A 230,686-nucleotide genomic window follows, 5' to 3' on the forward strand; every position below is an offset into this window, starting at 1 on the left:
CTTCCCCTGTTTCTTCGGTGCTGAACGCTGTAACAACAAAATCCGTATTGCGGAAAATCTCATCCGGTTGTGCCCTAAACTGCTCTGGCGCCAGATTTATCATTATATTCATTCTTTCCCCCTGGTTTTTCACGTGGGTAACCCTGTACTCAACATTAAATGTTATTTAAGCAACATTAAACACCCCGTATGTTACACACCAAACAGCCTAAAAACGATGATCTGTGCTTCATTTTTAAAACACCACTATGTTTAACGGCATTACAATGTTATTATTCTAACATTACTCACATCATGCTTTGTTTAAACGTCAATAAGGAATCAAGATGACTACCGAAAACATCGATTACGCCCGTTATGTCGACCATACCCTGCTGGCAATGGATGCCACTGAAGCGCAAATCGCCAAATTGTGTGAAGAAGCACAACAGCACAATTTCTACGCCGTCTGCGTAAACTCAGGCTATGTGCCGTTGGCTGCACATCTGCTGCAAGAAAGCCAAGTGAAAATTTGCTCTGTCATTGGCTTCCCTCTGGGTGCCGGCCTGACCGTAGCCAAAGCCTTCGAAGCCAAAGCGGCTATTGCCGCTGGCGCGCAAGAAATTGACATGGTGATCAACGTGGGTTGGTTGAAAAGCGGCCTGCTGGAAGAAGTCAAAGCTGACATCGCCGCAGTGCGCGAGGTTTGCGCGGCGATCCCGTTGAAGGTAATATTGGAAACCTGCCTGCTCAGCGATGAACAGATCGTTCAGGTTTGTGAAATGTGTCGCGAACTCGATGTGGCTTTCGTTAAAACCTCTACTGGCTTCAGCACCGGTGGTGCTCGTGAAGAGCATGTCAAATTGATGCGTGCCACAGTAGGCAGTGAGATGGGTGTTAAAGCATCCGGCGCCGTGCGCGATCGCGCAACCGCCGAGAAGATGATTAAAGCAGGCGCTACTCGTATCGGCACCAGCTCTGGCGTAGCAATCGTTTCCGGTGATCAGGCTGCCGCAGGCAGCTACTGATAACCTGAGGCGCCCCAATATCGGGCGCGCGCCGTGATAATCTGATGCGGGGTAATATGTCCAGCCAATAGCTGGCCACTTATTACCCCGCATTTGTGTGTTTGGCCCTAGAGAAAACCGAGGCTGTACCCCGTCACTGCATGTGGGCACTGATCGTAGAGTAACGCGTGAAACATAAAGCCGCTCGAAACGTAAACGTGCCTTCAAAGGGTCAACGCCTTCGCGTTGCGGGCAATGATGGGACACGGCCTACTATATTGGCTCTTAACCCTGCGGGAAGACAGACAGATGGAAACACGGCGCGAAGAACGTATCAACCGGTTAGTGCAAGCGTTAAAGCGCTCTGACAAGATCCATTTAAAAGAAGCCGCCGTGCTGCTGGGCGTTTCTGAAATGACCATCCGCCGCGATCTCAGCGCGGAACCCGCTGCCGTGGTATTACTGGGTGGTTATGTGGTGGCAGATCCACGCAGTAACGGCGTGACCAACTACTTTGTATCCGATCAAAAAGCCAAGCAAGTCACCGAAAAACGCCGTATCGGTTTGCTCGCTGCAGCGCTGATCGGTGAAAATGACACGGTATTCTTCGATTGCGGCACCACCACCCCGGCGATCATAGATGCCATCGCTGATGAATTGGTCTTTACCGCAGTGTGCCACTCGCTCAACACCTTCCTGGCCTTGCAGGACAAACCCAACTGTAAAGTGATCTTGTGCGGTGGTGAATTCCGGCCGAACAACTACATTTTCACGGCGGTTGGCCGCCACAACGAGCTGGATCATATCTGCCCTAATATCGCCTTCATTTCCGCCGCCGGACTGAGCCTGCAGCATGGCGCAACCTGTTTCAACTTTGATGAGTTAGAAATGAAGCACCGGGCCCTTAAGATGTCGCAACAAAAGATCCTGGTGGCAGATCACAGCAAATTCGGCAAAACCAAACCTGCCTGTATCGGTCCACTGACCCATTTCGACCGCGTGATCACCGATCGCCAGCCTGACCCACAGTTTGCGGAATTTTTCACCGAAAATGCGATAGCCATTCGTTTTTAATCTGCACTTCACCGTCGGTATTTGCCGACGGTAGGCTTCATTCTGCTCTTTATCACCCTTCAAAGACGAACAAATAACGTGCAATTGATTCGCTAATTTCTTTATCCGCACCCAATGTCAGGTTAATAAATTGCAACAGTTTGTCAGACTTATTCCTCTAACAGGAAAGAATCTGAAGTGATAATACTTTCTCTCCACGTCTAACAACTCTTTTATATGATAAATAGCGATAACTTCCACAAGATAAATATCAACAATTTCGCAACCTTGTCGCTTTAAATATAACCAAGTTGTTTTATTTATATGATGAATGGTTAAGCATTTCGTCCCGCTAATCGATCAATTAGTTTACCTGCGTTATTAGCTGGATATTGAAAATTAATCATTATATAACAATGAGTTAATTGAAATTCCACTTAGAATATTAATGTGATCTACGTCACTAAAACCGCTTAATCCGGGTTTTTAGCTAGATCCAAACCCACGCTTAAAATATATTGCTCGGCTTGCTGACAACTGCAGTGTTTTATCTGGTTACAGATTAGCGATACCCGATAAACCCTGAAAGATTTATGAGAGCGTTCTCAGCATGAAACCTTACACAAGCGCGCAACATATGCATGAAAAACCAATAAAAAAGCAGTTAGCCGCACACATTACGCATTTGAGAGCATGATCACGGTTGTTTCTACTGTAAATCGTTATCTTGCCGCCAACGAAAATCGGCAGGCAATGACCTCCCGGCAGCGGTACCGATATGATGCCTTCAACAGGCTAAATATCCTTTGATTAGTTATCCGGCATACGTGCCCACGGTAATTAGCATAATAAACAACCAGGGGGAGGCCAGCTATCCCCGCAAGCAGCACCTGATTCTTACCGATGCCGCGATCTCATATTGCGTCATTCGGTCTTAACCTTAAGTTTTGCCTTTAATTTTAAATTATCGTGTTCACTTCGGAGATATTTATGGACACTACACAGACCGGCACCATTGCCTCTGCGGCTTCTGGCTCTACCAGTACCTGGCGTAAAACCGACACCATGTGGATGTTGGGCCTGTACGGCACCGCGATCGGCGCGGGCGTATTGTTCCTGCCAATCAACGCTGGTATCGGTGGGCTGATTCCCCTGATCATCATGGCCATCATCGCTTTCCCGATGACCTTCTTCGCCCACCGTGGCCTGTGCCGTTTCGTTCTCTCTGGCAAAAATGCCGGTGAAGACATCACCGAAGTCGTTGAAGAGCACTTTGGTATTGGCGCAGGTAAACTCATTACCCTGCTCTACTTCTTCGCTATCTACCCAATCCTGTTGGTTTATAGCGTCGCCATCACCAACACCGTCGACAGCTTCATTACTCACCAATTGGGAATGACTTCGCCACCGCGCGCTATCCTGTCACTGATCCTGATCGTTGGCCTGATGACTATCGTGCGTTTCGGTGAGCAAGCTATCGTGAAGACCATGAGCATCCTGGTATTCCCGTTTGTTGGCGTGCTGATGTTGCTGGCTCTGTACCTGATCCCTAACTGGACCACCGCCATCTTCGACAACGTCTCTTTGTCCGGCGCAGGCACCGGCATGGGGCACGGCCTTATTATCACCCTGTGGTTGGCGATCCCGGTCATGGTGTTCTCCTTCAACCATTCACCTATCATCTCCGCTTTTGCGGTGGCCAAACGTGAAGAATACGGCCAGGAAGAGGCTGAGAAGAAATGCTCCCGCATTCTGGGCTTCGCTCACATCATGATGGTGTTGACCGTAATGTTCTTCGTGTTCAGCTGCGTGCTGAGCCTGTCACCGGAAAACCTGGCCGAAGCCAAGGCACAGAACATCTCCATTCTGTCCTACCTGGCCAACCACTTTAACAACCCGATGATTGCCTACATCGCGCCGGTTATCGCCTTTATCGCGATCACCAAGTCGTTCCTGGGTCACTACCTGGGCGCACGTGAAGGCTTTAACGGCCTGATTGCCAAATCGATGAAGAGCCGCGGCAAAACCATCAGCACCAACAAGCTGAACCGTATCACCGCTATTTTTATGCTGGTGACCACCTGGATTGTTGCGACCCTGAACCCAAGCATTCTCGGCATGATCGAGAACCTGGGCGGTCCAATCATCGCCATGCTGCTGTTCCTGATGCCGATGTACGCTATCCGTAAAGTACCTGCCATGCGCAAGTACAGCGGCCACATCAGCAACGTGTTCGTTGTTGTGATGGGCCTGATCGCCATCTCCGCAATCCTGTACAGCCTCTAATCAAGACCAGCCGGCGCTCCCTGCGCCGGCTTCTCTGCACGGCCCCCTTTCCTGTACTAACGCCTAACACCTGAAGAAGGAGGCGAAACCATGGTCAGCGTTTTCGATATTTTCAAAATTGGTATTGGTCCATCCAGCTCCCACACCGTCGGCCCGATGAAAGCCGGCAAGCTGTTCACCGATGAGTTGATTGCCAGCCAGCAGTTGATGGATACCACCCGTGTAGTGGTCGACGTCTATGGTTCGTTATCTCTGACCGGTAAAGGTCATCACACCGATATTGCCATCATCATGGGACTGGCGGGCAACTTGCCGCACGACGTGGATATCGACGGTATTGCCGGTTTTATCCACGACGTTGGGCAACGCGGTCGCCTGTTGCTGGCCAATGGCCATCACGAAGTGGATTTCCCGCTGCAAACCAGCATGAACTTCCACGGAGACAATTTGCCGCTGCATGAAAACGGCATGCGTATCCGCGCGTTCGCCAATGAGCAGTTGCTGCACAGCAAAACCTATTACTCGACCGGCGGGGGGTTTATCGTCGATGAAGAGCATTTCGGCCTGGCCGCGGCAAACCCGATACAGGTGCCCTTCCCGTTCGCCTCCGCACGAGACTTGCAACAACACTGCAAAGACGCCGGCCTGTCGCTGTCCGGCCTGGTGATGCAAAACGAATTGGCATTGCACAGCAAGGCCGAGATTGACGCGCATTTCGCCGACGTCTGGCAGGTGATGCGCGACGGTATCGAACGTGGCATGAACACCGAAGGCCTATTGCCTGGCCCGATGAAGGTCCAGCGCCGCGCCGCCGCTTTGCGCCGCATGCTGGTCACCGGCGACAAAAACAATATCGATCCGATGAACGTGGTTGATTGGATCAATATGTTCGCCTTTGCCGTCAACGAAGAAAACGCCGCCGGTGGCCGCGTGGTGACGGCCCCGACCAACGGTGCCTGTGGCATCATCCCGGCGGTGCTGGCCTATTACGACCAATTTATTCGCCCGGTAAATCCAAATTCCTACAGCCGTTACTTCCTGACATCCGGTGTGATCGGCGCGTTGTACAAAATGAACGCGTCTATTTCCGGGGCCGAAGTGGGCTGCCAGGGGGAAGTGGGCGTTGCCTGTTCAATGGCGGCTGCGGGATTGGCAGAATTGATGGGCGGTAGCCCGGCACAGGTTTGCATCGCGGCGGAGATCGCCATGGAGCACCACCTGGGGTTGACGTGTGACCCACTGGCCGGTCAGGTTCAGGTGCCTTGTATCGAACGTAACGCGATTTCCGCGGTGAAAGCGGTCAATGCCGCACGTATGGCGCTACGTCGCACCAGTGAGCCGCGGGTGTGCCTGGATAAGGTCATAGAGACCATGTATGAGACGGGTAAAGACATGAACGCCAAATACCGCGAGACGTCGCAGGGCGGATTGGCGATCAAAGTGGTCGCCTGTAACTGATAAAAAAATAAGGGCGCAATTTATCATTGCGCCCTCGTTATGGTTAACCGAATACGCTGCCGAACCACTGGGTCAGCTTCATCATCACCATGTCCCAGATACGGCTGAAGAAGTTACCTTCTTTCACTTCCTGCATCGCCACCAGCGGGTATTGCTCAATGGTTTTGCCGTCGAGCTGGAAATCAATGGTGCCGACGACCTGATTTTTCGCCAATGGCGCTTCCAGCGTCGCCTGATTCAGTTTGTAACTGGCCTTCAGGTTTTTCATTTGCCCTTTCGGGATAGTCACGGCTGCATCTTTCGCTACGCCCAACGGTACTTCATTGACGTCACCAAACCACACTTTCTGAGTAACAAAGGGTTTGTCGGTTTTGATCGGTGTGGCAGTTTCGTAGAAGCGGAAACCCCAGGTCAGCAATTTTTCACTTTCGCTAAAGCGGATACGATCGCTCGGCGCGCCCAGCACTACCGAGATCAGACGCATAGGACCGTCAGTGGCCGATGCGACCAGGTTATGACCCGCACCGCCGGTATAACCGGTTTTGATGCCATCCACGTTCAGATTCGAGCTCCACAACAGGCGGTTGCGGTTAATCTGGCGGATCTTGTTGAAGGTGAATTCTTTTTCTTTATGCAGCGCGTACTCATCAGGCACATCGCGGATCAGCGCCTGGCTCAGCAATGCCATATCGCGTGCTGTGCTGTACTGACCTTCCGCATCCAGGCCATGTACCGTCAGGAAATGGGTATTCTGCAGGCCCAGAGATTTGGCGTAGTTGTTCATCAACCCAACAAACGAATCCTGACTGCCTGCGACATAATCGGCCAACGCAATACTGGCGTCGTTACCCGACTGAATGACAATGCCCTTGTTCAGCTCCATCACCGGTACCTGATCGCCCGGTTTGATAAACATCAGTGAAGACCCACGCAGTGCCGGGTTACCGGTTGCCCATGCGTCTTTGCCTACGGTCACCATATCTTCCGGCTTGATCTTGCCGGCCTTGATCGCCTGCCCGATCACATAGCTGGACATGATCTTGGTCAGACTGGCGGGATCCAAGCGGGTATCGGCGTTGCCCTCCGTCAGGATTTTGCCGCTGTTGTAATCCATCAGCACATAGGCCTTGGCATCAATCTGCGGGGCAGCCGGCGCGTCGGCCGCCTGTACAACAGGAGCCGCCAACAACAGTATGCTGACGCTAAACGTTAATTTCTTCAGGGTGGTGGATAAGTTTCTTTTCATCATGACGTCGCCAGAGTGTCCATTCAAATCATTGAAATAGCGTTAACTTTCAAACATATTCACGTTTTCAGCCAACCAGCGAGAGTAGCCCGGCACGCGTTTGCCAACCGCAAACTCCCTGCGGCCCCATGACGGGTGAACGGCGCACCAAAAATGCCCTTGCTGTGAGTTTATTAGATTCATCTTATTTTTGCAGGGTTTAGCGTGAATTTTCAGCATTTTTACATAACTGTACGCTGTTACCCGTAAATTGGATAAAAAGCCTGCTGCACGCCGTTTTTTTAAACAACCCACGGCTACACGGCTGAACATCTGCACCGCTGCACATCTATGCCTCCACACGGCCAAATTGAATTAATATATTCCAAAAATGCATATTGAGGGGTTATTTGTTCTTTTTAATACGCTTATTTGCAGCGCTATCATCCAAATAACGGCCATTAAACCGAATTATTCTGGAGATCCCATGGCAATACCCCACTCCGTCATCGACATGATCGGCAACACCCCAATGTTGGAACTGACCCAGTTCGATACCGGCCCCTGTCGGCTTTTCATCAAGCTGGAGAATCAAAATCCAGGTGGCTCAATCAAAGACCGCGTTGCCTTATCGATGATCGAACAGGCAGAACGTGATGGAAGCCTACAACCCGGCGGCACCATCATTGAAGCCACTGCGGGAAATACAGGTTTGGGGCTGGCCCTGGTGGCAGCACTGAAGGGGTATAAGCTGGTGTTGGTTGTGCCGGACAAAATGAGCCGGGAGAAGATTTTCCATCTGCGTGCACTGGGTGTGGACGTCGTGTTAACCCGCTCCGATGTAGGTAAAGGCCACCCGGCTTACTATCAGGATTATGCAAAACGTCTGGCGAGCGAGATCCCCGGGGCGTTCTATATCGATCAGTTTAATAACCCAGCCAATCCGGCTGCTCATACCCATACCACCGCACCGGAGCTTTGGCAGCAGATGGACCACCAGGTCGATGCCATCGTCGTCGGTGTCGGTTCCGGCGGCACGCTGGGTGGGCTGAGCCACTATTTCGCCGAGGTATCGCCGCAAACCGAATTTGTGTTAGCCGACCCGGCAGGTTCAATCCTGGCGGACTATCTCGATAACGGCCAGATCGGTGAGGCGGGCAGTTGGCTGGTTGAAGGCATCGGCGAAGATTTCGTCCCGCCACTCAGCGACTTCAATCAAGTACGTAACGCCTACCGTATCGGAGACGCCGAGGCATTTACTACAGCACGCGACCTGTTACGCAAAGAGGGTGTACTGGCGGGTTCATCCACCGGCACGCTGCTGGCAGCCGCATTGCGCTATTGCCAGGCGCAGACCGAACCCAAACGCGTGGTCACGTTCGTCTGCGACAGCGGTAATAAATACCTGTCTAAAATGTATAACGACCATTGGATGCTGGAACAAGGTCTGTTAAGCAAACCACAGCATGGCGATCTGCGCGACCTGATCGCCTATCGTCATGACGAAGGGGCTGCGGTATCGGTAGCCCCCGAAGACACTCTGGCGATCGTTCATGCCCGTATGCGTCTGTATGACATCTCACAGTTACCCGTGCTGGAAGGCGATCGCGTTGTGGGTCTCATCGACGAATGGGACCTGCTTAATACCGTACAGGCGGATGCCAACCACTTTAGCCTCCCCGCCACCCGCGCCATGACTCATTCCGTCAAGACGCTGCAAAAAGAAGCCAGTTATCAGGATTTACTCGCCACGTTCAATCACGGGCACGTGGCTGTGGTGCTTGATGGTGAGCGCTTCCTCGGTTTGATTACCCGCACAGACGTACTTAACGCCTGGCGCCAAAAATTACGTTAATAAGGATGATTGTATGGCCAAGTTTGATACGTTGACCGTTCATGCCGGCTACACGCCGGACGCTACCGGTGCAGTAATGCCTGCCATTTATGCCACGTCCACCTATGCCCAGCCTGCACCGGGCGAGCATACAGGTTATGAATATTCACGCAGCGCCAACCCAACGCGTACCGCATTGGAGAACGCCATTGCTGAACTGGAAGGCGGCAGCCGCGGTTATGCCTTTGCTTCTGGCCTGGCAGCCTGCTCGACGGTGTTGGAATTGCTCGATCAGGGTAGCCATTTGGTGGCGGTTGACGACTTATATGGCGGTACCTACCGCTTACTGGAGAAGGTGCGTAGCCGGACAGCCGGCCTGCGCGTCACCTATGTTTCCCCGGCGGATCTTTCCGCGTTGGAGCAGGCAATCGAACCGGATACCAAAATGATCTGGGTAGAAACGCCGACTAACCCTCTGCTGAAGCTGGCCGATCTGAGCGCCATCGCCACGATCGCTAAAAAACACGGTTTGATCAGCGTGGCGGACAACACCTTTGCCTCACCTTACATTCAGCGTCCGCTGGATCTTGGCTTTGATGTCGTCGTGCATTCCGCCACCAAATACCTCAACGGCCACTCCGATGTGGTAGCCGGGGTCGCTGCAGTGGGGAGCAATCCTGAGCTGGCCGAACAGCTCGGATTCCTGCAAAACGCGGTGGGCGGTATTCTCGATCCGTTCAGCAGTTTCCTGACGTTGCGCGGCATCCGTACGCTGGCACTGCGCATGGAGCGCCACAGCAATAGCGCCTTACGCATCGCCCAGTGGCTGGAAAGCCAGCCGCAGGTAGAAGACGTTTACTATCCGGGTCTGCCGAGCCACCCGCAGCACGCTCTGGCGACAAAGCAGATGAGCAGCTTTGGCGGCATGATTTCAGTACGGTTGAAAGGCGACGATGCCTATGCGCGCCGGGTGATCAAACGCTCACATCTGTTCACGCTGGCAGAAAGCCTGGGCGGCGTGGAAAGCCTGATCAGTCAACCATTCAGCATGACCCACGCGTCAATTCCGTTGGAACAGCGGCTGAAAACGGGCATCACCCCGCAGTTGTTGCGCCTGTCGGTAGGGATTGAAGATGCGGAAGATCTGATTGCCGATCTGAAACAGGCTCTGGCCGAGTAATCTCCGTTCCATACACGTCATAGGGGGGCGAACACCTGTTCGCCCCCCTTTAATCCGTTGGGCGCAGCATGTGGCCCACCGACCACTAGGTTACAACGTCCTGATAATAGCGCTGCGCTACATCGGGGTGAGAGCGAATTCGTCCCTTCAGGTAGTTAAACCCCACATCGCGCAATAGCGGATTATGCGGATCGCTGACCGGGCCGCGTGCCTCGGCGGCCAGATGCGCAGGCAGTTGATACAGTGGCACCACAGCGTCAAGTCGCGCCCCCAGGAAGAAAGCGATCGACAGACGATCGCTCCCCGCCGGCGGCGTTTCCACGCGATGTACCGTGGCGCGTAGATAACCATTGGTCGCCAGCTCCAACAGTTCGCCGATGTTGACCACAAAGGTGTCTTCACGCGGTTCCGCGTCCACCCAGCGCCCTTCTTCAATTTCAACCTGCAGGCCTTTCTGCCGGTCCTGCAGTAAAAAACTCAAAAAGCCAGAGTCCTTATGGGCACCGACTCCCTGCCCGCTGGTGGTGGCCTCACGCCCCGGATACCGTATCAATTTGATATGTTCATTGGGTTTGTCGCCGTAAAGCGAATCAAATGCGTGCTCCGGTAACGACAGGGCTAACGCGAAGGCGCGCAATAATCGCAGCGACATTACCGTCATCACCTGCTGCCATTGCAACAGTAACGGCTTCAGTTCAGGCAAGGCTTCAGGCCATTGATTCGGCCCTTGTAAACGCGCCCAACGCGGCGTTTCATACGCCAATTCCAGCGCAGGACGCTCCGCACCGATGTCGAACTGTTCGCGCCAATCCGGTTGCCCCCGCGTCAGTTCGTCCGCAGCGCGGTTATAGCCGCGAAAGTGCGGCGAACGCACCATCTGAACCGCCAATTTGTCGGCGTCCGGCAAGGCAAAAAACTGCCTGGCACGCTGTTGCAGCTGCACATTTAGCGCGCTATCAATGCCATGCCCACGCAGATAAAAAAAACCTACGTCGCGTGCCGCAACACGCAGATTGTCAAGAAATGCCTGCCGCTGACGCGCATCACCGTCAAGCTGCGAAAGATCCAGCAGCGGCAGCGTCTTCAGCGTCAGTGGTGGTCGTATCATTATCTTGTTCCTCATCGTTCCCGACAAAGATCGGGCCGGTATAAAGGCGAATTATCAGCATCTTTAACTCCTGGATGGCCAGTGCATTACCCTATAGTTACCACCCGGCCAAAGATGCGAGCCAATATTGTTGCGTTCTAAGTTATGCAAACGTTCAACAAAGTGTCGCAAAACCGTCATCAATGTTTCTTATGCTCTGCGCAATTTCATTGTCGCCACTGGCTGGCGGCCAACGGTATCCGCTATTCTGTATACACCTCTTTCCCTCCCTGCCTGCCGGAGAAATACTGATGGATTTAGCCTTATTCGACCTGGACGAAACCCTGATTGATGATGACAGCGCCAGCCTGTGGATCCGCTGGCTGGTCGCCGAGGGGTTTGCGCCGGCAGAACTGGAACAGCAGGAACAGCAGCTCATGCAGCTCTATTACCAGGGAAAACTGTCCATGGAGGACTACATGCAAGCCACCCTGGCACCACTGACCGGCCTGAGTACCCAAACGGTAGCCGGTTGGGTACAGCGTTATATCCGTCGCGATATTCTGCCGCGCGTCTACCCAGCAGCCCGTGAACGGATGTTGTGGCACCGTGAACGCGGTGACTGCATTCTGGTCATTTCCGCCACCGGTGAACATCTGGTGGCACCGATTGCCGCACAGCTCGGTGCTGATGGCGCACTGGCGATTGGTGTCGAAGTGCAAGACGACCGCTTCACCGGCAACACCTACGGCACCATGACTTACCAACAGGGCAAAGTGACCCGTTTGAAACAGTGGCTGGCAGAACACCCGGAATTGATCTTTGAGCACAGCCACGGTTACAGCGACTCACTTAACGACAAAGCCATGTTGCAATATGTCGACAGTGCTACGGTGATCAACCCGGACAGTGAGCTCAACGCACTGGCGCTGGAGCATGGCTGGGAAGTTTGTCGCTGGGAGCGCTGAATGTGTCGACCACGCTGGCAAAAAATGCCTTCTGGTGTGACAAACGCTGAATTGTGGCGTACGAATAACTACTTAGGTTGATTAACCCACGTAAAAGAGGCGTTCTATGCTGACCATTTGGGGTCGTGAAAATTCAAATAACGTCAGGAAAGTGCTGTGGTGCGCCGCAGAGCTGGAGCTGAATTACAGCCATATCAATGCCGGCGGCGCATTCGGTAAGGTAAACGATGAACTCTACCGTTCATTGAACCCGAATGGCCTGGTGCCGCTGCTGCAGGACGATGACTTCGTGCTGTGGGAATCCAACACCATCGTTCGCTATCTGGCAGCGAAGTTTGGCAATGAACCTTTTTACCCGCAGGATCTGCAAGCGCGCGCCAGTGCAGAAAAATGGATGGACTGGACCACAGCCACCATTGTCAGCCACTTTAGCGTTGTGTTCTGGGGAATGGTTCGCACCAAGGCGGAACTGCGTGACATGGCGAAGATAGAAGCGGCAATCGCCACATTGGAAAAGCATTTCGACATTGTGGAAGAAACCCTTGGCCGCCAGCCTTACCTTTCGGGTGAGTCCTTCGGCATCGGCGACATCCCGCTGGGTAGCTTTGCTTACGCCTGGTTCTCCATGCCGATTAAGCGACAACCTCGTCCAAACATGGAGCGCTGGTATCAGCAACTCACAGAACGCCCGGCCTATCAGCGCGGTGTCATGAGCGAGTTAACCTGAGTTCCCCCCGCCCTGCAACTGCAGGGCGCCATCATTACGCCTACAGCCCGACCCGCAACAACTTGCCGTCGCTCGAATCGGTTAGCAGGTAAAGGTCGCCGTCAGGCCCAACCCGCACCTCACGAATGCGCTCGCCGCGATCCTCCAGCAACCTTTCTTCAGCGATCACGTTGTCCCCCTGTAGCGTCAGCCTGATCAGGGCTTTCTGAGCCAGCGCACCCATGAACAGCGAATGCTGCCAGGCAGGGAAACGAGGCGAATCGTAGAATGCCATGCCGCTGATGCCCGGCGACACCCGCCAGTAATGCAAGGGCTGTTCAGTACCCGCGATCTTCTGTCCTTTAGCCTCTGGAATAGCCAACCCAGAGTAATTGATGCCATAGGTGGCTATCGGCCAGCCGTAGTTTTTCCCCGCCTGCGGAATATTGATCTCATCGCCACCCCGTGGGCCGTGTTCACTCTCCCACATCACCCCGCTCCATGGATTCAACGCCAGCCCCTGCGGATTACGGTGGCCATAGGACCAGATTTCCGGCCGTTTGCCCACCTGACCAACAAACGGATTATCTGGCGGTACAGCCCCGTCGGCAGTTAACCGCACCACCTTGCCCTGTAGCTTGTCCAAATCCTGTGCCGTCGGCCGCTGATTATTCTCACCCAACGCAATAAACAGATAGCCCTGGCGATCAAATGCCAACTTGCCGCCAAAGTGATTACCGATCGACAATTTAGGTTGCTGGCGGAAAATCACCGTGAAGTTCTCCAATCGTTGGCGATCGATGCTTAACTGCCCATAACCCACCGCGGTCCCTGCCTTACCGTCTTCACCCACTTCGGCAAAGCTGAGGTAGATTCGTCTGCTATCGGCAAAATCAGGCGCTAACAGCACTTCCAGCAGCCCACCCTGGCCTTCGGCATACACCTGAGGCACACCGGTAATTGGCGCGGACAAACCTTTATCCTGTTGCCACAGCCGCAGGCGGCCCGGTCGTTCTGTGATTAACATGCCCTGCTCACCGGGCAAAAATGCCAGCGACCAAGGGTGCTCCAATTTATCCTGTAATGGCGTGACCTTCAGCGCAGCATGCAGCAAACCGCTGAATAACAGCAGTGCCATCATCGTCGTGACTCTCCGCATGGCATCCTCCTGGATAGAAACGGGTCCATTCAGTGTAGTCCAGCAGACCACTTGCAACGTTTGTTTTAATTTTCAATATGTTGTCTTTTAGCCAGACTGTGCTTAAGTTAACGGGTAAATAAGGAGGATGTATGCACATTACCGTAACCGATTCACTCAGCGAAGAAGTCCTCGACGCCATCAGACAGGGGCTACGCGCCCACAATAGCCCGTACATTGATCCCACTCAGCGCAAGCCGCTTGCTGTCTACAGCCAAGATGAGGCCGGCCAGGTTATCGCCGGCGTGACGGCGGAAACGTGGGGTAACTGGTTAAGCGTTGACTGGTTGTGGGTGGCGGATTCGCAACGGGGTAGCGGGTTGGGCCGTAAAGTTCTGTTGGCGGCGGAGCAAGAAGCGCTTGCACGTGGCTGTCGTTATGTCCGTTTAGATACGTTCAGTTTCCAGGCGCGCCCTTTCTACGAGAAGCTCGGCTATCAACTGCGGATGACGCTGCAAAATTACCCGACAGAGCATGAATGCTACTTTCTTACCAAAACATTGACTGAATAACAGGTGACCTGATGGAAACCACAACCATGGTTGTGAACTGCGTGGCATACAAAGCCGGTAAACGGCTAGGTGAAGTGACCATTGACGACATCAGTGAGGTAGTGAAACAACCGGATACCTTTGTCTGGCTCGGCTTATGGCAGCCGGAAGACGCCTTCATGCGCAAGGTGCAGGAAGAGTTTGGGCTGCATGACCTGGCTATTGAGGATGCGTTGTGCGCCCACCAGCGCCCGAAACTTGAAACCTACGGTGATTCATTGTTTATCGTGGTTAAAACCGCACAGTGGGGTAAAGACGAAGTCGAGTACGGTGAAACACACTTTTTCGTGGGCAAGAATTTCCTGATCACGGTACGCCATGGTGCATCCCCCAGCTACGCGCCAATTCGTGCCAAGGCTGAAGAAAACCATAAACAAATGTGCCGCGGGCCGGGTTTTGCATTGTACTCAGTGATGGACTTTGTGGTGGATAACTACCGCAGCGTCGTGGCAAGGTTCGAGGCAAATATCGAAGCCATCGAAGCCAACATGTTCAAGTCAGAGTTTGACGAGGCTGCCATTGAGAACGTTTATACGCTGAGGCGACACCTGCTGGCCCTGCGCAATGCGGCAATGCCAATGGAGGAGATCTGCAACCAGCTTATTCGCCTGCATGAAGAGGTGATCCCGAAAGAACTGCGCGCCTATGTGCGTGACGTACAGGACCACGCGCGCCAGGTTGTCAGTAACATCGACGACATGCGCGAAATGCTGACCAACGCGATGCACGTCAATCTGGCCCTCGTCACCGTGAAACAGAACGAAGTCGTGAAACGGCTCGCCGGCTGGGGGGCAATTCTGGCAATCCCAACGGTAATATTCAGTTTGTATGGGATGAACTTCGCCAATATGCCGGAACTGAAGTTCCCCTGGGCCTATCACACGATTCTCGGGGTGACCGCCGTCGGCTGCTTCTTCCTGTATCAGAAGCTGAAAAAATCCGGCTGGCTCTAGCCAATAACGGGGCTGTTGTACACAGCCCCGCTTTCACAGCGTCATCGGGTCAGTTCACCACCGCCGGTCAGCCGCTATGCCGTTGATGCAGCCTCATGGCCAGCAACATCACCGTTAAGCTCAGCACCACCGCGACACTCGCCATCGCCATACCATCCCCTACCGAGCCTTGTTCAAATTGACGCCAAACAAAAACAGACACTGTCTGTACGCCAGCCGGAGACAGCAGCAACGAGGTCACCAACTCCCGCACCGAGACGGCAAACACCAACATCGCTGCCGCCAACAGGCTGGGAAACACCAAAGGTAACATGACCCATCGCAACGCTTGCAGCGGCGAAGCGCCATGCACACGAGCCGCGGCCTCAACGTTGCCACCAATCTGACGCAGTGCCGCACTGGCATAGCGCACCGGATAAGGCAACAGCACACAGCTGTAAGCAAGCAGCAAGATGCCCCAAGTGTTATAAGGTGACAACGGCCAAAAACTGCGATTCCAGGCCAGAATCAACCCCACTCCAACAACGATACCTGGCAATGCCGCCGGCAATAATGACAGTACATCAATCAGCACGGCGCCGCGTACGCGTTTGCCGACCACCAACCATGCGGCCAGAAAACCGACAACCCCGGTCAGCAATGCCGCCCCTAACGCCAGTGACAAGCTGGTACTTAACGCTGAAAAGGCATCGTTGTCCGGCTCAAACAATGGGGTGAAATGCCCTAGCGTAAGGTTGCTCCACGATACCCCACCAGAAAGCGTGGCGGAAAAAGCCGTAACCAACATTGACGCCAACGGTAACCCCACCGCCAGTAATGCCACTATGCTAAACAACATGACAACCGACCAACGCCAGCGTCCGAGCGATCGTACCGATATCGTGATCGGTTTTCCCGTGGTGGTTTCTACTTGCATCGACCCAGCAATGGCGCGTTGTAACCAAAACGCGCTCAATGCTAACCCGACCAAAATCAACGATAATATTGCCGCACCCGTCAGGTCGATAGGCCAATCAGCCAGACGTTGTTCGATACCCGACGTCAGCACCAGGACACCCGCTCGCGCGCCCAATGCTGCCGGTACGCCGTATTCCTCTATCGCTAACGTAAAGGCCAGCAGCACGCTGGCCGCAATAGCCGGAGCAGCCAGTGGCAAGCTAATACGCCAAAATGCACGCCACGGCCCGGCACCATGCACACGCGCGACTTCCGCCAGCCTGGTTCCCGCTGCCGCCATGCTGCGGGAAACGGCAAAATACACCACCGGGAAGATATTCAGCGACATCACCAGGATCACCCCCGGGAGTGAGAACAACAGTCCACTTAAGCGTATTGGCAGTAATTGCTCCAGATAACCACTGGGTTGCAATGCCAACATCCATGACAACGCCGCAATGTAAGGCGGGAGCAAAAAAGGGATCAGAAACAGCAGATCCCACAATCGCGCATAGGGCAATGCAAACAGCCCCCGCAGCGCGCCAAGCAGTATACCCAGTGCAGCGCTGACCAAGGCTACGCCTCCGCCAACACACAGCGTGTCGCTCAGTTGCCTGAACAACGTCGAGTCCGCCAATAACGCGGGAAAAGCACTGAAAGGCTTCGCCAACGATCCCTGCGCTAATGCTGGAAATACGGCTTGCAACAGCACAAATAACATTGGCATGGCGACCAACAACAACAAAACGACCACCGTGGTGCCAGGCAGCAGCGCACGCTTCATCATTCCACCTGCACGCAATTTATCGTTGCCCAAAAAGCGTGGCGAAACGATCGAGCACGGCTGAACGTGAGCCCGCTGGAGTGTCCCCTTGTGGTAACAACGTGAGTGTTTTAAACAGCGGACGTTTGGCATCAATATCTTGTCGTGCAGGCATTAACCACGCATCCGCTACCGCCCGTTGCCCCTCCGGAGACAGAACATAGTCGATAAACGCCCGCGCCTGATCGGCATGTTGAGTCGACTTCAGGATCATCATCGGTCTTGGCGCAATAACCGTACCGCTCGATGGGAAGATAACTTTGATCGCTTCACCTTCCGCCATGCTGTTATAAGAGACGTAGTCCACCGCACCGAACACTGCCGCTTTAGCACCCTGTAATACCGGTGTCAGCGCTTGCGCATTCGGCCCAGCAATGATGGCACCGTTGGATTTCAAGCTTTCAAACAGTTGCCAGGCCTGTTCGCCTTGGGCGTGTTGCAACCCCAACAGCAGATCAAGGGAAGCACCAGAAAGCGCAGGATCGGGCGTAGTGACCTTGTCTTTAAACGCTGGCTGCGCCAGATCGCGCCAGTCTTTCGGCTCCGGCGTACCACTGTTACTGTTCCAGACAATCCCCAGGGCCGAGATCCCCTGCGCCACGTAGGACGGCGTTTTAAACTGCGCCGGAACTTCCGCTGCATTAGGGCTCTGATAATCCAATAACCACCCCCGTTGTTGCAGATCCGTCGCGGTATCCCAGGAGGCAGAAATCAGTACATCCGCCCGCGGATTCGCCTGTTCGGCTTCTAGGCGCGCCATCACCTTTCCTGTGGTGGCCTGGAAAATATCAACCTTGACCCCACTTTGCTTTTCATAACCGGTAGCCAGTTTCTTGGCCAACGATCCGGGTCCTGCGGTATATAGCGTCAACGCTTGTGCGCTGTTGCTCATCATGGCGAAGGACAATGCCATAGCTAGGGCGACTCCTGTGTTTGCAATACGGCCTGAAATACGTTGTTGAAAGAACATGTTATTTATCCTTAAGCCATTAGAGGGAGGTAATTTCAGCAATGCGCCCGTCAGCCATATGCACCACGCGATTCGCCAACACCGCCGCTTCATTGCGATCGTGAGTGACGTACACCGCGGTGGTGCGCAGCTGGCGTAGAAGAGAGGCCATTTCATGGGACAAAGATTCACGCAGGTCGCGATCCAGATTTGAAAGCGGCTCGTCAAACAGCAGTACCTTCGGTTCTGCGACAATTGCCCGCGCCAGCGCGACACGCTGCTGCTGCCCCCCTGATAATTCGGCTGGGCGTCGATCGGCCAAATCCACTAAACCGACGCGATCCAGTGCGGCCAGCACCCGTTGCTGACACTGCGACCGTTCAATAGCACGCATTTTCAGGGGGAATGCCACATTCTGCATCACGCTCATATGCGGCCACAGGGCGTAATCCTGGAACACCATGCCCAAATTGCGTTGTTCCGGTGGCAGGTTGTAGCGCGCGTCGGCCACCTTCTGCTCACCAAACGAAATGCTGCCCTGTTCCGGCTGCAACAATCCGGCTAACAGCTTTAGTAAGGTGCTTTTTCCACAGCCGGAAGGCCCTAATAGCGCCAGCGTGTACCCGGCGGGAATGGTCAAATCGATTTGTTGCAGGATCGGTTGGCCCGCTATGCGATAACACAACCCTGATGTGGTAATGGATACCGGCCCGCGTGCGTCATTGCTCATGACAACCGCCGCAATGCTCGGGCCGCAGAGAACAACGTGGCTGGATAAATAACGTAGATAGCGGACCCCAAACTTCAGTTTGAGAGAGATACCGGCATGGGGCAACCGCCCGCGCCATTGGCAGGAAATGCATTAATAACATGGGTCATCCTCTTTGGGACTTTATATCGGAAAAGCGATTGTAGGCAGGAGGTAAGACGATTGAGTTACAGTATGAAGACGCTCAGATGACAACATAAAAAAATGCCCCGCGATCGGCAGGGCATGTTCAAACGATTAATTTAGCGGCATACGCGCAGGGTCGGGATATTGATACTCAAATCCAAGTTCATTGCTGATGCGGCTACCGTCGACCAATCGCCCGTCTTGCTCAGCTTCGGCGGCGAACTGCGGCGGCGTCAGGTGTAACTGTTCAGCCAATGCCGGGTAAAACTCGCGTTTTGTCGGGTGGCCCGGCGCACATAAGTTATACACGTGGCCACCCTTCGGTAATTTCAGTAACAGTTGGATGGCAGCGATCACATCGTCCTGATGCACCAGATTGACCCCTTGTGAGCCCCCCTTGACATCGACTTTGCCGGCGAGAAAACGCCCTGGATGGCGATCAACCCCCACCAACCCCGCCAGACGCAAAATATCCACTGAGGTATTGGGTAATTCATGCAGCCAGCGCTCCAACTCAGCCAACACTTGCCCCGACGGTGACACCGGTTTCAGCGGAGAATCCTCACGTACCGTACCCGTGGTTTCACCGTACACCGAGGTTGAACTGGTAAACAGGATGCGTGGCACACCGAATGCCATTGCGCTGTCCACCAGCATGCGCACCGCATTAAAGTAGTTCTCGCTGCCTTCAACCGTGCGGCGGGCTGGCAACGTTATCACCAGCGCGTCAACGCGCAGCAGCGGCTCCAAATCGTCCGGTTCGCAAATCAGCTCTGGCGTCATTTCCAACTGATAGCATTCAATGCCGCTCATCCGCGCGGCTTCAACGCCGTCTGGCGTCGTTTTACTGCCAACAACGTCAAAACCACGGCTCATCAGCGACAAGGCCAACGGCATCCCCAGCCAGCCCAAACCAATAATGGCGACCTTTTTCATTATCTTCCTCTCTTGAAGATTGCAGCGCTTTGCCCGTTAAGGCTACGCCACTCCGTAGGGTGATACAATCTACTCTGCTTAAGCTTAGGTAAAGTCGCGTCTGGCTAATAACTCAACCTGTTTCAATAAATTAAATTTATGACGATAAAAAAGGGTTGCGCGACAGACAGCGGATAGTTTAGGTTAATTAGTAATTGAGTTTGTAGCGACTTTATACAGAGAAAACACCATGACACGCATTCAGTTCAGCCACCATCATCACCATCACCCTGACTAGTCTTTCAGGCGATGAGTGCTGGAAGACGGTTTTTTAATCTTCCAGTGGCGCGCAGAATGCAAGAGAGAGCCCTCGGAAGATTTCTTCCGAGGGTTTTTTTTTGGCTCCGGACAGACAGAAAAAATAATTTTTAAAATAAATTCATAAATTTACAGATTAAACAGAGGTTACCATGCTGGACAAAACACGTTTACGGATAGCAATGCAGAAATCGGGCCGCCTGAGTGATGAATCCCAGGAGTTGCTGGCGCGCTGTGGCATCAAAATTAACCTGCAGCAACAGCGTCTGATTGCCTTCGCGGAGAATATGCCGATTGATATCCTGCGCGTACGTGACGACGACATCCCGGGCCTGGTGATGGACGGCGTGGTTGATCTGGGCATTATTGGTGAGAACGTGCTGGAAGAAGAGCTGCTCACTCGCCGCGCCCAGGGTGAAGACCCGCGCTATTTCACTCTGCGTCGCCTGGACTTCGGGGGTTGCCGCCTGTCGCTGGCTACCTCACTCGACAGTGAATACACCGGCCCACAGAGCCTGCAAGATGCTCGTATCGCCACCTCTTACCCGCACTTGTTGAAACAGTACCTCGACAAGCAAGGCGTGCGTTTCAAGTCCTGCCTGTTGAACGGTTCAGTCGAGGTCGCACCGCGTGCTGGCTTGGCCGATGCGATCTGTGACCTGGTTTCCACAGGGGCTACGCTGGAAGCCAACGGCCTGCGTGAAGTTGAAGTCATCTATCGCTCGAAAGCCTGCCTGATTCAACGCGACGGCGAAATGCCCGAAGCCAAACAGCAATTGATCGACCGCCTGATGACCCGTATTCAGGGTGTGATTCAGGCGCGCGAATCCAAGTACATCATGTTGCACGCCCCGAGCGAGCGTCTGGACGAAATCGTCGCGCTGCTGCCGGGTGCCGAACGTCCTACCATCCTGCCACTGGCCGGTGCGCAAAACCGCGTCGCAATGCACATGGTGAGCAGTGAAACTCTGTTCTGGGAAACCATGGAAAAACTGAAAGCGCTCGGTGCCAGTTCGATTCTGGTGTTACCTATTGAGAAGATGATGGAGTAACGCCATGCCGAACTTCAATACTCTGGTCAAATGGGCAGACTGCAGCGCCGAACAGCGCACAGCGCTGTTGATGCGCCCGGCGATGTCCGCCTCGGACAGCATCACCCGCACGGTGAGCGACATTCTCGACAACGTGAAGGCCAATGGCGATCAGGCGCTGCGTGAATACAGCGCCAAATTTGATAAAACAGAAGTCGGTGCGTTACGCGTCACTGCCGAGCAGATCGCCGCAGCAAGCGCGCGTCTGGGGGACGAGATCAAGCAGGCAATGGCAATAGCCGTTGCCAACGTGGAAACCTTCCACAATGCGCAAAAGCTGCCGTCGGTTGATGTAGAAACCCAGCCAGGTGTGCGTTGCCAGCAGGTAACCCGCCCGATCGATTCGGTTGGTCTGTATATTCCCGGCGGCTCTGCCCCGCTGTTTTCTACCGTCTTGATGCTGGCGACACCGGCACGCATCGCCGGCTGTCGTCGCGTGGTGTTATGTTCTCCACCACCGATTGCCGATGAAATTTTGTATGCCGCACAACTTTGCGGCGTGACGGAGGTGTTTCAGGTCGGTGGTGCACAGGCAATTGCTGCCATGGCATTCGGCACCGATTCGGTGCCGCGTGTGGCGAAAATCTTTGGCCCGGGCAATGCTTTTGTCACCGAGGCCAAGCGCCAAATCAGCCAACGTCTGGACGGGGCGGCCATCGATATGCCAGCCGGCCCTTCTGAAGTGCTGGTGATCGCCGATGCTGGTGCGACCCCGGCATTCGTCGCCTCTGATCTGCTGTCACAAGCGGAACACGGCCCGGACTCACAGGTGATCCTGTTAACACCCGATGCCGCAATGGCGCAGGCCGTGGCTGAAGCGGTAGAACAACAACTGGCGCTATTGCCGCGGGCTGAAACAGCACGGCAAGCGCTGGCCAGCAGCCGATTGATCGTCGCTAAAGATTTGGCCGAATGCGTGACAATCAGCAATCAATATGGCCCGGAACACCTGATTATTCAGACTCGCAACGCCCGCGCCCTGGTCGACAGCATCACCAGCGCCGGTTCGGTGTTTCTCGGTGACTGGTCACCGGAGTCTGCCGGTGATTATGCGTCCGGCACTAACCACGTATTGCCGACCTATGGTTACACCGCCACCTGTTCGAGCTTGGGCTTGGCGGATTTCCAGAAGCGCATGACGGTGCAGGAGCTTACGCCGCAGGGCTTCATGAATCTGGCAGCCACCATTGAAACGCTGGCCGCCGCCGAACAGTTGATTGCCCACAAAAACGCCGTAACCCTGCGCGTTGCCGCGCTGAAGGAGCAAGCATGAGCATTGAAAATCTGGCACGCGCCAACGTTCGCGAGCTGATCCCGTATCAATCAGCCCGCCGCTTGGGGGGGAACGGCGACGTGTGGTTGAACGCCAACGAATACCCGATCGCCCCGGAATTTCAACTGACCGCGCAGACCTTCAACCGCTACCCGGAGTGTCAACCGGCGCGGGTAATCGAGCGCTACGCCGATTACGCCGGGGTTAAAAAGGAACAGGTGCTGGTCAGCCGCGGCGCCGATGAAGGCATTGAACTGTTGATCCGCGCATTTTGCGAGCCGGGTAAAGACGCCATCCTGTTCTGCCCACCGACCTACGGGATGTATGCCGTCAGCGCTGAAACCTTTGGCGTGGAGCGTCGCACTGTGGCGGCCAAGCAGGATTGGCAACTGGATTTGCCCGCCATCGCCGACAGCCTGGACAACGTTAAACTGATTTACGTCTGCAGCCCTAATAACCCGACCGGCAACCTGATCGACCCGAACGATTTGCGCACTCTGTTGGAAATGGCCAAAGGCAAGGCAATCGTCGCGGTTGACGAAGCCTATATCGAATTCTGCCCGCAGGCCAGTGTGGCTGGCTGGCTGAGCGACTACCCGCACCTGGCTATTCTGCGTACCTTATCCAAAGCCTTTGCGTTGGCCGGTTTACGCTGTGGTTTTACCTTGGGTAATGAAGATCTGATCGCCCTGCTGCTGAAGGTGATCGCCCCTTACCCGCTGTCTACCCCGGTCGCAGATATCGCTGCGCAAGCGCTCAGCACCGAAGGCATCCGCGTGATGCGTCAACGGGTTACAGAGATCGCCGCAAATCGCAGTGTGCTACAGCAGGCGCTGCAAAACTGCGCCTGCGTCGAGCAGGTTTTCACCAGCGACAGTAATTACCTGCTGGTACGTTTCACCGCTTCAAGTAATGTGTTTAAAACCTTGTGGGATCAGGGCATTATCTTAAGAGACCAAAATAAACAGCCCGGGTTATCCGGCTGCCTGCGTATTACGATAGGCACCCGTGATGAATGCCAACGCGTGGTTGACGCGCTGTCTGCCCTGCCCGGCGCCAACAAGACTCGCCAGGAGCCAATGTGAGCCAAAAAATCCTCTTTATTGACCGTGACGGTACGTTGATTGCCGAACCACCAGAAGACTTCCAGGTTGATCGTCTGGATAAGCTTGCGCTGGAGCCGGACGTGATCCCTTCACTGCTGGCTTTGCAGCAGGCCGGTTATCAGCTGGTGATGATCACCAATCAGGATGGGCTCGGCACCGCCAGCTTCCCGCAGGAAACCTTCGACCCGCCGCACAACCTGATGATGCAGATCCTCAGTTCGCAAGGAATTCACTTTGACGATATTTTGATTTGCCCGCATCTCCCTGCGGATAATTGCGACTGCCGCAAGCCGAAAACCGCGCTAGTGAAGGGCTACCTCGAGCCTGGCGTGATGGAAACGGCCCATTGCTATGTGATCGGCGATCGGCCAACCGACGTGCAGTTGGCCGAAAACATGGGTATTCAGGGATTGCGTTATCAACGTGAAACGCTGGGTTGGAAGGAGATCGTTCGCCAGTTGACCCAGCGTGATCGTCACGCGCGAGTTAACCGTGTAACGAAAGAAACCCAAATAGACGTCAACGTCTGGCTGGATCGTGAAGGTAGCAGCAAGATCAAAACGGGCGTCGGCTTCTTCGACCACATGCTGGATCAGATAGCCACCCACGGCGGTTTCCGCATGGATATCGATGTGAAAGGCGATCTGTATATTGACGACCACCACACGGTAGAGGATACCGGGCTGGCACTCGGCGAAGCATTAAACAAAGCGCTGGGCGACAAACGCGGTATCGCACGCTTCGGCTTTGTATTGCCGATGGATGAATGTCTGGCGCGCTGCGCACTGGATATCTCCGGGCGTCCGCACCTGGAATATAAGGCCGAGTTCAACTACCAGCGTGTTGGCGATCTCAGCACCGAAATGGTCGAGCATTTCTTCCGCTCATTGTCCTACACCATGGGTTGCACGCTGCACCTGAAAACCAAAGGCAAAAACGACCATCATCGCGTCGAAAGCCTGTTCAAAGTGTTTGGTCGTACGCTGCGCCAGGCAATCCGCGTAGAGGGCAACACCCTCCCGAGCTCGAAAGGAGTGCTGTGATGAACGTGGTGATTTTGGACACCGGCTGCGCCAACCTGTCTTCGGTCACCTACGCGGTGCAGCGGTTGGGTTACCAGCCAGAGGTGAGCCGTGACCCGGAGATCGTATTGCGTGCCGACAAGCTTTTTCTACCCGGCGTCGGCACCGCGCAGGCCGCCATGGATCAGTTGAAACAGCGCGAGTTGATTGAACTGATTAAGGCCTGTACCCAGCCGGTGTTAGGCATTTGCCTCGGTATGCAGTTGCTGGCAAAAAGCAGCGAAGAGAACGGTGGCATCAATACGCTGGGCATTATCGATACCCCGGTGGTACAGATGACCGACTTCGGCCTGCCGCTGCCGCACATGGGCTGGAACCAGGTTTCTGCTCAGGCAGGCCATCATCTGTTCCGCGGCATCGAAGACGGTGCTTACTTCTACTTCGTTCACAGCTATGCGATGCCGATATGCCCAAGCACCATCGCCCAGGCGAACTACGGCGAGCCCTTCACCGCCGCCGTGCAAAAAGACAATTTCTTCGGCGTGCAGTTTCATCCAGAGCGATCTGGCGCGGCCGGTGCGCAACTGTTGAAAAACTTTCTGGAGATGTAGGCAGCATGATTATTCCGGCTTTGGACTTGATCGACGGCAACGTGGTGCGTTTGCATCAGGGCGATTACGGCCAGCAACGCGACTATGGCAACGATCCGCTGCTGCGTTTGCAGGACTACCAACAACAAGGTGCGCAGGTATTGCATTTGGTCGATCTGACCGGTGCCAAAGATCCTACTGCACGCCAGATCCCTCTGCTGCGCAAACTGCTGGCAGGCGTTAATGTGCCGGTGCAAGTTGGCGGCGGCATTCGTAATGAACAAGACGTTTCTGCTTTATTGGAGGCCGGTGCCTCTCGCGTAGTGATCGGCTCTACCGCGGTAAAACAACCGCAATTGGTGCAAGGCTGGTTTGAACGTTACGGCGCTGATGCCATGGTGCTTGCGCTGGATGTACGCATCGATGCCGACGGCACCAAACGCGTCGCCATCAGTGGCTGGCAAGAAAACTCTGATGCCACGCTGGAACAGGTGGTTGAACAATTCCTGCCTTATGGCCTGAAGCATGTACTGTGCACCGATATTTCCCGTGACGGTACACTGGCCGGCTCCAACGTCGCACTGTACCAGGAAATCAGCCAGCGCTATCCGCAGATCGCCTTCCAGGCGTCCGGCGGCATCGGCAATCTGGACGACATTGCCCAGCTACGTGGCAGTGGCGTTGAGGGTGTGATTGTAGGGCGTGCCCTACTGGAAGGTAAGTTTAGCGTTGAGGAGGCTATCGCATGCTGGCAAAACGGATAATCCCCTGCCTGGATGTTAAAGACGGGCAAGTCGTAAAAGGCGTGCAGTTCCGCAACCACGAAATCATCGGTGACATCGTACCGCTGGCGCAGCGCTATGCGCAAGAAGGCGCAGATGAACTGGTGTTTTACGACATTACCGCGTCCTCCGACGGCCGGGTTGTGGATAAAAGCTGGGTATCACGGGTAGCAGAAGTGATCGATATCCCGTTCTGCGTCGCGGGTGGCATCAAAAGTCCGGAAGATGCTAGTCAGATCCTCTCTTTCGGCGCCGACAAGATTTCTATCAACTCTCCGGCGTTGGCTGACCCGACATTGATTAGCCGTCTGGCGGATCGTTTTGGCGTGCAATGCATTGTTGTGGGTATTGATACCTGGTTTGACAGCGAAACCGGCAAGTATCACGTCAACCAGTACACTGGCGATGAAAGCCGTACCCGCGTCACCCAGTGGGAAACCCTGGATTGGGTTAAAGAAGTGCAAAAACGCGGTGCCGGCGAAATTGTACTGAATATGATGAATCAGGATGGCGTGCGCAACGGTTACGATTTGGAACAGCTGCGACAGGTACGGGAAGTCTGTAAGGTGCCGTTGATCGCCTCCGGCGGCGCAGGCACCATGGAGCACTTCCTGGAAGCGTTTCGTGATGCGGACGTTGATGGCGCACTGGCTGCGTCAGTATTCCACAAACAAATCATTAATATTGGCGACCTGAAAAGGTTCCTGGTCGAACAAGGCGTGGAGATTCGCGTGTGTTAACAGAACAACAGAGAAACCAGCTGGACTGGGAAAAAACCGACAACCTGATGCCCGCTATCGTGCAGCACGCGGTCTCCGGCGAAGTGTTGATGCTCGGTTATATGAACCAGGAAGCCCTGAGCACGACGGAGCAAAGCGGCAAAGTCACTTTCTTCTCTCGCACCAAACAACGGCTGTGGACTAAAGGGGAAAGTTCCGGGCACTTCCTCAATGTGGTCAGTATCACCCCGGACTGTGACAACGATACGCTGCTGATTTTGGTGAACCCAATCGGCCCAACCTGCCACCTGGGTAACACCAGTTGTTTCTACCCAGCCAACAGCGATTGGGGTTTCCTCTATCAGTTGGAACAACTCTTGGCTGAACGCAAGACCGCCAGCCCAGACAGCTCTTACACGGCAAGTCTGTACGCCAGCGGCACCAAACGCATCGCGCAGAAAGTGGGCGAAGAAGGTGTGGAAACCGCGCTGGCCGCCACGGTAAACGATCGTGAAGAGTTGACCAACGAAGCTTCTGATCTGATTTATCACCTGTTGGTGCTGTTGCAGGATCAGGATTTGGAATTGAGCAAAGTGATTGGCCGGCTGCGCGAGCGGCACCAAAAGTAACCCTGTTTTGCAGGCAATAAAAAAGCCGCCGGGCGTTAACCTCGGCGGCTTTTTTTATGCTTCAAACGTCGGGATTATTCCATCCACTCGGTATGGAACACGCCTTCTTTATCAATACGTTTGTAAGTGTGAGCACCGAAGTAGTCACGCTGCGCCTGGATCAGGTTAGCTGGCAGTACTGCTGAACGGTAGCTGTCGTAGTACGCAATAGCCGCAGAGAAGGTCGGCGTAGGAATACCGTTTTGTACTGCGTAGGACACCACGTCACGCAGTGCCTGCTGGTATTCATCAGCGATCTGCTTGAAGTACGGCGCCAACAACAGGTTAGCAATATCCGCATCCTGTGCGTAAGCGTCGGTAATCTTCTGCAGGAACTGGGCACGGATGATACAACCTGCTCGGAAGATCTTGGCAATGTCGCCGTAGTGCAGGTCCCAGTTGTTTTCTTTGGAAGCGGCTTTCAGCTGTGAGAAGCCCTGTGCATAAGAAACGATTTTGCCCAGATACAGTGCGCGGCGTACTTTCTCGATGAATTCAGCTTTGTCGCCACTGACTGGCGTCGCTTTAGGACCCGTCAGCACTTTAGACGCAGCAACGCGCTGGTCTTTCAGTGAGGACAGGTAACGCGCGAATACCGATTCAGTGATCAGTGACAGCGGCTCGCCCAGATCCAGAGAGCTCTGGCTGGTCCATTTGCCGGTGCCTTTGTTGGCGGCTTCGTCCAGAATCACATCAACCAGGTATTTACCTTCTTCATCTTTCTTGGTGAAGATATCTTTGGTGATGTCGATCAGGTAGCTGTTCAGTTCACCTTCGTTCCACTCGGCGAAGGTCTCAGCCAACTGCTCATTGCTCAGGTTCAGCGCCTGTTTCAACAGCGAGTATGCTTCAGCAATCAGCTGCATGTCACCGTATTCGATACCGTTGTGTACCATCTTCACATAGTGACCGGCACCATCAGCACCGATATAGGTCACGCAAGGCTCGCCTTCCGCTACCGCGGCGATTTTCTTCAGGATTGGCGCCACCAGCTCGTAAGCTTCTTTCTGGCCGCCAGGCATGATTGAAGGCCCTTTCAGTGCACCCTCTTCCCCCCCGGACACGCCAGTACCGATGAAGTTGAAGCCCTGATCAGACAGTTCGCGGTTACGACGGATGGTGTCTTGATAATAGGTATTACCACCATCGATCAGAATGTCGCCTTTATCCAGGTGTGGCGTCAGGGAAGCAATGGTCTTGTCTGTCGCTTCACCCGCTTTCACCATCAGCAAAATGCGGCGTGGCTTTTCCAGAGATTCTACAAACTCTTCGACGGTGTAATGCGGCACCAGGTTTTTACCTGGATTCTCAGCAATAACTTCATCAGTTTTATCGCCTGAACGGTTAAAGATCGAAACGGTGTAACCACGGCTTTCGATGTTCAGTGCCAGATTGCGGCCCATTACCGCCATGCCGACAACGCCGATTTGTTGCTTGGACATTGAGAAACTCCTGTCTGAAATATATACCAGTCTTGAAAAATCAATAATCCACTGAAATTAAATGGGTTATTGACTGTTCAATGCTGTACTGTTGAACGAGGGCATTGTACATGAGTATATCAAAGCATGTACCTATCATAGCCATAACATTCTTCAAACATGCAGTGGTCGGAAGAGTCTGCATGCCGCCTCCCACTACATTACCGGTAACATTGAAAAAGAGAAGCGCTAAGAAGTGCTTTTCTCTTCCTATTTCAGATTTTCTTTATCAGGGGTAGGTTATCCAGGCAACGTTTGTTTAAGCTGTCGCGTTGACGATCGCAAAACCAGCCCCACTTGCTGAAATAACGAACAGCAGACACCATGTGATAACAGAGGAAACGGAGATTGGTATAAGAACGACGCTGTGATTCATGCACAACCAAGGCTCCTGGAAAGTAGGAAACAGGATAGCTAGCGAGGCAAACTCGACGCGACAAATCGACATCTTCTAGATAGAGGAAGAAACGGGTGTCAAATCCCTTAATTTCATGCAACGCCTGTTGGCTGATGAGCATAAAACAGCCAGACAATGATGGCGCAAAGAAAGGTTTGCTGTAATCTGCCTGACGTAATTCGTAGTTATTGTTAACTGTCTGTGAAAAAGAGGATAGGAAACGACGAATTAACAGTTGGTAAGGTGATGGCAACAGTTTTGTACCGTGCTGAAGACTACCGTCCGGGTAAACAACTTTAGGTATTGATAACCCAACGCCTTCATTAAGGCTGAATTGGTAAAGTTTATCCACCTCGCCCTTGGCGAAAGAAATATCGGGGTTGCAAATCAGTATAAACGGCGCAATGCTGGCATAACGTGTAAAAACAGCATTATGACCGGCACCAAATCCCTCATTTACAGGCAGTCGGATCACTTCCAACTTTTCATGGCTGAAAGTCTCAAGCCACTGGCAAAAGCTGCCATTGTCGACAATCACCACTTTAGACACACTATCCTCAGCAAACAGTGAGGAGAGTGTCTGCTTAATATCCTGATATTCATGCTTAAATAGCACGAGGGAAGCTACAATTTTCACAAATAACACCAAATTTAAATTTTATTAAGCAGGACATAAGTCAGCGTGGTAAGACTGCCGATCCACTGTTGATGATATATGCCCGATCGCCGCATCAAACGCAGCCGATTCAATACGCTATTATCACGAATCGCACTGAATGTTGCGAGCGATTGCTTGGCTTCAGGAGTAAGATTTTCTGAGACGCAGGCTAAAACTTGGCGATTCTGATCATTCCACTGGGCGGTGCGTCCGCCATGAGCTGCGATAAAGTTTTGCAAACGCCGTAATGGCGACATACCATTGCCAATAACATTATTGTTATGCTGACGGTACAACACAGTAGGTTGTCTATCATAAAATACCGTACCGCCGCAGCCGGTGACGATCTGGTATAAGGACCAATCATGCACCACCATCGGGGCCCCCTCCGCTTTGCTTAGCAGCTCCCGTGCACGATGGTTGAAAACCATGGTGTTTCCACTGGCAATATTTTGCAGTAAAGCATTGCCAAAGCCTGGTGTCTTATTGTAGTCAGGAGAAAGACCACTAATACTCCCAGCGCTGTCGATTAGTTTAGTACGCGAACAGTAAAGAGCCGGGATATCTTCATCAATAGTTTGTAACCAACTAACAGCACGACTCAACTTATCGTCATCCCAAACATCATCTTGGTCCGAAAAAGCATAGTAGTCTGCCTGAATTAAATTATTGGTGACCAGTGACATAAAATTAGCAACAAATCCCTTTTGTGGGCCTTTGCATACTCTCCCCTTCCGCCCATTATTTTCTATGAATTTTTTAGCGATTGAAGGGGTTGAATCAGTTGAACCATCATCCGAAATGTAAACGGACCAGTTTTTATATGTCTGGTCAACAAAGGAGTCTAGTTGTTGCTGAAAAAAAGACTCACCATTCCTGCTTCCTAGAAGGATAGCTATCGAGCTTTCTTTTTTAGGCATATTTCACCGTTATTCGACTTCACATCTTTCAATCATTATTTACCTACATCACCTTATTATCAATAGCACAGGTATCGAAATGCTTTTTACCTTAAAATCAAGTACGGATAGAGTTGATATCTCCCCGGGCTTATCTAATGCATGAATTTGATTAAGACAGTATACCGATGCTTTGTTTGATGAAGGTATTTGAAGATAATGAAAGCACATCAACACCATGATGCTTCCCAAAACTTTCCTTAGTTGACAAGCGACGGAATGCATCAATTACACTAGAGGCATCAGGGTTACAAATCTTTATCAACCGAGAGTATTTAGGATTTTCTTGAATAAACATATCTAATCCAACAGAGGGCTCGGTGATAACATAAGCGCCACCAGCAATACCTAATAAAATTCGCGGTTCAAAATTGTCACAATCATCTGCTGCGAAGTTCACAACAACCTTGGATCTAGATATATAAGCTGATAACTCCTTCCAATCCAAACCGTTTTCAATCCAGACAAATTTAATATTTGATTCTTTTATTTTTGAAAAAATTTGTGACCGTCGTGACGATGCACGGCCAAAAAAAAGCATATCTATATCGCGCTGTGATTCATGTTTAAAACAAGAAAGATTGACAGGAAGAAAATGATACTTCATTTTCATATCCAATGCATCAAAAAACCCTTTTCGTGATTTATCATAATGATAAATATTAGCATTCGGGTCAAGATCACGCAGACAGTGCATGAACTTCCTGACACCTAACCATTGAGACTGTTTATTGCTAAATGGGTTCGAAGGATAAATTTCACTGGAGAACTCAATTTGATGAATACCTCGCAACTTATACAACTGACTTCTAACAACATCCCCACGAAAAATATAAAGTAAATCTGGCTTTAACTTATTACAATACTCAATCAGGGATATATCTTCTTTCCACGGATTGTAGTTATAAGTTTCAAAAACCTCATCACTGGAAGAAAAATGTGGTGAGAACCACTCTACCGGCCCCACATTTACTACTTTTAATTTACCCATTATAAATAAACCAGTTGAATTTTTCCGAGTACAAGTCATTAAAGTCATATTTAATAAGTTCATCTTTCGAATATATGATTTTCTCTATAATCTTAACTTCTACATGAGTATGCCACCCTAACTCTGTCCGCTCGCTTTCAGAACGTTCCAACCGTTTAGGAGAATACTTGCTTTTAGCATGGTCGATAGAACGAATACTGTAGTGGAAACGCGGTAAGCGAATAGGGAAAACATCTTTTCCTTTAAACACCACATCATGACCTCCCATACAACTCAGATCGACCGCTTCATCACCCTGTAACCAAATTTTGTTTTGCAGGCCATAAGATATAATAGGCGATATACGATAATATTCGAAATGACTTACAGGATCACCAATGGTAAAAGTATTATCAATAGGTGTAAAATCTAGCATGCGGAGAGATACAGCATTGTATCCCATTTTTTCTATTGCATGCAAAACATATTTTATTTCATGGTTATAAAATGGTGGTATGGTGACTTCATCACTATCCTGATGAATAATCCAACGCCCTTTAAAATTAAGGGCAATTTTAGATTTCAAATCAAGCATCAATTTCCACTGGTAATCATTTGTCGGCCCCTCCTCTGGAAAATGTTTAATATCTAGAATAGAGTCAAGTTCATCTTTTAGTTTTTCAATGACTTTCCAAGTACCATCACTCGACCAATTATCAATAATGATCTGTTCGTAACCTAATCGATCATTTTCCCGAACGATAGATTCGATAATGTCATGGTCATTGTAGGTTGTCATGATGATGATCGGTTTCTTTACATCATTATTATTACTTAGTTGCAAAACCGTACGATTTAGCTCATCAAACTTATTATAGTAAGCCTCATTGTCTTGTAGAGTTAATTTATAACTCTTCAACCAATTAGAGTATCGGTAAAGCGAAACTAGATTACTAACAAATGGAATCTTGCCTGTAATATAGATATAAGCGCGTCTGACATAACGATTTTCTTTCATTTTTTTGATGATTCTTTGTTTCACTTTACGTTCCCACCAAAGGTTAATTCAACTATAAAATCTTTACGTACGATATTATCGTGCCATTGTCCTAATGGTAATACCTTCGTCATGTCTCTCTTAAAAAGAGAAAAGAAGGACTTCTGTTTTTTGGGGATTAGAGACAAAATATTGAACGGGTAAGTATTTATTTTGACTGTTTTTCCAGCAACAATTCCATTAAGCAACCCTCCTTTTATTGCTGCTACAGGGCTTTCATTTTGGTGAACCAGCAGATTGGTATTTCCCGTTTTTCTAACTAAGCACTCTTCCGAACTCATCTCTATTATCGTTTTAGTCAGAACATTAAAGTTATTTTCATCTGCGAGCGACAACATATCATCAAAAGATAAACGGAGGTTCAAGGGTACATATTCAGCCATTAGCGCATCTAATATATACCAACATTCATCGTCAAAACGCTGGCCTGCACTGCGAATATTTTCATGGATTTTTAAAGCAATATTGGAAAGAAAAACATCGGAATCACAATCCAAACGCTCTATTTTAATGCTACGCTCAACTTTTGCCTCTAAATATTTACTCATAATACAAAGCAAAGTCGCTTTAACATTCGAATGGTTATTAGAAATAGTCAAACCACACAGCATTCTGTCAGTGAATCCGTAATCCATCAGTAGTCGGGAAAACTCATCTTGTGTCCACTCCCGAACATGATAAGGATTAGCCGGTGGCCCATAATCGAAATAACCACGTTCCTCAACCCTATCTGGCGTTGATAGAACAATCGCTTTAACTGATTTTTTACAACGAAAAAAGAACTCTAGTAAAATCTCAGGATTAGCTAAATGTTCGATAACATCACTACAGACAATCACTGCATCTTTTAAGATTTCCTCGTCAATTTCTGGTATGGAAATATCAAAATCAGCAGTAATATACTGCACGCCATCATATTTTTTAACAACATTGTTAATTATATACTCATGATCAATCAATATTACAATACAATCTTCTTTATACTCTTTGACCGCTTCGACTTTACTACCATCACCACAACCGATATCAATAAGATATTTAGCATTCGTTTTTTTCACCAATTCAAATGCAGATTTATAAACTAAAGGCTGATAGATGGTATCATCAAGAGAATCATGCCCGTCAATGTAGTTATCGAAATCGAGCCTGGAGTTATAGTCAACTGGTAAACGATAGTTATTTGTCATCCAGTATATCCACCTTACATTCGTTCAATTGGACATATCCCGCCTGAGGAGAGTCCTCATTGGAATAAATACTAACTTTTAACACATTATAAACGTGTACTAAAACTTCACTATTTCCAGGAACTCCATCATCCAAACCTATTGCAAGTAAATATTCGCCTGGACGAACTTTAGGAACCTCGGCGGTGAAACGCACAGTCCCTCTTAACCCAACACCCTTGCCTTCAGAAAATTCAACATTAGTATTATCTGTATTGAAATGGAATACAGGTTGATTTAACTCATTAAAGAGGCCAATCGCCCATAAAGGTTTGTTAACCTCACATTCCAACTGATATTTTATATCAACAATTAAAGATAACTTATCTGAAACAAGAGATGTAGGGTTCCAATTCCCATTTATATTCACTTTAGCAGCACTGAGATAATATCCAGTTTTAGACTCAATATGGCTACCGGCAGAGATTGGGAAAAAATTCTCAATATTGCACTCTTCATCAACCAGAGCATTTTCTGTTGAAGAGTTTGCCTTCAAGCCGCCGACCATAAAGTTCTCATAGGCTCTAACAACTTTTTTTGGTTCTCCATCCAGTTTCACTTTACCATCTTGCAACCAAATAGCACGATCACAGAAAAGTTCGACCATTCGAGGGCTGTGAGAAACAAAAATAAACGTACAACCATTAGCTCTTAGCTTTTCGATTAATCGCAAGCATTTTGTTTGGAATTGTAAATCTCCGACAGATAAGGCTTCATCTACGATTAAAATATCAGGTTCCATTTGCGATGATATTGCAAATGCTAAGCGAATAAACATGCCGCTGGAATAAACCTTTACCGGCTGATCTATGAAAACACCGATATCCGCGAAGTCGATGATCTGCGCTACTTTTTCTGGTGTTAACGTGACACCATAAATTGTAGAGCTCAGCTCAATGTTCTCACGACCGGTAAATTCGGGGTTAAAACCAGCCCCCAACTCCAGCAATGCTGATACATTACCATTGACGGTAATTTGCCCCGTAGTTGGCGGAATGATGCCCGCCAGTATTTGTAATAGTGTCGACTTTCCAGCACCATTCTTACCTAAGATACCAACAGCCTCCCCTTTTTTAACATCTAGGCTAAAGTCCTGTAAGGCATAAAATTCTTTACTTTTACCTAGGCGACCATTAGTAAAAAGATCTAAAAAACGCTGTTTAGGGCTATCGTACATCTTATATCTTTTTGAGATATTTTTTATAATTAAACTATAGTCATAGGACATCAGCAAAACCTCGTTTTGATTTCCTAAAGAAAACATACCCCAAGGAAGTCACCGATATAGAAATCGACAAAGCAATAATATAGTCCTTAAGAGGTGGTATGATTGAAAATATCGCAACACTGCGTACCATTTCAATGGTACTTGCTATAGGATTCACCTCAAATATTATTCTGTATTCTTCTGGTACGGCAGAAACAGGGTAAAACACCGGTGATGAGAACATGAGGAGCATTACAAGAACACCGATAAACTGGCCTACATCTCGAAAGTAAACGCCTAGCGCAGAAATAAACCAACTACTGCCCAAACTAATTAATACAATTGGTAAAATATAAATTGGAACAAGTAAAATAGTAATCGGCGGTATACCATGATATATAATGGTAATTAAAAACCATGGTATAAGACCCATGCAAAAGTTAAAGATTGCTGTAAGCGTGCCAACAACGGGTAATATAGTCACTGGGAATATCACTTTTTTCACAAAGTTTGCATTACCCGTAATTAGCCAAGGAGCTCGTGAAACACTATCAGCAAAAATATTGTACGTTAACATCCCAATAAATAAAACAATAGCAAAGTCTCCTTTGGATGTATCGAAACCAGCCCAGCGGGATTTGAAAACACTCCCAAAGACGAATGTATATACCAACAACAATAACAATGGAGTAAATACGGCCCATAAATACCCAAAGAAAGAACCTTTATATCGTGAAGATATTTCTCTTTTTGTTAAATTTACAATTAGTTTTATTATAGAACTTCTTTGAGTATTCATTATTTTACTCTTGAGTTGTGTATATATAATCTTTATTTACGATGAAGAAACCGAACATTATGATTATCTATTAATACAATATTTATTTAGTAGTTAAAGCAAGGATACTAAGTTATCTTAAAGATTGAAAACCAACCAGTACGGTTGCTTTCCCACATCACCAGGTAGCTCACGTAGGCACATTAGCAATAGCGCACATCTTGCCCCTGATAAGGATAGCGTTGTGCCAGTATCGGAACCAAGCGATGACATACTGGTCCTTAGCAACCTAACCAAGAAAAAATCCTTTTAAAACATAAAGTAAAGATCAATTTCAAGCCCTGACCCCTGCACAATAATTAGCAGACTACGCTATAAAATTTATCCACGCTACCGCCCTTAGCTCACAGTTGCCAATCACTGATCTCCCTCCATGAACACACAGAGGCCATAAACCCTTGCGACTGTAGATAAAGCACTTACGATAATAACTTGGAGTCCAAAGTCGTCCCATTATAAGGGCTCTCAGAGGCTTTTTCGAGTAATATACTAACATTTTATTAGGGAGAAGGTCTCTATATGGTATGTTTTCAGCCAAATCCGAATTCAATAATCAGTAAAAACCTAACTACGACACTACCGAAAGCTGTTATAACTACTAATCCAAGAACAGAACGGATAAGCGTATTATTTATTTTGGGTTGACAAAACATATAGACAGTTATATCTAAACAATATGTGACTGATGTTAAACTCATTAAACATTTGGGCAGAAACCTTGACCTTCCTATATTACGCATTTTACCAAACAAGATAATACCTAACGTTAAAACCTTTAAAATAACTTCATCTCACAGCAGTGATGCTACATGTCAATAGTTTTTAAATCAGAAAGTTTCACACATCGATAACTACCTGCTTTACCCCCTTTCGCACTAGATTTTGAAGAGTAATAATTCAACCGTCATAGCTCAATAATTGAGCAAAGCCTTTCAACTCGCTAAAAGTTTTAGTACTTAGGAAAATCAGTTAGAGTTTTCGATATTGACTATAAAATAATGGCTATTATCTTTCTATCTAAGAAATAGCCACTATGGTTTTTATATTACTATCTCAATGGTTAGTATCACTACAGCATATTATTGACATAATGATGTAAGCAATACATGTTAGTCACTTTGATAACCCTGAGGGTTTTTTTGTTGCCACGTCCATGCATCACGCATCATAGTATCAAGATCTCGAGTTGCTCTCCAACCCAGTTTTTCAGCTGCCAGTTCAGGTGCCGACCAACATTCTGCTATATCCCCTTCGCGCCGCGGGACAATCTGATAACCTACTCTGCGTTCAGAGGCTTTTTCAAAAGCATGTAACATTTCAAGCACTGAATACCCAATACCAGTACCTAAATTGTACACTGCGAAACCTTTGTGATCGTCAATATGATCAATCGCCTTAAGATGCCCCTCAGCCAAATCCATTACATGGATGTAATCACGAACTCCTGTGCCATCTGGTGTTGGATAATCGTTACCAAATACAGAAAGCTTTTCCAGCTTACCTATGGCTACCTGAGCAATATAAGGTAATAGGTTGTTAGGAATACCGTTAGGGTCCTCACCAATCATGCCAGATTTATGGGCCCCTACCGGGTTGAAATAACGCAGTGCAGTAATCGAAAACTGAGGTTCGGCTTTAGCAAAATCCTGTAATATCTGTTCTGCCATCAGCTTTGAGGTACCATACGGATTCGTTGTTCCCCCTACGCGGGAAGTTTCAAGCAAAGGAACCTGCTCCGGATTACCGTAGACAGTTGCAGAAGAGCTGAAGATAAACTTGTTAACTCCCGCATGGCGCATCTCATCGAGTAAAACCAGCGTACCAGAAACATTATTTTGATAATATTCGAGAGGTTTGCGTGTCGACTCCCCAACCGCCTTCAACCCGGCAAAGTGGATCACTGCATGAATATCATGGCTGGCGAAGATGCTACTGAGGCATAGTCGATCCTGAATATCACCCCGGTAGAAAGTCGCTGCTTTACCAGTCAGTTGTTCAACACGGCGCAATGACTCTTCAGATGAATTCGACAAGTTATCGACCACAACCACCTCGTAACCACGCTCCAACAAGGTCAGCACAGTATGAGAACCAATATACCCAGCACCGCCAGTGACTAAAATCGCCATAACAACTCCCTATGCGCTTCCGTAGCGCAAAAAGTAATAATTTGTACTCTATTCTAGCCTGCAAGTCAGTCAGATGTATCCGGCTTCCAACAAGATAAACTAAAAGTCCCCTGTGGCTTCTACCGGAAAATGAATTCCGGGTAACTATAACGCATCAATTCCACGCTCAACAATTATGTCTATATTTTTATGTCACAATAGCTTTCATCACCGTTATTTTAGGATACTTATTTTTATAAATGAGAGTCATAAAACAAATAAACTAAAACCATTAAGCGCCACATCCATATTCATTCAACCGATAAATTATTACTTTTTGCAATAACATCATCAATACGCTCCTTCCATAAGGAAAGAGCTACACTCTGACTTTTTATTTTAGTGCAGTTAAGAACAGAATATTTCGGTCTCTTCGCTGGTGTTGGATACTGAGCCGTAGTAATCGAATTAACTACTGGCATATTTTTTATTACCCCTTGTTTTAGGGCAGATGAGAAAATGATTTCAGCAAACCCATTCCACGTAACAGTTTCATTACCGCAGAAATGATAAATGCCACCTGTTACATTTTTCTGCAACAGCACAATAATGGCCTGTGCAATATCACCTGCATAGGTAGGGCAACCAAATTGGTCAGACACCACACCCAGCGTGTCACGCTCTTGTGCCAACCGCAGCATCACTTTGACGAAATTATTACCGTACTCACTGAAAACCCAAGCGGTACGGATAATGAGTGCTTCAGATTGAACACGGGCAACGGCAATCTCACCCTCGAGCTTGGTTCTGCCATAAACACCTAATGGATTCGTCGTTGCTGTTTCAACATAGGGTGTATCAGACTCGCCATCAAATACATAGTCTGTTGATATATGCACTAAACGAGCACCAACTTCGTTCGCCGCCCTAGCCAGATTTTCCGGCCCGACTGCATTGATCAAAGTTGCGCTATCAAGTTCTGTTTCTGCTTTATCAACTGCCGTAAACGCCGCAGCATTCACAATGCAATCAGGCTTAAACTTACCAACTATTGTGGTGACAGCAACAGAATCAGTGATATCCAATTGCTGACTATCGGCTGCCATTAGGATCCAATCTGCAGGAAGGCGGTCGATAAAGCAACGTCCCAGTTGCCCTGCTGCACCAGTCAAAAGTACACGCATCAGAAAAGCTCCCTAAATAGTTTTCCCTGCAAATCCTTCGGCGACAGCAATGGATCGCTGACTGGCCAATCTACACCGACTTCTGGATCGTTCCAAAGCAGGCAACCTTCATTACTTGGATCATAGTAATCGGTACATTTATATTCAAAATCAGCAGATTCTGAAATGACAACGAAACCATGTGCAAGTCCTGGCGGAACCCAAAGCTGGTTTTTGTTTTCTTCTGACAGGTAAACCCCAACCCATTTTTTGAAGGTTGGCGAATCAGAGCGGATATCAACAACCACATCAAAGACTTCACCACGAACACAGCGTACTAACTTGCCTTGCGGTTTAGCCGTCTGAAAATGCAATCCGCGCAAGACACCTTGCGAAGATCGGGAATGATTGTCCTGTACAAACTCGGCATCAATACCGAGCAACTCCTGATACCGACTCTTTTGAAATGTTTCCATGAAGAAACCGCGGTGATCGCCGAAAACCTTGGGTTCAATCAGCTTTACACCTGCGACCTGTGTCTCAATTACTCTCATTAGGAACCTGCCCACAAAAACTTTACCCAGAGACCTCGAATTATGCTTATGAACGTACGCTTTCACTGAGTTTACACACCACTGTTAAGGCATTTATGAATGAACCTTAAACAAACTCGCATACGTATGACAGAAATAATATAGGGTCTACGAAGGCCTGTGAGACTAGCACAATTTGCAAAAACATCCGATATCGTAACGTAAAAAAAATGCATAGCGGTTGCACTCCTCTGAACAAAATCAATCTTAACTACATGTTTTTCATTTACTTTAATTTTAAATCACCACCAAAACCGAAATTTAGGCAGCGTATATGGTTACATATTATGCTGTAATATTTACCAATTTAGCGATGAGTTACGAACCACTACTTCTAGAGCGCACACCCACCGTCCATCTGTCTTACTGCTGGTAACCCTGCGGGTTGTTCTTCTGCCAATTCCAGGTATCCCGCATCATTTCATCAATACCACGCCGGACTTCCCAGCCCAACTCACGTTTTGCTAGATTGGCATCGGCCCAGAATGCAGACAAATCGCCGTCACGGCGCGGTAATATTTGATAAGGTATTTCCTTGCCTGATGCTTTTTCAAAAGCATGCACCATCGCCAATACCGAGTGCCCTATCCCCGCGCCCAGGTTGTAAGCTTTAAAACCCTCGACTTTCTTCAGGTAATCCATGGCCATCAGGTGGCCTTCTGCCAGATCCATCACGTGGATGTAATCACGCTCCCCGGTGCCATCTTCCGTTGGATAATCCCCACCAAAAATGCCCAGCTTCTCAAGCTTGCCAATCGCTACCTGAGAGATGTAAGGCAACAAGTTGTTTGGAATACCGTTGGGATCTTCACCAATCAAACCAGATTCGTGTGCACCTACCGGATTGAAGTAACGCAAAGCGATTATGGAAAACTCCGGCTCCGCTTTGGCGAAATCCTGCAGAATTTGCTCAACCATCAACTTTGAAGTGCCGTAAGGGCTCGTGGTACCACCGATTGGCGTGGTTTCTACATAGGGAACTGGGGAGTTCGCACCATATACCGTCGCTGAAGAGCTGAAGATAAATTGATGTACACCGGCCCGTCGCATCTCATTCAGCAATACCAAAGTCCCGGCAACGTTGTTCTGATAATACTCCAACGGCTTGCGGGTTGACTCACCGACGGCCTTCAAGCCAGCAAAATGGATCACCGAAGAAATACCATGGGTATCAAAAATACGACGCAAGCATTCTCCATCCAGGATGTCACCTTGATAGAAAGTGGCTGCTTTGCCCACCAGCTGTTCGACGCGATGCAATGACTCCTCTGACGAGTTCGACAGGTTATCCAACACGATGACCTCTTCACCGCGCTCAAGCAGGGTCAATACCGTGTGGGAGCCGATATAACCCGCTCCCCCAGTGACTAAAATAGTCATAATAACTCCTTTTATGAATACACTAGTTTGTTGGCTCTAGAATGAAGGATTATCTTAGCTTTTCCTACTATAAAAAACTTTAGAATTAATCCGAAATCCGCCCTCACAATCCATTAACATTTAAAATAACTTAGCCACACTTTTCATCTAAACACAATTTTAAAAACCATCGCCTCACCACTATAAATTAACAGTGACCTAACCATTTCCAATCGACCTAACAGTTCTAAGAGAAACATTATTTTAATTTGAGCAAGAATAGAACCATCATATAAATAAAAGCAGAACGAATTGGCCATTAATAAAATAACGGCCGCTCACTGCGGCCGCCGACACATAAAAACTTTAACTAAATTTAATCAATATGCAGACTTGTGTACAAAACCTTTAAAGACAGTCAGAAATATTATTTTTATATCAAGCCATACACTCCAATCTCTAATATACTCTAGATCATACTCAACACGTTTCTGCATTTTATCCAAAGTATCTGTTTCGCCTCGCCAGCCGTTGATCTGCGCCCATCCAGTTATCCCCGGTTTAACTTTATGCCTAAGCATGTAACCCTCGATAAGGCTTCTGTATTGCTCATTATGAGCTACCGCATGCGGCCTAGGCCCAACAATGGACATTCCGCCAAGCAATACATTGAAGAATTGTGGTAATTCATCTAAAGAGGTTCGTCGTAAAAAGGCACCCACTTTAGTTACCCTGGCATCTCCTTTTTTAGCCTGAGTAACAATATTGTCATTTTCCATGACGGTCATCGAGCGAAACTTCCACACCCTAATAGGCTTACCATCCATGCCATAACGCGTTTGCCTAAAAATGACTGGACCAGCAGAAGTGAATTTAACAGCACCTGAAATCAATAATAAAACTGGCGAAATGAAAATAAGTATTAAGAAGGACAGTAGAATATCTTCAACTCTTTTAAATACTTTATTAATCCCGTTGAGAGGTGTATCAAACAATGGAACAACTGGAACCCCATTAACTTCCTCTGTTCTTGATTGCAAAATATTGAACGTAAAAACATCAGGAATAAACATGACAGAACAAGTTGTATCTGTTAATTGGCTGAGTATTTTTTTAAACTTACTCTCTTCACTCATATTCATCGCAATATAGACATAATCAATCCGCCCTTGACGAGCATCCTCAACCAACTTGTCTAAATCGCCAGAATATCTTATTTCACTGTCATTAAAGCTCTGGATGTCATCATAAACACCCTCAACAACAAATCCTAACCATGGGTCATCTTTGAAACTTCTGAGCAACTTAATGCCAATCGGCATTGAACCAGCCACTGCAACCCTACGTGTATTATATCCTAAATTACGTACCAGCCCGGCAAGAAAACGGATTGCTGATCGACAGAACATAAATCCGAGACAAACGGAGAAGTACCAACACATGAATACTTCAAATGTAAAGTTGGAGTTAGGCATAAATGATGTTATTCCGGCGGTCACTATCAGGCTTAACGTCCAATTTTTTAAAATCAACCTCAACTCCGTCGAAAATTTTCCCCCACGCCAAGAGCGATAAAAGTCAGTTATACCACCAATCATTTGGAATACGACTAAAGCGATTAATGTGACTAACACATGCTCATAATTAAAGCCATAGCCATTTATCGCACTAGAGACATAACCGCCAAAGAAAATAATAAAAATATCAGAAAAACGCTGCACCATAGAAATAATAGATGCATTAGCATTGGAGTGCGCTCGCTGATGTTGTATTTTCATAATAAAACCACTCTTTTTTTTAAAGGGGCGTGCCAAGCCGATTGAGCTAAAATCGAAAGTAAAAGCACGCCGCTTATATTATTCATTTAATAAATCAAGTAATTCTTTAACCTTCTCTTTCATCAAGACATTATTTTCTCTCGACTCAACATTAAGGCGAACTACCGGTTCAGTGTTGGATGAACGCAGGTTGAAACGCCAGTCGGCAAACTCCATGCTGATACCATCGGTATAATCTGCCTCACCGCCCTGCGCCAAATAATGCTGTTTGACGCTTTCAATAGACGCCGCAGGTTGAGTCAACTTGATGTTGATCTCGCCGGAGGATGGGTAAGCAGCAATACGATCCTGCACCAGCTGCCCCAACGTTTGGCCTTTCACACTGACCAATTCAGCGACCAGCAACCATGGGATCATGCCGCTATCGCAATAGGCAAAATCGCGGAAATAGTGGTGGGCGCTCATCTCACCACCGTAGATGGCGTCTTCCGAGCGCATACGCTCTTTAATAAAAGCATGCCCGGTTTTTGACATTACCGGCACACCGCCAGCCCCGCTCACCACATCAATCGTGTTCCAGCTCAGGCGCGGATCGTGAATAATTTTTGCGCCTGGTTGTTTTTGCAGGAAAGCTTCCGCCAGCAGGCCGACGATATAGTATCCCTCGATAAAGTCGCCTTTTTCGTCAAACAGGAAACAACGGTCAAAGTCACCATCAAAAGCGATCCCCATATCCGCACCGTGTTCGCGCACCGCATTGGCGGTATCTGCACGGCACTCAGGCAGCAATGGATTGGGAATACCATTGGGGAATCTACCGTCGGGTTGATGATGAACTTTGATAAACTCCAACGGGGCGTTCATAGCCTTAAGGGATGTTTCAATGGCATCGATCACATGACCGGCTGCACCATTACCTGAGTTGATCACCAGTTTCAACGGTTTGAAGTTTTTTACGTCAACGTATGAAAGTATGTGTTCTACATATGCACCAAGCACGTCCTGACGAATATAGCTGCCACGCACTGCAGATGGGGCCGGGAATTGGTTGTTTTCCGCTAACTCTTGTATAGCGCGCAGACCGGTATCCCCACTGATAGGGCGCGAACCTTCACGAACCAATTTCATACCGTTGTAGTCGATCGGGTTATGGCTGGCAGTGACTTCAACGCCGCCATCGGCCTTCAGATGTGAAGTGGCAAAATACACCTCTTCAGTCCCGGTCATGCCAATGTCGATAACGTCGGTACCCGCATCTTGTAACCCTTTTGCCAGGGATAACTTCAGGCTTTCACTCGTCAGGCGCACATCGCTCCCCAGCACAATGCTCTTTGGCTTTAGGAACTCACCATAAGCACGACCGATGCGGTAGGCAATATCATCATTCAATTCTTCACCTAGTTTACCGCGAACATCATAAGCTTTAAAACACGTTAACTTTTCCATCACCAAACCCTTTAATTAGACTCTGCCGTACCGATCATGCAAACGCTCAATATCATCTTCTTCCAGGTAAAGCCCTGATCTGACCTCGATAATCTCAAGATCGATTTTCCCTGGATTTTCCAGTGTATGGACACTGCCTGCAGGTATGAAGGTGGATTGATTTTCTGATAAGAAGAACGCTTTATCATCAACATTCACTTTTGCTGTACCACTGACGACCACCCAGTGTTCGGCACGATGAAGATGGCGTTGGACAGATAGCCCTTCTCCGGGGCGAACAATGATTTTTTTTACCTGGAAGTGCTCACCGCTGTCGATATCACAAATCTTACCCCAGGGACGATAGGAGGAGGAATGTTGCCGGAAGTGATGAAGATTACGCCTTTTTAGCTCATCAACCACTTTTTTAACGTCCTGAACTCTGTCCTTAGTCGAGATCAGCAACGCATCATTGGTGTTAATCACTATCAGGTCATCTAAGCCGATAGTAGCAACTAACGCAGCATCGGATGAAATATAGTTATTGTTTGAATCAATGGAAATAATCTCACCGACGTTCACATTCCCTAATTCATCTTTTTCAGAGACTTCCCACAGCGATGACCATGAACCTACATCGCTCCAGCCGGCATCAATCGGGATCACCACAGCATCTCGCGTTTTTTCCATCACTGCGTAATCGATAGAATCACTTGGGCAATGCTTAAATATCTCCTGATCAACACGGATAAAGTTCATATCACGTTGGCTGTCGACCACAGACTGCTGCGTTGTAGCGAAAATTTCGGGGCTGAACTGCTCCAACTCTTGCAGGAACTTGGCCGTTTTAAACATGAACATGCCACTGTTCCAACTGAATTCACCGCTCGCCAAATATTCAATGGCTTTTTCCAGACAAGGCTTCTCCACAAAAGCGTCGACTTTAAAGCATTCGCTAGAAAGCTCACTGCCACGCTTGATATAGCCATAACCCGTTTCTGGATGCCCAGGAATAATACCAAAGGTCACCAGGCTGTTTTCGGTGGCATGCTGAACAGCCGTTTTTATTGCCGCGTGGAAGTTATCCACCTTTTTAATCAAATGATCGGCTGCCAACACCAGCAGTATACTGTCTTCTTCTGCTTCTGCGGCCAAATGCGCAGCCAATGCAACGGCTGGAGCTGTGTTACGCCCCACAGGCTCTAAAATAATGTTGGTTGCCAACTGATCAATTTCACGTAGTTGTTCAGCAACCAAAAAACGATGGTTTTCATTGCAGATCACCAAAGGTGCTGCAACCTGCACGCCTTCCAGCCCAGACAAACGTTGTAGTGTTTGCTGCAACAAGCTAAATCCGCTGTCATCGATAGATAAAAATTGCTTGGGGAATGACTCACGTGAAAGTGGCCATAACCGACTGCCAGTACCACCAGCCATAACCACAGGTATAAGTTTTGACATTATAAACCCTTTACTCCGTTGTCTTTCTCATAAACGAGAACGTCGCTTATCATCAGCCTATCCGACCATTATAAAATCCATTCCTCTGCACACAAATATTTACGTTTGTTATGTTAAAAGCTGCGTACTTTCAGAGCTATCAAGCGCTCAAATGAAGCATTCGAGTGCAATCAACGAAAAATGAGCCGTGCAGGCCGACGATGGAAGCAACTATTGACCGCTAACATAGCGTATTCATGCAAAAAAGAGCAGCTTGACACTGCTCTTTCAGATTAATACTCATGGTAAATAAACAGCCAGAACTGACCTAATGGTTATATGAGAAATACTGCGCTACGCGCTTAACATCCTTTTCATCCAGCGTTCCCGAATCGCTCAACAATGTGATCCACGATTTTATGTAGGTGTACTTGGCCGAAGCCAGGTCACGCTGGGCACTGTAGAGTTGTTGTTCGGCATTGAGCACATCAACGTTAACGCGCTGCCCCGCCAAGACACTTTGACGTGTTGCCGTTACCTGCGTGGTCGCTGATTTAACCGCCAGTTCGTATGCAGCCAACTTTGCTCGACTGCTGATGCACAGATTGAATTGTTTACGCAGATCGTTCAGCGTACTGCCGACTTGCGTATCCATTTCATACATCGCTTGGCCATATCGTGCCGCCGCCTGGCGAGTCGAGGCGGAAACGCCGCCGCCGGCATAAATAGGCATACTTACTTGCACACCAATACTGTCGGTGCGGTACTTCTGGTTGACCGTGTTATCGCTACTGGAGTCGTTTTCCGAGTGTGAAGCATAAAGCTGCACCTGCGGCATAAAGCCCGCGCGGTTACGCTCTACCTCATACTTCGCTGCATCAACGCCGTGACGTGATGCAGCCAGCATCGGGTTATTTTCGAGAGCGATTTTTTGCCACTCTTCAAACTTTGAAGGAATCAATGGCGCTACCTGGAATTTCCCAGGACGCAACACCTGTACCTCATCCAGTTGGTTAAGTGGCACGCCAATAATGACCTCGAGCTCACGCTGAGCCGAATCTAACGCATCGCGCGCTTCAATCTCCTGAGCTTCTGCCAAGCTATAGCGAGCCTGAGTTTCAGAAACGTCAGTAATGGTGCCTTCCCCTGCACTCATCAAACGATCATTCAGTGCCAACTGCTCTTTATAAGCCGCCTTTTGCGCTGAAGCCAAAGCGATTTGGTCTTTGGAATAAGCCACTTCAACATAGGCAGAGATCACCCGTACCGCCAAGTCCAGAAACTTGCCGCGGTAGCGTTCGTCAGACATCAAGGTCTGCGCCACACCAGCCTTATAGCGCGCATAAGCCTCATAGTCGAACAGCGGCTGCGTCAGCGTTACCGAACTGGAATAACTGCGGTACTGCTGCCGTTGAGTCACCTCGCTCACATTGCCAAAAAAGTCACTCGACGGATACTTCTGCGTCTGCCAGTTTCTCGGTGAGTTCTGATAATTAAGTGATACCTTCGGCAGCAGCCCCGCCCTGCCGATGTTTTCGTTTTCGTCTCCCGCTTCTTTCTCTTTTATTGCCGCCCGGAAGGTCGGATCTTTCTCAAGTGCCAGCGAATATGCGTCTATAATCCCTATCGAATAAACCGGCGCAGATATCGCAAACAAGAGGGTACTGATAGTAAGGCCAGCAACCTGTCGTTTAAATTGAATCAAAATTATTCCTCGGTTAATGAAGTATGAGCGCGATCCAAAATAGGTTTAAACAGATAACTTAACAGTGAACGCGAACCGGTCTTCACAAAGACCTCAACAGGCATACCGGGTTTAATGTCTTCCCCACTGAGCAATTTCATGCCCTCTGGGGAAACGGTAACCTGCATTTGGTAATAGGGTTCGCCATTGGTTTTGTCCACCAATCGGTCGGCAGAAACCAATGTCACCGTCCCCGGGATTTTCGGGGTCTTGTTCTGGTTGAAAGCGGTAAACATCAAATCCACCGGCAACCCGTTGTACACTTTGTCAATCAGCTCTACCTTAAGGCGAGAATCAACCACCAGAGTAGCCTGGCTGGGTACAACGTCCATCAGGTGGTCACCCGCTCCCACGACGCCCCCCTGAGTAAAGATATTCAATCCGACGACGGTGCCATCCACCGGCGAAGTGATAGCCGTATTACCAAGATCAAAATTCGCCATTTCCAGCTTGTTTCTGAACTCGCTGGTGTCCATCTGAGTCTGTGCCAGTTGGGTTCTGACCTCACGCTGATAGTCGGCAAACCGCTGATCGATCCGTTGCTGAGACTCCTGCAGCTGTTTTTGTACCTGACCAATTCGTCCGACGGTTTCATCAATGCTGCTGTTCACTTCCGCAAATTGACGCTGCACTTCCAGATAGCGGTTACGCGGTAAATAACCGTCCGCGGCTAATTGCTTCATGCTGTTCATCTGTTCACGGAGGCTGGAAAGCTGGATCTGTTTGTTAACCCGAGAATCCTGCAAGCCTTTCAGTTGAAAGCGCATACCGTCCATAGACTGTTTATAGCCATCAACTTCGCTTTGTAGCCCTTGGCGACGAGACGAAAATAACTGCGTTTGTAATGCGATGATTTCGGCTACGCGTGGCTGAGCCTGGATTTGTTCGAAAACGGGGGAAAAAGTGACCTTACTTAAACCGTCGCGTTCAGCAAGCAGACGGCCTTCAGTGGCCAATGTGGTGTAATACTGATCGCGAAGAGAATCAACCTGTGCCTGAGCCTGTACCTGACTCAATTGCACCAACACCTCGCCCGCTTTAACCTTGTCGCCTTCTTTAACTGCAATGTTTTTGATGATACCGCTGGCCGGTGCCTGTACCGTTTTGCGATTGCCAGAAACGGTGACCGAGCCAGGTGACGCGACCCCTTTATCCAGTGGCGCAAACGCTGCCCATGCGAAAAAACCAAACAGACCAAGACCAACCACTAACCACCCCATGCGGGTAAAGCGCCGCTCATCCTGTGGGATTTGTTCTGAATACGAGTCTTGCGGCTCGCCAATGTGCGTAGACATACCAACTCCTTTGACTGCAGGCAGCGCCTCAGCGCCGCCGGCAAGTTCACAGCTTAATTAATTTGAGTTTTTGGGATATTGCCTTCGTCCGGCTCGGAATTGACTGCACGCACCGCTTGCTGCGGGGTTTGCGCCTTTTGCGCATTGCTCAGCGCTTGCAACACCTGCTGCGTAGGGCCAAATGCATTGACGGTGCCGTTCACTAACAGCAATAGCTTGCTGGTCATCGACAGCAAGTTGGTACGGTGAGTAATCAGAATCACCGTTTTATTACGCTGTTTAAGGAACAGTATTGCCTGATTCAGCGCTTTTTCACCGGCATCATCAAGATTGGAATTAGGCTCGTCCAGTACGACCAGGGACGGATCGCCATACAGTGCGCGCGCCAAACCAATACGTTGTTTTTGCCCGCCGGATAATCCCGCCCCACCGCTGCCGATGATCGTGTCATAACCGTTTGGAAAACGGAGTATCAGCTCATGCACGCCGGCCAGTTTAGCGGCCTCGATGACCTTTTCTGCGTCCAGTTCGTTAAACCGCGCGATATTTTCGGCGATAGTGCCACCGAACAACTCAATATCCTGCGGTAAATAACCGATATAGGGCCCCAGTTCGTCTTTGTTCCATTGGTATATGTCGGCATTATCGAGCCGCACGATACCCTCGCTAACCGGCCAGATACCGACGAGCAAACGCGCCAGCGTTGACTTACCGGAAGCACTTGGGCCGATAATCCCCAACACATCACCCGGTTGAATGGCAAAGCTGACATTATGTAATACCGTATCCGCCTTCGATCCCGGAGGTGTGGCCGTCACCCCTTCAACAGAGACAATCCCTTCCGGCCGTGGCAAGGACATACCCATACCGCGCGGTGGGTGCTTATCCAGCAATTTCACCAATCGCTGATAGGATAATTTGGCCGAGCTCCAGCTTTTCCAGACGTTAATGACCTGCTCGATAGGAGCAAGCGTACGCCCCATCAGAATCGAGCCGGCAATCATCATGCCCGGAGTGATGTGGCCGTCAATCGCCAACCAGCCGCCCAACCCCAGCACGAGAGACTGTAGAGAAAGGCGAACGAACTTAGTGATTGAGGTTACGGTAGTAGCGCGCTCACTGGCTATACGCTGACTATTCAAGAAACGCTGATGCAGGTTAAACCATCGGCCTTTTAAGTTCGGCAACATGCCTAATGCTTCGATCACTTCGGCATTACGCAAATTGGTACTTGCCAAGCTTGAGGACATGATCGAGAGCTTGCTAGCTTCAGCCAGGGGCTTTTTCGATACCATCTCGTTGACCACGGCGAGCGCGATCAGCAGTAGTGAACCAACCAGCGCGAACAGACCCAACCAAGGGTTAAACAGGAAAATCACCAGCAGATAAATCGGGAACCAGGGTGCATCGAAAAAAGCAAATAACGCGCTGCCCGTCAGAAACTGCCGTACGGTGGTCAAATCACCGAGCATTTGCCCTGCGTCAGAGGAACCATTTTTGAGATTAGACTCATACGCAGCGGTGTAAACCCGTGTATTTAATCGCATATCCAATTGGCTGCCGATGCGAATCACCACCATGCTGCGCACATACTCCAGCAACGCCATCATGCCGAACATTCCCAGCATAATCAGCGTCAACATCAGCAACGTGATCTCATTGCGTGATGGGAGCACCCGGTCATACACCTGGAGCATATAGATTGAAGGAACAAGCATTAACAAATTAATAAATGCGGTGAATATGCCAACGGTCCAAAAGACTTTGGTTCGTGTCCGTATAACATCCGCAATTTCATTACGCGGTATAAATTGATTCACTTTCTGCCCTTACATCATGTGCACTGTCAGCCCAATCCGCATCAATTACTTCTAAGGAAATTCTTAAAAAATAATGAAAATAAAGAAAATCCTAAAGAAGACTCCCCAAACATGCTCGAGACTGCAGATACTTTTTTTAACTATAGGTAGAGAAAGCACATATCAGCAAGGTAGAACACGAAAAAAAACCAGCGAAGTGGTGCCAACTAAAATCAAAAAAAACAACAAGATAAAAGACATGAAGAACATAAGGGGAATTGCGGCGGAAAGGAATAACGTATAGATAATGATGCCGATCACAAATTAAAAAAAACGGGGAGAATATCCTCCCCGTATTATTTAATAGATAACAGTTTCTTTAGAAACTATTACCCTGCAGTGCTTACACTCATGCGTAATGCAGATTGCTTACCAATTGCTGATGGTTTTGGCCCGTCAGGTAGATGACGGTGTCATTAGCATCCAATGTGTGGTTATTGTTATTATCAATAATCACATAGGAGTCAGCATTATTGCCCGTACCGCTGAACACCACTGACGCCACCCCCACTTTAGCAGTGAGTGAGTTCGGGTTGCTTAGGCCGAGAATACCGCCCAGCAGCCCTACAACACCGGTAGTCAAACCGCCAACCAGTGATCCCAGCAACGCGTCTAAGGTATCAGCTGAGCGTGTACCATAATCGGCAACTGATGTCCCGGTATTGGACAGAGTCAAACCAGATGCGGCATCGACAATCTTATCCTTCGCGGTACTGAAGTCAGTAATGGTAACGCCTGCCTGGGTATTACTGGACTTGAGGTCGTACGTATTTGCACCTGCACCGCCAGTCAACGTAGTATTGCCCAATATGTTGAAACTATCCGCAGTTGTCGAACCTTCAACCGTCAGTTGGTAACCATTCAAGCCCAGAGTATTCAGCAGTGGGGTTAACAGCGCAGTAGTTACTGCACTCAATGGCAGAGCATTCAGCAGTTGCACGATGATACCATCACCGGTACCCGCATGGCTTGAATCAAGATTCAGGCCACCGGTATTGGTGGACGCATTGATATCACGCACATTGCTGAAGCCGGCAGCTACAGCTAAATTCAGAGCATGGTCACCTGTGACATTGATCGTCTGAACCTGTGCGTTGGTACCCGCCAGAGACATAATGTTGCTAAACGAACCCGTACCGCCAGAAGCGATATTTACCGTACCCAACGCAGTACCCAGCAATGCGCTACTGCTGCTGTTCAAGCTGATAGCACCCGCATTCACGTTCGCAGAACTCACCGCATCAAAGTTAATATTGAAATGGTCAGTCGCATTCTGGACAAAAGTGAAGCTCAAGGTACTTACAGAGGTTGCATCCCCTTTTACTTCCAATTGTGCAGCGGTGCCGCCAGCAGCGTTAATTACACTGGCATTGGCCAAACCGGAAATAACAAAGCCCTGTGCGCCCAAGTTGGTCGCCGCAGCACCTTGAGTCACGGTCCCTCCAGTTGTCCCTTCAACCGTAGCTGTCCCATTGGTTAAACCAAAATCGAAGACATGTATCGGCGTCGTTACACTGGTCGTAGTCGGTGAACCAATCAATGGCGTGGTAATCAGGGTACCAACAGATTTACCAATATAACCCGTCAGGTCAATCTGCTCGAAATTCGAGAAGTTATTAGCGTTACTGGTTACAGCACTGGTACGAATACCCAAAGCGTTTTGGTTAGTCACCACAGATTTGGTGATAAAGTTGGCGGAAATGGAGTCGGTCCCCGAACCACCGTTCGCCGTAATGGCTGTAGAGACGGTATTGGCACCGTTTGATACGCCATTACCAGCCCACTGCAGGCTGTCGTTGCCGGCTCCCAAGTTAAACTTAGCTGTACCAGTGGCGATATTTGCAGTTGAAGTAACAACCACATCATCTGAACCAGAGCTGGCGTTCAGAATGACATTACCGTTGTTTACGGTAATATCTACACCCGGGTTAACGCCATTGTCAGACAGGTTAACCGTAGCTGCGCTGGTACCGTTAATGGTTAGGTTTGCCAGATGATCGGCAAACTTCAGATTAACGACGCTGGCTGCGTTAGCGTTTAATTGCACGTCAGTCAATACTGCAGTTTCTGCATTACTAATCTGGTGTGAGAGTCCGTTATTAATAGTCCCCGTAGCATTGCCGCCAGAAGCCGTTGCCGTCAATGCCGCAGCAGTTTTATATACCAGACTTGTACCAATTGCGTACTCATATGCATGTTGAGCGGTTACAGTGGGTGCATCGGTAGCAGTCGAGTTACGCAGGTCATTAATAATAGCTTGAGTAATAACGGATTTATTTGACCCCAAGGCGTTATAAGTTGCAAGCTGTGCTGCAGTTGCGTTAACACCATACACACCATTAAAAATGTGTTGGATGAACGCATCCCCAGTCAAATTTGCCCCTTTTTGCTGAAACTCAGAGGAACCCAGTAAGTTCTGAATCAACATTGAGAAGGACTTGCCTGGTTGCAATAAGTAACTAGTCCAATAATTCAAACCACTCGCATCGGCAGCACGATATGGTGCAGCAAGGTATACAGAAGCAACCTGCTCTTGGCTGGCAAGTGCAACACTCCATTGATTCCACGCAGCCGTTCCGTAGTTATTAAACAACAACGCATCGACGTGATTGTCAAAGTTAGTTTGTGCCGTCAGATTGATGCTGTCATATTGTTTATAATTTAATAAGTTATCTATGGCTCCGTATATGGCATTATTTAACGTGGTAGTCCCCAAGATACCCTGAAGAACGCTGTCAGCCGGCGCGGTGCCATAAACCTTGGTATAAACCGTTCTTAAAATATCCAGCGACGAACTTGAGCCATAGAGCGCTTGCCCTTCCGCTGAAGCTAAAAGGTTACCGATGTATGTTTGCTGCGTTATTTGCCCCGTACGGATTTGGCCAGCATCAGCATCAAAAGCCGTTGGACTGGTAAAAGTTGTACGCCCTAAAACAGCATAAAGTATAGCTGCCACTTCTTTCTGGTACAGGAGAACTTGAGAAGCCATAAGTATATCCTCAAAATTAAAAATTAATTTCAGATATCAAAAGTTTATAAAAATACAAAAAAGAGACATGCGAATACATGCAAGATAAGGAAAGTTCAAAAATTCAAAACTGTCAAACAACAGTGGAAAACTTCAAGCAATAAAAAAAATCAGCACAAAAAACCAAAAAATAAAACAAAGAATACATAAACATAGAATTGAATGACAAAAAAGAGCATTACTAACAAAACCAATGATTTCAGATGAAACTATAACAATGAGAACTTTCAGTCACTAACATGAACAAATACCAAAAGACTTAAACCAAAAAATCAATCAACAAATTTTCTACAATTTTCTATCAGCGCTGAAGAATACTTCAAATGTCTATCACCACTACTTATAATCGTATTACAATTTACTCTGTCGCCAGGAAATATAAAATTAGCTACACCCTCTCCTTTACTGTCAACGTCTATTCTGTTTAATAACTCTAGTAGACCATCAAATCTGCAGTTGTCAATTTTATTTCTGAACCCCCCATTAATAAAAATCACAGGTGTACCCATAGCCAGGCAAGGTAATGCAGTGTGGATTCGCGAGGTGACAACCAACTTAGCGGAGGACAATTTTAACAAAAAATCATGAGCCATTTTAAGGCCATCACCGAATGAAATATAAGGAACTATTTGAGTTATAAACTTAGCTTTACTCATCAAATCCTTATCAAAATATTTATTTATAACTTTCATTCGATGACTAAATTCAAGAACACGTCCATTCAATATACGTTTAGCAAAACGCAAAGGCTGCCTAGTAAGTTCAGATAATGTTAAGGAATCATACATCACATCCACAAAATAAACATCGTCTGTACGGTTTACTTTTTTATAAGATTCTCCCAATGTCAATGTCATACATCCAGAATAATATGCTGGGATATTATACTTAGCTAAGAGGTTAACAGTATAGTGATCTCGGCATCCAATCGGTGAGAACAATTTTAAATGGGCAATTGTCTCTGTGGAAAAAAACTTATCAGCAACCACTGAATTTATATGTATAGACGTGTAAAAAGGTTCAATATTTTTTGATGGGGGAAAATTTTCTGGTGAATCCATATACCAAGCATTCATTATCATTTTCACCGGTTCTCCATGATAATTACTCATATTATCCCTAGATATTGGGATTCCTGAGACAGGAAGAAACTGCTTGGCGGCAATAGTTTGAACATAATCGCCCAAATTGATCCACCCTCTCCTACGATAGAGATCACTTTCATACATCAAAAATCCATACATAGCACTCATAGTATCACCTTATATTTGGTTTTCTTTTCTTAAAAACTTTAAAAAAAAACTCCTATCACTGGCCTCAAGGACAAAACAAAAGAAAACTAGCGTCACAAAAAACAAGTTAAATATTGAAACGATAGCAAAAGATAAATAACCATCAAGAAGTAATGACTTTAAATAGAAACAACTCAACGCTGCGAGGACGGCAATAGCCAACAACTTACCAAAGTCTTTGAGTAAGTATGAATTCAGGTGTTTCATAGGAAAAATACTACCGACCCACAGAACACGAAAAACAAGCAATATTAAAGAACACAATATTCTTATTGAAAATGAAAGATAAATTGAGAATCCCATAGAAAAAGAAACGAACATAAGAAAAACAGAAATAATCATAATAATGGAAATAAAAATCTGGTAACGCTTAAGTTCGCCCTTAGCATATATTGCCGTAACAAAAGGATTCGAAAAGGAGTCAATAAATGCATATGCAACTGAAATTTGCATAAGATGTGCGAGATAATAAGGTACATCCCCCAACCAAGCCCTAGCCACAAGTTCTGCATAAATAAAAACTGGGACACCGGAAATAATAATAACGAATGCACTTAGTTTACAGGAGAGAGAAATCATGCCATGAAGTTCATCAGTATTACCGACAGAGCAGTTTTTTATAATCTGAGGAGTAAAGGCCATTTGTAGAGAACCTACTACTCTATTAAATGCGTTAAGAACTTGCTCAGCTAACCACATCGAGGCATTTGCAATTAACCCTACAAAATAATAGGCAAAGAATGCCATTGATTGGGATACAGATACAACGCTGAATGCCCCCAACAAAGGCCATCGTGTAAACAACAACATCTCTTTGAATAGAGAAAAATCGCATTTCCTATTAAATAGCAGCTTATATATTGACATATCCCTTGAGCAAAAATAAAAATAAAAATAAAAAACCAATATATAACCAAATAGCAAAAATAACGAATATGAAACAATCTTATTCTGAAAATAAAATGATGTGAATAGGAAAACCATTAACCACCGTTGAAAGGCGTCAAAGACTCCGATTCTTGCAAAGATAGACATTTTCTCAACTGCAAGTATGTACCCCATAAAAGGGGTCTGCATAATCTGAATAAGTAGCGTCGCAATAGTAATTTGGTACACTAAGAAAATGTCATAACTATTTACTGTTGAAGACTTCACCTGTGAAAGAATAAACCACAAGCCCAGTGATTCACTCAAAATAAAAACAAACACACATACAGAAAAGTACATTATAATAATACAACTAAATGTATCTTCAATCTTTTTATTATCGTTCTTGGCTATTTCAATGGTCAGGTATCGTTGGGTAGATAATGAAAAAACATTCTGGACAAATGAAAACAAGATAATAACACTACTTATCAGACTATAAAGCCCAAAATCGGAGACTCCAAGGGAGTCTAAAACCATACGAGAAGTATACAAAGTCACAAGCATCAATATAATAGTTCTGCTATATAAAGAGAAAGAATTAGTCAGAACTCTTTTTTTATTACTCACCCCCCCTCCTTACAGAATCCAAAATAATAAAAAACATTAAATTTGTATTCTCATACTAGCGACTTAATATATAAGATGAAAATTACTCACTAACCATGCCAACTGAGTTATTTTTTACGAACGACTCTTCAATTTTCTTCCGTAACTCACTCGCCTCAAACTCTGCACTACCTATATCATATAGTGAGCCACTTGCTAAATAATGAGTCATACCATCTCTGGCAGGAGAGATTACTGGGATATTTCTTGCTAAAGATTCGAGCATTATCAATGGAACTCCTTCATATCGGGAGGGAACCACGATAAAATCAATGTCTTGAGAAAACTCCCATACATCTTCTTTCCATCCGAAGAAAGTAACAGCAATATTTTCACCGAGACTATTCGCCATATCTCGTAACCTATCGAGATCCGGGCCGTCACCAAACACTCTCAATTCCACCGGAAAATTTATATTTCTCAATGCATTCATTAAAATATCTTGTCCTTTTTGTCTAAAGAGGACTCTCCCGGCCATAATTATTTTTATCTTATTACGCGAGGGAGTAAACGTGTACCCCACACCTCTAATTTCATCAATCGCAGGTCTGGCAACAAAGTTCTCCAAAACCCTGACCATTGCTTTTTTATTCTTAGAAATTATTTCATCAGCTGTAGCATCACAAATAGTAAAGAAACAATTACAATTTCGATATGCAAACTTCGCAAAAAAATCCTTGATCCCTGGCGCCCAACTTTTCATCTTTTTAAAGCTATGAGTATAAGGAAGATAACTTATGATATTATTCATTCTTAAGACCTTCCCAACATTGATGAATACAGCACCAAATTCAATATCACCCTGAATAATAAATGTAAAGTTAAAATTTTTATTCACTTTCAATAGAAAACTTGCCGCATTAAAGAAATGCCTAAAATTTAAAAATGCATGGATTATCTCCATGTTGTTATGGCGAATATCATGAAACTCGTAATTTATAGATGAATACTCCAACAGAGCCGCCAACTTGTAATTATTTAGAGGAATATAGCATGTTATCAAAACGCCCCGTTTAGCATATCTATTTATATGGGCAAGCGTCATTAGTTCATGACCACCGAGGATAGATGCCGTAAAAATGATTGCGACTTTTTTTCCTTTTAACATACAACCTCGTAGACAGCTAAAGTTCATTAACAGCTCAGATAAAGTATAGCAACTGGGAGAAAATATTTTGAAGAATTATCGCAAAATGCATAAAGTCGTCAATTTGTATCTGAATAATTTTAGCGTTGGCTCACAAATTTAATTATTAATAAAAATTAAATAGAATAAAGAATTAAAACAAGAATAATTCGCAAGGGACGAAGCGTAAACTGAAGCCAGTTATGGGGAAGTATGTTATATTGAAATATGCACCAACGAAAAAGGCTATTGACGCATTGTGCATTACTGTGGCAAGTTCGACACAGAGTAAATGATAGCACTGTGAAACGACAAGAGTGGGGATAACTATACGGAGAGAATGCCATACTGACATTGTAATCTTAGCAAGATATGATATCTAGCCAAACTAAATATTTTGAGTATAAAAAAACCAAATCCCGACAGGTCGAAATTTGGCTCTCATAATCAGAAGCATAATCCTATCATTACTTAATTCTTTGCAACGCTATTAATTACCTCTTAGTATCACTATTGATTTCTTTTAAAGCGCCACTGAACTCTTTAGTTACCAATTTTTCTGACAAATCGTTATTTAAAATTCCGAAGTTATATTCCCGATTATTTTTATCAACACCATCATCGATAAAATCATACCACCAGACACCAGCCACATAATTCATTTTACTTGCTTCAGTCATATATTCATATGCATACCGTGCAACCTCAACCTCTGATAAGTTTGCACCGCCATTATATGCTGGATATCCAACTTCGGTAATATAAAATGGAATTTTCTTCCCTATTATCTGGCTCAATTCATCCTGGTAAAGGTCAATTCTCTTGAGATTAAAGCTTGGATCAGCAACTGTTCTATTTTGATAAGAATAAGGATGTAGGGAAATACCATCAATATAGTTGAGAATCCCCAACTTCACTAGCATGACCCCCCAATTTTTGTCGGCATTGTCGAGTGGATTAAAACCTCCAGCAATAACCATTGCTTTAGGGTTTTCTTTTTTAACAGCAAGAGAAGTTGCTTTAACTAGCTGAAAATACGCCTCTGCAGATGCCTCACCTACTGAATCTTGCGATTTTCCAGTGCGATGAGACCACTCATTCCAAACCTCAAAGATCTCCGCTTTACCTTTGAAGTGCCTCACAGTCCATGTTGCATAATTTACAAAGGCGTCTACCGCTTCTGGCGTGACAGGCTTACCACCACCGTAGTTCTTGTTTCCGTAATCCAATATTATCAACGGAGAAATACCATTTTCCTGAGCGATATTGATAATGCTATCCGTAGTATCTTTTGAACTAATCAATATCCCTTTTTGGTGTTCTACATTACTCCATGGGTAATCAGTCCTAAATGACTTTATATCATATTTCTTCATCAACATGATGAGTTCTTCTGCGCTACCTTTGAACTCGTTAGGATGAACGCCTACGCCAGGATAAAAAGCATATGTATACCCAAAACCAGTTACTGCGTAAATCGCAAACACCATGAAAATATGCACTAATTTTTTCATAGCGGCATCCTCTTAAATAATAGCTTGTTGAAAAATCCGATAGATATTCATCCATGGATGATGTCCTATGGCATATCAATATTCAATCATCTTTGCATCACTAAATGCCTTCCACTTCTCACTGACATAGGCCTCCATTTCTTGATGAAAACGTGAAACGGAAAAGCGCAATGCATTATCACGGCAGTCTTGCGGGAGGATCGAGTCACAAACACCTTCAAAACGTTCAATTGCCTCAACAACCGATGCAACCGTTTGTTTTTCAAAAAATATCCCTGTTGCCTTCGCCTCACCATATGGACGCACTGTTTCCAGGGAACCACCTTTCCCAAAGGCGATTACAGGCGTGCCACATGCTTGCGCTTCAACTGGCGTAATGCCAAAATCCTCCTCTGCAGCAAATACGAATGCTTTCGCCTTCTGCATACATTCAAGCATAACTTCATTAGACTGATACCCAAGGAGCTCGACATTATCTTTGGCCTTTGATTTAATTTTAGCCATTTCAGAGCCAGCACCGATTACAATCAATTTTTTATCCGGCATATGGCCAAACGCTTCAACGATTAAATCGATCCTTTTGTAGGGCACCATACGTGAAGCAGTAAAATAAAATTCTTCTTTATTTTCTTGGTAGGTAAAGCGTTCAACATCAACCGGTGGGTAAATGATATCAGAATCTCGACCATAGACTTTTTTAATCCTACGAGCGATAAATTTAGAGTTGGCAATAAAGTGATCAACGCCATTAGCGGTACGATAGTCCCACACTCTTATTTTATGTAAAATCCATCTTGCAAGATGCCCCTTCATTCCTCTATCCAGGCCGGCCTCTTTAAGATATTGATGTTGCAGATCCCAAGCATAGCGTATGGGTGAATGTACATAGCTAATATGCAATTGATCTGGCCCAGTCAAAATACCTTTCGCTACTGCATGGCTGCTGGATATAATCACATCGTGCGAGGACACGTCTAATTGTTCTATGGCGAAAGGCATCAGTGGCAGATATTTCTGATAAGCACTCTTCGCTTTAGGCAAATTTTGAATAAATGTCGTTTGCGCATACTTATCTTGGAACTTAGCACGAGCTTCATCAGATAAAAAATCGACGACAGAATATAAGTCAGCATTGGGGTATATATTAATAATCTCTTGAATAACTTTTTCTGCGCCTGCAAATGTAACAAGCCAGTCGGCAATAATACCAACATTCATTTGATTATCATTCATTTTATTTCCCTAGAATATCTTTTACAAAAACACGGATGCAATATTAAAATTTAAAGTTACTCCATACCACGTATCACATCATTTAACTTCTCTGCCGAGTTCGTCCAAGAAAATCTCTTTACATTATTAAAGCCAAGAGAAATTAATTCATCTCTTTTTTCTTGGTTTTTGATAAGTGTTTCCATTGAATTTATTATTTCCATCTCATTATCAGGAGAAAAATACAATGCACTGTCAGAAAGAACCTCTGGTAATGAAGCTCGATTAGATGATGCAACCGGGCACCCACATGCCTGGGCCTCTAGTGGGGGAATACCAAAACCCTCATAGAAAGAAGGGAATATGAATGCTAATGCATTGGAGTATAAATTAATAAGTTCCTCATCGGATACACGTCCTAGAAACTCTATTTCACTAGAATCACCAGGCTTAGTCATGGAAATTGACTCATTATTAGAGAAATTTTTATTCCAACCACCAATTATTTTTAACTTCACCCCATTTTCGTTTGGCATATGTTTAAAAGCACTAATTAGCCCATGAAAATTTTTGTGGAAATTTGAAGACGAAACAGCCAGTATGTAAGATTCTCTATCTACACTCTTATTTTTCGGCAAAAAATTACCGTTTGTTGAATTATAAATTACGTGTGTTTTATTTACATCATAGTTATAAGCAGAGCAAATTTCACCCTTGGAAAACTCACTAACGGTAATCAATGCCTTACTGGTCTTCAATATAATTGGGATTATTAAATTATAAAAAGTTCTGAATTTTAATGAATAACTATTAGGGTATTTTTTATAAGTAATATCATGATGAGTAACGATTTTATTCTTATAAAAAATAGGCGCCGTATTGCTTAAGTTAATCAATAACGAACCATTTTTATTTCTCAAATACTTAGGGAGATCGTATTGTTCCCAAATATGTCCCGAGTTCTTTCCGATTACTTCGATATTCTTAAGACCTGAAACTCTCGACGTACAAACACCCGGAGGACATAATATTGTTATATCTTGCCGAATTTTTTGCAGATGAACGGATATTTCCTCTGCAAAGCGCTGAACACCGGTGAGTTCTTGCGTGAGAAACCTTCCATTTATGTATATCAATTTTTGCAATTCCTCGGTGTTTTATCTATTTTACTAAGCTATTTAGTATGTCTGTCCAACGCCGTGTGATACTAGCGTGGCTAAAATTAGATTTAGCTATTTCCCTGCTATTCTCACTCATTCTGACTCGTAAATCGTCTTCATCAATGAGACGTGAGAGCTTTTCTATAAATGATTCTTTATCATCTTGAGAAATAATATAGCCATTATAACCATCTATAACAATGTCGCTGATCCCCGGTGCGCAATCATAACTGATTAAAGGCATACCATAGGCTGCAGCTTCAATCAAACACATGGGTAATCCCTCATATTTAGAAGTCAAAATCATAATCTCTGCTGAACTGATAACTTTCTCAATATTATTTGAGAAGCCATGCATAATAATAACATCGCTACAATTTTTGCTATTAATCAGCTCTGCTAATTTATTCTCATCAGGACCACTACCATAGATATGCAAAGTCCAACCATTCAACTTATTTCGTTTTTTTAGAAACTCAATTATCTCTATCGCATGAGATAATTGCTTTTGCTCTTCATCTACGCGACCCAGAAATAAAATTCGTTTATTACTATTATTGATTTTTTTATCGGGAAATTTAATAGCCGTACTATTTGGAACGTAAGTGGCATTATTAGCACTAAACTTTACATTATATTCATCTGCATCTCTTTTTGAGAGGAAAACCACTTCATCAATGAAAGAATGCTTTCTTCTCAAAAGATTCGAAGTTACCTTTCCAGTAAGATAATGGTCTAAAGAAAAGTGAACCATCAAAATCTTCTTATATTTTACATTTACAAAATCTATGTTTTTTATGCTGGTGTGGAAAACAACATCAGGTGACAACGATTCAATACAGGAACTTATTTTTCTTTTTAATAAAAGATCATGCAACCTATAAAATCTGTCATTATATTTTAGAAAAACAATATTAGGGAATACATAACTTATTCTTATTCCGTCAACCAGATTTAGTACTGACACAGTACCCGTCGTTTCTTTATAAAGACTGACTATTGTCACATCGTAGCCATTAAGTTGAAGTAGATTAGCCAACTCAATTGTTGCTTTCTCTGTCCCTCCAATCTTGTGAACACATTGAACAACCATAACTACTTTCATAACTGAACTCCAATCCCTGATAGGTTAAACAAGATAATAGAACAAATCCTTATTAAACCAAGGATAACTTTTCCATAACTCCATGCCCTCTAAGGCACCTCCACCGTAAAGCGGCCCTAATAGCAGTATCTTCAAAGCAAAAAATGCAATCAAAATCACTTTGAAAAGTAACGTCGCTCTATAAAATGAGATAAACATCAAAAAACCAGGGAGATACGAAACCATCAACATTAACATTCGATCTGATGCTAGAGGAAGTGGCAGGAATATCACATAAAGTGCTCCGCCAAAGAACAACAAACTATTCCATTTTTCGTTATTTTTAGATCGAAATAAGATGGCTCCACACCACATGATAACAAGGAATTTAAAAAATGAATCCAAGTTAAAACCGGATAAGTCTGTAGAAGCATAATAGTTAAACTTATAAGTGGCAGCGCCCAGTAAATTACTTCCTGTTATATATGAAAGGAATACCGTAAACAAAGAAACAAATGCCGCACAAACGATTAGCACCATGTATTTTCGAAATTTGTTATCCCCCATTAATACGATTATAACAAAAGACAATAAAACAGCGCTAAGATGCGAAAATATAGCTAACAAGAAAAACACAACAAAATATAACTTCTTTTTTTCAAACCAAAACGATACTGCATATAAGACAAATGCAGTCGAGATCATTTGCCTCATCAATTGTGTGCTACTAAAAAGAACAAATAATCCCAATGATGCTGCTACACATAAAGCTTTTTTATCACTATCAATGCCTTTCAAACCAAATTTTTCTAACCATATATAAAATAAAGTTAAGCAAAGCACTGTGACCGAAAAGAATACATAAACAGGATTTTCAATATTGAAAACAAACCCAATTATCTTGAAATATAACGGTAGAATAAACTCAATGCCACCAGAGAACTCATGATAAAAAATTGACCCCCCATCTTGCATTAGCTGATAGACAGAATAGTTTATATTGAAATCATCTCCGAGAACCACTAGAGCATTCCGAGATGAAGCAATAAAAGCTCCACTTATAATAGCAATAATGGCTACGTTGATTCTGAGGATTCTTAACGAGTAGCCTTGGATTGCTAAATACATTAATGAGCAGTAAAAACCTAGCAATGGAGAAAATGCCGCAATTCCCCATAACAAAAATGATCCTAAGAAAAATATCAGACTAGCATCTGTCTTTATCGTTCTACTTTCATATTCAGTTAACACTATCAGTCCTTTTTATCTAAAGAATTTAGTCTATCCGATAGTTTCTGCATCCGAATGTAACTGTACACTTTTCTAAGAACCACCAGCCGTTTTTTGAGATAAGACTTGAAAACCTGAGGAATAGTCTTACAAGATGTGTATTTTATGATTTCATGAATTGTGAATTTTTCGTTCTGTCCCAACTTAAAGTTCACATAGGCATTTTTCCTATGCTTCTCGCTCATAAGTTCTGAGTGTACTTTAATAAATTGTTCATAACCATTTTTAACTTTGCTGCTGGTAGAGATTCTTTTTTGTTCATGTTCCATATGCATAATATAGCTCACATGACCAACTCTGTATCCACTACCAAATTTATTACAAAGGCGAACCCAACAATCATAATCTTGCCAAGCGGGAAATGAAGTGTCAAAACCACCAATTTCTTTTAAATACTTTGTTTTTGTAAAAACTTGATTTCCAACAATATTTGAGCTCAGCAGTTCATCCAAACTTACTAGTCCAGGTCTAGTATAACCATAAGATGTTATTTCCTTCTCTCTCATTTCGATGCCACCGCAAACAAACGCATAGATATTGTCTGAGGAGCAAAAAAACTCATACAGCGTTTCTAAACGGTCTTTCAAAAACTCATCATCATCATCCAAACCGGTGACAAATTCCCCCTCAGCAGCGAATATACCTAAGTTTCGCGCCGCACACGCCCCCTTAGCCGTTTCATTTTTTAGATATTTAATGTTTGGGTGTTTTTCTCGAAGAGAAGCAACAACATCTTCTGTATTGTCAGATGAACCGTCATCACAGATTATTATTTCAACATTTTGATAAGTTTGATTCAAAACCGAGAAAACTGCTCTTTTAAGCATTTCGCTTCGATTGTGTGTTGGGATATATACTGAGATCAGCGGATTATTCATACTCTTTCTCTTAATTAAAATCAGGTCCTGACAAGAATCAGGACCTGATTAAAACGAACAGGATATTAATATCAGAAATTAAGTGTTTGATGACTTATAATCATATTGATAGTAACCATAATACCCCGATGCCTTCTTACGGACGGCATTTAGAATTACCCCTTTTATCTCAACTCCGCTCTGCTCGAAGCGACGTATGCTTACTTCAATTTCTTTCAGTGGCGTTACGTCAAAGCGCGCAACCATTAGCGATGTGCCCGCATGCTTGCCAATTATAGCGGCGTCAGTGACGGCCAAAATAGGAGGTGTATCTATTAATACGATGTCATATTTTTCTGAAACTGTTTTTAACAGTTGCTCAAAATTCTTATGCATCAATAATTCGGATGGATTCGGTGGCACCTGACCACGCCCCATAAAGTCTAACCCTTCAATTTTTGTTTTGAGTATAGCTTGCTCGACTGAGTCCTTACCTGAAAGAACAGATGACAACCCCTTGTCGTTCTTTCCCTCTGCAAAAAGTTTGTGCGAATAGCCTTTTCGTAAATCTCCATCAATAAAGAGAACCCGCAATCCACTTAGAGCAACAGTTGCAGCTAAGTTCGCGCATACAAACGTTTTACCGATACCAGGGCTAGCACCAGAGATAACAATAACGTTATTCTTCGCTTCCATCATGGCGAAGTGCAAGCTTGTCCGTAAACTTCGAATAGCCTCCATAGCTAAATCGGCAGGGTTTCCTACTGCAAGCAAAAAGTCGTTTCCAGCCTGATTTTTTGAAAATTTCTTTTTGGCCAGATTTTTCGTTGCTTGATTAACCTGCCATTCAGAAAGAGGAATACTCGCATAAACACTTATCCCGCTTTCTTCAAGCTGCTCAGCGCTTTCGATCCCACGGTGTAACAAACTCATGAGTACGACATAGCCAGATGATAGAATTAATCCAGCCATCATTGCTGCTAATACAAGAATCGTTTTCTTAGGTTTCACTGGCTTAGGTTGAGTTATCGCATTATCAATAATTCTAACATTACCAATAGTACTAGCTTTATTTATATTAAGCTCTTGTTGCTTGTTCAGCAACTGCATATAAACTTCCTGCCCAGACTGAACATCACGAGTTAATCTTAGAATTTCCTGCTGTGTCTTTGGCATACCACTGACACGCTTGTTCAATTTTTCTTTTTCGTTTTCTAACGTTTTTCTCTTTTCTAGAAGAGCTTTGTAGGCGGGATGTTCTTTCGTATAAAGTTTAGATATTTCAGCTTCACTAAATGTTAGCTGATTAAGCTGAGACTCAACAGATACCATCGTATCAAGTACAGATTTTGCTTCCAGAGATAAATCTACAGAATCATTTTGTTGACGGTAACTATTGAGTTTATTCTCTGAACTATCCAAATTTGCACGGATAATTGGTAACTGATCTTTCAAGAACTCTAGGCTTTTGGCTGCTTCTTCAGATTTTCGATCAACGTTCTGTCGCAAATAGTTTTGGCTAATGCCATCAACAACTTTACGAATCAAAATAGGGTCGGTTCCTGTTAGTGATATTTCTAACACCCCAGTTTCTTTCCCTTTATCTGAAACAGTCAAACGGTCTAATACATCATTAATAGCGGCTAAACGGCTATGTTTAACTATTTCAAAAATTGTTCCTTGTGGCGCATCGATACCACTAATTAATAAACTGACACCATTGCGTGATTCAAAATTATTCACAGTACCTTTAAATAAGGTATCGCCATTAGAGGATACTTCATAAGTGCTTTTATCAAGAATCGTCACCTTTAGTTCCTGATCGTTTTCCGACCATGATTCAGGTAGTGAGAGCCTTGAGATGGCGATATCCGCTGGTTTATCACCCTTAATCCGACTAAAACCTTTCCCAAATACTGGGAAATAATCTTGATTTACTTCAATATCAAGATTTAGATCATCCACTGTTTTCCCAATGACCATTCTTGATTGAATCAATTCTATTTCTGAAGCTGAAGCTGATGAATTTGTTGGTAACATTGATGAGATATCACTCAGTAATGAACTACCAGCATTTTTTTCTACTTGAACTAATGCATCTGCACGATAAATCGGTGTTGAAAACAACGCATACATAATACCAATTAAGGTTACGAAGGTTGTCACTGCACAAATTAACCACCGATTGTCAATTAAGGTAGCCATCAACCGAGTTATATCCAACTCACTCAAAACATCCGAAGATGGAACCGATTTCTTTTTATCTGACATAACTATTCCAATTCAGTTCTTTAACGCCGTAGCCCACAGCTTCGATGAAACTTCAAGTGATCGATAAACAAAGTCAAAAGCTTCTCGACTTTGTTTATATGGATCGGCTATTTCTCTATGATTATCCCAATGGCCGAAAAGCATAATTTTTCCTCTCATCTCTGGAATAATTTCACATACTGCTTCAATATGCTTCCTTTCCATTACAAGTAATAAATCATGATCTCTGCACATTTCTCTTGTTAGCTGCCGTGCAACGTGTCCTTCTAAACTTAATCCATGAGACTTTGCCACTTCTTCAGCACAGCTATCTGCAGCATGGCCAACAACCGCACTAATACCTGCTGAACGGATTATTTTCTCTGGCAATTCGCGTTGAAGTAACCGCTCCCCAGTCGGGGAGCGACAAATATTGCCAACGCATATAACTAAAACCGAATCAAACATTATAGAGCCTCTCAAACAACTACGGCCAGTTACGAATACGCAGTGAACCCTCGCTGAGGTCATTGAAGCCAGAAATTGTAGGGACTAACTGACTAATAACGCGATTCCAACGCACTACAGGCGCAGTTGTGACATACACAATGTCATAAGGTTGCAACTGGAATTCTGTCCCCATAACCATCGCTGCAGCATCTGAAGCATTAAGTTGGTAAATGTTCGCCAGTTTTTGGCCTTCTGCACCACGTAATGGGCGAATAACAAATACCCCTGTTGCATCAGCAAAACTTTGATCCATACCTTCTGCGTTACCCAATGCTTCTGTCAAAGTCATGCCACTACGATCCATTTTTAGCGTAGCCTGCTTTTTAACTTCCCCCATGACAAAGACTTTTAAATCATCATTGCGAGGTATATACAGAATATCCCCAGGATAGAGAAGATGATTTTGCGTTAAGTCGCCACGTTGCATCAGCGCCTGTAAAGAAATACGTTGCTCTCTGCCATTATGCGTCAATACCACATTACGCCAATCTGCATTTTCAGAGAGCCCTCCGGCAGCATTAACCGCATCCATAACTGTCAGTGGGACGTTTGTGATTGGCTGTTGTCCGGATTTAGCTACTTCGCCAGTGACATAAGTTTTTTGCGAACGGAATGCAGCGATACTGACATCAACTTGCGGACTTTCAATATATTGCGCCAGTCGGCTAGCGATCTCGTTGCGCACTTGGCCCATGCTCTTACCGACAACTTTTACCTTGCCGATGTAAGGATAAAAGATAGTGCCGTCAGAATTCACCCAGTTACCGGTATCACTAGCACTTCGGTACTGGCCAGCTGGCGTTGTTAGTTCCGGATGATCCCATACAGTAACCATCAACACGTCACCAACACCAATTCGATATTCATAATTCTGCAGTTCGCGCTCAAGTGAAGAATTTGATTGAGCAACGACCGGCTTAGGTCGCATTTTTTCAACGAGACTTGGCGTCATTGGATAAACATTTACCAACTTGTCGATATCGAAGTCACTATCCTGTTGTTTTACTATGTCTTTTCCACTTGTTGAAAGGTGAGATCCCGGCACCATCGTACAGCCGCTAACCACACTGATAGATACCAAGAGCGGTATCAGTTTCCATTGTTTTTTTGCCATCGAGTTATCATCACTATCAAAGTTAGAACGTTTGCGGTGCTAAGCCCCTGGCCAACCGTGGCGCTTATCGCGGCACTCAGCAAAATGGTTTGTCATCTGCCCAAACGCGTATGAAAATTCACATTCATTGAGCAAGTATTGAATTCTGATTTGCTAGTATAAAAATTACGTTGAGAGCATTATTGCATAATTATCAAAAAAAAGAGTATGTCTGTCTAAGTGCTCTTCTGTAAAACGTGCTTGAAGGGGCTAGTAAGCATGCGCTTAGCCAGCCCGCAGGAAATTTTCTTGGTTCTAATTATAAAGAAAGTTGCTCTGCCCACTCGCGAAACGCTTTACCCTGCGTGGGGTGGCGTAAACCATAGGTCACAAACGCCCGCAGATACCCCATTTTTTCACCGCAATTGAACGACTCACCCACCAGCTCTGTCGCCTCGACCGGTTTGTGTTTCAGTAATTCAGCAATAGCATCTGTCAGTTGAATGCGTCCCCACGCCCCTGGCTCTGTTTTTTCCAAGATCGGCCAAATATCAGCCGAGAGAACATAGCGCCCTACCGCGGAATAATTCGACTTCAACTGAACTTCACGACCTGGTTTTTCGATAATCGCAGTCATGCGAGAACTTTCACCCGGTTGCAGCTTGCTGGCTTCGCATTCAACTACCGAGTAATCATACAGCACATGCTCATCAGCAGCCTGAACCAACACCTGGCTCAATCCCGTCTGTTCAAAGCGAGAAATCATGTGTGGCAAATTATCTTTCTTCAAGTCTGCTTTTGCGTCGTCAAGCAAGACATCCGGCAACAAAACCACAAAGGGTGAATCCCCTACCAGGGGTTTGGCACAAAGCACCGCATGTCCCAAACCTTTTGGCTGCCCTTGACGAATATGCATCAGCGTGACGCCTTTTGGCGTAATTGACTGTACCTCTTCCAGCAACTGACGCTTCACGCGCGCTTCAAGCATCGCTTCCAATTCGAATGAGGTATCAAAGTGGTTTTCAATCGCGTTTTTCGAAGAATGCGTCACCAGGATGATTTCTTTGATCCCTGCAGCAACGCACTCATTAACGATATATTGAATCAACGGCCTATCGACGATCGGCAACATTTCTTTTGGGATGGCCTTGGTTGCCGGCAACATACGCATACCCAGGCCTGCAACAGGAATGACAGCTTTCAACTTGGTCATGATAATCCTCTTTCAATATTATGATCGTATATTCAGCCGCAACCATTACTTGCTATTTAGTGTCTGCTTCAACCATTGGGTAAAATCTTCACCCTCGGAGGAGTGACGCAAGCCATATTGCACAAACGCTTTCATGTAACCCAGCTTATCCCCACAGTCATGCGACTTGCCACTCATGTGAAAGGCCTCTACGGTTTGAGCATCCATCAACATGGCAATCGCATCGGTGAGCTGGATTTCATCACCCGCACCCGGCAACGTTTTTTCCAACAACGGCCAGATATCGGCGGACAGAACATAACGGCCCACTACAGCCAGATTGGATGGCGCGTCCTCACGGGCAGGTTTTTCCACTACCGCAGTCATAGGAGTACTCTCTCCTGCCGACAGCGTCGCACCACCACAGTCCACCACGCCGTATTTCGAAACATCCTGTTCCGGTACCGGTTCCACCATAACCTGGCTATAGCCAGTTTCAGTGAAACGTTGGATCATTTTGGCCAGGTTCTCTTTACGCAGATCGGCTGTCGAATCATCCAACAAGACATCCGGTAACAACACCACAAAAGGATCATCACCGACCATAGGTTTAGCGCATAGAACGGCATGGCCCAAGCCTTTTGCCTGACCTTGGCGCACTTGCATCACCGTCACATCGTCTGGGCAGATAGTCTGTACTTCTTCGAGAAGCTGGCGCTTAACACGTGACTCCAGAACTGCCTCGAGTTCAAAAGAGGTATCGAAGTGGTTTTCAATTGCATTCTTAGAGGAATGGGTAACCAATACAATATCTTTAATCCCAGCGGCCACGCACTCATTAACAATGTACTGAATCAATGGTTTATCGACCACCGGCAGCATTTCTTTAGGAATGGCTTTTGTCGCAGGCAACATACGGGTTCCCAGGCCAGCTACGGGGATCACAGCCTTCAGTCTCTTTTGCATGTTTTTCATCCACAATCAATAATTTTAACGTAGCCGAACTAAGCCTTATCCAGGACGCTTATGAAAACGGGAACAGAGTGGCGCAGACACGCTACCGCCCTTGGCTCTCAGCTACCAATGCACTGTCATCATTTTCTATGAAGCAATCAGGAATTGCCCAATCGCTTTTCAACGTAAATTCAAGGCGATGCTCTTTACTAAGAGACGCTCATGTCACATAAAAGCAAAAATAACTGCGCTTTTAAAACCAAACGATGATACTTGTAAATGTTTATGTGGCTAAGATTCTTATACTATTAACTTATCGATACAAGTCTAAGATACTTGCTGAGTACCCTTTTCAGATTAAGACTACCCATAGGCGGGAACTGAACAAAGTGTAGCAGGCTAAATCACATATAACTAATTGATATTTTTAAATTATATTTCCACCACTTCATGTACAATTAACCACTCCCCTTTTCTTGAGAGTCGTCCCTTTTGCATGAAAAAAACCCTCTGACCGCATAATCTCATCCGACGAGCCCGATGAGAGGGTGACTATTTATGCATTATTTTGGCTTAACCCCATCCTAGCTTAGATGCACATTGCCAAAGCAAGGTTTAAAAGTTGAATTTTCCCGCCTCAGCACCCATCATTCCCTTGCGGCATAAGCCGTCGAACTTACAGGTGAAATTGGGCGTATGGAATGGATCGCAGATCCAACAATTTGGGCCGGCCTGGCCACTTTGGTCGTGCTGGAAATCGTTCTGGGTATAGACAACCTTATCTTTATCGCCATTCTGGCGGAAAAACTACCAAAACATCAGAGGGATAAAGCCCGCGTCGTCGGCCTGTTGCTGGCGCTGTTGATGCGCTTGGCGCTGTTGGCGTCCATCTCATGGCTGGCCACGCTGACCCAACCGCTGTTCTTTGCCTCTGGGCACCCTTTCAGCGGCCGCGATCTGATTATGTTGGTCGGGGGTATCTTCCTGCTGTTCAAAGCCACCATGGAGTTGAACGAGCGGCTGGAGGGTAAAGATGAAGAACAACATGGTCCGCGCAAAGGCGCCCGTTTCTGGCCGGTTGTGGCACAAATCGTGGTACTGGATGCCGTATTCTCTCTCGATTCGGTGATCACCGCCGTCGGCATGGTCGATCACTTGGCAGTAATGATGATTGCAGTCTGTATCGCTATCGGGCTGATGCTGCTGGCCAGCAAGCCGCTAACGCGCTTTGTCAATGCCCACCCGACGATTGTCATCCTGTGCCTAAGCTTCTTGTTGATGATTGGTTTCAGCCTGGTTGCTGAAGGATTTGGCTACCATATCCCGAAAGGTTATCTGTATGCCGCCATTGGTTTCTCGGTGATGATTGAGGCCTTGAACCAACTGTCCCAGTTCAACCGACGTCGTTTTCTGTCAACGGTACGGCCGCTGCGAGAACGAACTGCGGAAGCGGTATTGCGTATGCTGAGTGGTAAACACGAAGAAGCGGAAGTGGACAGTCACTCCGCCAACCTGTTGGCCGATAGCACCAGTGAAAACGGTGAGATTTTCAATCGGCAGGAACGGCATATGATAGAACGGGTGTTAGGCATGGCTCAGCGTACGGTAAGCAGCATCATGACTTCACGCCACGATGTGGAATATCTTGAGCTGAATGACCCGCAAGAAAAGCTGACACAGCTACTTGAAAGAAATCAGCATACGCGCATTGTCGTGGTGGAGAACAGTGCCAGCGATGAACCGCTCGGGGTGATCCATACTATTGATGTACTGAAACAGCAACTGGCTCAGGCTCCGCTCGATTTACGTGCATTAATCCTTCAGCCGCTGATTTTCCCGGAGCAGTTAACCCTGCTGAGCGCGCTGGAGCAATTCCGCCAGGCACAGACGCACTTTGCCTTTGTCGTCGATGAGTTCGGTTCAGTTGAAGGCATTGTGACGCTAACGGACGTGATGGAAACCATTGCCGGTAACCTTCCGGAAGCCGGTGAAGAGGTCGATGCGCGGCATGACATTCAGCAAAATGCTGATGGCAGTTGGACCGCCAATGGTTATATGCCTCTGGAGGATTTGGTGTTGTATCTGCCACTTCCGCTGGAAGAGAGACGTGAATACCACACGTTGGCCGGCTTGCTGATGGAACACAGCCAACGTATTCCTCAAGAAGGCGAACAGTTACGCATTGGTGACTATCTGTTTGAACCACTGGAAGTCAGTAGCCACCGTATTTTGAAAGTGAAGATCACTCCGCTGTCAGTACCAGAGCCTGACTACGAGGTGTAACCAGGGGCCGGGCATCGCCCGGCCACCTGTTACAAATGCTGAGGAACCAGCAGCTCCGTCGCCACAATCACCACGATCAACCCAACAATCACCGGTACCGACGTACGTTTCACAACGTCGAACGGGGAGATTTTCGCCATGCCAGATACCGCCACCACCACACCGGAAACCGGTGACAACGTACGACCCAGATTCGACGCCTGCAGCATGGGGATCACCAAATACGCGGGATTTACCCCCATCTGAGCCGCCAGTTTAGGAATCAGTTCAACAAAAGCATAGAACGGCGCATTTCCCGAACCGGTAGTCATTGCCGCCAGCATGGTAATCACCACCAGCACCAGCATCATGATAATCCCGCCAGTACCAAACGACTGTGCCAAACTGATTAACCCGCTGATAAATCCAACGGTACTCAACCCTTGAGCGAATACGCCCGCAGCGACCAACAGCATCACCACACTGGCAAAAGCGTCCGCCATTCCCCGATAGGCCACTTCAAGACCGGTAAATACCTGTTTGGCACTGAAGCTGCGTAAGAACTCAATCACTGCCGCCAATAACATGCACCCCACCAATACAGTGATGATATGCAGTTCCGGCCCCCACTTGCCGTCAAACACCAGCACGCCGAGAATCGGTGTAAAAGGTAAAACAGCGTAAAACCCCGGTGCATGCGTAGTTATTTCACTCACATCCATAATGTGGTGCTGTTCGTTGTTCTTCTTGTCGAGGTAGCGTTGCCAGAAGAAGTGCGCAATGGCCATGCAGACAATCGCCGCAATGGATATCGGTAAGGTAGTTTTAAACGCGAAATCGACCAACGGCATTTCCGCAGCCTTAGCAGCCAGCACCACGTCACCAGAGGTAGGTGCAAGGATAATGGCAGCCGGTGAAGCACAGATAGCCGCCGCTGCGCCGCGGCTAATCCCCACGTTGACCATCAGCGGGAATAATGTGGCCATCAGCAGCACACCCAAACCGGTTGCAGAGGAGACAGCCAGTGACATCAGGCAAGCGACAAAATACGCTGCTACCATCAGAAGATAGGGGGAGTTGATCATCTGCAAGGGACGTGAGGCCAGCTTTACGACCACATCATTAGCACCAATGTGTGTCATATAAGCCGCAAACCCGCACAGCATCATGATCATCATGCCAAGATCGCCACCACGGCTCATCAGCAGGATCTTGACATATTCGATGATATCCGTCGTGCGCCACCCTGTAGATACTGCGCTGGCAGGCAACAGGCTCTTGCCCATCAAGGCACTGATGGCCAAGAGGAGCAGGCCGCCCACCATCAGAACTCCCGTCGCAGAGTAGCCTTTGATGATATAGCGCCCAACGCCCGCCGCAACGACCGCCCCGATCAGAAGTTCTATCATATTCCCTCAACTTATTGTTTTGACCATGCTGAAATGTAGAAATCACTTAACTGGGCACACTCTGCACAAACTCAGTTAAAGGCGTAATGATATCCGTCAAAGTTACAGGAGGAAATTATTAGGAAAGGGGAATACTCTGAGGGTGTCACAGAATATACGGGCCGCTAACCGACCCGTACATTTCATGATTAAAGCTTATCAAGCAGTTTTTTCAGATCCTGGCCTTCGCGCGAATCCTTGTTCTTATCAGCCCACTTATTCAGCGCCTCTTTCGCCCTGTCCTGCAGCGTTTTACGCAGTATCTGATCAACCTGTAACTGGTAGTTGAGCTGGCTCCACGGGCCGTAAACACGCAGCGGGATAGGCGTTTTCTGCAGCTGTTCGATCAGATCGCTACGCCCTTGCCAACCACCCGTTACTCGTACATTCAGCGCCATATCACACTGCTTACCTGGCATATCCACCGTACCGCTACCACTCAGATTCAACAATGGCGAATCTGCACCCAACTCGGTGAATTTTACCGTACCGCTATTCAAACTCGCTTTTGCCGACAGTTGCTTCACTTCGGTATAACGTTGGTAATCTTTCTGCCCACTCACGCTGCTGTCGTTGCGTGCCACCGCTTGCTGAATCAACTGCTGAATATTCAGGCCATGCAGTTGCGCATCTTGCATTGTCAATTGAGCGGTTCCTTGCCAACGCCGCTCAAACGACTGTGATGTCAAGCGATCGCCCGTCAAATCCCCTTGCATACTAAGTTTGCCGGTTAATACCTGTGGCATGTCGAACGCTTTCAGTACAGTGCCCAACTCAACCTGCCGCACTACCGGCTTCACGGCGATCACTGGCCGGCTGTGGCGTGCATCCAGCGAGCCAGGCAACGCGAAATCGCCCCCGGCCAGCTGCCCCGAGAGTGAATGTACCGTCAGCAAACCCTGCTGGTTTTCCGCTTGCGTTGATAAATGAACAATATTCATGCCGCGATAGGTGAGTTGATCAACGCTCAAATTAAGCTGTGCGTTAAAGTCACGCAGTACTTCAAGATTTTGCTGTGGATCGTCCATTTGATTGGCAATCACTGGCGCAGATGTCGTGCCTGGTGTTTGCTGTTCTTGTGTACTGGACTTGGACTGCCAACCAGAAAGTGCGTCCAAATCTACTGCCGTGGATGTCAAATTCAACACATAGGCAGGCACGTCACCCATCTGCACGCTGGCCCCGCCCGAGAATTGGCTGTCATTGGCGCTGAGGGTCAGCTGGCTTAACGCGACTTGCTGCGGCATTTGTTGGTACACCATCTGAGCGCTGCCATCACCCTTGATGCCACCGGCCAAAATATCCGCACCTTCAAGTTGGTAATTGAATTGGCTGATATTGGCCGCAATGCGTCGCGGATATTGCTGCAGATCGATATCCGCCACCATGTTGAAAGTCAGATCGCGTTGATCACGGTTCACCCGGCTGGAAAGTTCCATTTGCGCCTGGCGTTTGGCATTTTGCTTCAAGGTGAGATTAATATCGCGAACGTTGATTTGTTCGTTGTTGGCGCGCTGCCAGATCAGCAGACTGTCCACAACCTTCAGATTATCAATGTCAAACTTCCATGGCGTATCTACCGACTCTGCAGAATTGCCCGCAGGCGCGATAGGTGCATTGGGTTGATTTTGTTCTTCGCTGTCGGGCGTAAGGCGGATGACGGCATTTTTCAGCATTACCTGTTTCACAAACAGCTGATGCGACAACAACGGCAGCAATTTAACGTCAAGGCGCATATTATCCGCGCTCACCACTGGCGCGTTGGCCCCAGGTGCGGTCAGCGTCATGCGCCCTGCCAGAATGCTGAGCTGCGGCCAAATATGCCAGCGCAGATCGCCATCCAATGTCAGATGATAACCGCTCTTTTGTTCGACCTTCGTAACCATATAGGCACGAAAATCATTCGGATTAACCAAAAGCACCAGCGCGGATATTCCGGCCACCAGCACCACCAGTAAAATCGCCAAAGTCGTCAGTAATCTTCTCATGCCATCCTCTTGTCAGCGCCACACTAACCCGACCACCAGCGCGGTTAGTCCTTGTCAATTCGACTGGCTACTGCACCCTGTTGATCGCGGTATTTTGCATCCTGGCGGCTATTGTAAGGACGTGCTGCCGGTCCGGACAACGGTTCAAAGCTTAACGCACCGATCAGCATACCCGGACGCAATGCCAGCGGCAGCTTACCCGAATTATAGAACTCCAGAACAATGCGGCCCTGCCAGCCCGGATCGATACGGTGTGCGGTTACGTGAACCATCAACCCCAAACGCGCCAAGGAGGAGCGGCCGTCCAGCCAACCCACCAGATCGTTCGGCAACGTTACCGACTCCAACGTCACTGCCAGTGCCAGCTCACCCGGGTGCAGGAAGAAGGCCTCACCTTCTGGCAGAACGATTTCATCACTCATCACGCGGTCCAACGCAGCGCTGACTTCATCTTTCGGGCCACTCAGATCGATAAATGCCGCAGTATGACCGCGGAACACACGGAACTGATTGCCTAAACGGACATCCACTGTGGCCCCGTTAATACGCTCAATCGGCGGACGCGGTGAAATCACCAGTTTTTCACAATCCAGCCAGGCTTCTATATCAAGGTCGCACAGTCTCATCTCTTCATCTCCATCAAGGCGTGTCACTAAAACAAAAATTGCCACACAACGGGCGAAAGGTCTACGCCGCAGCGTAAATAGTTGCCCGCAGGCCGGAAACCAGGGGTTTCCGGCCATTGAGCAGCATTACTCAAAGAATTGGCTAATTTTGGCTTTTAGAATGTCGATCGCAATACGGTTTTTCCCACCGCGTGGAACGATAATGTCGGCGTATTGTTTGGAAGGCTCGATAAACTGCAGGAACATAGGGCGGACGGTTTTCTGGTATTGCGCCATCACCGAATCCATCGAACGGCCACGTTCATTCACGTCACGCTTCATTCGACGCATCAAGCAAATGTCCAGCGGCGTATCGACAAAAATCGAGAAATTCATTTCCTGACGCAGACGGATATCCGTCAACAGCAGGATCCCCTCAAGAATAATCACCTTTTTAGGTTCCAGGTGAATGGTCTCTTTCTTGCGTGTATGTTCAGTGTAACTGTACAGCGGTAACTCTATCGCCCTGCCCGATTTCAGCATTTGCAAATGCTGGAACAGCAGGTTGTGATCCATGGCATTCGGGTGGTCATAGTTTGTTTTGACCCGTTCTTCCATGGTCAGATGAGTCTGGTCTTTGTAGTAACTGTCTTCAGGAATCACGCCGATGTGTTCATCGCCAACCTGATCGCGAAGTTCACGATATAACGTACTGGCGATAAGGCTTTTTCCGGAGGCAGATGCGCCAGCTATACCAATAATGACGCACTGATGCGGCTTGTCAGTCATAAAATTAAAGACCTGATTTCGTAGTGTGAAGGAGGGGAACTAAAACGCGACAATTATAGGGAGTTAGCGGGCATTGCGCCAGACTATATTGTTGCCAACGGGGCGCTATCTCTGGTTATTTCGCCATAAGTGGCATTCATCGGTTTTAAGATTATTGCGCCTAGGGCAATTCGGCGTCACAGGGTAAACTCCGTGGCTTGATAATTATCCTTGAAATAGGATTTTGCATTTCACCGGAGACTAACGTGCTGGACTGGCATTTTTTGACATTTTTTGGCGACAGCATGTTGCTGTTGCCCTGCTCGCTGATTCTTTTTGCCGTACTTGTTGCCTCACGCGCGACCCGTACCGCTGGCTGGCAATGGGCGCTGATCTTCGGTAGTGCTGGCGGTATAGTCTGTGCTTCAAAACTGGCCTTTATGGGCTGGGGTATTGGCATAGAACGTTATGATTTTACCGGATTTAGCGGCCACTCCGCGTTGGCGGCCAGTATCTGGCCAGTTCTGCTCTGGACGCTGACCGGGCGTTTTTCACATGCCGTACGCAGCATGGCGCTGATTGTGGGGCTGGTATTGCCTGTCACCATAGGACTATCGCGGTTAGCTATCCACGTACATTCTCCTTCGGAAGTGGTGAGCGGCCTGATACTTGGCTATCTGGCCAGTACGCTATTTTTGTGGTTGCAGCACGGCAAACCTCGCCCTCAGCTTTCTACACCGCAGATTGTCGTTGCATTGGCCTTGCCAATGGCACTGATGGGAGTACGGGAACCTGCACCAACGCAAGGATTGCTGGAACATATTGCTACTGTATTGGCGCAGGTAGAGCGCCCGTATACGCGGGCGGACTTGCACAAACACGTTATTACGCCATAAACAAAACCCCGGAACTTATCCGGGGTTTTGTTTTTAAGCCAGCAGTGTGTGATTACAACGCGCGGAAAGAAATTTCCGTCGGGATCGCTTCACCCTGCCAGTACATTTGCGCGGCAACACGACCGGCAAGTTGACGGTACAGTTCGGCAAACTCACTGTCCGGGCGGCTGATCACCGTCGGCTCGCCGCGATCCAAATCCTCGCGCAGTGAAATATGCAGCGGTAATTGCCCCAACAGCCGACTGTTATATTTCTTCACCAGCTTCTCAGCCCCACCGGTCCCAAAGATGGGCTCGTGATGACCGCAATTGCTGCAAATATGCACGCTCATGTTTTCCACGATGCCCAAAACCGGCACGTGAACTTTTTCGAACATGACAATACCTTTAGCAGCGTCAAGCAACGCGATGTCCTGCGGTGTGGTCACCACTAAAGCCCCGGTAACCGGGATATTCTGCGACAATGTCAACTGGATATCGCCGGTGCCTGGTGGCATATCCAGCACTAAATAGTCCAGATCCGGCCAAAGCGTGTCCTGCAACAGTTGCATCAGCGCTTTACTGGCCATAGGCCCACGCCAGACCATGGCGTTATCGTCAGTCACCAGATAACCAATCGAATTGGTTGCCAGGCCATGCGCCACTATCGGCGCCATGTGCTGGCCGTCTGGTGACGTTGGGCGTTCATTTTCAGTGCCCAGCATATTCGGGATCGACGGGCCATAGATGTCAGCGTCCAAAATACCGACTTTGGCCCCTTCCGCTGCCAGCGCTAATGCCAGGTTAACCGCCGTAGTGGATTTACCCACCCCGCCTTTACCGGAACTGATAGCAATAATATTACGCACGCCTTTGATGCCGGCCTGATCGTTCGCACGTTTCAACGTGGTGATATCGTGCTTCAGTTTCCAGTCGACAGCCTCAGCGCCGGTCACGCGCAGTAACTCTGCACTGACGGTGTCCTTCAGCACCTCGAAACCGCTCTGCCAGGCGAATGGCATGGTCAATTCAATATGCAGTACATCGTCCAGCAGCGCGCAATGGTGAATGGCCTTCAGCGCAGTCAGATTGTTTTTTAACGTCGGGTGTTCAAAGGCGGCCAATACTCCGGTCACCAGGGCACGCAGAACTTCGGGGTTAGTCTGCTCAGGGGATTTTGCGCTCATCCCGGCTCCTTGATTTTGAATGGATAGCTTCCCGTCTAGCATATCAGAACTGCGCGCCCGCCGACGCATCTCTGCATAAAGAAACCGCCCTAGCCGTAGCGGGCACGATCGGGTAACATCGAAGACCCTTTTTATTCATTACAGAAACCAAGTTCTCACTATGGCTCAAGTCGCGAAAAAATTATTGGTGACGTGCGCGCTACCGTACGCAAATGGTTCCATCCATCTCGGCCACATGCTCGAGCACATCCAGGCAGATATCTGGGTTCGTTACCAACGAATGCGCGGCCACGAGGTTCATTTCATCTGTGCGGACGACGCGCACGGCACGCCGATCATGCTGAAAGCTCAGCAGTTAGGCATTCAGCCAGAAGAAATGATTGCGGAAATGAGCCAGGAGCACCAACAGGATTTCGCCGGTTTTGGCATCAGCTATGATAACTATCATTCAACCCATAGCGATGAGAACCGTGAGCTGTCGAGCCTGATTTATGGTCGCCTGAAAGAAAACGGCTTTATTAAAAACCGGACAATTTCTCAGCTGTACGATCCGGAGAAAGGCATGTTCCTGCCTGACCGCTTCGTAAAAGGCACCTGCCCAAAATGCAAATCACCGGATCAATACGGTGATAACTGTGAAGTTTGCGGTGCAACCTACAGCCCGACCGAGCTGATCGATCCGAAATCCGTGGTCTCTGGCGCTACGCCGGTATTACGCGATTCCGAGCACTTCTTCTTTGATCTGCCTGAGTTCAGCGCCATGCTGCAAGCCTGGACCCGTTCAGGTGCGCTGCAAGAACAGGTTGCCAACAAGATGCAGGAGTGGTTTGAATCCGGTCTGCAACAGTGGGATATTTCACGCGATGCGCCGTATTTCGGCTTTGAGATCCCAGACGCACCTGGCAAATACTTCTACGTCTGGCTGGATGCGCCAATCGGCTACATGGGCTCATTCAAAAACCTGTGCGACAAGCGTGGCGATCTGGACTTTGACGAATTCTGGCGCAAAGACTCCACCACCGAGCTGTACCACTTTATCGGTAAGGACATCGTTTATTTCCACAGCCTGTTCTGGCCAGCAATGCTGGAAGGCAGTAACTTCCGCAAACCGACCAACCTGTTCGTACACGGTTACGTGACGGTGAACGGCGCCAAGATGTCCAAGTCTCGCGGCACCTTTATCAAGGCCGGTACCTATCTGCAACACCTGGATGCCGATTGCCTGCGTTACTACTATGCCGCCAAGCTGTCTTCACGCATTGACGATATCGACCTGAATCTGGAAGATTTCGTGCAGCGCGTGAACGCCGACATCGTCAATAAAGTGGTGAACCTGGCTTCTCGCAACGCTGGCTTTATCAATAAACGCTTTGGTGGCCAACTGGCCGACAAACTGGCTGACCCTGCGCTGTACCAAACCTTCGTTGACGCGGCGCAAAGTATTGCCGACGCCTATGCCAGCCGTGAGTCTGGCCGGGCAATCCGCGAAATCATGGCGTTGGCCGATCTGGCTAACCGTTATGTGGATGAGCAGGCACCCTGGGTTGTGGCGAAACAAGAAGGCCGCGATGCCGACTTACAAGCCATCTGTTCAATGGGCATCAACCTGTTCCGTGTATTGATGACCTACCTGAAGCCAGTGCTGCCGTCGCTGAGCGAACGTACCGAAGCTTTCCTCAACTGTGAGCTTAGCTGGGATAGCATTCAGCAGCCGTTACTGAGCCATCAGGTCAATCCATTCAAAGCGCTGTTCAACCGTATCGATCTGGACAAAGTCAATGAAATGGTAAGCGCGTCGAAAGAAGACATGACGGCGGCTAAAGTTGTCACCGGTCCGCTGGCTGACGATCCCATTCAGGATACGATCACTTTTGACGATTTCGCCAAGGTTGATATGCGTATCGCACTGATCAAAAGTGCCGACTTTGTTGAAGGCTCGGATAAGTTGCTTAAGCTGCAGTTGGATCTGGGCGGTGAAACGCGTCAGATCTTCTCAGGCATTCGCTCCGCTTACCCAGAACCCAAAGCGCTTGAAGGCCGCCTGACCATCATGGTTGCCAACCTTGCACCACGCAAAATGCGCTTTGGTATTTCCGAAGGTATGGTGATGGCTGCCGGCCCAGGTGGAAAAGAGATCTTCCTGCTTAGCCCGGACAGCGGCGCACAACCAGGGATGCAGGTGAAATAACACCTTTTCTCCTGCCATAAGGGTCGAGCTTGCTCGGCCCTTTTTATTTGCATTCCCTCACGTTAACGCCTCACCGTCTCGTTCAGCGAAGGGCAATGCCAGATCCATTGCCCGTTACGGGGCTCCGATATTACAAGTAGACGTCCGGAAGGAAAGACTGCTATAAATAGCGTCTTACCGGGATAGATCTCACCTGCTTTCGGAGCCAATAATAATGAAAACCTTAAAGACCCCGCTGCTGGCTATTGGCCTGCTGACCGTTTTGCCGCTGTTCGCGGCAGAAACACCCACGCCAGTACCTGCGGCCATCGCGCAACATCAGGGACCGATCCGTATTGCGGTAATCCGTAATTTGGGATCTGACGACAACACCACCCAGTTTCTCGCCGGTACGCTTCAGGAGGGTCGGAAGCTGGGCTTTAAGGTCGATACCTTTCTCAGCAATGGTGATGATGCACGTTTCCAAGATTTCGTAAACCAAGCCATCAGCCAGAAATATGACGGTATTATCCTCTCGCAGGGGCGCGCGCCTTATTCGACCGAGCTGGTCAAACGCATTGCCGCAGCAGGCATTGCCGTATCCGCATTTGATACCGATATCAGCGGCAGTATTCCTGGCGTCACAATTTCACAGCAAGATGACGCCTCGCTGGCGAATGAGTCCTTCGGACAGTTGATCAAGGACTTCAACGGCAAAGCCAATATTATCAAGCTCTGGGTCGCTGGCTTCCCGCCGATGGAGCGCCGTCAGGCAGCCTATCAACAGTTGCTGAAACAAAATCCGGGCATTCATGAGCTGGAATCGATTGGTGCTGTCTCATCCGACGTACAAGGGGATACCGCCAATAAAGTGGGTGCTGTACTGGCCAAATACCCGAAAGGCAAGATTGACGCTATCTGGGGCACCTGGGACGCCTTCAGCCAAGGGGCTTATAAAGCGCTGAAAGAAAACGGCCGCACCGAAATCAAACTCTACAGCATCGACATATCCAATCAGGATCTGCAACTGATGCGCGAGGCCAACAGCCCATGGAAAGTCAGCGTGGCAGTGGATACCAAGCTCATTGGTGCAGTCAACTTACGTTTGGTGGCGAACAAAATTGCCGGCGAACCGACGCCGGCAACCTACGAATTTAAAGCCGCATCTATCCCGCAGGCACTCCTGGTCAGTCAGCCTGGTCCTGTCAGTGTCGCCAGTTTGGCTAAAATTATTCCGGGCTGGGGCAGCAGCGATGCTTTCATCCAGCCTTGGTTCGCCACGTTGCAGGCCAAAACAGGCCAATGAGCCCATTCCTCTGAGGCTATTCCGGTAGCCTCTTTTTTCACACAATTGCCTATTCCCCCCTTCTTTGTTGGTTAAAATACGCTATGTTATCCCTATTGGGTTAATAACTGTATGCATGAACAGGTCTGACATGAAGGGATTCCCACCACTGATTAACGCACTGCTGGCGAGTTCGCTGGTCTTAACCATCGGCCGCGGCGTGACTCTGCCATTCATTACCATTTATCTTACCGGGCATTTTCACCTGCTGCCGAAAAGTGTCGGGATTATTCTGGGCATCAGTCTGGCAATCGGTATTTTCGCCAGTTTGTACGGCGGCTACCTGGTGGATAAATTCAACAAGAACACGCTCATTCTGACGTCCATTCTGCTGTTTGCCCTGAGCTTTTTCGCTATCCCTTGGATCCCGCGTCCGGGCGGCATCATTGTGGTGTTGGCTATCCTGCATACTGCCTATTCCGTACTGGGCATTACTATCAAGGCCTGTTTTGCCGACTGGCTGCCGGTTGCACAGCGTATCAAAGCCTTTTCCATCAACTACACGCTGGTGAACGTGGGTTGGGCGGTAGGTTCATCACTGGGCGTGATGGTGGCAGGGCTGAACCCATTGTTACCTTTCTACCTTTCCGGCGGGTTGGCTTTACTCACGGTGACAACCTTGAATTTTAGCCTGCGCCGACAGCGCGTTCCCTCCCCACCAGCAAGCGATGTGATACCTACCGCACCGCCGAATTTCCGCCAGACGCTGAAAATCCTGCGTAACGATCGTCGGCTGATTTACTTTACCCTTGGCAGTACACTCGGGGCGGTCGTTTTCGGCCAGTTCACCGGCTATTTGTCGCAATACCTGATTACCGTTTCGAATGCAGAGTTCGCCTATCAGGTGATTGGCGCAGTGATGATCGTCAACGCCTGTATCGTTATTGCCCTGCAATATGTGCTGAGCCGAGGAATGCGTCAGGAAAACATGCTGCGCTGGCTGGCGCTGGGCACGCTATTTTTCATTCTGGGGCTGCTGGGGTTTTGGTTGGCAGGGCAATCGCTCTGGCTCTGGATCGCGGCCATGGCGGTATTCACATTGGGGGAAATCATTGTGATCCCTGTGGAGTATATGTTTATCGATTTTATCGCGCCGCAGCATCTCAAAGGCAGCTACTACGGCGTGCAAAACCTCAGTGCATTGGGCGGCGCCATCAATCCGGTGCTGTGCGGGTTTATTCTCAGCTACACGGCACCATACATGATGTTTATGATGTTAATAGCCGCCGCGTTATTTAGCCTGTTATTCTTTTTCCTCGGGCACCGCCTGGCGCAAAAACAGCAGTTGGACACCCATAATGCTGTCAGTGCAGAATGAGCATGCGGCTTAATGACGACTGTCAACCGGCTCAATCGGCATAGTCGTCATAGAGCGAATTCATGGTGTGATTTGTGGCTAAGGTCACAGTTTAATTGTATGATGAATGCATCGGTTAAACAGGATTAAGTTATGACCAAGCTACTCACTCTGTGCTGGAAATACCTGAGGGCAATCGCCCTTATCTACCTTTGTTTGTTTATTGGCAATGCGCTCGCGGCAGTGTTGCCGATCGCCATTCCCGGCAGCATTATCGGTATGTTGCTACTGTTCGCCCTGCTTTCCACACAGATTATGCCCGCCAAGTGGGTCAAACCAGGCTGTCATCTGTTGATCCGCTATATGGTGCTCTTGTTCGTGCCCATCGGTGTTGGCGTGATGAAATACTATGACCAGATTATCGAACACCTCGGCCCACTGGTGATCTCTTGCGCCGTAAGTACTCTGATGGTGTTAGTCGTTGTCGGCTATACCTCACATTATTTCCATCGGGAACGCCGCATCGTCGGCAAGTCTGATGCAGCGGAGGGCGAAAAATGATCCATGAAATCTGGTGGTCATTGCCGCTGACGCTAGCGGTCTACTTCGCAGCACGCAAGCTGGCCCAATGGCTGAATATGCCACTGCTCAACCCATTACTGGTGTCAATGGCGGTGATTATTCCCCTGCTATTGCTGACGGGCATTCCTTATGAGCGTTATTTTCAGGGCAGTAAAATCCTCAATGACTTGCTACAACCGGCCGTAGTGGCACTGGCTTACCCGCTTTATGAGCAATTGCACCAGATTCGCGCTCGCTGGAAGTCCATCATCGCCGTCTGTTTTATCGGCAGCATGACGGCCATGATCAGCGGTGGTGCTATCGCATTATGGATGGGGGCCACACCGGAGATTGCCGCGTCCATCATGCCTAAATCGGTCACGACGCCCATCGCGATGGCGGTCGCAGAATCACTTGGCGGCATTCCGGCGATCAGCGCCGTCTGCGTTATCTTCGTCGGTATTCTCGGCGCCGTATTCGGGCATACCTTGTTCAAAATATTAGGCATCACGACCCGTTCGGCACGTGGGTTGGCAATGGGGACAGCATCACATGCGCTGGGCACGGCGCGCTGTGCGGAAATGGACTATCAGGAAGGTGCATTCGGCTCACTTGCGTTAGTCATCTGCGGGATCATTACCTCGCTATTGGCGCCGTTTCTGTTCCCGGTGTTGCTGCACCTGTTCGGTTGAAAGGCTTAAAACTTGCGATACGTCCCGCAATTATGCATTTCATTGCATTGATTTCATCAATAAAGAGATTTTCATCACACTTTATTCGCGCTGAGCTGCCTAGAATGTTATCCCGTTAACCTGTAGAGAGAGTTTCTATGCACCCGCGTTTTCAAACCGCTTTCGGTGAACTGCCCGCCACATTGCAATCCGCCCTATTACCTTATATTGATGCGCCTGATTTTCCGGCCATGCTTAAGGCAGAACAGGTGGATGCAATCAAGCAGCGCTGCGGGCTGGATGATGATGCTCTGGCATTTGCTCTGCTGCCCCTGGCGGCGGCCTGCTCGTTAGCCCCGATCTCCAAGTTCTATGTCGGTGCCATTGCCCGCGGACAGAGCGGCAATCTCTATTTTGGCGCCAATATGGAGTTCAGTGGCGCGCCGATGCAGCAGACCATTCATGCCGAACAGTGTTCCGTAACCCATGCCTGGCTACGCGGCGAAACCGCCCTGGTCTCCATCACGGTGAACTACACGCCTTGTGGCCACTGCCGCCAGTTTATGAACGAACTCAACAGCGGTACCGCTCTGAAAATCCGCCTGCCTGGCCGTGAACCTGCAACTCTTGGCGATTATCTGCCAGATGCCTTCGGCCCCAAAGACCTGGATATCACCACACTGCTGATGGATCGGGTCGATCACGGCTTCCAACTGACGCTAACCCACGAACTGGAAAAAGCCGCACTGGCCGCAGCCAATCAGAGCCATGCGCCCTACAGCAATGCGCACAGCGGGGTTGCGCTAGAAGCCGAAGACGGTACCATTTACACTGGCCGCTATGCTGAAAACGCCGCGTTCAACCCAAGTCTGCCTCCCCTGCAAGCCGCGTTAATTCTGATGAATGTCTCCGGCCGCGATTGCCAAAAAGTGAGCCGAGCAGTGCTGGCTGAACCGGAAAGTGCCATTCTCACGCAATGGGATGCTACGCGCGCAACGCTGGCCGCCCTCGGCTGCCAAGACGTCAGCCGCATCACGTTCTAATCCTGCCTCCTGGCGGTGCTGCCTGGCACCGCTGTTAACAGCCCCGCAAGCCGATTACAATGGCATTCACGTCTTAAAACACTTTCTTTAGTTAAATTAGGACGTGATCGTCGATAATTGCGCCAATTTACCTCATGATCCGATAACAATTGCTGTACATATTTTCCCGATCTTTTAGGATCTACCCCATAAAGTTATCCGATACGTTGAAGAGCAAAAGCCATGGAACTTGAATACGAAAGCAAACGCCCCCTCTATATCCCTTATGCTGGCCCTATTCTGCTGGAATTCCCGCTGCTGAATAAAGGCAGCGCCTTCACTGAAGAAGAACGTAGCCATTTTAACCTGCAAGGCTTACTGCCTGATGCCGTAGAAACCATTGAAGAACAAGCAGAACGCGCCTATCGCCAGTATCAGGATTTCAAAAACGACAGCGATAAGCACATTTACCTGCGTAACATTCAGGACACCAACGAAACCCTGTTCTACCGTCTGCTTGACTCACACCTGAGTGAGATGATGCCAATCATCTACACACCGACGGTGGGTGAAGCTTGTGAGCATTTCTCCGATATTTATCGCCGTGCGCGTGGGCTGTTTATTTCCTACCCGAACCGCGATCGTATTGATGACATGCTGCAAAACGCCACCAAGCAAAACGTCAAAGTGATCGTCGTCACCGACGGTGAACGCATTCTCGGCCTGGGCGACCAGGGCATCGGCGGCATGGGCATTCCTATTGGTAAGCTGTCTCTGTACACCGCCTGCGGCGGTATCAGCCCCGCCTATACCCTGCCGGTAGTGCTGGATGTCGGGACCAACAACCCACAACGCCTGAATGATCCGCTGTACATGGGTTGGCGCCACCCGCGTATTTCTGGTGATGAATACCACGCTTTCGTAGAAGAATTTATTCAGGCCGTAAAACGTCGCTGGCCGAATGTGTTGTTGCAGTTCGAAGACTTTGCGCAGAATAACGCCACCCCGCTGTTGAACCGCTACCGCAACGAAATCTGCTGCTTTAACGACGATATTCAGGGTACCGCAGCCGTCACGCTTGGCAGCCTGATCGCCGCCAGCCGTGCGGCGGGCAGGCAATTGCGTGATCAGACCGTAACCTTCCTTGGTGCAGGTTCCGCCGGTTGTGGTATTGCCGAGCAAATTATTGCGCAGATGAAATCCGAAGGCCTGAGCGAAGATGAAGCCCGCGCGCGCGTCTTTATGGTCGACCGTTTTGGCCTGCTGACCGACAAGCTGCCTAACCTGCTCGATTTCCAAAGCAAGCTGGTGCAAAAAAGCGAAAATCTGGTCGAATGGCAGACAGAAAGCGATGCCATTTCACTGCTGGATGTCGTACGTAACGCCAAGCCAACCATTCTGATTGGCGTGTCTGGTCAGCCGGGCCTGTTCACCGAAGAACTGATCCGCGAAATGCACAAGCATTGTTCGCGTCCGATCGTGATGCCATTGTCCAACCCGACTTCCCGCGTGGAAGCGCGCCCGGAAGACATCATCAACTGGACCGATGGCGCAGCGTTAGTGGCAACCGGCAGCCCATTCGCCCCCGTGAGCTATAAAGACCAGCTGTTCCCTATCGCCCAGTGCAACAACTCCTATATCTTCCCAGGGATTGGTTTGGGCGTTCTGGCCTCCGGTGCCACACGCGTTACCGATGCCATGTTGATGGCCGCGAGCCGCGCACTGGCTGAATGTTCGCCGTTAGCGACCGATGGACATGGTGCCTTATTGCCGGATATCGATGATATTCAGGGCGTGTCGAAATGCATCGCAATGGAAGTCGGTAAAGCAGCTCAACTGCAGGGAATGGCCGTCGTCACCTCTGAAGAAGCGCTGTCAAAAGCCATCGAACACAACTTCTGGCGTCCGCAATACCGCAGCTACAAGCGCACCTCATTCTGATTCTCAAATAAGGAGCTGAATAATCGTACTACCGCTCCTTAGAATGGGAACAAGAATAAAATGATGTTGGGCTCTCGACGTTGTTGCTCGAGGGCCCTTTTTAGATGAAGCAACCCGCTGCTATGACTTTATTATTCAGGACGGCGGCATATCAATGAGAGTTCGACATTGCAAAGTATTTGAGATAGAAAAGGTTGTTCTCTTCTTGCAATAGAAACATAAATAAAATTTGACATATGGTTCCAAAGATAACTAAGGAGCTTGACAGCAAAAGAGTTTCGTTGTGGCGTATCTTAGCGAATACCTCAAACATTCATAAACAGTGATGATATACGATTTTTCTGAAAATTTTGTCGTTTGGCCTGCGTAACATTCGTGGTGATAAAATGGCGTTCCGCCCCGGAGTAACTCGTACTTAGGCTTGCTAATGGCCTAACTTATTCATATTGCGCTGAGTTTCCACCACTATCGACCTCAACCTATTCTGATAATCTTGCCTAACACCACAGAATCCTTGAAAAATTTGACTTGCTATGCCTAAATACTCTCTAAATTCTGGTTTAAGGCAATCAATTTTGGGGAAAATGAGATGTCATCATTAAAGATTCATGGTTTGATATTATTTTCATTATCTGAATTTTTGTGATGCTTTGAAAAATTCCGGGTAACTATAACCTTATAGATTATAGACTGAACACAAATCCTGCTTCTCAGGGTTAAAATAGGCTTTAGGGTGTTTTATGAGTGCATTAAGCAATGCAAAGTGGGTAAGCCTGTCACAAATGGGGAAAATCTTCACCCAGTTAATGAGTATGCTTGTTCTGGCGAGATTAATCCCTCCCAATGAATTTGGCCTGATGGCCATGGCTTATGTAGTGATAAACTTTTCTCTTTTAATTCGAGACTTGGGTACTTCCGCTGCAATCGTACAACACCGTGATTTAAAAAATAGTACTATTAACGCTATATTTGGCCTCAATATTACAATGGGCACACTAATTGCCATTGCAATAGCAATATTGTCCCCCTTGATTGCTGATTTATTTAAAGAGCCACGACTGGTTGAAGTTTTACTATTACTCTCAGTGTCATTTCCGATTGCTAGTAGTGGTTCTACTCATCTGGCATTGTTAGAGAGAAATTCTAAATTCATGACCGTATCTCTGATTGAACTATCAGCGGGTATTATTTCTCTCATTGTTGCCATCGTACTTGCTTATATGGGGGCAGGTGTATACAGCCTTGTGATTTCAAATTTATTGACAGCCATCATATCTACAGCTTTCCTTTGGATAAAAAGTGACTGGCGCCCCAAAATAAATAAGATATTCAACAAAGAAGAATTAAAATTAATATTCTCTTTCAGTAGCCATCTGACATTTTTCAACTTTATAAATTATCTTTCAAGAAATGCCGACAGCATGCTCATTGGTAGATATATGAATGCGAGCATTCTAGGATCCTATTCTTTAGCTTATAGGATAATGCTATTCCCGTTGCAGAATCTAACATTTATTGCGTCCCGCTCACTATTCCCTATAATGAGTCGCCAGCAAGATAATACCGCTGAGGTTAAAAAGTTATTTCTCAAATCAGTCGATGTCATCACATTCCTCGTTTTCCCACTAATGGTCGGTTTGATCACACTGCGAGAACCTTTCTTCCATATTGCCTTTGGTCCGGAATGGGGTCTGAGTGCTGCAATAATATTGTGGTTGGCCCCTACGGGAATCGTACAATCATTGACTAGCTCTACAGGCGCAGTTCTAATGTCCAAAGGACGTTCAGGTGTATTATTAATACTTGGGGTTCTTGGCTCGATATTAATGTTAACGGCATTTATAATCGGTGTTCAGTTCGATATTATAACCCTGACCATGCTCTATTTCATTGCAAGTGTAATAAACTTTATCCCAGCGATGTCAATCACAATGAGATTACTGGGAGGAAACATATTCGAGGTTATTTCCAGACTAATTGGCCCTGCAATTTGTTCAGGGATAATGTTCGCAGCATTATACTGGTTACTTTACCACTCCAATATTGGCCTTGTTGTTGACAGCGTTTTCTCGTTAGTCTGCGTGTCATTGTTTGGAGCAGGTGTATATCTGTTGGCGTCGATACTGTTCCTGCGAGATCGAGTTGTTTATTTTAAGAAAGTTGTGCTAAAAAAGGTTTGATTTACTGTGCTGAGCCTGAAAATGCCAGGCTCAGTATGAAACTTTTATTAAACACTTCAAAATAACTCATAAAAAGTTAGGAGTTCAATTTTACTTTATTACGTACATCTTCATGTGAACTTTTCATTTTCGTGTTTAAATAAAAATCATTTTGTGATATTGTTACAAAAATTAATTTCGAACGAGCGTAATTAAAATGAACCCAAAAGTTAGTATTGTTATAGCAAGTTACAACACTGACAAATATATCGTCGAGTGTGTGAATTCTGCAAGTCAACAGGATTACGACAACATCGAAGTAATCGTTGTTAATGATGGTTCAACAGACAATACAGAAGATTTACTATCTGAACTTGCTCGCAATAACGTTAAGTTGAGAGTTTTGACCCAGAAAAACCAGGGGCAATCTATTGCCAGAAATAATGGCTCTGCCATTGCGACAGGGGAGTTTATTATCTTCCTTGATAGTGATGATTTATTTGACCCGAGTTTGGTTTCCAAGTGCATCTCTGCTCTAACATCTACAAATAGTGATATCGTCTTCTTTAATGGCGAAAGTTTTTATGATGATAGCTATGATGACAAAGCAGCAAAATTTACACCTAAATATATTCGAAATCCTAGCTTGTGTGGCGAAGTCATGGATAGCCACACCTTCTTCAAAAAATCGTGGAAACTAAAAAATTATACTGTCAGCCCTTGTATGTTCATGTCTAAAACTAAATTAGTTAGGGATAACCCTTTCTATCCCGGGATAGTACATGAGGATAACTTATTTACAACACAGATATTATTATCGAAAGTATCTACTGTTATATGCATAAGCGACATTCTGTATAAAAGGCGCATACGCAACGATTCAATTATGACATCTAAAAAGAGTGAAAAAAATGTCATTGGTTATTTAACCGTTGCAAGAAAAATGACAGTATTGCGTTCAAAAAATGATAAAGATCTTAACTCATGCCTAAATAGCTTTATTTCATTTTGTATTAGCTCCTCTATTAGTGACGCAAGAAGCCATTTCAAACGCATCCCTAATGAATTAAGAGAGGAATACTTCTCTGCCATCAAAGAGATCGGTCTCCTTAAAATAAAAAAGAAGACGCTGGCTAAGTTTATATTGTCAATTATTTAGAGGCAAAGCAAGAGCAATATTTAAAAATATAACTATTGCTCTTATGAAATAACCATTTCAGATGGCATTGTAAATAGTACACTATCTCTCGCCTAAAAATTATAAAAATGAAATTACCTTCTGAAGTTATATTTAAATTATTCATAAATACGCGGCTATGATAATTGAGAGAATAGCAAATGGTCTTAGGTCATGCCTTAAGCCTTATTGAAAACTCTTTAGTCAGAGATAGTTTAGAGCACCAACTTTGGTAACATTGCCTAAAAATGCCGCGTAATGCGCGCTTGAGAGAGGGACAAGCTTGCTTCAACCAGTCAGGTAAAGTAGCCTTGAGCCATCTTTTTTGGCCCCTGTGCGCGTAAGGCAATAACATGTGGAAACGCCTGATCATCAGCCTGTTCATCATTACTGCACTGGTGATGGCTTCAGCTCTCGCGCTTGATCGCTGGATCAGCTGGAAAACCGCGCCTTACATCTATGACGAGCTACAAGGTCTGCCCCATCGGCAAGTGGGTGTGGTACTCGGCACCGCCAAGTATTACCGTACCGGCGTAATCAACCAATATTACCGCTACCGCATTCAGGGAGCGCTCAACGCCTACAACAGCGGTAAGGTAAAATACCTGCTGTTGAGCGGTGACAATGCCCAGCAAAGCTACAACGAACCTATGACCATGCGCCGCGATTTGATTGCAGCAGGCGTGGCGCCCAGCGACATCGTGTTGGATTATGCAGGGTTCCGCACGCTGGATTCCATCGTACGTACCCGAAAAGTGTTTGATACCAACGACTTTATTATCATCACGCAACGCTTCCACTGCGAACGTGCGCTGTTTATTGCGTTGCATATGGGGATCCAGGCACAGTGTTATGCGGTACCTTCACCGAAAGATATGATGACGGTGCGTGCTCGCGAGATCTTCGCCCGTCTTGGCGCGCTGACCGATCTGTACATTCTCAAACGCGAACCCCGTTTCCTTGGCCCGCTCATCCCCATTTCCGCCATGCATACCGTACCTGAAGATGCTCAAGGTTATCCGGCGGTGTCGCCTGAACAGTTGGTTGAACTGGAACACAAGCTGGCAGCGGAAAAGCAAAAGGCCAAATAGTCTTAATCCCTCCGGTCAAAACAATAACGGCCAGCAGATGCTGGCCGTTTCCATCCCTGAACCGCGACTATTTTTTCTTGGCGTACTTCAGTGAATCCAAGGCCACGGCAAAGATAATAATGCCACCCTTGATGATGTACTGCCAGTAAGGGTTAACACCGATATAGGTGAGTCCATAGTTGATGACGGTGAAGATGATCACCCCGGTCACCACCCCCAGCACCGTCCCCACCCCGCCGGCAAAGGACACGCCCCCCACCACACACGCGGCAATCGCATCCAGCTCATACATAAAGCCAAGGTTGTTGGTGGCACTACCGATACGGCCCGCTTCCAATAACCCCCCGAAGGCATAGAATACGCCGGACAGCGCATAAATCATGATCAGGTTCAGCGGCACGTTCACGCCTGACACCTTTGCCGCCTCTGGGTTACCGCCAATAGCGAAGATATTTTTACCGAAGCGGGTCTTGTTCCACAGGATCCAGACAAAAATAATCGCAATGATGGCGTAGAAGGTAATGTACGACAGCTTAAAGTCCCCGAAACGCAGGAATCCTTGAGCAAAGGTCGAGAACTTGGGATCAAACCCCGCAACTGGGGACGCGCCGACAGAGTCGTAATACAGCGAGTTAATGCCGTACACGATGATCATGGTACCCAGCGTCGTAATAAAGGGTGTCACATTGAGATAAGCAATAATCAACCCGTTAACCAAGCCGATCACGGCGCCAACGGCACACACCAGCAGGATCACCAGCGGAATCGACCAGGTTTCCATATGCGGAAACACTTTATTGACGTTATCCATTGACTGCAATAACGTCGCCGCGATCACCGCCGCCAACCCAACCTGACGTCCGGCTGACAGGTCAGTCCCCTGCGTGACAATCAGCCCCGCTACGCCCAGTGCAATAATGATGCGCACCGAAGACTGAGTCAGGATGTTACTCAGGTTCATTAAACTGAGGAATGTCGGATCCTGGATAATAATAATTGCCAGCAGCACCAGCAATACCACGTAAATGCCACCTTCCTTAAAATAGGTGAACAAAGTTTTCTTATTCAGCGCGTTCATAATTCTGATCCTTAAAGGTGCAGGGATGCGAGACGTAAAATTTCATTTTGCGAGGTCTGTTTGGTATTAACGATGCCCGCAACCTGACCATTACTCATCACCAATATTCTGTCGGTAATTCCCAAAAGCTCCGGCATTTCAGACGAGACAATAATGATCCCCTTGCCCTTCTTCGCCAGTTCGGTCATCAATTGATAAATTTCGAATTTGGCACCAACGTCGATGCCGCGCGTCGGTTCATCCAGCATTAATATTTCCGGCTGAGTCAGCAGCCAGCGGCCGATGATCACCTTCTGCTGGTTACCGCCGGACAGCGAACCAATATTGGTATGATGACCGGGTGTTTTAACCCGCATAGCATCGATCACCCACTGGGTATCGCTTTTCATTCGCGCGTTGTCCAGCAGGCCGATTTTATTTTTATAGTTGCGGATATTGGAGATCAGCGAGTTGAAGCCAACGTCCAGATAGGCGTAAATCCCGGTGGAACGACGCTCTTCCGTCACCAAGGCAAAACCGTGGTTTATCGCTTCATTCGCGCTGTGGTTGTTGATGACTTTGCCGTGCAGCTTGATGGTACCAGCGATTTTCTCACGAATGCCGAACAGGGTTTCCACTATGTCGGTACGTTTGGCCCCCACCAGCCCGGCAATGCCGAGGATTTCCCCCTGATGCAGATCGAAGGAAACATCGCGAATCGAAGGCTGACGCAACGACGTCAGGTTCTTCACCTCCAGGATCACCTCGCCCGGCGTATTCTGCCTGTCTGGGAAGCGCTGGCTGAGCGAACGCCCCACCATCATTGAGATGATCTTGTCCATATCCAGCCCTTCCAGCGGCTGGGTGGCGATCCACTGACCATCGCGCAGAATGGTGATTTCGTCGCACAGTTGGAAGATTTCTTCCATCTTGTGCGAGATATAAACAATGCCGCAGCCGCGCTCTTTCAACTTGCGGATAATGGTGAATAAATGATTCACCTCTTTTTCCGTCAGTGACGATGTCGGCTCATCCATAATGACAATTTTAGCGTCGTAGGAGAAAGCCTTGGCAATTTCGATCATCTGCATTTGCGATACCGATAACGTCCCCACTTTATCCCGTGGGTTAATATCAATATCCAACTCGTCAAATATCGCCTGAGTGTCTTTAAGCATCTTGTCCTGATCGACAAACATGCCCTTGGTCGGGTAACGCCCCAACCACATGTTGTCCATCACGGTACGCTGCAAGACCAGGTTTAACTCTTGATGAACCATTGAAACACCGTGTTCCAATGCCTCTTTAGAGCTTTTGAAATCAACTTCCTGGCCCTGAAAAATAATACTGCCGGCATCTTTTTTATAAATGCCAAACAGGCATTTTAATAATGTCGATTTCCCCGCGCCGTTCTCCCCCATTAACGCATGAATGGAGTGCGGACGAACACGCAGATTCACATTATCCAATGCCTTGACGCCGGGAAATGACTTACTGATATCGGTCATTTCCAGTAAAAATTCGCGTGGGCTGTCGGCCATAAATACACCTGGCTTGTCGGTCTTTTAATAATAAATGCCCCGTTTGCGGCTTTCCTGGTGTTGGCGCGGGTTAGCGCACCGCAAACGGGTTCATTGTGTGTTATCTCAGCACTTATTTGACAAACTGAGACAGGTTGTCTTTATCTACACCAACGTAAGGAATACGAACCACTTTATTTTCGATCTTATATTTGGTGCCATCGGCAGCCGGTTTGCCCGCAGCCAGGTTTTTCGCCAATTCGAAAGTGGCTTTAGCCTGATTGTCGGCATCGTTCAATACTGTCCCCGCCATCGCTCCGGATTTCACCATCGCCAGTGCTTCAGGCAACGCATCCACACCGAAGACCGGAATGCTGGATTTGTTATGTGCCTTCAGCGCTTCTACCGCACCCATCGCCATTGCATCGTTGTTGGCGATAACCACTTCAATTTTGTTGGCGTTAGGGCCAGACAGCCAGGCATCCATCTTGTCTTTCGCCTGTGCGGTGTCCCACATTGCGGTATCCATTTGCAGCTGCTGAGTCTTAATGCCGTCGTCATTCAGTGTTTTCACCACGTAGGTGGTGCGTGCTTCAGCGTCCGGATGGCCTGGTTCGCCTTTCAGCAACACATACTGAATCTGACCATCTTTGTTCAGATCCCAGTTCGGATTCGCTTTCCAGTGCTTCTCAATCAATTGACCCTGGATCACGCCGGATTCTTTAGAGTCGGTTCCCACGTAATACGCTTTGTCATAGCTGTCCAGCGCTTTACGTGAAGGCTCTTTGTTGTAGAACACGATCGGGATATCGTTTGCGCGTGCTTTATCAATAACCACCGGGGCAGCTGCCGGGTCAACCAGGTTGATCGCCAGCGCTTTTACGCCTTTGGCAATCAGCACATCGATCTGGTCGTTCTGTTTGGATTGGTCGTTCTGTGAGTCATTCATCAGCAAAGTGACATCCGGAGAGGCCTTGGCGTCTTTCTCGATTGCCTTGCGAACCACCGACATAAAGTTGTCGTCGTATTTATAAATAGTGACGCCAATACGGGTATCTGCGTGTGCTGCGGCGCCAAACATCATGGCTGCGGCCGTCGCGGCCAGGGTGAAAACCTTCTTATTCATTGTGTGTCTCCGGTTTATGTAGGGTCTTGCTCAGTATTTGGCCAAGGGTCACCGGTGGTGAGTGCACGACCGGGCCTGGGAGTTTCCCTGTCATCCGTGAATCATGTTATTCCTGAAAAATAGGACGCCAGCGTGAGATAAAACAGCAGCGGCAAGTGCCTTTACGCTGGAAAACGCCTAGAGCATAGACGGCGTGATGTTAATAATCTGTGAATTTTCTCACAAATTGAAAACGGTTACACAAGATTAAATGTTCAGAGAGTGACCGTCGCCTCACTTTGCCAAGGGGCAACAGAATGGCGGCGCACCAGGGTAGGCATGAACAAATGACGGGCCTGAGTCTCCAGCTGGCCTGCTGCTCCCTGCAGGGCCAGTTCAGTCGCCAAAGTCGCCATGGTAACAATGGGATAGCGTACCGTGGTGAGTTTCGGGCTGGTATAGCGCGCGATAGGAATGTCATCGAACCCCACCAGCGAGAAATTTTGCGGTACTGTGATACCGTTTTCTTTCAACACCGCCATGGCACCGGCAGCCATGGCGTCATTGTAGGCGAACACGGCGCTCAAGTGCAGGTTACGGCTCAGCAACTCGATCATTGCAGACTCCCCGCCCTGCAAGTCCGGCGAACCATAGGCACGCCAATTGTCTGGCGTCGCGAGGCCGGCAGTGCCCATCGCCTGCGCATAGCCCTGCTGACGTAACGGACCATCTTCAATGGGGTGGTTGGAGCCCAAATAGCCGATACGCTGATGGCCCTGTGATAAAAGCAAACGCATTGCCATCTCTGCGCCGCTGATATTGTCCAGGCCGACGCAGCGATGTTCATAACCCGCAATAATTCTGTTGATCAATACCATACCCGGCACCTGATCAAGAAAGCCGATCAATTCTGCATCACACAGGGTTTTTGCATGAACAATCAATGCATTACACCGCTGCCGGAGCAGTACCTCGATAGCGTGGCGCTCTTTATCCGCCTGATGGTAACTGTTGCCAATCAACAGATATTTATGATGTTGCTGCGCGACAGTGTCTACCGCTTTCACCAATGCGCCGAAGAAGGGATCGGAGACGTCCATCACCACGACTCCGAGGGTATCGCTGCTCTGCGTCGCCAGTGCTTGCGCATTGGCATTGGGCCGATAACCCAGTTCGGCCACCGCTTTGAGCACCTGTTCACGCGTTTCTTTGCTGGTCAGGGCACTGTGGTTGAGCACGCGGGAGACGGTCGCCACGGACACGCCCGCACGCTTCGCCACGTCGCGAATGGTGGTTGGGTGAACAGAGGTCATGAAAGATCCTGAGGTCGGGGTAGTTGACAGTGGCGCTATCCTACCCCGTTTGTCCTCCTCCTCTGCGTGAATTACGTCACAGGAAAGAAAACGTTTACATACATTTTTTTAACCTACCTGCGCCAGATCTCAGTTCAGTACCTTGGCCTCCGTTTTGCCGGCAGCCAGACGAGTCAACTTGCGCCATAGCCACTCAACCGGGCCCTGAGCAAAATAATGCAACCACAAGTTTGAAAACAACAGGTTAGCCAACCAAACTGCGGGAACAAACGCCAATAATTGCAGACGGTCAAATTGCTGATACAAGCCAAAGCGGTAGAACAACGTGGTGCAAATCAGCGTTTGCAGCAGGTAATTGCTCAACGCCATACGCCCGACCTGCGTCAGCCAATGGCCGATACGTAGGCGCGACAGCGTTGGCCAGAAACCGTAGCACAAGGCCAGATACCCCATGGCCTGCAAGGGGGCGCCCAGTTCACGCGGCACCTGCAATAAAAAACCGCTCCAGCGGTAGTCCCAGTGAAGATGCCATTGCAATGCCACTGCCGGTAATTGAATTAACAATGAAAGCGGTATCAGCCAGGCCGCCTGACGACGATAGTAACCCGGAGAATAAGTCCCACGCAGCCAGCCACTGCGCATCAACCCGGCACCGAACAGCATTAGGCCCGCCAGTTCCCAGCCGTATTGCGCGCCAATCGCCAACAGGCTCGAAGAGAGCAGATCGGTGCGGCTGCGCCAGGCTTCCATTCCCCCCTGCAACTTCCAGAATTTCTCATACTGCAGCTCTGCCACGCCCGGTTGCCAAAAACCGCCCGGTTCACCGTGCGAGATAAAGCCCAGTAGCAGCAGTACCCCTACGCCGATCAGGTACAGCACCACGCCCGTTTTCAGCAGTTGATAGGTTTCTTTGGCATCGCGGATCATCCGCCAGCACACAAGGCCAATCAACCCATAGGCCAACAGAATGTCACCGTCCCAGAAGAAGATGGCATGGGCCAAGCCAAAGAGCACCAGCCAAGACAACCGTGCACGTATCCAGCCTTTGCCGCGGCGAAGCAACATCTGCAAACCGGCACCAAATAACAGTGCGAACATCGCCAGAAATTTGGCCTGAGCGAAAATATCCAACAGCGCCCAGGTCCAAGCATCGCGCGACGGCGGCAGCCCCAGGTAGGCAGGGTTAAGATAGGCCGCTTTCGGCAATCCAAAGGCGCTGATGTTCAGCAGCAGAATGCCAAGGATGGCGATACCGCGCACGCAGTCCAGCGTGGCGATGCGCGGCAGCGGTGTTATCGGAGCATTGTTCATTATTTTACCGCTGTATTCCGGTCATTAAAAAAGGCGCCCGCAGGCGCCTGTTCTTGTTCGGTGAACCCACATCACCCCTGATGATGGCGCACCGCGCGCAGGAATTCCTGGCGAGTGTTCTGACTGGACTTGAATAGCCCACCCAGCGAGGTGGTGGTGGTGGCGCTGGTCGCGTCACGGATACCGCGCGCCTTAACACAATAATGGACCGCATCGATCGATACCGCCACGTTATTGGTCCCCAGTAGGGTTTGCAAAGCCACCAGGATCTGCTGAGTCAAACGTTCTTGCACCTGCGGTCGCTGGGAGAAGAACTGCACGATACGGTTGATTTTAGACAAACCGATAACGGCATCTTTCGGGATATAGGCCACAGTCGCCTTACCGTCGATCGTCACGAAGTGGTGTTCGCACGTACTGGTCAGGGTGATATCACGCACCGTCACCATTTCATCCACCTTCATCTTGTTTTCGATGACGGTGATTTTCGGGAAGTTGGCGTAGTCCAGGCCGGAGAAAATCTCATCGACATACATTTTGGCGATGCGGTGTGGGGTTTCCGCCAGGCTGTCGTCGGACAGATCGAGATTAAGCAGCTGCATGATTTCCGTCATGTGCTCTTTAATACGACGTTTACGCGTCTCGCGATCCAGCACTTCGCCGCGTAACGGAGTTTCCAGACCGCGCTCTTCGAGCGCTGCATGAACCAATGCAGCTTCTTTACTTAATGATGTCATTTCTTCTCTCCAACGGACTTGAACTCGCTCATCCGGCTGTTTTACCGAGCAGATGAGTGAATTGCATACTCTCCTGACGACAGAAGTTTCCGCAGTTAATAACGTGAACCCAGTCAAGATTTTGCCCCCACTCTAGATGAGAGTGAGGGGATTATCCAGTGATTGTGTTTCATCCGCAGGTGAAATATTCGCATTTAGCACAATCAGGCCAGCTGCGGCTATTCCACGTTTTTTGTACGGAATTTAATCATTGCGGCATCGGTTTTCGCGCCAGCTCGCGTGCCGGCGTATTGACCACCAGCAGACCGGCCACGATCAACGCCACGACGGCAATGTATAATGCAGGCTCCAACCTATGGGTCAGTGCGGTTGATAAGGCCGACAGCGTAGGGCCGACTAACTGACCAATCGCGTAACCGGTGGTCAATAAACCCGCCATATATCGTGCATGGTTGGGCGCCAACTCGCGGCCGTGCTGGATAGATAACTGCACCACACTGAGGAAACCACCGCCGGTCAGCAGCGCCCCCAACGCCAGCCCGGCAACCCCCGGCACAATTTCCGCACTTAAAACCCCTAACGCCTGTACCCACAGGGTGATAGCCAAACGCGTCTGGGTCGTCAGCCGGTGTCGAGTCAGAATGCCGAGAATAATCCCCAATACTGCCGCCCCACCGAAGATCGGCCAGACAAATTGCGCAAAGACACTGCCAGGAAAACGTGCGGCCGCCATCTGCGACAGGAAGGTGGCCGGCAGAATATAACCAAAGCCTGCCAAACTGTAGCTCCATACCAGGCGCTTAAGCGCCGGGGTGAGCAGCAGCGGCTCTGGGGCAACATTTGGCCGGTGTAACTCGCCGGCCTTCGGCAGGTTAATGCTGATTGCGCCGATCAGCACCAGCGCCAACGTACCGTACACCATCCAGGCTTGTGACGCTGTCAGCGCCATACTATGAATGCCGACCGCCAACATGCCGCTGATAAAAATCCCGGCCCCTGGGCCAGCAAACACCGCGGCACTGAGTGCCGGCCGGCCATAGTGTGCCAACCGCTCGTTGGTCCAGGCCGCGACCAATACCATCGACCAGCCGCTGGCCCAACCGATGAAAAAGCGCACGGCACCATGCCACCACTCGCCCTGAACCCAGGCGGAAAGCAGCGTCAAGAGCACGGCTCCCCACACGCCCAGCCACAGTCGACGCTCGACATGCCGGCTGGCACGCATAGCGTCGTAAGCACCGCACAGGTACCCCAAATAATTGATGGCTGCCACCAATCCAGCCCCGGTCAGGGTGAACTGGTGTTCGGCAATCATCAGCGGCACCTGCGGGGTGAAGGCAAAACGGCCAATCCCCATGGCGACGATCAACGCAATAAAACCGCTCAGGGCAATTCTTATGGCCATGTAGTGTTATCCAAACTGTTAAAAGAAAGTTGCCAGTATCATGCCGTAGCATTACACTTACAAAAACTGAATAATACTCATCAAGTTCATCACGAAAAGAGAATTCCATGGATCTGACCCAGCTCCGAATGTTCTGCAGCGTTGCCGAAACGGGCTCTGTCGCCCGTGCCGCCGAGCAATTGCACCGCGTGCCGTCGAACCTGACCACTCGCCTGCGCCAGCTCGAAGTGGAACTGGGTACCGATCTATTTATCCGCGAAAAACAGCGCCTGCGGCTTTCACCGATGGGCCATAATTTTCTCTGTTACGCCCATCGCATCCTGGCATTGAGCGAAGAGGCCATGAGCATCACTCATGCCGGTGAGCCCGCAGGCAACTTCGCCATTGGGTCAATGGAAAGCACTGCCGCCACCCGTTTGCCCACATTGCTGGCGGCGTATCACCAGCGCTTCTCGCAGGTTTCGCTGTCGCTGAGCACCGGCACTTCCGGCGAAATCACGGAACGTGTGCGTGCCGGCACACTGGCGGTCGCCTTGGTCGACGGGCCGGTCCAGTACGATGAACTCAACGGTTGCATCGCCTTCCCCGAACATATGGTGGTGATCTCCTGTCTCGACCACCTGCCGATCCATAACGCCAAAGACGCCAAGGGTGAAACCTTGTTCGCCTTCCGCGCCAGTTGCTCTTACCGACTGCGGCTGGAATCCTGGTTCAAGCGTGAAGGTGTGCTTCCAGGCCAAGTGATGGAAATACAGTCCTACCACGCGATGTTGGCCTGCGTTGCCAGCGGTGCGGGGTTGGCGATGATCCCGCATTCTGTCCTCAGCCTGCTACCGGGTCATGAACGAGTAAAAGTGCATACCCTGCCGGATGATATCGCCCAAACCGCCACCTGGCTGTTGTGGCGACGCGACGCCTTTGGGCCAAACGTACGCGCCCTGAAAGAATTAATCATTGAACAGGCAGAAACCGCCACGGTTGAAAATACTGCCTACGACTTACCAAATGCTATCGATATAGCCTGATTTAAAAAATAGACCACTGGAGACTATGATGGAAATGATCAAAACCCGTGCCGCCGTTGCCTGGGGCCCGAACCAGCCACTGAAGATTGAAGAAGTCGATCTGATGCCACCACAAAAAGGCGAAGTGCTGGTGCGGATCGTCGCCACCGGCGTCTGCCACACGGATGCCTACACCCTGTCTGGTGCAGATCCAGAAGGCGTATTCCCGGCGATCCTCGGGCATGAAGGCGGTGGCGTGGTTGAGGCTATCGGTGAAGGCGTCACCAGCGTCGCAGTCGGCGATCATGTGATCCCGCTATACACCCCAGAATGCGGCGAGTGCAAATTCTGTAAATCCGGCAAAACCAACCTGTGCCAGGCGATCCGTGCCACCCAGGGCAAAGGTCTGATGCCGGACGGCACCACCCGCTTCTTCAAAGACGGCAAGCCCATCTTCCACTACATGGGCACTTCAACCTTCTCCGAATACACCGTGGTACCGGAAATTTCACTGGCAAAAATCAGTAAAGAAGCCCCGCTGGAAGAAGTCTGCCTGCTGGGTTGCGGCGTCACCACCGGCATGGGTGCGGTGATCAACACGGCCAAGGTGCAAAAAGGCGATACCGTCGCTATCTTCGGCCTCGGGGGCATTGGTTTGTCGGCCATCATCGGTGCACAGATGGCCGGTGCAGGCCGCATCATCGGCATTGATATCAACACCAGCAAATTCGATTTGGCACGCAAACTGGGCGCGACCGATCTGATCAACCCGAAAGATTACGATAAGCCGATTCAGGATGTGATCGTCGAACTGACCGACGGCGGCGTTGATTTCTCCTTCGAGTGTATCGGTAACGTCAACGTGATGCGCTCGGCGCTGGAATGTTGTCATAAAGGCTGGGGTGAATCCGTCATTATCGGTGTAGCCGGTGCCGGTCAAGAGATCTCTACCCGTCCGTTCCAACTGGTGACCGGCCGTGTGTGGCGTGGCTCCGCCTTTGGTGGCGTGAAAGGCCGTTCGCAACTGCCAAGTATTGTCCAACGCTACATGGACGGCGAGTTCGCTCTGAACGACTTTATTACGCATACCATGGGACTCGAACAGATTAACGAGGCGTTCGATTTGATGCACGAAGGCAAATCTATCCGTTCCGTTATTCACTTCGATAAAAAATAAGCCAGGAGGCAGAGATGACTTTGTCATTAGAACTTCTCGAAGAGCACCGTATGTTCGGCGGCTGGCAACAGCGCTACCGCCATGCGGCGCAGAGCCTGAATTGCAACATGACTTTCAGCATCTATCTGCCACCACCGCGCGACGATAACCCGCCGCCGGTGCTGTACTGGCTGTCGGGGCTGACCTGCAATGATGAAAACTTCACGTTGAAGGCCGGCGCACAGCGCATCGCTGCTGAACTGGGACTGATACTGGTTATGGCTGATACCAGCCCACGCGGCGAGGATGTCCCCAATGATGAAGGGTACGATCTGGGCCAGGGTGCCGGTTTCTATTTGAATGCCACCCAGGCTCCCTGGGACAAACACTTCCGGATGTACGACTACATCAGCGATGAGTTGCCGGCGTTAATCAATCAGCATTTCAGCGTAAGCGACCGTCAGTCGATTTTCGGTCACTCTATGGGCGGTCACGGTGCATTGATGATGGCATTCCGCAATCCTCAGCGTTTCCGTTCTGTCTCGGCGTTCGCGCCGATCGTGAACCCCTGCCAGGTACCCTGGGGGCGTAAAGCCTTCAGCACCTATTTGGGGGATGACGAAAGTCAGTGGCTGCAATATGACAGTTGTCATCTGCTGGCCAATGGTGCGGAAAAAATGCCGGTGTTGGTGGATCAGGGGGATGACGATCAATTCCTGGCCGATCAACTGCAACCTGCCAAGCTGGCCGAACTGGCACGCCAACGCGACTGGCCGCTGACCTTGCGCATCCAGCCGGGTTACGATCACAGCTATTTTACCATCGCCAGTTTTATTGAAGACCATCTGCGTTTCCACGCCGAGCATCTGTTCCGATAAATAAAGCCAAATAAAGGGGTTTGGCGGCGTATGACTGCCAAATCCCTTACTCAGAACGCGAAGAAACTGTCTCTATACCTTTGTATCAAGGGTAAAAGGCTTGCGCCAGATTGCACACTTTCCAGATGGCGAAATAAGCCAGCACACCGCATTTCGGCTCCGGTAATAGAATATTCAACGGGGGCTGACGACAGGATTTAATCAGAAACCATCAATCAGAAAATCAATGGCGGCCTTAATTTGATTTCTCTGTTCACTCGCATTACCAGCAACATCCCCAATCTGCGTCCGCCGCACGCTGGCCATTTCATGCGTCATAGCCAAATAACGCGCCCCATTAACCTCAATTTCCGGACACAAACGCGGAGGAATTTTCGTTCTGATTTTGTCCAGAGGGTAGAGAGGAATCACTAATCTTGTCGAAAGGACATCAAGAAGATCGCTTTGAACATCCAGTAGATAGGGTAAGCGGAGGCAGGATGCGTATTATGATAAACCGTGAACTGCATAGTCAGAACACCTTATATTCATCAGAAAGCAAACCATTCTCTTCAGAAATACGGTTGAGCTCTTCCAGTGAATGTCGATTTTCCTCACGCCATTGTTGAATTTCAATATCGCGTACCCGAGCATTTAAAGCATCAGCCAATACTGAGGATACATTGACGCCGAGAGCCTTTGCCTTCTGGAAAAGTTCGCGATCAACAGTCACGTTTACCGTTTTTTTTGTCGAGCTATTATTGACTGCAGACATACTTTCACCCCTGCTTGACGCATGGATTAAATAATCATCAATTATACTCATGAAGCAGGGGTATACCAATCAAACTATACCGCACTCCGCCCCTGCCTCACAGAAAATCATCCCTTCAATTTCGGATCCAAGGCATCTCGCAGCCCATCCCCCAACAGGTTAAACGCCAATACGGTAATGAATATCGCCAGGCTGGGGAAAATCGCCACGTGTGGTGCAATCACCATATCCGCTCGTGCTTCATTAAGCATCGCCCCCCATTCCGGCGTGGGGGGTTGCGCGCCCAAACCGAGGAATGACAGGCTGGCGGCGGTAATGATGGATGTGCCGATACGCATAGTAAAATAGACCACGATCGACGAAATCGTCCCAGGGAATATATGCCGCATGATAATGGTCCAGTCCGACGCCCCCAGGCTGCGTGCCGACTCGATATAGGTCAGGTGCTTCAACACCAGCGTGTTGCCTCGTACCAGCCGGGCAAATGCCGGGATGCTGAAAATGGCCACCGCAATGATCACATTGGCCATGCCGCTGCCCATTATCGCCACCACACCGATTGCCAGCAAAATGCCGGGGAAGGCAAACAGCACGTCGCAAATACGCATGGTGATGCGATCCCACCAGCCTTCGTAGTAACCCGCCAACAGGCCCAGCAACGTCCCAATCACGCCGCCGACCAGCACCGAAAACACCCCGGCAGCCAGTGAGATACGCGCCCCCATCAGAATGCGGCTAAAAATATCCCGCCCCAGTGAATCCACCCCCAGCCAATGCATTAACGAAGGGCCTTCGTTCAGTCGGTCATAATCAAAGTAGTTTTCTGCATCAAAGGGCACCAGATAGGGCGCCAGCAATGCGGCTACCGCCAACACCACCACCAGCGCCCCGGCCAACAGCGCCACGCGTTGTTGGCGGAAACGCCGCCAGAACTCATGCCATGGCGTACGCACTGCGTGAGAATCCATCGTCGGTAGCGCTTTCAGTACGGCATTACGTCGCCAATGCTTAATCATCCCGCGTCCTCATTTGTAGCGTATCGCCGGGTTAATTGCCGCATACAGCAGGTCCACCAACAAGTTAATCAAAATAAACTCCAACGAAAACAGCAAGACTTCAGCCTGGATCACCGGATAATCACGCATCTCCACCGAGTCGACCAACAGCCTGCCCAGCCCCGGCCAGTTGAACACTTTCTCCACGACGATCGAACCGCCGAGCAAAAAGCCAAACTGTAACCCCATCATGGTGACCACCGGGATCATCGCATTGCGCATCCCATGTTTCACCACCACCATCGTTTCCCGTACCCCCTTGGCCCGCGCAGTGCGCATATAGTCCTCTTGCAGCACTTCCACGAATGAAGCACGGGTAAAACGCGCCATCACCGCCGCTACCGCCGCCCCCAGCGTGATGGAGGGCAGGATATAGTGCCGCCAGCTGTCGGCGCCCACCGTCGGCAGCCAACCCAGGTTGACGGAAAACACCTGCATCAGCAGCATACCAAGTGCAAACGCGGGGAATGAGATCCCAGAAACGGCCAGCGTCATACCAAGGCGATCGGGCCACTTATTGCGCCATACAGCAGACACCATGCCGATCCCCATACCGAAGATCGTCGCCCACAGCATGCTGGTCAGGGTCAGCCACAACGTCGGCAGGAAACGCGAGCCGATTTCTTCGCTCACTGGGCGTTTGGATACCATCGAGGTGCCAAAATCCCCCTGCAGCGCATTGACAAAAAAGTGCACAAACTGCTGCGGTAGCGGCTTGTCCAACCCCAAGTCCTTACGGACCAGTTGCACCACCGCCTCGTCGGCTTCCGGGCCTGCCGCCAGCCGGGCCGGATCACCAGGTAACATATGGACGAACAGAAACACCAGCACCGCGACGATCAATAACGTCGGGATTAGGCCTAACAGTCGTTTCAGAAAATAATTAAGCATCTCGCGCGAGTCCCCTCACCCCGCCCTCGAAGAGAGCGGGGATGGGTGCCTTATTTAAGGTCGGCATTGTCAAAGTTGAACGAGGTATCCGGCATCACATAGAAACCACTCAACTGCTTGTTATTGGCGGACAACAGGCGTTCTGTCGCCAGGAAGATCCAGGGGGCGTCAGCCCAAATGCGATCCTGCGCATCCTTGTACAGTTTTTGCTTTTCGGCACGATCGGTCGTCGCCAGAGCACTGGTCAGATCCTGATCCACCTGCGGATTGCTGTAAAACGCCGTGTTGAACTGCTTCGGCGGTGCGGCCTGGGTAGAGAACAACGGTGACAGTGCCCAATCTGCCTCACCGGTTGACGCAGACCAGCCGGTATAGAACATCCGTATCCCGGTGTCCTTCACACCAACGCTTTCCACCTGCGCCGCACGCTGGCCGGCATCCATGGCAGTGACCGTCACTTTCACCCCAACCTGCGCCAACTGCTGCTGGGCAAATTGCAGTACTTTTTGCGCAGTACTGTGGTTATGAGAGGACCACAGCGTGGTCGTGAAACCGTTAGGATAGCCAGCCTCTTTCAGCAGTTCGCGGGCCTTGGCCGGATCGTACGGCCACGGCTTATAACGGGTAGCAAAATCGATGGCCGGTGGCACCGGCCCTTCTGCCGGTACCGCATAGCCGGAGAACGCCACCTTGATCAACGCATCTTTGTTGATGGCGTAGTTTAGCGCCTGACGGACCTTCAGGTTGTCAAAGGGCTTTTGGGTCACGTTCAGGCTGATATAACGCTGCAGAATCGAGGGAGCGGCCACCAGATCAAGCTTGGCATTGCCTTCCAACACCTTGGCTTGCTCATAAGGGATCGGGAAGGCAAAGGTCGCCTCGCCGGTTTGCAACATCGCCGCTCGGGTATTGTTGTCCACTATCGGTCGCCAGGTGATGCTGTCGAGCTTAGGTAGCCCCGGTTTCCAATACCCATCAAACTTTTTCACCTTGACGAAGTCGGTTTGGTTCCAGGTCACGAATTGATACGGGCCGGTGCCGACAGGATGGAAACCGATCTCTTTACCGTACTGCTTCAGCGCCGCCGGGGATATGATCACCGCTGCCGGGTGTGCCAGGTTGTTGATAAACGCCGAGAACGGCGCCTTCAGCACAATCTTCACCGTGGTGGCGTCCACCACCTCGGTTTTGTCGATCATCTTGAACAGGTTGTAGCGTTTGAGGTGGTTGTCCGGGTTGCTGGCGCGATCCAGGTTAACCTTCACCGCCTCGGCATTAAACTCGGTACCGTCGTGGAATTTCACCCCCGGGTGCAGCTTGACGGTGTAGGTCAAACCATCTGGGCTCACCTCGTAGCTATCAGCCAATACGTTCACCAGTTTCATATCCTTATCAAAACCAAACAGGCCCTGATAGAAGGATTTGGCCACCGCCTGTGACAACGTGTCATTGGCATCATAGGGATCAAGCGTGGTGAAGTTGGACGCGACGGCGATCACCGCATCCTTTGCTGCCCAAGCTGGGCCAGCGCCCACCGCCGCCAGCAGCACGACGGCCGCTAATGCCTTACGTTTGAATGTGTGCTTCATGGTGCTTGCTTCTCCTGAGGTCACTAAAAGGCACCGGCGATCGGGTGACGGGCAACAAAGTGCCCGGGGCCAACCTGCACCAGCGGTGCGGTAACGGGTTCATCGCCCAATGCGCGGATCGGGCTGGGGATTTCATCTACCAGCAGAGGCTGGCGTTTGTGATCATGGGTCGGATCGGCCACCGGCACGGCCGCCATCAGCTTGCGCGTATAGGCATGCTGGGGGTTATCAAACACCGCACGACGTGGGCCGATCTCAACGATCTGCCCGAGGAACATCACGGCGACGCGGTGGCTAATACGCTCCACCACAGCCATATCATGGGAGATAAATAAAAAGGCGATGCCAAACTCACGCTGTAAATCGAGCAGCAGGTTGACGATCTGCGCCTGAATCGACACATCGAGAGCCGACACCGACTCGTCGGCGATCACGACTTTAGGATTGAGTGCCAACGCACGTGCAATGCAGATGCGCTGCCGCTGCCCGCCGGAGAATTCATGTGGGTAGCGCCGAGCGTGTTCCGGTTTCAATCCGACACGCTCCAGCAGCCAGGCGACCCTCTCTTGCGCCGCCTTGCCGCGCATCACGTTATGTATCAGCAAGGGTTCCATAATCGAGAAACCGACGGTCAAACGTGGGTCAAGTGAGGCGTAGGGGTCCTGGAAAATAAACTGAATGTCTCGCCGCACATGCTGTAATGCCGACCCTTTCAATTGATTAATCTGACGACCATCAAAAGTAATGGTACCGCGCTGGCTGTCCACCAGCTTCAGCAACGAACGGCCGGTGGTCGATTTTCCGCAACCTGACTCCCCCACCAAACCCAGCGTTTCTCCGGGGTAAAGATCAAAGCTGACATTTTCCACCGCATGTACCTGACGGGTGACACGGTTCAGAATGCCGCTGCGCAGATCAAAGCGAGTAACCAGGTTTTCTACCCGTAGGATCGGCGAGGCGCCTGACGGCACGGTGTCCTGCGGCCCGCCATTGTCCGTACCGTCCGGCAAGGGAAACTTGGCCGGAAAGTCTTGCATCGCCATCGAACCGAGCTTCGGTACCGCGGCCAGCAATGCCTGGGTATACGGCTGTTGCGGGGCGGTGAACACGTCTCTCACTGTGCCTTGTTCGACGCTCTCCCCCTGGCGCATCACCAGTACCCGGTCGGCAATCTCCGCCACTACGCCCATGTCGTGAGTAATGAAAATCACCCCCATCTGCATTTCCTGCTGAAGCACACGGATAAGCTGCAGGATCTGCGCCTGAATGGTCACGTCCAGCGCGGTAGTCGGTTCGTCAGCGATCAATAAAGCAGGTTTGCAAGAGAGCGCCATGGCGATCATCACCCGCTGACGCATACCGCCGGAAAGCTGATGCGGATAGCGCTTGAGCACGTCTTTGGCTTCAGGGATCCGTACCAGGTCGAGCATCTGTAAAGCGGCTTGTTTCGCCGTGCGGTGATCCATTGCCTGGTGCAGGCGTAAGGATTCGGCGATCTGCTCACCAACCGGGAAGACCGGATTCAGCGAGGTCATGGGTTCCTGAAAAATCATCGCCATATCGGCACCGCGGACCCTGCGCAGCATGCCCTGAGGCGCCTGGGCCAGATCCAGCACGTCACCGCTACGCCGCCGAAACGGCATGGCACCACTGACGATTTCCCCGCCCCCCTGCTCGACTAAACGCATCAATGCCAGCGAAGTGACGGACTTTCCTGAACCGGACTCGCCCACGATCGCCAGCGTTTCACCGCGATCGACATCAAATGACAGGTTACGCACCGCGTTGACGGTTTCGCTCTGTTGATGAAATTGAATACTCAGATCACGCACCGACAGTACGCGCTGCGGTGGCAGCACTAACCCACTGTCGGCCGCGGGTGGCATTAAGGTCTCAGTCATGCACCCTCCTGGCGATCAATTAGCGATAAATCCCTACCGACGGCGCATCGCCGACATAACCAAAACCGCGGTACATACCTTCACTATTAAAAGGCAGCGCCACGTTACCCTGGCTGTCGATGGCGATCATGCCGCCGCTGCCACCCATCGCCAGCAGCTTTTCCATTACCACCCGGTCGCTGGCCTGCTGCAAGCTGAGACCGGCATACTCCATCAAGGCGGAAACGTCATAGGCCGACACGCCGCGCATGAATATCTCACCCGTGCCGGTGCTGGACACCGCCACGGTGGCGTTATTGGCATAGCAACCGGCGCCGATAATGGGCGTATCACCGACCCGACCCGCTTGTTTGTTCGTCATTCCGCCGGTCGAGGTCGCTGCCGCCAGGTTGCCCATGACGTCCAGCGCCACCGCACCCACGGTGCCGAATTTACGATCGGGATCAATCGGCTCACCGGTCTGTGCGGCACCGTCATGATCGAGCAACACGCGCCCCTGCTCCGCCTGAGCACGGTGCAATTGGTCAAAACGCTGTTGGGTAAAGAAGAAGTCGGGGGAGACCATTTCCAGGCCATGGGCGGCGGCGAATTTCTCAGCGCCCTCAGCGGCGAACAAGACGTGTTGGCTGCTTTCCAGTACCGCGCGCGCAGCCAGCACCGGATTGCGTATCCGGCTCACGCACGCCACGGCGCCAGCATCACAGGTTCGGCCATCCATCACACAAGCATCCAATTCATGCGTGCCCTGATGGGTAAACACGGAACCTTTGCCTGCGTTAAACAACGGGCACTCTTCCAGTAACCTTACGGCTTCGGTAACCGCATCCAATGCGCTGCCGCCTCTGGCAAGAATCGCCTGACCCGCGCCAACAATGCTGGATAACGCCAAAATATACTCTTGTTCCTTTTCAACACTCAGCGCCGCACGGGTAATTGCACCCGCACCGCCATGAATAGCAATCACTGGTTTGCTCATTTGCCTGACACCCTGTGTTAATCCCGCACCGTTTCCGGGCTGATAATTATTTATTTTATCTTTTCCCGACTATATTTAGCCCGGCATTCTATGTAAAGCATTAAGTCATGACTCAGCCTTTAGCGTAGCCCGCTTAGATTATTTCGCACATTGAAATAGCTTAATGGAATAAAAACAGTGGGTTATAACGCACTCAAAACGTCATAAATAACGGCTGGGATTTTTGGTAAAAACACCTGACGGAAGGAGAACTATTATCTAAAGAAATAACCGATATCTCTGAACATTTCGAAACCACAGGTTCAACCTGCTGTTTTTACGCAGGCTGAACGCAGAAAATCAATATTCAGAACCCCGATCCCGGTAACAACAAAAATGCTTCTTCTTCCGGCGTAGAGACACGGCCTAATATCGCATTCCGGTGCGGGTAACGGCCGAAACGGTCGATAATGGCTTTATGCCGCAATTCAAAATCCAACTGATCGCCATTATCAAGTTCTCTGTAAAGCGCCAGCGCTTGCTGATGAATCAGTGCCGACTCCGAATGCATAAAAGGCAAATAGAGAAAACCACGTTGCACCGGGCTGAGCTGTTCACACTGCCCGGTGCGGATCGCCTCTTGCGCTAACACCAATGCCATACAGTCGCTGGCAAATGAACGTGGCGTACCCCGGAACAAATTGCGGCTGAACTGATCAAGGACAATCACCTCCGCCAGCCGCCCTTCAATGGTTTCTCGCCAGTGAGCCAACTCTCCGGCAGCGGCGGCATGCCAAATCTCGCTAAAACGCGTATGCAGCAGGCGATCAAAATCATCATCCTTTTTGAACCACAATGCCGGTTCGATCTCGTCGAACCAGAAGTCTAATACCTGTGTGTGCATCACTGCCTCCTGTTGTTTATACCCTTCATACTTGAAGCGGCATCTGTGTTAACTGTGAGCATCCCCCCTGTCACTTACTTGAGTAAGCTCCCGGGGATGAATGCTCTTGTCGCCGTGATGCAACTCCAATTATTTTGGGTATACATCAGCATAGCATCCTTCATAATACCCCTACTTTGCCGAAAATTTCGCGCACCCTGATTACGGAGCTCCCCCGATGGATCATTGCCATACTTCCGATCTTATTTCCCTGGAGCAGGCATTAGAGAAGATGCTCAGCCAGCTTTCTCCCCTGCAACAGACCGAATCCATTGCCCTGACCGCCGCTGCGGGCCGCATTACTGCCGCACCGGTGATATCCCCTATTGATGTCCCGCCGTTCGCCAACTCGGCCATGGACGGTTACGCCGTGCGCCTCGCCGACTTGCAGGCCAACACGCCACTGCCTGTGGCCGGAAAAGCCTTTGCCGGTGCGCCATTCAACGGTGAGTGGCCGGCAAATTCCTGCATCCGCATCATGACCGGCGCGCCTATCCCTGCGGGTACAGAAGCCGTGATCATGCAGGAACAAGCAGAGGTGAGTGAGGCTGGCGTACGCTTCACCGTTGAAGTGCAAACCGGGCAAAATATCCGCTTGGCCGGGGAAGACATCCGCCAGGGCGCAGAGGTGTTGCCCGCAGGTGTGAGATTGGGTGCCGCACAGTTACCCTTGTTGGCTTCGCTCGGCGTCGCCGACGTACAGGTCATGCGTAAACTGAAGGTAGCCGTATTTTCTACCGGTGATGAACTGCAACCGGTCGGCCAGCCCCTGCAGGCCGGTCAAATTTATGATACCAACCGTTTTGCTGTGCGCCTGATGCTGGAACAACTCGGCTGTGAGACGCTGGATCTGGGCATTATCCGTGATGATCAACATGCGTTGCGCGCGGCCTTTGAACAGGCGGACAGTCAGGCAGATGTGGTGATCAGCAGCGGTGGGGTCTCGGTGGGTGAAGCCGACTACACCAAGCAAATGCTCGATGAGTTGGGCGAAGTCAGTTTCTGGAGGCTGGCAATCAAACCGGGTAAACCTTTTGCTTTCGGTAAATTAAAGCATGCTTGGTTCTGTGGCCTGCCGGGCAACCCGGTTTCCGCAGCCCTGACCTTCTACCAACTGGTACAACCGCTCTTGGCGAAACTGGCCGGGCACAGCGACTGGCATCTGCCACCGCGCCTAAAAGCCCGCACATTGACGCCATTGAAGAAGGCACCTGGTCGCCTCGATTTCCAGCGCGGCGTGTTTACCAGCAATGCTCAGGGTGAGTTGGAAGTGAGCACTACCGGGCATCAAGGGTCGCACATATTCAGTTCATTCAGTCAGGGTAACTGCTTTATCGTATTGGAGCGCGAACGCGGCTTTGTTGCCGCAGGCGAAATGGTCGAAGTTGAGCCCTTCAACGCCCTGCTGAGGAACTGAGCATGCTGCCGGAATTAACCGATGCCGAAGCGCTTCGCTATAACCGCCAAATTATCCTGCGCGGCTTCGACTTTGACGGCCAGGAAAAACTGAAAGCCGCACGGGTGTTGATTGTCGGCCTCGGCGGGTTGGGCTGCGCCGCCGCCCCCTATCTGGCCGCGGCGGGCGTGGGTCACCTGACGCTGGTTGATTTCGACACCGTTTCGCTCTCCAACCTGCAGCGCCAGGTTCTGCATCGCGACGCGCGCATCGGCATGGCAAAAGTGGAGTCTGCCCGCATCGAATTAAGCGCGATCAATCCCCATGTTCACATTGATACCCTTGATGGCCAACTGAATGACGAACAGATGGCGGCGCAGATTGCCGCCTGCGATCTGGTGCTCGATTGCACAGACAACGTGGCGACGCGCGACCTGCTGAACCGCCTGTGTCACGCACAACGCAAACCCTTGGTATCCGGTGCGGCGATCCGTATGGAGGGGCAGCTCAGTGTCTTCACCTATCAACCTGACGAGCCTTGTTACCGCTGCCTGAGCCGGTTATTCGGTGACAATGCGCTGACCTGCGTTGAAGCCGGGGTAATGGCACCGCTGGTCGGCACGATTGGCACCTTGCAGGCCATGGAGGCCATCAAGCTGCTGGCGCAGTATGGCCAGCCACTCACCGGTAAACTGCTGATGTTTGATGCAATGACCCTGCAGTTCCGCGAAATGAAACTGCCGAAGAACCCGCAGTGTGAGGTGTGTGGCGGGGAATAACAGCAACAAAAAAGGCGGGATTGCTCCCGCCTTAGCGTGTCACTGGTTAGGGGCGCGCCCCTACCGAAGCGTTATACGATACCCTGGCTACGCAGATAGTCTTCGTAGTTGCCGGTAAAGTCGACAACCTTGGTCGGTGTCATTTCCAGTACGCGGGTTGCCAGCGAGCTAACGAACTCACGGTCATGGGAAACGAAGATCAAGGTGCCTTCGTACATTTCCAACGCCATGTTCAGCGACTCGATGGATTCCATGTCCAGGTGGTTGGTTGGTTCATCCATAATCAGGATGTTAGGGCGCTGCATCATCAGCTTGCCGAACAACATGCGGCCCTTCTCCCCCCCCGACAACACCTTCACTTTCTTCTTGATGTCGTCCTGGCTGAACAGCAAACGACCCAGTACGCTACGCACCGCCTGCTCGTCGTCTTTTTCCTGTTTCCACTGGCTCATCCAGTCGAATACCGTCAGGGTGTCATCGAACTCGTATTCGTGATCCTGCGCGTAGTAACCAATCTTGGCGTTTTCAGACCATTTCACGCTGCCGCTGTCCGGCTGAGAGTCACCCACCAGCGTTTTCAGCAAGGTAGACTTACCGATACCGTTCGGGCCCAGCACCGCGACTTTCTCGCCGACTTCAACCATCAGGTTAAACTTGCTGAACAGTGGGCCGTTATCGAAGCCTTTGGTCAGTGCTTCTACTTCCAGCGCGTTACGGAACAGTTTCTTGTCCTGTTCGAAACGAATGAACGGGTTCTGGCGGCTTGAAGCCTTCACTTCTTCCAGCTGGATCTTGTCGATCTGGCGTGCACGCGAAGTTGCCTGCTTGGATTTGGACGCGTTGGCGCTGAAGCGGCTCACGAACGACTGCAGTTCGTTAATCTGTGCCTTCTTCTTCGCATTATCCGCAACCAGACGCTCACGCGCCTGAGTGGCCGCCGTCATGTATTCGTCGTAGTTGCCCGGATAGACACGCAGCTCGCCGTAGTCCAGATCCGCCATGTGAGTACACACCATGTTCAGGAAGTGACGGTCATGCGAGATGATAACCATGGTGCTGTTACGTTCGTTCAGCACCTGCTCCAGCCAACGAATAGTATCGATGTCCAGGTTGTTCGTCGGTTCATCGAGCAGCAGGATTTCTGGATCGGAGAACAACGCCTGTGCCAGCAATACGCGCAGCTTGAAGCCCGGCGCAATTTCGCTCATTGGGCCGTAGTGCTGTTCAACCGGAATACCTACGCCGAGCAGCAGTTCGCCGGCACGCGCTTCAGCGGTGTAACCGTCCATCTCGCCATAAGCCACTTCCAGATCGGCCACTTTATAGCCGTCTTCTTCGCTCATTTCGGCCATCGCGTAAATGCGGTCGCGCTCTTCCTTCACTGCCCACAGTTCATGGTGGCCCATGATGACAGTGTCCAGCACGCTGTATTGCTCAAAAGCGAACTGATCCTGACGCAGTTTACCCAGGCGTTCGTTCGGGTCGAGGAACACGTTGCCGCCGCTCGGTACCAGATCGCCACCCAGGATTTTCATAAAGGTGGATTTGCCGCAGCCGTTGGCCCCGATCAAACCATAGCGGTTACCGCCACCAAATTTAACAGAGATGTTTTCAAACAGCGGCTTACTGCCAAACTGCATAGTGATGTTGTTAGTGCTTAACACAGCGCTCGCTCTTCATATCATTGGGAATGTGATTTGGCGCGCATTATGCCATAACGGGGATAAGAGATCGCGGGAAGTTTTGGTGACAATTTGAGCAGACAGCAAGCGCAGAAAAACAAAGAGCACCCTGCGGCCAGCCTGGCATCAAAACAGTCAGGTAGGTCTTCGTGCCGGCAAACAAGTATAAAGGCTACCTCAGTACGAACGGTCCACGGAAGAATGGCGCTATAGAATAACGAGATGGCACATCGTGCAATGAAAAAAATCCTACGTGGCGAGAGTAATACGTCAGACAGAGATGGCTGAGCGTTGTATCTAATACTGGGGGCAAGTCATATAGAATCAATAAGAGAAGGGAGCCTATTCCCCCTTCCTTCTTTCCTTACCACGCGAATCAAGCGCAGACTCGACTGTTCCATGAATCTCGGTAGATTATGTTTCCATCTGTGCACTTCCATGTGATTGCTTCATAACGCAGCTCTAGAGTTTCCAAGTGAGTGCTGCTCATACCGTTAGGAGCAAGATAAGGAGAAACCGTCGTGACTTTGACATTTTCCAGAATGATATTGAAATATTCAGCTTCGATACCCGATTCCATAATACGATACATCTTGATCGTCGCTTTCTTCATTGGTCGGCCTTCACACACTGCGCGATACAAGAGCGGCGTAGTCTTATCGAATTCTTTCACTATCGTGATCGGATTGTGAACACGCGTTCCAGTAAGCTTTCCCCAGCCAGGATCAACCGGAATAGTGACTGCATGGGAGAATGATTTAAGCTCGATAGAACCTAAACGCATCGGCATCATACAGCTACCGACAATCGGGGAGCCATTTTCGTCTTCAAGCCATAAATGTGCAGGGGTAGACATACAATTTCCTTATCGGTGAGATTTTAAATAAAGCTACTGTTTCTGACCTTACCATTTACAATAGCGTGTAAATATAATAATCATAATTATGGCAAATACTCCTGCCGGCCAGACAGGGCTGTTAGGGAAAAAATAACCTTGAAGCAGTGTGAAAATAAACGTGAGAATGATAGGACCATATAGTGATGATAAAAATCTAAGCTGCCACAGTAGAAATTTCTTTAGCGATTTAAGCATGGTTATCGAACCATTCGAGTAATGATGCTTGCTATGCCTAAATCAGACGCCCATTGTGCTTCAAGCGCACCCGCCCGCTCGAATACCGGTTCAATCAGGAAATACATCATTTCCAGTTGTTGCGTGTAAAGCGCCGAGTAGTAGGCAGGGTATTGGATGTGTAGGCGATAGGCACTATCCGCCGCTTTCTGAATTAAACCATATGTAGCGACTACCCCGGCAGCCGTACCAACTGCACGTCCCGTAAGGGCGCTGAGTTGTATACGTAGATTCATTCCAATACGGACACTGGTAGCGACCGCTAAAGCATATCCGGCACCGGTAAGAGTGCTGGCGGCGATATGGATATTCACAGCCATTAGAGATTTTTTAATGTACTCTAATTGTTCATTATTTTTGTATTTGAGTATTTTTTCAAAATAAATACGAAGCATGTCATAGACCACATCACCATGCTGAACAATGCGAATAACACCATTTCTGAATCGCAGGTCTTCCGTCTTTTGTCGCTGACAAACATCGTTATATTCATCAGTGAAGCAGGACGTATAATAAAGAAGACGGGTAGTACCTTTCCCTAAGATATCAATTTTATTTGTGATCTGCTGACCTACGGCAGAGACAGCATGATCGAGCTTCAGCGTAGGAATTTTATTAGCCTGTAAATAACTGATAACTTCATTATTGCTATACATAATCGCTCCTTGCTCATTTCATTGTCGTGCAATAATACAAATTTACTTATAACACAAATAACCAATAGGGTGAAATTCAATCATCAGACTTATAATTTACCAGTCAATTCTGTTTCTTCATCAATATAAGCAGATTCAGAAGGACGTTGTATTAGCTCCATAACCCCCCTTAAATTAAAAAAAAGGAAGCGCCAAGCCCCTATTAGTAGTACAAGTCAAGCTCCCACGTCTAAAAACAGAAACGACGCGTTTATTGGGATATGGCAGATATTTAGCGGTAGAGATGTGAGAATGAAATATTCTAATCCTGTATAAGGTTATATCCCTGTCACTTTGGCTTTCCTAAAACGAAATAACTTTAGTTTATTCTGTTTTAACCGCCTGATTACCTTATTTCCCTCTCTAAAATTGGTTTTGTGATTGGACTCTTAAAACCTGCGTTGATTTAGGCTGGTTATGCGTAATAGCTCACTAAATCGATTCATAACCTTTCGCCAATAATCTCGAAAAATAAAAATAAGACACTGATAAATAAATAATTATCACATTAAATACAACTGTAATCAGGTTATCTGAACGCGTATTGCACATGCTTGTACATACAAGTATATGTAAATGTAAGGTTGCAGTTTTGTGATGACGCGAGTGCCGTCAGCGCCGATCGCAGTACCGATTACAGACATGGCGGAAACATGCGGCATTACCAATAAAAATAATGAATAACAAACTCCAAACCTATCACGAGAGATAATGATGAACACTGCAGAAAACGCGTTATCCGAGAATCAAACCGCCGAAAAGAAGGCGGTTAATTATAAAGTCATCTTCGGTGCCAGCCTGGGCAACGGGTTGGAGATCTTCGACTTCACCGTCTACAGCTTCTTTGCCGCTATTATCGGTAAGCTGTATTTCCCTAGCGACAGCGCCTACGGGTCTTTATTAATGTCGGTGGCGGTCTTCGGCGTCGGTTTTATTATGCGGCCGCTGGGCAGCATGGTCTTGGGCGCCTATGCTGACCGCGTCGGGCGCAAGGCAGCCATGTTGATGACCATCGTCCTGATGGGCGTCGGTACCGCTTTGATTGCCTTTGCCCCCACCCATGCGCAGATTGGCGTCTTCGCCCCCATACTGATTGTGGTAGGGCGACTCATTCAGGGCTTTGCTGCCGGTGGTGAAGTCGGTTCGGCCACGACCTTGTTGTTGGAGTCTGCCGGCGCCAATCAGCGCGGTTTCTTTGTCAGTTGGCAGGCGATTAGCCAAGGTATCAGCGCCCTGCTGGGTGCCTCTTTCGGGTTGTTGTTAACCTATTTTCTCTCAGAAGAAGCACTCTACTCCTGGGGCTGGCGCGTGCCCTTTATTATCGGCCTACTGATCATTCCTGCCGGCGTGTATATCCGTAAACACCTGGAAGAAACCTACAGTGGGGAAGCACCCGATAAAAAACACCCTTCGACAAACCCGGTGCTGGATTTGCTGCGTAACCACGTCAAAGACCTGCTGCTGGGCGTGCTGATTATCATGTCCGGCACGGTGATGGTTTATATTGTGCTGCTGTATATGCCAACCTATATGATGCAGACCTATCACATCGCAGGTCCTGTCGCCTACCTGTTCAGCTGTGTCGCTTCCATAGTGCAAATCATCGCCGTGTATTACGCTGGCCGCTATGTGGATCACGTGCAAAACTACAAAAAACCGCTGATTCTCTCGATTTTTGCCTCATTGGTGCTGATTTACCCGACCTTTTGGTTTTTGGGTTCCGCCGAGTATCTATGGTTAGCCATCGTTATCCGCATCCTGCTGATCGGCGCTCTGGGCATCAACATGTTAACAAGTACCATGCTGATCGTCTCAGCGCTACCGCGCCACGTCCGCGCCACCGGCACCTCGATGATATACGCTTTTGGCGTGACGCTGTTTGGCGGCTCGGCACAGCTTATCGTCACTTGGCTGCTGGATGTGAGCGGCAATCCGCTGGCTCCAGCGTGGTACGTCACCGGTATGCTGACGATTAGCCTGATTGCAACCACCCTGTTCAGAGAAAGGCACAAAGACTGAGGGGAAAGTTCACGACCTGACCCTAGCCATCACACGCTGGCTTACCGTGGCGCCAGCCTGAATCATCGATTCGGGCTGGCGCAGCGCAGCAACAGTACCGTCGATATCACTAAGGCAAGCTTTGCTGCAGGCTAAGCAGATTCTGCGGTACCACTCTGATTAATCCTCCTCGGGGGGTGTCAATATCGGCGATCATCGCCATCGATAAAGCCACCATTGCCGGTAGCACCAGCGGGAAAATGCTTTTCCCTACCTGGCTCCGAGCGCTGTATCCCACCAGCATGCAACAAATCAGCGCAATCACGATCAGCAAGATCCAGGCGGAAACCGGTATACGATTCAACCATGCGGCCTGGGTATAACCCTGCGTATTGATCACATCGTTCATGCCTGACACCGCCAGCGCGACAATGGGTGTCGCCTGCTCTTTTGCCGCCTGCTGGATTTCCGCCCACAGCTGCGCCTGTTGCCCATTGGTCTGTTCGGCAAGCGCCGCCAGAGCTTTGACGTCGCGTGTCTGGTAGTAGTCTATTCGCAGCTGGACATAGTGTTTTAGCAAACTGCGGATCTTTTCGCGCCTGTCGCTGGAAACCAAATCGGCCCGCAGAAATTCGGTACCTATGGCATTGGCTTCCTCTTCTTCATAGTTTTTCCGCTGATCGTATCTGCTAATGGCCATAGAAAAACTAAAACCAATCAGCAACGCCAACAGCGTCAAGGTCGCTCCTTGCACAAGGTTAAAATCATCCAACTCTGCACCATCAAGGCGTTTTTTCCTTCTGAGCAGAAAAATACTTCCCAAAGACCCCAGCGACATCAGGGCAAAAAGCGCTAAAAACAAAAACAGAGGATGCCGGAGAATTTGCTCCATATGCTCGCCTCGTTGCTGAGTTATTGATTCATCAATATTTATTAGTAATAGTTGCACAAAAGAAACTCGTCAACCTGATTGCAAAAGATAATATTATTATTCTGTATCTAACCCATGATGAGTAAGTTAATAACCTCAGGCTGTCACTTATTCTCTATTTTCCTTTCTGCTATTAAGGTGTCATATCACACCCTAAGATTAATGTTATTTCCATACGCTAAGCGCCTCGGGTTGGGCTGCCGGCCCTTTCGCCTTACGCGGACCGGCAGGATCAACCGTTTTATTATCCTCAGCTCATTAATTTGCCTTGGCGTCGGCTTGGTTCATCTTTTGGGGTTAACGTAACGCTTAAAATCACTGGCGTAGCCCGTTTCTATTCTCAATAGAGCGATGGCTCAATCAGGAAAACAGCCATTGATGCGTGCATAGGGTGCCGCGTCGCTAAACAAGGGTTCGGAACCGCCATCCGTAAGAAAATCCGTGGTCAATTTTGCGGTGTGCGACCATAACGTTTGCGGGATCCATGAGCCGACGCTGACCCGTCTTACCCCCAGGGCGGCAAGCTGATCGGCAGGCAAAAGACCGGGCCAGGCGATCACGTTTAGCAGCAGTTCCGTATTGTCGGAAATTTCACGGATGGCCTGCGGATCGGTCACCCCTAAAACAAACAGGCCGTCCGCCCCTGCGTCGCGGTACAATTTGGCACGTGCCAACGTTTCATCCACCTGCATGGCGGCTGGTACCAAATTGCGCGCGTAAACATCCGTACGGGCATTGATGTAAAGTTTGACGCCCATACGTTCCGCTACTTTGCGCGCCAGGCCAATTTTTTCACATAGCGTTTGCGGCTGGTCCGCGCCATCCTGAATATTGATACCGACCGCGCCGACATCAATAAAACGTGCTACTACACGTTCAAGGCTGTGTTGCGCCGTGGCATAGCCACCTTCAATGTCGACACTGAGCGGTACGTTAATCACGCGTGCTATCGAAGCAATACTTGCAAGATGCAGCTCCAACGGCAATTTATCTCCGTCGCGATAGCCCAATGACCACGCAACGCCGGCGCTGGTTGTCGCAATCGCCGCGGCGCCAAGGCTTTCAATCAGTAATGCGCTACCGGCATCCCAGGCATTGGGTAGCCGCAATGGATGAGGTTGACGGTGTAAATGGGCAAAAACGGTGGCGTTATTATTGAGGTCCATAAAATTCTCCCGAAAAAACGCATTCTAACCACCGCCAATATGGATGATAATAGCCACGAATTTCAGACATTCATTCCTTAGGAGAACGAATGGAAGAGCCTTCCTTACACCTGGTGAAAGCCTTTGTCGCAGTGGCGGAACACCAAAGCTTCGCTAAGGCGGCGCAAGCGCTGAGTATGACCCCTTCCGCAGTTAGCCGCTTGGTCAAGAAACTTGAGCAGCAGGTTGATATGTTGCTGATCAATCGCACCACCCGCGCAATGTCACTCACCGACGCCGGACAACGTTATTTCATTGATTGCAGTAACGCCCTTGAGCAATTACGCATCGCTTATGAGCGCATGCGCGATGAAAAAAGCCAGCCAAGGGGAACGCTACGGCTCAGCACTTCGTTGTCTTTTGGCCGCCTCCATGTGGCACCGCATCTGTCGTCCTTTATGGTGCAATATCCCCAATTACGCGTAGACCTGCTGATGACCGACCGTTATGTCGATATCGTCGCGGAACGCGTGGCGGTGGCTATCCGCATCGGTCGTTTGCCGGATTCGAGTTTGGTCGCGCGTAAGCTTCTCAATAATCGTCGTATTCTGGTTGCCTCACCGCGCTATCTGCAACAATTTGGCGAACCAACCGATCTGGAAGAACTGCAACAGCACGCTTGTCTGGTATCGACGGCAAGCCACGACGGCGATAACTGGCGCCTGTTTGGTCCTGCGGGTGAAACCGTTTTTCGCCCCAAGGGCCGAATGCGTGCGGACAATGGTGATGCTGTTAAGCAATTTTGCCTCGACGGACAAGGCATCGCCTTTCATTCCGCAGTGACCATGGCCGATGCCATGCATTTGGGGGCGTTGGTGCAGGTATTGCCGAAATGGGCTGGCAGAGAGACCGGGGTATATTCCGTTTATCCGCCGGGGCCCGTGGGGCCGGCAGCGCGAGCTCTGGTTGATTTCTTGACTCTGCGATGGCAGCAGGAACTCTGTCTGCAAACCGCCAGGATCCCGTGATTTGCGACCGCCAGGTTAGCCAGCATACCCGGACATCCCTACATAAAATTTTGCCGATGCAAAACCTCGATAAACGCCTGCGACGCTGCGCTACGGTAGGCACCCTTGCGTTGCAGCAATACCACCTGGCGCACAGGCATGGCGTCAATAAGTGATACCGGGTGCAACTGTGGGTTTTCTAAGGCAATCGCCGCCGGCAGCAAGGTCGCCAGTTGGCTACGGCGCACAATGTCAATGATGGCGCCAATCGCATTGGCCTCCATCGCCACTCGGGGACGAATGCCCAGCCGCTGGCAATAATCGTCGATAAACTGACGAGTCGCGAAGTCCTCACTGAGCAACACCAACGGCTGCTGTTCGAACGCTTGCGCAGACAAAGGTTCGCGCTGTTGAGCCAGCGGATGATGAGTCCCAACCATCATATTCAGTGACTCGCTAAACAAATCCTCTGCTTCAATATCCGCCGATTGCGCCTGGCCGAAAGCAATGCCCAAATCCAACCGATCTTCCGCCAACTGCGCCTCAATCCTGTCCTGCGTCATTTCATGAATACTCACCGAAACGCCCGGATAACGCCGATAAAAAGCGTCGATAACCGGCCCAATCAGATAGGCGGTAAACGTGGGTGTCATGGCTAACCGCAGGCTACCGCGTTCCAATGTCGCCACATCATGAATTGCCCGCGTTCCTGCCTCCAGATCTTGCAATGCCAGCCGGGCATAGCGCATCCAGGCCGCGCCGGCGTCGGTCAAACGTACCGCGCGTCCAGTGCGATCAAACAAGGGGGTGCCTAGTTGCTCTTCCAACTGCTTGATTTGCTGCGATAACGTGGGTTGGGAGACATGCAGCACTTCGGCCGCGCGGGTGAAATTACCCTGCTCGGCAACGGCGAGAAAATAACGGATGTGTCGTAACAGCATAGCGCACCTACTATTGGTAATTCCTATGGCCATCATTATAAATGGGTCTTAGACCCTATAGCCAGTACGGCGCATGATGCATCCATCGCTTAACAGCAACCCGATGGAGAAAATATGAAAGAAGTGATCGAGGGTTTTCTGAAGTTCCAGCGCGAAGCATTCGTCGAACGTACGGCATTGTTCCAGCAATTGGCTACCCAACAAAGCCCGCGCACCCTGTTTATCTCATGTTCTGACAGCCGTCTGGTGCCGGAACTGATTACCCAGCGTGAACCTGGCGACCTGTTTGTGATCCGCAATGCCGGCAATATTGTGCCTTCGTTCGGCCCCGAGCCGGGTGGCGTCTCCGCATCAGTGGAATATGCCGTCTCTGCGCTCGGCGTGGAAGATATCGTGATCTGCGGGCATTCCGACTGTGGCGCGATGACGGCGATTGCCACTTGCCAGTGCCTGGATCATATGCCGACCGTAGCAAACTGGCTGCGCTACGCCGATTCCGCCAAGGTGGTCAATCAGGCTTATCCGCATGCCTCCGAAGGGGAACGCGTCAGTGCTATGGTCCGTGAGAACGTCATCGCGCAACTGACCAATATTAAAACCCACCCTTCCGTTGCCCTGGCGCTTGAACAGGGGCGATTGAAGCTGCACGGCTGGGTTTACGACATCGCCAGCGGCTGCATCGAAGCGCTGGATGGTGAAACCCGACGCTTTATTCCGTTAGCCACTAATCCTGAAGTCACGGCAACCCCTGCCGTAGCCCGTTTTTAATTTCATTTATTAAAGGAGACAATATGACACAGTCACTGCATCACTCATCTTCACGTGAAGCCTTAACCGACATCATTATGGACGCCAAGATCCGCAAAAACCTGACCTTCGAAGCGATTAATGAAGGTACCGGCCTGAGCCTGGCGTTTGTCACCGCGGCGCTGCTGGGACAGCACCCGCTACCAGAACAGGCTGCCCGCGCCGTTGCCGCTAAGCTCGATCTGGACGAAGACGCCGTACGTCTGCTGCAAACCATCCCGCTACGCGGCAGCATCCCTGGCGGTGTACCGACCGATCCGACCATTTATCGCTTCTACGAAATGGTGCAGATTTATGGTTCCACGCTGAAAGCCCTGGTGCATGAACAGTTTGGCGACGGCATTATCAGCGCGATCAACTTCAAACTGGACATCAAAAAAGTGCCGGACCCGGACGGTGGCGAACGTGCCGTGATCACCCTGGACGGCAAATACCTGCCCACTAAACCTTTCTGATAGCCCATTGCCGGTGGCCCCCACCGGCAAATTGACAACCCGACAATCCTTGGCTAAATTAACTGCGTTCTAACGCCTTTCTGGCGTTTTTCACTACCCGAGGCCTGTATGTTGGAGATTGTAGCGACCCGATAGTCACTTCCTTGCCGTTTTGGCAGGAGGTTCTGACGTATCCGACACGCATTTGCGTGGGGATGCGTGTATCTGGGTTTACTGCAGGATTTCTCAACATGAACATTTCCAAAGCGGAACAACGCGTGCTGCACGTGTTGGCTAAAGGTGGTTATATCGCGTTCACCCGTGATAACGCGGGTCGTGTGACCCACGTTCAATGCTTTACCCGCGAAGGGCTAGGCCTGGCCGATTGCTCTCTACCCATCTTTACCAAACTCAAAACCAAACGCATGATCCTTTCCCGCCAGGGACGCCCTTATCGCGTAACTATCACCGGGCTGAAAGCCGTACGTGCGCAATTGGATAATCGCTAATCATTTTTACCGGTCAGGCCTAGGCTTTGGCCGGTTTCACTCTTATTTGGAGACTGTTATGACTTTTATTATTCGTCATGAAGAATCGGGCGACATCTGCGCCATCGAAGCCCTGACCGCTGCCGCATTTTTGAGTGAGGAGCACAGCAGCCATACGGAGCAGTTTATTGTCAACGCGCTGCGACGTGCCGGTGCCTTATCCTTATCTTTGGTTGCCGAGCGGGATGGCATACTGATTGGGCACGCCGCCTTATCACCGGTAACGATCAGCAACGGCGAGAAAGGCTGGTACGGACTGGCGCCGGTTTCGGTGCTGCCGGCTTACCAGAATCAGGGGATAGGCAGCCAATTGATCCGCCAACTGTTGACCGAACTGCAAGAAAGCAGCGGAGCGGGTTGTGTGGTGCTGGGCAATCCAGGTTACTACGGCCGCTTTGGTTTCATGGCACAGGCAGGTCTGACACTGCCGGGCATTCCAGCTGAGTATTTCCAGGCTCTGTCATTCAGTGGCCCATTCCCGCAGGGCACGGTCACTTTCCATTGTGCATTTGACGCTACGGTATAACGCTACATAAGGCAGTGCCCGAATCAGGGCCTGCCTTAACACAGGGTGTTTACGCTTGATCGCCATAACGGACAATGGTCAATCGTTCTTCTTCCGAAGGCCCCACAAAATATTGAGTGAGCAGATCAAATGCCTCTTCGGTTAACACGAAAGGATGATCGCCCTGCTCATTTCTGATTTTTATCCGGCTCTTGCACTGCGCATCACTCACTTCCAAAAAATGCAGGCAATGGTCAACGCCGGCCCGATCGGCTAATTGCCTGGCCCACAGCCGGCGATCCGGCGTATTCATCGGGAAATCCAGTACCACAGACAGCCCATTAGCCAGCAGTTGCACAATGTGCTCACTCAACGCCTGGCGTAAGCGAGCTGAATAACGGGCGTAGTCTTGCAGGGTCGCCATCTGTTGTTCATACAACGTCGCCAACCAACTGTCTTCAACCAGCAACAATGTATCGGTTTGCTGTGCCAGGCTATTCGCCAATGTTGACTTGCCGGAACCGGCTTTACCGCACATCAGGTGTAAAACGGCGGGGGGATGATTCTTCATAAGTGCCTCCTGGGGATATTATATTGCCAGTCGGAGGACCTTTTTGCCCCGCCTGACTGGCGGGGTTTCGCTTAAAACAGACGCGCTATCCCACCACTCTGAGAATGGTGATAATAATCTGCGCGAATGAAAAAAGGCTTCTGTTCATCAGTTATGAATATGACAAAAGGACCAGGCTGTCAACGATCAAAGAAACGCGCTAAGCGCACCAGGTGTCACGGATAAAATCGGCAAACAGCCGAACTTTTTGCTGAACATGGCGACGCGTCGGGTACACCGCGAACAGTTGATGGGTGTGGCTGACACTATCCGGGAATAATCGCACCAACCGACCTGCAGCAATCTCGGGATCGGCGACAAATGATGGCAACGAACCAATGCCTAGCCCTGCGCCAATCATATCGCGCAGCATCAGGCTGTTATTTGCAGTGAACCGCGGTTTGACCACCACGCTCATATCTTCTTCACCCAACGTAAAATGCCAATGCCCAGGCTTTTCGGCTAATGAATATGCCAGACAGTGATGCTGCTGCAACTGCACCAACGACTGCGGTGTGCCGTATTGCGCCAGATAAGCCGGTGCAGCACAAATCCGTTGCTGTACCTCGGCAAGGGCGCGGGCACTCAGAGAAGAATCCGGTAAATGGCGGCGAATACGCAGAGAAATATCAAAACCCGCCGCCACCACATCCAACACTCGGTCATCCAGCGTCAGTTCAACCTGAAGTTCAGGGTAGCGTTGCATAAATTGCGGCAACAAGGGTGATAACACCATCAGGCCAAATGACAGCGGCGCATTGACACGTAACGTGCCGGCCACCCGTTGAGTCGTATCAGCAACCGACTGCTCCAGCGCATCAAACTCTGCTAATAACCGACACGCCTCCTGATAATACAGCTGTCCCGCCTCGGTCAGGCTCATGGTACGCGTGGTGCGCGCGATCAACACCGTGCCCAACCGAGTTTCCAACTGCTTGATCTGCTTGCTGAGGGCCGCGGGTGTTACCGACAAGTCCTCGGCTGCCTTGTAAAAACTGTTGCGTTCAACCACTCGGCGGAATGCCCGCATCGCCAGTAAAACGTCCATATAATTTCCAAAAAGTTAATTATAAATTAAATAAACCACAGATTATTAACCTAAACAACATCAGTAAACTCCAGATCAGCCACTTCATAACGTGAAGTGAAATCAATAAGTTGATCATCAAGGAGTTCAAAATGAAAAAGACCCTCATCACCCTGCTGCTCGGCCTGAGCTGCGCAGCAACACCGCTCGCCTCGTTGGCGCAACCGACAGCAAACACCGCAACGCGTCAAGCTGGTTACGTTCAACCCCTGACTGCCGAAAACAGCCTGTTATTGATGGTCGATCTGCAAGACATGTTCGGCATGACCATCTCCTCTATTGATCAGACCAACCTGGTGAACAACGCCACGGGCATCGCCAAAGCAGCCAAGATATTTAATGTGCCCACCATTTTGGCCTCAGCTAACGCCAAAAGCTTTGCTGGCCCGTTTTTTCAGCAGGTAACCCAAGCCCGCCCTGATTTGAAAGTGTATGACCGCACCGCGATTAACGTCTGGCAAGATCCTCGGGTACTGGAACAAATCAAGCAGTCTGGTCGCAAGAAGATCATTATTGGCGGCCTGTGGACGGCCAGTTGCGTCATGTTGCCGGCGCTGTCTGCACTGGGAGAAGGTTACGAAGTCTACATTTTGTCGGACGTCACCGGGGATATCACCGCAGATACTCAACACAATGCGATGCAGCGACTGATTCAGGCCGGAGCCACACCGGTAAACTGGGTGGCGCTGATGCTGGAATGGCAGCAGGATTGGAGCCACAAAAACACGGCCGGCGGAGTTTTAAAGATTGCCAGTGAACATGGCGCCAGTTGGGGCATGGGGGCAAACTACGCTGGCGCAATGAACGTCGGCAGCGAAGCCAAATAATCGCGCCCTGATAGCCCGCTTAGGCGGGCTTTTAACCGACGTGATAGCCGCGACTGTCCTGAGGGGCCTGTTCCCGCTGATCCAGGCCATAATCGCGCACCACTTCTGCTACCCGCAGGCGATAGTAAGCCAACACGTCCTGGCGCCCACGCGCCTGCGCAGCCCGATGCTGTTCGATGTTGCGCCACTGTTGAACTGCCGCCTCATCACGCCAAAAGGAAAGCGACAGCAACCGCTGCGGATCGGCCAGGCTTTGAAAACGTTCAATGGAGATAAACCCGTCAATTTCCGCCAACAGCGGTTTCAGTTCGGCAGCCAAATTAAGGTAGGTTTCACGTTGCCCGTCGGCAGCCTGCAATTCAAAAATAACGGCAATCATAATGTGCTCCTGTCAGAGGTAAATTCAGGGCAAACTGCCATGAGGTTTCCCTCACGCCAGGCCGGTGTGAAGACACATCCTAGCGCTAGACTGACTGCGATACTTCGCCTAAGCTCGAAGTATGAATGACATCCATATTGAAGACCGTTTGGCAGCGCTGACTGCCGCCATTGCCGACCGAACCCGGGCACGTATGCTGTGCCTGCTGATGGATGGGCGTGTCTACACCGCAACGGAGCTCAGTGCTGCGGTTGAAGTGGCGGCCTCTACCGCCAGCGGCCATCTGGCGCGCCTGCTGGAGCAGCGATTGATCCTGTGTATCAAGCAGGGGCGCTATCGCTATTTCCGTCTGGCCGGGCCGGCGGTCGCAGCCGCGCTGGAAACGCTGATGGCACTGGCCGGTGTCGAAAAACCCATCGTAAAAAGCAGTACCCCAACGTCCCTGCAGTTCGCCCGTACCTGTTATGACCATATGGCCGGTGAAATCGCGGTAAAATTGCACGATCGTTTGCACCAGCTATGCTGGCTGGAAGGCGACGAACATTACCGGTTGAGTGATATGGGCCGGACGGCTTTAACTCAGTTGGGCGTTGACTGTTCTGCGGCACTTTCCCGGCGGCGTTTCGCCTGCGGCTGTCTGGACTGGAGCGAACGTAAAGCCCATCTTGGTGGCGCACTGGGTGCCGCGTTGCTCAATACATTTATCGAACGCAGTTGGATCCGACGCCAACTCGATAGCCGCGAATTGCAACTCACCCCCGCCGGTAAAAAAGTGCTGAAAGCACATTTTGATATCACGCTCTAACCCTGCGCCGCGTTAGCTTTGCTGCAATACTGAGAAAGCACAACGTCAACCCGAGGACTCTTCATGATCGATCAAACCCAATTCCCGATCGTCAAACGCTGGCCCGCCCAGCATCCTGAAAGGCTACAACTTTACTCTCTGCCTACGCCCAACGGCGTCAAGGTTTCCATCATGTTGGAAGAGATAGGTCTGCCTTATGAACCGCACCTGATTGATATCGGCAAGAACGAGACATGGACACCGGAATTTCTGTCGCTGAATCCGAACGGCAAAATCCCGTCGATCATCGATCCCGATGGTCCTGATGGCAAACCGCTGGCCCTGTTTGAATCCGGCGCCATCCTGTTATATCTGGCGGAGAAAAGCGGGAAGTTTCTGCCGCAGGATCCTGCCCTGCGTTATGAAACTATTCAGTGGGTATTCTTCCAGATGGCGGCGGTCGGCCCCATGTTCGGTCAACTTGGTTTCTTCCACAAATTCGCCGGCCGCGAATATGAGGATAAGCGCCCATTAGAACGCTATACAAATGAATCCAAGCGCCTGCTCGGCGTGCTGGAAAGCCGACTGGAAGGCCGTGATTGGATCATGGGCCAGGATTACAGCATCGCCGACATTTCACTGCTGGGTTGGGTGCGTAATCTGATCGGCTTCTATGAAGCCCGCGAGCTGGTTGAATTCGACAGTTTCCCACGCGTGGGACAATGGCTGGAGCGTGGTCTGGCACGCCCGGCAGTGCAGCGCGGTTTGAATATCCCCGCCCGCAACGCATAATTTATTGCCTGGGATAGCCACCCGGCTATCCCATTCTCACTCCCGTCATAAAAGTGTCACGCACCTGCTCTACCCTCCTTACGTAACAAATTGATGCTAATTATGTTGTTATATTACGACAAGGAGCTTTCCCCCATACAGCATTCCGTTTCCCTGATCGCCGGTGCCGTGTTATCCGCCTTACTGTGTGCCACCGCCTTCGCCGATGACACCACCGTCAATACCGCAAGCCTTTCCGAGCGTGCAGCACGCGGCGACATCGTCGAGCCTGGTGGCGCACGCCGACTGAGCGGCGACCAAACCGCGGCACTGAAAGCGTCACTGTCCAACACAACGGCCAAAAACGTGATTTTGCTGATCGGCGATGGCATGGGTGATTCTGAAATTACCTCGGCACGTAACTATGCCGAAGGTGCAGGCGGCTATTTTAAAGGCATCGATGCCCTGCCGCTGACCGGCCAATATACCCATTACTCACTCGATAAAAAAACCCACAAACCCGACTATGTCACCGACTCCGCCGCCTCAGCGACCGCATGGTCGAGTGGTGTTAAAACCTATAACGGGGCTCTCGGCGTCGACGTCAACGGTAAAGATCAGCCGACGCTGTTAGAGATTGCCAAAGCTGCGGGTAAAGCCACGGGCAACGTCTCTACTGCCGAACTGCAAGACGCTACGCCGGCAGCACAAATTTCTCACGTTACCTCGCGTAAATGCTACGGCCCGGAAGAGACCAGCGAAAAATGCGCAACCAACGCGCTGGAAAACGGTGGCCGTGGTTCCATCAGTGAGCAGTTACTCAAAGCCCGCGCCGACGTCACGCTCGGCGGAGGTGCCAAATCCTTTAATCAGCTCGCGAAAAGCGGCGAGTGGAAAGGAAAATCACTGAAAGACCAAGCAACGGCACTTGGTTATCAATGGGTTGAGAACCTCGATGCCCTGAACGCCGTGAGCGTGGCTAATCAGCAAAAACCGCTGTTGGGGCTGTTTGCCGGCGGTAATATGCCCGTTCGCTGGCAAGGGCCGAAAGCCACCTATCACGGCAATATCGACAAACCGGCGGTAACCTGCGAAAACAACCCGGCACGCACTGCGGATATCCCAACGCTGGCAGCCATGACAGAAAAAGCTATCGATCTGCTGAAAACCAATCAAAACGGTTTCTTCTTGCAGGTTGAAGGGGCGTCGATCGACAAGCAAGATCATGCCGCTAACCCATGCGGTCAATTTGGTGAAACTGTCGATTTGGATGAGGCCGTACAAAAAGCGCTGGAATTCGCCCGTGCCGATGGCAATACCCTGGTGATCGTCACCGCTGACCATGCCCACTCCAGCCAGATTATCGCTGCCGATGCCAAGGCCCCCGGTCTGACGCAAATGCTGACCACCAAAGAGGGTGCGCCAATGACCATCAGCTACGGGAATTCAGAAGAAGATTCTCAGGGGCACACCGGCACACAATTGCGGGTCGCCGCCTACGGCCCACATGCCGCCAACGTGGTTGGGCTAACCGATCAAACCGATCTGTTCTATACCATGCGTGACGCCATGGCGATTAAGTAAGCCCGTGGCTGGCTAAATCTGCCCCCCATTCATCCCTTGTATTTCAGGCGGTGAATGGGGCCTTTACCCTTTCCCCCCCTGCGGCTGCTATAGTGAAGCGCCATTTTCGCTTATGAGAAGAACTCTTTATGGCGTTACTCCGTTGGGCTGGTTCCTTGTTTGCTTTCATGCCGTCTCTCGGTGAAAATCGGTTTTGATTCTGTCTGTGATATCAGGCAGGCTAAGCCTCATTCTCGAAGGCCCGATCACTCCCGGCAACGTTGAGCTGCAAGTGACTGCTCTGAGTATCATGACCGCTGGTCCAACCCTGCAAAAACTTTTACCCCGCTTGTTGAAAAACCGGTGTCAGCCTGCCCAACAATAAGGAGCTATTTTTGAATGTGATCACCTTGCCCTTCGCCACAGAACGTCTGCAACTGCGCCGCTTTACGCCTGCCGATCTCGATGCCTATGCAACTTACCATCGCTTGCCAGAGGTTTATCGGTACCTGTACGCGCCAACACCCAACGACGCGCAACTGGCCGACCTGCTTGCCGATGCAGTGGCTTCGCGCTTTAGCAAAGACGGCGACGTTTTTTACTGTGCCGTCACGGTGAAAGACAGCGGCGATCTGATCGGTGAAGTCCTGTTAAAGCTGGCCAATCGCGCCGCGTTACAAGGAGAGATTGGCTATATCTTCAACCCGGCCTATGCGGGTAAGGGCTATGCCATTGAGGCCGTACGGGCAGTCCTGGAGCGCGGGTTTAACCAAGTGGGTTTTCACCGTATTTTTGCCCGTCTCGATGCCGCCAATCGTGGCTCGATCGGCGTGGTTGAACGTTTGGGAATGCGTAAAGAAGCGCACCTACGACAAAATGATCGCTTCAACGGTGAGTGGGGTGATGAGCTGATTTACGCTCTGCTGGCTGAAGAGTGGAATCAGGCATTGGTGCAAGACAAGCTTTAGGCATCTGCCAGCATCTTTGCCGCCATCTGTTTATAACTCGCCACCAACTCGCGGCCCTCATCCGGGCCGGTACTCACCGCGAGCCGCATCGTGGCTTCCCCCAAATGCATCAACAAGAAGGCAGCATGCTCAACCGATGCAGGATCCGCTTGCGGCCGCAGTCGACGTATCGCCGCTGCCAGCAATGCCCCGTTCAGCCGGCTTTCCGCCACTTCCTCTTCGCGCAGAGTCTTGTTGGCCTGTGTCGCTGCCCAGATATCCCGCATGACAGGTTCAGCCAGAAACAACGCATAATATTCATCGATCAGGCAGTTAAACGCTTCAATTAGCTGGGGTAACGACTGGACTTGGACGAGCCCCTGTTCAATACATTCACGCGCTTCCTGGTTATAACCTTGTGCCAACACGCGGACGATCGCCGTTTTATCCGGGAAATACTGATACAGCGCCCCGATAGAAATACCGGCATTCTGCGCCACTTCACTCATGCGCATTGCATCGCTGCCCTGCGCGGCGATCAGTGCAGTCGCACAATCCAGAATCAATTTTACCTTTTCCCGGCTGCGCGTTTGGCTGGGTTTACGCCGCAATGCGGGCGATTTTTTTTGCTTATCATTCATCATGCATCGTCCTTTGAACAAAAAACTGCCTTGACAATAATACGAGGGTTTATCATATTTACAAAACATGAGTAACACTCACATTTGGAGCAGCACCATGAACACCAACCAAAACGGGTCACCCATTCTGGTTTTAGGCGCGACCGGTAAAACTGGCAGCCGCGTAGCAGCACGGTTACAACAGCTGGAGATACCCGTACGCGCAGGGCATCGTCGTGCAGCCATTCCTTTCGACTGGCAAAATAGCACCACCTGGCACACGGCCTTACAAGGTGTCAAAAAGCTGTACCTCAGTTTCCAACCCGATCTCGCCGTGCCGGGCGCCATCGATACCCTGGAGCACTTTTGCCAACAGGCAGTAAATCGTGGCGTGCAAAAAATTGTACTGCTCAGTGGCCGGGGTGAAGACGAGGCTCGCCAAGCGGAGGACGTGGTTAAAAACAGCGGTGCAGATTGGACGGTGTTGCGTGCCAGTTGGTTTATGCAAAATTTCAGCGAGAGTTTTATCCTCGACGATCTGCTAAATGGCCAGGTTTACTTGCCGCCGGGTGAGATCCCCGAACCTTTTATTGATGCAGAAGATATTGCCGACGCTGCGGTCACGGCCCTCACCCAGCCTGGCCACAGCAATACGTTGTATGAACTGAGCGGTCCGCGTTTGATGACCTTTGCGCAAGCGGTTGGCGAAATCGCCCTTGCCAGCGGACGCGAGATCCACTACCAGCAGGTGCCTGTCGCCGATTACGTCGGCTACCTGCGGGAAGCGCAACTACCGGCGGAAATGATCGCACTGTTGGAATATCTATTTAGCACCGTACTGGACGGGCGCAACGCTTCAGTGACCGACGGCATTCAGCGCAGTCTGGGGCGTGCGCCGCGTGATTTTAGCGCCTACATCGCCGACACGGCTGCCAGCGGCGTTTGGCAACCGCGTTAACATTCATCACCCAGGCAGCCGCAGGGGGCGAATATATTCGCCCCGATTAATTCATGCGCCCCCCCAATCCGGTATAACTGCAAATATATCGCGGGTATTCCATCGATATGCGATGATAACGAAATATCGTTTAAATCAGCGACAATTAAACCCTGCAAATATAGCGGTTATATTTAAATAAAAATACCAAATGAATTATTCCTGCCTTTAATCCGCTTTTTTTAATTACAAAAGTAGTTTTTAACAATATTGCAAACAATAATATCCCCTCAGTAACCAGAGTTGAACAACCTGTCCCCAGACAGCCTGTAATAATCCACTTTTCGTTAAAAAAAACGATTAACAAAAAGACATTATCACTGCGACTCGGCTTTGCCGGGCGGGTTAGTTTTACTTATTTCCAGGGTAGCTCCCGATAAATTCTTTCACCTGCAATGAGTAGAATTTACACACAAGAGATTTAATTTAATGAGAAAATTACTCGTCCTGATTTTCTGTCTGAACCTGTTTGGCGTTACGCAACAGGCCGCAGCAGAAGAGAATAAGACCGTTGATGTGGTACTGATCGGTGGCGGCATCATGAGCGCCACGCTGGGGACTTACCTGCATGAGCTGGAACCAAACTGGTCCATCGACATGTACGAACGCATGAACGGTGTGGCAGAAGAAAGCTCCAACGGTTGGAATAACGCCGGGACAGGCCATTCAGCCTTCGCTGAAATGAACTACACCCCAGAGAAAAAAGACGGCACCATTGATATCAGCAAAGCCGTGGTGGTAAACGAGTCTTTTGAAATCTCTCGTCAATTCTGGTCTTATCAGGTGAAAAATAATGTCCTGAAAGATCCAAAATCTTTTATTAACAGCGTGCCACATATGAGCTTTGTTTGGGGTGACGATAACGTCAACTTCCTGCGCAAACGCTATGCAGCGCTGCAACACAGCACCCTGTTCCGTGGTATGGAGTACTCAGAAGACGCCAACCAAATTAAACAGTGGGCCCCACTGGTGATGGACGGTCGCGATCCGAAGCAAAAAATTGCTGCGACCCGTATGCCGCTGGGCACCGACGTGAACTTTGGCGTGATCACCCATCAACTGGTGGATACGCTGACCAAAAATCCAAACTTCAAGCTGAACCTGAGCCATGAAGTCCGCGACATTAAGCGCAACGCCGACAACACCTGGCGCGTGACCGTGGCCGATCTGAACCGTGACGGTAAAGAAACCACCGTGAATGCCAAGTTCGTGTTTATCGGCGCAGGCGGTGCGTCCCTGACCCTTCTGCAAAAAACCGGCATTCCTGAAGCAGACGGCTATGGTGCTTTCCCGGTCGGCGGTCAGTTCCTGGTGACCACTAACCCGGACATCGCTAACCAACACCTGGCCAAGGTTTATGGCCTGGCCAGCGTAGGTTCACCACCGATGTCGGTTCCACACCTGGATACCCGCATGCTGGATGGCAAGCGTGTCTTGCTGTTTGGCCCGTTCGCTACGTTCTCCGGCAAGTTCCTGAAAAACGGTTCGCTGTTCGATCTGCTGCATTCCCTGAGCACGTCCAACCTGATGCCGATGACCCACGTCGGGCTGGATAACTTCGACCTGGTGAAATACCTGGTTGGTCAGTTGATGATGAACGACGACGACCGTTTCGCAGCGCTGAAAGAGTACTTCCCTGAAGCCAAACAGGCCGACTGGAAACTGTGGACTGCCGGCCAACGTGTGCAGATCATCAAGAAAGATGATGAAAAAGGCGGCTTGCTGCAGTTCGGTACCGAAGTGGTCAGTTCTGAGGACGGCAGCATTGCCGCTCTGTTGGGCGCATCACCGGGTGCTTCCACCGCTGCACCAATCATGTTGCACATGATGGAAAAAGTCTTCAAAGACAAAGTGGCGACGCCAGAATGGCAGAGCAAACTGAAAGAAATTATCCCGTCTTACGGCCACAAGCTGAATGGGGATATTGAAATGACGAACAAGATCCGCGGCTACACCAGCAGCGTGTTGCAGTTGGACTATATCGAAGTGAAGCCGGAAACAAACTGATACCCGTTTCCCCCTTCTCTCAAGGCCGCCTCGTGCGGCCTTTTTTATTTCCCGCCACAGCAAGAGCACTTTTCGCTACCTTTTACACCCCAGTTAACACTTGCGTAACCCGGTTACGCAGCCTATTATCAAAGAACTAACTTGGATAATTACCATTACCTACTGTGACCTGAATGTCGTACCCGCGGGAGAACTTAAACAATGGATCGCGTTAATATCATTCATGATTTGCTGGACTGGATTGAAACTCATCTTGATCAGCCACTGCTGTTAGACAACGTGGCGGCCAAGTCAGGCTACTCCAAGTGGCACTTACAAAGGATGTTCCGCACCACCACCGGGCATGCGCTGGGCAGCTATATCCGCGAGCGGCGTCTGTCGCAGGCCGCGCAGGCGCTGCGTTCAAGCCCTCGCCCCATTCTCGACATCGCCCTGCAATATCATTTCGATTCCCAGCCTTCTTTTTCGCGCGCGTTTAAAAAACAGTTTGGCAAAACACCGGCGGTGTATCGCCGCACTACCCGCTGGGATGTCGCAGAGATGTCTCCACAGCCCATAGAACCCCTGAACGGGCATCGCCATGAGTCACCGGGCGTACATCTGTGGTATGCGGGGAAATGTCTGGAAGGTAAATGTGGCAACTGGATGGGGCAATAAAGCCCCCACAGAATAGCAAAATGCCGCCCCTTTTAAGCACCGTGCTGGTGTTTTAAAAGGGGCGGCATTTTTACTGCACGCTATTACTTGAAGGTGACGTCTACGTTAGCTGTCGCGTTGAATACCCCTGGAGTCGGCGTATTCGTCAGCCATTTCAGGTTAGCGATAAAGGTTTCAGACACTTCGTTCTGCTTATCCTGTAATACACCACCAAAGTCTACGTTGGTCTGTAATGGGATCGGCTTCTTATTAGTATCACGCTGCTGGGTCAAGAAGATGGCTACACCTGGTTTGGTTGTAGGCAAAATCTGCGTGTTATCTGAAGGATCCGAATTGGTGCTGCTAAAACTTGCCTGTAATGATTGCCCTGCGCACTCACCGCCCGACAACGTCGCTTTGATATCAAACGGGACCTGCTTAGCAACCGTCCCCGTTTTTGCGCTGGTGGTGCTCAACACACCAAAATCAACGCTGGCGCCATTATTCGCCAGCACGCTGATCTGCGGGTTACACTGAATCACGCGGATCTTGTCCAGCCCTTTTATATAGGCGTTAAAGTTGCTGTCTTTGGTGGCATTCAGACCGAGCACACCATCAATCTGGAACAACGAAGCACGTCCCAATGCCGGGAAATTGCCCGCTGGCGGTTTCACCCCGGTGGCTTTGATGTAGACCGAATAGGTGGCAGTGACCGCTTGAGGGTCAGCCTTCCTTCTGTTGCTACCCGGTTTGGTACCCGGACCTAAATTCGGCCCCGTCGGGCTATTGGAACTCTGCTTGAGGTTAATCGAATCATAATCAACACCGTTGATCGACACGCCGATAGACAGTGATTTGTCCAGAGCACCGAACGAGTTCTGCGGGTTCCAATAGATATAGGCGTTCTCCCCCCTCGGATAATTATCGGTATCCCAGCAAGTAAAGGTGGAGGTAAAGTTCTGCGAACGCCATATCAAATTACCCGCAACAAAGTCGCTGGCGGCCAGCACGATAGGCCGTCCAACGTCGATATCCTGGGTTACGGTGCCGGTTGGGTTGGCCGAACTGGTCGAGTTACCGAAGCGGCACTGCATTGCCGCCGCCTGCTGTGCCGCCATCAACCCCGTCAGCGCCACTAGTGACAAAAGTGTTTTACGTCCAAATGTATTAAATTTCATGGTGCACCTTAGAGTTTTTGGCATTGCAGGGTCAGTTCCTGATATCCCATACCCGCTTGTTGGTTACCCACGCTGGCCGGGATTGGCAGTATGCACTGCTGATCGGCTTTCGGGCCCCATTTAATCGTCAGTTTTTCACCCGGTTTTACACCGGAAACATAGGTGTCGCCATTGAGGCCCACAGTGCCGCTGTTGCGACCATCTTCGTTGAACACGCTGGCGCCAATCGCGGGGAAGTTATCGTTCCCGAGGCGGGCATGAATCAACAGGCTGACACCTTTGAAGGTATCGAAGGTGACTTTCACCACTGATTTTTCTGTCGGAACCACTTGCTTACTGGCTATAGGTACATCCAGCCCTGGCCCGAAGTCCTCGGTACGCAAAGCAACATAGTTGTAGCGATACGGGTTAGCCGATGGCACCACTGCATAACCAAAGCGGTCGATCGTCACACCCGGTTGGTTTTCCAGGCGCACACCTTTAGCGTCTTTGGCTTCCACCAGCAAAATTGTGTTCTGCAACGGCTGCGTTAAGGTGGCACCACCCGAGTGCACCAACAGGCCACCGGACAGGCCAAGCCCAGCCTGGCGGTAGTTATTGCTATACGCGTAACTACCGTCGATGTTACCGATGCTGCTGCTGTAACCCACATTCAGGTTGCTGTTCTGGCCCGAAGACTGCGTATGCCCAGTAGACACCGAGTAGTTCATACGACGATCGTCCAGCATGGTTCCACTGATACCGGTGGAATAGCTGTCCCCACTCTGTTTACTGTGTGCTGCACTGAAGTTGGCAGTGGTCGAATTATTGTTCTGACCCCAATCCAGCGGTACCGAAACGGTGAAGTTTACGCTGCGATCGGAATAACCATATTGGCCACGGGTATCTTGCAGATAAACACCGTAGGAAATACGCTTGTAACCATCGTTATAGCCCACCTGAATGGTACGATCGTTACCGGAAACGCCCCAATAGTTCTGATGGCTAACGTTGGCATATAAATTGGCACCTGCCCACAATTGCTGGCTGAGCGACAATTCAACGCGTTCGCGTTTGTTACCATAGCGAGCGGTGTAACGCGTACGCTTCTGGTTATTGCTCCAGGATGGCTGGCCCGGCTGCAAATCATTCGGATCCCAGTAATCATTCGCGTAAACACCATTGCGCCAGCGATTACGCTCTTCGACTGCGTCGCTGAGATCGTAATAGCCCGAAGTAGCATAGCGATAGCCCGCCAGTTGGAAGTTGGTTCCCATCTGGTTAAGCGATTTGGAATACAGGAAACGGAAGCTCTGGCCTTGTTTACGATCGCCATTAGCCAGTTCAGTATCTGAAATAGAACCGTCAACCGACACTGCCCCCCATGACCCCAGGCTTTTACCTACACCCAAAGCCGCGGAGCGATAGTGCTCAGCCATAACCACCCCACCAAAAGGCGTCAGGCCATAGTTCATGCCACGCGCCAGCGTACCCTGGATCAGATTAGGCTGATAACCGCCATTGCCATTGTGATATTTACCGGCTGTCAGTTGGAAGTTCCAAATGCCTTCACGCAGCATATTTGCCACGGATGAATAGGCTACGCTGAAGGTTTTATGGGAACCATCGGCTTCATTAACGGTGACAATCAGGTCGCCGTTGTTGGTATGTGGGTAAACATCATGGATCTCAAAAGGACCCGGCGCCACGTTAGTGCTGTAAATAATGTAACCGTTCTGGCGGATCTCTACCCGGGCATTGGTTGCCGCGATGCCACGAACCACAGGTGCATAGCCGCGCAAGCTGTCAGGCAGCATGTCGTCTACGCTGGAAAGCTGAACACCACGGAACTGGAAACTGTTAAATACGTTGTTGTTGGTACTGGCCTGACCCATGATCAAACGGCTGCGCCATGGCGCAATGTCAGTTTCCGCCCAAGATGAGAGGTTAGTCCAGTTTGCACTGCTGCCGCTTTGCTTATCCAGCGTGGAGTTATTGCGCAAGCGCCATCTTCCCACGTTGAGGCCACTGTTCAGCGACAGGAAAGTATATTCGCTGTCATCCGCATCATCGCGACGATAACTGTTCTTGTTGTAATTGAAGGTATAGTTGGCGAACAGGGCATTAATGCCTTCATCGTACATGCTTGATGGGATTGCACCTACAGCGCTCAAATCCATCATGGTCTGTGGTACAGAAATATTAATTTGCTGCACTGCTGCGTCATAGCTGACAGCGGCGTCTTTAATCACAGCAGGTAAATCGACACAGCTGCCTGCCGGCAGGGTTTCCGGCAGTTTAATACCGTAATTCAACAGATCTTCAACTTTAAGGCAAGGCTGAGATGCCGCCTGCCCTTTTACCTGACGAAAAGTAACATCTTTATGATCGACCTGGGTCAAGTTGACGTAGATATCAAATGGATAGACGCCAGGTTGCAACGCATCACCCTGAGCCACGGCTTCGGCGTTACTCAAGTTTTCATTGCCGTGTACAAACGACATGTTAAATTCTGCCAGCGCTGCTTCACTCCATAAAATCGGCGCGGCGGCGGCAATGATTGCAATCCGGATCAACTGTGTCAGCCGTGTCGTTCCGCATGCTACTTTTCGTTGATGTGCCATTCCCTGTCTCTCTTATTGTACTGGAACGTCCTTGACTTCCGTTCTACCGCCAAAATCATTGATATAACTGAACGAAATTTTGTTACTCACGCTGACGCTTGCTGGGATGTTGATCGCAAGGCGCTCGCCTGGATTCACCATGTTGGCATCGACATCTACGGTCTTACCCGCGCTATTTTTCAAATGCAGCGCCCCAAAGGTAATATGCAGAGGGCCATCGTTAATCACCTGCAAACGTGAACCTTCACGCTGCCAGCGTAATTTTTGCACTTGCTCGTCCAGCGTCGTTTTCAACGTCACCGGTCGATAAAAAAGTTTAATTCGGGTACGCACTGCAACCTGAAGCACATTCTCCTGCTTCGGTGCGGGTGGTATTTCCTGCACGTTAATCCACAGCAGAGTTTCTTTATCTTGTGGAAGACCAGTACCGGAATAAATAAATCGTAAAATAGCGGTCTTTGTCGCATCCAATTTCAGGATCGGTGGAACCACTACAATCGGCAGATTTTTCGGCACCTGATTTCTGTCACCGGTATCCAACCAGGTTTGCACCATATAAGCTTCAGCAGCATCATTATGAATCGGCAGCGAGGCTGATTTATCTGAGCCTTTATAGATTACCCGGGTGGCATCTACCTGGATCCCGGCGTAGCTGCTAAAAGTGCCCAGCATCAGCAGAGCAGCAAAGAACTTTTTCATCGGTTTCCTCTACGGGCCATCCTTGGCCGTTTGTGTCCTAAAAGATCAATTATTTGTATTCGATGGTGAACGGGCTGGTGGCATTTGCCAGACCAGCGGTCACACCAGCGAATGAACGGTAGCGAGCCTGCAGGTTGAAGGTCGCGGTACCGGCAGCATCAACGCTCACTTTAGCTACGTCGTCTTTGATGTTGCTACCATCGCCGATAGCGAAAGGTTTGCCGTTGTTGTCGGTAATTTCGATACCAACACCGGTAGCTGCTGTGCCAGTGCCGCCAACGTTGCTTACAGACAGCAGGTCAGGGTTGCCAGCAACGGTGTTGCCATCAAAACGCAGGCTGTAGTCGCCAGCATCACATTTTTCCAGGGAGATCTGGAAAGCTTTAGATGCAGACTTATCGCCAACATTTTGGAATGCAGAAGTAGGATAAGTACCCAAATAAACTTCTTTATTTTGAGTATCGCTAGTTACCTGGCAGGTAGACTGTTTGATTTCACCGGTGAATTTAACAGTGCCATTTGCAGCCATTGCGTTAGAAGCAGTTACGGACAATACCAGCGCAGCCAAAGGCAATAATACTTTTTTCATTTCCAGCTCCATAGAAAAACAATAAAATAATCGATTCAGTGACAGACGAATATATTAATCCCCGGCACTGAGCATACACTCAGCGATAGCACTCCTTGCTTAAAAGGAGTGTTGCCTCGATGAACCCATTGCCGGACGAAATATAGACCAACGGCATTCTTATTGTTAAATCGTTTAAAACATTCATAACCCCCCTCTTGATAGGAATAAACTATCAACAAATACCTATCGATCGATGTTGACGATTCAATCGAATAGGAATAATCTGTGTTTTGGAAAGCCATGCAGTCGGACATTTTGTCTTAAGACCTAATTATCAGTACATTATTCCGTATATTTACATTTTGTTACCTTTTGAGCGCTTTAGAATTCGCGACAAAAAGCCCCTTTGATGGTCTGTAAGCGGCATTGCACATCTTGGCTGCTTTAAATAAGACATTTACCCATAAACAGCCAAATTTCATTAAATTATGTTTTAAAAAACAAACAGTTATACATCAATCAAGGGATTGAGGAATGCGCGGTTCTTTTAGAGAGAAAAATAACGGAATTAATTATGTTTTCCAGCCTATGTTCGCAAAATCGGGACAATTGCTGGCCGTTGAGTGTCTATCAAGATTCACTTTTAATAGTGAATATGCCCATTTCTCTCCTGAACAGTTCTTTCGTACAGCTGATAGCGCCACGCGAATTGAGATTTTGTTGGATCAGGTCAGTCTGATAGAAAAATATAACCACTGGTTTCGCGAAAACCAGGTTATCGCAACACTAAATGTAGACGACCATTCTCTTCGTTCTCTGGCCAATAGCCATTTTGCAGAAAGAATTAGCGCCACCCGATGTATTCATTTCGAAATCAGTGAAAACTCGACTCGGTTAGTAAAAGACCGTGTTCATGGCGATCCTTCACTGAAGAGCTATTCATTTTGGCTCGATGATTTTGGTTCAGGCTATGCGGGGTTTTCCGCGTTGTATAACAGTCAGTTCCGCTTCGTTAAACTCGACCGCTTTTTATTATGGGACTTTATGAAGAAGTCCGGTGGCGAGGGTTTAATGCGCGCTTTATTGCGCTTTTTTTACCTTAATCATTACAAGGTAATTATCGAAGGAGTAGAAACTCCCGAACATAAAAAATGGCTGGACGAAATGCCATATTACGCACTGCAGGGAAAGCTGTGGAAGGAATCCGACATCAAGGATTTGAACTCGCTTCTTACAGCTGAATACTTTTAACTCATTATGGGTGTTCTCCATTATGTCTAAAAACAATGTCCTTGTTATTAGTGAGTGTAAGTACAGCTATGTCGGCCTTTCGGTGTTACTGAAAAAACATTACGGCAAGTACGATATCAGGCTGTTTTCAGATTTTATGCATGGTGGCGCTAAGGCGGAGAAAATAATTAAGCACGATATCGCGCTGATCTTCACCTCACAAAATCTGGAACAAAGCGTCAACGTCATCGAAAGCCTTGTATCTCTCCATCAGCAATACAATTCTAAAACGCGGCTGCTGGTTTTTTATGATGATGAGCGCGTAGTAAAGCTGTTGTCGATCCTGGGGATTTCCGTTGAATTGGTCTCTACGCGTATTCCACTTTATTCGCTGCAGGAAAAAATACAAAACCTGTTGGAAAGCAAAGAACCTGGCGGGATAAAAATGCAGAAAACCCGGGAGCTTAGCCCGGCAGAAAGTGACGTCATCTTCAATTTACTGCGCGGTGACAGCCTACTGCATATTGCCCAAAAGCGCGGTACTCACCCCAAAACGATTTTTTCGCAGAAATACAGCGCGATGAAAAAGCTGCGGTTACGTAGCATGAGCACGATTTTTGTCGCCAACAAGTGATTGCCAGGCCGCCCTCCGGCGGCCTGAGTAACGCCCCTCGTTAAATTTATGTAACAACGAACGACAAAGCAGCAACAGCCACATAACACTCCTGCCTATTGGTTACGATTCACTCACGGGATTATCCCGAGAGTCATGTCGTCTGGATTAAAAAAACATCAGGAGATGTTATGAAGTCATCGTTATTCAGCCGTTATACCTGCTTTGTCTTAAGCCTCTTGCTGACGCTGGCGTCATTGACGCTATTGCCCCACCAGCCCTGGTTTTGGCTGCCGGCAATCATTTTTGGCGCACTGAGTGTACTGGGGGTTTACGACCTCACCCAGCAACGCCATGCCATCTGCCGTAACTACCCCATCATCGGCCGTTTACGCTTTTTCTTCGAATTTATCCGTCCGGAAATACGCCAGTACCTGCTGGAAGAAGATAACGCGCAGATCCCGTTCTCACGCACCCAGCGCACGCTGGTCTACCGTCGTGCCAAAAATGAGATGGGCGACAAACCCTTTGGGACCCAGTTAGACGTTTATCAAACCGGCTACGAATGTATTGGCCACTCCATGCGGCCGGTTGCCGTATCCGATCCAACCAGTTTCCGTGTCGCAATAGGCGGCCCGGATTGCAGCCAGCCTTACTCCGCCTCAATTTTTAATATCTCGGCCATGAGTTTCGGCGCACTGTCGGCCAACGCGATTCGTGCGCTCAATCTGGGGGCGGCAAAAGGAGATTTCTATCATGACACCGGTGAAGGCAGCATCAGCCGCTATCACCGTGAAAACGGTGGCGATCTGGTGTGGGAGCTGGGCAGTGGCTATTTCGGCTGCCGCACCGCAGACGGCCATTTTGATCCGCAGCGCTTTGCCGAGCAGGCTAAAACCCCACAGGTGAAAATGATTGAAATCAAACTGAGCCAAGGGGCGAAACCCGGTCATGGCGGTATTCTGCCGGCTAAAAAAGTGGATGCGGAAATTGCGGCAACGCGTGGGGTACCTGAAGGGGTGGACTGCATTTCGCCAGCCTCACACAGCGCCTTCACCACGCCCGTGGAAATGATGCACTTCATTCAGCAGTTACGTGAATTGTCTGGGGGCAAACCCGTGGGCTTTAAACTGTGCATCGGTCACCCGTGGGAATTTGTCGCCATCGCCAAAGCAATGCTGCAAACCCAAATATTGCCGGACTTTATCGTGGTGGATGGCAAAGAAGGCGGGACCGGCGCTGCGCCGCTCGAGTTATCCAACTACATGGGGATGCCGTTACGTGAGGGGTTATTGTTCGTGCACAATACCCTGGTAGGCTGCGGATTACGTGACCACATCAAGATTGGTGCCAGCGGTAAAATCATCAGCGCCTTTGATATCGCCAGCGTATTGGTATTAGGTGCCGATTGGGTGAATTCAGCACGCGGCTTTATGTTCGCTGTCGGCTGTATTCAATCTCAGAGTTGCCACACCAACCATTGCCCAACCGGCGTTGCTACCCAAGATCCACTGCGGCAGAAAGCCTTGGTGGTGCCCAACAAAGCAGAGCGCGTTTATCATTTCCACCAGAATACCGTGAAAGCACTGGCAGAAATGCTGGCCGCTGCCGGGGTCAGTCGACCGGAACAGCTCACTTCTCATCATATGCTACGCCGCATTACCTCAACTGAAATCAAGGTTTATGCCGACATCTATTATTACCTGGAACCCGGTGCACTGCTGCAGAAAGAAATAGAAAGTGATTTCTATGCGCGCATGTGGCGCATGGCGACACCAAACAGTTTCGATCAGGCGATCGCCCTGCCGGCTTAAGCCGATTTAGACGTCGCAGTTTCAAGGTGCAGCGAGAAGAATGACAGAGATGAAGTGCCCCCCGCCTCGGGGAAGAACTTTGGAGAGGGGGTTGCTTGCTACAGCAGCCCTTCCCTTCAGCGGCGAGAGGACATGTTGGGTTACAGTTTGCGTGCCGGAGCATCGCCAGCCACGTAATACTCGGCAGTACTTCGTGGCAGCGGCGTACGCTGGCGGATACGATCGGCAATTTTCTCAGCAATCATGATGGTGGTGGCATTCAGGTTGCCGGTAATGATCAGCGGCATAATTGACGCATCAACAACCCGCAGGCCTTCCATACCGTGCACCCGTCCTTGCCCATCCACCACCGCCATCTCGTCCTCACCCATTTTACAGGAGCAGGAAGGATGGAAAGCGGTCTCAGCATGCTCGCGTACAAAGGCGTCCAACTGTTCGTCGGTCTGGACTTCCGGGCCTGGGCTGATTTCACGGCCACGGTATTCATCCAGTGCCGGCTGCGCCATGATTTCGCGCGTGATGCGAATAGCGTCTCGGAATTCCTGCCAGTCCTGCTCTGTCGCCATATAGTTAAACAAGATGCTCGGATGCTGGCGCGGATCTTTTGATTTCACCTGCACACGGCCACGGCTTGGAGAACGCATAGAACCCACATGCGCCTGGAAACCGTGCTCTTTCACCGCGTTGCTGCCGTTGTAGTTAATCGCTACCGGCAAGAAATGGTACTGAATGTTTGGCCAGGCAAACTCTTCGCGGCTGCGGATAAAGCCACCCGCTTCAAATTGGTTGCTGGCGCCAATGCCGGTGCCGTTAAACAGCCATTCCGCGCCAATTTTCGGTTGGTTAAACCACTGTAGCGCCGGGTACAACGACACCGGTTTTTTGCAGGCGTATTGCAGGTACATTTCCAGATGATCCTGCAAGTTCTCACCCACGCCGGGCAGATCGTGCACCAGATCAATGTCCAGACGGTTCAGTAATGACGCAGGACCAACGCCGGAACGCTGTAAAATCTGCGGCGAAGCTATTGCACCTGCGCACAGCAGCACTTCTCGACGCGCGCGCGCGCGGGTGAGAGAGTTGCTCTCGCCCTGCAAATAATCAACGCCCACGGCACGCTTGCCTTCGAAACGAATGCGGTCGGTCAACGCGTGGGTCACAATCTTCAGATTAGGACGGGAGCGCGCCTGATCCAGATAGCCCCGGGCGGTACTGGCACGACGCCCTTTCGGCGTGACGGTGCGGTCCATCGGCCCAAAACCTTCTTGCTGAAAACCGTTCAGATCGTCGGTACGTGGATAACCCGCCTGGACACCGGCTTCCACCATCGCGTGGAACAACGCGTTGTTACCGGCTTTCGGTGTCGTGACACTCACCGGGCCATCGCCGCCGTGAAAATCATTGGGTCCAATATCGCGGGTTTCCGCCTTGCGGAAATAGGGCAAGCAGTCTAAATAAGTCCAGTCTTCCAGACCCGGTGCCTTCGCCCAATTATCAAAATCCATGGCGTTGCCGCGGATGTAGCACATGCCGTTAATCAGTGACGACCCCCCCAACCCCTTGCCACGGCCACACTCCATGCGGCGATTGTTCATGTGTGGCTCAGGGTCAGTTTCATACGCCCAGTTGTAGCGACGGCCCTGCAGCGGGAATGCCAGAGCGGCCGGCATCTGGGTACGAAAATCCATCCGATAATCCGGACCACCGGCTTCCAACAGCAGCACACTGACGTCGGCGTCTTCGGTTAAACGGGTGGCTAATACGTTACCGGCCGAGCCGGCACCGATGATGATGTAATCGAATTCCATCGATATCTCCTTATACCCTTCGTCTTTCAAGCCACAGCGTTGTTGGCTGCATGCGCTCCCCCCAGTCACTTACTTAAGTAAGCTCCTGGGGACTCTCGCACTTGCCGCCTAGCTGTGACTTGAAATCCATTGGGTATATATTTTTATGATTAATAGCTTAGGGATTCCCAAACAAGCATTTAATCGATGATGGGATACTTAAAATATGGAGGTATACTCGCCAAGCTCTACCTGAATGGACTTGATTTGGGTGTAGTGCTCCAGCGTTGTCAGGCCATTTTCACGGCCGACGCCAGATTGCTTATAACCGCCGACGGGCATTTCAGCCGCCGATTCGCCCCAGGTGTTAATCCAACAGATACCGGCTTCCAATTGGTGGATCACCCGGTGGGCGCGGGTGAGATCATTCGTCACAAGACCTGCTGCCAAGCCGAAAGTCGTGTCATTGGCGCGGCGCACCACTTCTTCTTCGCTGTGATAGCTAAGAATGCTCATTACCGGCCCGAAGATCTCTTCACGCACGATGTCCATTTCGTCACTGCAGTCGGTAAATACCGTCGGCGCCACATAAGCCCCTTTGGCGAAATCACCGTCAGTCACACGCTCACCGCCACACAACAGGCGTGCGCCGCTGTTCTTGCCGCTTTCTATATAACGCAGCACGGATTCCATATGCGCGAAACTGACCAATGGGCCAAAGTTGGTTTGTGGATCAGTTGGGTCACCCAGACGAATGCGTTTTACGCGCTCGAGGATTTTGGCTTCAAACTGTACCTGCAGCGCTGCCGGCACAAATACGCGCGTACCGTTGGTGCAGACCTGACCGGAACTGTAGAAGTTGGCCATCATGGCGATATCAGCCGCACGGTCCAGATCGGCATCATCAAAGATGATCAGCGGTGATTTGCCCCCCAGTTCCATAGTGACTTCTTTCAACGTTGAACTTGACGCGTTGGCCATCACTTTTTTACCGGTTTTCACCCCACCGGTGAACGACACCTTAGCGATACCCGGGTGATCGGTCAGGTACTGGCCGACGTCTGCGCCGCTGCCGGTGAGCACGTTGAATACACCGTCAGGTAAACCGGCTTCAGTGTAGATCTCCGCCAGTTTCAACGCCGTCAGCGAGGTCACTTCACTCGGTTTGAAGATCATCGCATTGCCTGCCGCCAGGGCTGGCGCAGACTTCCACAAGGCGATCTGGATCGGGTAGTTCCATGCGCCGATACCGGCAACCACGCCCAGCGGTTCACGACGGGTATACACAAAAGCACTCTCGCGCAGCGGGATCTGCTGGCCTTCGATCGCCGGGATCAGCCCCGCGTAATACTCCAACACGTCGGCGCCGGTGACGATATCCACCGCCGTGGTTTCTGACATGGCCTTGCCGGTATCCAAGGTTTCCAGCGCGGCCAGCTCGTTGTTGCGTTCACGCAGAATGTCCACCGCACGGCGCAAGATACGAGAACGAGCCATCGCCGTCATCGCCGCCCATACCTTCTGTCCGCTGGCTGCACTGGCCACCGCACGGTTGACGTCTTCAACGCTGGCGGACTGGATCTCGGCAAGCACTTCACCATTCGCCGGGTTCACCGCGTTGAAAGTTTTTCCATCGGTACTGTCTACATAGGCACCATTAATATAGAGCTTCTGTAAGCCAAAACGGGACATAGGTTCTCCTTAGGTTGTCCTCAAGGTGGCGTGTGCCCCCTGAGTTGGAACGTAATGTAATCGGTCGTGAGTGCGATCGCCTGTGTCTGATTGAACGCAGCCCCACGCAATGCGCTGCGTAGCCACAGGCCGTCGATCAACGCCGCCAGCCCTTTCGCTGCCAATCGTGCCTCTGCCTTCGGCAATACACGGCTAAATTCAGCACACAGGTTGGAATACAGACGGCGGCCATTTACCTGTTGCAGCCGGTTAAGTTGCGGCTGGTGCAGACTGCTCGCCCAAAAGGCCAACCAGGTTTTCATCGCCGCACTGTTGATTTGGCTGTCGTCAAAATTACCGGCGACGATTGCCTGCAGCCGTGACGCCGGAGCGTGATCGCTCAACGCCTGCAACCGCAGCTTTACCGCCTCACCCAAATGGCGAATCAAATAACGCATGGTGGCCTCCAGCAGGCCATTCTTATCCTTGAAATAATGGCTGATGATGCCGTTGGAAACCCCGGCCCGCCGCGCTATTTGCGCGATGGTAGCGTCATGCATTCCCACTTCGTTTACCGCGGCCAGCGTGGCATCTATCAACTGCTGCCTTCTGATTGGCTGCATTCCTACCTTTGGCATAATTCGACTCTCACAAAACCGACTTCGGCCTCATCTCAGCGGCGAAATTTCACGCTATTTTCACCTGCCGAACGTGGTCTTCATGCCAACCATTAAACTTTTTTTTGATTGAACGTTCAATAAAAATTGAATATATTTTATTACCGCTTGGTTACAAAAATGTACTTTTCGGTTGTGGAACTGGCTGATTTTTGTGAGGTATTTAACGAATCTGACCAAAATCAGTGTCTGTAAGCGGTTCCCAGCACGGAACGATTTTCTGTTCCGTTAGCAAGCAAAGCGGCAATCTTTGGCAAGCAAAATAGCGATTGCCGCAGCTTTTATCCGCACTGTTTCCCGGACGGCACCTGCGTGTTGTTCAGGCTGGTGTGTGGGCACGATTTTACTCAGTTGTTAAAAAAACAGAGGAAGACGATGACAACACGCGAAACCTCCTCAAAACCACAACAGGATGGGCTTAACCCTGTGGTTTTCTTTACCTCGGCAGGGCTGATACTGGCCTTCTCACTGATGACCATCTTTTTTACCGATTTCTCCGGGCGATGGATCACCCGCACCCTGAATTGGGTGTCAACCACCTTCGGCTGGTACTACTTGCTGGCCGCCACCTTGTACATCGTATTTGTGGTGTTTATTGCGGCATCGCGCTTCGGTTCGATCAAGCTTGGGCCAGAACAGTCGAAACCCGAATTCAGCCTGATGAGCTGGGCGGCGATGCTGTTCGCCGCAGGCATCGGCATCGACCTGATGTTCTTCTCCGTTGCCGAACCTGTGACGCAATATATGATGCCACCGGAGGGCCAGGGCCAGACAATGGAAGCCGCCCGCCAGGCCATGGTGTGGACGCTGTTCCACTACGGACTGACCGGTTGGTCGATGTACGCGCTGATGGGCATCGCGCTCGGTTACTTCAGTTACCGCTATAACCTGCCGTTGACCATCCGTTCGGCGCTCTACCCGATTTTCGGCAAACGCATCAACGGACCGATCGGCCACAGTGTAGACATTGCGGCCGTGCTGGGTACCATCTTCGGTATCGCCACAACGCTTGGCATTGGCGTAGTACAGCTGAACTACGGGTTGAAGGTCCTGTTCCACGTGCCGGAAAACCTGACGGTACAGGGTGCATTGATCCTGCTGTCGGTGATCATGGCCACCATCTCGGTAACCTCTGGCGTCAATAAAGGCATCCGTATTTTGTCCGAACTCAATGTGCTGTTGGCGTTGGGGCTGATCCTGTTTGTGTTGTTCTTCGGTGATACCGAGTTCCTGCTCAATGCCCTGGTGCTCAATGTCGGCGACTACATCAACCGCTTTATGGGGATGACGCTCAACAGCTTCGCCTTCGATCGCCCTGTAGAATGGATGAACAACTGGACGCTGTTCTTCTGGGCCTGGTGGGTTGCCTGGGCGCCGTTTGTCGGCTTGTTCCTGGCACGAATCTCTCGCGGACGCACCATCCGCCAGTTTGTGCTCGGTACGTTGATTATTCCTTTCGTGTTTACCCTGCTCTGGCTGTCGATCTTCGGAAACAGCGCGCTTTACCAGATTATTCATGGCAACGCAGCGTTCGCGCAGGAAGTGATGCAGTACCCTGAACGCGGCTTCTACAGCCTGCTGGCACAGTATCCGGGCTTTACCTTCAGCGCTTCCGTCGCAACCATTACCGGTTTGCTGTTCTACGTCACCTCGGCAGACTCCGGTTCGCTGGTTCTGGGCAATTTCACCTCGCGTCTGAGCGACATCAACAGCGATGCGCCCAACTGGCTGCGTATTTTCTGGTCTATAACGATTGGCCTGCTGACCATCGGCATGCTGATGACCGACGGCGTACCAGCACTGCAAAAAACCACGGTGATCATGGGCCTGCCGTTCAGCTTTGTGATCTTCTTCGTGATGGCCGGGCTGTATAAATCGCTGCGGGTAGAGGATTACCGCAAAGCCAGCGCGCTGAACACCTCCGCACCGATGCCAGTATCCAGCAACGACGTGCTGAACTGGAAACAGCGACTGTCGCGGGTGATGAATTACCCTGGCACTCAATACACGCAGAAAATGCTGGATACCCGCTGCCGACCGGCGATGAAAGAAGTGGCGCGTGAACTGGAACTGCGCGGTGCCAAAGTGGAATTCAGTGAGGTGCCACCAGCCGAAGATGAGCGCTTGAGCCATCTGGAACTGCTGGTGCATCTGGGAGATGAACAAAACTTTATCTATCAGATCTGGCCACAGCGTTACTCCGTGCCGGGCTTTACCTATCGCGCCCGCTCCGGCAAGTCGCATTATTACCGGTTGGAAACCTTCCTGATGGAAGGTACCCAAGGTAACGACCTGATGGATTACAGCAAAGAGCAGGTGATCGGCGATATCCTCGATCAGTACGAGAAACACCTGAACTTCGTGCACATCCACCGCGAGGCTCCGGGCAATACCCTGACCTTCCCGGATATGTGATCCGTTCAAAACGGCCAAAGGGCGCAGTTTTTTAAGCTGCGCCCTTTTTTACGATATCTCGTCAGGCAAATCGGATTTTAGCAACAGTATCGAACCCGCCAACAGCACCAGATCCTTTAGCAGAAAGCCGGTGGCACCGCCCATCGCCGGAAACCCACCGGCCGAGGCTTCCCAAGCGCCCGGCGTAGAGAAGATCAGCGTTAGGGTGGTCAGGTAGGTCAGCGTCGATCCCGCGGCCCCCAACAATCCCAAACGTCGTGACCAGAAACCCGCCAACAGCAAGAGGCCAAAGCTCCACTCGGCGACCCCCAATACATAACTGGCACCGCGAATGCCAAACACATCGTGCATCCAGGCCAACAGTGGGCTGTTGCCAATCAGTGGCACCAGCCCCTGCGCTTCATAGTCAAACCACTTGGCATAGCCGAAGGCGGCGAAGATCACCACCAACGCCAACCGCATAAAGGCCACATCCCAGTTTGAGCGCCTAAAGCGCTGCAGCCATATTGCCTGCATCATCGTTCCTCCCTTATTCTGCCCGCAGCCGAGCCAAAACAGCCTGCTGTCCGGCTGCGGGGCACGGCGGTTTACTGCCCCATCGCGTCTTTTTTCATTTCATCTTTTTTCATGCCGTCTTTGGCCATGCTGTCTTTTTTCATACTGTCTTTCTTCATGCCGTCATGTTTCATCGCATCCTTACTCATGGAATCTTTTTTCATGCAGTCCTTGCCCATACAGTCTTTCTTCATACTGTCTTTGGCCATCCCGTCATGGGACATTGCACTCATACTGTCCTTTTTCATTGCGTCTTTGCTCATGCTGTCTGCAGCATTTGCACCTGCAACACCCAACATCAATGCGCTACACATCATCATTGCGAATAACTTTTTCATGGTATTTCCTTCTCTCATTTAAAAAGCACGTGTCGTGCAGGGGGAGTGTTCAGGGCAGCCGTTAGCTGCCGCCAAACCAGTTGTAACCTTGATCTTCCCAGTAACCACCGGGGAAACGATTGGTGACTTCAATCACCTGAATATGTTTCGGATTCTTGTAGCCGAGTTTGGTCGGCATACGCAGCTTCATCGGGTAGCCATATTTACGCGGCAGGATCTGGCCGTCGTAGGTCAGCGCCATAATGGTTTGTGGATGCAGCGCCGTGGCCATATCAATGCTGGTGTAATAGTCGTCGGCACATTTGAAGCTGACATATTTGGCGCTCAAGTCTGCACCGATCGCCTGGAGAAATTGCGAGAACGGCACCCCACCCCACTTGCCGATGGCGCTCCAGCCTTCAACGCAAATATGGCGCGTTACCTGGCTGATTTGCGTCATGCTGTGCAATTGCGGCAGTGTCCAGGGCTGTTTATTCAGCACCAAGCCGCTGACCTCAAGCCGGTAGTCGTCACCCTTGATATCCGGTGCCTCCTCCTCGGCGTAAAACGCGTTGAACGGAAACGGACGGGTGATCATCGACTCAGCATATACCGGGGCCAAATGGTCGGCGTTGAACAGCCAGCCTTGTACCCGATCGTTAAACCGCGAGATACGACTCAACGCCTGTTCCACATGCGTGTTATCACTGATGTCACAGCCGGTGAGCATCGCAATACCGCCCAGTGTCAATCCGTTGCGCAGGAAGCGGCGGCGTGAGGAAGACGCCAGTTGGCGCGCCAGTAACTGCTGCGCTTCTCTGACAATCTCCCGCCCTTCACTCAGGCTAATGGGGTTTTTATCCGATTTCATCGGGTTCTCCTTAACGTCCACGCAACATGGCCAACAGCGTGCGTGGCACTAACGCCACCATCACCAAATGCACCAGAACAAAACCCACCAGCGCCGACATGGCATAAAAGTGGATATAGCGTGCCGCGTCATAGCCACCGAGCAACTCACGCAGCAGCGGAAATTGCACCGACTTCCACAACACCAGGCCAGAGAGCACCATCACCACACCGGCAACCATCACGAACAGATAAGCCGCGCGTTGCACCATGTTGTAGTGCCGTAAATCGCTGTGCCCGAGCTTGCCCCTCAACGCGGCAAACAGATCGCTCAGCAAGGCTTTTGGGCTCAGCGGCCAAAATTTGCGTTTCAGGCGGCCACTGAACAGATTTATCAGCAGATAACACAAGCCATTAATCCCAAACAGCCACATGCCGGCAAAGTGCCACTGCAACGCGCCCCCCAACCAACCGCCCAGCGTCAGCTCGTTCATAAAGCTGAAGTTAAATAAGGGTGAAGCGTTGTAGATGCGCCAGCCGCTGGTCACCATGATCAGCATCGCCAACGCATTCAGCCAGTGTGTCAAACGCAGCCACAGCGGATGGATCAACTCGGTTTTATCCGGCGTAATGGACATGGCCATGGTGTCTCTCCAGACGGCGTGATTTCGATGGGCTGAGTATCCAACTGATTTGTTCCCCAAGACCTCACGCAAAGTTAAATAAAATGTGATAACTCCGACTACGGGGGTTGTGTAGACTTCAATAAGGTCTGGCAATCAGCGGTGAGAAGAATGGAAAAGCCAAAGAAAATTTTAATCGTCGAGGATGACGGTAATATCGCGGAGCTGCTGCAATTACATCTGCGTGACGAGGGTTATGACATCAGCCACGCCGCCGATGGTAACGTCGGTATGGCGATGCTGGAACAAGGCGGCTGGGATGCGCTAATCCTCGATCTGATGCTGCCAGGAATTGATGGGCTGGAGATCTGCCGCCGTGCACGCAACATGACGCGTTACACCCCGATCATCATCACCAGCGCGCGATCAAGCGAAGTACACCGCGTACTCGGGTTGGAACTGGGTGCTGACGACTACCTCGCCAAACCCTTTTCAATGTTGGAGCTGGTGGCCAGAGTCAAAGCGCTGTTTCGCCGCCAGGAAGCGATGAGTCGCAACTTGAAGATGGACGCCGGAACCCTGAGTTTTGACGGGTTAATCATCGATCCGATTGCGCGTGAGGTGCATTTGAATCAACAGGCGATCGATCTGACCCCACGTGAATTTGACCTGTTGTATTTTTTTGCCAAACACCCTGGAAAGGTCTTTTCCCGCCTCAGCCTGCTCAATCAGGTGTGGGGCTATCAGCATGAAGGCTATGAGCACACCGTAAATACACATATCAACCGGCTGCGTATCAAGATCGAATCTAACCCGGCGGAACCCGAGCGCATCCTCACCGTGTGGGGTTTGGGCTATAAATTCGCGGCAGCGCCGCAAGAGTGAACCATGAAAAATCTTACGCTAACGCAACGTCTGACCTTGATTTTCGCGCTGCTGATGGTGGTCAGCTGTGCTATTTCCGGCTGGATGCAGGTACGTAGCAGCACCCAGTACAGCCAGGCGGTGATCCAACGATTGTCCGGTAATCTGGCGCAGCACATTGCCGACAGTAACCCACTGCTTGGGCAAAATGGGCTAAATGCAGATTCGGTGCATGGCTTGTTCAATCAACTGATGGCAGTAAACCCCAGCGTTGAGGTCTACCTGCTCGACAAACAGGGCGACATCATTGGTAACGCAGCGCCGGCGGGCCATCTGAAACGGCAGAAAGTGGATTTACTGCCGATACAGGCGCTACTCAATGGCGCCAACATGCCGGTTTACGGCGATGACCCACGTAACCCTGATGCCAAAAAAGTCTTCAGCGCCGCGCCATTGAAGGTCAATGGTCAGATTGAAGGCTATTTATATGTGGTGCTGCTCGGCGAAGATTACGACGCGCTGGCCAGCAATGCGTCGTTTAACTCGGCGGTGACCATGGCGCTGTGGTCATCAGGCCTGATGGTGCTATTTAGCCTGGTGGCTGGCGGTTGCGCTTTCTATTGGGTGACTCGGCCTATCCGCCGTCTTACCCGCCAGGTCAGTGAACTCGATAGCGGCGGGATTGCCGCGGTACAAGCCTATGCTGCACTGCCCGTTGACAGCGACGGGCGTGATGAGGTCAGCCGATTACAACAGGCATTTAATCGCATGTCGCGGCGTATCGCCGAGCAGTGGCAGTCGCTTTCGCAACAGGATCAACAGCGCCGCGAGTTTATCGCTAATATTTCACACGACCTGCGTACCCCGCTAACCTCATTGCACGGCTATCTGGAGACACTGTCGGTAAAATCCGCCAGCCTGAGTGAAAACGATCGCCAGCGTTATCTGGAGATCGCCTTGGCACAAAGCCGCAAAGTGGGCCGGCTTGCACAGGAACTGTTTGAGCTGGCACGGCTGGAATATGGCGTGGTAAAACCGCAGAAAGAACCCTTCTCTCTGAGTGAGCTAGTACAGGACGTATTCCAGAAGTTCGAGTTGGCGGCCGAGGCTCGCCAACAAAGATTACTGGCGGATATCACCCCCGGTATTCCGTTGGTGTTTGCCGATGTCAGCATGATTGAACGGGTGCTGACCAATCTTTTGGATAACGCCATTCGTCATACCCCCCAAGGCGGCGAGATCGAGGTGCGTTTGTGGCAACAGGCAGGCAAAGTCCTGGTGCAGGTCAATGACAGCGGCCCGGGTATCCCACAAGAATTACGCGCCGACTTGTTTATGCGCCCTTCCATTCTGAGCAGCGCCCGCCGGCATGCCAGTGGCCTGGGATTGATGATCGTTCGACGTATTTTGCTACTGCACGATAGCGATATCCAACTGGTCGAGCGACCACAAACCGGAGCCTGTTTCCGTTTTTCTATCCCGCTGCGCTAGCCCTTTATTGTCAGTTAAGGCAGCTTTTATCGACGCTGATAAATTTGTCGTTGTAGATAATAAATTTCTGCCCTTTCAGCCGAATACCGGCATGGGTCAGCGTATCACCGGGGCGCAGATATTCGGTGATGCCTTCTTCATCTGTGCTGTCACAGCCGGGTTTAAGCAGAAATTTAAAGTAGGTGTTACCGGTATTCGTCAGCGTCCCGCGCTGCAAATCGAGCCGATAGGCGAAGTTAGTTTGGCGTGGACGCACCACCAGAATGGTGTCCATCACCACTATCGGCTCCAAATTGGCCCCGTTGGTCTGGCGCGCCGCCGGGTCGATAAAACGCGTCGGAATTTCGCGGAATGACACCCGGTAATAACGCTCGCGGTTATCCTGTGGGCCACGATAGAAGAACTTGTAATACTCACCCTGCCCCGCCTGCAGTTGGAGCTGGCGGGGCGCAAACAGCAGCTCTCCGTCTGCCGGGCGGCTGCGGGCTTCATTTTCGCCCGGTCGGTCGATAGCACGCAGAGTCACCTGATAAATACGTGCACTGCGATTATTGTTCAACACCCGTTTGGCGGTGAACGATTGGTCTTGATCCATGGTGAACGTCAAAGTACCGACATTCATCGCCGCCACGCTAAGTGGCAGGCACAGCAGCCAAAACAGCCAGAGTCTCACGGTGCCGCCCCTAGTTAATGTTGCGCCAAGTGGCTTCAACATGGATCTCCCCGGCTGCGCTGACGTCACCGTACCAACCATTACCGGCAATCGTCTTAAGCGAAATCGGGTTATTCATCGGGATACTGAATTTCACCCGGGTTTTGTTTAACACCCCGACCTCGCCGGAAATGTCATTCCAGGGTGTGCTGCTCCATAGCGCATTGGTCATGTCATGCCACTGTCCATCGCAACCAGCGTCATAGTGTTGCTGGCTGTTGGTGCTGGTGGTTATGCTGAGCGTCGCAGGGAACGGCACCTGGGTTTGGCTATCCGCCGAGGAAAACACGCAGTAACTTATCCCATTAATGACCTGCGTCGGGCCGGTAGCCATCACGCTGACCCGATCGGCCGCCGTCTTCCCGCTGGTCGTAACGATATACCCGAACTCCAGCGGCGGCTCTGCCGGGCCAACGTAACCTTCTCGATAGGGCCGATTGTCGAAGTCGTCAGCGATGATGCTAATGCTGAAATCACGGGGCTTGATGATGAGCTGATTAGACGTGGAAAACTCATACCAACCGGATTCCGGCGAGGTGGTATTTTGGAAACGGAAATTAATCAACTCGCGGGTGCCGCTGTCGGAAATACCCAGTTTCACCATCTGTTTAAAGAAATTACTGCCGAAAAAGACGTAAATCGCGTTGCTGCTCTTGAGCTCGTTAAAGGTGTAGTAGCTGCCAGTGCCTGAGGTATTTTTCCAGTTGTTGCCGTTCAGGCTGAACTGCAAGTCAGCCGCGTTAACTGCCGACGTCAGCGCGGCATTGTTGATCGCCGGAAACACATGAATGGAGGTATTACTGACGCTGCCGTCGGTTTGCAGATCGTAACTGACCATTTTGCACATGATGCCGGAACGCGCACCTATCGTCTGGTTTTTGCAGTCGGCATTCCCCTCGCCAATGATCGGCACGCCGTCGCTGTTGACGAACACTTCCGACACCGCGTTGGTGTTGATAAACCGCAGATGGGCGGCCTTGCTGTGGGTCACAGTGCGCTTGTACCAGTTGCCCCTGGCTTGATTCTGGCAACGCTCCCCGTTACTGGCATCGTAAACATCGGGAGACTGGCAGCTATTGATCTGCATACTAAACGCATCACCTGCGGCCAGTTGCTTCAAGTATTGATAGAAGCTCGGGGACATCATGCCGTGCATCCATTTTGCTCCTCCCGCCGTCACCACCGCACCATAAAACCCCTTTTCATCGGTAGTTTGCGGCAAAATCAGGCTGGTATCCATGTTGCAGCCGGCATACCAGTTAATGCAGCGTAACCCGAGAAACGGATTCTTGATCGGGGCATCTTCCAGCCACATGTCAAAGCGGTAATTCGTCGACAGCCCCGTGTTGTAGCCGTTATCCACATAACCCAGGCTTTGCTGATAGATGGTGCCGGATCCGCCGTATTTTAGCCCGGTCCATTTATTGGCACCGGTCATGCGCGGATCCAATGCCCCTGCGGGCGTGACAAAGAAGTTATCGTCTGCATTGTTTTCGACGAAGACATATTTCACCGTCGCGGCATTCGGCCAGTTGGTGACGGTAACCGCAGCCCGCAACGGCAAAACAACCCACAGCATGAGCAGCAGCGCAATATTAGCCTTCATTAATCATGTCTCCTGCCTGTGTGTTGCCGGCATAGGTTTTCAGCCCGGTGCAGACCACATCACCGACCCACACGGCGCCCTGCGCCTTACTCAGATCCAAATCCACTTCACAGCTCTGGTTGCCGCTGTGGGTAAAGTCGATGACCGGGAATTTCTTGTCGACGTCCATGATGAATTCACCTTTCTCGTCCGTACGGGTGCGGCCGATATGGTTTTTGATATAGGCATTGGCCAGCAGCGTGCCGTCTTCAGCCTTAATGCGGCCGAACACCGTGACCATCTGTTTAATTTCCGGCGAGATCACCGCTACGTTGCCCGGATATAACGTCAGCTTGCTCTTGCGCTTGGTGACGATATCAAAGCTTTCCGCCGAGTTTTTGTTATTCATCAGTTCGACGTCGTACTGGCCATACGGCGATAAGGGGACATAGTTCTTGTTGCCGGTCAGCTTCACCGTCCGCCCATCTACCCGGGCAGTCAGCATGCCGTCGTTTTCAATACCGGTATTAAAGATGATGCCCGCATTGCCCTCATTCCTGCCGCTGGCCGCAATATCACGCCCCTGCCAACCCACACTGCCGTTGGCGCTCAAGCTTGAGTTAACGTAACCGTCGGCAGAGCTGCTGACATTGACCGTACCGGTAGAATACTTGGTGTCAAAGCGCGCATAGGCACCGCCGTTGACGCTGTTGTCGCCGTGCGTGTCGCCGGAAATTGCACGCGACAGGTTGGCCCCGACGGTACGGATCGGTCCGTTTTGAATATCTTTACGTGCTGCCAAATTGGCCGTGGTATAGCCGTTCTGGTTCGAAACTCCAGCGCTGAGCCAGTTGCCCATCGGCAGCGAGAAATCCAGTGCGACGTATTTGCCCGTATTGGAACGGTTACCGCCGTTGTTATAACGCTGCACCCCGGCACGCACGCCAAGCGTGCCAAAACGGCCGGTGAAGATATTCTGGTAATAATCTGCGTTGTAATAATGGCTATCGTTCTTTTTATCGTCGTTATAACTGAGGCTTAAGCTCCCCAGCGGCGACCACAGCGCGCCAAAGTTCATCGTGCCGCCGATGGCGCGATTGTGCGCATCGTTTTGCAGCAATTTGTCACCAATCACCGTTTTTTCCTGATTGACCCACAGGCTGCTAAAACCACCGGGTAGCGCGGCGCTGACGCTATTGACCATGCTCCAGGAGCTGTCGGACGCCGCCATGTTCTGCACATTGAACTGAATGGATTCGCTCAGCGGCACGCTGAGGCGGCTTTCACCCACGGCATTGCTGTCAAACGAATAACCGGACAGCGCCCAATTCAGCGTATGCAGGTTACCGGTAGCGGAAGCACCGATCAGATAAGAGTCTTTGGCTGGCCGGTGACGCTGGCCATCTCCACGCCAATCATCCATGCGGATCATCCCCCCCCAAAACTGCCACGCCAGGGGCGCATTGGCGCCACGGTTGGGGCTGAATAATTTATTGACCCGCTGTATCCGCTTGTCTATCACCCTGCCATTAACCACCACTTCAACTTCAACGTCATAAATACCGTAAGGCAAATTGCCGGTGTCTACTTCATGGTTACCCATGGCAAAGTTCTGTACGCTCAGCAACCGCCCGTCACGGGATAAATGAACTTCCCCCGCCGAGGGAAAAAACGCCACGATCGGCGTCAGTGACTGGGTATTATCAAAGACGGTAGAGTTGGCTCGGTTGCCGTAGGACATGCCATAGATCTTGCTGGAATTGACGGTAGTGACCGGCCCCAGCGACTGCAAATTCCAGCTGTCGAGCATCCCGGCGGCAAAACGGCGACCGGCAAAATCGCGTTCGTACATCGCTTTATACAACGTCGCGTTCTCGTCGCCGCTACCGATGCCATAAACCGAACCGTTCACTTCCACGTGGTGCTCACGCAAGGCCGTAACGCTATTGAGCGACAGATAGCTGGAGGTATTGCCCTCGCTGGCCCGCGTGCGGTTGTCGTAAATGCCCAGGTTATAGTCCAGCGTGCTACTGACGGCATTGACGCTTGAAGCCCCAATGTCGCTGGAACGCGCACGCAGCATTGTCCCCATCGCAGACTCTTTCACCACCAGTTGCAAATTAAGCTGACGGAAATCCAATGCCAACCAGGCGTCCGGCGTCAGCGCAATACGCTGCTGCCGATCAAAAGTGGCTTCCTGCAACGCCTGTAGCTGTGCCAGGGTTTCCGCGGTCAACGGCGTACTTTCGTCACCGTCCTCCAGCGTAATCTGACGAATTTTCAGTTGGCCGTTATCCAGGTACAAGAAAGCATGGCCGATGCGGATGTCGTCTTTTACGCCGCTGTTTTTTTCAAAGTGCAACGACAGGGGAATGCTCATACCTTCGCGCAGCGCCAGACTGAACGTCTGTGGGATCAATACGCCATCAATTTGAGTCAGCCCGGCAGCCATCGTCGACTGACCCGGCAGCAGGACGGCAGGAAGTACGATCGCGCCGGTGGCAAACAACGTTTTCAACAGCACACCTTTCACATCCCCCTCCTTGAATTCTTGTTATGAGTTCCATTCCGCATAGGCTTTACCCTGGGTTCCGCAGCGTGCTATTTCACCGGGATAAACTGTTCGCCATGCCACAGCGCTACGCGACCTTTCTTGTCACCGACGTCCACCTTGCTGAAAGCGCGTGCCTTGCCTGGCATGACAAAATAGTTTTCCTTGCAGTCATTGCCGTCTTTCTTGTTGCGGCAGTTTCCGTAGGCCACCACCTTAAAGGTGGCGTTGCCGGTGTTTTTAATCTGGCCGTTGGCAAACTGATAGTTGAATTGGTCCTGTCTTGGGGCCACCACCAAAATGGTGCCGATACGTGCTGATGTCGTCGCAACCGCGTTACGTTTGGCCGAGTTTTGCCCCACGTCGCTCAACGCCTGATCGAACCAGACAATGCGGTAATAGCGTTCCTGATTGTCGTTGGGGCCTTTGTAATAGAAGCGGATCACGTCGCTGGCATTGGCCGGCAATATCAGGCTGGCTGGCGACAGCAACATTTCATCTTTGCTGCCCATCGGGATCACCGTCCCGGACTCCAGCGGGTTGGAAATACGCTCAATACTGATGTTCACCAGACGACCACTGTCGGTGGTGTTTTTGATTTCTTTGCTCAGACGTGCGCTATCACTGTGCATGAACGCGCTGATCTCACCGACGTCGAGCGCCAAAACAGGTTGAGACAGCAATAGCAGCAGGAGAGCTGCAGAAGAGAAGCCTTTCATGCGGGTATTCCCGTAACGTTCTTCAATAAGCATGAATAAACAGGGGGTTTCCCCCCTGCATTAAACCGATAACTCAGGAATTAAGCCGTCCAGGTGGCGTTGAATTCAACGCTCACGTCGCCACTCCAGATACCTTCCGGCAGGGTGCTGAAGTCGGTCACGGCGGTGGTGCCGTCAGAAGTGGCACCAATGATGGTGAAGGTGAACTGATCTTGGGCGCTGGTGCGAACCGCCTGATTGTACGCGTTGGACAACGCGCTGAGGTTGCCGCCCAGGATGCCAGCAGAGGTGTCGATCATGGTGGTTTCAGCGGTTTTCTCTACGGCTGCACCGTTGTAGTTCACACCGACATCCAGAGTTGAGCCCGAGGTATCAAGCTGAGTCAGGGTGTTGGAAACCAGTTTGGATGTCAGTTTGAAGGCCGTTGCCGTGGCATCCCCTTCCACTGTCACGTCAAACAGACCTTTCTGGCTGTTAAAACCCTTGATGCCTTCCGCGTAGTTAAAAGACAGGCTGCCAATTGGGGTAACAACCAGTTTGCTGGTGGTGTCTTTCTTCGCGGTAGCAGACCAGGTAGCCAGCGCCTGAGCGGTGACATCGGCGGCTTGTGCAGTGCTGACCGCAGCGAAGGCTGAAATGATTGCCAAAGCCAGTGTAATTTTCTTCATGGTAAAACTCCCTTCAACTGTAAATATGATTGTGCGTCCATTAGCGTGACGTGCTTTAGCCTGTCGCTTGCATAAGTGCTTTTAGCCAGTCTGCTTGACGGAGAAAAGAGTAACCGCATCAGATCAAAAAAGAATCATTAACTACCAACGCGTAAATATTTAGATTTTAATTCTTACATTAACGTTTACATCACCATAATTAACATTAATAAACCAAGCAATGGATTCGCCAAGGACAAAATGCCTGACGTTTTTCTGGCCAATTAAACCGCCGCAAAAGCACATAAAGTGCCCAATTATGACAAGTCAAAAAAAAGGTTGCGCAAGCGGGTTTTGTAGGATGTTTAATTTGATGTAAATCAAATTCATTGGAACGACCGTCAGGCCGTAAATAAGATGTCAGACAGGCGGGGGATTATACCGCCGGTGTACCTTGTCCCCAGGCAGAGCGGCGGTAAATATTCAGGCAGGATGTTGAATTCTGAAAGCCAGGATCAGACGCATAAATCCGGCCTGATTAAGGCTGAGTTTGCGCATAATATTCAGCTTATGGCTACTGACCGTTTTGCAACTACGATGCGTTACGTTGGCGATACGTCGGGGGTTGGCATCGGTAATCATCATCGCCAATATTTGCCATTCGCTGCGGGAAAGCGGCGCTATCGACGATGTCAGCACGGCCTGAATACCAGGACTACGGTATATCTCCCCCCTGCCGGTAGCGATGATAGCTTCAAGCAGGCATTCCAACGGTTCGCTTTTTGCCACCAGGGTGACATGTTGTTCCTTAGCCAGGATGGCCAATATGCTGGCATTGGTCACGTCAGTAAATATTATCACGGGCGTTTTCGGCCAAATATCATTTATCGTCAGTATGTAACGTAATACATCATACAAACTCTCATTTTCATTATACAATTCCATAATGAGGATTTGCCTCTCATTTTCCTGTAATGAAGTCTCTATTCCCCTGATGCTGTAGACAAATTGGTGGCGTATAGGCTCGCGTTCAATAAGTGACCGTAATCCTTCTCTCGCCCAGGGATTGGGCTCAAAAAAGAGAATAGCCGCCTTGGAAGTGGCATTCTTCATAATCCATTACCATAAATTAGGTATAAAATAGCGATTTAAGCGAAGACGCTGGACATTGTTGGTTAACCAAATATAAAACTTCCATCGGATAAATGCTGCATTATCCGCCAAGTAACAAAAGTTAAGTATTTAATATCACGGTAATAGCATTGGTGGCATATTCCTTTCCCCCGGGGCGGTGTTCATCCTGACACCAATGAGTGATCAATTGATAATTTCTGCGTTGTCGCTTTCAAGACCTGAACAAATTTCCACCCTGTGCTCACGCAAAATACGGCAGCGCAGAACAAATAGCCGAGAAATACCGGAAATGTATGAGCGCACCTGATTGCTACGCACTACCAGCAAAAATTCGTCACCGTTGCATTCTGCTGCCTGCATACCCGCATACGCCAGAATATCGCGGCTCAGGCCCGCACCGACGATGCCAGAAGCACCGGGGATAGACATAAACACCTTACAGCTGCTGGCCTTACCCAGATAAATTTCCTGCCGTGCAATGGAGCCAGAAAGGTAGGTCGTAATACCGGCCACCAGCATGATCACCCCTAACGCAACGACACTGGCTATCGCCCACCAACGCAGAGAAAAACCCGCATACACTGGCCCCCCCCTTTCAATTTCTGTTGCTGCGTGCGTTATTTCCGGCTTATCGGGTATGTCTGGCGTGTCCGGTATTGCTATGTTTGGTGGCCTGTTTTCTGGTCCTTCGCAGGACTCAACCAGAATTTCATAGCGCAACATAAAACCAACTTTGGGTACGGTAGCGATGACCTCATCCTCAATACCCAGGTTTTTAATTACCCGTCGTAACTTACTCACGCATTGGTTAAGATTATTGTTACCTGAAATCATCCCGTAATCATCCCAAACCTTCTTGAATATCACATCACGGCTAACAGCTTCACCGTGATGGGTAAGCAATAGCAACAGCAGTCGCTTTGAAGGGTTGGAAATAGAGATGGGATCCTCAGATAACTCCGTCAGGCTCAGGGTACCCGTATCCGCATCAAAAATTATGTGATCGTTTAATCTATATTTCATTTTTCACAGGTTTCACTTTGGGGATTATTTATCGCCTGGCGCTAAATGTTAATAGAACATTAATCAATATTTAATCAGGTTGATTTTCTAAGCGTGGCTATCAACTATAATGATTATCAATTAACGCCAAAATTAGATGCTTCTCCACCTTATCGCATTCGATATAAGATTTTTCTCATAAGCCTTAAACAAAGATTATACAAACATCACAGTCATTGATATATTTATATGTAAAGTAACTTAAAGTTAGTTTTTTGTTTTGTAAATCTTTTCCTTTAAGCTGAAAATCCTAATCATTCATTTAATGCAAGCACTTTTAATAGGAAGGTAATGAAAGGTGAATTTTGACAACTTTGGATTTAGTCAAAAAATCAGCGTTATAACGCGAAATCTATGCGATTAAAGGCGGAATTAATCTTTTGATTCGAGGGTAATTGGGCAAACCACAAGGGAAATGAAAGTAAACAGTTACGAATTAAATGCGATGCCAGCCCCGTCCAACCACGCCACATGAATCACAACCGAACGCATAAATATGAGGTGTACATTACGCTGAGGCAGGAAATACCAGACTAAAAACAATGTGGGCAGACATATCATATTCGGAGCAGCGAACGATCGCCTTACCGCCATGCAGCGTCATGATTGCCCTGACGATAGCCAGCCCCAAACCACTGGCATGGTTACCGGCGCTGCGCGCAGCATCAACACGGTAGAAACGATCAAACAGCTTATCCCGGTGTGCCGGTGCAATCGGTGGCCCCTGGTTAGTCACTTCTATCACGCATTCCCCCGTTGTTTGAGCGCTAACCCGCAACCCTATTTGGCTGTTTTCGTCGGCATAACGCACAGCATTAGACACCAGATTGCTCAAGGCACGCTGAAACAGCATGGCGTCTGCCAGCAAGTCCCCTTGTCCCTGACAAACCAACGTAATCCCGCGCTCCTCCGCCAAGCCTTCGAAATAGTCTGCCACCCGCTGCAACTCTTTCGCCACGTCGAGACGGCTATAGTTCAGCACCGCCTGCCCCTCACCGGCACGTGCCAGGAACAGAATGTTCTCCACCATACGGGAAATGCGTTCCAGTTCGTCCATGTTATTCGACAGTAGCGTTTCATACTCTTCCACACTGCGTGACTGATACAACGCCACCTGGCAATGCCCCATCAATGCCCCCACCGGGGTCCGAATTTCATGCGCCAAGTCGGCAGAAAACTGCGTCAGGCGCTGATAACCTTCGTTCAGGCGATCGAGCATGGCATTGAACGAACGGGTCAACTGTTGCAATTCCTTTGGTGCCCCTTGCTCACTCAGACGGGTCGACAGCGTATTTGGCGTTATCACTGCCGCCTGAGCCGCCATACGCCAGAGCGGTTGTAATCCGCGACGCATCACCCAATATCCCAGCAGCGCGATCAAGATAAATGCCACAACAACGGCCGCCACTATCCGCCAAAGATAACGGGCCAGCATCTTCTGTTCGTTTATCATCACGTGGGCTGCCGAGATTTGCAGCAAATTACCGTCTTCCAGTTTGATCAGCGCCGATGCGACGCGTAATGGCACACCTTGCGCCGTCTGCCCACTCTGCACCGCACTCACACGTTGGGGTGTATCAAGGGGCGTTGGAGTGATCGGCGGCAGAGTCAGTTTGGCGGGGTTCACATTGATTAACGGCTTCTTTCCCGGCTGTTGAAAAATCAGCACGTCCTGCTCGTTGCCCAACATATTTTCGAACAAGCCGGTATTCGCCGTCAGCTGCTCGATAGGGAAACGCTGGCTGAGCAAATTGCGGTAATACTCGACCCGTCCGGTGACCTGTAAATCGCTGCGGGTGATCATCTCCTGACGCATCGCACCGTACAGGTACCAACCCGCTCCGCTGACAACCAACGCCGCGACCAGCGCAAACAACATGGCACTACGAAGCGTCAGCGACAGCGCACGCCAGCGTTGGATGCGTATTTTCATGAGCGCGGCTCGCAAACGTAACCAATACCGCGCACGCTGTGGATCAATTTGACGTCAAACGGCCGATCAATCTTTGCGCGCAGCCGCTTGATCGCCACGTCCACGACGTTGGTATCACTGTCAAAATTCATGTCCCACACCTGGGACGCGATCATGGTACGTGACAATACCTCGCCTTCCCGCCGTACCAGCAGGTGCAACAGCATAAATTCTTTGTTGGTCAGTGGAATCACCACATCTTGCCGCACGGCCTTACGCCGCAGAACGTCCAGCTGTAAATCGGCAATTGCGTAGTGGTCGGCTTCTCGCACCGTACCGCGGCGCAGCAACGTCCGCAGGCGCAGCACCAGCTCGGTAAAAGAAAAGGGTTTAATCAAATAGTCGTCAGCGCCCAACTCCAGGCCATGGATGCGATCCTGCACCCCATCGCGCGCGGTCAGAAACAGGATTGGCACGTCGCTTTTCTTGCGTAGAACCTCAATGATCTGCCAACCGTCCAACCCCGGCAGCATCACGTCGAGCACAATGGCGTCGTAAGCCTGTTCCAACGCCTGAAACAGGCCATCGGTACCGTTACGTGCCAAATCGACGCTGTATCCCGCCTCCGTCAGCCCTTTCTTCAGGTAATCGCCCGTGCTGATGTCGTCTTCAACCACCAGTATTCGCATTGTCATCGCCTCATTACACCAGCGGAAATACTAGCAGTTTCGGCGGACATTCTTGATGACATTAATGTCATCAAACAGACATGGTGCTGTCCCTATTGTTCAACCATGCTTAATCGGCAACCTTAACAGAGGAAAACTTTATGATTACCCGTCATCGTTTTGCCGGTTTGCTGCTGTCCACCCTCATGCTGTGTAGTGGGGCCGCAGGCGCGGCTCAAGCAACAGGCAAGGTCATTGCCCCACTGCGTGGCACTATCGACCAGGTTACCGACAGCAGCCTACAGGTCACCGACCGTAAAGGGGAGAAGGTCAGCGTTAAACTCAACGATCAAACCCGGGTGCTCAGCGTCTCGAAAGGCACCCTGGATGACATTAAACCGGATAGCTTTATCGGCACTGCGGCAGTACCACAACCGGACGGCTCACTGAAGGCGCTGGAAGTCCACGTCTTCGCCGCCAGCCTGCGCGGTACCGGTGAAGGGCACTCCGCCTGGGAGTCTGCCGACGGCAAAGTCGATACCATGACCAACGGCACCGTTGGCAAGCTGGTTAAATCCAATGGCCGCACGCTCACCGTGACCTACGGTAACCAGCAGAAGACCGTTAACGTGCCGGAAGATGTGCCGATCGTCACCCTAGATCCCGGCGACCGCAGCCTGCTAAAACCCGGTGCACACATCGTGCTGTTTTCTGCCACGGACGACAAAGGCGAACGCGTCGCCACCCGTATTTCCGCCGGGAAAGACGGCACCGTTCCGCCGATGTAATTAGGTTGTGCCCCGCCATTGGCAATGTCATGACGGGGCACCGTCTAAGGAGTGCATAATGAAAACCCCCGTACGGCGGCCGGTGCACCGCTGGCCAGTCCGCATCACCCATTGGGTTAACCTGTTCACCATGGTTTGCATGTTTATGAGCGGCTGGGAGATCTACAACGCCTCACCCCTGTTCGGTTTCCGCTTCCCGCCGCTGGTCACACTTGGCGGTTGGCTGGGCGGCGCGATTGGCTGGCATCTGGCGGTCATGTGGCTTTTGGCCGGCAATGCGCTGTGCTATTTGCTGTGGAGCCTGTTCAGTGGCCATTTCCGTCATGACCTGTTGCCGCTCAGCGCCGGCGCACTGCGACAGGATATCTGGCAGGCGCTGACGCTACGGCTAACGCATCAGCATGGTCGTTATAACGCCATTCAAAAACTGATGTATCTCGGGGTGCTGGTTCTGGGACTGCTACTGGTGCTGTCCGGCCTGGCAATCTGGAAGCCGGTGCAATTACAAGGATTAGTGAGTCTGTTTGGTGGCTTTGACACGGCACGTTACGTTCACTTTTTTGCCATGTCCGGTATTGGCTTATTTGTGATCATTCACCTGTTGATGGTGATTATCGTGCCGCGCACGTTGTGGGCAATGATTACGGGTGGCAAACATGAATGATAAAAAACAACGGCCTTTAGCACCGACGCTGGAACCGGACCAAAAGAAACAGCTGGTCAATCTGCAACGCCGTCTGATGCTACGTTCGGGTCTGACGCTGGGCGGCATCGCCATGCTGACCGGTTGCAACCTCCAAGACGGGGACCAGGTGGATAACGTGTTGTGGGCCATGTCGCGCTGGAACGATCGGGTGCAGGCCTGGCTGTTTAACGGCCAAAAGCTGGCGCAAACCTATAGCCCGGAGCAAATTACCCATCCGTTCCCGTTTAACGCGTTTTACCCCGAGTACAACGTCCCAGAGGTGGATCTTGCCAGTTATCGTCTGGAAGTCTCCGGCAAAGTCGAGAAAACCGCCTCCTGGACACTCGAACAGTTGCAACGCTTGCCGCAGCAGAGCCAAATAACCCGCTTGATTTGCATCGAGGGGTGGAGCGCCATCGGTCAATGGGGCGGCGTGCCGCTGCGCAACTTTCTGCAGCATGTCGGCGCCGATCTGAACGCCCGCTATGTGGGTTTCAAATGCGCGGACCGTTATTACTCCAGTATCGACATGGCCACAGCGCTGCATCCACAAACCATTCTGGCGTTGGATTTCGCGGGTAAAGCACTGCCGGCCGATTACGGCTACCCGCTACGGCTGCGAGTGCCAACCAAGTTGGGATTCAAGAACGCCAAACATATCGCCGCCATTTTTGTCAGTGATACCAACCCCGGTGGCTACTGGGAAGATCAGGGTTATAACTGGTTTAGCGGAATTTAGTGTTCTGCGCGGCGCCGCGCAGAAAGCCGATTAGCCGCATGAATTATACCTTTTCTGAACGTGAGTACCTATTCGTCGACGGGGTAGGTAAAACTATTATCGACTTCGGTATCCAATATCAAGCTAGGCTTGTTTTTAGCGTCCCCTTGAGACCGGCTTTGGCCAAAATCTATGATCAACTATTGAAAAAACACGCTCAAAGAGTACGGTATTTGTACAAAATGGAATTCATAAAGGACGGACTCTATGTCATCGAAATTTAACGCCTTGGAGCACGCGTTGGAGCCGGATTTTACCTCTCCAAGTATTAAAGAACAGCGCCTGAAAGCCATGCAAGCCTTCCATGAAGCCTGGTGGGAACAACGATGTCAGGAATGGCGTGAACGAGGCCAACTCGGTGAGCCAGGACCGGTCATCCATCATTACGATACCGCCAAGATGCCATAACCCCCGCCAGGGGGCTCTGTTTAGCTTCACTCTCCCGTCGTCATCAGCGTGATATCCGCCTGCAGGATTGCCTCCCGCGCCGTGGTGGGGAGATTGTCATCGGTAATAATGGCGTCAAACGCCGCGATCGGCAGCGCCAGGTAGGTGGCTATCTTGCCGTATTTGGAGGTGTCACTGAGCAGGATGCAGCGCCGGCTGGCGTCAACAATGGCTTTTTTCACCATCACCTTGTCTTCATTCGGCGTCGATAGGCCACGCATGCTCCATGACGAAGCGGAAATAAATGCCAGATCGATAAACAACCCGCGTAGTGCCTGCGCCGCAGCTTCACCGACACATGAACGGTTCTCGCGACAGACGGTACCGCCGGTATGAATGATCTTGCACTGGCTGTGCTCGATCAGGTAACCCGCAATCACAAAATCATTGGTGACGACCGTTAGATCGTCGCGATCGCTGATATGTTTCGCCAGCGCCAGCGTCGTGGTGCCTGCATCCAGATAGATACAACTATTGGGGGGGATCTGCCGGGCCGCCAATTGACCGATAGCCGCTTTCTGCTGGCTGTACATCCCTTCCTTGTCCTGATGCGACGGCTCTATCGCTACCCGTTCTGCGGACTGCACGCCGCCTGAAACCGCCAGAACTGCGCCCTGCTCCTCAAGCTTTTGCAGATCGCGGCGAATGGTCATATGCGACACGCCCAACCGTTCGGTCAATTCAGCAATGCTGACTACCCCGCGTTCAGATACCAGCGCTAATATTTGCTGATGGCGTTCTACAGGTATCACGGTTCCCTCTCTTTGCCGCAGTGATAATAATTGTGATTTTACGTCAATTTTCGTTCTACGAAAGCGTCCTCTTTTCAGGTCGTGAGGCTGGTCATGCTATCAATAATTTATTTTTAATATTTAAAACAGTTGGATAACCCTCACTTTCATTTTACTTGGCCGGTGAGCCTGATTGATAATCTGTTAATAATTGTGATACCGATCGCTGACGCTGTCCAGATAAGCGCTTATATTTAACACAACAAAACAAATTATCACTAAAATTAACATGAGGTATGGCATGACACAGCCACGTGATTTTGCAGTTTGCATCGTTGGATTGGGTTCTATGGGAATGGGCGCAGCAAAGTCGTGCATTAACGCGGGGCTAACGACGTACGGTGTCGATCTTAACCCACAGGCGCTGACTGCATTACAGCAGACCGGCGCCAAGCAAGCCGCTAACAACGCTGACGGTTTCGCGGCGGATTTGGACGCGGTATTACTGCTGGTGGTAAATGCCGTGCAGGTGAAACAGATCTTGTTTGGTGATAACGGCCTGGCAGCGAAGCTGAAGCCCAATACGCCGGTCATGGTGTCCTCCACCATTTCGGCCACCGACGCCAAAGAGATCGAACAACAGCTACGGGCACTGGGCCTGAACATGCTGGACGCCCCCGTTTCCGGTGGCGCGACGAAGGCCGCTGAGGGTCAAATGACCGTGATGGCATCTGGCGCGGAAACGACGTTCCGCCAGCTACAACCGGTTCTTGATGCGATTGCCGGCAAAGTTTATCGCATTGGCGAAGACATTGGCCTGGGAGCCACGGTGAAAATCATCCACCAGTTGCTGGCCGGTGTGCATATCGCCGTCGGTGCGGAGGCCATGGCGCTTGCGGCCCGCGCAGGCATCCCTCTGGACGTGATGTACGATGTCGTCACTCATGCCGCCGGCAATTCATGGATGTTCGAGAACCGCATGCAGCACGTGGTCGATGGTGACTATGCACCTAAATCAGCGGTGGATATTTTCGTGAAAGATCTGGGGCTGGTGACGGATACCGCCAAAGAACTGCATTTCCCGCTGCCCCTGGCTTCCACCGCCTTTACTATGTTCACCGCTGCCAGCAACGCCGGTTTTGGTAAAGAGGACGACAGCGCCGTGATCAAGATTTTCGCTGGTATAGATCTGCCGCAGAAAAAGGAGAACGCATAATGCTGCTCGGCGTCATCGCAGACGATTTTACCGGGGCCACCGATATTGCCAGTTTTCTGGTTGAAAACGGCCTATCCACCGTCCAGTTGAACGGGGTTCCACAGGATGATTTCCCCGTTGCGTCGCAGGCCGTGGTCATCAGCCTGAAATCTCGCTCCTGTCCTGCAGCACAGGCGATTGAACAGTCATTACAGGCGCTGGCTTGGTTACAACGCCAGGGATGCCAACAGTTTTACTTCAAATATTGTTCGACCTTCGACAGCACCGCTCAGGGCAATATCGGCCCAGTGACGGATGCCCTGCTTGATGCCCTGGGCGAAACCCAAACGGTAATATCCCCGGCGCTGCCGGTCAACGGCCGTACTGTGTATCAAGGGTATCTGTTCGTCTTGGATCAGTTGCTGTCGGAATCCGGTATGCGTCATCACCCAGTGACGCCGATGACCGACAGTAACCTGTTACGACTGATGGAAGCGCAGGCTCAGGGCCGCTGTGGGCTGGTGACAGCCGCAGAAATGGACCGCGGTGTCGGAATCATCACGGAGAAATTGCAGCAGTTAGCGCAGCAGGGTGTGCGATATGCCGTTCTGGATACGCTGAATGAACAACATTTGCTAACTCAGGGTGCGGCGTTAAAAAACATGAAGCTGGTCACCGGGGGGTCTGGTCTGGCGATCGGCCTGGCACGTCAATGGGCGCAACCGGGGCAAGGTAACCCTCAGATTGCAGGTGCTCCGCAAGGGAAAAAAGCGGCGGTATTGTCCGGATCCTGCTCCACCATGACCAATCGGCAGGTCGCACGCTACCGTCAGCAAGCGGCAGCCAGGGCTATCGATGTCGCCCGTTGTCTCACCGAATCTGACCGTATGGCCTACGCAACAGAGCTGGCTGACTGGGCACAGCAGCATGTCGATGATCCACTGGCTCCGTTACTCTACGCCACCGCCGAACCGGAAACACTGCAACAGATACAGCAACAATACGGCATGGCCGCCGCCAGCCACGCGGTCGAATCGTTGTTCGCCACCGTGGTTAAACAGCTCCAGCAGCACGGCGTCTGTCGATTTATCGTTGCCGGCGGTGAGACTTCCGGCGTTGTGACGCAAGCGCTGGGCATTCGCGGTTTCCATATTGGCCCCTGTATTTCTCCTGGCGTCCCCTGGGTACGCGCCATTGATCAACCTGTCTCACTGGCCCTGAAATCGGGCAATTTTGGCGATGAAAACTTTTTCGCCCGTGCGCAAACGGAGTTCCCATTATGATGCAGACGACCGAACAGCAAGCGCGTGAAGAAATGGTGCGTCTGGGCGCTTCATTTTTCCAGCGAGGCTACGCCACCGGTTCCGCTGGCAACCTTTCACTGTTGTTGGCAGACGGCACGCTACTGGCAACCCCCACCGGTTCCTGCCTGGGTGAATTGCAGGCCGAACGCTTGTCGAAGGTCAGCCTGAGCGGCGAATGGCTGTCTGGTGATAAACCGTCAAAAGAGATCAGTTTCCACCGTGCGCTGTATTTGAATAACCCGGAGTGTAAAGCCGTGGTTCACCTGCATTGCACCTATCTCACCGCTCTGTCCTGCCTGCAGGGGCTGGACACAGAGAACGCCATTAAACCTTTCACGCCCTATGTGGTGATGCGGGTCGGTAAGGTGCCGGTGGTACCCTATTATCGCCCAGGCGATCTCCGACTGGCGGCAGACCTGGCCAAACTGGCACCGACACACCGCGCCTTTTTATTGGCCAATCACGGCCCGGTGGTGACAGGTAAGGATCTGCGGGCCGCGGCAGATAATACTGAAGAAATGGAGGATGCGGCGAAGCTGATTTTTACCCTCGGCAACCGTCCCATTCGTTATTTGACCGATGATGAAATTGCCGAGTTACGGAGCTGAACCATGCCTAAATTTGCTGCCAATTTATCAATGATGTTTAACGAGCTGCCGTTCCTTGAACGGTTCGAGGCCGCTGCAGACGAGGGATTCCATGCTGTGGAGTTTCTGTTCCCTTATGAATATCCGGCGGCGTTGCTGGCGGAAAAACTGCATCAGCACGGCCTACAACAAGTCCTGTTCAATACCGCCCCTGGCAACGTCGATGCCGGTGAATGGGGGCTAGCCGCGGTACCCGGTCGTGAACAGGCGGCACGCGCGGATATCGATCGCGCACTGGCCTACGCCATCGCGCTGGGTTGCCCCAGCGTACACGTCATGGCCGGCGTGGTTCCCCCGGGAGAAGATTGGCAGCGCTATCGCGATACCTTCATAGGGAATATCCGCTACGCCGCCGATAGCTTCGCGAAACAGGGGATCAAGGTGTTGATCGAAGCGCTTAGCCCACAGGTTAAACCCAACTATCTGTTCTCCAGCCAGCATCAGGCGGCAGAACTGGTCGACGCCATCGACCGCCCAAACGTTTTCATTCAGTTTGATTTTTTCCATGCTCAGTTAGTGGACGGCAATATCAGCGGCCTCATGCGTTCATTGGCTGGCCGCTACGCCCATATTCAGATTGCATCGGTACCCGATCGCCATGAGCCGGACGACGGAGAGCTGAATTATCCCTGGTTGTTCGCACAGCTGGACCGCATCGGTTATGCCGGCTGGATTGGCTGCGAATACAAGCCGCGCGGCGATACCCGCGCCGGACTGGGTTGGATAAGGCCTTACCTGTAACAGGCCGCTCCTCCACACCTGCACAGCAACAACATAAAAATTAAACGCACCCGTATCGCTACCGGCGATCGCGGTGCCTGACGCTTACCCAATTAAAGGCTATCCCATGTCTACCTCTATGCTTTTGATGATTGCCGTATTCGGTGTCGTGCTGCTCTTGTTAATGGTGATCAAAGCCAAGATCCAGCCGTTTGTCGCCCTGCTGGTCGTAAGCTTGCTGGTGGCACTGGCCAGTGGCATCCCGACCGGTGAAGTGATGAAAGTCATGACCGCCGGAATGGGCGGCGTGCTGGGGTCGGTGACCATCATTATTGGCCTTGGCGCCATGCTCGGCAGAATGATCGAACACTCCGGTGGCGCTGAGTCGCTGGCCCAACGATTCAGTAAAGCGTTGGGACCGAAGCGTACGATTGCCGCACTGACCATTGCTGCGTTTATTCTTGGCATCCCGGTCTTTTTCGACGTCGGCTTTATTATCCTGGCCCCTATCATCTACGGTTTTGCCAAGGTCGCTAAAGTTTCCCCGTTGAAATTCGGCCTGCCCATGGCCGGCGTGATGCTGACAGTACACGTTGCCTTGCCGCCACATCCCGGTCCGGTAGCTGCTGCCGGGTTATTGAATGCAGACATCGGCTGGCTGACTATCCTTGGCCTCGCCATTTGTATTCCGGTGGGCATTATCGGCTACTTCACCGCCAACCGGCTGAATCGCAAAAGCTATCCGTTGTCGATTGAGGTACTGGAACAGTTGCAGTTAGCAGCCCCGGAACCCGCACCGGAAGGCAAAGCACCGTTAAGCGATCGCATTAACCCGCCAAGTGCCGGGCTGGTCGCCGCGCTGATCGTCATCCCCATTGCCATTATCATGCTGGGTACCGTTTCCGCCACGCTGCTCGAACCGGGCTTGGCACTGCGCGACACTCTGTCGCTGATCGGTTCTCCCGCGGTCGCGCTGATGATCGCCCTGCTACTGGCATTCTATTTTCTGGCGATACGCCGTGGCTGGAGCCTGCAACACACCAGCGACGTCATGGGAGGAGCACTGCCGACCGCTGCCGTGGTGATTCTGGTGACCGGCGCTGGCGGCGTGTTCGGCAAGGTTTTAGTGGAATCCGGCGTGGGCAAGGCATTGGCGGACGTTTTGACCACGATCGGGCTGCCGCTGATCCCCGCCGCATTCATCATCTCTCTCGCCCTGCGCGCCTCGCAGGGGTCCGCCACTGTCGCTATCCTGACCACCGGCGGCTTGCTATCAGAAGCAGTGAGCGGCTTGAACCCACTGCAGCTGGTCCTGGTGACGCTGGCAACCTGTTTCGGCGGGTTGGGGTTATCGCATGTGAATGACTCCGGCTTCTGGATTGTCACCAAATACCTTGGTCTCTCCGTCGCCGACGGACTGAAAACCTGGACAGTGTTAACCACGATTCTCGGTCTCAGCGGTTTCCTGTTCACCTGGTTACTGTGGCTGGTCGTGTAATTTCTCTGGCATACTGCACAGACCGTCTTTGGCTCTGTGCAGGAAAAAATAATGACCCTTATTACGACCGCACCCCAGTTACTCACCGAACGCTTATGCCTTGATGCACATACGCTAGCCGACTTTGACTCGCTGGCCGCCATGTGGGCCGATCCTGATGTCGTGCGTTATATCGGTGGTACACCGAGGGACAGAGAAGACTCCTGGGGACGTCTGATGCGCTACGCCGGCCACTGGGCTCTGCTGGGTTATGGCTACTGGGCGGTGCGAGATAAAATCAGCGGTGCCTACCTGGGCGGTATCGGTTTCTCCGACTTCCAACGTGATATCACTCCGGCGCTCGACGCCCCCGAAATGGGCTGGACACTGGTGACGGCAGCCCACGGCAAAGGCTATGCGACCGAAGCACTGCGTGCCGCACTGGCCTGGGGGAAAACGCATTTACCGGGGGATAAGGCGGTGTGCATTATCTCACCGGAAAACCAACCCTCAGTGGCACTGGCAAAGAAAGTTGGCTTTAGCGAAAGTCACCGCAGTGAATACCATCAGAACCCGATACTGGTGATGCACTGCCCGTTATGACACCGGCGGTTATTCCACCGGCGCAGCCGCCAACGCAACCTGGATAAAGTTGTCCCGCAGCGCATCAGGCTGCTGCGGATTCCAGGCAATGCCGACTTGCCATTCGGTTTGTTCGCCGCTTAACGGCAGGATATCGATACCTGCCGGTGCAATATGCGTGACACTGTGCGGCAATAGGGCAACACCGATACCGGCAGCCACCAGGGCCAGCAACGTCTGGATATCACCTGCCTGCTGTACTACGTTCGGGGCCAGTTGATTAGCGGCAATAAAACGGAGCGACTGATCGCTCAAACCCCGCCCACGTTTTGGCGTTAGCTGCAATAATGGCAACGTATTGAACTGCTTCATCAGCGTCTCTGTCCGCAGCCCCAGGGCCGTCGGTGCTGCCAACACAAGCCGATCGCGCAGCAATGCGCTTGCCTGCAATGGCGCACTGACAGGCAACCGCACAAACCCGATCTGCAGCTCGCCGTGCAATAACAGCTGATATTGCCGTTCAGAAGGCAAGTCTTCCAACCCTACGGCAACCTCGGGAAAGCGCCCGCGGAAAGACGCGACCAGTTGCGGTGCCAGATGAAAGCTGGACAAGCCAAACCCAATGGCCAAGCGCCCTGCCTCTCCCTTCACCACGCGTAATGCACGCTGTTGAAAGTGCATATGCTGCCCAACCAGCGTCTGCGCTTCAGGATAAAGCCGTTGCCCGCTGGCAGTCAGCTGCGCCCCTTGACGCCCCCGGTTAAACAGGCGGGCACCGAGCAACGCCTCCAATGCCTGAATCTGTTTGCTCAGTGCCGGTTGGGTAATGCAGAGCAACTCCGCCGCCAGGCGATAGTTGCCTTGCTCTGCCAGCACCACAAAGGCACGTAATTGTCGAATATCCATTCCACTAGGTTATCAAATAAAGAATTTAATTGATTATACCGTAATCAATCACTTTGCTGTAATCAACGCAAGACAACAGCGAAAAGGTAACCCTATGACCACCTCTCTGCGCGCCGCCACGGTGCAATTCCACCATCGTGCCAACGATAAAAACTACAACCTGTCAGTGATTGAAGGCTTTATCGCCCAAGCCGCTACCGAACACATTCAGGTACTGGTCTTTCCAGAAATGTGCATTACCGGCTATTGGCATGTACGTCACCTCAGTGACGGCGAAATCGCCGCGCTGGCGGAGCCGATAGCCACCAGCCCTTCCCTGGCGCGAATCCGTCCACTGGCAGAACGCTACAACATGGCAATCGGCGTCGGGCTGATTGAACAGGGCGAAGAGGGTAAGTATTACAACGCTTACGCCGTCTGCTTGCCTGACGGCACACTTCACGTTCACCGCAAACTGCATGCCTTTGAGCATCCAGCCATAGCCAGCGGCGACAGTTTTACCGTTTTTGATACGCCATGGGGTGTGCGGATGGGGGTACTCATCTGCTGGGACAATAACCTGGTGGAAAACGTACGTGCGACGGCACTGTTAGGCGCAGAGGTATTATTGGCGCCGCACCAAACGGGCGGTACCCATTCACGCAGTCCGCACGGTATGAAGCCGATCCCACTGGAGCTTTGGCAACAGCGACTGGAAAACCCAGCGGCGATAGAAGCGGCTTTCCGTGGTGAACATGGCCGTGGTTGGTTGCTACGCTGGTTACCGGCGCGCGCGCATGACAATGGCCTGTTTGTTTTATTTAGCAACGGTGTGGGGCGTGATGATGACGAAGTGCGCACTGGCAACGCGATGATTCTCGACCCTTACGGCCGTATTCTGGCAGAAACCTGGGTAGCCGAAAATAAAATGGTTATAGCCGAACTCGATCTTTCCCTTATCCCGCTCAGCACCGGACGCCGTTGGATCCATGGCCGCCGGCCTGCACTGTATGAAATACTCACGCAACCCCAAGGTTACGAACGTGATGCCCGCAGTGCGCGCTTTTCATCAGAGCCGGGGCAGAAACTGGGTAAGTAACCCAACCCGAACAACAGGTAAAAAAAATCCGCCCGAAGGCGGATTTTTATCTGATGCGGCCAATTGCGCCACATGCTCATGCCCGTAGGCATGGAGAAGTCTTAGAAACGGTAGCCTACGCCAACGCTCCAGATACCAACGTCAACACTGCGGATACGGCTCTGCTCGTAACCTACATCCAGAGCAACGTCCTGGATTGGGTTGAACTGCAGGCCAGCACCGTAGGTGAAGCCGTAGTCGCTGTTGCCGTTACGGTCAGTGCCGTTCTGAGCGTTGTCGATGTTTTTGCCGTAGCCAACACCGATCACACCGTAGATGCTTGCCCAGTCGTTGAAGCGGTAAGCTGGACCGGCAGTGATAGAATCGTACTGTGATTTACCGTAGTAACCGTTCTCAGAACCGTTCTTTTCCACGTGGGTAAAGGAACCGATCACACCCAGTGGGTTGTTATCGAACTCGTAACGATACTTCAGGTTGAAACCGTCGGCTTTGTTAGCAACGCCTTGGAGATCACCCTGCGCATAGCCAGCGGATACGGTGCTCTGACCAGCGAATGCGGTACCTGCGGTTACTGCTAATACACAGGCTGCTACTGCGGAAAGACATGCAATTTTTTTCATAACCACCTCAAACGCGTTATATTTTTAAGTAAATCCATTTGTTCATGCATTGAAAATATAGCAAAAATTAGCGTGAAACTCTGCCTTAAAATGAGTGTCTAATGCTTTATATCGTGTAACATTAGATTTCAAGAACAGTGTATCTTCTTCTTTTCGCTCTATTTTCGGGCCGTATTCTACTCGTTTCTGTGACAACAATCACCTATTTAATATCCAGACGATTCCTAAAAAATGCGCATTTTATGCGCAAAAGAACCAGCATCTAACCCCAGAGCTGGCACTTTTCTCCGTTGCATACGCATTTCTCAGACACATTTACCTCATTTCATTTACACTGCCGTCATCCGAATATCGATAGTCTTCCCACCTGGTGGGAAACGCATAAAAGGCTCTAAAGGATGTCCTCGTCTGCAACTGCTAAAGCGTCTTCCACGCTGCTGCCTATCTGCTTGCTCATCATCGCCATGGTGTCTATCCAGACCGGTGCGTCGTTGGCCAAAAGCCTGTTTCCATTGGTCGGTGCAGAAGGCATCACCACGTTGCGCTTGAGTATTGGCACACTGATCCTGTTTATTATCTTCCGCCCATGGCGCATGCGCTTTGCCGCCGGTAGCCGCCTGCCCTTGTTCATCTATGGCCTGACATTGGGGGCGATGAATTATCTGTTTTATCTTTCTTTGCGCACCCTGCCACTGGGTATCGCCGTCGCGTTGGAGTTCACCGGCCCCTTGGCGGTCGCCATGTTCTCCTCACGCCGCGCGATCGATTTTTTATGGGTCATACTGGCGGTGGCCGGGCTCTGGTTCTTGCTGCCACTGGGCCATAACATAGAGAGTATCGATCCCTTAGGTGCCGCCTGCGCATTAGGCGCAGGTGCCTGCTGGGCGGTCTACATTATCTGCGGCCAGAAAGCGGGGGGTGACCACGGCCCTGGGACCGTGGCGGTCGGGTCGCTGATCGCTGCGGCGGTATTCTGCCCAATAGGGGCCTGGCAAGCAGGTAGCGCGCTACTGAACATCGATATTCTGCCCATTGCATTGGCCGTGGCAATCTTATCCACCGCGCTGCCTTATTCGTTGGAGATTATCGCGTTACCCAGGCTCCCGGCTCGCACCTTCGGCACCTTGATGAGTCTTGAGCCCGCGCTGGCAGCACTGTCGGGGATGTTGTTCCTCAACGAACACCTGACTACGGTGCAGTGGTTGGCGTTAGGTGCAATCATTGCGGCCTCAATGGGGGCGACCCTGACCATCAAGCCAAAACCACAGATCGAGAGCTTGTCTTAAAAATCAACAACCGCCTGCATTTTCCAACAGCGGAATGCAGGCGGGTTAACTGTTTTCGCACAGGTAAGCAGGCATACTTTTCCCCGCAGTCCCCCCACGCGTTTATGGAACCAAACCCAGCAGGGTTTACCACATGGAGAATTAAAGTGATTTATAACACGCTGTTTAACCCACGCTACGGGCGTGGGCTGTCACCTGTTTTGATCAAGACCCTCACCGCGCTTCGTCAATATGACCTGCCTGCCCTGACATTGGGACGGCATGACATAGAGGGTGACAAGATCTTTATGGACGTAATGACGTTAACCACAGGATTAGCGGAAACTCAGCATGCAAAGCTTCACCATAACTATGCCGACATTCATTTACTCATCAGCGGTGAAGAGCGCATTGATTATGGTATGCCCGGCGATTGGCAAAGCGAGTTACCCTATGACGATGCTCAGGATACCCATCGTGTGAGCATCAGACGCCACCGCCAAACACTCGCCATGTTCCCCGGCGCGTATGCGCTATTCTTTCCCCATGAACCGCATAAGACCGGCTGTCAGTTGAACGCACCAACACCGATCAAAAAAGCGGTGGTGAGGGTGCATTACACGCTGCTGATCTAATCAATGGCTGGCCGACTGCGTTGGTTCTGGCCACGTTCTATTCGCGAAAACCCGCGCATTCGTTTGCTGCAATGGCGGCATTTAAAGGGGCAAGTTGCGAATAAAGCTTTTGGTCTGCCCCGGCGAACGCAAACGGATAAAGCGGATATGTTGGTACTGGCTATTGTTCATGTCGGCAAGGTAGCCGCGACGGTTTTTACGGTAGGTTTTAATGGTCCACAGAACGATTGACTCTCGACTGAAAAAAGACCGACGAAAGCTTTCGCGGTTTCCCGTACCTGGCCACAGCTCGGTGCCTAGCCATGCGCGGGTGAAGGCACGACGAACGGCCTGGTACAGTGTACGGCAGAACCCGTAGTCCACCCACACGACCCAATCAACGCTATCCCATTTTACCGCTTTCGTTCGACTATAATTGCCGTCGAGTACCCACCCGCTTTCCGCCACAGCCAACGCCTGCGTTACTCGCGCGATAAACACGTCATCGGGTGTACCTTGCCAGTCAGAACGCCAAAACAGTGTATCAAGCTCGATGTAAGGCAGCACAAGCTTTTCAGCCAACTGACGTGCTAGCGTGCTTTTGCCACTGCCACTGATTCCAACGACATTGATTTTCATACGCGTACAGCTCTGTAATTAAGGCAGAATATTTTAGCCAGATACGATTAGCCTATCAATATGAATTAACGGCCATTTTATTGATAGCAAACTGGCTCATTAACCCGAAAACGTCGGCATTGAGAATGAAAATTATCGCGGAGATACAACCGATTTTAAAATAATTGCATGGCGTAACTAAAAACAGAAGCGAGTAAAAATATTTCACATACATTACAACGCATTAAAATAAAAAACACATTAACAAATTAAGTCTACCCCGCTTAAGGTTAATATTCAATTCGTTAAAACCTATTTATTCCATCGTTATTTTCCCCCTGCAAAATACGTCATCACTGCTATAATTTCTCTCGTGGAAAAAATAGGACAATAACCCATCAAGAGGATATCTGATATGAGTACCGCTAAACTGGTTAAAACGAAATCTTCTGACCTGCTTTATACACGTAATGATATGGACGAAAAAACCAAGCTGGAGGCCATCAAGGCGTTGAACCGTCAGGTTATCCAGTTTATTGACCTGTCGTTGATCACCAAACAGGCCCACTGGAACATGCGTGGTGCTAACTTTATTGCCGTGCATGAAATGCTCGACGGGTTCCGCACTGCGATCATCGATCACCAGGACACTTTTGCCGAACGTATCGTGCAATTGGGCGGCGTAGCCTTGGGTACAGTCCAGGTGGTAAACGATAAAACCCCACTGAAAAGCTATCCAACCAACATTCATAGCGTTCAGGAACACCTGAAAGCGCTGGCCGATCGTTACGGCGACGTCGCAAATGACATTCGCAAAGCCATCACAGAGGTCGAAGACGAAGATACTGCCGATATGTTTACTGCAGCATCCCGAGATCTGGACAAGTTCCTGTGGTTTATCGAATCCAACATAGAATAAGCCACTTAAAAATCGACAATTACGGCCCGCGTAGCGGGCCTGAACAGGCTGCGGGCTTTGCCCCAGCCTGTTTTTCTTTTATTTACGCCGCTTGAATTGCTCAAAAAATCGCCCATAGTAAATACATTGAGGGCGTAGCGGCTCTGTCAATGTGAGGCCATCATGGCAAGCGGATGGGCGTCAGACGGCGCCGTACAGGATCAAATTGATTCCACCCTAGATGATGCAGTGCAGCGTGCAAGGCAGGCACTGGGTCATGGCGAAAGTGCGCATTATTGTCAGGAATGCGGAGAAGAAATTCCATTGGCACGCCAGCAAGCGCTAAAAGGCGTGCGCTATTGTCTTGCCTGCCAAACCGAGATGGATAAAAAACAGGCAGCCAGCAGCCTGTATAACCGCCGCGGCAGTAAAGACAGCCAGCTGCGGTAACGCCAATTGTGTCCACCGATCGCTCTTACTGAACACTCTTGCACCAGATGAAACCACTTTGCGGCATAAAAGTTAGAGTTAGTTATCAATATTGAAGCTAAACCGTTAACTATCGGTTGTTTCACCCCCATTATTTGGTTAATGATAGACCAATGCACCAACAGACAGCCATCAGCACCATTTTGGTGCCTCTATTTGGTGCATATAAATAATAATTCGACCTTCAGACACAACATCACACCACAACTCTTTGTTTTTATAGTAGTTGTAAACATGGCACGATTTTTTCATGGCACCAACTGCAATATAAAAAATGGGTAATCCGCAACCTGTACAGGAAATTCCTCTCATGAAGTCAATTTTTAAAGTCTCCCTGGCCGCACTTTCGTTGGCCTTTGCCGTAAGCTCCCACGCAGCAGACAAACTGGTCGTCGCCACCGACACCGCATTCGTTCCATTTGAGTTCAAGCAAGGTGATCAATACGTTGGTTTCGATATCGACCTGTGGGCCGCTATCGCCAAAGAGCTGAAACTGGACTACACCCTGAAACCTATGGATTTCAGCGGCATCATCCCTGCTCTGCAAACCAAAAATATCGACCTGGCGCTGGCCGGTATCACCATTACCGACGAGCGTAAAAAAGCCATCGAATTCTCTGACGGCTACTACAAAAGCGGTCTGCTGGTGATGGTGAATGCCAACGACAACAGCATCAAAGGCATCGATGATCTGAACGGTAAAGTGGTAGCGGTGAAGAGCGGCACCGGCTCCGTGGATTACGCCAAACAACACATCAAAACCAAAGATCTGCGTCAGTTCCCGAACATCGATAACGCCTATATGGAACTGGGCACCAAGCGCGCTGATGCCGTACTGCACGACACACCAAACATCCTGTACTTCATTAAGACTGCCGGTGCCGGTAAGTTCAAAACCGTTGGCGACTCACTGGAAGCTCAGCAATACGGCATCGCCTTCCCTAAAGGCAGTGACGAGCTGCGCGTGAAGGTCAATGGCGCACTGAAAACCCTGCGCGAAAACGGCACTTACAACGAAATCTACAAAAAATGGTTCGGTACCGAACCTAAATAACGGATGAAGTCAGTCACTGATTCACTTAAGCACAGGGGTGGTGTCTTAGCCCCTGCGCTTTGTTGTATCTGATTCCCACGTTTGGGATCACCGGGAGAAAAAACCATGCAGTTCGACTGGAGCGCCATCTGGCCCGCCATCCCTATCCTGTTAGAAGGCGCCAAAATGACCCTGTGGATTTCGGTCCTCGGTCTTGTTGGCGGCCTGATCATCGGCCTTGTTGCCGGTTTTGCTCGTACCTATGGCGGTTGGATTGCCAATCACGTCGCCTTGGTATTCATTGAAGTTATCCGCGGCACGCCGATCGTGGTGCAGGTCATGTTCATCTACTTCGCCCTGCCGATGGCGTTCAATGATTTACGTATCGATCCCTTCAGTGCGGCAGTGGTCACCATTATGATCAACTCCGGCGCCTATATTGCGGAAATTACCCGCGGTGCGGTGCTGTCGATCCATAACGGCTTCCGTGAAGCAGGCCTGGCGCTCGGCCTGTCACGGCGTGAAACCATCCGCTATGTCATCATGCCGCTGGCGCTGCGGCGTATGCTGCCGCCGCTGGGTAACCAGTGGATCATCAGCATCAAAGACACCTCGCTGTTCATCGTGATCGGCGTGGCGGAACTGACCCGTCAAGGGCAGGAAATTATTGCCGGTAACTTCCGTGCGCTGGAAATCTGGAGCGCCGTAGCGGTTATTTATCTGATTATTACCCTGGTGCTGAGCTTCGTTCTGCGTCGTCTGGAAAGAAGGATGAAAATCCTGTGATTGAATTTAAAAACGTCTCCAAGCATTTTGGCCAAACCCAAGTGCTGCATAATATCGATTTGAAGATCGAAAAAGGTGAGGTCGTGGTGATTATCGGCCCTTCTGGCTCCGGTAAGTCGACCCTGCTGCGTTGCATCAACAAGCTCGAAGAGATCACCAGTGGCGATCTCTTCGTCGACGGCCTGAAAGCCAACGATCCTAAAGTTGACGATCGCCTGATCCGTCAGGAAGCCGGCATGGTGTTCCAGCAGTTTTACCTGTTCCCGCACCTGACGGCATTGGAAAACGTTGCCTTTGGCCCAATCCGCGTACGCGGTTTGAAAAAATCAGACGCAGAAAAGCTGGCACGTGAACTGCTGGCCAAGGTTGGTCTGGCCGAGCGCGCACATCATTATCCTTCCGAACTGTCCGGTGGCCAGCAACAGCGCGTAGCGATCGCCCGCGCGCTGGCCGTAAAGCCGAAAATGATGCTGTTTGATGAACCTACCTCGGCGCTCGATCCAGAACTGCGCCATGAAGTGCTGAAAGTCATGCAGGATTTGGCGGAAGAAGGCATGACCATGGTGATCGTCACCCACGAAGTCGGCTTTGCCGAAAAAGTGGCGTCGCGCCTGATCTTTATCGACAAAGGCAGGATTGCAGAAGACGGCAATCCGCACGCGTTGATTAACCATCCGCCAAGCCCTCGCCTACGCGAGTTCCTGCAACACGTTTCCTGATTTACCCTGCTCAGCGGCGGGCGCACTCTGCGCCCGCCGTTTCTATTTAGCACGCGTTCCCACTCTTAATCTCTCTTCATTTCCTACTATGTTGTTTGTTTTTTATAGCATTTGTATTTAATCCGCCGATTTACAGAGCCCCAAGAGAGGATCAATGCCCACAACCGCATACTCCCGATTCGGTTCTCATCTGCGAGAACATTTACGTTTATTCCCATTGTTATTGCTGCTGACAGTCGCTGTAGCCTCTCCACGAGCGATAGCGCAACCCCCACAAAATGCCGCTCCTGGTGACCAAACTGAACAACAGAAAGCGTCTTACGCCGCGCTGGCAGATATTCTGCAAGATGACAAAGCCCGTGCTGGGCTGATCAGTCACCTGAGACAGCAGGCCGGTGAATCCGCCGCAACCCAGCCGCAAACCGACACGCCGGAAGCCGCCGACACGCTGAGCGATAACCTGAGCAATTTGGCACAGGCTGGCATCAGTACCCTCAACCAAAGGTTGAATTCGCTACAAAAGCTGATCGACTCCGGCCCCAAACGCACGTTTAATGCCGACAGTTTTTTTCGCGCCCTGGGCTATTTCCTGCTGACAGTGGCGGTCACTTTTGCCCTGTTCCATCTGATCCGCCGTCTGATCGCCCCCCTGTATAAGCACATGGGCAACTGGGGCCACAACGCCAGGGTCCAACACGGCCCTTGGTATAAACGCCCCGTCGCCATCCTCGGTGCCTTTGCCGTCGATCTGCTGGTATTACTGCTGGCGCTTGCAGCGGGCAACCTGTTCGCTCGCCATGTTAATGCCGATAGCGCCACCATCATGCGTCTGCAAACGCTGTTTCTGAGTGCCTTTGCGGTGATTGAATTCTTCAAAGCGGTACTCCGGCTGATCTTTGCCCCCAACTTTGATTACCTGCGCCCTTTCCCGTTCAGCGACACCTCGGCCCACTACTGGAATACGCGCCTCGCCTGGCTCAGCGGTCTGATCGGCTACGGCCTGATGGTTGTGGTGCCCGTCGTGGCGGTACAAATCAGCTACCCGGCCGCGGCCGCGGTCAATCTGGCGGTGATGCTGGCTTTGACGCTGTATGCCGTCGCGTTGATCTTGCACAACCGCAAACCGATACAGCACCAAATTAACCTGCTGGCAGAACGTTCGATGGCGTTCTTTAGCGTAATTCTTCGCGGCCTTGGGCACGTCTGGCACCTGTTGGCGATCGCCTATTTCCTGGTGCTGTTCGTGCTTTCACAATTTGATATCGGCAACAGCCTGCGCTTTATGATGACGGCAACGGTGAAAAGCCTGCTGGTGATCGGCTTAGGGGCCTTACTTTCAGGCATGTTAACTCGCTGGATTTTTCGCCGCATCTCACTGCCGGCCGACGTTAATCTGCGTTACCCCATGCTGGAAAGACGCATTAACGCCTACATCCCAAACGGATTGAAAATCTTGCGGGTCATGGTGGTTTTGGCCGTGACGCTGTTCCTGTTCGACGCCTGGCACCTGATCAACCTGTATCAATGGGCGAGCAGCGACAACGGTGGAAAGGTGATTGGCGGGCTGATGCATATTCTGCTGATTCTGGTCATTGCCGTCTTCAGTTGGACGTTGATGGCCAGCGTCATCGAGCACCGGCTGGCGCTGGAGTTGAGCAATGGCATTCGCCCAAGCGCACGCGAGCGCACCCTGTTGACGCTGTTTCGTAACGTTCTGGCGATCGTGATCAGCACCATTACCATCATGATCGTGCTGTCGCAGGTCGGCATTAACATTGCGCCCCTGCTGGCGGGTGCCGGGGCGCTCGGCCTCGCCATCAGTTTTGGTGCACAAACGCTGGTGAAAGACGTGATTACCGGTGTCTTCATCCAGTTTGAGAACGGCATGAATACCGGTGAATATGTCACCGTCAGCGGCATTACCGGCACGGTGGAGCGCATGACTATCCGCTCAATTGGCCTGCGGGACGATTATGGTGTTTACCACATTGTCCCCTTCTCTTCGATCACCACATTGGCGAACTACGCCCGCGAGTTTGGCGTCTACCGAGCCAATTACACCGTGAGCCGTGATGAAGATATTGATCGTGTCCACGACGTGCTGCATCAGGCCGTCGCCGCGCTGAAACAGGATGAGCAGGTGAAGCACTTTCTGATTGGCGAACCGGTGTTCAACGGCGTGGTGGCGCTGGGCGATCGCTCTTTCACTACCCGGGTCACCCTACGCACTCAGGCGCTGAAACAGTGGGTCGTGCAATACGCCCTCGATCGGTTGGTGAAGATGCATTTCGAACGGGCGGGCATCACCATGCCACAGCAGGCGATGCAGCTGTCCTATGCGCCTAACGCGGGACCACAACCGGCAGCGCCCTGACAAGCATCACCGCGTCGTGCAGGGGTGGGCGGCCAGGAAGGCCGCCACATCCTGCTGATAAGCGTCAAATTGTATCGATCGCGGCGCAAACAGGCCGATGATGTTGATCAACGACGGGTAACGGACAAACAGCGGTTTGACCATGGCATGGTCAGCCTGTTCGATTCGCGTCACCGTCAGCAGGTCGGCGGGGACGACTTGCCGGTAGACGCGTTCAGTCTCGTTCGCATCAACATTGATGTCGCGTCCGCCCACCATCAGGTGTACCGGTGTTTTGTAATTTCTCAGCCCCACCCTGGCGTCACTGGCCATGTTGGCACGAATAAACTGCCAACGATCCGCACTTAACGTCGCCGCCTCACCATATTCACGGAGGTATTGCGTGTAGCCGTCCGGCTGTTTCAGCAGGGATAATACGTGCCTCTCTTGAGCTTCGCGCTCCTGAATGCGTTGCTCATCATCACCCGCCGCCTCCATTTCCGCTCGGGTGTTGTATCGCCCCTGTGTTAGCCAGTTGATCGCCGGAGACATCACCAGCGTAAAAGCGATATCGGGTCGCCGCCGTGCAACGTCCGGCATCACCCACCCCGCCTGGCTTGCCCCCCATAACCCGACGCAGTGCGGGTTAAAGCGCCCGTCTTTTCTGGCCCAGTCAATAATGTCCGCCGTTTCTTTTGCCCGGTCGTCCATGGTTTGGTGCAACCAGTTGCCGGAAGAGCCGCCGATGCCCGGTTTATCAAAAGATAAAACGGCATAACCCTGTTCGGCCATGGTCTCCCAAATGCCGTAGTAACCTTCGTCACGGCTGGCATTGGCAGGGCCATCACCATGAACAAAGACAATCACGCCCGGCTTTCCGTGCACGTTTTTCGGCAGCACCAGCGTACCGGCAAGGGCGTTGCCACCGGCGGTCAACCGAACCGGCTCGGTGACATATTGATAGTCGTTGGCGTAGAGGACCCAGCCTGACGCCACGACAAACAACACCAGTAAACAAACGGCTATTTTTTTCACCGCATTTCCCCGATGCGCTTTTCCATTAGCAACCAGTTTGCCTGGCGAAACAGCCACCACAGTGAAGCGTGTCTCTCCCGCCGACCCATGTTGAAACCACATTGTTGATACAGACGCCGTGCGCCGATATTTTGTTGGCTCACGTGCAAACGCAACCAACGGTTAGGCTGCTGTGCCGCTGCATAGTCCGTTATCCATTCGATCAACATTTTTCCCACGCCTTTGCCCCGCAGCTTTTCATCTACCGCTAGGTAGGAGAGATAGAGTTCACCGGCGGCAGGCGCGTGCTGTAAGAACGCGATTTGCAGGTACATACGCCAAAAGTTCAGCATGCCATAACGACGGCACAACCCCAGTATCGGCAACGGACGCGCCCTCAAGGCACAATTGCCCAACCGCCCCGCAGACTTGAGCCCAAATGCTGCCACCACCTTACCCGCTCGCCGAACGACAAAGCTGTGCTCTTGGCTGTTGCTTTGATTCCAGCTCCATAGCCAGTAAAACAACCGCCATTGTTGGCGTGCGCCCAACCCGCACTGGCGTTGGAATTTGTCGTCAAAGGCAGCGTAAATCAGCGCAGCCGTCTGCAAGCGACAGGATTCACGGTAAGGTTGTATATCAAGCATTTTTCGCCCCATTACGCTTGCGTGAAAATCAACTGTTCCAGCAAGTGATTCGCCACCGTCGGCGCCTTGCGCGGGAAAATCGCCTGCCGCAGGGCCTGGCTTTCAATCACGTCCAGAATCAGTTGGGCAAGCTCGTGCGGATTTAACGCCGCCGCAATCTCGCCAGCTCGCTGCGCCAGGACGATAACCTGCACCAGCGCCTCCGTCAGTTGCTGCTGGTTGGCATCAAACTTCTCCGCCAAAGTGGCATTGCGGGCAACCTCCGCCACGATTTCCGTCGCCAACTGAACGCTGTCCGGTGATGAGACAAAAACATGATAAGCGGTGAAAAAGTCGGACAGCGCCTGCCGGGGCCGGTGTTTACCCTCAACCAACCGTGCGGCGAACTCCGTGAAGAACGCATTCTCCAGAAGCGCTATTTCACCGATCAAGGCGTCCTTACCGGCAAAATGGTTGTAAAGGTTACCCACGCTGACACCCGCGGCCTGTGCGATATCTCGCATACTGGTCTGGTGAAAACCCTTATGGGTAAAGCTGTGCAATGCGGCATCAACAATTTTTTCTCGGTTTCCCATGAGCCTGTCTCGCGGTTGAAAGGTGGCTAGCGACATTCAATTTATTACGCAAGTGAACGAACGTTCGTTCACTTTTAATGGCAGCATACAGAATGTCAAACCGACGAGTTTGAACCAAAGATAAACAACCCGCAGAAGGGTAAAGCGAGGAAGGCGCTAACCCCGTTGCCCAGGGTTAGCGTAGAGACGATCAGTGCAGTGCACCCTCTTGTTTAACCGAGGTGAAGGCCTGCATCAGTTTCACCACGTCCTGCATGCCAACGTTCACCTGATTGATCACTTCCCCGGCGTCGTGCGTCAGAGTCACCCCACCACCAGCCTGATCCACGCAGGTTGCCATGCCGGCAATCGCCGCTGCCACGCCGTGCTGAATGGATTTGGTCATTCGCTCTATCTCCGTCGCCGCCTTACGCGATTGCTCTGCCAGCGTGCGCACTTCATTGGCCACCACGGCGAAACCCCGCCCGTGCTCGCCCGCATGTGCGGCCTCAATCGACGCGTTGATCGCCAACAGGTTTGTTTGGGAAGCGATTTTACGGATAGCCTCAACAATGGTACCAATTTGCTGTGAGCACTGGCCCAATTCACTGATCACATCAGACGTTTGACGCGCTGCCGCCTCAACCTGCCGCATGCCTTCCACCGCCTGCTGAACGATGAGCGCGCCCTGCGATGCCTGCCGGTCAGTATCCAACGACAAATGGTGCACGTTGCGTACCATCTCCTCTTCATGCTGCTGTTGCATCATGAGTCGGGTGATGTCTTGAGCGATTTTTACAACCTTCACCAACCGCCCATTTCCGTCGAGGATCGGATTATAACTGGCTTCCAGCCATACCCTGTCCCCACGGCGGTTGACGCGTTCAAAGCGCCCGGTGATAAACTCACCGCGAGACAGTCGCTGCCAGTGTTGGCGATAATCATCGGAGGCAGCAAACTCCGGCGTGCAAAGCACCGCGTGTGACTGCCCGCGCGCTTCTTCCAGCCGATAGCCAATGACCTTCAACATATTGTCGTTGGCGTCGAGGATCGTTCCCTGCGCGTTGAACGTGATCATCGCCATGGAACGATTTAACGCCGCCAATAAACTCTGATGTTCCTGCGCCTGAGTAATGCGCTCCGTCACTACGCTGGCGATCTTGACGATCTCCACCACCTGGCCTTTCTTGTTTAAGACCGGTGCATAGGTGCCCTGCAACCACACCGTTTCACCGTCTTTGCGAATGCGTTTTATATTATCCGTGATCGGCTTGCCATTATTTAACATATCCCAATGTTTGAGATAGGCAGAACTTACGACATATTGCGGGTCACAAAAAATACGGTGATGCTGGCCAATCACCTCCTGCCGCTGGAATCCCATGGTCTGTAAAAATAAATCATTGGCGCGCAGCACAGTGCCATCAGGTTTAAATACAATCATGGCAACGGCATTTTCTATCGCACTCAACTCAGCGCGGCAGTGGGTATTTAACTGACTGAATCGTAACAGCATAATGTGGGTGTCCTTCTGGCAGATGATTTAGCGAGAAAACGCTTTTCATTTTATTTTCTAGCACGCTGCGCCCACACACAGACGTGCAACACCCTGAGAAACAGGCGAGCCTAATTTCCCCGGATAGACGATAGTAACCGAGTTAAAAACATCAATTTAGTTATGTGATTATTATTTTTTGAATAAATAATTAAATTAGGATTTTTATTACAAAGAACTGCATTGAGAATAACGCAAGTTGAAGAAATTGAAAGGGAAACGCGAAGTTTTATTGGCGCCGGCGACAAAACCGGCACCCGGGGAATTAACGCCAGCGTTCTGCCGCCCACGCGGCTTGTTGTTCTGCGTCGTGGAAGGTCCAGGCCACAAAACGGCTGATCTTTTGTCCCTGCGCCATCTCAATGGTGCGGACTTCGGCGGCACCCGCCAATTTTAACGCATGGTAAATCGACGGCAACGTCGTGTTTTTAGAAATCAACGACGTAAACCACAGGCAATTCTGCGCCTTGCTGACGCTTTCCTCGACCATTTTACGCACAAAGGCTTCTTCGCCCCCTTCACACCACAGTTCATTATTTTTACCGCCAAAGTTCTGCACCGGCTTGTCCGCCACCTCGCCTTTGCCCAGCTTGTGCAGTTTGCGGCGGGTACTCGCATGCGCTTCTTGTTCAGAACCGTGGAACGGTGGGTTACACAGCGTAGCGTCAAACTTCTCTGCCACACCGATAATACCGTTAAAGATGAATTCCGGCTGTTTTTGCAAACGCAGGCGCACGCTGTTTCTCAGCGTTGGGTTCATCTCGACGATCATTTTGGCCGAATTAAGTGACACGGGGTCGATCTCAGATCCGGTAAAGCGCCAGCCGTACTCGCGCAGGCCAACGATCGGATAGATACAGTTGGCACCAATACCTACGTCAAGGATCGCCACACCTTTACCGCGCGGGATTTCGCCACCGTTACTGGTTGCCAGCAAGTCCGCCAAGTGGTGCAGGTAATCTGCGCGACCAGGGATCGGAGGGCAAAGGTAGTCGGCTGGAATATCCCAATGCTCGATACCATAAAAATGTTGCAGCAACGCACGGTTGAGCATTTTAACCGCTGCCGGATCGGCAAAATCCACTGAGATATCCCCCCAGGCGTTCGGCTTGACGAACGGCTCCAATGCCGAGCAACTGGCGATCAGTGCAGGGAAATCATAGCGTGAGCGATGACGGTTACGCGGGTGCAGGCCGCTTTTCTGCTGCGGGAAGGTTTTCTTTTTTTCCACCGTGACGGGCTCTCTTAAAGGTATTTCTGGCGCGTAAGATACCATAAAGCGCCGCTAAACTTGCAGCTGGCGGGAAACACGTCAGAATAAAAGCTCTCTTATCTCATGACAGGTCACTTATGAGCAGTGAGTCTCGTTATTATTATGAACCCGCCGCAGGCCACGGGCTGCCACACGATCCGCTGAACGCCATCATCGGCCCACGTCCGATCGGCTGGATCTCATCAATCAGCGCTGCCGGCCAACGTAATCTGGCGCCCTATAGCTTTTTTAACTGTTTCAACTACCGCCCGCCGATCGTTGGCTTTGCCAGCAGTGGCTGGAAAGACAGCGTCGCAAATATTGTCGAAACAGGCGAATTTGTCTGGAATCTGGCGACACGCCCACTTGCCGATGCCATGAATAACAGTTCTGCCAGCCTGGCACGGGGTGAAGACGAATTTGCCTTTGCCGGCGTGACGCCGTTAGCCAGCCGCCGGGTAAAGGCTGAACGGGTAGCGGAAAGCCCGGTCAACTTTGAATGCCGTCTGTCACAATGTATTCAATTGCAAAGTGCTGCCGGGGAAAAGGTAGACACCTGGTTGGTACTGGGGGAAGTGGTTGCCGTGCATATCGATCCTGGCTTGCTGGACGAGCACGGCATCTATCAGACCGCGGCTGCCGAACCGATCCTGCGTGCGGGAGGCCCCACGGCTTACTATGGTATCTCGGAACAACACCGTTTCGATATGATTCGCCCGGACGCGCAAAAGCGCTGAACAAGCCACCCTTTCTCCGTTTGGAGAGAGGGTCAATTAACAATCAAAAAATCTGAAAAAGATTATCAATACTCTCCGATTTCATCCTGCCTGTCACTGCGCAATAATCATTCCATCGAAAGGCAAACCCCTTTCACCCTTATAAAATTGACAGGAATGACTACCATGAAAAACATCAAAACTTTTGCTGCTGCTATCGCTCTTACTGCGGTTTCTTTCACATCTTTTGCTGCAGAACACGTTAGCGCACAGGACGCCGTCCAGTTTGAAAAAGCCGGTGTGATCACCGCCAGTGGTGCTACCGATCTGAGCAGCTTGAAAGCCCAGCTCTCCGCCAAAGCCGATGCAGCAGGTGCCAAGGCCTTCACCATTACCTCCACCAGCGGCAACAACCTGATGCATGCCACGGCTGTCATCTATAACTGATCGACCGATTAGAAATAAAAAAGCCCGCCGATACGCGCTATCGGCGGGCTTTTTTCATGGTCGTCAGGCCAGGCGTGCGTTTATCGCCGCGGCGAAATCACGACACATCTTCTCATCGCCTTCCGCGTTGTCCGCCAGTACTTGCTCACCATCCACCACGCGGATATGCGCCGCCAGATCAAAATCCGCTGCGGGTTGAGGCCGCGTAGCAGCATCGGCAATCGTCTGGCGCGCATCCTGCCATGCCTGAGCCACCGTCTGGTTACAAGACTGCGCCAGATAATCGGGGTTAAAGCCTTCCCCAGTCAGGCTGCGCAACGTATCGTCATGGCTCACGCTGTTTCCCGGTAGCCAATAGTGACGCGCCAGATCCGGTCCAATAGCCGGGTTGTCAGTAAGATAGCCGTCACGCTGCAGGAAAAATTGGCGCGTCTGTTCAACGGCCATTAGCGCCAGCAGATAACCTTGATAGGAACACGCCGACTCCAGAGACAACAAGTGTGGGATGGCCAACGTTGGGCGCGGGCTACCGCTAATGCCCAGAATCTTACGTTCAACTTCACGTGCCAACGCGGTGATCGCTTCTGGCGTGCGCTGTTCGTCATCCCACTGATACAACGCCCACTCAAAGTAAGGCACCAGCAGAATATGGCGTTCATTGAACGCGCGCATCGGTTGACGTGCGGCGATGCTGGCCTCAATTAATGCATCCGGCACCGGTTCACCGGCGGCATTTTTCGCATAGCGCTTCAACCAGTCGGCGTCGTCCAGCAGGCTGTCGCAAAACATCGACTGGGTTTCAGCATAGGCCATCGAGGTCGGCGGAAACTCTTGTGAGAAACAGGGGGCATTCTGGCAAATATTGGCAAAGTGCGCCGCGTGGCCGCCTTCGTGGAACAACGTATTCAAACCATGAGCACCGCTACCCACCTGGTCCGGCTGCGCCAGGCTGGTGAAGTTAATGCGTGCCGGTAGCCATTTCCCCTCTTGAATGAACGGCGGCACCGGGCCATGCATAAAACCATTTTCATATTTGCCCTGGCGTACCAACAGATCGAGATCCATTTGCGCACCGCGGAACCCAATATGCAGACGTTTAAAACTGTTGATCCAACGCTCAAGCGACTGCGCAAATGGAAAGTAAGGATCCAGTTGGCGGGTCACGTCACCCGCGCTGGCAAAGCGCACATTCCAGGGTTCTAACGCTTGCTCGCCTTTTTCCGCGGCCAACTGCTGCAAGCTGCGTGAGTTCGCTTCGCGGGTTTGCTGTTCGAAACGATCCAAAATGGCGAACAACTGCTCCGGCGTCATACGCTCGGTTTTATTCACCTTGTAGTCAAAGTAGTTACGAAAACCCATCTGGCGCGCAAAGCGATTGCGCAGGCTAATCAGCTCCGGCAAACCATTATGCAGTAGCCATTGCTCCAGCTCGCGCAACGCGTTTTGTGAACTGCGGCGGTATTCTTCGTTTTCATTGGTGGCCTGGTTGGTCAGCAGTTCACCGAGCGAGGCGTTCACCCGCTGCCCAGCCGCATTCAGATGGCTAACCGGATTGCTCTTGCGTCGGGTATAAAGATCCGCCTCGGCGCTGATAATTTGGTCCAACAGTGTCTGGGCGTCGGCATCTTCAATCGCGTTGCAATCAAAAAACCGCAGCCAACCGTTCAACCCATGTTGCAGAGCATCACGCTGCGCATCCTGCGGCAAAATCTCCAGCCCCGCCAGCAACTGACGAATCTCAGCCAACCGACGCGGCTCGGCGATAAAGCGCTTGTAGGCGCTCTCCGCTGCAGAGAAACGCGCGGAAACGTCATCACCGCCCATGCCCATATAATTCTGCCAGAACAGATCTTCTTTGGTGCGGTGAACGTCAAGGTAATCCTGATTCAATTGATTGAAGTAATCGAGAGCCTGTTGCATAACCATCCTTTCAGAGCCGATTTGCGAAATGTTCCAGTATAGCCAATGGATTTACGCGTCGCGTAAACGTTCCAATCCCTGTTCCAGGGTGTCTGCTTCACCGGTTGCTACCAGGCAACAGGCAATTTGGCGCTGGATCGCCAACGGGATCGCAATGTCACCCGCCAGGCAACGTTCTGTCCAACGTGCCGTGGTCTCTGCATCTTTCGCTGCCGGTAAATCAGGCGTTTCATCCTGCACCGGACGCTCTAGCAGCACCTGCTGCTCACCGTCGACAATGTAATGAATCTGCGGGCAACGCTGCGGGTTGGCATAGGCTTCACCTTCGGTGCCGTGCATCAGTAACCCACGCGCCCCAATCTGGCGGAAGAATGACGCCACACGGCCAACGTACTCAGGGTGCGACACACTGGCGATACGCAACACGTCCTGCTCGGCAAACGGCGCCGCCAGTTTGGCTAGCGTATGGGCGCTGTTGCGCACCCCCATGCGCCAGCGCATACCCAGTTGACGCTCCAGGGGCGCTGACAAGGCAGAAACCGGGATAAATACCGTTTCCCCCTTATCGAGGCGGTGTTGGGCATGGGCAGCCTCTTGCGACCAGGGCAGGCCCAGCAATGTAAAGGTGTCGGCGCTGGTCACGCGGGTGCTGTCATCCAACACGCCATGTACCACCACCGGCAGGCCAACGCGCGTCAGTAGCAGCGCCAATAGTGGCGTCAGGTTCGCCTGTTTACGCGCACCATTATAGCTGGGCAACACCACTGGCATCGGTCGCCCTTGCGGTGCCTGCAAATGCATCACCTGTTGCTGCATGGCCTGATAAAAACCGATCATTTCCTCTTCGGCTTCCCCTTTAATGCGCAGGGCGATCAAGATACCGCCCAGCTCCAGTTCGCCCACTTCACCGGCCAGCATCTTTTGATAGAGCTGAAAGGCAGTGTCCCGGTCGAGATCGCGTGCGTGGTTCTTGCCACGGCCTATTTCTTTGATAATTTTGGTGTAATCCATCGCCTGCATCCCCTAATTCAGTCTGGGATTAGCATACCTTATCCACGCCGCCGCTCAACCTCATCCGCCAGTTGCTGTTGGGCAACGTCACCGGCACGCAATGCAGCGACAACCCCGTCAACGTCTTCGGCGCTGCGGTTCTGGCTCATCTTCCATTTACCTTCCCGGTGGGTCACTGTGATTTCAATACCGACAATGCCCTTCATCTGCGCAGCGATATAATTGGCAGGTGCATCTTCCCTATGCCAGGGCTCAGGTTGACGGCCCTCTTGCAGCGCCGTTAATCCGTCCAACTGTTGCCGCAGCCAGCCTGCGTCCTCTGTCACTCGCGGCACACCTCGCAGTTGCACCACGCTGTAATTCCAGGTCGGCACGGCTTTACCGGTTTGCCGTTTGGTTTCATACCAACCCGGCGAGATATAGCCCTGTAGCCCCTGAAATACCACCAGACATTCCTGCACGGCCTGCAACAATGGCCAGTGTGGGTTGGCGCGGGACAGGTGCGCCCGCAGATGCACGTGGCCCTGTTCATCCGCATCAATCAAGAACGGCAACGGGTCCACCACCAGGCCCTGGTCTCCATGGCTAATGAGCATCCCCAGCGGGTTGGCACGCACCAGCGCAATGTGGCTCTCCAGACAGTCATCACGGAATGAGGCGGGTTGATACATGGTGTCAGGCTTCCTTCAGCGCAATGGAATGATGAGATAGCAATAGCACCCGACGACCGTTGATTAAAGAGCCACTTTGCGCTGTTGTTGAATGATCCACCTTAACAACCCAAAGGCGACAAGCATGGCCAACAGGTTGTAGATCATCGCTCCGGCAAACGCCTGCCCATAGCGTTCTGCACCAGCGTCCCCCACCAACAGGGGGATAAAAAACGCGCCGCTGGCGGCAATCCCCATTGCACCACCAATCTGCTGCACGGTGGAAATCACCCCCGCAGCCATGCCGGCCTGCTCTTCTTTGGCCAGCCCCAGTACCAGATTAAGTAATGGCGTCATACTCATCGCCTGACCAAAACCCAGGATCACCAGCCCCGGCAGGAGCCACAATGGTTGCGCCAACGCCGCTCCCCACACCACTTGCACCACCAACAGCGCCATTCCGGTTGCATAGATCACCACGCCAAACGCCAGAACCCCATTCCCCCAGCGCTGCACAAACGTCGGTGCGAGGAATGAGGCCAGCATAAATGCCACGCTGGCGGGTGCAAACAGGCTTCCCGCCTGAAACGGCGTCAGGCCCATTCCCGATTGCAACAACAGGGCAAAACACAAAAAGAAGGAGGAAGCCGTAGAGTAAATCGCCAGCACCACCACCACACCCGGGGTAAAACTCCCCTGACGAAGCAGCGCCGGATCCAGTACCGCATCGCCGGAACGCATCGACAGTTGACGTTCCCAGCGTATAAAGGCCCATAGCACCCCCAAACCCAGTGCCAATACCGGCAATATCCACCAAGGCCAACCACGCGATGGTCCCTCCAACAGCGGAACTAACAGCAATAACAACCCTGTCGCGGCCAGCAGTAATCCCATGCCATCCAACCGCTGAGCCTGTTCGAGACGTGATTCTGGGAGACTCCGCGCCGCCAAGATCGCCAATGCACCGATCGGCAAATTAATCAGAAAGATCATGCGCCAGCCGCTACCGAAAATATTGGCTTCAATAATAAATCCACCGAAGATCTGCCCCAAAATGGCCGCCAGCCCCAGCGTCATTCCTAACCAGGCAAAAGCGCGCCGCCGTTGATGTGGGCCGTACAGCACACGCAGCAGCGCATAGATCTGCGGAAACAACAGTGCCGCCATCGCCCCTTGCAAAAAACGCGCTGCGATCAACATGGCCAGAGACGTCGCCAAGCCACACAGTGCCGACGCCAGCGTAAACCCCAGCATGCCCAGACTGAACATCCGGCGTCGCCCGAAACGATCCCCCAAACGCCCGCCTGCAATCAATAACACGCCAAATGCCAGCTCATAGCCGGCAATAATCAGCCCGACACCGGCAAAATCAGCGGCGAACTGCTGCTGAATGACGGGCGCAGCCACGTTCACTACGAACAGGTCGAATACGGTGACAAAGCCCCCCAACAGCAACACGGGCAACCCCACCAGGCGACGATCACCCTCCGCTAATGACTGTTCCATAAATGCCTCCAAATATTGAGATGGCAGCAGTATGGAACATGTCCTAAACTGTTACTATATAGCCAGTTATACTATTACTGAGAGCAACAGGACAGTCACTATGCCGCCACGTACCCTCAACCGAACCCGTCAGGATCTGGCGGATTTTCTGCGTCAAAAGCGCGAAAAATTGTCACCGCAGGCTGTCGGTCTGCCAAGCGGCACCCGACGCCGTACGCCGGGACTGCGGCGTGAAGAAGTCGCCGCGCTGGCAGGGGTCGGCCTCACCTGGTACACCTGGCTGGAACAAGGGCGGGAAATCAACGTCTCGGTGGATTTTTTGGAGAACCTGGCACGTGTGCTGAAGCTGGATGCAACCGCCCGTTACCATCTGTTTTTGCTGGCACATCAACGTCCCCCCGTACCGGTTGGCCATCAATGGTGCCAGGTCTCGCCGCTGGTGCGTCGTCTGCTGGACGATCTGCACCTTCGTCCGGCTTACGTCATGAACCTGAGTTGGGACATCATCGCCTGGAACCCTGCTGCGGAACGGCTGTTCGCCATTGGCGACCGCCCGGCAGAACAGCGCAACATGTTGTGGATGCTGTTCGCCGATCCACACCTCAACCAGCGTCTGGTGGAATGGCAGGCGCAAGCGCCGCAAATCCTTGCCAGCTTCCGTCGTGACTACGCCCGCGCCCCGGAAGATGCCACCATGCAGCAACGAGTACAGGCACTGGAACAGGTCTCACCACAGTTTCGCCAGCTGTGGCAACAGCATGACATTCACGGCCGTTGTCAGGGAGAGCGCACGTTCAATGTGCCCGGTGCCGGTCAGGTGACGTTTGAACATGCGTCGTTCATTGTCGATGAGGAAAATCATTTGCGGTTGGTGATGTACAGCGCGCTGGCGCAATGCCCGACCAGCGCGGCGTTTGAGGCGTTATTACAGGCGTAAGGCTATTTACGGCTGTCAAAAATCAACTTGCAGGCCAACCCGGCGAACACGCTGCTCAGCAGGTAGTTCGGCCAACGGGCACTGAACTGGCGGCCGACAAAGCGGCTTTTCATGCTGCTGACAGCCATGATAAGCCCGCCGTTAATCACCAAACCCACCAGATTTAGCACTGTCGCGAGCAGCAGCATTTGCGCCACCAGTGAACCGGCATGCGGATCGATAAACTGCGGGAACAGTGCCAAAACGAACAGCGCCATTTTGGGATTGAGGATATTGGTGAACAACCCTTGCCGGAAAATTCGGACGGTTGGCACTGCCGTTAATCCGGCAGATGCCTGCAAATGGCTGCCAGAACGTAACGTTTTCCATGCCAAATACAGTAAATACGCCGCCCCCAGTAGCCGCACCGTATCGTAGGCCAAGGGTACTGCGACAAACAGTTGTGATAAACCCAGGGCCGCCGCCAGAGCATGGCAGTAGGTGCCCAGTTGGATGCCCGCCAGAGAGGCAAAACCGGCTCGACGCCCCTGGCTAACGCTGCGTGAAGCAATCAGCAACATATCTGGTCCTGGGGTGACCGCGAGCGCCAGACAGGCGCCGGAAAACAGCAAAATGGTGGAAGCGTCAATCATAAGTCACCCGTACGCAGCATGGTGGGAAGCAGGCGTTATCATATGCCAGCGCTAAATCACTGCCAAGGTGCTTTGGGCGTGAAGGCCGACAGCAGCGCCTCAATGGCTACCCGTACCCGTAGCGGCATGGTGATGCCTTTCAGCCACACCACGTTAATCGCCAGTCCCGCGCCACAACTGCCTGGCAAAATCTCTTGCAATGTCCCCGCAGCGAGTGCGTCGTGCGCCAGCCAACGCGGCAACATGGCAATCCCCTGTCCTGCGCAAACTGCGCTGAGTGCCGCCTCCATATTGCTCAGCCGCAAACGGGTCGGCAGAGTCACGCGTTGTACTTTTCCTTGTTCATCCATTAACTGCCAGGGCGGGCTACGCCCATCGCGTAACAGGCCCACCGCCTGATACCGCGATAACTCAGCGACCCTATCTGGCTCGCCTTGCCGCGCCAGATAGGCCGGGGCGGCACAGAGTATTTGCTGTTGTTCACCCAATTGGCGTGCGGTGATTGCCGCCGCATCGCCTGGTAAACCGATACGCACCGCCAGATCGATCCCCTCTTCCGCCAGATCAACCCTACGGTTGGAAAACAACGCGTCGATCTGCAACCGAGGGTAACGATCCGCCAGCGACAATAGCGGCGGCATCACCCACTTTTGGCCAAACAATACCGGTAGCGATACCCGCAATCGCCCTTCTGGCGTATGGGCGCGGGCCGCGAGCTGGTTTTCCGCCGCTTCCAGCGCTGCCAATGCTTTCAGGCAATCGTCATAAAACAGTTGCCCTTCGTCAGTCAAAGACAGACTGCGGGTGGTGCGTTGAAATAGCCGCACCTGTAACCGCTGTTCCAGTCGCGCCACGGCTTTCCCCACGGTAGAACGGGAAAGCCCCAACTGCTCTGCTGCGCGACTAAATCCCCCCGCCTGCACCGCCTGCACAAAAGCGCGGATCGCATGTAGCCGTTCACTGGAAATCATGCTGGCCTCTTATTGACGATATTAATTCGCCTATTAAACGATGAAACACCGCCACTGGCTATAACAAGCACTGAGTACACTGAAGGCAGGCTTTTTAACCGAGGACATACCCGATGAGTGAACGCAGCGAAATTCTGACCGACGTCAGTACCCCGCGCCTGTGGCGGCTGCTGATTGGCATCAGTATCGCCAGCTTTTTGGGCTGCATCGATTTCACTATCGTCAATACCACCATTCCCGCCATTCAGCGCGAATTGGCCGCGCCCTTGAGTCAGGTGCAATGGGTCATGACGCTGTTCGTCATGGCATTGTGCGCCTTTATGGTCAGCGCTGGGCGACTGGCAGACCTGTACGGCCGCCGCCGGGTATTGTATTGCGGGATGTTGGTGTTCGCCGGCGCGTCACTGGGGGCGGGGCTGGCGGGCAGTATTGAGCTGCTCAATGTTTGGCGCTTTGTGCAGGGCGCAGCTTGCGCAGTGTTGTATACCGCCACCACCGCCATTGTCGCCGATGCCTGGCCCCCCCAGCAGCGCGGTCGCGCAATTGGCATTTTATTGGCAGTTAACGGTCTGGGGTTGGCCATCGGTCCGGTCGCCGGAGGCTTGCTGGTCGGCACGCTTGGCTGGCGCTGGGTATTTTTGTTGAACGTACCGCTGATCGCGCTGAGTTTCGCCTTCTGCCTGGGCACCGTGCAGGAATCCCGCGCACAGCAAGGTGCAACGTTGGATATTACCGGCCTGATCTTGCTGGTGACTGGCGTTGCCGGATTGCTGTTAGCCATTAGCCAAGGTGGCCAGTGGGGGTGGCTGAGCCTGAAAACGTGGCTCACGGCGTCAGTGGCGGTGGCCACACTGATCCTGCTGGTGCCGGTCGAGCGTAGAGCGCACTCTCCCTTGGTACCCTTAGCGCTGTTGCGGCGTCCGGCGTTATTGCGTGTCTGTTTGTTAAGCGCGCTGTTAGCCTTCTTTTACTGTGCCGCCTTCTTCCTGATGCCCATTTATCTGGAAAACACCCGCCATTATGAGGGCGTGATGCTGGGGCTGCTGCTGTTGCCGACCACCGCCGTAATGGCATTGATTTCGCCCTGGGTCGGCAGGTGGGTGGATAAGTCCGGCCCGCAGCCGGCGCTGGTCCTTGGTTTTGCCGCGTTGGCCGCTTCTGCCGCACTGCAAAGCCAGTTTAACGCCGGCAGCCCGTTACCCTTATTACTTGGCGCCTTTGCCCTCATGGGCCTAGGATGGGGATGCATCCTCGGCCCCTTGGTGTTGGCAACGCTGAGTACCGTCAGCGAGGCGCAAAGCGGCAGCGCATTGGGGATTACCTGGACGCTGCACAATCTTGGCGGCGCGGTTGGGTTAGCCCTGGCAGCATTGATTTATCCGACCTACGGCTACCAGGCCGTGATGCTGCTGCTGTTGCTGCTCTCATTGTTCGGAGGCCTGCTTGCTGTCTGGCATCGCCGTTGAGCGGATACGACGTTCGCCTAACAGGTTCATGCCAGCGGCCGCCAGCAAGATAATCGCAGCACCAGCAAATTGGAGGGCGACCAACCGATGACCAAACGCCAACCGATCGACCAGCATGGCAGCAATCGGATAAATAAATGACAGCGAACCGATCAGGTTGGTTGGCAACTTTTGGATCGCGCCATACAGCAGCACGTACATCAGCCCGGTGTGTAATACACCGAGTGTCGCCAGCATTCCCCACTGCCCAACATTGGCTGGCGCGTGAAAATCAACCCACGGCAACAACATCACCACGCCGACCGTAACCTGGATCAGCGCGATCAGGTGCGGCGGCGTGCCCTTCAGCCGCTTGGCGGCCAGCGCCATCAGCGCATAAAAAAAGGCCGCCCCCAACGACAGCAAAATTCCCAGCAGGTAGTTATTCTGACCGCCCGTCTGCTTAGGCTGCGCCAGCACCACCAGCATCATGCCGACAAACGCCAACACCAACCACAATAGCTTGCGGGCAGTCAGTTTCTCTCCGAGGAACAGTGCTCCCAGGGCCACCAACATGAAAGGCTGGGTGTTATACACCGCGGTAGCGATGGAGATGGATGCATAGGAATAAGCGGCAAACAGCAATAACCAGTTGACCACCAACGCGACACCGCCGGCAATCGCCAACAGCAGCGTGGCCCGCGTCAGGACATCACGCCGCAACTGGCCGAGTGCCGCACAGATGGCCAGCAGTACCAGTGCCCCCACTGCACAGCGCCAGAACACCACATTAATCACCGGTTGACCGGACATCAGCACAAACCAGCCAATGGTGCCGGAAATCAGCATTGCGGCAATCATCTCCAGCGAGCCGCGTTTTATCTCTGCATTCATCGTTGTTTCCTCTAATCAGCCAATAGACTTAGCTTGCGACTTTACCCTCCAGCTTTCCATGGCATAAAAAAGGCCAATATGCTTAACTGCCTTTTTATTGAAGGCATAAAACAGAAATAACCTAATGGAGGCTATATGGATGATATTGATCGCCAGATCCTGACGCTGCTTGCTGAGGATGCAAGAGTCTCACTCAAAACCCTCAGCGCCAGCGTTGGGCTTTCGTCGCCCAGCACTTCGGAGCGTCTGCGACGGTTGGAAGAGAACGCCGTCATCCAGGGCTATACGCTGAACGTCAATTTGCAGGCGTTGGGCTACGCTTTTCAGTCACTGGTACGCATCAAGCCGCTGCCGGGCATGCTGAAGAAGGTCGAGCAGATGATTCAGGATATCCCGGAGGTGATTGAGTGTGACAAGGTGACGGGCGAGGACTGCTTTATCGTGCGACTGGTGGCACATTCGATGGAGCAGCTCGACCAGATCCTCGATCAACTGGCCGAGCGGGCGCAGAGCAACACCGCCATCGTCAAAACCACGCCGGTGAAGCGTCGTTTGCCGCCCCTGCTTTGATTAGCGCGTGCGCCGGCGGGCGTACGGGCTCTTGCGTTTTTTGTCTTTTTTCTCCGCCGCTGCGGCGGATTTGAGCGCAGCCTTGTGCGCCTTGTCAGCGTCCGGCACCTCCCGCTGTTCAATGGGAAACACCGGCAGTGACGCCAACAAGCGCGAACCGTAGCTTTTGGTCAACAAGCGGCGATCGTAAATCACGATCTCGCCATGGCACTCATTGCTGCGGATCAGCCGGCCCACCTGTTGGATCAGGTTGAAGGAGGCGCTCGGCAGGCTCTGCACTTCAAACGGATAGCGCTTCAGCGATTTTAGCCATTCGCCTTCGGTCAGGATCACCGGGCTGTCGATCGGCGGGAAAGCAATCTTGTGGATATGCACCTGGGTCAGCAGTTCGCCCTTCAGATCCAACCCTTCGGCAAACGACTGCAGGCCAACCAGCACACTGGCAGTGCCCTTCTCAACCCGTTTGCGGTGTTCTTCCACCAGCCGGTAACGCGGCTGATCGCCCTGTACCAGCAACATCAAGCGCAGATCCGTGACATAGCTGAGAAAAGTTTGCATTGCCCGGTGGCTACTGAACAAAATCAACATGCCTTTGTGCTTGCCACCGGCCTGTTCGGCGCGGAAAAAGCGCGCCATCTCTTCCAGATGTTCGGCCTCATTGGCCATCGCCGGTTCAAAACGCATGTTCGGGATAACAATTTTGCCCTGCTCCACGTGATTAAAGGGTGAAGACAGCGCTTCGAAACGATCGCCGGCTTTTTCGCTCAACCCGCTCATTTCTTGCAGGCGCGCAAAACTGTTCAATGAACGCAGCGTTGCCGAGGTGATCACCACGTGCGGCACCTTGCGCCACAGCAGTTTTTCCAGCTGATCGCTGACGCGAATACCCACGCAGTGCAGGTACAGATGCGTCACGTTATCCCGCAGATCACGCGTCACCCATTTTGAGATGGGGGCATTAGAGGACTTGTCTAGCGCCGCGAGTCGCCAGAGCTTACTCATGGCCTCCAGATACCCCAAGGTGCGGCTCATCTGAATAATCGAACGATGCAGACGCACAATATCGTGCTTGCCGGTCTGTTCACTGAGATCGTTGAGTATGAACTCTGCCACCCCGCGTAAGGCATCCGTCAGTTTGAATAACCGTGCACTGGTTTCCACCATCTCTACCGGCAGCTCACCCATTTCAAAGCGGTGTTCGGCGATCACCGTATCTGTCGGCAGAAAGGCGCTGACCTGATGTTCAAAAATCTGGATCAGTTCGCGCATCTCTTCACAGTGGTTCTTCAAGCGTTCGTCGTTCGTCAGGCCCGGCGGGTTCTTTGGCCGATATTGCGTCATGCACTGTTCAACATGGCGCACGATCATGTCCAATTGCAGATTGGTCGACAGCGCGGTAATTTCACCGTCAATCTCCAACGCATCACGCGCAACGTCCGGCAGGTGGTGGCCTTCATCGAGCACCAGCAGCAGCTCCTTGGGATTCGGCAGTACCGATTCGGTTTCCAGCGCCGCCATCACCAGCGCATGGTTAGCCACAACCACATCGGCAGTTTCAATCTCTTTGCGGGCAATATAAAACGGGCATTCACGAATATAGTGGCAATTGCGCCCCAGGCAGTTGGCTTTATCGGTACTCAGCTTGATCCACAGCGGATCGTCAATCGACAGTTGATAATGGTCGCGCAACCCGTCCCACTCATGGCGGCTGAGCGCTTTACTCAGTTTTTGGCATAACGCTTGCTCTTCACCGCTCGAAGGTGCCAGTTCGTCATCCAGAAACAGTGTCAGATCGCCCTGCTCACTGACGTCTGTGCTCAGCGCCGCTAAATTACGCGGGCAAACATAGCGGCCACGACCAAAGGCGCCGGTAAACTTCAGATCGGGAATGATCTTCTTAAGCAGCGGTAAATCTTTACTGTAGATCTGATCCTGCAACGCCACGTTAGCCGTACTGACCACCAAGGGTTTGCTTTCTGCGCGACCCACGGCGATCCCCGGGATCAGGTAGGACAAGGTTTTGCCTACACCGGTGGGCGCTTCAATCGCCAGGTGGCGCGAATAATCCCCCGCCAACGTTTTCGCGACTTCAGCGATCATCTGCCGTTGCGGTGCACGGGAAATAAAATCCGGTATTTGTTGCTGCAGGGCTTTGTACCACTGGCCAATCTGATCTTTAACTGCGGGGGAGAGCGCCATTCAACTCTATATCTCTACGAAATGATGGCGCTATTGTCCCACAGACCGACTGCCGCGTCAGCCTAGCCTTCGATCATTGAAGCGCGCCCCGCACTGAACGACCACTCATCCAATTGCGTCGTGGTGATCACCACCATCACATCTTGCGGACGTAACCCTATGTTTTCCGCCAGCAGTTGCGCCAACCGCTGGTAAAAGCGCTGTTTGGTGGCGGTATCTCGCGGACGTCCGATGGTGATGTAAAACAGTACATAATCTTCCGACCGTGGGCCGCCCAGATAGTCACGATCGTAAATCAGCTCGCCAGGGCGGTATTGGTCGATAGCCTGAAACTTATCGGCTGGCGGCACATGGAAGGTTTCGACCAATGCCTGATGAAGGCTATCGGACAGGGTTTTCAGGTAGTGTTCCGATTTGCCCTGATGCAAAGCGATGCGGCTAAATGGCATGGGACGACGCCTGTTTCAGTTCACGCAGGCGCGCCACGGCGGAGGCTGCCGCAGGCCAGCCGGCATAGAAAGCCAGATGGGTGATCAACTCGGCAAGCTGTTCAATGCTCACGCCATGGCGTTCGGCCAAGCGCAGGTGAAAAGGCAATTGCTCCACACGGTTAAGTGCCACCAGTGCCGCGACCGTGATCAGGCTGCGTTCACGCGGAGTGAGGTCCGGTCGCTGCCAAACGTCGTCGAATAATACGCTGTCACTGAGCTGTGCCAGTTTGGGGGCAATGTCACCGAATGCTTGCTGTGCCGTCTGTTGGGAAGGTTGCATCACATACTCCTGCTGTTTTAAGGGATAGCGTTACGCTACCCCTTAACCTCAGGGGTGAAAATCGGGATTTTTAGTATTGAAGGTTCATAAAAACAGGATGGTTAATGCCCCCCAACTCAGCCTGAAAGGCAACACCTATTCGAGCGGGGCCACATTATCGAAATGCGCTTGGAACAAGGCGTTAAATTCGGCGCGCTGCTCAACCTTCCTGGCGATGGCACTCAGCGTCGGGCAATGCTGTTGGAACCAACGCTGCCCCGGCCGCCAATGACACATTACCGCCACATAAAGATCCAGTGCGCTGAAGCTCCTGCCGAGAAACCAGGGGCCACCGTCACAGGCACTGGCCAATTGCAACAGCAGTCGCTGGCGATAGCGCAAAATTTCGGCCGCTAATTGTTCTGACTCCGGCGCTTTTGGCAGCCATCTTTCAGGATGGTCAGCGTAGGTAAAAGTAGGATAAATTTCAGCGTTGATGAACAGCAACCACCGCAAAAATTGTGGCAGCAATGCAGACCCCGCATGCGGCACCAGCTCAGCGTGCGGGGCACGATCGTGCAGCAACAGAATAATTGCCGCGCTTTCCGTCATCACTTCCCCATTGGGCAGAATCAGTGTCGGAACCTGCCCCAACGGGTTCAGTTCCAGCAGCCGATCGCGCTCGGGGCTGTCCAACTGATAGTCCACTTCCTCGTAGCCCCAGGGAAACCCCGTTAGCTCCAGAGCAGCGGCAACAATCGTGGAGCCGCAACCGCGGGTACCCAATAACGTATAAGTTTCACGCATGATTTTTCCTAAAATCAGGAACAGTATCGCTAACTGTAGACCAGTCGCTGACACTTGCTCGAGGAAGAAATTCACACTTTCCGCAACTTTTTTAATCGTTCGATATGAAAATGAATATTTTGTCATAAATAGATCACATAACTGCGGTAAAAAACCTGCGCTGCAAACAATCAAGCGGCACAGTGAAACAGCAGTACAACTGATGATAAGCGTCTTTCAATCGAATAAAGCAGGGTAAATCATGAAACGTAATCTTCTGGCCGTTATTATTCCGGCACTTTTAATTGCGCAGACAGCACAGGCAGCAGAAATCTACAATAAAGACGGCAACAAACTTGATTTTTACGGCCGCGTAAAAGCACTGCACTATTTCTCTGACGATACCGGCAATGATGGCGACAAAACCTATGTGCGTATCGGTTTTAAAGGCGCTACTCAAATTAACGATATGCTGACTGGTTATGGCCAGTGGGAATATCAGATTTCAGCGAACCATTCTGAATCCGACAGCGCGAAAGACACCAAAACGCGTTTGGGCTTCGCCGGTTTGAAATACAAAAACCTCGGTTCATTCGACTACGGTCGCAACTACGGCATTATTTATGACGTCGGCGCTTGGACGGATATGCTGCCTGAGTTCGGTGATGATGCTTACGTCAAAACCGACAACTTTATGAATGGCCGTACCAACGGCGTTGCAACCTACCGTAACAACGACTTCTTCGGTCTGGTTGACGGTCTGAAGTTTGCCATTCAGTACCAAGGCAAGAACGAAAATGACGGCCGCGCCGGCAGCAAAGCGAACGGTGACGGTTGGGGCTTGTCTTCCAGCTATGAAATTATCGACGGCCTGAGCGTGGGCGCAGCCTATGCTTCTTCTAACCGTACTGCCGGCCAAAAAGCGGGCACCTTCGGCAAAGGCGACAAAGCCGATATCTGGGCTGGCGGTCTGAAATACGACAATAATGCCGTTTACCTGGCAGCAACCTATTCACAAAGCCGCAATATCGCGCCTATTTCTGGCACGGCGACCATTAATAATACATCTACCTCCGTCAGCGGCTTTGCCAATAAAGCAGAAGGTCTGGAACTGGTTGCACAATATCAGTTCGACTTCGGCCTGCGCCCATCACTGGGTTATGTTCAGCAGAAGGGTAAAGATATTGAAGGCATCGGCGACGCCGACCTGGTTAAATATATCGACGTAGGTACTTACTACTATTTCAACAAGAACATGTCGACCTATGTTGATTATAAAATCAACCAACTCGACAGCAACAATAAGTTGGGTCTGAAAGATGACAACGTCATCGCCGTCGCCCTGACTTACCAGTTCTGATGTGATGAATAACCACCACTGCAAACCTTAGCTTCACTTGATATGTTACTTCGCCGGGCGGCTACGCCCGGTTTTTTTCATTGGTGCTTTTCCCCTCTTTCCCGCCCGATCGCCGTTCTGCATCCCGTAACCGCACGCCGAAACTTGCCTTGTAAAACAATCAGGTCTAGATGTATACCCTACAGCTTTCACGTTGCAGCCGGGCGACCGGCTCGCTCATCCCCAGCTATCGTAGAGGCGCCGCATGCTGCGCCCCTACAGCCACTGGGGTGACAGGTCTGCAATTTGAAAGATGATGGGTATATCGCGTCCACTTTAAACCGGAACACATCATGCACACCGAGGAACTCTTTGAGTATCAAAGCGCCCTGCGCTACAGCAGCGACGCGTTGGCGCAGATCCTCTGCCATTGTTTTGAAAACTACATTGTACGTTTTGTGATTGACGGCGACACCTTCGCCCGCCGCTTTGGCGCGGAAGATCTCAGCCTGAACGACAGCATTATCGTCACCCATCAGCAACAACCGGTAGCACTGGCGTTGATTAGCCGACGTGGCTTACACAGCCGGGTGTCGGCGCTGTCTATCCGACCGGAAATGCGTGGCAAAGGGTTGGGGAAAGCGCTGATGCAACGGATTGTCGCCGATGCGCATAAGCGCGGCGATCGTCAGCTGTCGCTGGAGGTGATAGAAGGTAACGATCCCGCCATTGCGCTATACCACCAGGCAGGATTGCGCATCGTCCGGACGCTGACCGGCCACTTGGCCGCAGAACAAAGCCAGGCCGAGGTTGCACCACTGCAGGAGATCGATCCGCTCTTCGTTTCTCACCGCCTGGTCGCCGAGGGTGCCACCAGTTTGCCCTGGCTGATCGCTCCAGAATCGCTGTTTAAACTGCCCGGTAAACCCCACGCATTCAGCCTTGGGCAACACCTTGCCTATGCCGTGGTGCAGGTGGGTGCCGATAAGTGCTTTCTGCGCATGATTTACGTGCCGCCGGAGCACCGCAACCAAGGCCATGCCCGAACGATGCTGGCGGCGCTGCAAGCACGGTTTTCACCCTTACCCTTGGCGGCTAACGTTTACGTTCCCGAGGTGGCAGCCCCCTTCTTTGATCGACTCGGCTGGCAGCAAGATCCGTTACGCCAGTTTGAAATGACCATGACCTTAGAAACACCACAATAACAAACAGAGAGTTATCCCTTTATGGCAGGAATACATAGACAAAAAGTGACCCTTGGCGCAGCAATCGGTATTGCGCTACTGACCCTGGCTGGCTGCGCGCAGCCACCGAAAACGGATCTGCAAGCCCAACAGCGCCTGGCGGATCAATCCGTGCTGGCACTGAACTGGTTCCAGCAGTCCGGGGAATATCAGGCACTGGCGCACCAGGCGTTCAACAGCGCCCGACTGGCGTTTGATCACGCCAAGGTCACGCCAGGCAAGAAGAAAGCCGTGGTTGTGGATCTGGACGAAACCATGCTGGACAATAGCCCCTATTCTGGCTGGCAAGCGCGGCAGGGCCAACCTTTTGCAGCTGCAACCTGGGCAAAATGGTCACAGGCAGAACAAGCCGGTGCCGTGCCGGGTGCCGTGCAATTTGCCCGGTACGTCAATAGCCATCAGGGCACCATGTTCTACGTTTCAAACCGTAAACAGTCTGAATACGCTGCCACCGTCGCCAACATGCAGAAGCTGGGCTTTACCGGCATGTCGGAAAAAACCGTGCTGCTTAGCGGTGATACCTCCAACAAGCAGCCGCGTTTCGACGCCATCAAAAACGCCGGTTACGACGTCGTGGTGTATGCCGGTGACAACCTGAACGATTTCGGCGCGGCGACCTATCACAAGGATAACGCCCAACGTCGGGCCTTTGTCAGCGAAAACCAAAGCAAATTTGGCACCGAGTTTATCGTGCTGCCGAACCCGCTGTATGGCGACTGGGAAAGCGGCATGGCGAAGGACTATAACAAACTGACACCAGAGCAAAAGCTGCAGATCCGCCAACAGGCCATTAAGGCCTGGAACGAGCAGTAACCCTGATTGAGTGGGGCGAATGTATTCGCCCCCCTGCGGTGACAACGCTTAAAAGACGACGGGTCTACTCAAAGTAATTTATACATATAACTGGTGGCCTCTAACGCATTCCCCTTGCTGGCACGGGCGTATTGCGGAATGCTGCCCGCCAGTTGAAACCCCAACTGGCGATACATGCCCTCTGCTGTATCGCCGGTCAGGGTATCGAGCACCAATAAGTGCCGCTGAAGCTCAATCGCTTTTTGCTGCACTTGCAGCATCAGATTACGGGCAATGCCCTGACGACGGGCATCCGGATGCACCATCAGTTTCACCACCTCTGCGCGGTGACGGCCATTGTCAGGCATATCCAACAGCAACTGCACCGTGCCGACAACGCGCCCGGCATCACGGGCCACCAATAACACCCTTTCCCCAAGCTCAATCGCCGGCAACAGGCGACACCAGAACGCCTGCGCCTGTTCAAGGCTGAACGGCATGATAAAACCAATGCTCGCCCCCTGAGACACACTGGCTTGCAGCATGGCCGCCAGTTCGGGAATTGCGCTTTGTGCTGCATCGGCATTCAGTTGCTGTATCTCAATCATGATTAAGGCCTGCAGATAACGAGGGTGTAATGGGCCGGCTCGGGGCCGGGTGCATGAAATTTTGACGCGCCAAACAGCCGATAACGCAGACAATCGCCCGGCTTAAGCAGGAAAGTGCGCGTTTCTAACGTCAGTTCGAGTTGGCCTTCCAGCAGCCACAAATGGTGCTCGAGTGCATGTATCGATGGCCCGTCATAGGCAATTACCGCGCCGGCCTCAAGCCGGCACTCGACAAATTCAGCCTTGTACAACGCGGCGGGCGGGGATACCGAGCGACGATGAAAACCGCTGGCCGGGTCAACCCACACCGTTTGCGCTTCGCGGTGCAGTAACTCCGGCGGCTCGTCCTCAACCTCACTGAGCAACCGTGACATGGTCAATCCATACGCCGAACACAGCTTATTGAGCAACGAGGCCGTCGGGCTGGTTTCTGCACGTTCCACACGCGACAGCGTCGCCCGGCTAATACCGGTTTGTTGTGCCAGTTCTTCCAGTGACCAGCCCTGCTGTTGGCGTAAATCAGACAGCCGTTGTGCCAGCCGGAGATCGGCACTTTCCAATCCGTTATCCATTATTGCGTCTCTGATACAAAAAATCCCATATAAGAGAAATAATCTCAAATACGGGATTAGTCAATCACGTTTTATACTGGCCGAACAAAAACGCGAGAATCAGCAGACTGTCAGCAACACTTACGCACTGTTACGGGGTATCGCCGGGCATTCCGCGGATAACGGGTCTGATTCCACAGACGCTTCTGCAGCGGACGGCGGTGTAATCGCCGCACAGCGCCAGGCGCTAAATACCGCCAGCAACGGTGCCAAGGCGAACAGCAGGAACAGCCAACGCGCTGCGGAAGCTGCCCCCGGCGCGCCACCCGGCACATTCAGCCCCGCCAGGTTGGCAATCATCCCCGCCAAGGCGGCACCAAACGCGGTCGCAAACAGTTGCACCGTGGTGATCGACGCCCCGGCAATATCTTTGTCCGCCTCAGGCGAGACCTGCAGAATTCGCGTCAGCAGGTGCGGCCAACCAAACCCGATGCCAAACCCCACCAACGTCAGGGCAATCACAATTGGCGTCAGCGCTACCCAATGGCCGCCAGAAGGCGTCGGCATCAGCACGGCCAACGCCAGCAAACCGACCAGGACAAACACTGGCCCGCTGATGATTGCCCGGCGGATACCCGCACTACGCCAACCGGAACTGAGGATCTCTGAAAGTGTCCAGCCTGCCGCCATGGTTGCGGCAATATAGCCAGAAATCAGCGGCGACTGGCCATGCAGCGTTTGCAGGAAATAAGGCACGAAGATTTCACTGGTCATGCCCACCACCAGCAAAGAGACGGTGATATACAGCGAGGCCAAGGAGGATCCACGACGTAAAGCGCCCTGTGGCAACAGACGAGCCTGGGAGTGCGCTTCACGCTGTATCAGCCAGGCCATCATCAACACGGCCAACGCAATACCGCCCAGATTGATCCACGCGCTATCTGCCAGGCTACCGGCGGAAACCACCAACACCGCAGTCGCCAGCAACAATAACTGGGCTACCGGCAACGGCGCCGCCTGCTGTTGTGGCTTGCCTTTCGGCAGGATCAGGAAGGTAAACCCGGCGTACAACACCATGATCGGCAACAGAATGCCAAAGGCCCATCGCCAGGCGTTTAGCTCGGCAAAAATGCCCCCTACGGCCGGTCCGACCAGGGTTGCGATACCCCACATCGCGGAAATCAGCGCCATTGCGCGCGGCCACAGCTTTTGCTCAAACACCAGATTGATCATGGCGTACGAAAGCGCGAAAATCAGCCCGCCACCGAAACCCTGCACGGTTCGGCCTATGAGCATTATCGGCATCGAGGGTGCCAGTGCGCATAACATCGCCCCGGCGATAAAGAACAGCGACGCCACCAGATAGGCACTGCGCGCACCATAGCCACTGAGTAATCGTGCCGATAATGCCGACCCCAGAATAGACGCCACCACAAACAACGTGGTGTTCCAGGCATACAGGTTCAGACCACCGATGTCCTGCACCACCGAGGGCAGAATGGTGGTGGCGACCAGAATATTGATTGCATGCAGCGCTACGCCGAGTGAGAGCGCGATCGCACTGGCACCATTTTTGCCGGAAAAGAGATCGGCCCAGCGGCTATCATCATGGGTTATCACGGTTGTCGTCCTGTTTTCAGAGGAATGGCATTGAGTTAATAGTGATATTGCGTTAAATTTAACAAGAGTTAACTTGGAATAATGGTAGGGCGAGGCGGAGAAATATGTCAAGAATAAACTTGGAAAATAGCGGTGGTTCCGCACAATCGGTCAGTGACCGTTTGCTGACACTTCTAAAAACCCGCGGCCCACAGCAAGCGTCTGATGCAGGAAAGGTCCTTGGCACAACCGGCGAGGCAGCACGCCAGCAGTTCGTTAAACTGGCAAAAGAGGGGTTGGTGGAGGCCGTTGCGGAAACCCGTGGCGTCGGCCGTCCGGTGCAACTTTGGCACCTGACTGCCGCAGGCAATGCGCGCTTTCCGGATACCCATTCCGAACTGACCGTCCAACTGCTGCGTACCGTACGCGACAAATTGGGCGAACAGGCGATCGAACTTTTGATCGACACGCGGGAACAAGAAACGCGCATTAACTACAAGCAGGCGATGATCGGCGCGGCCGATTTACAGGAACGCATTGAACGCCTGACCGCAATCCGTTCTCGTGAGGGCTATATGGCCGAATGGCGCGCACAGGAGGACGGTTCCTTTCTGCTGGTGGAAAACCATTGCCCTATTTGCGCTGCCGCCACGGTTTGCCAAGGGTTCTGTCGTGCAGAGCTGAGCATTTTCACCGAAGTGCTGCAGGCACAGGTTGAACGTTCCGAACACATTCTGGCCGGCGCACGCCGTTGTGCTTATCGTATTTCGTTGCTGTAACTGGCACGCGGAATCAAGCCGCGTACTGGCTGGTGTCGTCCGGTGAATCATCCCGGATTCACCAGCCTCTCATTCCATTAAAAAGTACGGAAAAGCGTTGCTTATCCTCTGCCCGATCGGGTTTACTGAGCGTTCTAATAATAACTTTCCCTACAGAATAAAAATCCATGCTGAGCCAAAATAGCCGTAACGTCCTGCCGTTAATCGGGGCGCTGTTCACGTTATATATTGTCTGGGGTTCGACCTACTTCGTGATTCGCCTGGGTGTAGAAAGCTGGCCGCCGTTGATGATGGCGGGCATTCGCTTCCTGGTCGCCGGCATTGTGCTCTTCAGCTTTTTGGCGCTGCGCGGCCACGCGCTGCCCACCCCAAAGCAATGGTTGGCCGCGGGCACCATCGGTATTTTGCTCCTGGCGGTGGGTAATGGCCTGGTGACTGTGGCAGAGCATCAACACGTACCTTCCGGTATCGCCGCCGTGATGGTGGCAACCGTTCCCCTGTTCACGCTGTGCTTTAGTCTGTTTTGGGGCATGCGTAATACCAAACTGGAGTGGGCAGGCATCGGGCTGGGGCTCGTTGGGATCGTGCTACTCAATACCGGCAATAACCTGGTTGGCAACCCAACAGGTGCACTGTTGATCCTGCTGGCGTCCGCCAGTTGGGCCTTTGGCTCTGTGCTCGGTTCGCGTATTTCGTTACCGGCTGGACCAATGGCCGGAGCCGCAGAAATGCTGGTCGCAGGCGTAGTGCTATTGGTCGTTAGCCAGCTGAGTGGCGAACACCTTACGCAGATGCCCAGCGCCAAAGGCTTCTTCGCACTAGGCTACCTGATTGTCTTTGGTTCAATGCTGGCGATCAGCGCCTATATGTTTTTGCTGAAAAACGTGCGCCCGGCAGTTGCGACCAGTTATGCCTACGTCAATCCGGTAGTGGCCGTGCTGCTTGGTATCGGCTTCGCCGGCGAATCACTGGCACCGCGTGAATGGGTCGCACTGGTGATTATTGTCGCGGCGGTGGTGCTGGTGACCTTGGGCAAATTCCTGTTTGCGCGCCCGGTCAAAATTCAACCTGTCGGCAGCATCAAAGAGTGACCAAAAGGGCGGTCTGCGGGCCGCCATTTAAAACGATTCTTGTTTCGCCCGTTGAAGAGACTATAATTCCCGCTGTTCCGAGCAACCTGCGAAATCATCCCAATGCTGAAAAAATCGTTCATTATCGTTATCTTTCTGTGCGCCTTTGGCTCACTCGGCGGCGTATTCCTGGCTGGGCTGAATATGTACACCCGCTCTACTACGCCACAAGAAGAAGCCCCCGCGTCCAGTGAAGCCACTGCCACGACGACGACAGAGAATATTCAAGCCAAGTAATGCGCCATCCAGCCCTGGCAACGCTGTTGTAAAAAGCGCTGTAGCAGCCTGACGCGCTCCGATACCTGTGAACGGTGTGGGCAAACCAGGCTGATGGGCACCGCGTCGCTTTGCCATTCCGGCAGCACAGGGATTAACCGTCCGGCCTGAATATCGGCCACCACATCGATGGCTGACTTACGGACGATGCCATGTCCTGCCAGTGCCCAACGGCGCGCGATCTCACCGTCATCCGTAAAATAACGCCCACTCAGCGCCACCTCCACCAGCTCATCGCCTCGCCACAAACGCCATTGGGCCTGCCTACGTCCACTGGGTTGATAGATCAGGATGCTGTGCTGAGCGAGTTCGGCAGGTGTTTGTGGTGCACCATGCTGTTGCAGATAATCGGGGCTGGCGCAAATCAGGCGACGGTGCTGCGGCAGGATCGGCAACGCCACCAGCGAAGAGTCCGCCAATTGACCGAAGCGCAAAGCAATATCCACCGGTTCACGAAATAAATCTGCATGGCGATCGTTAATCAGCAATTGCAGTTGAATATGCGGATGTTGTTGTTTGAACTCGTCGAGCCAGCCCAGCAACAAGTTGCGACCAAAATCTGAGGGAGCGGAAATTTGCAACACACCAGAAAGTCCCTGATGTTTCTCACGTATCGCCTGTTCACCCTCCGCCAGTGCTCCTAGCGCCAGGCGGGCACTGTCGAGATACCGCAGCCCTTCTTCCGTCAGGCGCAAACTACGTGTAGAGCGCACCAGCAGCCGGGCCCCCAACCGCTGCTCCAGCCTTTTTATCGCGACGCTGGCCGCCGCTGGCGTAATATCCAGCGTACGGGCTGCTGCAGAAAAACTCCCGCCTTCCACCGTACGGACAAACACCTCAAGGTCGATAAAAGATGTCATGGGTTATTCCTGTACCACGCCAATTATTAAAATTAATTTACAAGTATTTGCCATTTAGGCCAATTGTTCGCGGATTTTCAATGGTTAATGATAGATAACACTGAAATTAACCGAAATTGAGGCACTATCATGACTTTCCTTTCTTCTTCCCTGAACCGACAAAAACTGGTGATCTTGGGGGGTAATAGCGGCATCGGCGCAGCGGTAGCCTATGCCGCCCTGGTTCAGGGTGCCAGTGTCGTATTGGCATCACGTCGTACCGGTAGCATGCAACAATACCAGCCGGCAGACGACAACCTGCGCGTCATGCAGGCAGATGTGACCGATGAAAACTCACTGCGCGCACTGTTCGCTGAAGTCGGTGAGTTCGATCATCTGGTCTTCACCGCCGGACCGGTTGTGCAAGCCAGACTATTGGCAGATACCGATTTCAGCGAGGCGCAGGCCAACTTCGATGTCAAACTGTGGGGCGCACTGCGCGCCATTAAAGCCGCATTACCCACCCTGTCACCACGAGGCTCCATCACCCTAACGTCCGGCCAACTTTCACGGAAATACCTCAGCGGTCAGTTAATAAAAACCGGCATCAACGCGGCATTGGAGGCGATTGGCAAGCAGTTGGCGAAAGAGTTGGCACCGCGGCGGGTCAACGTGGTCAGCCCGGGCGTTACCGCCACAGAAGCCTACGACAGCTTGAATGCCGAGCAGCGCCAGGCGATGTTTGCCAAAGCGGGTTCAGGGTTACCCGTCGGGCGTGTTGGCCAGGCAGCAGATGTGGCCGCCGGCTATTTGCTGGCGATAGAAAACGGCTTTATCACCGGCAGCGTGATCGATATTGACGGCGGAGGGCTGCTGTAAGCTTACAGCGCCTTCACCCCAAGCGCTGCGGCCTGTTGTTCCAGTTCCGTGATTTTTTGGTATGCCGAACGCGGTACCACGCTAAAATCACCGATCAACAGGCCGTCGCTGACCGCCTCGCCCACCATCGCCCTCGCACCGGCACGCAGTATTTCCAGCTGTGCCGCTGGCGTTCGTGCTGAGGTAATGAGCGGCAACCCCGGCACGGTGGCGGTTCGTCCAATAATTTTCAACCCTGCCAGCGCCTGCGGCTGTGCCCGCTTCAGCAGTTCCAGGCTGACACAATCAACGGCGGCAATATCCGCCTGCCCCGCTTTGATCAACGCTATTGACTGGTAATGTGCACCGGACGCCACGGCGGCGCGGAAGAATTTTCCCTCCTGTGCCAATGGTGCGATCAGTGCCCGCAGGCTGTTATGACCTGATTGAGAGTCAGTGCTGTTATAGGCGGCGATCCGGCCACGAAAGTCCGCCAGCCGGTCGCCGGGCTCATCCTCACGCACCACTAACCAACTGCTGTAATCTGGCCCTTCGCAACCCTCAACACGGTAGTGATAAGTCCCAATCAACTGAACCTGCGGCAGGCTGCTGACCAGCGGATAACCGCAGGTTTGGCTAAGCAATAAGTCATCCCGCTGCCAGTGCTGCGCCAGGTCTTGTGGCCAAATAAGCTGTTCCGGCGCTTGCGGCAACCCCAGTTTCAACAATTTTCCGCGCAGCACGTGCCAGAAAGACTCAGCCATGTGATGAGTGACGCCGTACATGGGTAAGGATACCTGCATCATGTTTCCCCTTATTCCGCAGAAGAGGCCATTAGCGTCTGCTGACGCCAGGCAGTGAGATGGCACACCCAGCGCTCAAACAGCATGTCGGTGATGATCGCCAATAGGGCGACGACCACGGCTCCCTGGATCACATAGGCGGTATTAAAGCCGCTAAGGCCAATGATAATCGGCGAGCCGAGTGTTTTTGTGCCGACCGTGGAGGCGATCGCCGCCGTGCCAATATTAATGATTACCGAGGTGCGGATACCGGCAACAATCACCGGCGCCGCCAGCGGCAGTTCGACGCGCCACAGGATCTGCCGAGCATTCATCCCCACCCCTTGCGCAATCTCACGGGTGGCTCTGGGCACTGATTCAATACCCGCCAGCGTGCCCTGTAGGATGGGCAACAAACCGTAGAGGACCAGCGCGATAATTGCCGGCTGTTCGCTAAACCCCATCACCGGTACCGCAACCGCCAACACCGCAACCGGCGGAAAAGTCTGTCCCACCGCCACGACGGTTTCCACCAGCGAACGGAACTCTTTACCGGCACGCCGCGTCACCCCAATCCCGGCCGCCACGCCAATTACGACCGCAATCAGGCTGGAAACCGCTACCAGCAGCAGATGCGCCCATACCAGCGAGATAAAACTGTCCTGCTGATACACTGGCCGATCCAGATCGGGAAACCAGGCGGCAAACAGGCCATGCAAATGATTCATGCCAAACACCAATGCCAGCAACAGGGCAAAGGTCCAGGGCAGCGGATCGCGCAGCCAGCGCAGGGCTTGAGGCACACTCATGACAGCGCCTTTTGGGTAATCAGATCGCTGAAATGCAGCACGCCAAGCGCCTCACCTTGTTCACCCATCACCGGTAAACATTCCGTGCCACGTGCCACAAACACTGACAGCGCTTCACGCAGGCTCATAGCGGCAGCGATAGGGTCCCCTTCAGCATGACCAGGGCGTACCCGCTCAGCCACGGTGCCCAACGACAGCAGTTTGATACCGCGATCGCTGCGGCCAAAGAAATCGCGGACAAAATCGTTGGCCGGGGCCGTCAATAACGCCAGCGGCGTGCCCTGCTGTACGATGCGGCCCTGATCGAGCAACACAATACGGTCCGCCAGTGCCAGTGCTTCGTCAATGTCGTGCGTCACCAGTACAATGGTACGTCCGGAGAGATGATGAATACGCGCGATCTCCGTTTGCAACGCCGCACGCGTCACCGGATCGAGTGCGCCAAAGGGTTCATCCATCAGCAACACCTCGGGATCGGCAGCCAATGCGCGCGCCACGCCTACCCGTTGCTGCTGCCCGCCGGAAAGCTGGTGCGGGTAACGATGACGGAACACATCCGGTTCCAAATGCAACAGCTCCAGTAATTCCGTCACCCTATCGCGAATACGTGCCCGTGGCCATTTCAGCAGCTGTGGCACAGTGGCGATATTCTCCTCCACCGTCCAGTGCGGAAACAGGCCGATCGACTGGATCGCATACCCCATCCGGCGGCGCAGATCCTGCGGTTTGAATCTCTGGATCTCTTCACCGGCAAAGTAGATTTTCCCCTGGTCGTGTTCGATCAGTCGGTTGATCATTTTCAACGTTGTGGACTTGCCTGAGCCAGAGGTGCCGATCAATACGGTAAATTCACCCTTGGCAATCTGTAGCGTCAGATCGTCCACCGCGGGCTTGCCCTGAAAAATCTTGCTGACCTGATTAAACTGAATCATCGGCGTGACACTTCCAAAATTGAAACCATGAACTTAAACAGTGAATCGACGATAACCGCCATCACGATCACCGGAATGACCCCCAGCAACACCAGATCCAGTGCGCTGCTGAGCAGCCCCTGGAAGACAATGGCACCAAAGCCTCCGGCGCCAATCAGTGCCGCCACGACCGCCATGCCAACGGTTTGTACCGCAAGAATACGCACACCGGTCAGGAACAGCGGCAATGCCAGCGGCAGCTGTACGCGGAAAAACACCTGACTACGCGTCATCCCCATGCCACTGGCAGATTCGATCACGCTGGCCGGCACACTTTGCAACCCCGCCACGACGCTGCGTACCAACGGCAACAGGGCATACAGCACCAACGCAACAATGGCCGGAGCCATACCAATGCCACTGACGCCATGCTCTGCCAACCAGGGCAATGCCTTCGCCAAACCGGCCAAGGGCGCGATCAACAGGCCAAACAAAGCAATCGAGGGTACGGTCTGAATAATATTCAGCGTGGAGAATATCGGTGTCTGCCAACGTGCGGAGCGAAAACACAGCACCCCGAGCGGCAAGCCAATTAACAGCGTCGGCACCAGCGTCGCCAACAGGATCGTCAGGTGCTGCAACAGCGCTGCATCAAACACGTCCTGCCGGTTGTAGTACTCTTTCAACAGTGAAAGCTGATCCAACTGGTGATTAAACAGCAGCAACAGCGTCGGTAACATCACCATCAGATTGCCGAACATGCGCCACACGTGCGAAGCGGTTATGCGGCTCACGGCATCGGCGGCAATCAATAGACTTAGTGCCAGTATCAGCCAACAACCGCTTCCCCAGGAGGTGCGGGCCAGCCTTGAGCCATCCAATGCCAATTGCTGAGCTGCATGGCCGCTTAGCCAAAAGGTGAGCGCCAGCAATGCCGAAGCCGACAACGCAGTCAGCAGCGCATGACGCCTCCGTGGGGCCAACAGGCTGAGTATGGCCAATACCAACATGGGTGCCAGCAGCCACAACGCGGGGCCGTGCAACAGGGAAATCAGGGAAATGCTCTTGCCCGATAACAGGCGATTGGGGGCATAACTGAGAAACGGCAGGCCAAATGCAGCCAGCAGTAACAGAATAAGCAGCGTCAGTAATACACGGTTTTTTACGGCAATAATCAAAGAAACTCTCCGGCTCCATGTTGGCCCCCAACTGGGGGCCAGTGGTGTTACCCCTTCACCAACCCTTTCTCTTTCAGGTAAGCCGCAGCCACCTGTTTGGCGTCCTGACCTTCCACCGCGATCTGTGCATTGAGCTTTTGCAGCGTCGGGCCATCCAGTGAAGCAAATACCGGTTTCAGTAATTCAGCGATGTTGGCATGCTGTTTTAGCGTGGCTTCGCGAATAATCGGTGCTGGCGCGTAAATCGGCTGCACACCCTTTGGATCATCCAGCGTTTGCAGCCCCAGCGCCGCCACCGGGCCGTCGGTCCCGTAGGCCATGGCCGCGTTCACACCGGATGTCTGTTCCGCCGCAGCCTTGATGGTCACCGCCGTGTCCCCCCCGGCCAGCGACAGCAACTGATCCTGATTCAGCGTAAAGCCATAGGCACTTTGGAATGCCGGCAAAGCATCTGGGCGTTCGATAAATTCCGCCGACGCCGCCAGTTTGAACTTGCCCCCTCCGTTGATCCACTTGCCCAGATCGGCAAGCGTTTTCAGATGGTTGGCATCCGCCACGTCCTGACGGATAGCAATGGTCCAGGTGTTGTTGGCCGGGGCGGCGTCCAACCAGACAATTTTGTTCTTGTCATAATCCAGCTTTTTCACTTTTTCAAACCCGGCCTGAGCATTTTTCCATGCAGGGTCTTTTTCATCAGAAAAGAAAAACGCACCGTTGCCGGTGTATTCCGGGTAAACGTCAATTTCGCCGGAGGTGATCGCCCCGCGCAGCACTTTGGTGGTGCCAAGCTGCAACTTATTGGTGGTTTTGATGCCGTTAGATTCCAGCACCTGTACGATGATGTTCCCGAGCAATGAGCCTTCGGTATCAATTTTAGAGCCGACGCGTACCGTATCGGCCGCTTGCGCCACACCGACGCTCGCCGCGAGCAAACTCAGCGCCAGCGCAAAGACACGACCACGTGATGGAGTGATTGCCATACTTTTTCCTCTTGTTGTGTAGTGTCCGGCTATTTGGCCAGATCGATTGGAAAATCTTGAGAAACGCGCGTCCATCGCACAATAAATGTCTCCGTCGACCAAACAAGGTTTTCGCCCTGGGATTCCCTTAGCGGCTCGCCAACGGAAAACGGATGCACTTCAACGTCGATCGGGGTGAACGCGTAGTCACTCACCCACTGACCATAGCCCTGAACCACAAACCCTTGGCTACGCTGCTGGTATGCACTGCGCTCCGCCAAATACACCTGCCTTAAACCGTACCACGGTAAGCCGGGGAGATCATGGTGAACTAAATGATAGTTCAGATTGAGAAACAGCAGCCGCCACGGCCAAGCCGCCTCATTAATAATAGAACGTGCCTGCGGTGCGTCCACGGCGCGATGTTCAAAAAATGATCTCACCTTGGTCATCGCCAGCGCCGGGTAGCTGATCGCCACCAAGTAAAATACCGTGCCAATGCCATGCTGTTGCAACCACCCCAATACCGCCACCAGCAATAACAGATGCACCAACCACATCACCAATGTGCGCATTTCACCGGCAGCGATCGTTTTTATCGCCGTGATTCCGGTAGCCGCAATGTCCAGCGCAGGGCCAAGCACAATGCGCCCGACCAGCGTATTACGCACCTTGGCCAACAGCGGAAAAATCCGTGGGTAGCGTTGCCATTGCGCTTGGCTAACGTAATAGCTTTCAGGATCTTCATGTGGATCGGTGAGATGTTCATTACGGTGATGCTGAATATGCGAATCACGATACAGACCATAGGGATACCATACCGCCAGTGGCAGCAAGCCGAAAAGCTGATTGAGCCGCGGCCAGCGCGTCGGATGACCGTGAATAAGCTCATGCTGTAGCGACATATACCAGGTTGTCAGCAAAATCAGCAACGGCGTGCCAAGCCAGGGGCCCATTGTCTGCCAGTATTGCACGACGCCAAACCAGCCGCCGTAAACCGCCGCCATAATCCCCCAGGTTGGCAGTTCCAAACGCCAAAACCAGCGCTGATTAAGCTTTTGGATCCAATCGCGTTGGGCAGGATGCAAATAGTGACTATGACGTTTATCTGAGGACATGCATGGGCTCGCTGTATGAGATTTTGCTCAGTATCAGCGAGCTGCCTGGACGCTCAAAATAACGAAAGCGGCAAAGCAAAGTGAAAAATCAGCACGTTATTACGCATTCAATGCAATTTCATGATCCCACAGGCATTGCTGAAAGAATCATGGCTCAATAAAAGCCACTATCTGATAAGTTAATGAAAAATGGTGACATCAGGAGGTGACATGCGTCAGCGGATCATCGTCTGCCCAATTATAGAAAATAAGGGCGAGTATTTACTGTGCAAAATGGCCGACGACCGGGGCGTATTCCCCGGTCAGTGGGCACTGTCCGGTGGCGGTATGGAGCCAGGGGAGACCCTCGAGCAGGCCCTCCGCCGTGAGATAAAAGAAGAACTGGGAGAAGCACTGCATATCACCCAGATTACTCCCTGGACCTTCAGGGATGACGTCCGTACCAAGACCTACTCAGATGGCACAACAGAGGAAATCTACATGCTGTATTTGATTTTCGACTGTGTGAGTGCCAACCGGCAGATCAGCTTTAATGAAGAGTTTCAGGCAATCGCCTGGGTCAGCCCCGATAAGATACCTGAGCTCGATCTCAATGAGGCCACGCGTATCACGTTTGCGCAAAAAGGCATTTTATAACCCGGCTTTTCTGCGCGCACTTTGCTCACCGCATCAGGGCATAAAATCCAGTACCACAAGGTTGAACAGTGCATACTCGGTCTCATTGGCCATTTTCGGCAGTTTGGCGCGTTGCACCGCCTGACTGGCCGCTGCGCAAAGCGCGTCGTCACCCCTCAGCACCTTAAAATCTTTCAGTGAGCCATCTGGCAACAGATGGAGGCTGATCGAACAGGTTTGGGATTTATATTTGCCGGGTAACTGCATTTCCTGGGTGATAGCAACGCGCATCCTTTCCGGATAACTGCTGCGGGGCGAAGATGTCGATAACGTTGCAACAGCCGGTGTTTCCAGCATGACACCGGCAGTGCGGGTGCCCTGATCGGCACCACAGCCCGTCAGCAACACCACCCATAGCCACATCCCTGTTTTCATGTCTCTGCATCCTTGTCCTGTCACCCACAGGTGAATAATCAGTATTCCGGGTATGCGCCCCCAGCATCGGCATATCGCTGTAAGCGCTCACGCCACCATTTTACCGCCAGGCCGGTGGCACTTTCACGCCAGCCAAAATAAGAAACGTCGCTACAGTGTTCAGATTCGACGCGTTTCGCTACCAATTCACCGCTTTTCAGGTAGGGTTCCGCCAGATATCGCGGTAGATAGCCGCAACCCAGGCCGCTAAGCTGTGCCCGCAATTTGGCATCGAAACCGAAGACCGTCAGCTGATCCTGCTCCTCAAGAATGTTCAAATTCTGCGGCGCATTCACGCGCGAAGTATCACGAACCACAACGGCTCTGTGTTGACGAATTTCAGCCTTCGGCAAAGGCTCTGCCATTAACGCTAGCGGGTGCTGTGCCGCCACGGCAAATACGTAATCCAATCTCCCCAGTTGACTAAAAGCATAGCCTACGCGCGATGGGGGTTCACAAATCGCGCCAACAATAATATCTGCGCACCCATAAACCAACGACTCCCAGGACCCCGCCAGCACTTCATGGCTAAAGCGCAGGCGCGTATGGTGGTGCTGCTGATAAAACTCCTCGATCAGCGGCAACATACGTTCAAATGGAAAAGACGCGTCAATACCGAGCGTAATCTCGCTTTCCCAGCCGTTTTCCACATAACGCGCCTGTTGCTCCAAATCCTGCGCCGCACGCAACAGCACCCGTCCCTTTTCCAGCATCAGTTTGCCGGTATCGGTAAACTTTGCCCGATGGCCTGAACGATCAAGCAAGGTGACCTCAAGATCGTTCTCCAGTTTTTGCACCATGTAGCTCAACGCTGACGGCGTTTTGAACAGCACTGCTGCCGCTGCCGCAAAGGAACCATGCCGGTCAAGTGCATCCAAAATCAGTAACGCTTCCAGGTTTAATCTCACCGCTTCCCTCCGTGTATAAAAAAACTTAACAAGACGGCAAAAATTCTGCGCTATCTTTGAAATCAGCCCCTGCCTACCATGCGGTTCATCGGCGTTGTATTCATCCTTTGTTGAACCCTAATATCACTGGGAAGGTAAATCATGTCTAAGTTTCAATTACTTGATAAAGATAATTCCGCTCTAATTTTCATCGACCATCAACCACAAATGGCTTTTGGCGTGGCTAATATTGATCGTCAGCAACTGAAAAACAACGTGGTCGGTTTAGCCAAAGCCGGCAAGATTTTTAATGTTCCCACCCTTTTTACCTCTGTCGAAACCGAAAGCTTCAGTGGCTATATCTGGCCCGAGCTTTTAGCGGTACATCCTGAAATCACCCCGATCGAGCGTACCTCCATGAACTCTTGGGAAGATGCCGCTTTCGTGAAAGCCGTAGAGGCTACCGGCCGTAAAAAGCTGGTTATTTCTGCGCTCTGGACCGAGGTGTGCCTGACTTTCCCCGCGCTGATGGCACTCGAAGCCGGTTATGAGGTGTATGTCGTCACCGACACGTCCGGCGGGACATCCGTCGATGCGCATGAGCGTTCTATCGACCGCATGGTGCAGGCCGGTGCCATCCCGGTAACCTGGCAGCAAGTGCTGTTGGAATATCAACGTGACTGGGCGCGCAAAGAGACTTACGACGCCGTCATGGCGCTGGTGCGCGAACACAGCGGCGCTTACGGTATGGGCGTTGATTATGCTTACACCATGGTGCATCACGCCCCGGCGCGCGTGGCGAAATAAATCCTACCCCGGCCCTGCGCCGGGGTTTTCTGGAGTTGGTTGTTATGGCTCACCCGCAGCATGTCACGTTAGTCATCACTCATCGTTTGGCGCCAGGGCAAGAACAGGCCTACGAGGCATGGCTGAAACGCATTATGCCAGAGGCCGCCGCCTTCACCGGCCACCTCGGCGTCAATGTGATCCGCCCCACCGGTAGCGAACAGGCCTATACCGTTTTAGTCCGTTTTGACAACCTCGACAATTTATCGCTATGGGTTAACTCACCGCTGCGCAAACGCTATATCGAGGAAGTGTCGCCGCTGCTGTTGGAAAACGACCACATCGAAATTCGACCAGGTGCAGAGTTTTGGTTTACACCGCCGAGCGCCAACACGCGCCAACCTGCCAAATGGAAGCAATTTTTAATCACCCTGCTGGTGATCTTCCCGTCCACCAATCTGGTGCCTTGGTTTTGGGGCAAGCTGCTCCCCCAATTAAACGGCACGCTGACCGGCCATTTTCTCAATGACGCCACGGTAGTCGCCCTGGTTGTTTTCCTTTGGATGCCGATCGTGACTCGCGTATTTCATCAATGGCTCACCCGTCGTTAGGCGGCTTGCCCGGAGAACGTTATGAATAACAGTGCTTCCCTGATTATCACCAACGGTAAATTTCACACTGTCGATCGTGAGGCGCCCACCGCCCACGCGGTAGCTATCCGCGACGGTAAGTTCCTCGCCGTCGGCAGTGAAAATGAGGTCATGCAGCATGCAGGGCCGGAGACACAAGTGATTGACCTGCACGGCCATACGGCTGTGCCCGGCCTCAACGACTCGCATTTGCACCTGATTCGCGGCGGCCTGAACTATAACCTGGAGCTGCGCTGGGAAGGCGTGCCTTCGCTGGCCGATGCATTGCGCATGCTGAAAGAACAGGCACTGCGCACTCCAAGCCCACAGTGGGTGCGGGTAGTCGGCGGTTGGACTGAATTCCAATTCGCCGAACGCCGCATGCCGACACTGGACGAAATCAATCAGGCGGCGCCGGACACGCCGGTGTTTATCTTGCACCTGTATGACCGTGCCCTGCTCAACCGTGCCGCATTGAAAGTCGTCGGTTATACCAAGGACACACCGAATCCGCCGGGCGGCGAGATTCAGCGCGACAGTAACGGCAACCCAACCGGCATGCTGATTGCTAAACCCAATGCGATGATTTTGTACGCCACCTTGGCGAAAGGGCCGAAACTGCCGCTGGAGCAACAGGTTAACTCGACCCGCCAGTTTATGCGCGAGCTGAATCGGCTCGGCCTGACCAGCGCCATTGACGCCGGCGGCGGTTTCCAGAACTACCCGGATGACTATGAGGTGATCGCCGAACTGCATGAGAAGAAGCAGCTAACCATCCGTATTGCTTACAACCTG

At 51.2% G+C, this 230,686-nt stretch carries 214 protein-coding genes, 1 pseudogene and 1 other annotated feature (2 of these 216 cut by a window edge); of the genes and pseudogenes, 91 read left to right on the forward strand and 124 right to left on the reverse strand.

Annotated features, from left to right (window positions below; genetic code table 11):
* Positions 1 to 103, reverse strand: the 5' end (the start) of a protein-coding gene (locus AC2FC2_RS00760; RefSeq protein ID WP_490658665.1) for an aldose epimerase family protein. The gene continues 731 nt to the left of window position 1, outside the view; the window shows 103 of its 834 coding nt (coding positions 1–103); it begins with the start codon at positions 101 to 103; the stop codon falls past the left edge of the window.
* Between the two features lie 223 nt (positions 104 to 326).
* On the opposite strand from AC2FC2_RS00760, the gene deoC reads away from it, so the two are divergent.
* The 4 genes from deoC to AC2FC2_RS00780 all read left to right on the forward strand — a co-directional run bounded on the left by deoC (position 327) and on the right by AC2FC2_RS00780 (position 5,783).
* Positions 327 to 1,007, forward strand: a complete 681-nt coding sequence (deoC, locus tag AC2FC2_RS00765; RefSeq protein WP_209632504.1) for a deoxyribose-phosphate aldolase — start codon at positions 327 to 329, stop codon at positions 1,005 to 1,007.
* Between the two features lie 288 nt (positions 1,008 to 1,295).
* On the forward strand, positions 1,296 to 2,060 hold the full coding sequence (deoR, locus tag AC2FC2_RS00770) for a DNA-binding transcriptional repressor DeoR (RefSeq protein WP_209632503.1): 765 nt from the start codon (positions 1,296 to 1,298) through the stop codon (positions 2,058 to 2,060).
* Positions 2,061 to 3,029: 969 nt separating this feature from the next.
* The gene (locus AC2FC2_RS00775; protein WP_209632502.1) at positions 3,030 to 4,325 is read left to right on the forward strand and encodes an HAAAP family serine/threonine permease; all 1,296 of its coding nucleotides are present in this window, start codon (positions 3,030 to 3,032) and stop codon (positions 4,323 to 4,325) included.
* Positions 4,326 to 4,415: 90 nt separating this feature from the next.
* Positions 4,416 to 5,783: an L-serine ammonia-lyase gene (locus AC2FC2_RS00780; RefSeq protein WP_265555244.1), complete on the forward strand. Its 1,368-nt coding sequence runs from the start codon at positions 4,416 to 4,418 to the stop codon at positions 5,781 to 5,783.
* Positions 5,784 to 5,826: 43 nt separating this feature from the next.
* Here AC2FC2_RS00780 and AC2FC2_RS00785 read toward each other — a convergent pair whose 3' ends face one another.
* Complete coding sequence (locus tag AC2FC2_RS00785) at positions 5,827 to 7,032, reverse strand: serine hydrolase (RefSeq protein WP_209632500.1); 1,206 nt, start codon at positions 7,030 to 7,032, stop codon at positions 5,827 to 5,829.
* A gap of 39 nt (positions 7,033 to 7,071) precedes the next feature.
* Entirely contained in the window at positions 7,072 to 7,341 is a 270-nt protein-coding gene (locus AC2FC2_RS00790; RefSeq protein WP_265555246.1) for a hypothetical protein, read from the reverse strand.
* Positions 7,342 to 7,495: 154 nt separating this feature from the next.
* Between AC2FC2_RS00790 and AC2FC2_RS00795 the strand changes: the two genes are divergently transcribed.
* Together AC2FC2_RS00795 and AC2FC2_RS00800 are read left to right on the forward strand one after the other, a co-directional pair.
* Entirely contained in the window at positions 7,496 to 8,863 is a 1,368-nt protein-coding gene (locus AC2FC2_RS00795) for a pyridoxal-phosphate dependent enzyme (protein ID WP_490658537.1), read from the forward strand.
* A gap of 13 nt (positions 8,864 to 8,876) precedes the next feature.
* On the forward strand, positions 8,877 to 10,022 hold the full coding sequence (locus tag AC2FC2_RS00800; RefSeq protein WP_490658538.1) for a trans-sulfuration enzyme family protein: 1,146 nt from the start codon (positions 8,877 to 8,879) through the stop codon (positions 10,020 to 10,022).
* An 85-nt stretch (positions 10,023 to 10,107) separates the two neighbouring features.
* Here the strand turns inward: AC2FC2_RS00800 and AC2FC2_RS00805 are convergent, their stop codons facing one another.
* Positions 10,108 to 11,130 (reverse strand): isopenicillin N synthase family dioxygenase, encoded by a 1,023-nt coding sequence (locus AC2FC2_RS00805; protein ID WP_209632497.1) that lies wholly within the window; start codon positions 11,128 to 11,130, stop codon positions 10,108 to 10,110.
* Between the two features lie 290 nt (positions 11,131 to 11,420).
* Here AC2FC2_RS00805 and AC2FC2_RS00810 point away from each other — a divergent pair, with 290 nt between their 5' ends.
* Together AC2FC2_RS00810 and AC2FC2_RS00815 are read left to right on the forward strand one after the other, a co-directional pair.
* On the forward strand, positions 11,421 to 12,077 hold the full coding sequence (locus AC2FC2_RS00810) for an HAD family hydrolase (RefSeq protein WP_209632496.1): 657 nt from the start codon (positions 11,421 to 11,423) through the stop codon (positions 12,075 to 12,077).
* Between the two features lie 106 nt (positions 12,078 to 12,183).
* Entirely contained in the window at positions 12,184 to 12,804 is a 621-nt protein-coding gene (locus AC2FC2_RS00815) for a glutathione S-transferase family protein (protein ID WP_265555252.1), read from the forward strand.
* A gap of 40 nt (positions 12,805 to 12,844) precedes the next feature.
* On the opposite strand, the gene AC2FC2_RS00820 is transcribed toward AC2FC2_RS00815, so the two are convergent.
* Entirely contained in the window at positions 12,845 to 13,942 is a 1,098-nt protein-coding gene (locus tag AC2FC2_RS00820; protein ID WP_490658539.1) for a PQQ-dependent sugar dehydrogenase, read from the reverse strand.
* 131 nt (positions 13,943 to 14,073) lie between these two features.
* Here AC2FC2_RS00820 and AC2FC2_RS00825 point away from each other — a divergent pair, with 131 nt between their 5' ends.
* Complete coding sequence (locus AC2FC2_RS00825; protein WP_209632493.1) at positions 14,074 to 14,493, forward strand: GNAT family N-acetyltransferase; 420 nt, start codon at positions 14,074 to 14,076, stop codon at positions 14,491 to 14,493.
* Between the two features lie 11 nt (positions 14,494 to 14,504).
* Positions 14,505 to 15,485: a magnesium/cobalt transporter CorA gene (corA, locus tag AC2FC2_RS00830; protein WP_209632492.1), complete on the forward strand. Its 981-nt coding sequence runs from the start codon at positions 14,505 to 14,507 to the stop codon at positions 15,483 to 15,485.
* A gap of 67 nt (positions 15,486 to 15,552) precedes the next feature.
* Here the strand turns inward: corA and AC2FC2_RS00835 are convergent, their stop codons facing one another.
* The 4 genes from AC2FC2_RS00835 to AC2FC2_RS00850 form a co-directional block, all read right to left on the reverse strand.
* Positions 15,553 to 17,205: an ABC transporter permease gene (locus AC2FC2_RS00835; RefSeq protein WP_245209736.1), complete on the reverse strand. Its 1,653-nt coding sequence runs from the start codon at positions 17,203 to 17,205 to the stop codon at positions 15,553 to 15,555.
* A 19-nt stretch (positions 17,206 to 17,224) separates the two neighbouring features.
* Entirely contained in the window at positions 17,225 to 18,157 is a 933-nt protein-coding gene (locus AC2FC2_RS00840; protein ID WP_490308760.1) for an ABC transporter substrate-binding protein, read from the reverse strand.
* Positions 18,158 to 18,233: 76 nt separating this feature from the next.
* Positions 18,234 to 18,923: an ABC transporter ATP-binding protein gene (locus AC2FC2_RS00845; RefSeq protein ID WP_490658540.1), complete on the reverse strand. Its 690-nt coding sequence runs from the start codon at positions 18,921 to 18,923 to the stop codon at positions 18,234 to 18,236.
* Positions 18,924 to 19,199: 276 nt separating this feature from the next.
* Positions 19,200 to 20,024, reverse strand: a complete 825-nt coding sequence (locus AC2FC2_RS00850; RefSeq protein WP_209632488.1) for an SDR family oxidoreductase — start codon at positions 20,022 to 20,024, stop codon at positions 19,200 to 19,202.
* A 229-nt stretch (positions 20,025 to 20,253) separates the two neighbouring features.
* Between AC2FC2_RS00850 and hisL the strand changes: the two genes are divergently transcribed.
* The 9 genes from hisL to hisIE all read left to right on the forward strand — a co-directional run bounded on the left by hisL (position 20,254) and on the right by hisIE (position 27,533).
* Complete coding sequence (gene hisL, locus AC2FC2_RS00855; protein ID WP_101495319.1) at positions 20,254 to 20,301, forward strand: his operon leader peptide; 48 nt, start codon at positions 20,254 to 20,256, stop codon at positions 20,299 to 20,301.
* Positions 20,277 to 20,403: a sequence feature (His leader region), on the forward strand. Its footprint overlaps the gene before it by 25 nt.
* 70 nt (positions 20,404 to 20,473) lie before the next feature.
* On the forward strand, positions 20,474 to 21,373 hold the full coding sequence (gene hisG, locus AC2FC2_RS00860; RefSeq protein WP_012006049.1) for an ATP phosphoribosyltransferase: 900 nt from the start codon (positions 20,474 to 20,476) through the stop codon (positions 21,371 to 21,373).
* 4 nt (positions 21,374 to 21,377) lie between these two features.
* Positions 21,378 to 22,685 (forward strand): histidinol dehydrogenase, encoded by a 1,308-nt coding sequence (gene hisD, locus AC2FC2_RS00865; protein WP_490658541.1) that lies wholly within the window; start codon positions 21,378 to 21,380, stop codon positions 22,683 to 22,685.
* Entirely contained in the window at positions 22,682 to 23,770 is a 1,089-nt protein-coding gene (gene hisC, locus AC2FC2_RS00870) for a histidinol-phosphate transaminase (protein ID WP_209632486.1), read from the forward strand. The genes hisD and hisC overlap by 4 nt, the downstream gene beginning before the upstream one ends.
* Positions 23,767 to 24,834 (forward strand): bifunctional histidinol-phosphatase/imidazoleglycerol-phosphate dehydratase HisB, encoded by a 1,068-nt coding sequence (hisB, locus tag AC2FC2_RS00875; RefSeq protein ID WP_490658542.1) that lies wholly within the window; start codon positions 23,767 to 23,769, stop codon positions 24,832 to 24,834. The genes hisC and hisB overlap by 4 nt, the downstream gene beginning before the upstream one ends.
* A complete protein-coding gene (hisH, locus tag AC2FC2_RS00880) occupies positions 24,834 to 25,424 on the forward strand; it encodes an imidazole glycerol phosphate synthase subunit HisH (RefSeq protein ID WP_209632484.1) in 591 nt (196 codons plus the stop codon). Before hisB ends, hisH begins: the two co-directional genes overlap by 1 nt.
* 5 nt (positions 25,425 to 25,429) lie before the next feature.
* The gene (gene hisA, locus AC2FC2_RS00885; protein ID WP_209632483.1) at positions 25,430 to 26,167 is read left to right on the forward strand and encodes a 1-(5-phosphoribosyl)-5-[(5-phosphoribosylamino)methylideneamino]imidazole-4-carboxamide isomerase; all 738 of its coding nucleotides are present in this window, start codon (positions 25,430 to 25,432) and stop codon (positions 26,165 to 26,167) included.
* Positions 26,149 to 26,925 (forward strand): imidazole glycerol phosphate synthase subunit HisF, encoded by a 777-nt coding sequence (hisF, locus tag AC2FC2_RS00890; protein WP_061807141.1) that lies wholly within the window; start codon positions 26,149 to 26,151, stop codon positions 26,923 to 26,925. The genes hisA and hisF overlap by 19 nt, the downstream gene beginning before the upstream one ends.
* Positions 26,919 to 27,533, forward strand: a complete 615-nt coding sequence (gene hisIE, locus AC2FC2_RS00895) for a bifunctional phosphoribosyl-AMP cyclohydrolase/phosphoribosyl-ATP diphosphatase HisIE (protein ID WP_490658543.1) — start codon at positions 26,919 to 26,921, stop codon at positions 27,531 to 27,533. The genes hisF and hisIE overlap by 7 nt, the downstream gene beginning before the upstream one ends.
* Before the next feature lie 74 nt (positions 27,534 to 27,607).
* Here the strand turns inward: hisIE and gnd are convergent, their stop codons facing one another.
* The 33 genes from gnd to galU all read right to left on the reverse strand — a co-directional run bounded on the left by gnd (position 27,608) and on the right by galU (position 71,239).
* Complete coding sequence (gnd, locus tag AC2FC2_RS00900) at positions 27,608 to 29,014, reverse strand: NADP-dependent phosphogluconate dehydrogenase (RefSeq protein ID WP_265555267.1); 1,407 nt, start codon at positions 29,012 to 29,014, stop codon at positions 27,608 to 27,610.
* Positions 29,015 to 29,268: 254 nt separating this feature from the next.
* The gene (locus AC2FC2_RS00905) at positions 29,269 to 30,087 is read right to left on the reverse strand and encodes a glycosyltransferase family 2 protein (protein WP_490658544.1); all 819 of its coding nucleotides are present in this window, start codon (positions 30,085 to 30,087) and stop codon (positions 29,269 to 29,271) included.
* A gap of 14 nt (positions 30,088 to 30,101) precedes the next feature.
* Entirely contained in the window at positions 30,102 to 31,028 is a 927-nt protein-coding gene (locus AC2FC2_RS00910; protein WP_490658545.1) for a glycosyltransferase, read from the reverse strand.
* 151 nt (positions 31,029 to 31,179) lie between these two features.
* Entirely contained in the window at positions 31,180 to 32,058 is an 879-nt protein-coding gene (locus tag AC2FC2_RS00915) for a hypothetical protein (RefSeq protein ID WP_490658546.1), read from the reverse strand.
* The gene (locus AC2FC2_RS00920) at positions 32,051 to 33,079 is read right to left on the reverse strand and encodes a hypothetical protein (protein ID WP_490658547.1); all 1,029 of its coding nucleotides are present in this window, start codon (positions 33,077 to 33,079) and stop codon (positions 32,051 to 32,053) included. Before AC2FC2_RS00920 ends, AC2FC2_RS00915 begins: the two co-directional genes overlap by 8 nt.
* Positions 33,076 to 34,281: a methyltransferase domain-containing protein gene (locus AC2FC2_RS00925; RefSeq protein ID WP_490658548.1), complete on the reverse strand. Its 1,206-nt coding sequence runs from the start codon at positions 34,279 to 34,281 to the stop codon at positions 33,076 to 33,078. The genes AC2FC2_RS00920 and AC2FC2_RS00925 overlap by 4 nt, the downstream gene beginning before the upstream one ends.
* The gene (locus AC2FC2_RS00930) at positions 34,271 to 35,548 is read right to left on the reverse strand and encodes an ABC transporter ATP-binding protein (RefSeq protein ID WP_490658549.1); all 1,278 of its coding nucleotides are present in this window, start codon (positions 35,546 to 35,548) and stop codon (positions 34,271 to 34,273) included. The genes AC2FC2_RS00925 and AC2FC2_RS00930 overlap by 11 nt, the downstream gene beginning before the upstream one ends.
* Entirely contained in the window at positions 35,538 to 36,326 is a 789-nt protein-coding gene (locus AC2FC2_RS00935; protein ID WP_490658550.1) for an ABC transporter permease, read from the reverse strand. Before AC2FC2_RS00935 ends, AC2FC2_RS00930 begins: the two co-directional genes overlap by 11 nt.
* Positions 36,327 to 37,474: 1,148 nt before the next feature.
* The gene (galE, locus tag AC2FC2_RS00940) at positions 37,475 to 38,494 is read right to left on the reverse strand and encodes a UDP-glucose 4-epimerase GalE (RefSeq protein ID WP_490658551.1); all 1,020 of its coding nucleotides are present in this window, start codon (positions 38,492 to 38,494) and stop codon (positions 37,475 to 37,477) included.
* 290 nt (positions 38,495 to 38,784) lie between these two features.
* On the reverse strand, positions 38,785 to 39,657 hold the full coding sequence (gene rfbD / locus AC2FC2_RS00945; protein ID WP_490658552.1) for a dTDP-4-dehydrorhamnose reductase: 873 nt from the start codon (positions 39,655 to 39,657) through the stop codon (positions 38,785 to 38,787).
* A complete protein-coding gene (rfbC, locus tag AC2FC2_RS00950; RefSeq protein ID WP_404759993.1) occupies positions 39,657 to 40,190 on the reverse strand; it encodes a dTDP-4-dehydrorhamnose 3,5-epimerase in 534 nt (177 codons plus the stop codon). The genes rfbD and rfbC overlap by 1 nt, the downstream gene beginning before the upstream one ends.
* Positions 40,191 to 40,592: 402 nt before the next feature.
* Positions 40,593 to 41,609 (reverse strand): UDP-glucose 4-epimerase GalE, encoded by a 1,017-nt coding sequence (gene galE / locus AC2FC2_RS00955; RefSeq protein WP_490658553.1) that lies wholly within the window; start codon positions 41,607 to 41,609, stop codon positions 40,593 to 40,595.
* 359 nt (positions 41,610 to 41,968) lie between these two features.
* Entirely contained in the window at positions 41,969 to 43,366 is a 1,398-nt protein-coding gene (gene wcaJ, locus AC2FC2_RS00960) for an undecaprenyl-phosphate glucose phosphotransferase (protein ID WP_490658554.1), read from the reverse strand.
* A 78-nt stretch (positions 43,367 to 43,444) separates the two neighbouring features.
* Positions 43,445 to 44,812: a phosphomannomutase CpsG gene (gene cpsG, locus AC2FC2_RS00965; protein WP_490658555.1), complete on the reverse strand. Its 1,368-nt coding sequence runs from the start codon at positions 44,810 to 44,812 to the stop codon at positions 43,445 to 43,447.
* 15 nt (positions 44,813 to 44,827) lie between these two features.
* Positions 44,828 to 46,252 (reverse strand): mannose-1-phosphate guanylyltransferase/mannose-6-phosphate isomerase, encoded by a 1,425-nt coding sequence (locus AC2FC2_RS00970; protein WP_490658556.1) that lies wholly within the window; start codon positions 46,250 to 46,252, stop codon positions 44,828 to 44,830.
* 307 nt (positions 46,253 to 46,559) lie between these two features.
* Complete coding sequence (locus AC2FC2_RS00975; protein WP_490658557.1) at positions 46,560 to 47,936, reverse strand: TolC family outer membrane protein; 1,377 nt, start codon at positions 47,934 to 47,936, stop codon at positions 46,560 to 46,562.
* 2 nt (positions 47,937 to 47,938) lie between these two features.
* A complete protein-coding gene (locus AC2FC2_RS00980; protein ID WP_209632465.1) occupies positions 47,939 to 49,270 on the reverse strand; it encodes an HlyD family type I secretion periplasmic adaptor subunit in 1,332 nt (443 codons plus the stop codon).
* A 53-nt stretch (positions 49,271 to 49,323) separates the two neighbouring features.
* The gene (locus AC2FC2_RS00985; protein ID WP_490658558.1) at positions 49,324 to 51,090 is read right to left on the reverse strand and encodes a type I secretion system permease/ATPase; all 1,767 of its coding nucleotides are present in this window, start codon (positions 51,088 to 51,090) and stop codon (positions 49,324 to 49,326) included.
* A 388-nt stretch (positions 51,091 to 51,478) separates the two neighbouring features.
* Positions 51,479 to 54,118: a beta strand repeat-containing protein gene (locus AC2FC2_RS00990; protein ID WP_490658559.1), complete on the reverse strand. Its 2,640-nt coding sequence runs from the start codon at positions 54,116 to 54,118 to the stop codon at positions 51,479 to 51,481.
* Positions 54,119 to 54,429: 311 nt separating this feature from the next.
* Positions 54,430 to 55,410, reverse strand: coding sequence for a polysaccharide pyruvyl transferase family protein (locus tag AC2FC2_RS00995; RefSeq protein WP_490658560.1), 981 nt, complete (start codon positions 55,408 to 55,410; stop codon positions 54,430 to 54,432).
* Positions 55,411 to 55,419: 9 nt separating this feature from the next.
* Positions 55,420 to 56,946, reverse strand: coding sequence for an MATE family efflux transporter (locus tag AC2FC2_RS01000; RefSeq protein ID WP_490658561.1), 1,527 nt, complete (start codon positions 56,944 to 56,946; stop codon positions 55,420 to 55,422).
* Positions 56,947 to 57,028: 82 nt separating this feature from the next.
* Entirely contained in the window at positions 57,029 to 58,093 is a 1,065-nt protein-coding gene (locus AC2FC2_RS01005) for a glycosyltransferase (RefSeq protein WP_490658562.1), read from the reverse strand.
* A 512-nt stretch (positions 58,094 to 58,605) separates the two neighbouring features.
* On the reverse strand, positions 58,606 to 59,625 hold the full coding sequence (locus tag AC2FC2_RS01010; protein WP_490658563.1) for a hypothetical protein: 1,020 nt from the start codon (positions 59,623 to 59,625) through the stop codon (positions 58,606 to 58,608).
* A 75-nt stretch (positions 59,626 to 59,700) separates the two neighbouring features.
* Positions 59,701 to 60,858, reverse strand: a complete 1,158-nt coding sequence (locus AC2FC2_RS01015) for a glycosyltransferase family 4 protein (protein WP_490658564.1) — start codon at positions 60,856 to 60,858, stop codon at positions 59,701 to 59,703.
* Between the two features lie 56 nt (positions 60,859 to 60,914).
* Positions 60,915 to 61,973, reverse strand: a complete 1,059-nt coding sequence (locus tag AC2FC2_RS01020) for a glycosyltransferase family 4 protein (RefSeq protein WP_490658565.1) — start codon at positions 61,971 to 61,973, stop codon at positions 60,915 to 60,917.
* A gap of 25 nt (positions 61,974 to 61,998) precedes the next feature.
* Positions 61,999 to 63,102, reverse strand: coding sequence for a glycosyltransferase (locus AC2FC2_RS01025; protein WP_490658566.1), 1,104 nt, complete (start codon positions 63,100 to 63,102; stop codon positions 61,999 to 62,001).
* A gap of 24 nt (positions 63,103 to 63,126) precedes the next feature.
* A complete protein-coding gene (locus AC2FC2_RS01030) occupies positions 63,127 to 64,332 on the reverse strand; it encodes an EpsG family protein (RefSeq protein WP_490658567.1) in 1,206 nt (401 codons plus the stop codon).
* A gap of 2 nt (positions 64,333 to 64,334) precedes the next feature.
* Positions 64,335 to 65,249 carry a glycosyltransferase gene (locus tag AC2FC2_RS01035; RefSeq protein ID WP_490658568.1) on the reverse strand — a complete coding sequence of 305 codons (915 nt, stop codon included), beginning with the start codon at positions 65,247 to 65,249 and terminating at the stop codon, positions 64,335 to 64,337.
* Between the two features lie 78 nt (positions 65,250 to 65,327).
* Positions 65,328 to 67,499 carry a tyrosine-protein kinase Wzc gene (wzc, locus tag AC2FC2_RS01040; RefSeq protein ID WP_490658569.1) on the reverse strand — a complete coding sequence of 724 codons (2,172 nt, stop codon included), beginning with the start codon at positions 67,497 to 67,499 and terminating at the stop codon, positions 65,328 to 65,330.
* 12 nt (positions 67,500 to 67,511) lie between these two features.
* Positions 67,512 to 67,946, reverse strand: coding sequence for an arsenate reductase/protein-tyrosine-phosphatase family protein (locus AC2FC2_RS01045; RefSeq protein WP_490658570.1), 435 nt, complete (start codon positions 67,944 to 67,946; stop codon positions 67,512 to 67,514).
* Positions 67,947 to 67,965: 19 nt separating this feature from the next.
* Complete coding sequence (locus tag AC2FC2_RS01050; protein WP_490658571.1) at positions 67,966 to 69,102, reverse strand: polysaccharide export protein; 1,137 nt, start codon at positions 69,100 to 69,102, stop codon at positions 67,966 to 67,968.
* Positions 69,103 to 69,400: 298 nt separating this feature from the next.
* Positions 69,401 to 70,294 (reverse strand): UTP--glucose-1-phosphate uridylyltransferase, encoded by an 894-nt coding sequence (locus AC2FC2_RS01055; RefSeq protein WP_490658572.1) that lies wholly within the window; start codon positions 70,292 to 70,294, stop codon positions 69,401 to 69,403.
* Between the two features lie 45 nt (positions 70,295 to 70,339).
* Positions 70,340 to 71,239: a UTP--glucose-1-phosphate uridylyltransferase GalU gene (galU, locus tag AC2FC2_RS01060; RefSeq protein ID WP_490658573.1), complete on the reverse strand. Its 900-nt coding sequence runs from the start codon at positions 71,237 to 71,239 to the stop codon at positions 70,340 to 70,342.
* A 684-nt stretch (positions 71,240 to 71,923) separates the two neighbouring features.
* Here galU and AC2FC2_RS01065 point away from each other — a divergent pair.
* Positions 71,924 to 73,510 carry a TerC family protein gene (locus AC2FC2_RS01065; RefSeq protein WP_265555313.1) on the forward strand — a complete coding sequence of 529 codons (1,587 nt, stop codon included), beginning with the start codon at positions 71,924 to 71,926 and terminating at the stop codon, positions 73,508 to 73,510.
* A 29-nt stretch (positions 73,511 to 73,539) separates the two neighbouring features.
* Here the strand turns inward: AC2FC2_RS01065 and dcuC are convergent, their stop codons facing one another.
* From dcuC to udk, 4 genes are all read right to left on the reverse strand, one after another.
* On the reverse strand, positions 73,540 to 74,898 hold the full coding sequence (dcuC, locus tag AC2FC2_RS01070; protein WP_490658574.1) for an anaerobic C4-dicarboxylate transporter DcuC: 1,359 nt from the start codon (positions 74,896 to 74,898) through the stop codon (positions 73,540 to 73,542).
* Positions 74,899 to 75,086: 188 nt separating this feature from the next.
* On the reverse strand, positions 75,087 to 76,925 hold the full coding sequence (asmA, locus tag AC2FC2_RS01075) for an outer membrane assembly protein AsmA (RefSeq protein ID WP_490658575.1): 1,839 nt from the start codon (positions 76,923 to 76,925) through the stop codon (positions 75,087 to 75,089).
* Positions 76,926 to 76,969: 44 nt separating this feature from the next.
* Entirely contained in the window at positions 76,970 to 77,551 is a 582-nt protein-coding gene (dcd, locus tag AC2FC2_RS01080; protein ID WP_490658576.1) for a dCTP deaminase, read from the reverse strand.
* Positions 77,552 to 77,677: 126 nt separating this feature from the next.
* Complete coding sequence (udk, locus tag AC2FC2_RS01085; protein ID WP_490658577.1) at positions 77,678 to 78,319, reverse strand: uridine kinase; 642 nt, start codon at positions 78,317 to 78,319, stop codon at positions 77,678 to 77,680.
* Between the two features lie 245 nt (positions 78,320 to 78,564).
* Here udk and AC2FC2_RS01090 point away from each other — a divergent pair, with 245 nt between their 5' ends.
* Positions 78,565 to 79,194 (forward strand): phosphatase PAP2 family protein, encoded by a 630-nt coding sequence (locus tag AC2FC2_RS01090; RefSeq protein ID WP_490658578.1) that lies wholly within the window; start codon positions 78,565 to 78,567, stop codon positions 79,192 to 79,194.
* A gap of 52 nt (positions 79,195 to 79,246) precedes the next feature.
* Here the strand turns inward: AC2FC2_RS01090 and apbC are convergent, their stop codons facing one another.
* Positions 79,247 to 80,359, reverse strand: a complete 1,113-nt coding sequence (gene apbC, locus AC2FC2_RS01095) for an iron-sulfur cluster carrier protein ApbC (RefSeq protein ID WP_490658579.1) — start codon at positions 80,357 to 80,359, stop codon at positions 79,247 to 79,249.
* Positions 80,360 to 80,519: 160 nt separating this feature from the next.
* Here apbC and metG point away from each other — a divergent pair, with 160 nt between their 5' ends.
* From metG to sanA, 10 genes are all read left to right on the forward strand, one after another.
* Positions 80,520 to 82,547, forward strand: coding sequence for a methionine--tRNA ligase (gene metG / locus AC2FC2_RS01100; RefSeq protein WP_490658580.1), 2,028 nt, complete (start codon positions 80,520 to 80,522; stop codon positions 82,545 to 82,547).
* 214 nt (positions 82,548 to 82,761) lie between these two features.
* The gene (locus AC2FC2_RS01105) at positions 82,762 to 83,832 is read left to right on the forward strand and encodes a sugar ABC transporter substrate-binding protein (RefSeq protein ID WP_265555328.1); all 1,071 of its coding nucleotides are present in this window, start codon (positions 82,762 to 82,764) and stop codon (positions 83,830 to 83,832) included.
* 130 nt (positions 83,833 to 83,962) lie between these two features.
* Positions 83,963 to 85,189 (forward strand): MFS transporter, encoded by a 1,227-nt coding sequence (locus AC2FC2_RS01110; protein WP_265555330.1) that lies wholly within the window; start codon positions 83,963 to 83,965, stop codon positions 85,187 to 85,189.
* Between the two features lie 132 nt (positions 85,190 to 85,321).
* Positions 85,322 to 85,729 carry a CidA/LrgA family protein gene (locus AC2FC2_RS01115; protein WP_209632440.1) on the forward strand — a complete coding sequence of 136 codons (408 nt, stop codon included), beginning with the start codon at positions 85,322 to 85,324 and terminating at the stop codon, positions 85,727 to 85,729.
* The gene (locus AC2FC2_RS01120) at positions 85,726 to 86,421 is read left to right on the forward strand and encodes a CidB/LrgB family autolysis modulator (protein WP_209632439.1); all 696 of its coding nucleotides are present in this window, start codon (positions 85,726 to 85,728) and stop codon (positions 86,419 to 86,421) included. Before AC2FC2_RS01115 ends, AC2FC2_RS01120 begins: the two co-directional genes overlap by 4 nt.
* A 137-nt stretch (positions 86,422 to 86,558) precedes the next feature.
* Entirely contained in the window at positions 86,559 to 87,443 is an 885-nt protein-coding gene (cdd, locus tag AC2FC2_RS01125; RefSeq protein ID WP_490658581.1) for a cytidine deaminase, read from the forward strand.
* A 222-nt stretch (positions 87,444 to 87,665) separates the two neighbouring features.
* A complete protein-coding gene (locus tag AC2FC2_RS01130) occupies positions 87,666 to 89,363 on the forward strand; it encodes an NAD-dependent malic enzyme (protein ID WP_209632437.1) in 1,698 nt (565 codons plus the stop codon).
* Positions 89,364 to 90,103: 740 nt separating this feature from the next.
* Positions 90,104 to 91,543 (forward strand): lipopolysaccharide biosynthesis protein, encoded by a 1,440-nt coding sequence (locus AC2FC2_RS01135; protein WP_490658582.1) that lies wholly within the window; start codon positions 90,104 to 90,106, stop codon positions 91,541 to 91,543.
* A 196-nt stretch (positions 91,544 to 91,739) separates the two neighbouring features.
* Positions 91,740 to 92,681 (forward strand): glycosyltransferase family 2 protein, encoded by a 942-nt coding sequence (locus tag AC2FC2_RS01140; RefSeq protein ID WP_490658583.1) that lies wholly within the window; start codon positions 91,740 to 91,742, stop codon positions 92,679 to 92,681.
* 371 nt (positions 92,682 to 93,052) lie between these two features.
* Positions 93,053 to 93,790 carry an outer membrane permeability protein SanA gene (sanA, locus tag AC2FC2_RS01145; protein WP_209632436.1) on the forward strand — a complete coding sequence of 246 codons (738 nt, stop codon included), beginning with the start codon at positions 93,053 to 93,055 and terminating at the stop codon, positions 93,788 to 93,790.
* A 67-nt stretch (positions 93,791 to 93,857) separates the two neighbouring features.
* On the opposite strand, the gene mglC is transcribed toward sanA, so the two are convergent.
* The 7 genes from mglC to AC2FC2_RS01180 form a co-directional block, all read right to left on the reverse strand.
* Positions 93,858 to 94,868 carry a galactose/methyl galactoside ABC transporter permease MglC gene (gene mglC / locus AC2FC2_RS01150; RefSeq protein ID WP_012005998.1) on the reverse strand — a complete coding sequence of 337 codons (1,011 nt, stop codon included), beginning with the start codon at positions 94,866 to 94,868 and terminating at the stop codon, positions 93,858 to 93,860.
* A gap of 11 nt (positions 94,869 to 94,879) precedes the next feature.
* Positions 94,880 to 96,388, reverse strand: coding sequence for a galactose/methyl galactoside ABC transporter ATP-binding protein MglA (gene mglA, locus AC2FC2_RS01155; RefSeq protein WP_209632435.1), 1,509 nt, complete (start codon positions 96,386 to 96,388; stop codon positions 94,880 to 94,882).
* 112 nt (positions 96,389 to 96,500) lie between these two features.
* On the reverse strand, positions 96,501 to 97,493 hold the full coding sequence (gene mglB, locus AC2FC2_RS01160) for a galactose/glucose ABC transporter substrate-binding protein MglB (protein ID WP_037420206.1): 993 nt from the start codon (positions 97,491 to 97,493) through the stop codon (positions 96,501 to 96,503).
* A gap of 254 nt (positions 97,494 to 97,747) precedes the next feature.
* Entirely contained in the window at positions 97,748 to 98,785 is a 1,038-nt protein-coding gene (galS, locus tag AC2FC2_RS01165) for an HTH-type transcriptional regulator GalS (protein ID WP_209632434.1), read from the reverse strand.
* Between the two features lie 129 nt (positions 98,786 to 98,914).
* Positions 98,915 to 100,096 (reverse strand): DUF418 domain-containing protein YeiB, encoded by a 1,182-nt coding sequence (yeiB, locus tag AC2FC2_RS01170; protein ID WP_322740299.1) that lies wholly within the window; start codon positions 100,094 to 100,096, stop codon positions 98,915 to 98,917.
* A 71-nt stretch (positions 100,097 to 100,167) separates the two neighbouring features.
* The gene (gene folE / locus AC2FC2_RS01175; protein ID WP_004942347.1) at positions 100,168 to 100,833 is read right to left on the reverse strand and encodes a GTP cyclohydrolase I FolE; all 666 of its coding nucleotides are present in this window, start codon (positions 100,831 to 100,833) and stop codon (positions 100,168 to 100,170) included.
* Between the two features lie 247 nt (positions 100,834 to 101,080).
* Complete coding sequence (locus tag AC2FC2_RS01180; protein WP_265557142.1) at positions 101,081 to 102,238, reverse strand: YbfB/YjiJ family MFS transporter; 1,158 nt, start codon at positions 102,236 to 102,238, stop codon at positions 101,081 to 101,083.
* A 107-nt stretch (positions 102,239 to 102,345) separates the two neighbouring features.
* On the opposite strand from AC2FC2_RS01180, the gene ptrR reads away from it, so the two are divergent.
* From ptrR to fghA, 3 genes are read left to right on the forward strand one after another with little or no spacing between them, the layout of a single operon-like run.
* Complete coding sequence (ptrR, locus tag AC2FC2_RS01185) at positions 102,346 to 103,263, forward strand: putrescine utilization regulator PtrR (RefSeq protein ID WP_490658584.1); 918 nt, start codon at positions 102,346 to 102,348, stop codon at positions 103,261 to 103,263.
* A 28-nt stretch (positions 103,264 to 103,291) separates the two neighbouring features.
* A complete protein-coding gene (locus tag AC2FC2_RS01190; protein WP_490658585.1) occupies positions 103,292 to 104,419 on the forward strand; it encodes an S-(hydroxymethyl)glutathione dehydrogenase/class III alcohol dehydrogenase in 1,128 nt (375 codons plus the stop codon).
* Positions 104,420 to 104,433: 14 nt separating this feature from the next.
* Positions 104,434 to 105,276, forward strand: coding sequence for an S-formylglutathione hydrolase (gene fghA / locus AC2FC2_RS01195; protein WP_209632431.1), 843 nt, complete (start codon positions 104,434 to 104,436; stop codon positions 105,274 to 105,276).
* A 201-nt stretch (positions 105,277 to 105,477) separates the two neighbouring features.
* On the opposite strand, the gene AC2FC2_RS01200 is transcribed toward fghA, so the two are convergent.
* The 8 genes from AC2FC2_RS01200 to AC2FC2_RS01235 all read right to left on the reverse strand — a co-directional run bounded on the left by AC2FC2_RS01200 (position 105,478) and on the right by AC2FC2_RS01235 (position 113,325).
* Positions 105,478 to 105,687 carry a CcdB family protein gene (locus AC2FC2_RS01200; RefSeq protein WP_314586822.1) on the reverse strand — a complete coding sequence of 70 codons (210 nt, stop codon included), beginning with the start codon at positions 105,685 to 105,687 and terminating at the stop codon, positions 105,478 to 105,480.
* A gap of 100 nt (positions 105,688 to 105,787) precedes the next feature.
* Entirely contained in the window at positions 105,788 to 106,030 is a 243-nt protein-coding gene (locus AC2FC2_RS01205) for a type II toxin-antitoxin system CcdA family antitoxin (protein WP_490658586.1), read from the reverse strand.
* A 107-nt stretch (positions 106,031 to 106,137) separates the two neighbouring features.
* Positions 106,138 to 107,046: a glutathione ABC transporter permease GsiD gene (gene gsiD, locus AC2FC2_RS01210; protein WP_209632429.1), complete on the reverse strand. Its 909-nt coding sequence runs from the start codon at positions 107,044 to 107,046 to the stop codon at positions 106,138 to 106,140.
* A gap of 9 nt (positions 107,047 to 107,055) precedes the next feature.
* Positions 107,056 to 107,976, reverse strand: a complete 921-nt coding sequence (gene gsiC, locus AC2FC2_RS01215) for a glutathione ABC transporter permease GsiC (RefSeq protein WP_209632428.1) — start codon at positions 107,974 to 107,976, stop codon at positions 107,056 to 107,058.
* A gap of 50 nt (positions 107,977 to 108,026) precedes the next feature.
* On the reverse strand, positions 108,027 to 109,565 hold the full coding sequence (gene gsiB, locus AC2FC2_RS01220; protein ID WP_490658587.1) for a glutathione ABC transporter substrate-binding protein GsiB: 1,539 nt from the start codon (positions 109,563 to 109,565) through the stop codon (positions 108,027 to 108,029).
* Between the two features lie 23 nt (positions 109,566 to 109,588).
* Complete coding sequence (locus AC2FC2_RS01225) at positions 109,589 to 111,466, reverse strand: dipeptide ABC transporter ATP-binding protein (RefSeq protein ID WP_404760016.1); 1,878 nt, start codon at positions 111,464 to 111,466, stop codon at positions 109,589 to 109,591.
* Between the two features lie 19 nt (positions 111,467 to 111,485).
* The gene (locus AC2FC2_RS01230) at positions 111,486 to 112,442 is read right to left on the reverse strand and encodes an isoaspartyl peptidase/L-asparaginase family protein (RefSeq protein WP_490658588.1); all 957 of its coding nucleotides are present in this window, start codon (positions 112,440 to 112,442) and stop codon (positions 111,486 to 111,488) included.
* A gap of 346 nt (positions 112,443 to 112,788) precedes the next feature.
* Positions 112,789 to 113,325, reverse strand: coding sequence for a DUF924 family protein (locus AC2FC2_RS01235; protein ID WP_209632424.1), 537 nt, complete (start codon positions 113,323 to 113,325; stop codon positions 112,789 to 112,791).
* Between the two features lie 217 nt (positions 113,326 to 113,542).
* On the opposite strand from AC2FC2_RS01235, the gene moeA reads away from it, so the two are divergent.
* Both moeA and moeB read left to right on the forward strand, forming a co-directional pair.
* Positions 113,543 to 114,781 carry a molybdopterin molybdotransferase MoeA gene (moeA, locus tag AC2FC2_RS01240; RefSeq protein WP_404760018.1) on the forward strand — a complete coding sequence of 413 codons (1,239 nt, stop codon included), beginning with the start codon at positions 113,543 to 113,545 and terminating at the stop codon, positions 114,779 to 114,781.
* Between the two features lie 2 nt (positions 114,782 to 114,783).
* Positions 114,784 to 115,539 carry a molybdopterin-synthase adenylyltransferase MoeB gene (gene moeB / locus AC2FC2_RS01245; RefSeq protein ID WP_265557148.1) on the forward strand — a complete coding sequence of 252 codons (756 nt, stop codon included), beginning with the start codon at positions 114,784 to 114,786 and terminating at the stop codon, positions 115,537 to 115,539.
* A 71-nt stretch (positions 115,540 to 115,610) separates the two neighbouring features.
* Here moeB and AC2FC2_RS01250 read toward each other — a convergent pair whose 3' ends face one another.
* From AC2FC2_RS01250 to AC2FC2_RS01260, 3 genes are all read right to left on the reverse strand, one after another.
* Positions 115,611 to 117,203, reverse strand: a complete 1,593-nt coding sequence (locus tag AC2FC2_RS01250; protein ID WP_209632421.1) for an ABC-F family ATPase — start codon at positions 117,201 to 117,203, stop codon at positions 115,611 to 115,613.
* Positions 117,204 to 117,597: 394 nt separating this feature from the next.
* Complete coding sequence (locus AC2FC2_RS01255; protein ID WP_209632419.1) at positions 117,598 to 118,077, reverse strand: Hcp family type VI secretion system effector; 480 nt, start codon at positions 118,075 to 118,077, stop codon at positions 117,598 to 117,600.
* Positions 118,078 to 118,316: 239 nt separating this feature from the next.
* A complete protein-coding gene (locus AC2FC2_RS01260) occupies positions 118,317 to 119,009 on the reverse strand; it encodes a hypothetical protein (protein ID WP_490658589.1) in 693 nt (230 codons plus the stop codon).
* A gap of 750 nt (positions 119,010 to 119,759) precedes the next feature.
* On the opposite strand from AC2FC2_RS01260, the gene AC2FC2_RS01265 reads away from it, so the two are divergent.
* Positions 119,760 to 121,067 carry an MFS transporter gene (locus AC2FC2_RS01265; protein WP_490658590.1) on the forward strand — a complete coding sequence of 436 codons (1,308 nt, stop codon included), beginning with the start codon at positions 119,760 to 119,762 and terminating at the stop codon, positions 121,065 to 121,067.
* A gap of 109 nt (positions 121,068 to 121,176) precedes the next feature.
* On the opposite strand, the gene AC2FC2_RS01270 is transcribed toward AC2FC2_RS01265, so the two are convergent.
* Entirely contained in the window at positions 121,177 to 121,938 is a 762-nt protein-coding gene (locus AC2FC2_RS01270; RefSeq protein WP_265557150.1) for a bestrophin-like domain, read from the reverse strand.
* Between the two features lie 395 nt (positions 121,939 to 122,333).
* On the reverse strand, positions 122,334 to 123,143 hold the full coding sequence (locus tag AC2FC2_RS01275) for an isocitrate lyase/PEP mutase family protein (RefSeq protein ID WP_490658591.1): 810 nt from the start codon (positions 123,141 to 123,143) through the stop codon (positions 122,334 to 122,336).
* An 89-nt stretch (positions 123,144 to 123,232) separates the two neighbouring features.
* Here AC2FC2_RS01275 and AC2FC2_RS01280 point away from each other — a divergent pair, with 89 nt between their 5' ends.
* Entirely contained in the window at positions 123,233 to 124,150 is a 918-nt protein-coding gene (locus AC2FC2_RS01280; protein WP_265557152.1) for a LysR family transcriptional regulator, read from the forward strand.
* Positions 124,151 to 124,188: 38 nt separating this feature from the next.
* On the opposite strand, the gene cynR is transcribed toward AC2FC2_RS01280, so the two are convergent.
* Entirely contained in the window at positions 124,189 to 125,070 is an 882-nt protein-coding gene (cynR, locus tag AC2FC2_RS01285) for a transcriptional regulator CynR (RefSeq protein ID WP_209632413.1), read from the reverse strand.
* 114 nt (positions 125,071 to 125,184) lie between these two features.
* Here cynR and AC2FC2_RS01290 point away from each other — a divergent pair, with 114 nt between their 5' ends.
* From AC2FC2_RS01290 to AC2FC2_RS01305, 4 genes are all read left to right on the forward strand, one after another.
* On the forward strand, positions 125,185 to 125,838 hold the full coding sequence (locus tag AC2FC2_RS01290; RefSeq protein WP_209632412.1) for a carbonic anhydrase: 654 nt from the start codon (positions 125,185 to 125,187) through the stop codon (positions 125,836 to 125,838).
* Positions 125,839 to 125,861: 23 nt separating this feature from the next.
* Positions 125,862 to 126,332 carry a cyanase gene (gene cynS, locus AC2FC2_RS01295; protein ID WP_209632411.1) on the forward strand — a complete coding sequence of 157 codons (471 nt, stop codon included), beginning with the start codon at positions 125,862 to 125,864 and terminating at the stop codon, positions 126,330 to 126,332.
* A gap of 230 nt (positions 126,333 to 126,562) precedes the next feature.
* Entirely contained in the window at positions 126,563 to 126,820 is a 258-nt protein-coding gene (locus tag AC2FC2_RS01300; RefSeq protein WP_209632410.1) for a YjhX family toxin, read from the forward strand.
* A gap of 58 nt (positions 126,821 to 126,878) precedes the next feature.
* Positions 126,879 to 127,385 carry a GNAT family N-acetyltransferase gene (locus AC2FC2_RS01305; protein ID WP_209632409.1) on the forward strand — a complete coding sequence of 169 codons (507 nt, stop codon included), beginning with the start codon at positions 126,879 to 126,881 and terminating at the stop codon, positions 127,383 to 127,385.
* 49 nt (positions 127,386 to 127,434) lie between these two features.
* Here the strand turns inward: AC2FC2_RS01305 and AC2FC2_RS01310 are convergent, their stop codons facing one another.
* Together AC2FC2_RS01310 and AC2FC2_RS01315 are read right to left on the reverse strand one after the other, a co-directional pair.
* Positions 127,435 to 127,935, reverse strand: a complete 501-nt coding sequence (locus AC2FC2_RS01310; RefSeq protein WP_490658592.1) for a P-loop nucleotide/nucleoside kinase family protein — start codon at positions 127,933 to 127,935, stop codon at positions 127,435 to 127,437.
* 199 nt (positions 127,936 to 128,134) lie between these two features.
* Positions 128,135 to 129,022, reverse strand: a complete 888-nt coding sequence (locus AC2FC2_RS01315; RefSeq protein ID WP_209632407.1) for a LysR family transcriptional regulator — start codon at positions 129,020 to 129,022, stop codon at positions 128,135 to 128,137.
* Positions 129,023 to 129,153: 131 nt separating this feature from the next.
* Between AC2FC2_RS01315 and AC2FC2_RS01320 the strand changes: the two genes are divergently transcribed.
* Positions 129,154 to 129,888, forward strand: coding sequence for an isochorismatase family protein (locus tag AC2FC2_RS01320; protein WP_490658593.1), 735 nt, complete (start codon positions 129,154 to 129,156; stop codon positions 129,886 to 129,888).
* A 31-nt stretch (positions 129,889 to 129,919) separates the two neighbouring features.
* On the opposite strand, the gene AC2FC2_RS01325 is transcribed toward AC2FC2_RS01320, so the two are convergent.
* Positions 129,920 to 130,267, reverse strand: coding sequence for an antibiotic biosynthesis monooxygenase family protein (locus tag AC2FC2_RS01325; RefSeq protein WP_490658594.1), 348 nt, complete (start codon positions 130,265 to 130,267; stop codon positions 129,920 to 129,922).
* A gap of 121 nt (positions 130,268 to 130,388) precedes the next feature.
* Here AC2FC2_RS01325 and AC2FC2_RS01330 point away from each other — a divergent pair, with 121 nt between their 5' ends.
* The 4 genes from AC2FC2_RS01330 (at position 130,389) to AC2FC2_RS01345 (ending at position 134,353) form a co-directional block, all read left to right on the forward strand.
* Positions 130,389 to 131,072, forward strand: a complete 684-nt coding sequence (locus AC2FC2_RS01330) for an ArsR/SmtB family transcription factor (protein ID WP_490658595.1) — start codon at positions 130,389 to 130,391, stop codon at positions 131,070 to 131,072.
* 63 nt (positions 131,073 to 131,135) lie between these two features.
* Positions 131,136 to 131,843 (forward strand): glutathione S-transferase N-terminal domain-containing protein, encoded by a 708-nt coding sequence (locus AC2FC2_RS01335; protein WP_209632403.1) that lies wholly within the window; start codon positions 131,136 to 131,138, stop codon positions 131,841 to 131,843.
* Positions 131,844 to 131,978: 135 nt separating this feature from the next.
* Positions 131,979 to 133,406, forward strand: a complete 1,428-nt coding sequence (gene phoA / locus AC2FC2_RS01340) for an alkaline phosphatase (RefSeq protein WP_490658666.1) — start codon at positions 131,979 to 131,981, stop codon at positions 133,404 to 133,406.
* Positions 133,407 to 133,786: 380 nt separating this feature from the next.
* Positions 133,787 to 134,353 (forward strand): GNAT family N-acetyltransferase, encoded by a 567-nt coding sequence (locus tag AC2FC2_RS01345; RefSeq protein WP_265557161.1) that lies wholly within the window; start codon positions 133,787 to 133,789, stop codon positions 134,351 to 134,353.
* Here the strand turns inward: AC2FC2_RS01345 and AC2FC2_RS01350 are convergent.
* A complete protein-coding gene (locus AC2FC2_RS01350; protein ID WP_209634140.1) occupies positions 134,350 to 134,973 on the reverse strand; it encodes a TetR/AcrR family transcriptional regulator in 624 nt (207 codons plus the stop codon). The two genes, AC2FC2_RS01345 and AC2FC2_RS01350, sit on opposite strands and share 4 nt — an antisense overlap.
* A gap of 97 nt (positions 134,974 to 135,070) precedes the next feature.
* Here AC2FC2_RS01350 and AC2FC2_RS01355 point away from each other — a divergent pair, with 97 nt between their 5' ends.
* The 3 genes from AC2FC2_RS01355 to AC2FC2_RS01365 all read left to right on the forward strand — a co-directional run bounded on the left by AC2FC2_RS01355 (position 135,071) and on the right by AC2FC2_RS01365 (position 138,613).
* Positions 135,071 to 135,910 (forward strand): NmrA family NAD(P)-binding protein, encoded by an 840-nt coding sequence (locus AC2FC2_RS01355; protein ID WP_490658596.1) that lies wholly within the window; start codon positions 135,071 to 135,073, stop codon positions 135,908 to 135,910.
* Positions 135,911 to 136,378: 468 nt separating this feature from the next.
* On the forward strand, positions 136,379 to 137,956 hold the full coding sequence (mqo, locus tag AC2FC2_RS01360) for a malate dehydrogenase (quinone) (protein WP_209632399.1): 1,578 nt from the start codon (positions 136,379 to 136,381) through the stop codon (positions 137,954 to 137,956).
* A gap of 201 nt (positions 137,957 to 138,157) precedes the next feature.
* Positions 138,158 to 138,613 carry a helix-turn-helix domain-containing protein gene (locus tag AC2FC2_RS01365; RefSeq protein WP_490308994.1) on the forward strand — a complete coding sequence of 152 codons (456 nt, stop codon included), beginning with the start codon at positions 138,158 to 138,160 and terminating at the stop codon, positions 138,611 to 138,613.
* An 83-nt stretch (positions 138,614 to 138,696) separates the two neighbouring features.
* Here AC2FC2_RS01365 and AC2FC2_RS01370 read toward each other — a convergent pair whose 3' ends face one another.
* Genes AC2FC2_RS01370 through AC2FC2_RS01385 form a run of 4 tightly spaced genes read right to left on the reverse strand, consistent with a single transcriptional unit; the run spans position 138,697 to position 143,661 of the window.
* Positions 138,697 to 139,770 carry a fimbrial protein gene (locus AC2FC2_RS01370; protein WP_490658597.1) on the reverse strand — a complete coding sequence of 358 codons (1,074 nt, stop codon included), beginning with the start codon at positions 139,768 to 139,770 and terminating at the stop codon, positions 138,697 to 138,699.
* An 8-nt stretch (positions 139,771 to 139,778) separates the two neighbouring features.
* The gene (locus AC2FC2_RS01375; RefSeq protein ID WP_490658598.1) at positions 139,779 to 142,373 is read right to left on the reverse strand and encodes a fimbria/pilus outer membrane usher protein; all 2,595 of its coding nucleotides are present in this window, start codon (positions 142,371 to 142,373) and stop codon (positions 139,779 to 139,781) included.
* A gap of 12 nt (positions 142,374 to 142,385) precedes the next feature.
* Positions 142,386 to 143,072: a fimbrial biogenesis chaperone gene (locus AC2FC2_RS01380; protein ID WP_490658599.1), complete on the reverse strand. Its 687-nt coding sequence runs from the start codon at positions 143,070 to 143,072 to the stop codon at positions 142,386 to 142,388.
* 49 nt (positions 143,073 to 143,121) lie between these two features.
* Positions 143,122 to 143,661: a fimbrial protein gene (locus AC2FC2_RS01385; protein ID WP_209632394.1), complete on the reverse strand. Its 540-nt coding sequence runs from the start codon at positions 143,659 to 143,661 to the stop codon at positions 143,122 to 143,124.
* Positions 143,662 to 144,177: 516 nt separating this feature from the next.
* Here AC2FC2_RS01385 and AC2FC2_RS01390 point away from each other — a divergent pair.
* The 3 genes from AC2FC2_RS01390 (at position 144,178) to AC2FC2_RS01400 (ending at position 147,300) form a co-directional block, all read left to right on the forward strand.
* Complete coding sequence (locus AC2FC2_RS01390; RefSeq protein WP_404760029.1) at positions 144,178 to 144,894, forward strand: EAL domain-containing protein; 717 nt, start codon at positions 144,178 to 144,180, stop codon at positions 144,892 to 144,894.
* Between the two features lie 22 nt (positions 144,895 to 144,916).
* Positions 144,917 to 145,507 carry a LuxR family transcriptional regulator gene (locus tag AC2FC2_RS01395; protein ID WP_209632392.1) on the forward strand — a complete coding sequence of 197 codons (591 nt, stop codon included), beginning with the start codon at positions 144,917 to 144,919 and terminating at the stop codon, positions 145,505 to 145,507.
* A 170-nt stretch (positions 145,508 to 145,677) separates the two neighbouring features.
* Complete coding sequence (locus AC2FC2_RS01400) at positions 145,678 to 147,300, forward strand: FMN-binding glutamate synthase family protein (RefSeq protein WP_404760030.1); 1,623 nt, start codon at positions 145,678 to 145,680, stop codon at positions 147,298 to 147,300.
* Positions 147,301 to 147,440: 140 nt separating this feature from the next.
* On the opposite strand, the gene betA is transcribed toward AC2FC2_RS01400, so the two are convergent.
* The 3 genes from betA to betI form a co-directional block, all read right to left on the reverse strand.
* A complete protein-coding gene (gene betA / locus AC2FC2_RS01405; RefSeq protein ID WP_404760031.1) occupies positions 147,441 to 149,108 on the reverse strand; it encodes a choline dehydrogenase in 1,668 nt (555 codons plus the stop codon).
* Positions 149,109 to 149,306: 198 nt separating this feature from the next.
* Positions 149,307 to 150,779: a betaine-aldehyde dehydrogenase gene (betB, locus tag AC2FC2_RS01410; RefSeq protein ID WP_490658600.1), complete on the reverse strand. Its 1,473-nt coding sequence runs from the start codon at positions 150,777 to 150,779 to the stop codon at positions 149,307 to 149,309.
* Between the two features lie 20 nt (positions 150,780 to 150,799).
* Positions 150,800 to 151,396 (reverse strand): transcriptional regulator BetI, encoded by a 597-nt coding sequence (gene betI / locus AC2FC2_RS01415; protein ID WP_209632388.1) that lies wholly within the window; start codon positions 151,394 to 151,396, stop codon positions 150,800 to 150,802.
* A 414-nt stretch (positions 151,397 to 151,810) separates the two neighbouring features.
* Between betI and AC2FC2_RS01420 the strand changes: the two genes are divergently transcribed.
* A complete protein-coding gene (locus tag AC2FC2_RS01420) occupies positions 151,811 to 153,850 on the forward strand; it encodes a choline transporter (protein WP_490658601.1) in 2,040 nt (679 codons plus the stop codon).
* A gap of 48 nt (positions 153,851 to 153,898) precedes the next feature.
* Here the strand turns inward: AC2FC2_RS01420 and AC2FC2_RS01425 are convergent, their stop codons facing one another.
* From AC2FC2_RS01425 to AC2FC2_RS01440, 4 genes are all read right to left on the reverse strand, one after another.
* Positions 153,899 to 154,369, reverse strand: a complete 471-nt coding sequence (locus tag AC2FC2_RS01425) for a YkgB family protein (protein ID WP_209632386.1) — start codon at positions 154,367 to 154,369, stop codon at positions 153,899 to 153,901.
* Between the two features lie 68 nt (positions 154,370 to 154,437).
* Positions 154,438 to 154,743, reverse strand: a complete 306-nt coding sequence (locus tag AC2FC2_RS01430; protein WP_209632385.1) for a pentapeptide MXKDX repeat protein — start codon at positions 154,741 to 154,743, stop codon at positions 154,438 to 154,440.
* Positions 154,744 to 154,804: 61 nt separating this feature from the next.
* On the reverse strand, positions 154,805 to 155,593 hold the full coding sequence (locus AC2FC2_RS01435) for a molybdopterin-dependent oxidoreductase (RefSeq protein ID WP_209632384.1): 789 nt from the start codon (positions 155,591 to 155,593) through the stop codon (positions 154,805 to 154,807).
* Between the two features lie 10 nt (positions 155,594 to 155,603).
* The gene (locus AC2FC2_RS01440; protein ID WP_265556354.1) at positions 155,604 to 156,215 is read right to left on the reverse strand and encodes a cytochrome b/b6 domain-containing protein; all 612 of its coding nucleotides are present in this window, start codon (positions 156,213 to 156,215) and stop codon (positions 155,604 to 155,606) included.
* Positions 156,216 to 156,365: 150 nt separating this feature from the next.
* On the opposite strand from AC2FC2_RS01440, the gene AC2FC2_RS01445 reads away from it, so the two are divergent.
* Together AC2FC2_RS01445 and AC2FC2_RS01450 are read left to right on the forward strand one after the other, a co-directional pair.
* A complete protein-coding gene (locus AC2FC2_RS01445) occupies positions 156,366 to 157,079 on the forward strand; it encodes a response regulator transcription factor (RefSeq protein ID WP_490658602.1) in 714 nt (237 codons plus the stop codon).
* A gap of 3 nt (positions 157,080 to 157,082) precedes the next feature.
* Positions 157,083 to 158,549, forward strand: a complete 1,467-nt coding sequence (locus AC2FC2_RS01450) for a sensor histidine kinase (protein WP_265556352.1) — start codon at positions 157,083 to 157,085, stop codon at positions 158,547 to 158,549.
* Positions 158,550 to 158,559: 10 nt separating this feature from the next.
* On the opposite strand, the gene AC2FC2_RS01455 is transcribed toward AC2FC2_RS01450, so the two are convergent.
* The 9 genes from AC2FC2_RS01455 to AC2FC2_RS01495 form a co-directional block, all read right to left on the reverse strand.
* Positions 158,560 to 159,222 (reverse strand): fimbria/pilus periplasmic chaperone, encoded by a 663-nt coding sequence (locus AC2FC2_RS01455; RefSeq protein ID WP_490658603.1) that lies wholly within the window; start codon positions 159,220 to 159,222, stop codon positions 158,560 to 158,562.
* Between the two features lie 10 nt (positions 159,223 to 159,232).
* Positions 159,233 to 160,867 carry a fimbrial adhesin EcpD gene (gene ecpD / locus AC2FC2_RS01460; protein WP_209632379.1) on the reverse strand — a complete coding sequence of 545 codons (1,635 nt, stop codon included), beginning with the start codon at positions 160,865 to 160,867 and terminating at the stop codon, positions 159,233 to 159,235.
* Positions 160,857 to 163,379: a CS1-pili formation C-terminal domain-containing protein gene (locus AC2FC2_RS01465; protein WP_490658604.1), complete on the reverse strand. Its 2,523-nt coding sequence runs from the start codon at positions 163,377 to 163,379 to the stop codon at positions 160,857 to 160,859. Before AC2FC2_RS01465 ends, ecpD begins: the two co-directional genes overlap by 11 nt.
* Positions 163,380 to 163,447: 68 nt before the next feature.
* Positions 163,448 to 164,116 carry an EcpB family pilus assembly chaperone gene (locus AC2FC2_RS01470; RefSeq protein WP_490658667.1) on the reverse strand — a complete coding sequence of 223 codons (669 nt, stop codon included), beginning with the start codon at positions 164,114 to 164,116 and terminating at the stop codon, positions 163,448 to 163,450.
* 80 nt (positions 164,117 to 164,196) lie between these two features.
* Positions 164,197 to 164,784, reverse strand: coding sequence for a common pilus major fimbrillin subunit EcpA (ecpA, locus tag AC2FC2_RS01475; protein ID WP_209632378.1), 588 nt, complete (start codon positions 164,782 to 164,784; stop codon positions 164,197 to 164,199).
* 462 nt (positions 164,785 to 165,246) lie between these two features.
* Positions 165,247 to 165,876, reverse strand: a complete 630-nt coding sequence (locus tag AC2FC2_RS01480) for a LuxR C-terminal-related transcriptional regulator (RefSeq protein ID WP_209632377.1) — start codon at positions 165,874 to 165,876, stop codon at positions 165,247 to 165,249.
* A 204-nt stretch (positions 165,877 to 166,080) separates the two neighbouring features.
* Positions 166,081 to 166,920 (reverse strand): winged helix-turn-helix domain-containing protein, encoded by an 840-nt coding sequence (locus AC2FC2_RS01485; protein ID WP_209632376.1) that lies wholly within the window; start codon positions 166,918 to 166,920, stop codon positions 166,081 to 166,083.
* 547 nt (positions 166,921 to 167,467) lie between these two features.
* Complete coding sequence (locus AC2FC2_RS01490; RefSeq protein ID WP_490658605.1) at positions 167,468 to 168,892, reverse strand: heavy metal sensor histidine kinase; 1,425 nt, start codon at positions 168,890 to 168,892, stop codon at positions 167,468 to 167,470.
* Positions 168,889 to 169,560 carry a heavy metal response regulator transcription factor gene (locus tag AC2FC2_RS01495; RefSeq protein ID WP_209632374.1) on the reverse strand — a complete coding sequence of 224 codons (672 nt, stop codon included), beginning with the start codon at positions 169,558 to 169,560 and terminating at the stop codon, positions 168,889 to 168,891. Before AC2FC2_RS01495 ends, AC2FC2_RS01490 begins: the two co-directional genes overlap by 4 nt.
* A gap of 140 nt (positions 169,561 to 169,700) precedes the next feature.
* Between AC2FC2_RS01495 and AC2FC2_RS01500 the strand changes: the two genes are divergently transcribed.
* The 4 genes from AC2FC2_RS01500 to AC2FC2_RS01515 all read left to right on the forward strand — a co-directional run bounded on the left by AC2FC2_RS01500 (position 169,701) and on the right by AC2FC2_RS01515 (position 172,198).
* A complete protein-coding gene (locus AC2FC2_RS01500) occupies positions 169,701 to 170,327 on the forward strand; it encodes a hypothetical protein (RefSeq protein ID WP_209632373.1) in 627 nt (208 codons plus the stop codon).
* A 58-nt stretch (positions 170,328 to 170,385) separates the two neighbouring features.
* Positions 170,386 to 170,991: a cytochrome b/b6 domain-containing protein gene (locus tag AC2FC2_RS01505; RefSeq protein ID WP_490658606.1), complete on the forward strand. Its 606-nt coding sequence runs from the start codon at positions 170,386 to 170,388 to the stop codon at positions 170,989 to 170,991.
* Positions 170,984 to 171,751, forward strand: coding sequence for a molybdopterin-dependent oxidoreductase (locus AC2FC2_RS01510; protein WP_209632371.1), 768 nt, complete (start codon positions 170,984 to 170,986; stop codon positions 171,749 to 171,751). The genes AC2FC2_RS01505 and AC2FC2_RS01510 overlap by 8 nt, the downstream gene beginning before the upstream one ends.
* Positions 171,752 to 171,997: 246 nt before the next feature.
* Entirely contained in the window at positions 171,998 to 172,198 is a 201-nt protein-coding gene (locus AC2FC2_RS01515; protein WP_209632370.1) for a hypothetical protein, read from the forward strand.
* A 26-nt stretch (positions 172,199 to 172,224) separates the two neighbouring features.
* On the opposite strand, the gene ygbI is transcribed toward AC2FC2_RS01515, so the two are convergent.
* The gene (ygbI, locus tag AC2FC2_RS01520) at positions 172,225 to 172,989 is read right to left on the reverse strand and encodes a DNA-binding transcriptional repressor YgbI (RefSeq protein ID WP_209632369.1); all 765 of its coding nucleotides are present in this window, start codon (positions 172,987 to 172,989) and stop codon (positions 172,225 to 172,227) included.
* Positions 172,990 to 173,269: 280 nt separating this feature from the next.
* On the opposite strand from ygbI, the gene ltnD reads away from it, so the two are divergent.
* The 6 genes from ltnD (at position 173,270) to AC2FC2_RS01550 (ending at position 178,914) form a co-directional block, all read left to right on the forward strand.
* Positions 173,270 to 174,184, forward strand: coding sequence for an L-threonate dehydrogenase (gene ltnD, locus AC2FC2_RS01525; RefSeq protein WP_490658607.1), 915 nt, complete (start codon positions 173,270 to 173,272; stop codon positions 174,182 to 174,184).
* Positions 174,184 to 175,446, forward strand: a complete 1,263-nt coding sequence (gene otnK / locus AC2FC2_RS01530; RefSeq protein WP_245209671.1) for a 3-oxo-tetronate kinase — start codon at positions 174,184 to 174,186, stop codon at positions 175,444 to 175,446. Before ltnD ends, otnK begins: the two co-directional genes overlap by 1 nt.
* The gene (otnC, locus tag AC2FC2_RS01535; RefSeq protein WP_209632367.1) at positions 175,443 to 176,075 is read left to right on the forward strand and encodes a 3-oxo-tetronate 4-phosphate decarboxylase; all 633 of its coding nucleotides are present in this window, start codon (positions 175,443 to 175,445) and stop codon (positions 176,073 to 176,075) included. The genes otnK and otnC overlap by 4 nt, the downstream gene beginning before the upstream one ends.
* Positions 176,076 to 176,078: 3 nt before the next feature.
* A complete protein-coding gene (locus tag AC2FC2_RS01540; protein WP_209632366.1) occupies positions 176,079 to 176,855 on the forward strand; it encodes an HPr family phosphocarrier protein in 777 nt (258 codons plus the stop codon).
* Between the two features lie 106 nt (positions 176,856 to 176,961).
* A complete protein-coding gene (locus tag AC2FC2_RS01545; protein ID WP_265556347.1) occupies positions 176,962 to 178,332 on the forward strand; it encodes a GntP family transporter in 1,371 nt (456 codons plus the stop codon).
* A gap of 51 nt (positions 178,333 to 178,383) precedes the next feature.
* On the forward strand, positions 178,384 to 178,914 hold the full coding sequence (locus AC2FC2_RS01550) for a GNAT family N-acetyltransferase (protein WP_265556346.1): 531 nt from the start codon (positions 178,384 to 178,386) through the stop codon (positions 178,912 to 178,914).
* 9 nt (positions 178,915 to 178,923) lie between these two features.
* Here AC2FC2_RS01550 and AC2FC2_RS01555 read toward each other — a convergent pair whose 3' ends face one another.
* Positions 178,924 to 179,799, reverse strand: coding sequence for a LysR family transcriptional regulator (locus AC2FC2_RS01555; protein ID WP_209632363.1), 876 nt, complete (start codon positions 179,797 to 179,799; stop codon positions 178,924 to 178,926).
* A gap of 94 nt (positions 179,800 to 179,893) precedes the next feature.
* On the opposite strand from AC2FC2_RS01555, the gene AC2FC2_RS01560 reads away from it, so the two are divergent.
* Entirely contained in the window at positions 179,894 to 180,877 is a 984-nt protein-coding gene (locus AC2FC2_RS01560) for a nitrilase family protein (protein ID WP_404760041.1), read from the forward strand.
* Positions 180,878 to 180,978: 101 nt separating this feature from the next.
* Here AC2FC2_RS01560 and ompX read toward each other — a convergent pair whose 3' ends face one another.
* On the reverse strand, positions 180,979 to 181,497 hold the full coding sequence (gene ompX, locus AC2FC2_RS01565; RefSeq protein WP_209632361.1) for an outer membrane protein OmpX: 519 nt from the start codon (positions 181,495 to 181,497) through the stop codon (positions 180,979 to 180,981).
* Between the two features lie 398 nt (positions 181,498 to 181,895).
* Here ompX and rhtA point away from each other — a divergent pair, with 398 nt between their 5' ends.
* Together rhtA and nanQ are read left to right on the forward strand one after the other, a co-directional pair.
* Positions 181,896 to 182,783, forward strand: a complete 888-nt coding sequence (rhtA, locus tag AC2FC2_RS01570) for a threonine/homoserine exporter RhtA (RefSeq protein WP_209632360.1) — start codon at positions 181,896 to 181,898, stop codon at positions 182,781 to 182,783.
* A 146-nt stretch (positions 182,784 to 182,929) separates the two neighbouring features.
* Positions 182,930 to 183,397, forward strand: a complete 468-nt coding sequence (nanQ, locus tag AC2FC2_RS01575; protein ID WP_490658608.1) for an N-acetylneuraminate anomerase — start codon at positions 182,930 to 182,932, stop codon at positions 183,395 to 183,397.
* An 81-nt stretch (positions 183,398 to 183,478) separates the two neighbouring features.
* Here nanQ and AC2FC2_RS01580 read toward each other — a convergent pair whose 3' ends face one another.
* Positions 183,479 to 184,015, reverse strand: a complete 537-nt coding sequence (locus tag AC2FC2_RS01580) for a P-loop NTPase family protein (protein ID WP_490658609.1) — start codon at positions 184,013 to 184,015, stop codon at positions 183,479 to 183,481.
* Between the two features lie 394 nt (positions 184,016 to 184,409).
* Here AC2FC2_RS01580 and dps point away from each other — a divergent pair, with 394 nt between their 5' ends.
* The 6 genes from dps (at position 184,410) to ybiO (ending at position 190,293) form a co-directional block, all read left to right on the forward strand.
* A complete protein-coding gene (gene dps / locus AC2FC2_RS01585; RefSeq protein ID WP_209632357.1) occupies positions 184,410 to 184,913 on the forward strand; it encodes a DNA starvation/stationary phase protection protein Dps in 504 nt (167 codons plus the stop codon).
* A 162-nt stretch (positions 184,914 to 185,075) separates the two neighbouring features.
* Positions 185,076 to 185,342, forward strand: a complete 267-nt coding sequence (locus AC2FC2_RS01590; protein WP_209632356.1) for a DksA/TraR family C4-type zinc finger protein — start codon at positions 185,076 to 185,078, stop codon at positions 185,340 to 185,342.
* Between the two features lie 349 nt (positions 185,343 to 185,691).
* Positions 185,692 to 186,435: a glutamine ABC transporter substrate-binding protein GlnH gene (gene glnH / locus AC2FC2_RS01595; RefSeq protein WP_209632355.1), complete on the forward strand. Its 744-nt coding sequence runs from the start codon at positions 185,692 to 185,694 to the stop codon at positions 186,433 to 186,435.
* Between the two features lie 105 nt (positions 186,436 to 186,540).
* Entirely contained in the window at positions 186,541 to 187,200 is a 660-nt protein-coding gene (glnP, locus tag AC2FC2_RS01600) for a glutamine ABC transporter permease GlnP (RefSeq protein ID WP_037425367.1), read from the forward strand.
* On the forward strand, positions 187,197 to 187,919 hold the full coding sequence (glnQ, locus tag AC2FC2_RS01605; protein WP_209632354.1) for a glutamine ABC transporter ATP-binding protein GlnQ: 723 nt from the start codon (positions 187,197 to 187,199) through the stop codon (positions 187,917 to 187,919). Before glnP ends, glnQ begins: the two co-directional genes overlap by 4 nt.
* Positions 187,920 to 188,073: 154 nt before the next feature.
* A complete protein-coding gene (gene ybiO, locus AC2FC2_RS01610; protein WP_490658610.1) occupies positions 188,074 to 190,293 on the forward strand; it encodes a mechanosensitive channel protein in 2,220 nt (739 codons plus the stop codon).
* Between the two features lie 6 nt (positions 190,294 to 190,299).
* Here the strand turns inward: ybiO and AC2FC2_RS01615 are convergent, their stop codons facing one another.
* The 5 genes from AC2FC2_RS01615 to rlmF all read right to left on the reverse strand — a co-directional run bounded on the left by AC2FC2_RS01615 (position 190,300) and on the right by rlmF (position 195,273).
* Positions 190,300 to 191,307 carry an alpha/beta hydrolase family protein gene (locus AC2FC2_RS01615; RefSeq protein WP_490658611.1) on the reverse strand — a complete coding sequence of 336 codons (1,008 nt, stop codon included), beginning with the start codon at positions 191,305 to 191,307 and terminating at the stop codon, positions 190,300 to 190,302.
* Positions 191,304 to 191,933 carry a GNAT family N-acetyltransferase gene (locus tag AC2FC2_RS01620; protein WP_265556340.1) on the reverse strand — a complete coding sequence of 210 codons (630 nt, stop codon included), beginning with the start codon at positions 191,931 to 191,933 and terminating at the stop codon, positions 191,304 to 191,306. Before AC2FC2_RS01620 ends, AC2FC2_RS01615 begins: the two co-directional genes overlap by 4 nt.
* 11 nt (positions 191,934 to 191,944) lie before the next feature.
* Positions 191,945 to 192,508, reverse strand: coding sequence for a TetR/AcrR family transcriptional regulator (locus tag AC2FC2_RS01625; RefSeq protein WP_209632350.1), 564 nt, complete (start codon positions 192,506 to 192,508; stop codon positions 191,945 to 191,947).
* Positions 192,509 to 192,698: 190 nt separating this feature from the next.
* Entirely contained in the window at positions 192,699 to 194,003 is a 1,305-nt protein-coding gene (locus tag AC2FC2_RS01630; protein WP_490658612.1) for a methyl-accepting chemotaxis protein, read from the reverse strand.
* 304 nt (positions 194,004 to 194,307) lie between these two features.
* Positions 194,308 to 195,273, reverse strand: a complete 966-nt coding sequence (gene rlmF, locus AC2FC2_RS01635) for a 23S rRNA (adenine(1618)-N(6))-methyltransferase RlmF (RefSeq protein ID WP_490658613.1) — start codon at positions 195,271 to 195,273, stop codon at positions 194,308 to 194,310.
* 119 nt (positions 195,274 to 195,392) lie between these two features.
* Between rlmF and AC2FC2_RS01640 the strand changes: the two genes are divergently transcribed.
* Positions 195,393 to 196,031, forward strand: coding sequence for a flavin reductase family protein (locus AC2FC2_RS01640; RefSeq protein WP_265556338.1), 639 nt, complete (start codon positions 195,393 to 195,395; stop codon positions 196,029 to 196,031).
* Between the two features lie 165 nt (positions 196,032 to 196,196).
* On the forward strand, positions 196,197 to 196,457 hold the full coding sequence (gene bhsA / locus AC2FC2_RS01645; protein WP_209632346.1) for a multiple stress resistance protein BhsA: 261 nt from the start codon (positions 196,197 to 196,199) through the stop codon (positions 196,455 to 196,457).
* A gap of 63 nt (positions 196,458 to 196,520) precedes the next feature.
* Here the strand turns inward: bhsA and AC2FC2_RS01650 are convergent, their stop codons facing one another.
* From AC2FC2_RS01650 to AC2FC2_RS01665, 4 genes are all read right to left on the reverse strand, one after another.
* Positions 196,521 to 198,377: a M3 family metallopeptidase gene (locus tag AC2FC2_RS01650; RefSeq protein ID WP_209632345.1), complete on the reverse strand. Its 1,857-nt coding sequence runs from the start codon at positions 198,375 to 198,377 to the stop codon at positions 196,521 to 196,523.
* A gap of 51 nt (positions 198,378 to 198,428) precedes the next feature.
* The gene (ybiB, locus tag AC2FC2_RS01655) at positions 198,429 to 199,388 is read right to left on the reverse strand and encodes a DNA-binding protein YbiB (RefSeq protein ID WP_490658614.1); all 960 of its coding nucleotides are present in this window, start codon (positions 199,386 to 199,388) and stop codon (positions 198,429 to 198,431) included.
* Between the two features lie 38 nt (positions 199,389 to 199,426).
* Entirely contained in the window at positions 199,427 to 200,059 is a 633-nt protein-coding gene (locus AC2FC2_RS01660; protein ID WP_209632343.1) for an FMN-binding negative transcriptional regulator, read from the reverse strand.
* A 63-nt stretch (positions 200,060 to 200,122) separates the two neighbouring features.
* Positions 200,123 to 201,544, reverse strand: coding sequence for an MFS transporter (locus AC2FC2_RS01665; RefSeq protein ID WP_490658615.1), 1,422 nt, complete (start codon positions 201,542 to 201,544; stop codon positions 200,123 to 200,125).
* Between the two features lie 100 nt (positions 201,545 to 201,644).
* On the opposite strand from AC2FC2_RS01665, the gene AC2FC2_RS01670 reads away from it, so the two are divergent.
* Positions 201,645 to 202,481 (forward strand): helix-turn-helix transcriptional regulator, encoded by an 837-nt coding sequence (locus tag AC2FC2_RS01670; RefSeq protein ID WP_265556334.1) that lies wholly within the window; start codon positions 201,645 to 201,647, stop codon positions 202,479 to 202,481.
* Between the two features lie 2 nt (positions 202,482 to 202,483).
* On the opposite strand, the gene AC2FC2_RS01675 is transcribed toward AC2FC2_RS01670, so the two are convergent.
* Positions 202,484 to 203,113, reverse strand: coding sequence for a LysE family translocator (locus AC2FC2_RS01675; protein WP_209632340.1), 630 nt, complete (start codon positions 203,111 to 203,113; stop codon positions 202,484 to 202,486).
* Positions 203,114 to 203,169: 56 nt separating this feature from the next.
* A complete protein-coding gene (locus tag AC2FC2_RS01680; protein WP_490308529.1) occupies positions 203,170 to 204,084 on the reverse strand; it encodes a LysR family transcriptional regulator in 915 nt (304 codons plus the stop codon).
* A 113-nt stretch (positions 204,085 to 204,197) separates the two neighbouring features.
* On the opposite strand from AC2FC2_RS01680, the gene AC2FC2_RS01685 reads away from it, so the two are divergent.
* Positions 204,198 to 205,550, forward strand: coding sequence for a DHA2 family efflux MFS transporter permease subunit (locus AC2FC2_RS01685; protein ID WP_404760055.1), 1,353 nt, complete (start codon positions 204,198 to 204,200; stop codon positions 205,548 to 205,550).
* On the opposite strand, the gene AC2FC2_RS01690 is transcribed toward AC2FC2_RS01685, so the two are convergent.
* A complete protein-coding gene (locus AC2FC2_RS01690) occupies positions 205,509 to 206,423 on the reverse strand; it encodes a DMT family transporter (RefSeq protein WP_404760056.1) in 915 nt (304 codons plus the stop codon). The genes AC2FC2_RS01685 and AC2FC2_RS01690 overlap by 42 nt on opposite strands.
* A gap of 135 nt (positions 206,424 to 206,558) precedes the next feature.
* Here AC2FC2_RS01690 and AC2FC2_RS01695 point away from each other — a divergent pair, with 135 nt between their 5' ends.
* Positions 206,559 to 206,993, forward strand: coding sequence for an Lrp/AsnC family transcriptional regulator (locus AC2FC2_RS01695; RefSeq protein ID WP_209632336.1), 435 nt, complete (start codon positions 206,559 to 206,561; stop codon positions 206,991 to 206,993).
* A 107-nt stretch (positions 206,994 to 207,100) separates the two neighbouring features.
* Here the strand turns inward: AC2FC2_RS01695 and dinG are convergent.
* The 4 genes and pseudogenes from dinG to AC2FC2_RS01715 all read right to left on the reverse strand — a co-directional run.
* Positions 207,101 to 209,192, reverse strand: a pseudogene (gene dinG / locus AC2FC2_RS01700) (ATP-dependent DNA helicase DinG); the annotation flags it as partial.
* Positions 209,193 to 209,254: 62 nt separating this feature from the next.
* Positions 209,255 to 209,641, reverse strand: a complete 387-nt coding sequence (locus AC2FC2_RS01705) for a tautomerase family protein (RefSeq protein WP_209632334.1) — start codon at positions 209,639 to 209,641, stop codon at positions 209,255 to 209,257.
* Positions 209,631 to 209,963: a carboxymuconolactone decarboxylase family protein gene (locus tag AC2FC2_RS01710; protein WP_490308531.1), complete on the reverse strand. Its 333-nt coding sequence runs from the start codon at positions 209,961 to 209,963 to the stop codon at positions 209,631 to 209,633. Before AC2FC2_RS01710 ends, AC2FC2_RS01705 begins: the two co-directional genes overlap by 11 nt.
* 135 nt (positions 209,964 to 210,098) lie before the next feature.
* Positions 210,099 to 210,749 (reverse strand): glutathione S-transferase family protein, encoded by a 651-nt coding sequence (locus tag AC2FC2_RS01715; protein WP_490658616.1) that lies wholly within the window; start codon positions 210,747 to 210,749, stop codon positions 210,099 to 210,101.
* A gap of 241 nt (positions 210,750 to 210,990) precedes the next feature.
* Between AC2FC2_RS01715 and ompC the strand changes: the two genes are divergently transcribed.
* The 3 genes from ompC (at position 210,991) to AC2FC2_RS01730 (ending at position 214,124) form a co-directional block, all read left to right on the forward strand.
* Positions 210,991 to 212,088 (forward strand): porin OmpC, encoded by a 1,098-nt coding sequence (ompC, locus tag AC2FC2_RS01720; RefSeq protein ID WP_209632331.1) that lies wholly within the window; start codon positions 210,991 to 210,993, stop codon positions 212,086 to 212,088.
* A gap of 332 nt (positions 212,089 to 212,420) precedes the next feature.
* Entirely contained in the window at positions 212,421 to 213,272 is an 852-nt protein-coding gene (locus tag AC2FC2_RS01725; protein ID WP_404760060.1) for a GNAT family N-acetyltransferase, read from the forward strand.
* Between the two features lie 21 nt (positions 213,273 to 213,293).
* A complete protein-coding gene (locus tag AC2FC2_RS01730; RefSeq protein WP_209632329.1) occupies positions 213,294 to 214,124 on the forward strand; it encodes a 5'-nucleotidase, lipoprotein e(P4) family in 831 nt (276 codons plus the stop codon).
* A 68-nt stretch (positions 214,125 to 214,192) separates the two neighbouring features.
* Here the strand turns inward: AC2FC2_RS01730 and AC2FC2_RS01735 are convergent, their stop codons facing one another.
* From AC2FC2_RS01735 to AC2FC2_RS01745, 3 genes are all read right to left on the reverse strand, one after another.
* Entirely contained in the window at positions 214,193 to 214,711 is a 519-nt protein-coding gene (locus AC2FC2_RS01735) for a GNAT family N-acetyltransferase (protein ID WP_404760062.1), read from the reverse strand.
* A gap of 2 nt (positions 214,712 to 214,713) precedes the next feature.
* Entirely contained in the window at positions 214,714 to 215,283 is a 570-nt protein-coding gene (locus AC2FC2_RS01740) for a helix-turn-helix domain-containing protein (RefSeq protein ID WP_209632327.1), read from the reverse strand.
* A gap of 120 nt (positions 215,284 to 215,403) precedes the next feature.
* Positions 215,404 to 216,882, reverse strand: coding sequence for an MFS transporter (locus tag AC2FC2_RS01745; RefSeq protein WP_314586700.1), 1,479 nt, complete (start codon positions 216,880 to 216,882; stop codon positions 215,404 to 215,406).
* A 104-nt stretch (positions 216,883 to 216,986) separates the two neighbouring features.
* Here AC2FC2_RS01745 and AC2FC2_RS01750 point away from each other — a divergent pair, with 104 nt between their 5' ends.
* The 3 genes from AC2FC2_RS01750 to AC2FC2_RS01760 all read left to right on the forward strand — a co-directional run bounded on the left by AC2FC2_RS01750 (position 216,987) and on the right by AC2FC2_RS01760 (position 219,007).
* The gene (locus AC2FC2_RS01750; protein WP_209632326.1) at positions 216,987 to 217,640 is read left to right on the forward strand and encodes a helix-turn-helix transcriptional regulator; all 654 of its coding nucleotides are present in this window, start codon (positions 216,987 to 216,989) and stop codon (positions 217,638 to 217,640) included.
* A gap of 167 nt (positions 217,641 to 217,807) precedes the next feature.
* Positions 217,808 to 218,731 (forward strand): drug/metabolite exporter YedA, encoded by a 924-nt coding sequence (gene yedA / locus AC2FC2_RS01755; protein ID WP_209632325.1) that lies wholly within the window; start codon positions 217,808 to 217,810, stop codon positions 218,729 to 218,731.
* A gap of 102 nt (positions 218,732 to 218,833) precedes the next feature.
* Complete coding sequence (locus AC2FC2_RS01760) at positions 218,834 to 219,007, forward strand: hypothetical protein (protein WP_404760063.1); 174 nt, start codon at positions 218,834 to 218,836, stop codon at positions 219,005 to 219,007.
* Here AC2FC2_RS01760 and AC2FC2_RS01765 read toward each other — a convergent pair.
* A complete protein-coding gene (locus AC2FC2_RS01765) occupies positions 218,995 to 219,906 on the reverse strand; it encodes a LysR family transcriptional regulator (protein ID WP_265556320.1) in 912 nt (303 codons plus the stop codon). The two genes, AC2FC2_RS01760 and AC2FC2_RS01765, sit on opposite strands and share 13 nt — an antisense overlap.
* A gap of 129 nt (positions 219,907 to 220,035) precedes the next feature.
* On the opposite strand from AC2FC2_RS01765, the gene AC2FC2_RS01770 reads away from it, so the two are divergent.
* A complete protein-coding gene (locus AC2FC2_RS01770; RefSeq protein ID WP_490658617.1) occupies positions 220,036 to 220,764 on the forward strand; it encodes an SDR family oxidoreductase in 729 nt (242 codons plus the stop codon).
* A gap of 2 nt (positions 220,765 to 220,766) precedes the next feature.
* Here the strand turns inward: AC2FC2_RS01770 and AC2FC2_RS01775 are convergent, their stop codons facing one another.
* From AC2FC2_RS01775 to AC2FC2_RS01800, 6 genes are read right to left on the reverse strand one after another with little or no spacing between them, the layout of a single operon-like run.
* Positions 220,767 to 221,546, reverse strand: a complete 780-nt coding sequence (locus AC2FC2_RS01775; RefSeq protein WP_490658668.1) for a phosphate/phosphite/phosphonate ABC transporter substrate-binding protein — start codon at positions 221,544 to 221,546, stop codon at positions 220,767 to 220,769.
* Between the two features lie 11 nt (positions 221,547 to 221,557).
* Entirely contained in the window at positions 221,558 to 222,334 is a 777-nt protein-coding gene (locus AC2FC2_RS01780) for an ABC transporter permease (RefSeq protein ID WP_404760065.1), read from the reverse strand.
* A complete protein-coding gene (locus AC2FC2_RS01785; protein ID WP_209632321.1) occupies positions 222,331 to 223,266 on the reverse strand; it encodes an ABC transporter ATP-binding protein in 936 nt (311 codons plus the stop codon). Before AC2FC2_RS01785 ends, AC2FC2_RS01780 begins: the two co-directional genes overlap by 4 nt.
* Entirely contained in the window at positions 223,263 to 224,423 is a 1,161-nt protein-coding gene (locus AC2FC2_RS01790; RefSeq protein ID WP_404760066.1) for an ABC transporter permease, read from the reverse strand. The genes AC2FC2_RS01785 and AC2FC2_RS01790 overlap by 4 nt, the downstream gene beginning before the upstream one ends.
* Positions 224,424 to 224,470: 47 nt before the next feature.
* Positions 224,471 to 225,403, reverse strand: a complete 933-nt coding sequence (gene osmF / locus AC2FC2_RS01795) for a glycine betaine ABC transporter substrate-binding protein OsmF (protein ID WP_209632319.1) — start codon at positions 225,401 to 225,403, stop codon at positions 224,471 to 224,473.
* Between the two features lie 29 nt (positions 225,404 to 225,432).
* Positions 225,433 to 226,500 (reverse strand): fatty acid desaturase, encoded by a 1,068-nt coding sequence (locus AC2FC2_RS01800; protein ID WP_490658618.1) that lies wholly within the window; start codon positions 226,498 to 226,500, stop codon positions 225,433 to 225,435.
* 210 nt (positions 226,501 to 226,710) lie between these two features.
* Here AC2FC2_RS01800 and nudI point away from each other — a divergent pair, with 210 nt between their 5' ends.
* Positions 226,711 to 227,136, forward strand: coding sequence for a nucleoside triphosphatase NudI (gene nudI / locus AC2FC2_RS01805; protein WP_209632317.1), 426 nt, complete (start codon positions 226,711 to 226,713; stop codon positions 227,134 to 227,136).
* A 33-nt stretch (positions 227,137 to 227,169) separates the two neighbouring features.
* On the opposite strand, the gene AC2FC2_RS01810 is transcribed toward nudI, so the two are convergent.
* Together AC2FC2_RS01810 and AC2FC2_RS01815 are read right to left on the reverse strand one after the other, a co-directional pair.
* Entirely contained in the window at positions 227,170 to 227,550 is a 381-nt protein-coding gene (locus AC2FC2_RS01810) for a cell envelope integrity TolA C-terminal domain-containing protein (protein WP_209632316.1), read from the reverse strand.
* Between the two features lie 38 nt (positions 227,551 to 227,588).
* A complete protein-coding gene (locus AC2FC2_RS01815; RefSeq protein ID WP_209632315.1) occupies positions 227,589 to 228,497 on the reverse strand; it encodes a LysR family transcriptional regulator in 909 nt (302 codons plus the stop codon).
* 141 nt (positions 228,498 to 228,638) lie between these two features.
* Here AC2FC2_RS01815 and AC2FC2_RS01820 point away from each other — a divergent pair, with 141 nt between their 5' ends.
* The 3 genes in view from AC2FC2_RS01820 to AC2FC2_RS01830 are tightly spaced (at most 44 nt apart) and all read left to right on the forward strand, a layout consistent with a single transcriptional unit that may run on beyond the window.
* The gene (locus tag AC2FC2_RS01820; RefSeq protein ID WP_037422649.1) at positions 228,639 to 229,283 is read left to right on the forward strand and encodes a hydrolase; all 645 of its coding nucleotides are present in this window, start codon (positions 228,639 to 228,641) and stop codon (positions 229,281 to 229,283) included.
* A gap of 44 nt (positions 229,284 to 229,327) precedes the next feature.
* On the forward strand, positions 229,328 to 229,873 hold the full coding sequence (locus AC2FC2_RS01825; protein ID WP_209632314.1) for an antibiotic biosynthesis monooxygenase: 546 nt from the start codon (positions 229,328 to 229,330) through the stop codon (positions 229,871 to 229,873).
* A gap of 21 nt (positions 229,874 to 229,894) precedes the next feature.
* Positions 229,895 to 230,686, forward strand: the start of a protein-coding gene (locus tag AC2FC2_RS01830; RefSeq protein ID WP_209632313.1) for an amidohydrolase. It continues 1,080 nt past the right edge of the window; the window shows 792 of its 1,872 coding nt (coding positions 1–792); it begins with the start codon at positions 229,895 to 229,897; its stop codon lies beyond the right edge, outside the window.

The sequence above is a fragment of the Serratia sp. CoH_122_TC_1 genome (assembly GCF_058191755.1).

Excerpts from the sequence above, each read along its gene's own strand:
- AC2FC2_RS01495 (WP_209632374.1), bottom strand. The coding sequence starts at position 169,560 with ATGCGAATACTGGTGGTTGAAGACGACATCAGCACGGGCGATTACCTG.
- betI (WP_209632388.1), bottom strand. The coding sequence starts at position 151,396 with ATGCCAAAGGTAGGAATGCAGCCAATCAGAAGGCAGCAGTTGATAGAT.
- folE (WP_004942347.1), bottom strand. The coding sequence starts at position 100,833 with ATGACATCATTAAGTAAAGAAGCTGCATTGGTTCATGCAGCGCTCGAA.
- AC2FC2_RS00835 (WP_245209736.1), bottom strand. The coding sequence starts at position 17,205 with ATGAAGCGTGCGCTGCTGCCTGGCACCACGGTGGTCGTTTTGTTGTTG.
- ybiB (WP_490658614.1), bottom strand. The coding sequence starts at position 199,388 with ATGGATTACACCAAAATTATCAAAGAAATAGGCCGTGGCAAGAACCAC.
- AC2FC2_RS01320 (WP_490658593.1), top strand. The coding sequence starts at position 129,154 with ATGAAAAAGACCCTCATCACCCTGCTGCTCGGCCTGAGCTGCGCAGCA.
- AC2FC2_RS01660 (WP_209632343.1), bottom strand. The coding sequence starts at position 200,059 with ATGTATCAACCCGCCTCATTCCGTGATGACTGTCTGGAGAGCCACATT.
- galE (WP_490658551.1), bottom strand. The coding sequence starts at position 38,494 with ATGGCGATTTTAGTCACTGGCGGTGCTGGGTATATTGGTTCTCATACT.
- AC2FC2_RS00790 (WP_265555246.1), bottom strand. The coding sequence starts at position 7,341 with ATGTTCAGCCGTGTAGCCGTGGGTTGTTTAAAAAAACGGCGTGCAGCA.
- udk (WP_490658577.1), bottom strand. The coding sequence starts at position 78,319 with ATGACTGACAAGCCGCATCAGTGCGTCATTATTGGTATAGCTGGCGCA.
- AC2FC2_RS01505 (WP_490658606.1), top strand. The coding sequence starts at position 170,386 with ATGAAAACCCCCGTACGGCGGCCGGTGCACCGCTGGCCAGTCCGCATC.
- AC2FC2_RS01715 (WP_490658616.1), bottom strand. The coding sequence starts at position 210,749 with ATGCGTGAAACTTATACGTTATTGGGTACCCGCGGTTGCGGCTCCACG.
- mglA (WP_209632435.1), bottom strand. The coding sequence starts at position 96,388 with ATGGCCGACAGCCCACGCGAATTTTTACTGGAAATGACCGATATCAGT.
- AC2FC2_RS01230 (WP_490658588.1), bottom strand. The coding sequence starts at position 112,442 with ATGAGCAAACCAGTGATTGCTATTCATGGCGGTGCGGGTGCAATTACC.
- AC2FC2_RS01395 (WP_209632392.1), top strand. The coding sequence starts at position 144,917 with ATGTCTAAAAACAATGTCCTTGTTATTAGTGAGTGTAAGTACAGCTAT.
- hisC (WP_209632486.1), top strand. The coding sequence starts at position 22,682 with ATGAGCATTGAAAATCTGGCACGCGCCAACGTTCGCGAGCTGATCCCG.
- AC2FC2_RS01335 (WP_209632403.1), top strand. The coding sequence starts at position 131,136 with ATGATCGATCAAACCCAATTCCCGATCGTCAAACGCTGGCCCGCCCAG.
- AC2FC2_RS00930 (WP_490658549.1), bottom strand. The coding sequence starts at position 35,548 with ATGTCCTATGACTATAGTTTAATTATAAAAAATATCTCAAAAAGATAT.
- gsiD (WP_209632429.1), bottom strand. The coding sequence starts at position 107,046 with ATGATTAAGCATTGGCGACGTAATGCCGTACTGAAAGCGCTACCGACG.
- bhsA (WP_209632346.1), top strand. The coding sequence starts at position 196,197 with ATGAAAAACATCAAAACTTTTGCTGCTGCTATCGCTCTTACTGCGGTT.
- AC2FC2_RS00995 (WP_490658560.1), bottom strand. The coding sequence starts at position 55,410 with ATGAGTGCTATGTATGGATTTTTGATGTATGAAAGTGATCTCTATCGT.
- AC2FC2_RS00820 (WP_490658539.1), bottom strand. The coding sequence starts at position 13,942 with ATGCGGAGAGTCACGACGATGATGGCACTGCTGTTATTCAGCGGTTTG.
- cpsG (WP_490658555.1), bottom strand. The coding sequence starts at position 44,812 with ATGGAAAAGTTAACGTGTTTTAAAGCTTATGATGTTCGCGGTAAACTA.
- AC2FC2_RS01560 (WP_404760041.1), top strand. The coding sequence starts at position 179,894 with ATGACCACCTCTCTGCGCGCCGCCACGGTGCAATTCCACCATCGTGCC.
- AC2FC2_RS00800 (WP_490658538.1), top strand. The coding sequence starts at position 8,877 with ATGGCCAAGTTTGATACGTTGACCGTTCATGCCGGCTACACGCCGGAC.
- AC2FC2_RS01015 (WP_490658564.1), bottom strand. The coding sequence starts at position 60,858 with ATGAATGATAATCAAATGAATGTTGGTATTATTGCCGACTGGCTTGTT.
- ybiO (WP_490658610.1), top strand. The coding sequence starts at position 188,074 with ATGCCCACAACCGCATACTCCCGATTCGGTTCTCATCTGCGAGAACAT.
- gnd (WP_265555267.1), bottom strand. The coding sequence starts at position 29,014 with ATGTCCAAGCAACAAATCGGCGTTGTCGGCATGGCGGTAATGGGCCGC.
- AC2FC2_RS01045 (WP_490658570.1), bottom strand. The coding sequence starts at position 67,946 with ATGTTTGATTCGGTTTTAGTTATATGCGTTGGCAATATTTGTCGCTCC.
- betB (WP_490658600.1), bottom strand. The coding sequence starts at position 150,779 with ATGTCCCGTTTTGGCTTACAGAAGCTCTATATTAATGGTGCCTATGTA.
- AC2FC2_RS01800 (WP_490658618.1), bottom strand. The coding sequence starts at position 226,500 with ATGTCCTCAGATAAACGTCATAGTCACTATTTGCATCCTGCCCAACGC.
- AC2FC2_RS01650 (WP_209632345.1), bottom strand. The coding sequence starts at position 198,377 with ATGCAACAGGCTCTCGATTACTTCAATCAATTGAATCAGGATTACCTT.
- AC2FC2_RS00805 (WP_209632497.1), bottom strand. The coding sequence starts at position 11,130 with ATGATACGACCACCACTGACGCTGAAGACGCTGCCGCTGCTGGATCTT.
- AC2FC2_RS01665 (WP_490658615.1), bottom strand. The coding sequence starts at position 201,544 with ATGGAACAGTCATTAGCGGAGGGTGATCGTCGCCTGGTGGGGTTGCCC.
- AC2FC2_RS01265 (WP_490658590.1), top strand. The coding sequence starts at position 119,760 with ATGATGAACACTGCAGAAAACGCGTTATCCGAGAATCAAACCGCCGAA.
- AC2FC2_RS01510 (WP_209632371.1), top strand. The coding sequence starts at position 170,984 with ATGAATGATAAAAAACAACGGCCTTTAGCACCGACGCTGGAACCGGAC.
- osmF (WP_209632319.1), bottom strand. The coding sequence starts at position 225,403 with ATGGCAATCACTCCATCACGTGGTCGTGTCTTTGCGCTGGCGCTGAGT.
- deoC (WP_209632504.1), top strand. The coding sequence starts at position 327 with ATGACTACCGAAAACATCGATTACGCCCGTTATGTCGACCATACCCTG.
- AC2FC2_RS01330 (WP_490658595.1), top strand. The coding sequence starts at position 130,389 with ATGAATGACATCCATATTGAAGACCGTTTGGCAGCGCTGACTGCCGCC.
- AC2FC2_RS01710 (WP_490308531.1), bottom strand. The coding sequence starts at position 209,963 with ATGCAACCTTCCCAACAGACGGCACAGCAAGCATTCGGTGACATTGCC.
- cynR (WP_209632413.1), bottom strand. The coding sequence starts at position 125,070 with ATGCTGTTACGACACATCCGTTATTTTCTCGCCGTTGCCGAGCAGGGT.
- AC2FC2_RS01500 (WP_209632373.1), top strand. The coding sequence starts at position 169,701 with ATGATTACCCGTCATCGTTTTGCCGGTTTGCTGCTGTCCACCCTCATG.
- AC2FC2_RS01350 (WP_209634140.1), bottom strand. The coding sequence starts at position 134,973 with ATGAATGATAAGCAAAAAAAATCGCCCGCATTGCGGCGTAAACCCAGC.
- AC2FC2_RS01425 (WP_209632386.1), bottom strand. The coding sequence starts at position 154,369 with ATGATGCAGGCAATATGGCTGCAGCGCTTTAGGCGCTCAAACTGGGAT.
- rfbD (WP_490658552.1), bottom strand. The coding sequence starts at position 39,657 with ATGCGTGTACTTTTGACTGGTGCAGCAGGGCAACTGGGACGTTGCTTT.
- AC2FC2_RS01485 (WP_209632376.1), bottom strand. The coding sequence starts at position 166,920 with ATGAAATATAGATTAAACGATCACATAATTTTTGATGCGGATACGGGT.
- AC2FC2_RS01480 (WP_209632377.1), bottom strand. The coding sequence starts at position 165,876 with ATGAAGAATGCCACTTCCAAGGCGGCTATTCTCTTTTTTGAGCCCAAT.
- AC2FC2_RS01140 (WP_490658583.1), top strand. The coding sequence starts at position 91,740 with ATGAACCCAAAAGTTAGTATTGTTATAGCAAGTTACAACACTGACAAA.
- AC2FC2_RS00780 (WP_265555244.1), top strand. The coding sequence starts at position 4,416 with ATGGTCAGCGTTTTCGATATTTTCAAAATTGGTATTGGTCCATCCAGC.
- AC2FC2_RS01420 (WP_490658601.1), top strand. The coding sequence starts at position 151,811 with ATGACAACACGCGAAACCTCCTCAAAACCACAACAGGATGGGCTTAAC.
- AC2FC2_RS01625 (WP_209632350.1), bottom strand. The coding sequence starts at position 192,508 with ATGGGAAACCGAGAAAAAATTGTTGATGCCGCATTGCACAGCTTTACC.
- metG (WP_490658580.1), top strand. The coding sequence starts at position 80,520 with ATGGCTCAAGTCGCGAAAAAATTATTGGTGACGTGCGCGCTACCGTAC.
- AC2FC2_RS01135 (WP_490658582.1), top strand. The coding sequence starts at position 90,104 with ATGAGTGCATTAAGCAATGCAAAGTGGGTAAGCCTGTCACAAATGGGG.
- AC2FC2_RS01685 (WP_404760055.1), top strand. The coding sequence starts at position 204,198 with ATGAGTGAACGCAGCGAAATTCTGACCGACGTCAGTACCCCGCGCCTG.
- AC2FC2_RS01580 (WP_490658609.1), bottom strand. The coding sequence starts at position 184,015 with ATGAAAATCAATGTCGTTGGAATCAGTGGCAGTGGCAAAAGCACGCTA.
- nudI (WP_209632317.1), top strand. The coding sequence starts at position 226,711 with ATGCGTCAGCGGATCATCGTCTGCCCAATTATAGAAAATAAGGGCGAG.
- AC2FC2_RS01470 (WP_490658667.1), bottom strand. The coding sequence starts at position 164,116 with ATGAAAGGCTTCTCTTCTGCAGCTCTCCTGCTGCTATTGCTGTCTCAA.
- apbC (WP_490658579.1), bottom strand. The coding sequence starts at position 80,359 with ATGAGCGCAAAATCCCCTGAGCAGACTAACCCCGAAGTTCTGCGTGCC.
- AC2FC2_RS01490 (WP_490658605.1), bottom strand. The coding sequence starts at position 168,892 with ATGAAAATACGCATCCAACGCTGGCGTGCGCTGTCGCTGACGCTTCGT.
- AC2FC2_RS01370 (WP_490658597.1), bottom strand. The coding sequence starts at position 139,770 with ATGAAATTTAATACATTTGGACGTAAAACACTTTTGTCACTAGTGGCG.
- gsiC (WP_209632428.1), bottom strand. The coding sequence starts at position 107,976 with ATGCTTAATTATTTTCTGAAACGACTGTTAGGCCTAATCCCGACGTTA.
- ptrR (WP_490658584.1), top strand. The coding sequence starts at position 102,346 with ATGGATCTGACCCAGCTCCGAATGTTCTGCAGCGTTGCCGAAACGGGC.
- moeA (WP_404760018.1), top strand. The coding sequence starts at position 113,543 with ATGGATCATTGCCATACTTCCGATCTTATTTCCCTGGAGCAGGCATTA.
- AC2FC2_RS00810 (WP_209632496.1), top strand. The coding sequence starts at position 11,421 with ATGGATTTAGCCTTATTCGACCTGGACGAAACCCTGATTGATGATGAC.
- fghA (WP_209632431.1), top strand. The coding sequence starts at position 104,434 with ATGACTTTGTCATTAGAACTTCTCGAAGAGCACCGTATGTTCGGCGGC.
- AC2FC2_RS01750 (WP_209632326.1), top strand. The coding sequence starts at position 216,987 with ATGTCAAGAATAAACTTGGAAAATAGCGGTGGTTCCGCACAATCGGTC.
- AC2FC2_RS01380 (WP_490658599.1), bottom strand. The coding sequence starts at position 143,072 with ATGAAAAAGTTCTTTGCTGCTCTGCTGATGCTGGGCACTTTTAGCAGC.
- AC2FC2_RS01540 (WP_209632366.1), top strand. The coding sequence starts at position 176,079 with ATGCCTAAATTTGCTGCCAATTTATCAATGATGTTTAACGAGCTGCCG.
- AC2FC2_RS01105 (WP_265555328.1), top strand. The coding sequence starts at position 82,762 with ATGAAAACCTTAAAGACCCCGCTGCTGGCTATTGGCCTGCTGACCGTT.
- AC2FC2_RS01640 (WP_265556338.1), top strand. The coding sequence starts at position 195,393 with ATGAGCAGTGAGTCTCGTTATTATTATGAACCCGCCGCAGGCCACGGG.
- AC2FC2_RS01675 (WP_209632340.1), bottom strand. The coding sequence starts at position 203,113 with ATGATTGACGCTTCCACCATTTTGCTGTTTTCCGGCGCCTGTCTGGCG.
- otnC (WP_209632367.1), top strand. The coding sequence starts at position 175,443 with ATGATGCAGACGACCGAACAGCAAGCGCGTGAAGAAATGGTGCGTCTG.
- AC2FC2_RS00850 (WP_209632488.1), bottom strand. The coding sequence starts at position 20,024 with ATGAAAAAGGTCGCCATTATTGGTTTGGGCTGGCTGGGGATGCCGTTG.
- AC2FC2_RS01255 (WP_209632419.1), bottom strand. The coding sequence starts at position 118,077 with ATGTCTACCCCTGCACATTTATGGCTTGAAGACGAAAATGGCTCCCCG.
- mqo (WP_209632399.1), top strand. The coding sequence starts at position 136,379 with ATGAGAAAATTACTCGTCCTGATTTTCTGTCTGAACCTGTTTGGCGTT.
- dps (WP_209632357.1), top strand. The coding sequence starts at position 184,410 with ATGAGTACCGCTAAACTGGTTAAAACGAAATCTTCTGACCTGCTTTAT.
- AC2FC2_RS01010 (WP_490658563.1), bottom strand. The coding sequence starts at position 59,625 with ATGAAAAAATTAGTGCATATTTTCATGGTGTTTGCGATTTACGCAGTA.
- AC2FC2_RS01005 (WP_490658562.1), bottom strand. The coding sequence starts at position 58,093 with ATGTTAAAAGGAAAAAAAGTCGCAATCATTTTTACGGCATCTATCCTC.
- dcuC (WP_490658574.1), bottom strand. The coding sequence starts at position 74,898 with ATGATAGAACTTCTGATCGGGGCGGTCGTTGCGGCGGGCGTTGGGCGC.
- AC2FC2_RS01190 (WP_490658585.1), top strand. The coding sequence starts at position 103,292 with ATGGAAATGATCAAAACCCGTGCCGCCGTTGCCTGGGGCCCGAACCAG.
- ompX (WP_209632361.1), bottom strand. The coding sequence starts at position 181,497 with ATGAAAAAAATTGCATGTCTTTCCGCAGTAGCAGCCTGTGTATTAGCA.
- AC2FC2_RS01435 (WP_209632384.1), bottom strand. The coding sequence starts at position 155,593 with ATGAAATCGGATAAAAACCCCATTAGCCTGAGTGAAGGGCGGGAGATT.
- corA (WP_209632492.1), top strand. The coding sequence starts at position 14,505 with ATGGAAACCACAACCATGGTTGTGAACTGCGTGGCATACAAAGCCGGT.
- AC2FC2_RS00925 (WP_490658548.1), bottom strand. The coding sequence starts at position 34,281 with ATGACAAATAACTATCGTTTACCAGTTGACTATAACTCCAGGCTCGAT.
- AC2FC2_RS01620 (WP_265556340.1), bottom strand. The coding sequence starts at position 191,933 with ATGCTTGATATACAACCTTACCGTGAATCCTGTCGCTTGCAGACGGCT.
- asmA (WP_490658575.1), bottom strand. The coding sequence starts at position 76,925 with ATGAGAAGATTACTGACGACTTTGGCGATTTTACTGGTGGTGCTGGTG.
- AC2FC2_RS01385 (WP_209632394.1), bottom strand. The coding sequence starts at position 143,661 with ATGAAAAAAGTATTATTGCCTTTGGCTGCGCTGGTATTGTCCGTAACT.
- AC2FC2_RS01130 (WP_209632437.1), top strand. The coding sequence starts at position 87,666 with ATGGAACTTGAATACGAAAGCAAACGCCCCCTCTATATCCCTTATGCT.
- AC2FC2_RS01300 (WP_209632410.1), top strand. The coding sequence starts at position 126,563 with ATGAACATTTCCAAAGCGGAACAACGCGTGCTGCACGTGTTGGCTAAA.
- galS (WP_209632434.1), bottom strand. The coding sequence starts at position 98,785 with ATGACCTCTGTTCACCCAACCACCATTCGCGACGTGGCGAAGCGTGCG.
- AC2FC2_RS00840 (WP_490308760.1), bottom strand. The coding sequence starts at position 18,157 with ATGGCATTGTCCTTCGCCATGATGAGCAACAGCGCACAAGCGTTGACG.
- AC2FC2_RS01550 (WP_265556346.1), top strand. The coding sequence starts at position 178,384 with ATGACCCTTATTACGACCGCACCCCAGTTACTCACCGAACGCTTATGC.
- cdd (WP_490658581.1), top strand. The coding sequence starts at position 86,559 with ATGCACCCGCGTTTTCAAACCGCTTTCGGTGAACTGCCCGCCACATTG.
- AC2FC2_RS01375 (WP_490658598.1), bottom strand. The coding sequence starts at position 142,373 with ATGGCACATCAACGAAAAGTAGCATGCGGAACGACACGGCTGACACAG.
- AC2FC2_RS01450 (WP_265556352.1), top strand. The coding sequence starts at position 157,083 with ATGAAAAATCTTACGCTAACGCAACGTCTGACCTTGATTTTCGCGCTG.
- AC2FC2_RS01355 (WP_490658596.1), top strand. The coding sequence starts at position 135,071 with ATGAACACCAACCAAAACGGGTCACCCATTCTGGTTTTAGGCGCGACC.
- dcd (WP_490658576.1), bottom strand. The coding sequence starts at position 77,551 with ATGAGACTGTGCGACCTTGATATAGAAGCCTGGCTGGATTGTGAAAAA.
- hisH (WP_209632484.1), top strand. The coding sequence starts at position 24,834 with ATGAACGTGGTGATTTTGGACACCGGCTGCGCCAACCTGTCTTCGGTC.
- AC2FC2_RS01440 (WP_265556354.1), bottom strand. The coding sequence starts at position 156,215 with ATGGCCATGTCCATTACGCCGGATAAAACCGAGTTGATCCATCCGCTG.
- AC2FC2_RS01315 (WP_209632407.1), bottom strand. The coding sequence starts at position 129,022 with ATGGACGTTTTACTGGCGATGCGGGCATTCCGCCGAGTGGTTGAACGC.
- AC2FC2_RS01820 (WP_037422649.1), top strand. The coding sequence starts at position 228,639 with ATGTCTAAGTTTCAATTACTTGATAAAGATAATTCCGCTCTAATTTTC.
- AC2FC2_RS01515 (WP_209632370.1), top strand. The coding sequence starts at position 171,998 with ATGTCATCGAAATTTAACGCCTTGGAGCACGCGTTGGAGCCGGATTTT.
- moeB (WP_265557148.1), top strand. The coding sequence starts at position 114,784 with ATGCTGCCGGAATTAACCGATGCCGAAGCGCTTCGCTATAACCGCCAA.
- AC2FC2_RS01120 (WP_209632439.1), top strand. The coding sequence starts at position 85,726 with ATGATCCATGAAATCTGGTGGTCATTGCCGCTGACGCTAGCGGTCTAC.
- glnH (WP_209632355.1), top strand. The coding sequence starts at position 185,692 with ATGAAGTCAATTTTTAAAGTCTCCCTGGCCGCACTTTCGTTGGCCTTT.
- sanA (WP_209632436.1), top strand. The coding sequence starts at position 93,053 with ATGTGGAAACGCCTGATCATCAGCCTGTTCATCATTACTGCACTGGTG.
- AC2FC2_RS01225 (WP_404760016.1), bottom strand. The coding sequence starts at position 111,466 with ATGACTGAGACCTTAATGCCACCCGCGGCCGACAGTGGGTTAGTGCTG.
- AC2FC2_RS00785 (WP_209632500.1), bottom strand. The coding sequence starts at position 7,032 with ATGATGAAAAGAAACTTATCCACCACCCTGAAGAAATTAACGTTTAGC.
- AC2FC2_RS01205 (WP_490658586.1), bottom strand. The coding sequence starts at position 106,030 with ATGTCTGCAGTCAATAATAGCTCGACAAAAAAAACGGTAAACGTGACT.
- hisF (WP_061807141.1), top strand. The coding sequence starts at position 26,149 with ATGCTGGCAAAACGGATAATCCCCTGCCTGGATGTTAAAGACGGGCAA.
- AC2FC2_RS01065 (WP_265555313.1), top strand. The coding sequence starts at position 71,924 with ATGGAATGGATCGCAGATCCAACAATTTGGGCCGGCCTGGCCACTTTG.
- AC2FC2_RS01275 (WP_490658591.1), bottom strand. The coding sequence starts at position 123,143 with ATGGACCTCAATAATAACGCCACCGTTTTTGCCCATTTACACCGTCAA.
- AC2FC2_RS01740 (WP_209632327.1), bottom strand. The coding sequence starts at position 215,283 with ATGGATAACGGATTGGAAAGTGCCGATCTCCGGCTGGCACAACGGCTG.
- galU (WP_490658573.1), bottom strand. The coding sequence starts at position 71,239 with ATGCAAAAGAGACTGAAGGCTGTGATCCCCGTAGCTGGCCTGGGAACC.
- ltnD (WP_490658607.1), top strand. The coding sequence starts at position 173,270 with ATGACACAGCCACGTGATTTTGCAGTTTGCATCGTTGGATTGGGTTCT.
- AC2FC2_RS01325 (WP_490658594.1), bottom strand. The coding sequence starts at position 130,267 with ATGATTGCCGTTATTTTTGAATTGCAGGCTGCCGACGGGCAACGTGAA.
- AC2FC2_RS01705 (WP_209632334.1), bottom strand. The coding sequence starts at position 209,641 with ATGCCATTTAGCCGCATCGCTTTGCATCAGGGCAAATCGGAACACTAC.
- ecpD (WP_209632379.1), bottom strand. The coding sequence starts at position 160,867 with ATGAAGGCTAATATTGCGCTGCTGCTCATGCTGTGGGTTGTTTTGCCG.
- AC2FC2_RS01785 (WP_209632321.1), bottom strand. The coding sequence starts at position 223,266 with ATGATTCAGTTTAATCAGGTCAGCAAGATTTTTCAGGGCAAGCCCGCG.
- yedA (WP_209632325.1), top strand. The coding sequence starts at position 217,808 with ATGCTGAGCCAAAATAGCCGTAACGTCCTGCCGTTAATCGGGGCGCTG.
- AC2FC2_RS01690 (WP_404760056.1), bottom strand. The coding sequence starts at position 206,423 with ATGAATGCAGAGATAAAACGCGGCTCGCTGGAGATGATTGCCGCAATG.
- AC2FC2_RS00815 (WP_265555252.1), top strand. The coding sequence starts at position 12,184 with ATGCTGACCATTTGGGGTCGTGAAAATTCAAATAACGTCAGGAAAGTG.
- AC2FC2_RS01430 (WP_209632385.1), bottom strand. The coding sequence starts at position 154,743 with ATGAAAAAGTTATTCGCAATGATGATGTGTAGCGCATTGATGTTGGGT.
- mglC (WP_012005998.1), bottom strand. The coding sequence starts at position 94,868 with ATGAACGCGCTGAATAAGAAAACTTTGTTCACCTATTTTAAGGAAGGT.
- hisD (WP_490658541.1), top strand. The coding sequence starts at position 21,378 with ATGCCGAACTTCAATACTCTGGTCAAATGGGCAGACTGCAGCGCCGAA.
- wzc (WP_490658569.1), bottom strand. The coding sequence starts at position 67,499 with ATGTCAGATAAAAAGAAATCGGTTCCATCTTCGGATGTTTTGAGTGAG.
- AC2FC2_RS00935 (WP_490658550.1), bottom strand. The coding sequence starts at position 36,326 with ATGAATACTCAAAGAAGTTCTATAATAAAACTAATTGTAAATTTAACA.
- AC2FC2_RS00980 (WP_209632465.1), bottom strand. The coding sequence starts at position 49,270 with ATGTCTACGCACATTGGCGAGCCGCAAGACTCGTATTCAGAACAAATC.
- AC2FC2_RS01630 (WP_490658612.1), bottom strand. The coding sequence starts at position 194,003 with ATGCTGTTACGATTCAGTCAGTTAAATACCCACTGCCGCGCTGAGTTG.
- AC2FC2_RS01110 (WP_265555330.1), top strand. The coding sequence starts at position 83,963 with ATGAAGGGATTCCCACCACTGATTAACGCACTGCTGGCGAGTTCGCTG.
- AC2FC2_RS01055 (WP_490658572.1), bottom strand. The coding sequence starts at position 70,294 with ATGACCAAGTTGAAAGCTGTCATTCCTGTTGCAGGCCTGGGTATGCGT.
- AC2FC2_RS01780 (WP_404760065.1), bottom strand. The coding sequence starts at position 222,334 with ATGAGTGTGCCTCAAGCCCTGCGCTGGCTGCGCGATCCGCTGCCCTGG.
- AC2FC2_RS00910 (WP_490658545.1), bottom strand. The coding sequence starts at position 31,028 with ATGCCTAAAAAAGAAAGCTCGATAGCTATCCTTCTAGGAAGCAGGAAT.
- AC2FC2_RS01035 (WP_490658568.1), bottom strand. The coding sequence starts at position 65,249 with ATGAATAATCCGCTGATCTCAGTATATATCCCAACACACAATCGAAGC.
- AC2FC2_RS01735 (WP_404760062.1), bottom strand. The coding sequence starts at position 214,711 with ATGATTGAGATACAGCAACTGAATGCCGATGCAGCACAAAGCGCAATT.
- hisG (WP_012006049.1), top strand. The coding sequence starts at position 20,474 with ATGCTGGACAAAACACGTTTACGGATAGCAATGCAGAAATCGGGCCGC.
- AC2FC2_RS01180 (WP_265557142.1), bottom strand. The coding sequence starts at position 102,238 with ATGGCCATAAGAATTGCCCTGAGCGGTTTTATTGCGTTGATCGTCGCC.
- AC2FC2_RS01770 (WP_490658617.1), top strand. The coding sequence starts at position 220,036 with ATGACTTTCCTTTCTTCTTCCCTGAACCGACAAAAACTGGTGATCTTG.
- betA (WP_404760031.1), bottom strand. The coding sequence starts at position 149,108 with ATGGAATTCGATTACATCATCATCGGTGCCGGCTCGGCCGGTAACGTA.
- otnK (WP_245209671.1), top strand. The coding sequence starts at position 174,184 with ATGCTGCTCGGCGTCATCGCAGACGATTTTACCGGGGCCACCGATATT.
- galE (WP_490658553.1), bottom strand. The coding sequence starts at position 41,609 with ATGACTATTTTAGTCACTGGGGGAGCGGGTTATATCGGCTCCCACACG.
- AC2FC2_RS01290 (WP_209632412.1), top strand. The coding sequence starts at position 125,185 with ATGAAAGAAGTGATCGAGGGTTTTCTGAAGTTCCAGCGCGAAGCATTC.
- deoR (WP_209632503.1), top strand. The coding sequence starts at position 1,296 with ATGGAAACACGGCGCGAAGAACGTATCAACCGGTTAGTGCAAGCGTTA.
- AC2FC2_RS01825 (WP_209632314.1), top strand. The coding sequence starts at position 229,328 with ATGGCTCACCCGCAGCATGTCACGTTAGTCATCACTCATCGTTTGGCG.
- AC2FC2_RS00990 (WP_490658559.1), bottom strand. The coding sequence starts at position 54,118 with ATGGCTTCTCAAGTTCTCCTGTACCAGAAAGAAGTGGCAGCTATACTT.
- cynS (WP_209632411.1), top strand. The coding sequence starts at position 125,862 with ATGACACAGTCACTGCATCACTCATCTTCACGTGAAGCCTTAACCGAC.
- ompC (WP_209632331.1), top strand. The coding sequence starts at position 210,991 with ATGAAACGTAATCTTCTGGCCGTTATTATTCCGGCACTTTTAATTGCG.
- AC2FC2_RS00970 (WP_490658556.1), bottom strand. The coding sequence starts at position 46,252 with ATGTCAAAACTTATACCTGTGGTTATGGCTGGTGGTACTGGCAGTCGG.
- AC2FC2_RS00915 (WP_490658546.1), bottom strand. The coding sequence starts at position 32,058 with ATGGGTAAATTAAAAGTAGTAAATGTGGGGCCGGTAGAGTGGTTCTCA.
- AC2FC2_RS01680 (WP_490308529.1), bottom strand. The coding sequence starts at position 204,084 with ATGATTTCCAGTGAACGGCTACATGCGATCCGCGCTTTTGTGCAGGCG.
- wcaJ (WP_490658554.1), bottom strand. The coding sequence starts at position 43,366 with ATGAAAATACAACATCAGCGAGCGCACTCCAATGCTAATGCATCTATT.
- AC2FC2_RS01730 (WP_209632329.1), top strand. The coding sequence starts at position 213,294 with ATGGCAGGAATACATAGACAAAAAGTGACCCTTGGCGCAGCAATCGGT.
- AC2FC2_RS01025 (WP_490658566.1), bottom strand. The coding sequence starts at position 63,102 with ATGAAAGTAGTTATGGTTGTTCAATGTGTTCACAAGATTGGAGGGACA.
- hisA (WP_209632483.1), top strand. The coding sequence starts at position 25,430 with ATGATTATTCCGGCTTTGGACTTGATCGACGGCAACGTGGTGCGTTTG.
- gsiB (WP_490658587.1), bottom strand. The coding sequence starts at position 109,565 with ATGAAGCACACATTCAAACGTAAGGCATTAGCGGCCGTCGTGCTGCTG.
- rfbC (WP_404759993.1), bottom strand. The coding sequence starts at position 40,190 with ATGAGAGTAATTGAGACACAGGTCGCAGGTGTAAAGCTGATTGAACCC.
- AC2FC2_RS01260 (WP_490658589.1), bottom strand. The coding sequence starts at position 119,009 with ATGTATAGCAATAATGAAGTTATCAGTTATTTACAGGCTAATAAAATT.
- AC2FC2_RS01365 (WP_490308994.1), top strand. The coding sequence starts at position 138,158 with ATGGATCGCGTTAATATCATTCATGATTTGCTGGACTGGATTGAAACT.
- AC2FC2_RS01775 (WP_490658668.1), bottom strand. The coding sequence starts at position 221,546 with ATGCAGGTATCCTTACCCATGTACGGCGTCACTCATCACATGGCTGAG.
- AC2FC2_RS01810 (WP_209632316.1), bottom strand. The coding sequence starts at position 227,550 with ATGAAAACAGGGATGTGGCTATGGGTGGTGTTGCTGACGGGCTGTGGT.
- AC2FC2_RS01280 (WP_265557152.1), top strand. The coding sequence starts at position 123,233 with ATGGAAGAGCCTTCCTTACACCTGGTGAAAGCCTTTGTCGCAGTGGCG.
- AC2FC2_RS00825 (WP_209632493.1), top strand. The coding sequence starts at position 14,074 with ATGCACATTACCGTAACCGATTCACTCAGCGAAGAAGTCCTCGACGCC.
- yeiB (WP_322740299.1), bottom strand. The coding sequence starts at position 100,096 with ATGAACAATGCTCCGATAACACCGCTGCCGCGCATCGCCACGCTGGAC.
- AC2FC2_RS00845 (WP_490658540.1), bottom strand. The coding sequence starts at position 18,923 with ATGAGCAATGACGCACGCGGGCCGGTATCCATTACCACATCAGGGTTG.
- AC2FC2_RS00775 (WP_209632502.1), top strand. The coding sequence starts at position 3,030 with ATGGACACTACACAGACCGGCACCATTGCCTCTGCGGCTTCTGGCTCT.
- AC2FC2_RS01765 (WP_265556320.1), bottom strand. The coding sequence starts at position 219,906 with ATGACATCTTTTATCGACCTTGAGGTGTTTGTCCGTACGGTGGAAGGC.
- AC2FC2_RS01235 (WP_209632424.1), bottom strand. The coding sequence starts at position 113,325 with ATGCACACACAGGTATTAGACTTCTGGTTCGACGAGATCGAACCGGCA.
- AC2FC2_RS01555 (WP_209632363.1), bottom strand. The coding sequence starts at position 179,799 with ATGGATATTCGACAATTACGTGCCTTTGTGGTGCTGGCAGAGCAAGGC.
- AC2FC2_RS01695 (WP_209632336.1), top strand. The coding sequence starts at position 206,559 with ATGGATGATATTGATCGCCAGATCCTGACGCTGCTTGCTGAGGATGCA.
- AC2FC2_RS01725 (WP_404760060.1), top strand. The coding sequence starts at position 212,421 with ATGCACACCGAGGAACTCTTTGAGTATCAAAGCGCCCTGCGCTACAGC.
- mglB (WP_037420206.1), bottom strand. The coding sequence starts at position 97,493 with ATGAATAAGAAGGTTTTCACCCTGGCCGCGACGGCCGCAGCCATGATG.
- AC2FC2_RS01760 (WP_404760063.1), top strand. The coding sequence starts at position 218,834 with ATGCTGAAAAAATCGTTCATTATCGTTATCTTTCTGTGCGCCTTTGGC.
- AC2FC2_RS01115 (WP_209632440.1), top strand. The coding sequence starts at position 85,322 with ATGACCAAGCTACTCACTCTGTGCTGGAAATACCTGAGGGCAATCGCC.
- AC2FC2_RS01670 (WP_265556334.1), top strand. The coding sequence starts at position 201,645 with ATGCCGCCACGTACCCTCAACCGAACCCGTCAGGATCTGGCGGATTTT.
- rhtA (WP_209632360.1), top strand. The coding sequence starts at position 181,896 with ATGTCCTCGTCTGCAACTGCTAAAGCGTCTTCCACGCTGCTGCCTATC.
- AC2FC2_RS01270 (WP_265557150.1), bottom strand. The coding sequence starts at position 121,938 with ATGGAGCAAATTCTCCGGCATCCTCTGTTTTTGTTTTTAGCGCTTTTT.
- AC2FC2_RS00795 (WP_490658537.1), top strand. The coding sequence starts at position 7,496 with ATGGCAATACCCCACTCCGTCATCGACATGATCGGCAACACCCCAATG.
- AC2FC2_RS01310 (WP_490658592.1), bottom strand. The coding sequence starts at position 127,935 with ATGAAGAATCATCCCCCCGCCGTTTTACACCTGATGTGCGGTAAAGCC.
- AC2FC2_RS01050 (WP_490658571.1), bottom strand. The coding sequence starts at position 69,102 with ATGGCAAAAAAACAATGGAAACTGATACCGCTCTTGGTATCTATCAGT.
- AC2FC2_RS01390 (WP_404760029.1), top strand. The coding sequence starts at position 144,178 with ATGCGCGGTTCTTTTAGAGAGAAAAATAACGGAATTAATTATGTTTTC.
- AC2FC2_RS01590 (WP_209632356.1), top strand. The coding sequence starts at position 185,076 with ATGGCAAGCGGATGGGCGTCAGACGGCGCCGTACAGGATCAAATTGAT.
- glnP (WP_037425367.1), top strand. The coding sequence starts at position 186,541 with ATGCAGTTCGACTGGAGCGCCATCTGGCCCGCCATCCCTATCCTGTTA.
- ecpA (WP_209632378.1), bottom strand. The coding sequence starts at position 164,784 with ATGAAGAAAATTACACTGGCTTTGGCAATCATTTCAGCCTTCGCTGCG.
- AC2FC2_RS01545 (WP_265556347.1), top strand. The coding sequence starts at position 176,962 with ATGTCTACCTCTATGCTTTTGATGATTGCCGTATTCGGTGTCGTGCTG.
- AC2FC2_RS01305 (WP_209632409.1), top strand. The coding sequence starts at position 126,879 with ATGACTTTTATTATTCGTCATGAAGAATCGGGCGACATCTGCGCCATC.
- AC2FC2_RS01445 (WP_490658602.1), top strand. The coding sequence starts at position 156,366 with ATGGAAAAGCCAAAGAAAATTTTAATCGTCGAGGATGACGGTAATATC.
- AC2FC2_RS01400 (WP_404760030.1), top strand. The coding sequence starts at position 145,678 with ATGAAGTCATCGTTATTCAGCCGTTATACCTGCTTTGTCTTAAGCCTC.